The organism is Flagellimonas rhodophyticola (assembly GCF_049332665.1).
Lineage (GTDB): Bacteria > Bacteroidota > Bacteroidia > Flavobacteriales > Flavobacteriaceae > Flagellimonas.
Genome location: NZ_CP186326.1, coordinates 3,263,433 through 3,494,118 on the forward strand (window position 1 = coordinate 3,263,433; position 230,686 = coordinate 3,494,118).

The following is a 230,686-nucleotide window of genomic DNA, read 5'->3' on the forward strand; positions in this document are numbered from 1 at the left end:
TTTCCAGTGTTGGGCTGTAATGGAATCGGTTCAATTTTGGGTCCGAGGTCCTCACTCCAATTGGGTCGGTTTCTTTCTGGAATAACCTCCCAGCCACCCCTGTCCAATACCAAGGTACCATTGTTGCCAATAAATGCAATTCCATGGTTGCGTCCATAATTACCCCCATCAATTCCGGTAGCATGCTCCCATAACAAGGTGAAATCATCAAACTCGTAGACCGTTTGTAACGTATCTGGAGTTTCTGAGGCATCATTTGGATAGGCAAATTTTCCTCCCAAAGCCATAACAGATTTAGGGGTTGAAGCTTTCATTCCATACAGTGCATAATCAATAAGGTGAACTCCCCAGTCGGTCATTAATCCGCCAGCATAATCCCAAAACCATCGAAAATTAAAATGAAATCTATTTTGATTGAACGGACGATTCTGAGCCGGCCCAAGCCACATTTTATAATCCACACCATTCGGAACAGTACTATTTTCATACACAGGTACAGGTTGCATCCAACCTTGGAATGCCCAAGCCTTGGTCATCCGTATTTTGCCCAAAGCTCCCGAGTGCACATAATTTATGGCATCTACGAAGTGAGGCTGACTACGCTGCCATTGTCCTATTTGAACCATTCGGTCACTTGCGTTAACCCGATTCAACATGGCATCACATTCAGCAATCGAATTTGCAATGGGTTTTTCACAATACACATCCATACCTGCATCCATGGCATCAACCAATTGAAGACAATGCCAATGGTCGGGCGTGCCGATGATTACAACATCCAAATCCTTGTTTTCCAAAAGCTTTCGATAGTCTTTATATAGCTTTGGTTTTTTGATATCTGCCTTTTCCAAATCTGCAACACGTTGTTTTAGGACACTTTCATCAACATCGCATAGTCCTAAAACATTGATTTCAGACATTTTTAGCATGGAGGTCAAGTTGGAAAAACCCATGCCTTTGCATCCTATTAAACCAACATTGATTCTATCGTTAGCTCCAACGGGTTTTCGAATGGTTCCCAAAAGGTCTAACGGGAACAGCATTGAAGTCGCAACTCCACCAATGAACAAAGTGTTTCGTTTAATAAAATTTCTGCGGTTTTCCATGATAAAATTGATATTCAACAAGTTATCACTTTTTATGGTTTTGGCCCAAAACAAAAGAGCACCCTTTAAGGGTGCTCTTTCATCAATTATTGATTTCTTTTTACTTTTTTGGCGGAGCGTTCAATTTTTTGCTCATCTCCATGGAAATTGCAGAGCGATCAAATTTTAATCGGCCTGCCATGGTTTCAATGACGCAAGAAAAATCTTTGTCATTCAATTCAGTTATTTTTCCATGAAGCCCGCTTTTTGTGATAACCTTATCACCTTTTTTGAGCTCCGAAGTAAATTTTTTCTCATCCTTCTGACGTTTAATTTGTGGGCGAATCATAAAAAAATATGCCACTACAAAAATCAATATCAGTGGGAAAAACTGTCCTAGGTTGTCCATCTAAATTTTAACTCTTATTTAACAGGACCAGCCTGCTGAGCTGCATCTTTTGGGTTAACAAATGCCTTTATTCTTAACAATTCGGTTCCTTTCTCCGTATTGGCGGTAACCGTAATTGTTTTGGTAACTTGATTTTGTCCAGAACCATTAAATTTCACCAAAAGTTCTCCTGTTGCACCTGGCGCAATTGGAGTGTTTTTTGGGTAATCTGGAACTGTACAACCACAGCTACTTTTTGCATCTGTAATAATCAATGGTGCGCTACCTGTATTCGTGAATTTAAATACGGTCTCCTGCGGTGTTCCTTGGGCTATAGAGCCAAAATCATGCTCAGATTTTTCAAAACTCATAATAGGAAGCTGCTTTTGCGCTTCGTCTCTATCCGTAGCATTTTCAACGTTGTCTGCAACTATTTTGTTCGAGGCCTTGTCTTTGCAGGATACGCTTACTAGCGCCATTGCCATAATCAAACTTAAAATTGTTGTTATTTTCTTCATGATAAAATTTAATTTTTTCAAAAATAAAGAAATATTGTTTATTGAAGTCCCCTTCCCATTTTTTGCAACCTTCCAGATGACTTATATTCCTTTGCCAATTTATCTAAGACTCCATTGATAAAAATGCTGCTTTTGGGGGTGGAGTATTCTTTGGCAATTTCCAGATATTCATTTAAGGTAACCCGCTCTGGAATGGATGAAAAATTAAGCAATTCACAAATGGCCATCTTTAAGACAATCGAGTCTATCTCAGCGATACGGTCATTGTCCCAATTAGGGGTTTTGCCTTCGATTTCCTTTTCCCATTGTTCATCGTTCAACAAGGTCTTGGTCAATAACTTATTGGCATATTCCATGTCCTGCTCATCTTTGAGCAAAGAAGGCAAAAAGAAACTTTCATTGGATGTCGCTTTGGCTTTACGAAGTCTTTTTACCAAAAACGTATTTACGATAGGTACATCATCCACCCATGTAAGCTTGTCATCTTCAAAATATTCATAGATCTTATCGTTGGGAGCAATGATCTCTTTATAGAGTTGTAGTATGATTTCTTTGTCATGCTCATAATCGGTTTTTCCATCGAACATGTACTTTTTGTAGATATCACTTGCAACCACCTCTTTGTAGATGATTTTCACATACTCTTCATTAAGGTACCAGTTGTTCAACTTTCTTTTGGAAAGCTCTTTTTGCAACAATTGGTTGTTTGAAATTTGATTGAGGAGTTGATTTTTGATGAATTTGCCTGGATCTGGGAAATTGTCTTCCTCGGTGGCTAGGTATTTTTTTGAAGCATGCTTAGCATGCTTTTCGGCAAGTTTATGAAGTTCTGCCAGTAAACTCAAAACAAGCAGATACAACACATACATATTGTCTATACTGACCTTTAGAAATTTCTGTTGTTTTTCCAAAGAATCATCTTTGGATTGGACCAATGCATAAATACACTGCATCACTTTTACTCGGATATGCCTTCTGGTTAGCATTTTTAAAGAACTTTTAAAGTCAATGATTGGCTTTCACTGCGCAAAAGTAATCTTATATTTCAATCCAACCTACCAAAGTTGCTTTCTTATCAGTTTTATAACATTTACTTTGTAAACGATGGTATATATTTGCTGAATTGTCGTTAGAAAACCACACCTAAAACACGTCAATTCTTTCCATGAAGGAACTTAAACATCTCAATAAATATTTCAAAAAATACTGGGTTAAACTGGTCATAGGAATTTTAATCACTGTAATTGCCCGGGTTTTTTCGTTGGTCATGCCCTCTTATGTGAGCAAGTCCATAAAAACGGCTGAGGATGCATTCGCGAATATTATCTCCGGTTCGGAAGCGAAGCAACTACTGTTTGAATATATACTGATTATTTTAGGTGCAGCACTGTTGTCGGCCCTCTTTACTTTTTTAATGCGCCAGACAATAATCAATGTATCGCGCTACATCGAATTTGATCTAAAAAATGAAGTCTTTGACCACTATCAACGACTCAGTTTGGCCTTCTATAAAAAGAATCGAATAGGCGACCTTATGAATCGTATAAGTGAAGACGTCAACCAGGTAAGGATGTATGTCGGGCCTGCAATTATGTACGGCATGAACACCTTGACCATGTTTGTTTGTATTATTCCGCTAATGTTCATAAAAGCGCCAAGTCTTGCTGCTTATGCCCTGATTCCATTGCCGATATTGTCTGTTTTGATTTATCAAATCAGTAAAATCATACATAAACGGAGTACCAAGGTCCAAGAGTTTTTATCGACCCTCTCCACGTTTACGCAAGAATCATTTTCAGGGGTTGCGGTCATTAAAGCGTATACGCTTGAACCCAAAATAAACCGGGAACTTGAAGATTTGGCGGTTGAAGGAAAAGACACGAGTATGGATCTTGCCAAGGTCAATGCCTGGTTTTTTCCACTCATGATATTATTGATCGGAATCAGTAACATTTTCGTGATCTATATAGGCGGAAAACAGTATATCGATGGCGAAATAGCTTCAATTGGCATAATCGCAGAATTCATCCTTTACGTAAATATGCTCACATGGCCTGTAGCAATAGTTGGTTGGCTTACTTCAATTATCCAACGAGCCGAAGCTTCCCAAAAGCGAATAAATGAGTTTTTAAGGGAAGAACCCGCTATTAAAAATGGAATCGTCGAGGCTACTCCAATTACAGGTAAAATCGAATTTAAAGATGTGACTTTTACCTATGACGATACCAATATCACCGCATTGAAAAACCTGTCTTTTACCATAAATGCGGGAGAGACTGTTGCCTTTTTGGGAAAAACCGGGTCTGGTAAATCCACTATTCTGGATTTGGTCGCAAGATTATATGATGTGACCTCCGGTCAGGTTCTTGTAGACGGAACGCCGGTTCAAAAGTTGAACCTAGATAGTCTTCGAAGTTCTATTGGTGCTGTTCCCCAAGATGCATTTCTTTTTTCCGATACCATTGAAAACAACATCCGTTTTGGTAATGAAAATGCTTCGATTGAGGAGATTACGACGGTAGCCAAAAAGGCTGTGGTCCATGAGAATATCGAAGGATTTGCAAAAAAATATGACACGATTCTTGGCGAAAGAGGCATTACCCTAAGTGGGGGTCAAAAGCAAAGAGTTTCCATTGCCAGAGCTCTATTGAAGAATCCTAGGATATATCTTTTTGATGATTGTTTATCAGCTGTAGATACCGAAACGGAAGAAGATATATTGAATAATCTAAAGCGAGTTTCAGAGAACAGAACAACCTTGATAGTAAGCCACCGAGTATCTTCTGCCAAGAATGCAGATAAGATAATTGTTTTGGAAAATGGAGAAATAATTCAGGAGGGAACTCACGAACAATTAAATAATATGGAAGGGTACTATAAAGAACTTTACTTGAACCAACTCTCTGAGAAAGAATAGGAAAAAAGTTGCTGGATTAGCATTTTTTTTACATTTTTGGTAGAATTATATACCGTTGTACTAAACAGATACACTAGACCATATGAGCGAAAAAGATATAATGGATCAAGAAGAGATTTACTCCAAAGTCTTAAGAGCCGGAAGAAGAACCTACTTTTTTGATGTTAGAAGTACAAAAGCTGGAGATTATTATTTGACCATCACAGAAAGCAAAAAATTCACTCATGACGATGGTTCTTTTCATTACAAAAAACATAAAATCTACTTGTATAAAGAAGATTTCAGTTCCTTTAGAGATATTATGGAGGAGATGATGGATTATATCATTGACGAAAAAGGACATGAGGTAATTTCTGAACGCCATCAAAAAGATTTTAAAAAGGACGAAGAAACCAAACCAAGTGAAAATGGCTCTACAACAGAGAATTTCACAGATGTGGATTTTGACGATATTTAAACCTGAATCATTAAAAAAATGATAAAACGGCCTGCTTTGAGCAGGCCGTTTTTTATTTTTAACCTAACTAATTCTTTCAAATCAATCACATGAAGCAACTCAGCTTGTTATTGCTGGCCTTTTTGGGTTTCAGCCTGTCCGCACAAAATGTAAAACTAGATTACTACTTGCCAGACGATGTAACCTATGATTCTACAATTCCAAAACCCTCCGATGTCATTGGTCACGAGGTGGGTGAATGGCATGTAACTCATGACAAACTTGTTTATTATATGCAGCAACTCGCTGCTTCCAGTGATAGAATAACTATTGAGGACAGAGGAAAAACTTACGAGGGAAGACCCATTCTTTTACTTACGGTAACGACTCCAGAAAACCATCAAAACATTACATCTATTCAAGAACAACATTTCGCATTATCCGAAGAAAACAATTCATTGAATACTTCCGATATACCCATAGTTGTTTATCAAGGATTCTCAATTCATGGCAATGAGGCCAGTGGATCTAATGCGGCTTTAGCCTATGCATATTATTTGGCTGCAGCCCAAGGTCCACAAATTGAAGAGATGCTGGATAACATGGTCATTCTTTTGGATCCCAGTTTCAATCCAGATGGCTTACAACGTTTTGCCTATTGGGCAAATGTTAACAGGAGTCAAAATCTAAATCCGGATAAAAATGAACGTGAATATCATGAAGTATGGCCCGGAGGTAGAACCAACCACTATTGGTTTGATATGAATCGAGATTGGCTTCCTGTGCAATTACCGGAAAGCCGCGCCAGAATAGCCACGTTCCATAAATGGTTACCTAATATTCTTACGGACCATCATGAAATGGGAACCAATTCCACATTTTTCTTTCAACCTGGCGAACCTTCAAGAGTTAATCCACTAACACCAGTCATAAATCAAGAATTGACGCGAGAAATTGGCACCTATCATGCCAAGGCATTGGATAAAATCGGGTCGTTGTATTATTCAGAAGAGAATTATGATGATTATTATTATGGAAAGGGGTCAACCTTCCCAGATGTTAATGGAAGCATCGGTATTCTTTTTGAACAAGGAAGTTCTCGTGGACATATTCAAGAAAGCGAAAACGGTGTTTTAACATTTCCGTTTACCATACGAAATCAGTTCACCACCGCTTTGTCGACAATTGAAGCTGCTAAGAATATGCGCACCAAAATTTTGGACTATCAACGAAAATTCTATTCCGATATGCGCGCTGAAGGGGCACGAAATAAATCAAAGGCCATAATTTTTGGCGATTCCAAAGATGCATCCAAAACATGGCATCTGGCAGAAATACTGCATCGACATCAGATTAAATTCCATGAACTTGCTTCAGATGTTTCCGTTTCCGGGAAAACGTTCAAAAAAGGACATGGTTATATCGTACCATTGAATCAGAAAAATCCAAGACTCATCAACGCCATGTTCGAGAAAAGAACCACGTTTAAGGATAGTCTTTTTTACGATGTTTCCGCTTGGACATTTCCCTTGGCCTTTAATTTAGATTACGCCAACTTAAGTTCCATGTCAAATGCCGGATCTCAGGTTACCGATTTTGCGCCAAACAAGGGCAATGTTGACAAGAAAAGTAACTATGCTTATTTATTTGAATGGCATGAGTATTATACTCCAAAGGCCTTGAACAAGATTTTGGAAAAAGGATTACGGGCCAAAACAGCTAAATCTACATTTACCCTTGAGGGAAAGAAATATGATTACGGAACCATTATGATTCCAGTACAAAATCAACGCTTAGCCCCAGAAAAACTTCATGATTTCCTGAATCAAGTAGCCAAAGAAAGTGGAATTCAGATAACCGGCGTGTCTACAGGGCTTACTCAAGGAATCGACCTCGGAAGCAACGATTTTGACCCCGTTAAAAAACAAAAAGTTGCCATCTTGGTGGGAGACGGAGTACGTTCCTATGATGCAGGGGAAATTTGGCACCTGTTTGACACACGCTATGGAATGAAAATCACAAAGTTGGATACCAAATATTTTAAATCCGTTGATTTAGACAGATATACAGACTTGATTTTACCAAGCGGTTGGGGCAGCAACATTTTAGATAAGAAAGGAGCTGAAAAGATAAAAGATTGGGTTAAAAAAGGTGGTACTGTGATTGGATATCGAACAGTGGCCAATTGGTTTAAAACAAACGAGTTGATGCCATTAGAACTAAAAGTAGATACTTTAGTGGCCAAAAACATTGCTTTCGACCAGAAGAATAGTTTCAGTGGTGCACAAGTAACCGGAGGTGCAATTTTTGAAACCAAACTGGACCGTTCACATCCTATCAATTACGGGTACAAAAATGACAAACTAGCTTTGTTCAGAAACACAAATATTTACCTAAAACCGGAAAAGAACAGCTATGACAATCCCATTCAATACACCAATAATCCTTTGTTAAGCGGTTATATTTCAGAAGAGAATGCGGAGTTAATTAAAAACAGCGTTCCCTTCAAGGTCAATAGAATGGGTAAAGGAAGGGTTATCCTATTTACCGACAACACCAATTTTCGAGCCTTTTGGTATGGAACCAACAAACTCTTAATGAATGCTATTTTCTTCGGTCAGATGATGTAGTCCATACCCGAAATAAACATTATAAACAAATCAAAAAAGATGGCAAGAACCCCCAGCAATATGCTTCCCCTTAACACTGCTGCACCAGATTTTGACTTGATTGACACTATAACCGACAAGCAACTAACCTTAGGGGATATTGCAGGTGAAAAGGGCACGGTAATCATGTTTATCTGCAACCATTGTCCTTTTGTTATTCATGTCAATCCCGAGATTGTTAAAATGGCACAGGAATATCAACCTAAGGGTATTGGTTTTGTTGCAGTTTCCAGTAACGACATCATCAACTATCCCCAAGATGCTCCTCATTTAATGAAGCAAAAGGCCGCGGAAGAAGGTTACACTTTTCCTTATCTCTTTGATGAAACCCAGGAGGTAGCCAGGGCTTATGATGCTGCTTGCACGCCGGATTTCTATTTGTTTGATTCCGACCTTAAGCTTGCTTACAGGGGGCAATTGGATGATTCAAGACCCGGTAACGGAGTTCCTTTAACCGGTTCGGATTTGAGAAATGCGATGGAAGCGCTTTTAAAGGGTGATGCCATCGATTCTAACCAAAAACCAAGTATTGGTTGTAACATAAAATGGACTGCCGATTAACCAAGATGCTAATCAATGAAATTCAACTTAGAAGAAAGTATTCAAATACTGGCCAAAACGCCTCTTATTATTTCAAATTTGCTTAAAGGATTACCTGAAGCATGGGTAATGACCAATGAAGGGGGAGATACATGGAGCCCATTTGACGTGGTCGGACACTTAATCCATGGTGAAAAAACGGACTGGATTCCCAGAACCTTAATAATTCTTAGCGAAACTGAAAACAAGGCATTTGAGGCTTTTGACAGGTTCGCCCAGTTCAAAAATAGCAAGGGGAAAAACCTCGAACAATTGTTATTGGAGTTTAGCGAACTGCGCATTGAAAATCTCAAAAAGTTGAAAGCTTTACCTATCGACGAGATGACCTTAGTGAAAACAGGAGTTCACCCGGAGTTTGGGCCTGTAACGCTCAAACAATTGTTGGCTGCTTGGGTGGTTCACGATTTGGGACATATTAATCAGATTTCCCGTGTATTGGCAAAAAACTACAAGGTTGAAAGTGGTCCATGGCCTAAATACCTTGCGATACTCCAAGAGAAAAAATAAAAGTCAGTTTGATGAGATAAAATCGAAGTGTTAAATGAAAATAAATGCCCAAAATGCCTTGAAAAAATTGGCAACTCATGATTCACCGTTCCTAACATTATTTGAACATGGAACCTTAGCTGTGGAAATCTATAAACCTGAAAAGGTAGATCTTCAACAGCCACACACCAGAGACGAAGTATATGTGGTGGTCTCAGGCACGGGTGAATTTATAAATGGTGATACACGAACGACATTTGAGCCAGGAGATTTTCTCTTTGTCCCGGCTGGAGTAGAGCATCGTTTTGAAAACTTTACAGACGATTTTTCAACATGGGTATTGTTTTATGGACCAGAAGGAGGAGAAAAAGAATAAAATGGACGAGAAAATTACTTTAGAAGAGGTAAGTGCCTCAACAATCTCCACCTACATTGCCGTTGGTAAAAAATCCTACTGTCAACACTATTTGCATTTATGGGAAAACGAAAATCCCGACCCTTACATCAACAATAGTTTTACGGTTCCAATTCTGGAAAAAGAGCTACTAGATTCAAACTGTGTCAACTTTTTGGTCAAATCAAATGGCAATACTATTGGCATTGTAAAGCTGAAAATAGATGCTGGTATTGATGAGCATCCATCAAACACATCACTTTTAGCCGAAAAAATATACTTGCTCAAGGAATTTTCAGGCAAGGGTTTTGGAAAAAAAATCCTTTTTGAAATTGAGAATTATGCCAAAGGATTGGGCAAGCAAATCTTATGGCTGGATACCATGCAGAAAGGGAATCCCATCAATTTTTATTTGAAGTCCGGTTTCACCATTAAAAAGGAAAGCACTTTAAAGTTACCCCGAGCTAAGTCTTCCGAAAAGGCCATGTGGGTTCTTACAAAAGCACTTTAAATTACCAACCTTTACGTTTTATCAGGTTTTCAATATGTGCAAAATGATGACTGCCATGCCACGCATAACGACCAACGTTCTCTGCTAATGTGGTTTCTTCATTTCCATCTGGATGGGTGAATTTCCGCTGCAAATCATCATTGGAAAGTCCTTTCAGCAGATGTACCAATTTAGCATGTACCGCTTTTAGATGGTCAATTGACATTTGAATGGGAGCCGACTGCGCATCAAACAATTTGGACCATTCTTTTTCAAAATAAGGTTTAATAACTGGATTATCCTCCGTTAAACCCCATTTAAAACGGGTATAACTATGGTGATGACTGTCCGAAATATGGTGAACCAACTGTCTCACGGTCCATCCTTCTGGACGATACGGGGTTTCCAGTTGTTCGTCAGAAAGAGGACTGACCATATCTTCCAATCGTTGTGGCAAATGCTCCAAAATATCAATCCATTGGTCCAGATGTTCCTGGGTAATAGTTTCTGGGATTCTGTAGGTTCCAATCGGATATTGAAGTTGTTGTAAAGTATCTTTTTCCATACCCTAAAAGTAGTAAACTTTGACATTCATTTATTCCGAAACCTGATCAAAATCATTGTCCAAAAAGAAAGTTTAATAGAGTTTTAACTTCTCTAAAATTATACACATAAAATATCTACTAATTTTATAGGAATTTAAATTTCAACAATCTAAAAAAATAACATTATGGCTATACGTTTAGGAGATGTAGCTCCTGACTTTACCGCTGAAACCTCGCAAGGAACATTGAACTTTCATGATTACCTCGGGGATGGATGGGGAATCCTTTTCTCACATCCAGCTGATTTTACTCCAGTTTGCACAACTGAATTGGGTACCGCTGCAAAATTTAAGGCAGAATTTGAAAAACGGAACGTAAAAATGATAGCATTGAGTGTGGACGGTACAGCCTCCCATGCTGAATGGATAAAAGACATTAATGAGACCCAGAACACTGTAGTCAACTTCCCTATTATTGCCGACGAGGACAGGAAAGTCTCAGATCTTTATGATATGATTCATCCCAATGCCAATGATACGTTAACTGTGCGCTCTGTATTTATCGTTGGACCTGATAAAAAAGTAAAGCTTACACTTACATACCCAGCATCAACCGGACGAAATTTTTATGAGCTCTTGAGGGTTGTGGATTCCCTTCAACTTACGGCAAACCATAAGGTAGCAACACCAGCCAATTGGGAACATGGTGAAAAGGTAGTGGTAAGTCCTGCTATACCTACAGTTGAGGCCAAAGAAATTTTCTCCCGTGGTGTTGAAGAAATAAAGCCTTATTTAAGATTGACTCCAGATCCAACAACGTAATTTTAATTTTTTTTGAAGAAAAAGTACAAAAATGCTAATTCACCACAATTAAATCTTATCTTCGCGATCTATTTAATTTTTTAATATTTAATAATGAGTAAAGGAACAGTAAAATTCTTCAATGATTCAAAAGGCTACGGCTTTATCACAGAAGACGGTTCAAACACAGATCACTTCGTACATGTTTCAGGTTTAATCGATGAAATTAGAGAAGGTGACGTTGTAGAATTCGAACTACAACAAGGTAAAAAAGGATTGAACGCCGTAAATGTACAAGTTACAGATTAAGTCAACAACACACTTTTTTATAAGACCAACCCGGATGTAACCATCCGGGTTTTTTTGTTTATTATTTTAAATGGTTTTCGCGCAACCTATTTAATATTTGCAATCTTCTTTATGAACTTTAAACACATATTTGTCAATTCAAATATGCCAATTGTTGATTAAGTGACTCGATTTGAATCATTTAATTCTAATTTGTTAAGGTTCCCCCGACAACCAATAAACAAACTTGTACTATGAGTACCTTTTTTGCAATTCTCTCTGTTTTGCTTGTCATTAATTTAGTGTTGCTACTATTGAGTGTAAACAGTACCAAAAAATGAATTTAAAGCTATAGTGCTCTATTTCAATGATTTTGTAGTCATTGTAGACAATAAGTAGGGTTTTTCTGCGTTGGGTTGTTAATAAACAAAAGACACTAGCTAAATTTCTATAACCATGAGTACTTTTTTTACTGTTTTACTTTTATTACTCGCTCTAAATCTTTGCTTGCTTTTAGTAAGTGTAAATAGATCAAAATAAAAAGCCCCTCTTAAAGGGGCTTTCTTTTTTTCAAAAATGGATGAAATAATTTATTTCACATCCATTAGTTCAACATCAAAAACCAAAGTTGCATCTGGAGGAATAACTCCACCGGCGCCGGCGCTTCCATAAGCCAAATCAGATGGAATTACAAAGCGTGCCTTATCACCAACTTTTAGCAACCCTATACCTTCATCCCAACCCGGGATTACTTGACCAATACCCAAAGTAAAATCAATGGGTTGATTTCTACTATAGGATGAATCAAAAACTTGTCCATTGGTCAAACTGCCTTCGTAATGCACGGAAACGGTTTTCCCTTTTTCTGCTTTAGCACCACTCCCATGTTGTATCATTTTATATTTGAGACCACTTTCTGTTGTATCAAAGCCTGCTGCCAATTTCTCCATTTCAGCCTCTGCCTTTGCTTTGGCCTCTGCAATTCTTTTTTCGCGGGCTCCTTCAAAAGTTCTGAAAGCTTCAACGGCATTCCAAGTCTGCGCATCATCACCTACCCTTACAATTTCTAAACTATCTACAGCGTCGCCCTGTGCAATAGCGTCCACAACTTCCTGCCCGTGTTCTACATGACCAAAGACGGTGTGTTTATTGTCCAACCAGGGAGTAGCTACGTGAGTAATGAAAAATTGGCTTCCGTTTGTTCCAGGACCTGCATTAGCCATAGAAAGTACACCTGGGCCTTCATGCGTTAATTCTGGGTGAAATTCATCATCAAATTTATATCCTGGATCTCCAGTTCCCGTACCTTGGGGACATCCACCCTGAATCATAAAATCAGGAATTACCCTATGGAATTTAAGTCCATCATAATATGGGTTTCCTTGTGGTTTGGCTGTATTTTCTAAATTCCCTTCGGCCAAGGCCACAAAATTTCCCACGGTGCCAGGTGTTTTATCATGGGTTAATTTCACCAATATCTCCCCTTTTGTTGTATTGAATTTTGCGTAGATTCCGTCTTGCATGGTATCTGTATAATTAAAATTTTAGGCCGCAAAGATAGCGGTTTTAATTGGTTGAACTTGACCAACATGCCATTCTAATTTGTCAGTCACTATCTAACCGTCTATAATCGCCGATTTCTGTGGAATTAGTTATTCACTTTCTTTATTAAACAAATCCAATCTTGCGGAATTGAATTATCGTCCTTTGAAGGTGGGTTACCCAATCGCGACACTTGTCCTCCATTAATTTTCTCAATAGACCCCGTTTGCAAAGCACCTCCATTTAACGGATTGTACCATTTCACTATAAAATCGCCTTGAACATTGGTCAAATCAATCGTGTTACGACTTGATCTAGGTAAGTAAATTGCATAAATCTCTCCAGTCTTTCTAAGGCAATATGCATCTTTAGAGTTGATCAATTTATGTTCTGGTTCCATTTCCCAGTAAGGCAGATTCTCTTCAAAAAAGATTATTGCATTATTAGTTAACTCCCAAAGACGATCTCTTTGCCGCCAATCCTCGGAAGTCAAGTCATTATGTGGATGTTTAGCTCCAAAATACCATTCAACTCCCGCCCCTCCAGACAACATGGTTCCCCAAAGTGCGTATTGCCGAAGGGTATTGTGGTTTGTATCTTGGACGTCGGGCAATGCAGCCGTATGCCACATTCCAATTTCATCCATTGTAATCAACCATTCATGTCCGGATTCTTTGGCCTTGGACCTCCAAGTTTCCACAACTTCAGCTGCCATTTCCCTTTTTTCTTGTTGAAGGGATAGTCCATCCAAATATGGGTATCCGATTATCGAATCCAAAATTGAACTTCGCAAGGGATCATGGGAATGTGTATGCAACAATACTGGGTGATTATTGGGATCCGTTTCTTTTAGAAATTTTGCCATGGCTTTTCGTTGAGCATCGTTCTGACCAACCGGAGACCATGAAGCCGGTCCGTTTTCTTCACCCAAATTCCAGTTTAATGCCAAATGATGTCCAAAACGAGCTATCATTTCCCTGAAGTATAGTTGCCGCATTGGTCCTGTGTCACCATCGTCCAACATGGTTTCATTTTCTGTTTCTTGCAATACAAAATGAAGTAATATCCCTTTGGACTGCATATGCCGAAAAACGATTTCCCATTGTTCCAATTTACTTACATCAAAACGCGTAACATCATCTGGATTCGAATAAGGCCAAACGTCCTTTCCGTCACCTAGTATATTCATTGTCAGGAAGTAGGAAGAATTCATACCCTTTGAAGCTAAATAGTTTACTGCTCCAATCAACGATTTACCTTTTCCGTTTTTCCAACTGGGATCACCCGTTTTCCAATCTTTTAAATGAGGTTTGTAGGCATGTAATTCCATAGTGGTACTTGCTTCACCATCATTATTTGAGGCCTGAATACGATAAGTGTCGTCAAAGTCTTTGTACCCCAACAAATTCTCTGGACTATTGGCTCCACCCTTAATCCAATACTTGTCAGAGCCCTTGAATTTGTAATACCCCTTATATGCTTCAAGTCTTCCATAGGCTCGAAAATCAGTTCCCTCTTTATCTGATTCGGCTACAACGAATTTTCCGTTGGCATTTGATATTGAAGTGACCTTCCCGTTGATTGAAGCCGCTTTAAGTGCAAGACTATCTCCATATTGCAATTCAGCGGAATAGGTCCATTCACCAATGTGTTCTGGAGTAAATCTTACTTTCCAGATATTTCCTGCTTTGGCGCTTGTTTGGGCAGCGTTCCCATCAGCAGCATAAAAACCTCTAATAGTATATTCTTTTTCAGCATGTTTAAAAATAACGGCTAAGCGATAATTCAAAAAGGGATTATTTTGATCAGTCTCGGAAGTCGCAGGTCCCTCGAAAGCAATCTCGACTGTATGCCATTGTTTATGAACTAAAGTCTTGTCTACGCTCTTACTTTTATTCGCCGTGTCTCCTTTGGGTAATTTCAAGCGTTCTATGGTTGTAAGTTCTGGACCTCCACCGCGATTGCCGCTTCCGGAAGCGATGTAGACGTAGTCTCCGACTATTCCATAGCCTGAACCATGCCGCCCTTCTATCATAGATGGCCATTTTTGCCAAGTTCCAGTTTTACTATTAAATGCTTCCACTTCATTATGTGCAACTTCGTGTGCCAAACTCTCACCTCCACCTATTATAATTTCATTATTCCATACAAAAGCAGCATTTCCTGCTCGTTGGGTTGGTATTTCCAAATTGTTAGTTACTGGCATCCATGTACCACTAGCGAAATCATAAACATTCCCATGATTGCTGGTCAGCGCCATATCTTGATTTGTAATCGTTGAAGTACGTCTGCCTGCAAAAACAAATAATTGATTGTTACATACCATTGCTTGAAAGTGATCTCGGGCATCAGGAGCGTTAGGTAGTACCTTCCAATCCCCTGTTTTTGGATCATATTCGTCCAACCATGGTTGGTAACCGTTCATATGCCCTTTGGTGATACCTCCAACCAAATAGATTTTATCGTTGTAATAAACAACTCCTGCGCCACCTCGTCGTCTGTTTTCTGGAATGGTGTGCCCGAATTCGTAGAGGTCTTCTTTGGGATAGTATTTTATTACTCTATCTAGTGGTTTTTCATTTGGCCATTTTCCCGTCATGGCACCAATCAAATAAATGGTGTCCTCTACAACCACAGGTTGAAAATGGTGCAATTCGATGGGAGTTGCTGATTTTTGAGTCCAAGTATTTGTTTTTGTATCAAAAAAATCTGTTGGATTGATTCTTCTACCTCCCATTAAAATGAGTTTGTCCTTATAAGCTACAAATCCAGCTTCATGGCGTGCTGTAGGAACTCCATTAGCTTCAACCGTCTCCCATTTCCAATTTGAAGGGATTTTGGTGTTGCAAGCGAATAGCAATACGCTGCTTACCACAAGCATCTTGATTCTTAATAATGGAAACCCATTTTTCATTTTTACTATTTTTTGATTACTCATATTGATCATTTACTTGAAACAATGGATATCAATTCCTTGTTTTCTTCAATGCTTGATAAATTTAGGCAATGATATTTTTTTGCAACTCAAAATTGTCAAATTGTCAAAATAATATTTGTATTAGGGAATTCCCCAATCGTGATTTCATATATTTCATAAATGATTTGGGGCAGTAAGAGTGCTGATTACATCGAAACTGCCATTTACATTTAACCTCCATCAGCAGTGTCTACAGCAAAAAAGTAAAATGAAAGCAATAGTTTTTGAAGAGTTTCAAGGTGTTCTTACACTTAAAGACGTTCCAGAACCTACTCCCAGCGACGATGGAGTTGTCATAAAAGTCAACGCAACCGGACTTTGTCGAAGTGATTGGCATGGTTGGATGGGGCACGATCCTGATATTAAATTGCCGCATGTTCCTGGCCATGAGCTAGCTGGAACGATTGCCGCAATTGGAAAAAGTGTACAAAATGTTAGCATTGGTGATAGGGTGACCGTTCCTTTTGTATGTGGCTGCGGAAGCTGTGGCCAATGCAGGTCGGGCAACCATCAAGTATGTGATAACCAAACACAACCAGGCTTTACGCATTGGGGTTCTTTTGCGGAATATGTGGCCATTGAAAACGCAGACATAAACGTCGTGAAAATCCCAGATGAAATTTCCCATATTGAGGCTTCAATTTTAGGGTGTCGTTTTATTACTTCATATCGGGCTGTTGTAGATCAGGGAAAAATTAAAAGTGGACAGTATGTGGTTGTTCATGGCTGCGGAGGTGTGGGGCTTTCCGCCATTATGATTGCAAATGCTAAAGGAGCTCAGGTGATTGCCGTGGACATCCATGATGACACATTGGATTTCGCTCGCGAAATGGGTGCCGTATCAACCATAAATGCATCCAAAACTCCAGACCTTGTATCCGAAGTCAAAGCACTGACCCACGGAGGCGCACATATTTCATTGGATGCCCTTGGAAGTCAGACCACTTGCTTCAATTCTATTGCCAATTTAAGAAAACGAGGAAAACATATTCAGGTAGGTCTAATGACCGGAAGTCATCAACATCCAAAAGTCCCTATGGGCTTGGTTCTCGCCAACGAGCTGGAAATTATAGGAAGTCACGGAATGCAAGCCCATAGATATCCAGAACTTTTAGAACTTATTCGCATTGGTAAACTCAACCCAATAAAACTTATCGACCGGACCATCTCTTTGGAAGAAGCTTCAGTAGCATTGCCGCAAATGGACAAATTTGAAAATAAAGGAGTAACAGTTATTGACACATTTTAAACTAAAATCAACTATAACTAATGGACTTGCAAAGAAACAAGGAAAACGCAATAGCATTTTATAAAATGGCCTATGAAGGAAACCCGAAAAAGGCTGTGGAGCTATATATCGGAAAAGAATACATTCAGCATAATCCTGATGTTGCCGATGGCACACAAGGATTTATCAGCTATTTTGAGCGAATGCAGAAAGAATATCCCAACAAAGACATTGAATTTGTAAGATGTATAGCCGAAGGTAATTTAGTAGCGCTCCATACACACCAAACTTGGCCTGGAAACGACCAATATGTTACCATGGATTTTTTTCGATTTGATGAAACAGGAAAAATCCGTGAGCATTGGGATGCTATTCAACAGATTCCAAAGAAATCTGCAAACCCAAACACCATGTACTGAAGATTCTTCTTCATATCTTTTAAATTGTTAAAGTTTCAACCAAGTTTTATATATTGAAAGTCCAACCTAACTTTCAACATATGAATAAGCTAATCACCCTGATACTTATTACACTGAGCGTCTCTGCCTGCTCAAACGATCAAGAAACCGTAGAGATAGACGAAAATATAGGTATTCTGTTTATTGGAAATAGTCTTACCTATTTCAACGACCTGCCTGTTCTTGTAAGAGAAAGAGTCCAAGCTCAGGGAAACGAAGTGACAGTTAGAATGGTGGCGTATCCTAACTATGCGATAGTGGACCACTGGGCTGATGGAGAGGTTCAACAACTCATTTCGAGCCAAGATTATGACTATGTAATTATACAACAAGGTCCATCATCTCAAAGTGATGGAAGGCAAATGCTTATCGAATCCGGAAAACTATATAGCGACTTATGCGAACAAAACAATGCCAAGCTGTGTTATTTTATGGTTTGGCCATCAATCAACAACTATAGCACTTTTGACGGTGTTATTAAGAATTATACGGATGCAGCGGCAATGAACAATGCAATCTTACTTCCCGTAGGTGAAATTTGGAAAGCATATATTGACAATACAAACAATTATGAATACTATGGCCCAGACGGATTTCATCCCTCAGAGAAGGGAAGCGAAGTGGCTGCGGACATTATTGTTGAGCGATTGTTTAACTAAACTGCCCTTTTTAGCAAGTTTATCCCTTAATTTTCTTCGTAGGAATTGTGCCGTATTTGTCTATTAAATAGACTAAACTGGTCATAGTTGCTGCCCCAAGTTCCAATTCCCGTTTGTTCACATGTTCAAAGGTGTCATTTTCGGCATGGTGATGGTCAAAATATCTTTGCGAATCTGGTCGTAAACCTGCCAATACCAAATCTTGATCTAGTAGCGGCCTAATATCGGCTCCACTATATCCTTTAACAAACATATGTATCAAATAGGGTTCAAATAAACTCTTCCAGCTCTGAATCTGTGCCAAGTTTTCATCGGAACAATTGAAAGAAAAGCCTCGAGGGGTAAATCCCCCTGAATCACTTTCGAGGGCAAACACGTGTTTTTCATTCTTATCACGAGCTACTTCCGCGTATTTATTCCCTCCTCTTAACCCATTTTCTTCATTCATGAACAATACAACTCGCAAAGTACGCTTGGGTCTATACCCTGTTTCTTTTAACAATCGAAGCACATCCATACTTTGTACACAACCAGCTCCATCGTCATGAGAACCATCTCCTAAATCCCAGGAATCCAAATGCCCACCAACAACCATTATTTCATTTGGATAGGTAGATCCACGAATCTCACCAATAACATTGTAAGATTCAACATCATCAAATTGCTTGCAATTTTGCCGAAAGTAGAATTTGATGTCTGGATTAAGCTTTAATGTTGTGCTCAATAATTCTGCCCCTTTAGTGCTAATCGCCGCGGCCGGAATCCTATCAGAAACAGGTGTGTCTCCATAGCTCATAGACCCGGTATGCGGGTAATTATCCAAACGCAGCGTCATAGAGCGAACAATTATGCCAACAGCACCATACTTGCCTGCTTCAGCCGCCCCAGAATACCTTTGGTCCACACAACCCGAGTATGACTCAAAAGTGCTAATAAGTTTGGGGTCCATAGGCCTGTTGTAAAAAACAATTTTCCCCTCAATCTTTTCTCTTCCTAGTTTTTCAAGGTCTTCAATTCCGCTTACCTCAACAATATTGGTTTTCAATCCTCCATCAGGAGTGGCAACAGATCCCCCAAGAGCGCAAATGGGCACATTGGTGGTAAGCCCCGGTTTAGTTTCAAAATAGGCGAATTCGGGAGTACCTCTTACCCATTTTGGCACCATAACCGGTTGCAACCAAACCCTATCAAGACCTAAAGAATCTAATTGACCTTTTGTATAGTCTATGGCCTGCTGCGCCTGAACTGATCCAGAAAGTCGACCTCCAATTTGATTCGAAAGATGGTTAAGCCAATCATGGGCCTTACCATTGGTCAGTGCTTGATCATAGATTGCCCTGATTTGTTTTTCATCATCTGATTGTGCTAACAAAGATGTGGATACCAATAAAAAGGTGAAAAGTAGGATTGTTCTCATTCAGATTCTTTTTCCAGTTCTTGTTTATAGTTTTCTAAGTTACTTTTTATTTTATCACTCAACTCGGGTTCCTCTATATCTTTATATTTTTTTAACGATTCCAGTAGAATTGACGCTACAATTACTCTAGCAGCCTTCTTATTATCTGCTGGAATCACAAACCAAGGAGCGTATTCTTTCGACGTTTTATTTATGGCCTCTTGGTAACAATCTTGATAGTCATCCCAAAGCTTTCTTTCCTTGAGGTCTCCTGCAGAAAATTTCCAATTTTTTTCCTTTAATCTTAGCCTTCTTAACAAACGTTGGCGTTGCTCTTCTTTAGACAAATGCAGGAAAAATTTGAATATTAAGGTGCCGTTTTCGGCTATATGCTTTTCAAAATCGTTGATTTGGCGGTATCGATGCTCCCAAAAAGTAGCATTGATGTCTTCAACCGAGTCAATTCCAGGGATATTTTCACCGAGAATATATTCGGGATGCACCTTAGTAACCAGTACATTTTCGTAGTGAGTGCGGTTGAATACACCGAACTTTCCCCTTGCTGGTAAAGCAATATAGTGCCTCCACAGGTAATCATGTTTCAATTCCAGTTCGGTTGGAACCTTAAAACTATGTACTTCCACTCCTCTAACATTGAAATCCTTGAAAACCTCTCGAATTAAACTATCCTTTCCTGAGGTATCCATCCCTTGAAGACATACCAAAACCCCATATTTGCTATGAGCATATAAAATATCCTGAAATTTTCCGAGCTTCTCCCTGATATCCTCCAATTCCCTCTTTAATTCCTTGTCCGAAGTTCCAAAATCGGCCAAAGTGGCTTTTTCCGAGAGTTTTATGGCGTTTTTGACCTTATAATCTGCTATATCTACTTTTTCCATAGGTCTGAATATAGTTTTTTTTGGTCATTCCTTCAACCATCGCACAAAAACTACCATTCAACGATCCTTTTTACGTTTCATAGTTTTAGACCGTTTTTTATCGATTTTTTTAGTCTCTCGCCCAATTCCCAATGTAACTTAGAGTCAATCAAAGACGCAAAGTCCCAAATCTAGCGTTATGAAAACAAGAAAGATTATCCTACTTATAGTCTTTATAATAGGCGTTCTGAGTCTATTATTGATGGCTTCCTTTACGTATCGAAATGCTTGCGAATATGCCAGTTCCAATATAGAATATATTAAGGGTGAACTGCAAAGCGCAATAGTTTCCGATGAATTCGAAATGAGTAAATACCATGCTTTCAAAGCTTTGAATGGCATTGAAAAGACTCGTCTGAACTTTCTGGATTGTGGTTGCTCGGCAGCAATAGAAAGCTTGGAAAAGACTTCTTCATACCTTAAAAGTGCTACTGCCACCAAATCATTTGACGATTCTAAGGAATGGTTGCATTTGGCACTGGAAAACACAATTATTGGTATTAAAGTTCTGCGAGTTTTTGAACAGGAAACATCAAGCGCTTACGGCAATGATATTTTGATATTGAATACCACAGGTGCTGAGGAACATGAAATCGGAACCCTTCTACCTCAAGGGGATTTGAAAAAAATGGTTCACAATTGCCTCTTGGGTTTCGAATCCTCATTGGACAAAGTGGTAACTGAAGTAGAATGTGAAGAAGCCAACAGATTTATCTCCAAAATCCATGAGGAAGCACAGTCAACTTTGCTTAGAACGGAGCTTACGACTGCAAAAAAGGAATATCACCATCGTGTAAAAACCATTGCCAAAGAAGCTCTAGATCGTTTGGGCGAATGCCCTGAGGAATAGGTTATTTACTCGCAAACAGTTTTACATCATTCTCAGATATTTCTGGACTTCCAAGGATTATTAACCGCTCAACAACATTGCGAAGTTCCCTTACGTTACCGGTCCAATCATAACCTTTTAAAAGGTCGATGGCCTTCTTAGAGAAGCCTTTTTGGGCCGTACCTTGTTCTGATGCTATTTTCTTTGCGAAATGGTCAATCAAAATAGGAATATCATCTCTCCTATCGTTTAATGCTGGTACCTTGATTAAAATTACGGCTAACCTGTGGTACAAATCCTCTCTGAACTTGCCATCAGCTATTTCCTTTTTAAGGTCTTTATTGGTCGCAGCCAACACCCTGACATCTACTTTAATATCCCTGTCTGTGCCAACCCTTGAAATCTTGTTTTCCTGAAGGGCACGAAGCACCTTGGCTTGGGCTGATAAGCTCATATCGCCTATTTCATCTAAAAAAATGGTGCCTTTGTTGGCTGCCTCAAATTTTCCTGCTCTGTCCTTCACTGCAGAAGTAAATGCTCCTTTTACATGCCCAAAAAGCTCACTTTCAATCAATTCTGATGGAATTGCAGCACAATTCACTTCAATAAATGGTGCGGAAGACCTTTGACTTTTTTCGTGCAACCAATGAGCTACCAGTTCCTTTCCCGTTCCATTCGAGCCGGTAATCAACACTCTGGCGTCGGTAGGGGCCACCTTCTCAATCATATCTTTTATAACACCAATCTCCTTGCTATCCCCAACCATCTCATAGTTCTTGGAGACTTTCTTTTTAAGAATCTTATTCTCCACTACCAGTTCTTTGCGGTCCAGAGCATTCCTAACTGTTGTCAGAAGACGGTTTAAATCTGGCGGCTTGGAAATGTAATCAAACGCTCCTAATCGCATAGTGTTCACAGCAGTATCAAGATCGCCATGACCAGAAATCATAATGAATGGAACTTCGGGTTTAATTTTTTTAGCCGCCTCCAAGACCTCAACACCATCCATTTTAGGCATTTTTATATCGCAAAGCACTAAGTCAAAATCGTCTTTTTTAATGGCTTCAATACCTTTCAGTCCATCTTCGGCCTCATGCACATCATAAGCATCGCTTTCCTCGCCCAATATTTTGACCAATACCCTTCTGATGGCTGATTCATCCTCTATCACCAATATTTTTGACATAGTTTGTTATTTAAAAGATTCCTATTTTGAACCCAGTCCTAATATAAAGATTTGATTCATCATTCAATAAAAAAACATCTCCTCGTTCATCATTCCTTAACTTACCCTCTTGTTCAAACGTACGGCCAAAAAATGCATAGAGAGCCATACGTTTTGAAATGTTGTACTGATATCCCACTGCTCCTACTAAGGCTGATAACGAAATTTTAGATGCCAACTGATTCATGGGTAATGCAATATTATCTTGAATGTTCAAAAAATACCCATCCAAGAATAATGCCATTTCGAATGTATGGTTTTTGGTCACATGATGTTTAAAGTTAGAACGGGGTATTCCCAGGGTAAAGGACCATTTTGGATGGAACTTTCTGTAATAGCTTACCAAAGGTAAGGGTACCGGTAACCCCGTGGTACTATTGTAGGATAACCCTAGAACTATTCGGTATGGTTTATCGGCTTTGGCATTTTCCTTCCATAAGGTTGCCGTAGCATTCATAAAGAAATCTTCGGTCATAATGCCGTCGGTAAAATTCGAAGCCAGTCGAGGAGTAAGAATCGTAACCAAATTCCAATTTTCATTCCATTTGGTAATATAACCTATATTCAAATCGACTACATGAAATCGAATCAGGTCTCTTTTATCAAATGGAAATTCACGCGAATACCCTATATCGAACCTATTGTATTCCAGACCTGTTATGAGGTAGTCCTTCTTTTCATTTAGCTTGATTGGCAGATTGAACAAAAACTTATACCGCTGTGTTTTGATTCCGGTATCATTTTCTGGAATATTTAGATAATCAACTTTAAAAATGTCCGTACTCTGGGCTTGCATTGCGGCAGCATAAAAGAATCCCGCGGAAGCCAAGAGCATCCTAAAAACAATATGGTATTTTGCTGTTTTTATACTATTGAGGTTTTTGAGGTGGAATTAAATGAACATCCCTTTGAGGGAATGGAATACTAACACCATTTTCCCTAAATTTAGTATTGATATTGTAACGAATGTCACTTTTTATTTTGGGGTCCCCAAAACTATCGTTTGTAAAATAATGTAGTGAAAATAAGAGTGCTGAATCACCAAAATCATCGAAAAGCACAAACGGCTTTGGGTTTTTCAATACTCTTTTTTGTTCTTCAGCCACTTGTTCCAAAAGTTGTGTCACCAACTCCACGTCACTGCCATAAGCCACTCCAACGTTTACACGTTCTCTTGTGGTTTTATGGTTTTGGGTATAGTTGAAAACGATATCGCTAATGAATTTGTGATTTGGAATTATAATAACCTTATCATCCCTGGTTATGGCCCGCGTGGTACGAAGTTTAATCTCGAAAACCTTACCGACCTTGCCATCAACCTCAACGATATCACCTACTTGAAGGGATTTGTCTATGATAATGAAAATACCACCAAGAATATCCTGGAACAACTCTTGCAAGGCCAGCCCCAAACCCACAAAAAGTGCTGCCGAAGCGGTAATTATTATGGTAATATTGATGCCCGCAGCGCTAAGGGTTACTAGCACTACAATAACATAAATGACATAATTGGTAAACTTAAAAACGCTTGTGAATTTTTGCTTGTCCTCAGTTTCCATTTTCCGAGTAAGCAGGTGTTTAAGCCATTTTAAAAGAAATTTGGTCACAATAAATGCAACTACCAAGAGTAACAGCAGGCCAACAGTAAAATGAATAGATTTGTCACCTTCTCCTAAATGGATTCCCCAATTAAGAAATTCTTTTATAGAACCCCAGATGTCCTCTTGAATGATCTCCTTTATTTCGCTGTTATTATTGTCTTGCATCGCTAATTAATACCTTAACCATTTGAACAGTTCTTTGTAGGTTGGCCTTTTGCCATACATCAAAATTCCGATTCGATAAATTTTTGCTGCCAAGGAAACAATTCCTAAAAAAGTGATTATCAAAAAGGTAATGGACAGCAATAATTGCCACAAAGGTACACCACCTTCTCCAATACCTCCAGGTAGGCGCATGAGCATAACAATCGGAGACGTAAGAGGAAACAGGGAAAACCCAACAGCTATTGGTCCGTGAGGATTACTGAACACAGAGAAAAATCCAACATAGATGGCCAACATCAAGGGCAAAATTATCGGAAATATGAATTGTTGGGTGTCGGTTTCATTGTCCACCGCAGCACCAATGGCCGCATATATTGAGCTGTAAATTAAATAACCCAATATAAAGTACACCAAAAAAGAACCTATTAAAAGTGTCCAGGGAATATCTATTATTTCTTTGGCATATAACATCATTTCACTATCAAGTTCTGGCATGCCCTGCAATCCTGGAGTAGCCAAGTTTGCTTCATTGGACAATGCACTTAAATCGATTTTGAAAACCAACATTGAAATAAAAAGCAGCAACGATGCAGAGACTATCCATATGGCGAACTGCGTTATACCCGCTAAAGAAGTACCAATAATCTTCCCCAACATTAATTGAAACGGCTTAACCGAAGCAATGATAACTTCGATAATTCTACTGGTTTTTTCTTCTATTACGCTTCGCATTACAAACCCTCCGTAAATGATAATGAACATCATAATGGCATAGCCAAAAACACCGCCAATAAAAGCCTTAATCTCATTGATTCCTTTTACACTTTTCTCTCCATCAAAACTGGCGAGATTGAGTGCGAATGGTTTTTCTATACTTGAAAATTCCTTTGAAGAAACACCAAGGCCCTCCAATCGCTTTTGTCGTAGTTTTCTTTGGAAGATATTTTCAAGACTCCCTATTACATTGGTATTTGGATTGTCTTGAGTGAACAGATATGCTCTAGAGGCTGTCTTTTCTAAATTTTCAGATGAGGGAACGTGAATCAGCCCATAGTAGCCCAGTGCAATGGTTGAATCTTTTGCTTCGTCCAAAGAAAGGTCTTGAAACTGAACATAAGAGGTGTTTTTTGTTGCCGTAAACTCATTTTGAAAAAAATCACTTTGATTCAGCACCGAAATCACCCGTTTCTCATTGTCATTGATATCAGTTAAAAATGCGATCAATACGATCATACCAACAATCAAGATTGGACTCAAAATCGTCATTACAATAAAGGACTTGTTGCGCACTTTAGCCAGATATTCCCGCTTTATGATCAACCTCAACTTATCTATCATTGTCCTTCTGGTTTACGGTTTGAATAAAAATGTCATTTGCGGATGGAATAGTTTCCTCAAAACGATTGATGTTGGCGTTCTTTGATAGTTCCGCAATTACATCTGACGTCTTATTCGATGACAATTGCAATGTGAAATCCAGTTGATTCTCGTTGGCATCAAAATCAGAGGAAAGTATATTGAATTTATCCTCCAAAGCCTTTAAAAATCTGGCACGGTCTTGTCGAATTTCCAATCCAACATTAAAAACATTGTTTTTGTAGGCTTTTTTTATTTCTGACAACCTGCCGTCCAGTATTTTCTCTGATTTATGGATAAGTGCAATATACTCGCAAAGTTCTTCCACAGATTCCATGCGATGTGTCGAAAATATAATGGAAGTTCCCTTTTCCTTTAATTGAAGAATTTCATCTTTGATGATATTGGCGTTGATTGGGTCAAATCCGCTAAATGGCTCATCAAAAATCAATAATTTGGGTTCATGCAGTACCGTTACAATAAACTGTATTTTTTGGGCCATCCCCTTGGAAAGTTCTTGTATTTTCTTGTTCCACCAGTCACCAATTTGAAGGCGGTCGAACCAGTACTCAAGCCTTTTTTTTGCCTCAGCCTTAGAAAGTCCTTTTAATTGTGCCAAATACAATGCCTGCTCACCAACCTTCATACTTTTATAAAGCCCTCTTTCCTCTGGTAAATAACCGATGTGCGCAATGTGTTCTGGTGCCAACGGTTGACCATCAAAAATCACTTCCCCTGCATCTTGATATATAATCTGATTAATTATGCGGATAAAAGAGGTTTTTCCGGCGCCATTTGGACCTAAAAGTCCATAAATGCAGTTTTTCGGTATTTTGAGGGAGATATTATTGAGTGCCGTATAGTCTCCGTAGGCCTTGGAAACGTTTTTGGCAACAAGGATGTCATCCATTTAATCTGTTTTTTCAAAGATATGTATTTGCCCAAAAAAAAGGGCTTCCCAATAAAAACAAAACCCACCCTCAAAAAAATCAAGGATGGGAAAAAAATTGCTATGAAAAAGAAAATTAGATATTGGTTTCCCAACATCTAAGTCAAATATACGTTTTTTATTTAAACAGTAAACTTTTGGGCTAAGAGAACATGTCTTTTACCTTTTCAAAAAAAGATTTGTCCGATTTTTCCGGTTTTGGAACAAAATTTTCATCGTTCTGCATCCGCTCAAAAAATTCTTTTTGTTCCTTATTTAACTCCTTCGGTGTCCACACATTGACATGCACCAACAAATCGCCACTTCCATATCCATTAATGCTGGATATACCTTTGCCCCGCAATCTCAGAATCTTTCCTGATTGTATACCTGGTTCTAGTTTAATACGAACTTTACCACCTACGGTGTCAATTTCTTTTGAACCTCCTAGAACTGCTTCTGAAAGACTGATATATAAGTCGTAATGCAGGTTATCACCCTCTCTTTTAAGCGTATCATGTTCCACGGTCTCTATTGCAACCAACAAATCACCTGAAATTCCATTCCCTGGTGCTTCATTACCCTTACCGGATACCTTAAGTTGCATACCCTCCTCAACTCCTGGTGGGATTTTGATGGTAACTGTTTCTTCATCAACAACCAATCCCTGAGCATCTGCTCCACTAGGTCGGTTATCAATACTCTGACCGGCACCTCCACAAGTATTACAAGTGGCAGCTGTTTGCATTCTACCCAAAATAGTATTGGTAATCTTGGTTACCTGACCACTTCCGTTACAGGTTGGGCATGTTTTATAGGTTACTCCTTCAGCTTGCTTTTTTCTTCGAACCTTGACTTTTTTCTCAACCCCTTCGGCAACTTCTTCCAAGGTGAGTTTAACACGAATTCGAAGGTTACTTCCCTTTACACGACGTTGGCCTCCACCGAAGCCCCCGAAGCCGCCAAAACCGCCTCCGCCAAAAGCACTACCGAAAATATCTCCAAATTGGCTGAAGATATCATCCATGTTCATACCTCCACCACCAAAACCAGCTCCTCCTTCAAAGGCAGCATGACCGAATTGGTCGTACTTGGCTTTCTTGTCAGGATCGCTAAGTACTTCATAGGCTTCCGCAGCTTTCTTGAACATTTCTTCAGCCTTTGAATCACCTGGGTTTTTATCCGGATGGAATTCAATGGCCTTTTTTCTATACGCCTTTTTTATCTCGGCTGCCGAAGCACCTTTGGAAACACCTAATATTTCGTAATAATCCTCCTTCATGTGCTATTAGTTACCGACAACCACCTTAGGGTGTCTTATGATGCGATCTCCAAGTTTAAATCCCTTCTCGACAACATCTATTATTTTTCCTTTCAATTTTTTATTCGGAGCCGGTATTTGGGTAATGGCATCATGAACCTCCGCATCAAAAACATCACCTTCCCTGACTTTTATTTGCTCCAACCCCTTGCTCTTTAAGGTCTCTTTGAATTTATTGCTGATAAGTTCCACTCCTTTGAACATTTCCTTATCCTCTGATTTTGATATTTCTTTTAATGCTCTATCAAAATCATCCATAACGGGAAGCAATGAGACAATTACCTCTTGTCCCGCAGTTTTAAACAAATCCATGCGTTCTTTGGAAGTCCTTTTCTTAAAATTCTCGAATTCAGCAAAAAGTCTAAGGAATTTATCTTTTTCCTTGGCCAGGTCTTCGCGTAATTGATCCTCCACAGAAATTTCTTCCTGAGCATCAACCGCTGATTCATTAGCCGTGTTTTCGTCGTTCAGCTCAGGATTTTCCACTGTTTGGGAGTCATTAAGTTCCCCATTCATTTCCTCAACCTTACTTTTCTTGCTCATATACTCTTGATTTTATCTTTTTTGAAGTGGCAAAAGTACTGCCAATTGTCCAAAAATGTCAAAATGTCACTACATAACATAAAAAAATCCGCCCTTGGCGGATATAATATTTAACAATGTATATCACTCTAAACAAACTTCTTGTCCAACGATTCAATCTTGGATTCACCATTCCCGCTATTGGGCTCATAAATTTGTTCCAAAGCAGGTCCGATATTAGGATATTGAAATTGAAATCCCTTTTTCTCGATTCGTTTGCTACTCACCCGTTGCGACGCAAAAAGTAAATATGCCATTTCACCCAATAGCAATTGCATTACAAATTTTGGGATATTGGGTAAAATCAAAGGTCTTTCCAGAACTCTTGCCAATTCTTTGGTCATTTTAGCATGGGTAACTGGATTTGGTGCTACTCCATTAAACGTTCCTTTAAGACTATTTTCAACCACGTAAACAAACATTTGTGCCAAATCTGTAATATGTATCCAAGATTGCCACTGTCCTCCACTGCCGAAAATAGAACCAACAAAATTACGGATTGGGCCTGCCATCTTTGGTAATGCTCCACCTAAACCAGATAGCACAATTCCTATTCGTATTGTGGATACATTCAATCCAAAATCCTCAAAAGTGCTTATTTCCTCTTCCCATTTTTCCACAACATCTCCCAAAAAACTATCGTCCACCTCAACCATTTCTTCGTCATAAAAATTAGACACCGAATTTGGGTAAATTCCAATAGCAGAAGCGGATACAAATGTGTCAATGATGGAGGTATCCATTTTCTTCATAGCTCCGTGGAGCGTCCGAAGACTCTGCACCCTACTGTCCGTTATTTTTTTCTTGTTAGTTGCTGACCACCTTGTAGCAATACTCGCCCCTGCCAAATTGATAATGGCACTAACATCTTCAAAACATGCCGAATCTATCTCACCCTTGGAAGGGTTCCAATAAAATCCTTGGCAATTATCCGTAGTGGTAATTTTCTTTTTGCGAGTGGATAAATAATTGACAGCAATCCCTTTTTCAGTCAAAATTTCAATAATTGCCCTGCCAACCAATCCAGTTGCACCTGTCACCAACACCTTCATACTATCATTTTAGGGTAAAATTAATGGTTTAAATTACTGTATTTCAGTCATTAATTTAGGTTTAACATTAATGTTTAAACTTTAGTTTAATTTATCATAATATTTGGATACTCTTTAACATCGTATTTACAAAAATTACTTTTTCGTGGCTCGCAACATTTCCCGTTTTCCTGGAGGTCCGGGAAGACGTTCTACGTCGAAGCCAACAGCCTGCAATGCCCTGCGAACACTTCCTTTGGCAGCATAGGTGACCAGCACACCATTATCCAAGAGCGCCCTATACATTTTTGAGAATATTTCTTCCGTCCAGAGTTCTGGTTGCACACGGGCTCCGAAAGCATCAAAATAAATGAGGTTAAACAAATTGGTGTCATTTATCGATTTAAAATCCTTCAACTGCTTCTTTAAACTAAAACCTTCGCTGATTACGGACTCTACTTCCCATGGCGTGTTGTGCATCTTCATAAAGATTTCGTTGTAATTTGGTACGTTCAATTGGTCACAATAATCCAACATTTTCACCTCCTCCATTGATACTGGAAACGCCTCAACTCCAACATAGTCAATCTGCAAACCTTGTTTTTCCTTTTCCAAAATTGTAACCAGTGCATTTAATCCAGTCCCGAAACCTATTTCCAATATCTTGATGTCGGTATCACGGAACAATCGAAGTCCATGATCTATAAAAACATGATACGCCTCTTGCACAGCCCCATGTTTGGAATGGTATTGCTCGTTCCAATCTTCAATTTGGATGGTTTTGGAACCATCGCCTGTAGTAATAATTCTTCTTTTCACAATAGTTTGGACGGATTTGACTGATAATCAAGCATTCATTCTTCTTTTCCGTTAGACAAGCTTCACCAAAAATGTTAAATACTTTGGAGAATGAAAAAATCCTAAAATTTCAGCACAAAACTGTTTAATTTTAGTTTAAAAGTAAGCAATGCTATAGCTTATTGTTTAATTTTACCGGTTCAAATCTTTTCAATATGGAAACAATGACAAAATCTTTGGTTATAGAAAAGGCAAAAAGCTCCAAAATTCACGATGTAGATTTTAATAATCTAGCTTTTGGTAGCACATACACCGACCATATGCTGGTCTGCGATTATGTTGATGGGCAATGGCAGGCACCAAAGGTTGTTCCATATCAACCTATTACTCTTGAGCCTTCAGCCAAGATATTTCATTATGGACAATCCATTTTTGAAGGGATGAAAGCCTACAAGGATGAATCGGGTGATGCTTGGTTGTTTAGACCTATCGAAAACTTTAAGCGATTAAATAAATCTGCAAAAAGATTAGCGATACCCGAACTTCCCGAAGCCTTTTTTATGGAAGGCTTGACTACACTTTTGCAAGTTGAAAGTGATTGGATTCCCCAAACACCTGGAAGTTCCTTATATATAAGACCTTTTATTCTAGCGTCAGGCACTGGATTTCACGCTTCACCTGCAGATGAGTACAAATTTATAATTGCATGTGCTCCTTCTGGTGCTTACTTTTCAGGAAAGGTAAAAGTATTGATTGAAGAGAATTATTCTAGAGCTGCAAATGGCGGTGTTGGTTATGCAAAGGCCGGAGGAAATTATGCCGGGCAGTTTTATCCAACCCAATTAGCGGTTGAAAAGGGATACCAGCAAGTAATCTGGACTGATGACAATAACCATGAATTCATTGAAGAAGCCGGCGCAATGAACATATTTGTTCGCATTAATGATACATTAATTACTGGGCCTATTAGCGACCGTATTCTGGATGGTATTACAAGAAAGAGCATTTTGGAAATCGCCAAAGATGAGGGCATTTCCGCCGAGGTTCGTAAAATCAGCGTAAATGAGGTGGTTGAAGCAGCTAAGAACGGTTCTCTAAAAGAAATGTTTGGTGCTGGAACCGCTGCTGTGGTTTCACCCATCGCAGCTTTCGGTTATAAGGATACTGATTATGACCTTCCAGAATTAGAAAACAGTTATGCATCCTTGCTCAAAAAACGGATTACAGATATTCAATATAACCGGGCCGAAGACAAATTTGGATGGCGCTATAAAGTATAGGAATAGAAAAAGGGCTCAAATGAGCCCTTTTTTATTTGTCTAAAATTGCCTGAATATCTGGCTTAAAATAGTTTGGCCCTTTGAGAACCTTCCCATCTTCCCTATAAATCGGTTTACCATCCTTTCCAAGTTTACTCATATTGCTACGTTGGATTTCCTCAAACACTTCTTCAATCTTATACTGCATTCCATGTTCCAAAATGGTCCCGCACAAAATATAAAGCATGTCTCCCAACGCGTCCGCTACCTCCACTAAATCATTATCGTTGGCAGCCTCCAAGTATTCTTTATTCTCCTCATCCATTAGATTAAAGCGTAAACGATTTATTTGTTCACCCAAATTAGCCTTTGGTTCCTGCGAAACACCAAGTCCAAAAGAATTATGGAATAGTTCAACTGCTTTTATTTTACTTTTCATTACCCTCGAATTGATTTAGTTTTGCATAAAAATATGAAATATGTTCAGCACAGGACAACTAATTTTTGCCACTCTTTTTGCCATCTGTTTTATAGGAGTAATCATTTTTTCATATCGCAAGGACAAAAGACTTCACAGAAAGAACTATAAAGGGGTATTATGGATTCTGATTTCCTTTATCACATTCATAATCATTTTGTTTTTGATTAAACATTTTCTTAAAAATTGAACAAGAACTTTGCGTTCACCACAAAAATTGACTGCTTTACAACTTTAATAAAGAAGTATCACGTATACTATAGGAAAAGACGTACTTTTGAACCATTAAATTTTGGTAAGCAATGACAACCTTTTTCAGTATTCTTTTTATTTTGCTTGTGATTAACGCGGTATTATTGATTTTTAGCGTTAATGGAGCCGGTAAGAAGTTTAAAAAACCTGTTATTAAAATATCGGAGACCACGATTACCAAAATTTCCCCTGATTTAAGCTCCGGTACTGAATACAAAAAAGCCGTATAGTTTGTACTTTTAGGGTATGAAGCAAGTACTTCTTGTATTTTTGGGCGGCGGTTTAGGCAGTGCCCTAAGATTTATTATCTCTAGACCTCTCAACACGGTTTTACAAAATTTCTTTTTAGGTACCTTTCTTGTCAATATTATAGGTTGCCTCCTTATTGGTGTTATCCTGGGTCTTTCAGCACGAAACAATTTACTCGCTTCCAACACTACACTTTTCCTTGCAACTGGTTTCTGTGGAGGCTTCACAACGTTTTCAGCCTTCGCATTTGAAAAGCATAGTTTACTTAAAAGCAGTGAGCTTTTCCACTTTTCCGTATATACCATCACAAGTATCGTAGTGGGAATTATTGCCATTGCAATCGGCCTTTGGATTTCTAGATTGGGCGATTAGTTACATTTTTTCTTCTCAAGTAGAGTTTTTGTTGGTTTCTAAACAATTAGTTAAGAAATGGCGTCTTCTTTTGCCATAAACACAACTTCTTGACCCCGACAACTCCAAAAATTCACCAAAAACATAAAAAAATAATATTCAATATATCATACCCCTAAAAAAATAGGGGGTATTTTCATATAAACACAAAAATTCTCCATCACCCCCTTAAATTTATATAGTATACATTCAATTAATATATATTTGGCGAATCAATTAACTACTTATTATGAAAAAAGTTGAGGCAATTATTAGAAAATCCAAGTTTGATGAAGTCAAAAAGGCACTTCATGAAATTGAGGTCAACTTCTTTAGTTACTGGGATGTAACAGGAGTTGGAAATGAAAAACAAGGACATGTATATCGAGGTATCTCTTATAGTACTTCAGACATACAGCGCCGGTATTTGGTGATTGTAGTATCCGACAGCTTCTTGGAGCGCACGGTAAACACATTATTGGAAGCAGCCTCCACGGGCAATGTGGGTGATGGTAAAATATTCGTTTCCGATGTTATCGAAGCCTACAGAATAAGAACCAAGGAAAGCGGAAGCGCCGGAATTAATTAACCAACTAACAACTACAATATTTAAAGATTATGGACGCAGGATTATTTACAGCGAATAACGTTTGGATGATGATATGTACGGCTCTAGTGTTCTTTATGCACTTGGGGTTCTCCTTTTTGGAAATAGGTCTTACCAGACAAAAGAATACAGTGAACATTCTTTTTAAGAATGTATTTATTATATGTGTTGGACTCCTTTTATATTATATAGGTGGGTTCAATTTGATGTATCCAGGATTTGAGGACGGTGATGCCGGTTTCCTAAAGTTTGCTGGATTTGGAATTGCAGCTCCAGAGAACGGAATGACCCCCGATTATGCCGATGGTGGATATACCTGGTGGACGGACTTCTTATTCCAAGGAATGTTTGCAGCAACAGCAGCAACTATTGTTTCGGGAGCTGTTGCAGAACGTGTAAAACTTAAAAGCTTTATGCTTTTTACGGTTATTTATGTAGGATTGGTCTACCCTATCGTAGGTTCATGGCAATGGGGTGGTGGTTTCCTTTCTTCTCTTTCTTTTGGAGAAGCCGAAGGGTTCTACGATTTCGCAGGTTCAACTTTGGTACACTCCGTTGGAGGATGGGGAGCTCTGATTGCTATCTATTTACTAGGTTCTAGAATAGGTAAATTTGGTGATGATGGAAAACCGAAAGCGATTCCAGGTCACAATCTACCACTAGCCGCAGCCGGGGTATTGATTCTTTGGTTAGGTTGGTTTGGATTCAACGGTGGATCCGTACTTTCTGCTGACCCAGAATTGACTTCATTGGTTTTAGTAACCACTTCTTTGGCAGCAGCCGCAGGTGGTGTATCAGCCTTTTTGACCTCATTGTTTGCCTATAAAAACTACGACCTTACCATGTTCTTGAACGGAATCTTAGGAGGTTTGGTAGGTATTACTGCTGGAGCGGATCAAATGTCTCCCAACGAAGCAGTTATCATTGGTTTGATTGCAGGAGTTGTAATCGTTGCCGGTGTCGCATTGATAGACAAATTGAAATTGGATGACCCAGTTGGAGCAGTTGCTGTTCACTTGATCTGTGGAATGTGGGGAACTCTAGCGGTTGGTATTTTCGGAGATCTTGCCGGATTTGACCAATTCTTAGTTCAGTTGGCCGGTGTTGGTGCAGCGGCTACCTTCTGTACATTGACTGCATTCATAATTCTATTCGCCATTAAAAAGGTGGGTGGTCTTCGTGTAGACGAGCAAGAAGAACTTCAAGGCCTGGATATCCACGAACATGGAATGGATGCTTACGCCGATTTTAGAATGAATCAACATTAATATATTAAAAAAGGAAACGGAGCGTTTGGCAGAACGCTCCGTTAAATAACCTTTTTCACTCTACAATCTCTATTTAAAAACAATTAAATGCTTCATAATGAAGCACCTAAATGATTAAGATTATGAAAACGATTATAAACACAAAATACATAAAAAATTTAGCTTTTGCCGCCCTAGCATTGGTATCAGTAACCACCTTTGCTCAGGAGGAGGAAGAGGAAAAGAAAAAATTTGAATTTAGCGGAACGGTAGATGCCTATTACCGAACCAATCTGACAGCACCAAACGGTGAAGACGCCATTGCGCCAGGTTCTTCTTTTGCAAATTTAGATGGATTCTCATTGGGCATGGCTAACCTTATTGCAAGTTATGAAGGTGAAAAAGTAGGTTTTGTGGCCGATTTGGTATTTGGTCCAAGAGGAACGGATGCAATTTTTGCATCACCAATGTATTCCGCCACCGGCGACATTGTTAACCAATTATATGTGTATTGGAATGTAAGTGATGCCGTGACTTTGACTTTTGGTAACTTTAATACCTTTTTGGGGTATGAGGTTATTTCACCGGCCGCCAACTTCAACTACAGCACATCTTATTTATTTTCCTACGGACCTTTCAGCCATACTGGTTTAAAAGCCGATTTTGACTTAGGAAATGAGTGGAGCGCTATGTTAGCCGTTATGAATCCAACCGATTTAACTGAACTTAATGGAACTGGTGATTACGCTGTTGGTGCACAATTGGGCTATTCAGGTCAGTTCTTGAACTTACTTTATAGTCAAGGTGGATTTGAGATTGATTACACAGGTGGATTTGATGTAACTGAGGATTTCTTTTTGGGAATCAACGCAGCACACTTTAGCCAAGAAGATGATGGCGGTAGTTTTACCGGCGTTGCCCTTTACCCTCAATTGGCTACATCCGATAACTTCACTTTAGGATTAAGAGGAGAGTATTTTATGACTGGAGATTTCTTTGGCAATGGTGCAGGAATAGGATCAGATATCGATGGTGATGCCAGTGTTTTAGCTTTGACACTTACAGGAAGTGCTACTATCGGAGACCTCATCTTAAAACCTGAGATTAGATTAGACAGCTCTTCGGAAGATGCTTTCATAGATAATGATGCTGATCCGTCGGCAAGCTTGGCTTCCGTATTATTTGCGGCTATTTACTCGTTCTAACTCAACTACTACAGAACTGATAAAAGCCCTATTCAAAAGAATGGGGCTTTTATGGCTTTAAAAAGTTTTTCACTCCTGCTCTCACGGTAGTTCTCAAATAATTTTGCCTTGGCACTAGAGGGCAGGAGTACTTTTTATTATACACACAATAAGGATTGTAAGCTTTATTGAAATCAATTAAAATAGTACTCCCTTCTGGAATAGTTAAGTCTATATAACGGCCACCACCATAAGTTTCACTCCCATTAGTTTCGTCCAAAAATGGTAAAAACAGGTAATCTCTATACTTCTCTTGTGTAAGTAATGCAGGTGTCTGATAAATTTCCAGTTGATGTTGTTTTCCATTCAACTCGAAATGGGCGATTCCAAACAACACTTCTTCGGTTTTTTCACCAGTTGTGGTATTCAATAGAAATGGGACAGCATTCGGAGTCCTTTCAAAACGGGCCAGAACCTGGTAGGTGGTATCTGGTTTAAAAAAATCCAGTCCATTGAAATCCTTTCGATATCTATCGGGCAAAGGTGATGTTTTGGGGTTTTTAAAAGTTGTATTCAAGTCTTTTTGAAAATCCAATATTTCTTCAACTTTAGAAGATTCAACTTGAATGGTTTCATCTGAAGCATGGTATTTTTTTTCTGATTTACAACCCACCAATAAAAGCAAAATCAAAAGGACAGAACGCATCATTTTCTAAAAATTAATTGGACATAAAAGTAAAGGAAATCATTCTTAATAGTACCTTAGTGCCTCTTCTTTTAACTTTCTATACGTATGAAAAACTTTGTTCCTTTATTGGTTTTGGTATTTGCCGTTTCCTGTATTTCCAAGACGGAAAGTACACCAATCAAGTCAGAAGAAAGGGTATTCCCAAAGCTAGCTTCAGATAGATATAATGTGGCATTTTTAATTATGGATGGTGTTTACAATACCGAGTTTACAGCACCTTTCGATATTTTTCAACACACCCAGTATCGGGAGAATATTAAGGCAATGAACACATTTACCGTGGCCAATACCCTAAACCCCATAACTTCCTTTGAAGGGGTTCGTATCCTACCCGATTTTGACTATACCCAAGATTCAATTCCAAAAATTGATATCCTGGTAGTACCCAGTGCCGAACATCATTTGGATACCGATCTTGAAGACACTGTAATGCTCAATTTTGTAAAGCGGGTCAGCGAAAATGCCTTGTTCGTCACCTCTCATTGTGACGGAGCGTTTGTTTTGGCCAAAACAGGAATATTGGACGAAGTAGCTTCCACAACATTTCCAAGTGACATTCCAAAATACAAAACCATGTTTCCTCACTTGAATGTAAAGGACAGTGTATTGTTTGTCCATGATGGAAAGTTTATTACCTCCGCTGGTGGAGCTAAAAGCTTTGAGGCCGCGCTTTATCTATGTGAGTATTTATATGGGAAAGAAATTGCTCAGTCCCTTGCAGGTGGACTTGTAATTGACTGGAATCTTGAGGAAGTCCCAAGATTTATTCCTCATTGATTTCGTACCGAGCATCGTTCAAATATTTGAAAACTACTTCGTTGAATTTAGGGTCAATTCGAAGCAGGCCCGTATCCTTCAAAGTATACAGTTTATCCCTATCCTTGAATCCTTTTTTCAAAACCTCCTCTAGATAAAACAAGGCTGTTCCATAATCCTCATTTTTAGCGCTTAGGGATATAATCTGAAGATAAAAATCAAAATTCTTTGGTTCTAGAACGGTTTTCAACATATATAAAAATGCAAGAGCATCCTCGTCGATGAGTTCCTCTGATTGGATGATATCAATGTTGTCCTCTGCCAATGCGTTGACATAACCAACCAAGCGGTTTCCCATTTCCTTTTCATAGGGATTGGTGCCATTGACAAACTTTTCCAATTCGGTCATTTGATAGTTCCACCATCCCAAGTTGTTGAAGTTATGGGTGATTACATCCTCTTCTATATAATATTGATAATCTTCTTTGAGTAATGACTCTTTCAACATGGCAGCGTTTTCACCTCGTTTCATTGCCTTATAAATACGGTCTTTGCGAATTTCTTTTTGTACTATTCTAAGGGAGTCAAGGTTCTTAAATGCTCCATATATGGATGTCATCTCAACAATATGTTGCTCAGCCAGCAAGAACTTTTTTAAGCTTTTTAATTCGTTAATTTTATCAAGATCATCCCTAAAATTTTTTTGAACGTAGGATGAATCCATCGGAACAATGTTCCCGCGCATTGCTTGTAGTTTAAAATATTGAAGGGCCTTGGACAAATACTCTGTCCCTGGCCATTCTCCTGACAGCGGATATAATAATAGTTGATTCGGAAACCTAAATCTATCGAGCACTTTTTTCATTGCCCGCATTGAGGTATAGTTATAGTTGTTCTTGTTGCTTATTCCAATAAAATGAAAAGGCCTTTTCGGACTTAATAATTCAATATTGGCGATAGAAGCTCCTATGGACAGTGCTCCTTTTACATCTTTGGCAAAGAGAGGGACTAAATTGGCGAAACGACCGCCCGAGCCAGCGCCTGCAGCATAAATCCTGGATTTACCAATTGGAAGCATATTCAAGACTTTATCTAGGGTCATTCCGGTAACCAACATGTTGCTGGAAAGTGAAATACTATCTGAAAGTTTTGGAGCAGCCAGAACATAGCCTTCATTCTCTGCCGCATGTAAAAACATGGACATGGTCTGTTTTTCTTTCCCTTCCAAATCGAAGACCATTAGCAAGGGCCATTTTTTTTCAGTTGTAAAATTCGTGGGTAGGTACAACGAAAACGTATCGGGTACAGAATCGTTAATAGGTAACGCTTGCAAAATCGTGCCTTTCTTCAGCACTATTTGCTGTGCCAGTATAGGTTGCATAACAACCATAGCAAGGAATAGCAATCCGTATTTTTTATTCATATCTCTTTCACCGCAAAAATCCGGCCAAAAAGAATATCTCTTTGTCCGACTTAAAATTAATCAAAAATTATGCTTAATCTCTAATATCTGTAATCGGAGCATTGGCGACAACATTGGAAAGCACAATATGCGTGCGACATTCACCATAGGTAATTAGTTCATCAATAAATTTTTCCAAGTGAGCCTGATCTTTAAGCACTACTTCCATGATAATGTTTTCGTTTCCCGTGATTCTGTAACAATTGACCACTTCCTTATAGGTTCCTACCTTGTTTAAAAATGGTTTCAGCTTACCCATAAACGCCCTCAACATAATTATGGCTTTTAACTGATGTCCCGCCATCGCATATGAAACATTGGTGTTATAGCCCTCGATAACCCCCAAATCCTCCATCTTTTTTACTCTTTCAGCTACAGCGGGTGGCGTAAGGCCTACCTTCCTGCCTATATTGGCAAAAGATTCCCTTGCATTCTGTTGAAGACATGTTAAAATTTCCCAATTCAGTTCATCAATTTTCATAACAAGAAATATTTGCTTTAAAATTTTGTAATTTAAAGTAAAATAGCGTTTTTGCTTTACAAAGAAAAGTCAAATTATCCAATTCCTACGTAATTTTAGGGTAGAAAATTGCTAGAAAAAAATGGAGAGAAATTCCTTAAATTCTCTTGGAGTTTACCGTAAATCACTGGCCTTGCGAGACCTTAGCGAAGCTGTGGGTTTTTATTTCACTTACAATAGAGATAGATTGTCTTTGCGAAAAATAGATAATTTTCGAAACGACCTTTCCAATTCTTTAATGACTGATGCTTCCCTAATTACCAAAGAAGTGGAAATGGCCGCATTGAGCAATTCCTATTCGGTTCGAATGAAAAGCTTGACATTGATCAATATCATGACACGCAATATTTTAGCCTATTGCAATGGGTTGGAGCGTGATGGTGTTAAGGAAAAAGAATATTTGAATCTTCTTAGGCGTGAAATCAAAACGTTTAGAGTTTCCTTTAAGAAATGGAGAAAATCGTTTAATACTGGGAATGATTAATCCCTAAAATCAATCTGCCCCTACATATTTCTCCGATACTGCCCCCCTACTTCAAAAAGTGCGTTTGTAATTTGCCCTAGCGAGCAATACTTCGCAACCTCCATAAGTTTTTCAAAGAGGTTTTCATTTTTAATTGCGGCTTGCTTTAGTTCACTTAATTGATTTTCTGCTTCCGATGTATTTCTTTGCTGCAAGTTTTGCAAAGTGTCTATCTGATTTTGTTTTTCTTCTTCCGTTGCCCTGATTACTTCCGCAGGCAAAATGGTGGGTGACCCCTTAGAACTTAAAAAAGTATTCACTCCAATAATGGGATAAGCACCTGAATGTTTCAATGTCTCATAGTGTAGGCTCTCCTCTTGAATCTTTGAACGTTGGTACATGGTTTCCATGGCCCCCAAAACACCTCCCCGTTCCGTAATACGATCAAATTCCAATAAAACAGCTTCTTCGACAAGATCGGTAAGCTCTTCAGTTATGAAAGACCCCTGCATTGGGTTCTCATTTTTGGCCAAGCCCAATTCCTTATTAATAATCAGCTGGATAGCCATTGCCCTCCTCACCGATTCTTCCGTAGGCGTGGTGATAGCCTCATCATAAGCATTGGTATGCAATGAGTTGCAGTTGTCGTAAATGGCATACAACGCTTGCAACGTTGTTCGGATATCATTGAAGTCAATTTCCTGTGCGTGCAAACTTCTCCCAGATGTCTGAATATGGTATTTGAGCATTTGCGCCCTTGGGTCAGCGCCATACTTTTCTTTTAGTGCTTTCGCCCATATTCTTCGAGCTACCCTTCCAATAACAGCATATTCGGGGTCCACACCATTTGAGAAAAAGAAAGAAAGATTGGGACCAAATTTATCAATGTCCATTCCGCGACTCAGGTAATATTCAACATAAGTGAATCCGTTGGAAAGAGTGAAGGCCAATTGTGTAATGGGGTTCGCTCCGGCTTCAGCAATATGGTATCCTGAGATGGACACCGAATAAAAATTACGGACTTGATGTTCAATGAAATATTCTTGTACATCACCCATTAGACGTAGTGCAAATTCCGTGGAAAAAATACACGTATTCTGTGCTTGATCCTCTTTTAGTATATCGGCCTGGACAGTTCCGCGAACCTGGTTTAAGGTTTCTTTTTTTATTTTTTCATAGACCTCTAATGGTAAAACTTGATCTCCGGTGACCCCCAAAAGTATCAAACCTAACCCATTGTTTCCTTCGGGAAGTTCTCCAGTGTAATTTGGTTTTTTAACCTTCTTCGTTTTGAAAATCTTTTCAATTTTCTTAGCCACCTCTTTTTCCAAACCATGCTCTTCGATATATTTTTCACAGTTTTGATCTATGGCCGCATTCATAAAAAAAGCCAATAGCATTGGTGCCGGACCATTGATGGTCATACTTACCGAGGTCATAGGGTTGCTTAGATCGAACCCTGAGTATAACTTTTTAGCATCGTCCAAACAGCAAATAGACACTCCCGCATTACCGATTTTTCCGTAAATATCGGGTCTATGGTCAGGGTCATTTCCATACAAGGTAACAGAATCAAAGGCCGTTGATAGACGCTTTGCCGGCATATCCAAACTCACATAGTGAAATCGTCTATTGGTGCGTTCCGGTCCACCTTCTCCAGCAAACATTCTTGTTGGGTCCTCACCTACCCTTTTAAAAGGATAAAGTCCAGAAGTATAAGGAAATTCACCAGGAACGTTTTCCTGCAGACTCCATTTAAGCACATCACCCCATGCTTCATACTTGGGTAAGGCCACTTTCGGAATTTGACTGTGAGAAAGGGATTCGGTATGTGTTTCTATATTTACATCTTTTCCTCTTACTTTAAAGGTGTAGATATCGGCTTTATAACGTTCTTTCTTTTCCCTCCATTTCAGAATTGTTTCCCAATTGTGAGGGTCAAGGTTCATCTTTAATTTATCGAATTCTTTTGTTAGCAGAGCGAGCAGCTCTTTATCCTCCTTGTTTTTTAATTGACCATGAAGTTCTTCCTCATTCAATCCTGCTTTGGAAAGGAATAATGTTTCGGAATGGGATGCATCAACATCCAACACTGAGCAGACCGTTAAAAAAATGCCGTAAAGTTTCTGTGCAATTTTACTTTGATCGGCTACACGATGATCATAGGAGCGATTGCTTTCTGCTATTTCCGAGAGGTAACGGGTGCGCGCTGGGGGAATTACAAATATTTTTTCGGATGTCTCATTAGAAATTGTATACTTTGAAGTCAGTGAGGCATTTGCTTTTGAGACCAAAGTTTCCATCACCACACCATACAACCTGTTCATTCCGGGGTCATTGAACTGCGAGGCAATAGTACCAAAAATTGGCAAATCATCTTGGTCAGTGTACCAGAGTCCGTGGTTGCGCATATATTGTTTCTTTACATCGCGTAACGCATCTAGAGCACCTCTTTTATCAAACTTATTGATAGCCACAACATCGGCAAAATCCAACATATCGATTTTCTCCAATTGGGTAGCTGCACCAAATTCTGGAGTCATTACATATAAAGAAACATCACTATGCTCTAAAATTTCAGTATCTGATTGACCTATACCTGAAGTTTCCAGAATTATCAAGTCAAAATTGGCTGCTTTAAGTACCTGAACCGCCTCAGCTACATGTTTGGACAATGCCAAGTTAGATTGTCTTGTCGCTAACGACCTCATATAAACCCGTTCATTGTTGATAGCATTCATACGAATACGATCACCCAATAAAGCTCCACCAGTTTTTCGTTTGGAAGGATCTACCGAAATGATACCGATATTTTTCTCTGGAAAATCTCCTAAAAACCTTCTAACCAGTTCATCTACCAAACTGGATTTACCCGCTCCTCCAGTTCCAGTAATACCAAGTACCGGTACGGCGTCGTTTTTTTCTATGAACTTTTGGTAAGATTCAAAGATGTCATGTCTATTTTCGGCTAATGAAATTAAACGTGCTAAGACGTTTACATTTTTTTCTTTTAGAAGGGAATCTAAAGTTTTATTCTTCGGAGTTTCTAAATCCGAAACGGGTTCGTCACAACGTTTAACTAAATCATTGATCATACCCTGTAATCCCATTTCGCGTCCGTCATCCGGGGAGTAAATACGTTCAATTCCATAGTCCATCAAATCCTTGATTTCTTGCGGAAGTATAACTCCTCCCCCTCCTCCGAATATTTTAATATGGCCGGCTCCCTTTTCTTGGAGTAAATCGAACATATACCTAAAATATTCATTGTGGCCTCCCTGATATGAGGTCATTGCGATTGCGTTGGCATCTTCTTGAATAGCACAATCTACCACTTCCAACACACTCCTGTCATGTCCCAAATGAATTACTTCCACCCCAGTGGCCTGAATAATTCTTCGCATAATATTGATAGCAGCATCATGTCCATCAAAAAGGGAGGCAGCTGTTACAATTCGAATCTTATTTTTGGGTATGTAGGCTTTAATTTGCTCCATTGACAATAAACAGTGTGATTTTGAGGTGCAATTTACGAAAAGCGCAATGAAATTTCCATTTTAGTTAGGATATTATAAAAATAAACAGCTCTTTCAGTTGCTTTTTGGATTATCCTAATTTTATTGCCAGAAAAACACCCTATGGAATTAACGTTGCTAATCCATTGCAAAGATCAACCCGGAATCATAAGCTCGGTCACTCAGTTTATTCATTCTGAGAAAGGCAATATTGTTTATCTGGACCAGCATGTAGATAAAGAGGCAGGTGTTTTTTTCATGCGGTTAACCAGTGAATTTTCGAATACCGTTTCCCATTCAGAATTTAAGCAAGCTTTTGAAGAGACCCTTGCCAAAAAATATCAGATGAACTGGGATATTCACTTAGACACAAAAAAACCCAAAATGGCAGTCTTTGTTTCAAAATACAATCATTGCCTCTATGATCTTTTAAGCCGTTTTAACTCTGGTGAATTGTCCGTGGAAATTCCTTTTATCCTAAGCAATCATCCTGATTTAAAATATATCGCCGATCAATTCCAAATTCCTTATTACCATATTCCAGTGTCCAAAAACACCAAAAAGGATGCTGAGCAAAAGCAATTGGAGTTACTTAAAGAGCATCAAGTCGATTTTATTGTTCTTGCACGTTATATGCAAATTATTTCTCCAGAGGTAATTGATGTGTATCCCCAGAAAATAATTAACATACACCACTCATTCCTGCCTGCGTTTGCAGGAGCCAAACCTTATCATGCTGCATTTGAAAGAGGAGTGAAAATTATTGGTGCCACCAGCCACTACGTTACGGCCGAATTGGATGCCGGTCCGATAATCGAGCAAGATGTGACCACTGTTTCACATTCACATGCCATAAAGGATTTTATCGCCAAGGGCAGAGATCTGGAAAAAATTGTGCTTTCAAGAGCTGTTCAACTTCATGTAGATCGAAAGACCATCGTCTATAACAATAAGACCGTTATTTTCTCCTAAATATCAATTCGGTTTCCTTTTTGTGATCGATAAACGTTAAATTCACAGGAACAGTAAAATAAACCCCTTATGAAACGTATACTACTTTGTCTTTTGGTTTTTCAATTTTTTGGGTGTGCTGAACTCCAGCAAGTTGTTAACCAATTACCCCAGGGAACACCTGGAATCGGAAATGCAGAAATTGCCCAAGGTTTGAGAGAAGCACTCAATTTTGGAATAGAGAAGCAAGTGAACAAACTCACTGCCAAAGATGGGTTTTTCAAAAATGATTTGGTCAAAATTCTATTGCCCGATGAACTAAAGAAAGTGGACAACACATTGCGAGATATCGGTTTAGGAAAACTTGCAGATGAGGGACTCCGCATATTGAACAGAGCTGCTGAGGATGCCGTAAAAGAAGCTACTCCAATCTTTATTGATGCTGTAAAGGGAATTACCTTCAATGATGCAAAACAAATATTATTGGGGAATGACGGAGCTGCAACATCTTACCTAGAAGGAAGTACACGAAGTAAGCTCAATGCCAAGTTTACCCCTATTATTAAAAATTCTTTTAGCAAGGTTGGTGCAGATAAAATTTGGGAAAACATCATTACCAAATACAACAACTTACCATTAACTAATGATGTAAACCCCGATTTGACAAATTATACTACAGAAGAAGCTCTGGATGGTGTCTTTACAATGATCGCTGTTGAAGAAAAAGAAATCAGAACCAAAATCTCATCAAGAACAACAGATTTGTTAAAAAAAGTATTTGCTTTGCAAGATTAATTATAATTTTTTCCTAATTACGCAATAAGTTCAAAGAATCATCGTTATTATCACAATAAAACAAGGCAATTTTAACAAATTCCTAAAGTTATATTTACCTTGAACTGTAAATAATAAAGGAGTTTTGTAGTAAATTATCTGAGTTAGCATTTTTTTGAGTTAGTTAGTTTAAACCGGTGCGCGCACCGGTTTTTTGCTTTTCTACAATTAACTGAAATACAATCGATTATTAACTCCTATTTCTAGATTTTGCAGCGGACTCTAAAGGTAAACTATTATCGGGAGTTACTTATTTTAAGATTTTCTTAACATTTCGAAATGTTAATATTCTTAATTTCAGAGAAGGCTAATTCAATCAAAAACATGGGACGGTCATGTTATCTGATATTTTTATGCACACTTATTTGTGTGTCTGGTTTTTCCGCTGTGAATAAAGACAGCTGGGATACCTTATATGAATTTCCTAATATAGCCCTTAAAGATTCCCTAGAGTGGGCTGATTATTACTACAATATCGGGGAATTCGGCAAAGCACTTTCCATCTATCAAAAACAATTGGACCAAAAGGACAGCCAGAATGCTTATGTCCTTAAGAAATTGTCACTATGTTCAGCTGCGATGTATAACCCTGCTGCTGCCACTAACCATGCACTCAGCTATCTTCAATCAGATTTTAAACCTGCCTTTTTATTGAATGAAGGTTTTGACCCTATTCGTGAAACCGAGCAGTTCAAAAGAGTTTCTGGCAGAATAATCCCATATGTAACTCCTTGGATTTTAATATACCTCTTTGTAGCTATTGTGGGTTTCTATGTAGTTTTTGTAATCTCAATAAACAAACAAATACACTTGGGGTCAAGATTGTTAATCGCCTCCTTTATTTTTATTCATTCCCTTTTCATACTAAATCTTAGCATAAACAATTCAAATTACATTTTCGAATTTCCACATACCTACCTTATGTCTACATGGGGTATCTTTTTATATGGGCCATTGTTATACTTTTATTTTAAAAGCACGACACAGAAGTACCAGTTTAAAAAATTAGATCTTTTGCATGCTGTTCCTACTTTGGCAATTTTGTTGTACCTCGTTTTTGACGTGTATTTGCTTTCGTCCGAAGACAAAATCCATGCTATGTTGAGTAGAATTCAAGATGGGTTGAACCCACAAGATTCTACTGTATTACTACTGCTAGTTGTCTTAAAAATAGTATCTCTAACCGTTTATGGCTTTTTTATACGAAAAGTATATCGAAGAAGTGCAAAAGAAAAGTTACTCGATTCAAGAAAGCTTATTTGGCAAAGAAATGTCTACCAAATCCATATACTTTATGTAATAACATATACAGCTTACGGGTTTCTTGTGGTGAATCTAATAAACTCGGGGGTCATTTATGAGATTTCCACAGCGGCGATGGCGTTAATGGTAATTTATGTAGGTTATTCTGCCAATATTCAACCTGATGTATTTAGTGGTATCTATGCCTACAGGAATCGTCTGTTTCCCAAATATGAAAAATCCGGTCTTACTCCCAGCTTATCATATGAATTAAAAGAGGCCCTACTTGAGCTTTTTACTGAGGAAAAGATTTATAAAGAAAGTAATATTAATTTGGATATGGTTGCCCAAAAATTGAATACAACCAGACACAATGCATCCCAAATTATTAATGAGCATTTTAATGTGAGTTTCCACGAGTTTGTAAATATGTATAGGATTCAGGAAGCCAAAGAATTATTATTGGAAGATAAATTTCGAAAACTGAGCATTATAAACATTGCCTATGAAGTAGGCTATAACAATAAAGTAACTTTCAACAAAGCTTTCAAAAAGGATACGCAACTAACTCCCTCAGAGTATCAAAAAAGCACATTAAGGGTTTAGACCTAGAAGTATTTCTGCATCGGCAAGGTAAAGGTTGATAAGTATTAGCCTCCACAAACCCCACTTTTCATTATTTTATTTTAGAAACGGCCCATGGGGACACATTTATAAAATATCTAAGTCTCATTAGGTAAATATTTGAATTAGTCAATCAATATCACCTTTGGGCCGTTTTTTATTTTTCCTCTAAACCCCTCCTTCAATTTTTGAATAAATCGCAATAGGTATTAGCGTCAAAACCCTGCCACCGGTCATTGTTAAAATTTCATCTAATTATCCCAAAATCAGTTATGTTACATAGCATATTTGTTAATTTTTAGATAACGTACCTGATTTCTAGATGAATACGCCTATTCCTCGTAATCTAAAAGACAGCTTTCGACGTATCTTTGGTATAACAAATCTTATAAAATGAAAAATCAATATTGCAAGGTTGGAGCAGTGACTCCAATCACTAGCGGAAATCAGGCAGTAGCCATTTTGGAATTTAGGTACAGAGATTTTATTGAGAAGGCAGCGGACGCTACTTACATTGACACAAATCTTGGTGAATTCTTTAAAAGAAAAGCAAGGAACTTTAAAAAGATATTGGAAGAGTTAGGCTAAAATACTAATTCAACCTAGCTAATTCTTGCTCCATTTCCTCCTGTATCACTTTGGCCTTTTCAGCAGCTTTAGTTGCAAAGTCAACTCCTTGGGAAGCATATAGAATTCCCCGTGAGGAATTTACCAATAGTCCTATATCTTTGGTAAGTCCATATTTACAGACTTCTTGCAAATTACCTCCTTGCGCCCCAACTCCTGGAACCAACAGAAAACTATTAGGAACGATAGCTCTAATGTCCTTTAGAAAAGTGGCTTTAGTAGCCCCAACGACATACATTAAATTATGGTGGTTCTTGTAAGTTTTTGAAACCTCCAACACCTCTTTATACAATTCTTTTCCGTCGACCTTCTTAGTTTGAAAATCAAATGCACCCAAATTTGAGGTCAAAGCCAACATTATGGTATGCTTGTTTTCAAAATCCAAAAAAGGTTCTACGGAATCTTTACCCATATAGGGTGCTATTGTTATAGAATCAAAATTCAGAGTTTCGAAAAACGCCTTTGCGTAGCGCGTAGAGGTATTACCAATATCTCCTCTTTTGGCGTCTGCAATCGTAAAGATTTCTGGGTGTTTGCTATTCAAATATTCCATGGTGCGCTCCAAAGACCTCCAGCCATTCAAACCATAGGCTTCGTAAAAAGCGATATTAGGTTTGTATGCCACGCATAATTCATGTGTGGCATCAATAATGGACTTATTAAAGGCGAAAATGGGATCTTCTTCGTCAAGAAGATGCTTGGGAATTTTATCTAAATCGGTGTCCAGACCAACGCACAGAAAGGACTTTTTACGTCTGATTTGAGATACTAACTCTTCTATTTTCATAATGCTGTTCCCAGGATGTTCTTAGCTGTTCCGGTTAAAAAATCTCAGAGGCTTCCTTTAATTTCTCAGTATTCTCAACCAACATTAACTCATCAACAATTTTTTGAATGTCTCCATTGATAATATTTTGAAGATCATAAAGAGTCAATCCAATTCTGTGATCCGTCACCCTTCCCTGAGGATAATTATATGTTCTAATTTTCGCAGAACGATCTCCGCTGCTCACTTGCGAATTCCGTTTGGCCGCATCCTCCTCCTGTTTCTTCGCCAATTCCAAATCATAGAGTCTTGAACGAAGTACTTTAAAAGCTTTTTCCTTATTCTTATGTTGGGATTTCTGGTCTTGACATTGGGCCACTAATCCAGTAGGCACGTGGGTTAAACGAACTGCGGAGTATGTTGTGTTCACAGACTGTCCTCCAGGACCTGAGGAACAGAAATAATCTATTCGCACATCTTTTGGGTCGATTTGCACATCAAAGTCCTCGGCTTCAGGAATAACCATAACCGTAGCGGCACTGGTATGAACCCTTCCCTGTGTTTCTGTCTGTGGAACACGTTGCACGCGATGTACCCCGGCTTCAAACTTTAAGGTACCGTAAACATCTTCGCCGGAAACCTCAAAATGAATTTCTTTATAGCCTCCGCTTGTTCCTTCGTTTAAATCGATAATATTGGTTCTCCAACCTTTTGATTCGCAATATTTGGCATACATACGATACAAGTCACCAGCAAAAATACTAGCCTCATCACCTCCAGTTCCGGCCCTGATTTCCATCACGACATCCTTTTCATCTTCAGGGTCCTTTGGTATCAATAATAATTTGATTTCTTCCTCAAGCTTAGGAAGTGCTCCCTTGGCTTCATCCAATTGCATTTTAGCCATCTCCAACATCTCGGCGTCGCTTCCGTCTGAAATAATTTCTTCAGCCTCTGCAATATTATTGGAAAGCGTAATGTATTCCTCTCTCCTATCAACAAGCACTTTTAGGTCTTTGTACTCCTTGTTGAGTTTTACGTACCGCTTTTGATCAGAAATAATATCAGGTTGAATGATCAGGTCTGAAACCTCATCAAAACGTTGTTTTACAATGTTAAGTTTATCAAGCATGGATCCATCCGCGTTAAGCTGCGAATTTACAATTTTTGATTGGATTGAAAACTCTCGTATTTCTGTCTAATTCCCGATAAAAGTAGTCCCCAAGGTAATGATCGAAGCATTGAGACCATCACTGCGGTCATATTGACTAAACCTAAGATCTATGGTTTTTAAACCGAAGGATAAAATCTTGGTTCCTGTAAAAATGTCTTTATACTGAATTCCAAAGCCATACTGGTGCGCATCGTATTTTGAAAGGTCATAGTCTGAAGTATAAAATTCAAAAGTAGACAATGCCTCCTCCTTAGGATAAAAATAATCCGCCGCCGATTGGGTGTAATATCTATAGGTAGGGTATAGCGTAAACTTGTCCGAAATTTTAAGTGGGGTTTCAATGCTAGCCGTATGAGAATTTATACCCCAATCATCCCAGTAAAAACGATAATAAGAACGTAGGATTAAAAAATCCGTGGCATAAAAGTTCAATCGTCCACCAAATGGCACTTTCAATCTAGAATTGGGTAATTGTTCCACATCATCCGCAAGTTGAAAATCATCAATATAAAAGTCATTGATGTCACCAAAATATACACGTTGAAATGGTGTACTCAACAATCCGTTTTGAGAAACCAAATCAAGAAATAGGGCCCCTTGTATTTTTTTGCTTAAAATCTGCGAAAAACTAAGTGAAATAGCGTATGAGTTCCTATTCTCCTTTTCAAAGGCCGTGAATATAGGATTATAGGTTCCTGTGCCTGAAACTCTATCATCAAAAAAACCAGACCTTAGTTCGATAGGATAGATAGCATTCCATTTGTCCAAAAAGACATTTGCACCTAAGGTGAGTTCGGTATTTTTTTCATTGAAGAGTTTCGTATAGCTTCCACCAAAACCTATTGAGAAATAATCGTATTCCGCAGAGAAATAGGCATTAGCACTCCAAATGTCATTGCGATCTTCAGAACTGTGTTGGTAACTTGGATTGATATAGGCCAAAAGGTCTTTTCGTGATTCCCCAGAAGACGCATCAAAAGGTGTGGCGTTGATATTGCTTCCGTCCAATGGGTTTACGTTACTGGAAGATGCAGAGGTATAAGCAGAAAGACCAACATCCACGGTAAGAATATCATTCTCATTCATGGGCATACGCAAGACTATAGTTGAAGTGGCATCGGTAAGTTCTTCAGTACCCTCTCCTCCAGTTACGGCCGCATTTTGCCCATCTTGACTGTAATAGCTAAATAATAGGTCAATCTCGCTGGTTTCAAGCACCTTTTTGGTGTATGAGGAGTTTGTTTGCTGCGACCAACCGATAGCACATAAGAAGCTAAAAATTAAAAACAGTTGAATTCTTCTAGATTCAAGACTGATCATAAGTTGTTGGATTTTTCTAATTGCATCCACAGCCACCTCCCGTTTTTCCTCCATTTGCACCTGCCGAAGCTTCTCGATATATGTGGAAATTGGTCTCAAAACGTTCACAAGCCCTTGCGCCCAATTGCATTTCAACATCGTTGACATATGCTTTGTCATATTCCCGAACAACCACGCAAGAACTGCTAAAAAGCAATACTACAGCCAAAAAAATGAGTTTCCGCATCTTTAAAATTATTGATTTTTATCAAATACAATTCCTGAACTTTTATGGACCTTGTTTTCAGCATCCACGACAACTACCTCCACTCCATCAATTTGATTAATTAAGTGAATTCCACTATCTCTACCCATTATAAAAACTGCGGTTGCCAAAGCATCACATAGCTCCGCATTCTTCGCGAATACAGATACACTGTTGATTCCAGATGTTGGATAACCCGTTCTTGGGTCAATGATATGGGAGTATTTTGTACCGTTAATGATGATAAACTTCTCATAATTTCCCGAAGTGGCCACCGATGATTCTACGACGGGTAACCAGCTAAATACTTTTTCCTTGCTTAAGGGGTTTGCTATGCCCACCAGCCATTTCTCACCGGTAACTTTGGTTCCCCAAGTGGTAAGATCACCTGATGCATTTATTATGCCTGCTTTGACCTGTTTGGAGACCATAAGTTCTTTTGCACGATCGGCGGCATATCCTTTGCCTATGGCACCAAAACCAATTTTCATACCTGGTTCGGTCAAATAAACGGTCTGTTCCTCAGCATCCAGGATTATTTTTTTATGATCTATTTTATCAATGGACTGTTTTATGGCTGCTTCCGAAGGTAGTCCTTTCATGGTGCCATCGAATTTCCAAATATTGTCCACAGAGGCGTATGAGATATCAAAGGCTCCATCAGTGATCTCTGATATTTTTTTGGCTCGTTCTACTAAACCAAAAAGTTCAGCACTGACCGCAACGGGCCTAATCCCCGCATTTTTATTGATCAGTGAAGTTTCTGAGTTTTCATCCCAGGAAGAAATGATTTTTTCGATGCGTCGTATTTCTGAGGCGGCTTCGTCAATATTTATGTAACCAATATCTTCATTGGGAGCCACAACGGTTATTTCAAACCTGGTTCCCATCAACTTCATGGTTCTTCTCACTGTGACGTCCTTTTGCTGTCCGCTCATTGGAAGCAAAAAAAATAGCGTCAAGATCAGTGAAAATAACCTCATTTCACAAAGCTGTTCAAAAGTGAAATGAACTCTTTGGGAGAATTACGCCTGTCAAAACCTGTCTTACCTAAAATGGATTTATCCTTGTCCAAAACAACAACTAACGGAAAATAACCACTTGGGTTGAATTCTGCTGCCAAGGATTTATTTGAATTTGAAAGTTCCACCGGAAGTTCATTTTTCTTTTTCCTTGGGAAATCGGCATTGTATAGAACATAATTGGATTCAGAGTAGTTCATAAACTCTTCGGAATCAAGAATACTACGTTTGAATCGTATGCATGGTCCACACCAATCCGAACCAGAAAACACCAAAATAATAGGTCTATTCTCTTTATCGGCCTCTTTAAGGGCCATATCAAAGTTAGACAGCCACTGCGCTTGGAGTGTACTAAAAAAAAGACAGGATGCTATTAGCAACAAGGATTTCATAGTTCAAACAAGGTTTAGATAGAAATTATTCAAATACCCTCAGCGTAGTCCCATTAAGTTCGGTATTGAACACTTTAAGTGGGTTATTGGTAACCGAGTTCAAAGGTGTTCCGCTCTGATCAAATCGAGACCCATGGGTTGAACATCTAAAAATTCCACCATCCTCAGAAATAAATCGAACTTCCTCAGTTTGCTGATGACTACATATTTGACTCGCGGCAATTAAATCTCCAGCTAAGTTTCTAGCCACTACAATATCAGTATAATTGAAACTTGGATTGGATTTAACCAGAATAAAACCACCATTGTTGGCCAAAGGTGCCGAATCGGCTGCATTAAGGTCTACTGTAAAATCAACTCCATCCGGTTCTGGAAACTGCTCAAAATCTTCAGCGTCGCTTGAGCATCCATGTAGACAGGGAAAAGTAAGGGCAAATGCTGCACTGGCCCCCATACTTCTTAAAAACTCTTTTCTTTCCATAGCTTGTGGTTTATAGAAAGAACGTTAATTTAAAGTGATTCGTATACTAATACTCGAACTTCCCAAACTCGCTTTCAATGGTCAATTTTTTACCGTTATGACCTTCCACTCTTCCAATAATCCGCGCATCAACATTGAAGCTCTCCGAAATGGATACAATATCGGCGGCAATCGACTCATTTACATACAGTTCCATACGATGACCACAATTGAAGACTTGATACATCTCTTTCCAGTCGGTACCAGATTGCTCTTGAATTAATTTAAAAAGAGGTGGAATTGGAAACATATTATTTTTAATAATATGCAGGTCATCTATAAAATGAAGAATTTTGGTCTGTGCGCCCCCACTGCAATGGACCATACCGTGAATCTCTTCCGAAGTATATTTCTCCAATATCTTTTTAATAATTGGGGCGTATGTGCGAGTTGGTGATAATACCAGTTTGCCCGCATCCAAAGAGGAATTTTCTACGGTATCAGTCAACTTCATTTTCCCAGAATACACCAATTCTTCAGGTACAGAAGCGTCAAAACTTTCAGGATAGTTTTCTGCCAAATATTTTGAGAATACATCATGACGGGCAGAGGTCAAACCATTACTGCCCATTCCACCGTTATATTCCGTTTCATAAGTTGCCTGCCCATAGGAGGCCAATGCCACAATAACATCTCCAGCCTTTATGTTGGCATTGTCAATGACTTTGTTTTTTTCAATTCGCGCAGTTACTGTCGAATCAACAATTATAGTACGAACCAAATCCCCTACATCAGCGGTTTCTCCTCCAGTTGAGCGAATAGTAATGCCATGTTTTTTCAAATCGGCAATTAATTCTTCTGTACCATTGATTATCGCAGAAATTACCTCTCCCGGAATAAGGTTTTTGTTTCGACCTATGGTAGAGGAAAGCATGATGTTGTCTGTCGCACCCACACAAATCAAATCATCCACATTCATAATAAGGGCGTCTTGGGCTATCCCCTTCCAAACCGAAATATCTCCGGTTTCTTTCCAGTACATATAAGCCAATGAGGATTTTGTGCCTGCGCCATCGGCATGCATCACCAGACAATGATCCTCACTACCGGTTAAATAATCGGGTACGATTTTACAAAACGCCTTGGGAAAAAGACCTTTATCAATGTTCTTTATGGCATTGTGAACATCTTCCTTGGAAGCTGAAACTCCTCTTTGGGCATATCTTTTACTGGTGTCTGAGGACATTTACATAGATTTTGCGCAAAAATAGCTGTTACTTGGCAAATAGCAACTCCCTGTACTTGGTTAAAGGCCATAAATCGTCCGAAATCAATTTTTCCAACTTATCGGATTGCTCCCTAATGGTCTCAAAATAGGGTTTTACATTATCGCAATATGATTGTGCTTTCTTGTTAATGGTGGATAAACCATTCGCTCGTCTCCGTACCGTTGTCATTTCATCGGTCAACTTTTTAATGGCAACAATATGTTCCCCTATTTGCTCCAGGATATTAAGTTGGCTTTCGGCAAACTTTTTATGTGCGGCTCCATACACTTCACGTAACCCATTAATATTTTCCAAGAGTAAATTTTGGTATGAAATTGCAGAGGGAATAATATGGCCATACACCATTTCTTCCAAAATACGACCTTCTATTTGAAGGTGTAAAATATAGGCTTCCAATTCTACCTCTTGATGCGCCTTGAGCTCCACTTCACTCATGACTTCCATATCCTTAAAAAGGGCAATACTATCTTTGGAAGTAAGTACCTGAAGTGCTTCAGGGGTATTTTTGTTATTACTCAGTTTGCGTTTTCTGGCCTCATCTTTCCATTCTTGTCCATAGCCATCTCCGTCAAAACGAATCCGTTTAGAGGTTTTGATGTATTCCCGGAGTACGTTGAACACAGCTTCATCTTTCTTAAGGCTCTTCTTGTCAATAAGGGCATCAACTTCTTTTTTGAAATCGGTAAGCTGTTTGGCCACAATGGTATTCAACATGGTCATGGGCTTAGCACAATTGGTTTTGGAACCAACTCCCCTCATTTCAAATTTATTCCCGGTAAAGGCAAAAGGTGACGTTCTGTTTCTATCGGTATTGTCCAATAAAATTTCAGGAATTTTTCCAACTACATTGAGCTTAAGCTCTGTCTTTTCTTCAGGAGACAGTTTTCCTTTTGAAACGCCTTCCAACTCATCCAATACATCACTTAGTTGTTTTCCTATAAATATGGAAATAATGGACGGAGGTGCCTCATTAGCTCCCAATCGGTGATCGTTGCTGGCAGAAGCGATAGAAGAACGTAGTAATTCTTCATAGGTATCCACCGCTTTTATGGTGTTTACAAAAAAGGTTAAGAACTGAAGGTTTTTCATTGGCGTAGATCCAGGACTCAACAAATTCACACCAGTATCTGTTTCCAAAGACCAGTTATTATGCTTTCCGGAGCCATTTACCCCGGCAAAGGGTTTTTCATGAAAAAGAACCATAAAATTATGTCTGTCGGCTATTTCTTCCATAACATCCATCAACAACAAATTGTGATCTACGGAAAGATTGGCCTCTTCATATACTGGTGCTAATTCAAACTGATTCGGAGCGACTTCATTGTGACGGGTCTTTACAGGAATTCCCAATTTTGTACACTGTTTTTCCAAATCACTCATAAAGGCAAGTACTCTACTTGGAATAACCCCAAAGTAATGGTCATCCAATTGCTGCCCTTTTGCCGCCGCTGCCCCAACAAGGGTGCGACCTGTCATAACAATGTCCAACCGCGATTTGGCCAAAGCTTTATCTACTAAAAAGTATTCTTGCTCCCATCCAAGCGTTGCATAAACCTTTCTTACATTCTTATCAAAATATTGGGCGACCCCGGTTGCCGCCTCATCAATGGCATGGAGCGCTCTTAGTAAAGGTGCCTTGTTATCCAATGCTTCACCCGTGTATGCAACAAATATGGTTGGAATACATAGGGTAGTCTTATATACAAAAGCTGGTGACGTAGGGTCCCATGCTGTGTATCCTCTTGCTTCAAAAGTATTTCTGATTCCGCCACTAGGGAAACTGGAAGCATCCGGTTCTTGTTGCACGAGTTGTGCGCCCCCAAATTTCTCCATAGCCCTTCCATCGGGCAAAATATCAAAAAAGGCATCATGTTTTTCCGCCGTAGACCCTGTTAAAGGTTGAAACCAGTGAGTATAATGGGTAGCGCCCATGGACAGTGCCCAAGCCTTCATTCCCTCTGCTACTTGATCAGCAATTTTTCGGTCAATCTTAGTACCTTGAAAAATAGCTGATTTTACTTTTTCAAATGCCTCTTTGGTCAAAAATTGAAGCATCCGATCTTCATTGAAAACATTTTTTCCGAACATTTCTGATCGTCTTCCAGTCTCTTCCGTCACTACATGAATTCTTTTACCGCTATCCTTTAATGCTTGAAATCTCATTATGACACCTCTTTTTAAGATTAAAACACAAAACTACAATTAACAATTTAATAATATATCCTTGAAAAATTACTTTTTTTTCATTTCACCCCTTAAAAAATAGGGGTTATCAAAATAATATCAAGATCATGGTCATTTTAACCCTTTAAAACACCTATTATTAAATGAAAAACTTATTTTTGTTCCTTGAAATTTTGAGAACAAATAACTACCGGAATTATGAGCAAATCTAAATTAGAGTACATCTGGTTGGATGGATATAAGCCAACTGCGAACTTGAGAAGCAAAACTAAAATCGAAGATGATTTTAGTGGTAAATTGGAAGACTGCCCAATGTGGTCTTTTGACGGAAGTTCAACACAACAAGCTGAAGGCGGTTCTTCGGATTGCCTTTTAAAACCTGTTGCGATTTATCCTGACCCTGCAAGAATCAACGGATACTTGGTGATGACCGAAGTTTTAAATGCCGATGGCACTTCACACGAATCCAATTCCAGAGCAACTATTGATGATGCAGATGCAGATTTCTGGTTTGGTTTTGAACAGGAATACTTTATTATGGATGTTGAGACCCAGTTACCACTAGGATTTCCTATTGGCGGATACCCTGGTCCTCAAGGTTTATATTATTGTTCTGTAGGTGGAAAAAATACCTGGGGTAGAGATTTAGTGGAAGAACATGCAAACCAGTGTATTGAAGCTGGATTAAATTTTGAAGGCATCAACCAAGAAGTTGCTGCTGGACAATGGGAATTTCAATTGTTTGCCAAAGGAGCTCAGAAAGCTGGTGACGAAATTTGGATAGCAAGATACCTTCTAGATCGTTTGACCGAGTCTTACGGTTATTATATTGAGTACCATCCAAAACCTGTAAAAGGTGACTGGAACGGTTCTGGTATGCACGCCAACTTCTCCAATACTACTTTAAGAACTTGTGGCGATAAAGCCACCTATGAGAAAATTTGTGAGGCATTCAGACCTGTTGCTGCTGAACACATTGCTGTTTATGGAGAGTTTAACGACCAGCGTTTAACAGGATTGCACGAAACTGCTTCCATTCATGATTTCAGCTATGGTGTATCAGATAGAGGAGCTTCTATCCGTATTCCTATTATGACAGTGGAAAAAGGATGGAAAGGTTGGTTAGAAGATAGAAGACCAGCATCTAACGGTGACCCATATAAAATTGCAGCACGAATCATTAAAACGGTTAAGTCTGCTGATGTTTAGTGAATAAATTAATTGTTGATAGTGTTTAGAGACCGCCCTTTCGAGGGCGGTTTTTAGTTTAGGGTCAGGTATACAAATAGTACATAGAAAAACATCAAAATTATGCCATCTCTCCAACCCAAACGTAATCCTTTCGGGAAAAACACCAAGGGTAGTAGCAAAAAAGAAATCCCTAACATCCAAAAAATATCATTGGAAAGTAGTTCTTGATCAACCACTCTGATGGGTGTTATGATTGACGTAATTCCTAAAACTGCCAACAAATTGAAGATATTTGAGCCTATCAAATTCCCTAAAGAAATTGCCTTTTCCTTTTTAAGGACAGCAATGACCGATGCCGCTAATTCCGGAATACTTGTCCCAACGGAAACGACAGTAACCCCAATTACACGATCACTAACTCCAAAAGAAGATGCCATTCCTACTGCCCCATCAATCAATAATTCTGAACCGCCCCAAAGTGCCGTTCCTCCTATCCCTAAAAACAACACCGTTTTGTGCAGTGCCAGTAATTCATCATCTTCGGGCATTTCGTCCACCACGGCTGTCTTCTGAAATCGAAGTAAAAACACTAAGAATAAGAACAGGAATACAACCAAAATAATACCTTCATATTGCTGTAATTCTCCATCGAAATATATAAAGCCAACAAAAAGTAAAGAGGCCAACATCATTACTGGCCAATCGGTGGTATAAAAACTACGGCGTACATCAATACTTCCCATCAACACAGTTATGGCCAATACCATACCCAAATTCGCAATATTGGAGCCCACCACGTTTCCCAAAGCCAAATCTGGAAAACCATCCAAAGCTGCCTTTATACTAACAATAAGTTCTGGGGCAGAGGTTGCAAAAGAAACGACTGTCATACCAATAACAATTTTTGGTATGGCCAACCTAAGCGACAATGCAACCGCAGCCTTCAATAACCAATTTCCTCCTAAAATCAGTAGCGTAAGACCAAGAAGAATAAAAAGTAGATTTCCCAAGTAGTTAATTTTGGCGTAAATATAGATGAAGATTTAATCAATCTGTGCTGGAGTAAATAAAATTTAAAACTAAGTGAATAGTTAAATAACTATAAATATAGTTGTTTAACTAAAAATATAATTATATGTTTGATTTAAATATCAATCATATGCGTTTTTTCATTTTAATCCTTGCTATGCTAACCATTAAAGTAAGTTTAGGTCAATCGGAGGATCAAAAAAATCTAATTACTGAACCGGCACAAAACAAACTTGAAAACATTCTAACAAAACTTGAAAACAAAGGATTCTCGGGTTCAATTTTAATTGCGCATGGAGATCGAATAATTCACTCAAAAGGTTATGGGTTTAGTGACTTAAATATTAATCAAAGGAATTCTTCGACAACCGTATTTGATATTGGTTCTTTGGCAAAGCAGTTTACGGCAGCAGCCATCTTAAAATTGGAAGTGCAGGGCAGGTTAAACGTAAATGATAAAATATCTGAATATTTCAAAGGGCTCCCCGCTGATTTACAGGAAATTCAAATACATCACCTACTAACCCATTCAGCTGGATTCCAAGGAGCGATTGGCAATGATTATGACAAGATTTCAAAAGCTGAATTCATCACCCAAGCATTTGAAACAGCTAATAGAATTGATCCTGGTTCTATTCATGAATACTCAAATGTAGGATATAGCCTTCTATCTCTAATAATCGAACAAGTATCTGGGGGCACATACGAAGCTTACTTAAAGCAATACCTTTTTGATCCGGCTGGTATGAAAAACACAGGTTACGTGCTTCCTAAATGGGAACCCAATACAATTGCGAATGGTTATTCCAAAAACAAAGAATGGGGTAAACCCAATGAGAAACCTTGGGATTCTGACGGACCTTATCTACATTTAAAGGGAAATGGAGGTATATTATCAACCGTGGAAGATTTGTTTTCATGGCATTTGGCCCTTCTAGGTGAAGAAATTCTGTCCGAAGATGCCAAATCCAAGTATTATGGAAAGCATATCGAAGAACAGCCAGGTGATCCCGCGTTTTACGGCTATGGTTGGGTCATAATTCCATCTAGAAGAGGAACGGACATTATTACCCACAATGGCGGAAACGGTATATTCTTTGCCGATTTTTGGCGCCTTCTTGATGAGGAGTTAACCATAATACTTCTGAGCAATAATGCAAGTAGATGCCCTGAGGATTTAGCTGTTAAGCTTGCCAGAACTATATTAAATTAAAAAATATACAAACGTTTATCATGCAAAAGTTAACAAACAAGGAAGAAGAAGTAATGAAAATCCTCTGGAGGTTAAAAAAGGCCTTTGTCAAGGAAGTACTAAAAGAAATGAAGGGAGATAAACCACATTACAACACCTTGTCAACCATTGTAAGAAATCTGCAGGAGAAAAAATACGTGGGACATGAGGCATTTGGCAATACCCATCGCTACTATCCGCTTGTTACCAAAGAAGCATATCGAAAAAAATTCGTCAACTCCACAATAGCGGATTACTACGATAATTCTTATAAGAGTTTAGTTTCCTTTTTTGCCAAGGAAGAAAAGATATCAGTAGAGGAATTAAAGGAAATAATTGATCTTATTGAAAACAAAAAGTGATGGAAGTATTGTTAATTCATCTTTTAAAATCGTCTGGGATAATACTACTCTTTTTGGGTTGCTACTATATTTTTTTAAGAAAAGAAACCTTTTTTAAAGGCAATCGCTGGTTTTTATTCTTCGGATTGTTGATTTCGTTGACTATTCCTTTTATAACCATCACCAAGACGGTTATGATCGGAGCTTTATCTATTTCCGAAGTACAGGCGGCACAGCCCATTTCTTCAGGTAACCAGCAGTATAACCATTCATTATCAAATCTATGGTTGATTGTATCCGTAATTTATTTGATGGGCGTGATTTATATGGGAATACGCTTGGCAATGCAATTTTATTCCATAAAAAGGTTGCTATCCAGTTCAAAATTGCTGAAGGACCATCCTTTTTGTCATGTACAAACGGAACAAAGTATTTCTCCTTTCTCATTTTTCAGATACATTTTTTATAACAAACAAGATTTTGACCGAAGGGAGTTGGAATCGGTGATAGCGCATGAAAAAGTTCATGCAAGAGAAAATCACTCTTTGGATATTCTGCTTATGGAACTTTCTCTTATTATTCTTTGGTTTAATCCAGTCATTTGGTTTTATCGAAATTCTTTAAAGCAAAATTTAGAATTCTTGGCGGACGCCCAATGCTGCGGTAAAGGAGAAGAAAAGAAAACGTATCAATATCTAATGCTCAAACAAACCATTGGTGCTCACAATTTATTCATTGCAAATCCATTTTACAATTCATTAATCAAAAAACGAATCGTCATGTTAAATCAAAATCAATCCAAGAAAACAAACATGTTAAAGATGTGTTTTGTCTTACCAGCCATCGCACTATTCTTAGTGGGTTTCAACACCAAAACCGAATTTATCCACCACAATGACCAGTTCAATGGTACCGAAAAATTAGATGAAAAAGCCATTAAGCTTACAATAGACAAGGACACTTCTGATGAAGAATTACTGAAAATCAAAACCAAACTTGAGAAGGACGGCATCGATTTCTCTTACACAGTCGTGCATAATGGCAATAACGAAATTATTGATGTTTCACTCCAATTAAGCGGGAAAAATAGCGACGGAGAAACTTTCAGTGGCAACTACAACTCCAGTTCAGATGGACCAATAAAGCCCATTTTAATTTATTACAACGATGCCACCAACACAATTTCCTTCGGAAACTCAGAATACAATTCCATAAGCATCCATTCTGACGAAGACGACCAAGTATGGGTCAAGTCTGATAACAAAAATCATCAAAACATCACTATTATTGAAAAAGATGGGCAAAAGAAAATAATGCTGAATGGTAAAGAAATTAGTGAAGACGAACTAAAAGACATGAATATCAACATTCATGACGACCATCAGAATGATGATGTGCAAATCCATGTTGATTCTGACAATGCAGTAGATATTGACAAACACATATCCATAGATGAACACGTTCATGAAGAGGTAAATATCATGAAGGAAACTGAAGTTCACAATGATTCAGATGCTATCCCAGGCAGTAATGGATTGTTATTTCGAAGCAGTGATTCGAACGAAAAACCAATCTATTACGTGGATGGAAAAAAAGCCAAAGAAAAAGATGTTGAAAAACTGTCTCCAGATGATATTGACACTATTACTGTCCTCAAGGGGAATGGAGCTATAAAAAAGTATGGCAAAAAAGCTAAAAATGGGGTTGTGGAAATTATCACCAAGGAGGAAAAGTAGCTCTTTAAAGACATAAAACTCATATTATAAACCGGCCTTTGAAAGGTCGGTTTTTTATTTCCATCGCAAACGAAATCACCAAAAATCGCTGTTTTTTGAACAAAATCTCCCTTGGTTTTAAAAAATTAAGCAAAAACACCCCTACAAAAGCTTCAGTTCATAATACATATAAGTATTTAATATTACATTTTAAAACTTTATTGAAGAAGGTCACATGATTTTCAAAGTCAATCTCATTTATTTACTTACATATCTGTATTCAATTGTATTGATTTCCTTGTAAAAACTTGCAAACATGATTGTTGTCATTTTATCTTAAAAAAACGTAACCGGTTCACAACAATTTTTCAACCATTAAAATCAATCCACACGATGATCACAATTGTTAAGTTTTTAGTGATGTTGCTCATTCAGCTCATCGCTCTAATTTTTGTCTAACCTTTAAAACCAATCGCTATGCTTACATTATTTGGAATGCTTATCATACTATTCGGAATTGTTACTCTGGTTACTAAACCACTCTTTAAAACCAGTGCACTTTTACAATGGTTTACCACAAGACGAAGTTTACAAATCATACTGGTAGGAATTGTAATGAGCATTGTTACCGGAACATTCTTTTATGCTGAACCTGGTACTGCCTATGCAGTGCAATACCCTTGGGGAGGTCAAAAAGCTGTTTTTAGACAGGGAATACATACCAAAATGTGGGGAAGACTTATTCCTTTACAATTTGAACTACCCATAAAATATGTGATTCCAAGCCAAGAACATGGTTTGGGAGAGCAAAGCGAATACGCCAACGTGGATGAAGCCAAATACTGGGCTTTCAGTGATGCGGTAAAAGCTAGGATTGCCACCTCAGTAGTAATTAGTATCAATACAGAAGATGAAATGCAATTCCTGTCGGTTGCCGACCGTAACAAAACAGAAAAAAATCTCATTCGTTCGCGTATCATCCCTAACATTGATCAATCCATTAAGAACACCTGTAAACTTATGGATGCACAGGATTATATTTCAGGTCAAGCGTCTGACTTTGACCGCTTTTTTAAAGATCAACTCGAAAATGGCATGTACGTGTTGGAAGAGTACGTGCACAGTGAGCAAAAGGACATTATCGGTGATAGTAGCACAGTCCGTACTGTTGTCAACAAAGAGTCAAAACAGAAACGCTTTCGGATCAAAATCAAAGATGGGAAGCCGATTCGTGAAGCTGGCAACTCTTTAAAAGCGTACGGATTAACAGTTGTACAAGCTGTGGTTACGGAAATTGATTGGGAGACCACGTTCGACAAGCGTCTACAACTTCAGAAAGAAGAAGTGGCTCAAACCCAATTAGAAAAGCAACAAGCTGAGCGTGAGTTCTACCGAGCGCAAAAAGAAAAGGCTCGTGGTGAAGCTGAAAAAGCAGCCGAACGCGCCCGACTTGAAAAGGAGCAAATTCAAAAGACCATTGCGGCCGAAACCGAAGCCAAGGTAGCCGAGTTCAACTTGGTAAAAGAGAAAAAGCAGTTTGAAGTGGAAAAATTCAAAGCTCAGAGTAAAAAGGTTGCTGCTGATGCTGAAGCCTATCAGAACGCCAAACTAGTAAGTGCAGGACTGACTCCACAAGAACGTGCTGAATGGGATTATAAAACCTCGGTAGGTGTCGCAAGAGAACTTAAAGAGTTAAGATTGCCTGAAATATTCATTGAAGGTTCTGACTCCAAAAACAGCGATAATACATTACTAGAATCATTGATTGGTGCAGAACTTGCCAAAACAATGATTGAAAAAAGCACTGAAAAATAGTATGAAGAAAACCCGGTCTTAGACCGGGTTTTCTATTGCATAAGTAACTTTTATTCTTCCTCCCCCATTTTTTGCAGAAAAGTAATGTCTTCTTCAACCGTCAACAGAAGTAAGCTCGTAGCCGTACAAAAAACAGGACTGGTTATGCAATGATGACCATTCCAACTACCATCTTCGTTTTGTATTTTTAAAATACGTCCACTCATATTATCATACCAATCTTTCCAATCTTCGTCTTTGCTCACCAACAAGGATTCTCCAGTTTGTAAGTAACTTAAAAATTCTTCTCCCCCATTATTGCCAAAACCATCCAACACTTCATCCTTTTGGGCCGTTTCTTTGGCAGATTCATATACTTTGTAAGCCGTTCCATATTTCTGGGCATCACCCGCAGCATATCCTATTTCTTCGAGAATTTCAGCATTTATCTCAGCATCTGAAGCTATTTTGCCTTCGGCTTTTGCTTTGCTAATATCTGCTTTGACTTTTCTGGCTTCTTTGGCACTTGCCCTAACACTTCCACTTACGGAGTATAGTATGATTCCAGCCCCGTCATCCGTTTTGACCGAGCCGTCTTCCTCATTGTAGTTTCCTTTTTGGTACTTTCTTGATCTTTCAAGAACTTCTTCGTTTACCACAACCCCTGCTACTTGTGCTGCCTCTAAGGCACTATTGGCCATTCCACTCTGCAATACACCTGCCCAACCAGCACCTCTCTGTTTACCGTGTTCGTCCGTTCCTTGTTGAATACGGGCCACGCAAATGTCCAAGCAACGAATAATTCGTTTTTTGTCTATCCCGTTCAGATTCCTGTCCAAAACACTGGAAAGGAACTGGGCGGCCAAAACAGCATCAATATTTGCGCCCAATTTTGACTGTATCTGGGTATTTCTAACTTCCGTGATATATGGCTGGTCGTTTTCAGTACTTTCTATGGTTTCCAGCAGATAGTCCAATGCTTTTTTGAGATTTTGGGCATGAATTCCCTTTTTTAAGGTTGTACCGCTCCTAAGTATAGCCATCCCCACCATAGCGGTGGTTGCGGGATCTGCTTTTACCGCATGTGGATCCCTGATATGCTGTGCGGAATGACTACCTGCTCCATACCCTCCATTGGGCAATTGTGCTTTCGAGAGCCATTGAAGTCCATCCCGTACCGCAAATTGAATATTCTCATCTGACTTATATCGATCAAATCCTTCTGACGATTGTTCGCCCATTACAGTCATAAATACGCAACCTTTTTCTGGTTGTAAAGTTCTTTTTGGGCCTGAAGCCGTTAATGTGGTGTAAAGCATTCCACCTATCAATACTATAGCGGGTGCCAACAGTAATTGCAATTTTGTCCTCATCATTAAAAGTTTTAATTTTTAGTGAAGCTAGACAACGGGTAACATCAAAAAAATAGGCATTTAGTATAGTGTAACGTCCAATGAGTATCCTTGCACTTTTGCTGAGGGAAGAAAACCATCCACCATAATAACTATCTTTTTTATAAAAACTTTAGCAATTCACTTAAGCTTGGTCTTCCTTGATTTGATTATTTTACATTTTTGTAACAAATCAAACCTAAAAAAGTGAAAAAAATAACAATTTTACTAGTTTCCTTAGTTTGTCTACAAGCGTGCAAACAAGAGCCAAAAAAGGAAAAATCCCCAAACCTTAGTGAAGAATTTAGCCTAGTCTTAGAGGACTATTATGAAGATGGACTAAAGTTAAATCCTATAAATGCAACTACAGCAGGTGATCATCGATATAATGATGTTTTCACCAATCAGTTGTCTGATGAGCATATTGCGAAAGCGAAAGCCCATTTTGAAGGTTACAAAAACAAGTTGAACGATTTCCCTGATGAAAGCCTTACAGAAAGTGAGCGAATGAGCAAGGCTATTTTGGAGTGGCAATGCGATATCAATTTGAATGAATTCAACCATAATGCAAACCTTACTCCCATAGATCAAATGTGGTCTCCGAACCTATTTATGGGACAATTGGCCAGTGGCTCTAGTGCTCAGCCCTTCAATACAGTCGAAGATTATCAAAAATGGATGAAGCGTGTCAATGGCTATCTGGATTGGCTTTCAAGTACCGAAGTCAAGATGAGAGAAGGTATGGAAAAAGGGCATGTACTACCTAAATCATTAATTAAAAAAGTACTGCCACAACTTGAATCCTTAACCGTTAAAGACCTAGACAAACACCTTTTCTACACTCCTATAAAAAATATGCCTGATAGTTTTTCAGATGAGGAGAAGGAGCAGCTTACAGCCGCTTATCAAATTATGGTGACCGATCAAATAGTCCCGGCTTATGAAAAACTGCACGCTTTCATGTCTTCCGAATATATGGATGCCGGCCGCGAATCAAGTGGAATTCAAGGTGAGCCCAATGGTGATGTTTATTATGCGCATCAAATAAAAAAGTACACCACCACGAACATGACTGCTTCAGAAATCCATGAATTGGGGTTGAGCGAGGTAGCCCGGATTCGTTCCGAAATGGAAAAAATCAAAGAGCAGGTTGGTTTTGACGGAGATTTAAAAGCTTTCTTTGATTATGTTCGAAGTAATAAGGAGCTCATGCCATTTACTGATCCTCAACAGGTCATTGATAATTTCAATGTTATACATGATCGCATGAAGCCTCAAATTGAAAAACTTTTTGATGTAAAACCAAAAACTCCCTTTGAGGTACGACAGACAGAGGCGTTTCGTGAAAAATCCGCCAGTGCTGAATACAATCCTGGTTCTTTGGATGGTACTCGCCCTGGAATTTTTTACACCCCGATTCCGGAAGTAACCAAGTATAACACCTATTCAGACGAATCGCTGTTCCTTCATGAAGCTATCCCTGGGCACCATTATCAAATATCCCTGACTCAAGAGAGCGAGGATCTACCTAAATTCAGAAAGACCTTGTGGTATAGTGGATACGGAGAAGGTTGGGCCCTGTATAGTGAGTCTTTGGGAACGGAACTGGGATTATACACCGATCCATATCAATTATTTGGAATGCTAGGAGCAGAAATGCACAGAGCAGTTAGATTAGTGGTTGACACAGGTCTTCATTCCAAAGGTTGGACCAGAGAACAAGCCATTCAATACTCATTGGACAATGAAGCGGAATCAGAAGCTTCCATTATTTCGGAGATTGAGCGCTATATGGCTAATCCCGGGCAAGCCTTATCCTATAAAATTGGACAACTTAAGATTCGAGAGCTGCGTAAAAAAGCGGAAGACGCCATGGGTGATAAGTTTGATATCAGACAATTTCACAATCAAGTGCTAGAAACCGGTTGCGTTCCTTTAGCGCTGCTGGAAAATAAAATTGACAACTGGATAAAAGAAAATAGTTAACTATAGAATGGGCCGCCTAAAGCGGCCCATCATTTTATATAGCTAAGCTAAAACTTTGATTATCTTTGCATTGACCAACCAATACAGTTATGCTTTACAAATTCTTGGCAAAAGTTAATAAGGTTATTCTTCCTTCGTACACCAAGCGCCAATTGGACCTTTCCAAGGCGTCCAAATTACAGTTGGCTATTATTGGTTGGCGCTACTATGTTACTACTCGGGCCTTAGATTAGTATTTGATAAGAGATTTAATATCATATCCATTGAGCTTTTCAGCTCCGTTCAAAAAACTCAGCTGAATCAAAAAGTTGCACTGAACAACCTCGCCGCCTAATTTTTCAACCAATTTACAGACCGCTTGGGCAGTTCCACCAGTGGCTAGCACATCATCATGGACCAAAACCTTTTCCCCAGGTGAAATGGCATCCGTATGAATTTCCAAAACATCTTCGCCATACTCTAAAGAGTATGATTCAGCTATCGTTTTGTATGGTAATTTCCCTTTTTTACGTACAGGAACAAAACCGGCTTTGAGTTTTGAAGCAAGCATTGGGGCAAAAATAAAACCCCTGCTATCCACTCCCACTACCTTATCAATGTCTTGTTTGCCAGCCATTTCACAAAGCACGTCACAAGCATTGTTCAACACCTCAGGGTCCTTTAAGAGTGGTGTAATATCCTTGAAGGTTACTCCAGCTTTCGGAAAGTCTGCTATATCACGAATGTAGGGTTCAAAATCCATTATTTTTGATTAGGAGGTTTTGTCGTAAATTTAAAAAGAAATATATTTGCACCCCATTAAAAAGGCCTCGTGGCGCAACTGAATAGCGCATCTGATTACGGCTCAGAAGGTTGCAGGTTTGAATCCTGCCGAGGTCACTAAAAGCTAAGGAGTTGGTGAAGAATTTTCACTTACTCCTTTTTTATTTGCCTATTTTAAGAGAGTTTTTCAATCCCACAGTGTTCCCGAAGCCATTTCTTTGACTCATATATTCCTATCTCTTCGGCCTTTTTAAAGTTATTGCAGGCAAGTTCTTTATTCCCCTTTTTCAAATTAATAATTCCTTTGTTAAGGAAATACCTTTTTGAATCCGGGTTTAATTCAAGGCACTTATTGTTGTCCAACTCACCTTTTTCAATATCTCCCATTACCAAATGAACAGTTGATCTAAAAGCATAGGAATCTTGAAAATCTGGAAACCTTTCAATACAAAAGTTCAATATTTGTAGGGCATTATCAAACTTTTCTGCGTGATATTCTACAAACCCCGAGATACTTATAGATTTAGGGTTATTAGGGTTAATATCCAATGCTTTCTGAATTGATTCCCTTGCACCATCAAAGGAATCAAGGTCAACCAAATAAATTGCCTTGGCTGAAAATAGCAATTCCTGCAACGGTTCTAGAGCTATTGCTTTATCAATAAATTCAAGGGCTATTTTAAAATTTCTGAGTTTATAGTGGCAAAGGGATAAAAAATAAATCGTAAGAGAATTATTTGGTTCAATAGCAAGTGCCCTTCCGAAATCGTTAATTGATTCCATATAATTTCCCAGGAAATAATTTGCATGACCCCTTTTGGCTAGTGCCAAAGAGTTTTTGGGCATAAAATCAACGGCTTTATTGAATTCTGCTTTGGCTAGGTCAAATTGCTTGGCTTTCAAATGACACTCTCCTTTATTTATTAGAATATTAGGCGATGCTGGATTTCTTCTTAGCATTTTATCAAATACATCTATAGCCAGTTCATAATTGCCCATATTCATATGGTTTAAACCAATTCTGTTATAGGTGTTTTTTGAAATCGGATTGATTTCAATGGCCTTTTTGAGATGAAAATCACTGGAATCATGATCTTTTGCCTCAGCATATATAAAGGATAACAGATCATGGCCTAAAAAAAAATTTGGATTAACCAATAAACATTGTTTTAACGACTTTATTGATAGATCGAACTCGTTTCGGAAATAATGGTATTGTCCTTTCAACAGCCAATCATATTCATTAAATCTTTTTTCATGTTTAAACTTTGCCCTAATCGGAAAAAGTTTTAATACGGTTTTTTGTTGAGACCCAACTAATACTGGAACCGACTGTGACATCTTCAACTTGTAGTAATAATTGTTTGTCCCCAATAAATAGCTTGTTCCCAACTTTTTGTTTTTTTGAAAAGTGAATTTATGTGCGATTTCTTGCTCTCCAGGAAAAATACTCATTACAGCTTGCCCTGGTGTAAGCTTTTCACCCCAAATCACCAACCAATCCTTTAAATCAGGATAATCATTAATAGATTTTAGAAGTTGCCCCTTAAAACCGAATGCCCCATTTGTAAGTCTGTCAAATATTTTGGCTCTCCGATAAGGGTTTTTTTCAAACTTTAAAACCAAAATATATGCCAATCCAAGCATGACAAAGCAATAATAGACCCCAACGGGCAAGGCTATAGAAAATATGCCAGTCCACTTTAGAAATTCCAAAACCCTAAACCCAGGCACATAAAATAGCCGATCAATAGTAATTATCAAAATGAAGGATAGCAATATAATAAACCTGATTCTCTGTTTTCTGAATGACTTCTTTGCCTTTACTTTTAATGATTGAAAATGGCCATCCAATTGCTCAAAATACTTAAGGCATTGTTCTCTTTTATTTGTAATTATTTCTGAATGCACGTCTGAAATCAAGAGAAAAAAGTACTCAATAGGAGGCCCTGCCAATAAACCTAGCAATTTTTTGTATTTGACCGGGTTCAAAACCTTGTTTATTTCTTGATGAGTTGTTCTAAAATTTTCTTTCTCAGGCTCTTTACTAAATAATGGTCTCACCTCTTCGTTGAATTTAGACCAAAGGGAAAGGGATTCAGCATGGACAATTTTATGCATTACAAATACGAAAGGCGTGAAAATCAAAAAAGATCCGATGAAAATAGGATCGTACCACTCAATAGGAATGTCAAAGGGTGCTATATCAAACAGAAAATTTTTAAAGGTCCTCCAAGGATACAGGACTAAATGCACCACCCTACCTATCAATTCTGCAATTGCGAATAATTCACCCGCCTTTTCAGATAAGTAGCTTAATAGATCATCCCATGTTTTCAGGTCACTTAGGCCGGAAAGAATTGGAAATGCTCCAAATATCCATCCCAAGTATTTTCCTATAATTTTTCTTGTTGGTTTTTTGGCCACGAAGTTTATTCTTATTGATTTAGAAAGATAACCAACTAGTTCAAAATATTGTAAAAATGCCTCAAATTTAATTTACAGCATTTACTTCCAATCAAATGTTTACTAATGTATGTGCCTGAAGGTCTTATACTGTTCTCTTATCGCCACCATCCAGTCCATATAGATCTGCCTTGCCAGTTCATGGGGTTTGCCGTTCTGTTCCACCATTTCATAGAAAATATTGGAAAGTCTACCACAGATCTTATCATCTGCAAAAACTTCCATAAGCTCTAATAAATGAGCAAAACAACCTCTGAAGACACGGCAACATTTTTAATTAAAAATGAATTAACGCCATACCTCAACTATTTCCTGTAGAACTCAATTTGTAATTGGATTAACTTGACATTTATCAATTCAGGATTATGAAAATGACCGCGGAAACTAAGCTTAGATTAGAAAAAAATGTTGAAGACAGGTTGAATCAACTAGTTGCCGAAATGGATGTATTGGAGAAAACATGTGTTACAATTCAGGATTACGAAAAATTTTCTAAAACTAAAGGCCTAGATGTCAATTTCAATAATTACAAATATTTATTAACTACCATCTATTTATAGGAATCTTGACTTCAGGCTTATGTTGCGGTACTTTAAATTTCTTGAATGCTAAGTCTCAATATCAACAACTTTATTTTACAAGACATATAGTGGTAATACTTATTGAGGGATTCAAAAAAAATTTACAATTTCATACCTGAAAATGAAAGAGGGGTTGAAATTGTGCGAAATAGAAATAACTCTTTTTGGATTAAAGAAATAGCTCAAATAATTATTGACCTACCTAAATTTCAATCAGAATATGATAGAATTACGTTGAAACTTGATGAAAATTTAGAATTGAACCTTATCAAACTTAAAAGTCAAAGAGATTTATCAATCCATTATGATAAGGAGCCAATAAAAGTTATAAAAATGCTTTCGTCAATAGATATTGAAGAAACTTTTAAAATTATGAATCCTTTTTTACAAATTTTAAATGAGATGCATTCCTTGACTTTTGAACTGGTTAAAGGATATAAGGAACAATTTCAATAATTTAACTTAAAAGGTATAAGAATACCTAATTAATAAAAAAAACACTTGAATAAATGATTAATTTATGGATTACTTACTGTGGGAACAGTATTAATAGCCATTGTAGGGTTTTTAGGGTATATGTTATACAGAATGGAAATAGAAGATCACTATGGAGACCTTCAAGAAGAGTTTTAACCAAGCTTATCAATTAATACTCTGTTTACCAAAGCGGATAATTCTCCATCGGTAGCAGACCTCAACGCAAACTGAGCTGAATAAACATCTATGGGTTTGATACCATGTTTTTCCGCAATGACATTCACATCCCCTCCCATAGTTGCCTTTAGACCAGCAAGTATCATATCATTACTTAGACCTTTAAAGTCTGATTTTTGCAATGAAGAGTAAAGTTCAGAAATTGGTGCATCCCTAATCTCATAACGTTCAACCTTCTTTGAAAGGGTAATGAACCATTGCGATAAGTACCAACCACTTGTAGGATTGCTCTCAACCGTATGTACCGCCCATTTTCTTGCTGTCCAGGTATCTTTATCTGTTTTCGCGTACCATTTGATTGGGTTGATACTGTCACAAATATCAACAGTTCCTAAATCATCAGGATCATTTGTAAGTGCATCTGATACCCATTTTGTAATGGCTTCCCCTATTGCCCCAACAGTAGTTATTTGAGCCAATCCAGGTAGAGCAGTAATACCTAAGGTCATAGCGGTGGTCATATCAGAACCTAAGGCTTTCACTATACCTTCCCATGCCTCAGTTGAATCATTGTTGAATGCATTGGTTATTACTCCAAATCTAACCTTGTCAGACTGATTCAAAGGGCTATAAGCACCAAAATCTTTAGTTACCCACTTTGGGTCTTTTTCAGCAGAATCGGTATACTCTAAACTTCTTGAAACCGTTGGCGAGGGACTAATGCATACACCAACATACTGAGGGTCATCATTGCCTAAGGCCCCTGAACCTCCCGTTTCCTCTCCAATTGCAAAATTTTGACAAGATACCGTTACACCAACCCATTCCCCATGACCACTATCGGTCTGATCACAGGCGTCAGAAAAATTTACTTCCTCGTTTGGCATGTAGGTTTGATCCACCAAATTTCCAGGTGTCCGTATCAAGGAAACAAGAAGATCACTATAGGTTTGGGTTTGCTTTATTGCTGACAGAGCTGGCATGATTTGTTTCTTTATAAATTACAAATCTTGTTAATTAGTTTCCCCATTAATGTATGAATGGTTGACCAAGTAGTATATATGGTAACGATTTATACTTTTGCAATATGTCATAATTTCTGATTTTAGACCATTACATGAAATTATAAAAACCAAATAATGGATACCGAAACAGCTTTTCATATTTTAAAAGAACTACAACTTTCCAATACGGAAAAACTAAAACTGGTCTCCCTGTTGGTGAATGAAAAAGGATCTCAAGAAACAATCTCTCCAATAGAGTGGGCCAAAGCCGACTTCAAAAAAAGACTAAAACCGAAAAAGTCAGTTTGTTTAAATGTCAAGTCACTTGATATTTTTATGGTAGTAATTCCGAAATCAGATTCATGTTCTTTTACTTCTCCGCTCCAAGTATAAATTCCGTTCAACTTTTGCCCATGTAAGTTGCTTATACAAAAAACCAGAAACTTTAATAATATCCAATATCGAATTATATTCAACTTAAAAGCAATTATTAAGCTTGACTGTTAGTATCATCGTTTATTTGAACTTTACTAAAGATAAAGCTTTGCTTTTTCATTTTAGTAATTCATATAATTTACTCATTTGGAAAAACACTTTAGCTCCTTGATTTTCGAAGTCAAGTATCTCCTTTTTCATAATAATGTTGTTTCTCAGGATAAATACTTTGTCGGATAATTTCACAATCTATCAGAATATCTATTCACCCAATTATGCCTATCCCTAACAGTTTCCAATTGATTTAAATATTATAAAACACTCATGAAAATAATTGAACAGTCTAGTTTGCTTCCAAATCAATAATCATCTCATCCAACAAGCTTTTTAGGTTTCCAGGCCAATTCTCAAAGCCTATTTTTTTCCTGAATCCTTGGTCATTTTTGATATAATTTAAAATGCTTAGTGTTATTCTATTCATTTCTTCATAATCTCTGAGTAATTCACCATAATCCTTCGCGACTTTATCGTATCTTTTATTTAGGTTAGAGACCTTTATCTTGTTTTCGTTTTCTACTTCAGTAATCTTTTGTTCCCATTCTTTTTCAACCTTTATAAATCCATTATCATATTGTTCTTTTTTGAATGAGGCTAGCTCAAAAGCTCTTTGTTCTCTTTTTCCACTGAAGTATTTCTGAATTGTAATATTTAGGATGGTACCTAAAACTACAGTAAAAATTACGATTATAACCTTCCATTGCCTCTGAATGTGATAACTAAAATATGAATAGGCCTCAATTTGATCTTTACCACCGGCCATAACACGTTCAAATCTTTCTTCAAGCCTTGTGATTTCAAGGTTTTTCTCTTTAACCTCCATCTCAAGGCCAACAACAGTGGTTTCAAGGGCATTAATCTTGGAATTGATTCGGTCATGTTTTAGAGCACTGTCCTCTATGTTGTGTCTTATGCCTTGAGCTCCATGTTGCAGTTTATCAATATGTTCCTGTACGCTATCAAAGATGATTGTTAAATTATCAATGTGATCGCTGGCCAATTGCAGTTTGTGCTTCGAAAAAGGAACATCTTCCAATATGATAGCGTAGGGAAATAGATTATGGTACATAAGTTTCCATCCAAAGAAGAGAATACTAAGTATAAATATGATGAAAACTGTCCAACGCCTTCTTTTAGCCCAGGGTTTTGGTTCTATTTTTCTGTAAGAGAGAGTGTCGGGGTCGTAATAATATTTGACCTTACTCATGGTTTGTGTGTTTGGTTACTAAGTACAGGCGGAAATTTAATAATAAGAATATACTTACCTACAAAAATGGAATAAAAAAACCGAAGGCCTAAACATATAGGTAGCAACCAAACTCGATGACAAATGATTACGTATTTATCCTTTATTTGAACTTTCAACGGTCTCGGCTAGGAGTAGTTGCGTGGTTTAGCACTTAACTTTACAAGTACACACCAAGTTGGAAATTCCGTGGGAATTTCCAAAGTAGGCGAGAACAGGCAATTACTTATAGCCATTATGGTGTGTAGTTGTTAGTTTACGAATCTATTTATTTTTAAATGAGGACATTTTAATTCAATCTCCTTAAGATGTTGACCTATAATTCCCGTTACAGCCAAATTCAGTATTTTCAGATTATTAGGTAAATTGTCAATGTTCAATTTAATTAACTTGGAGTTAGCTGACAATGATAATTCTCTCAAATTATTCAGATTTGCAATAGAGTCTGGCAAATCAGCCAATTTGCAATTCTCGATTCTAAGTTTTTCCAAGGCTGACAGCTCTTTAATTTGTTTTGGAATATAATCCACATTATTTCCTCTTAGCATTAGCTGTTTGATATTTTTTAATTTAAAAATCCAATTAGGAAATTCTTTATAGTTGAAATTTAGGATATACAATTTCTCAAGCAATACTAAATCTCCAATTTCTTGAGGTAAAAGATTTTCCATATGGGCGTGAGATTGAACATACAATTCCTTTAAGTTCTCAAATTTCAAAAACTCTGTTCCATAATCACTGATATTATAATCGGGTAGAATAACTTCTAGCGAATGAATTTTCTTTGCTTTTTCAGGCAGTTCAAACAAATCGTTAGATTTTCTTTTTCTAAATCTCATTTTTCAATTACACGCAACTTGTTTATATGGATGTAAAATACATCTACATACCTCCATATGGGAATATAATCGATGTATTTGATAATCGTTTATTTGAACTTTTATTTAAATCTTGTTTTGTAATTCAGTTCCACACCATGGACAAAAGCTGATTTCTATCCCAGAAGTTCCACCATCATGGATAATTATTGAAAAACAATCTGACTCTTTGTTATGGTCAATTAAAGTATCAGGGCAATCATATTTGTCTGCATGCAAATCACAATTAAATGATGTGTTTGCTTCCATCATTTCACAACAATAAGATTTATTTTCCGTCATCCTTTATTTGAACTTTCAGTTGAGAAATGAAGTTAAGAATAATTAAGATGGTTCTGTAAAAGGTTTGTTTTAAAGAACTACTCCAGCTTAATTTATGACTCGTCAAAAAAACCTATAACGAGAATTGGTTAAAAAAGTTCGATGATTTTATCGGCGGTAGCGTTTAACTTTTGGTGCACTTCCGGTCCCGATACATTTGTAATGATAAAAACCCCCAATTCTGATTCCGGCACCAATGTAATCCAACTTGATGTTCCAAAAGCCCCTCCATTTTGAAATACCTTATCGGGTTTTGGGCCGTTCTTGATGATTTGCCAAAAAAGACCGTTCTCGAAATCTCCATATTTCCCGTTCAACAATTCCTGATGTGAAATCCGTATTATAGCATTGTCGTTCTGTAAATGAAATTGTATGTATTTCATCATATCATCAAGGCTAGAAACAATACCTCCCTCGGCATTGAGTTCTTTCCTTACTCTAATGGGCATCTCAAGTCCATTTGAATTCAACCCTTTGGCAACTGACTTGGATTTACTATCGGAAACACCAACATAGGTGTTATTCATTCTTAAGGGTTGAAGAATAAAAGCTTTTATTAAATCCTTGTAGGACTTATTATATATTTTCTCAAGACAATAGCCAAGTAAATTCGCGCCAGCGTTGGAATAGCTAAGTTTAAACCCGGGAACCGTATCCAATTTAATACCCTGCAATGCTTCCAAAAATTGCGATCTGGTATAACCCTCTTGTAATTTGTTGATTTTAAAAGGAAGTTCGTTCCAATCAGGTTTATCAAATATTTCAGGTATGTTGGGGAACATGTTCGGCAAACCACTGGTGTGCGTTACCAAATGTCTAAAGGATATCGGCTTTCCATCGAACTCTAAATTCGGCAAGCTATCCGGTAAATATTTTCTTATATCTTCATCAAGACCGACCTTTTTATCCAAAATCGCTTTTGCAAGTAATGTTCCTGTAAAGGTTTTTGTTAAAGAAGCCATTTCATAAAGGGTATTGTCACCAGGGCTTTTTCTATTGATAAGCCTACCCTTATGAAACTTGTAAATTTTATCGCTTTTTATAACTCCTACGGATAATGATCGGATTTCCTTTTTTGCCAGTAAAGAATCACATAGAGTGCTAATTACTTTACTTAAATCGTCCTTTTCCTGGCCATTTGCAATGAAAATTCCAGCAATTGAAAGTAATGCTAAAAGTGTTTTTTGTATCATAAGTATTTGTGCTTTTAGTAAGTACTGCCCGAAAAATGAAAAGTTACAAGATTCGTAACTCTATTTGTTCATACTGGATAGTAATAAATGAGCGCTATGGGAGGTTGTCAAAGGCAGCCGGAGGTCCATTTTGGAACATCCAGTGAAGCAAAAGAAATGTTCTAATAAACGTTCCTTTTAAAAAGCTAGTGTCATTAAATCGTTAAAAAAATAATTATACATAAGCTTAACTAATTATGAAGATTCATCCTTTATTTGAACTTTATATAAAAAGAATATGACTTTTCATAGAACGTCTAGTTGCTCGACGTTTTTTGTTTTTTAACGTAATTTCTAACCATTACTGTAATTGGGATTGTTAATCCATAAGCAATTAAAACATTACTCCAATTTATCTCTTTTCCCATCCACAGATAAGCTACCAGCATTAGAATTGATATTACAAGCATGAATAATAGCCAAGCGTAGAAATAAACAATTAATTTTTTCATTCTAAGATTTATTGACTTTTTTATGTTTTAAGATTATTCAGGAACTTAACTATTTATCGTTCGTTTCCAATCGTTTATTTGAACTTTTATTTTGAGCATATTTGTTTTAATTCATCTTTTGACTCCTTCCAGCCTAAATCAGCAGATCTTGAAAAATATTGACAGGCTTGAATGGAGTCAGTTAATCCCATAGATGAATAACCCATCCAATAATAACATTCTGCCTCTTTGTAATTTGTGCTTAAAACATTATTGAAATCATCAATTGCCTTTTCAAATTCACCATTCTTTGCAAAGGAGCACCCTCTTTCAAAACGAATTTCGTTTTCGTATAGTAAATAATTTGAATCATTGTCCACATCGCTCAACAATTGTAATTCAATTTGTACAGTGTCATTTGAATTAGAACCCACTGTTTGCATCGCCATGCTAAAATATTGTATTGATTTTGCATATTCTGACAAATTGTAATAACAAATTCCTAGATTAAAAAGGGTCAAAGTATTACCTGGGTCAAAAGTTAATATAGTATCGAAGTCTTTAATCGCATCAAGGTCTTGTTGCATTTCCATTTTACAAAAACCTCTTTGTAATAATCCTGGTCGAAATTCAGGTCGTTTTTGAATGGCTTTGTCCAAAAGGTCAATTGCCTCACTACAATTTCCAATCGCTATTTTGTCGTATGCTAAATCATAATATTCTTCCGGTGTTCTAAAGTCACAAGAAATGAGGAGTTGAATTAAAATGAGAATGATTATTGTACTTCTTTGCATTATATACAACTTGTCTGTAAGGCGTGGTTATCGTTTTATTGAACTTTTTAATAAATCGTTCTGGTATTACCACTTTTCAAGATCCACTGTTCCGTAACCCCATAAGCCTCAAACAAGACCTTGGTAAGATTGGAGTCTCTACTTGTTCTTTTCCATTTTTTATTCTTTTTCCCACTCTTATTATTGGATGCCCTAACTTTCAAACGTCTCCATTTGAGAGTTTCAATCCAAATTTGATAACTATTCCCAGCATCGTCCACCACTTTCATGGAACGAACCTTGTCATCTTTATATTCATATTGCGGATGAAGCCCAACCTTTTTTGACCAATCCACCACAACTCGATCTATTCTGGAATGTCTTCTTTTCTTAGAATTGGAACCAAGCAGGAATAAATCCAAAACAGAAATTAGAATTTCAGCAATACCTTCGAGCATATATTTTATTGTTTTTTCGAACCTTCAATTTTCATTATGCAAAGTAATCGTTGTATGTATATAAAGAAAGTAATCCAATCAGGGCAATTATTCTTAGAATAGCATTGAAGTTCTTTTTGTCTTTTAAAAATAGGTTAAGATTATATGCTATTCCAAGTACCCCAACAATTAATACTATAACAAAGCCCATCTATTTAATTTAATCGTTTTTCATATTTTCAATTTATCATCTTCCTTGTGAATATGGTTTGTCTGTCAAAACAAGTAATATGAAAATACTCAAGAAAACTATGAACAGTATTTTAGATAGCAATCTAGAATTTAGGTTTTTGCTAGAAAGATATTTCATAATAACCTTTGTCAACCAAGTTAAAAAAAGAGTGAGGAGAATTGAAACGACTGTATAAAACAGAATCACTCTAATTGTTAGGTTTTCATAATGTATTTCAATAATCATCTCTATTTGGAAAATCTACCATATCGTTTTTTTGAATTTTTTGTTATTACCTCGATTCTAGAACGATGTATCAATATAATACATCAGTAAAACTAAAAGTGTAAGTAGCACCATACCAATGTAAATTGGAATACTATCCTTGTGGTGTTTCCAAATCAACTTTCTTAATTTTTCATTATCGAACCACATGGAATCGTTTATTTGAACTTTAATCATTTTATAAATTCAACTGGGAAGTATACCTGGGAATCCACCTGTTGTCCATTTATAATCCCAGGTTGGAATTGAAAGCCACAGTTTTGTATAATGTCGGAGGCTACCAAATAGAACCCAGAGTCATCTTTTTCGTATGGCTCAATATATCCAATTGTTCCATCCTTTTGAAGCAAAAAACTCATGTAACATATGTACTTTTCACCATCTTTATTAGAGGCCTTTGAGACTTTCTCTTGATAGCATTGTATCTGCTCAGGAGTTGGTTGAATCATCTCAACTCGACTATCCAATGCAGAGAAAGCAGCCGCTACTGGTTTGTTGGGAAGTTCAAAATCATTATCATCAACATTTCGTTCCATTATTTTAACTGCTTCCTGTATCTCGAAGTATGTATCGTGTTCTGTAATGGTCTTAAGGGTTATTGCTCCATTTACTTCTTTGAGTTTATTGTACCAATTTCCAACTTGGTGCCCTTCAAAGTCAGAATAATTAACACGGATGTCATCTGAATAATATGTTCGGGAGGTGCCATACTCAGACTTTGTGACTACCATGTAGCAATCATGCCCTAGAACATTGATGATGCTGTCTTTATATACATTTGAGCCAAAGTATTCAAAGTTTCCTTTTTGGGAATCCCTAAATGTCACGTATGGTTTGTCACTATAATCATCATACATTCTTTTGGTTTTATCATCATAGGTATATGAATAATTATATTCGTTGTTTTTAAAGTATGTTGATTTATATTTCTTGGAAGTAATAACATATTTAGCTTGAGTGCCATGCTTCATATCAATGATGTCTTTTACATCAACTGTATCCGATTTGGGCAATATTTCAATTTGATAAGTGATTTCCCCACTGAAATATTGGGAATAGCATATGACTGGAAAGATTATTAAAAGTAATACTAATTTCTTCATTTATTAATCGTTGATTTACTGTTTTAAGCTATCAAAATTAAGCTACTGTCTATGTTGACCTATTTATCGTTTTTGTAAACTTTTGGTTTTCAGTTCTTGTTCAGCCATTTAATTTTCCAACCTGATTCTGAGATAAAGCCATCTACGTCATTTTCATTTTCAAGCCAAGTATCAAAACCTTCATTATCATCCGGTTCCTTAAATTCATAGATGTAAATACCACCTGAGCTCGCTCTGTCATCAATAAGTTTCACATACCATCCTGCGTTCCTTCCTGATATGATTTCTCCTAGTGTGTTATACTTTAAATTCAATCAAATTTTGATTTTGGATGAATCGTTTATTTGAACTTTAATCACCAAATACTTCGCTGGTGTTGCCATACGCATAATCATGCAATTGAAAATCGTCGTCTGAATTGTATTTCAATTCTCCATCAGGATTTTCAAAACAAATTACTGGTCTCAGCTCTTCACCATCAACCTTTATTTCTCCCTGATCTTGAAGCATTGCAAGGTCAAAGGAAAACTCACCACAGATATCTTTAAGTTTTGCCTTATCAACCCCATACTTTGCTAGAGTATCTTTTAACATAGAAATCATTTGATATTGCCATTCGGCAGCAGCTGATTCATATGATTCATCGTTTATGATTTTCATTGGTTTTGTTTTATCGTTTATTTGAACTTTAGGTTAACTCAGTTTTTTGTTAGCCAATGTTTATTTACACCCTCTTTTAGTCCTTCGATTTTTAAATTCTTTCCAAAACTCTTTTTGATTTTCGAAATCTATTTTTTCAGTAACACGCATTAAATTAATTGTAAATTCATTCTCATTCTCTAGAATCCGTAGTCCTAAATTATTTTTTGAAATGTGGTCAACTCTTGCTTTTAAATCCTCCTTCCATTCTCCAAATGATTCAAAATAGAGAGTGTCATCAATGATTTCAATTTTTCTCCATTCCGAAAGTCCCACCATCTCGTTTTCCGAAGCTACTCTCATTGAGTCTTTTTTGAAATATATCTCTAAGTATTGACTTTTTTCACAGATTGAAAAATTTCCATCTAATTTTTTTGCGGTGTCACAACTCGATATGAATAGTATTATTGAAATTAATGTCGGGAATTTTATTTTCATTTAAGGTTGGCTAACGGTCTCCTTTGTTTTGAATTGACAACTAAGTTATGATTCATCCTTTAATTGAACTTAGTGTTCGTTTTCTTTAATCGATTTCAAAGTGTATTGATTATAGGCCATTATGTCAAAGACTTTTGATTGCCCTGTTTTCAACCATCTTTTATAGATGAGTTTTCCGTTCATGAAAACATAAAGCTCATCATTCTCTATTTCCTTTGTAAATGCCATTCAATCGTTTATTTGAACTCTAAATTATGGTTATTTATCAATAACGGATGAGGAAAATTAAGAGTCCAAAAAATCACTTTTGTTCTCGTACCTAAAAATTTTGATCAGCAATCCAACAATTGATAAAAATGCAATAATATCAACTCCACCTCCGATTAAACCAAAATTGAATGGGTCAATTTTTGTATGCTGAGCTAAATATGGAATCGACAACCTTATGCCTATTTTAATCACTAAGCTTACAATTACAAGATAGACTAGGTATTTTGATTTCATAGATTGCTTATCCTTATTTGAACTTTTAATACAAAATCTATGGGTTAAGGGTTAAATTTCCTTGTACCATTCTTTAAACCACTTCTGTTCCATTTCAATCTGCTCCTGCATGCTTGTCTTAAATCGATTTCTTACTTCCTCATTAAGACCAAGTATATTTAATTTATACGCAAAATTCAATCCTTCTAAGTGTTTTTTGTTGATATTGGGTCGACTTATTTCCTCAGAGGCCCATTTATCAGGAGAGTTTGATGGAGTAACCTTGTTCTGATTATTTCCTAGCTCTGACCAAAAGTTCCAGCCAACCGAAACATTCTTAACCTTGATTCCATCGAGGACTTGTTGGGATTTTGGTTGTTGTTGCCACCTCCAAGTGTTAGGACTGTTTTTAGTTCTTTCAGTTACCCCAACTATCCTAATTTTTGATTTTATACTTTGCCAATCATTTTTTTCAGTAATCGACCAATGCTTAATTATTTCAATCAAGTTTAGCATTGTTGCACCTGAAGAATAATCGTAAGTTCATAAAGCTAATGGAAACTTAGGTCTTGGAATTCCACTATTTCCTCAACGGAATATTTCATCAATTCTTTGGTCAAACTACTTGTAACTTGTTGAAAACAATAGCGAAAAAGTTATCCCTAGTGTTGAAACAACTATTCCTTTTGAGAAGAAGTGAGCTTTTTTGGAACAGCACTTCCGACTCACGCCCATAATCGATATAGAATCCCTTTATTGGATTATTCGCAAAAGAAGAAAATTTATTCATTTTCCGAAAAATGAAAGAAAAAAACCTATAAATAAATGATAACAGCCTTTTGGAGAGTAAAGCAAACAAAACAGACAGCATCAGATGTAATTTTGATTCCAATCGATTGAGAGAACATAGAAGCTCTAGACTTAAAAACACGCATCTATCATTTTTCAATCTTAAACTTTTGTCATGAGAACTAAATGCCTACTTGTTTTTTCTCTGCTTTGGATTTTTGGCTTTACCACAATTCAAGCTCAATGTGATGCAAATAATTTTACTGTAACCGTCTCCCCAAGCAGCTGCCCAGGGGATGGGAATATCGAGGTACTTCTCCCAGGCGGGCCACCTTGTACAGGATGGCAAGTCATTCTTACAAACCCGGGTGGCGTAGAGACCATAAGAAACATCCCTGCCGATGGAGGCCCCATTGATTTTAATTCCTTGGCGATTGGAGACTATTCAATACGATTGGTCAATGGTACAACAGAATTATTCTACACAAACAACCCGGTACAGGTTACCACTACATACCAGGTTATGCAGATTTCTGGTAGCAGCCAAGCCCCATCTTGTTCTAATGGCGCAACCCAATATACACCAGATGGAACATTGGACATCACTATTGACAATGGCGGTAATGGCCCGTTTCTTTATGAGGTAACTTCACAATTCGGACTTCAAAGTTTTGGCCCGACAGCAGATACCTCACATACTTTTGGGAACATGGAAGGTGGGGAAGCAGTTTCCTTTACCGTGACTGACATGGGATGCGGCGTCTCACAGACACAGAACCCTGTCATATCCACTAATAATACCCGGGTTTCTGAATATTTTGCTGCAAATTATAGCAGAAGGTGTTTACCTGAATGTGATAGATTTGATGTGACCTTTAACATATTTGTCTATTCCCAAAATGGACAAAACAATGTACAGCTTCCGGGTAATGCCACAATCGTAGTTAATGGTGGAACACCCCAAAACTTATCGTTCATAAATGTCAACGGAAATACTGTAAACTTTAGTTATCCCTCCGGATTGGTTGAAAATGATTCCTATGAGCTATTATTCAACGATGGTTGTGACATTTTTGGCACAACGGATACTGCCCCACCTATGGACAATGACTTTCTTTTGGTTGATCCTGATTTGTTCTATGATTCAGCGACCTGTTCTTTTTCGCATTTAGTAAACATTACCGGGGCAGGTTTTACTGGATCTGGCGGTATAGACAACATATCCTTTTTTTGTAGTGATAATGCTTCAAATAGCATAACGATAGAGCAAGAAATTTCACCTGGAACATGGACCACAATTCTATCGACCAGCTCCCTAAACATAAACAATAGAATTTCTCAACCCTTACCAGGGCCTGGACATTATAGGGTAACTGGCTCTGACCCCTGTCATTCCGTAAGCAAGGAATTTGACACCCTTGTTGGATTTAATCCATTGAATGAAATGACCATAAACGAATCAAGCTCTATTTTGGAAGGAACGGGTGCTTTGGTAATTGACAGGGTACCGACAATGGGTTCTTCCGCAACCATTCCTGCGACTACTTATGAGATAAGTCCTGTACCATTTGTCCCTAGCCTGACCATAAATCCGGGTCATCCTTTTAGCCTTGCAGGTTCCTACACTATTAATTTTCCGGTGACCTATACCACTACCATAAATCGTTCCTTTATAGGGGACTTGCCGCCGGGTGATTATGAAATCAATATAACCGATGTCTGCAATAATCAAGCACAGAGATTGCACACAGTTTCAACCTTGGCCCAATATAATCCTTCGATTCAAGTAATCAATGGATGTTTCAATTCTTCGAGAATCGTTTATGATATGAATCCCGCAAACGTGGCCAGCACTTTAAATCCAAGAGCAGAAGTTGAGCTGTGGACCGATAACGGAAATGGCGAATTGGGCACCTTGGTGCAAGGAGATATTCCTCCAGACTTCCTTTCCGGGTCTTTTGATAATGTTATGTCCGGAGATTACATTTTAAGGTTTGTCAATATCAATTTTAGGTCAAGCAATCTCAATGAAAACTTTTCGGTTGTTACACTCAATAATAATGATAGGGAATATAGAACATCTGTGACCGTGGCCTCTTTTCAAAGTATCACGGTGAGCACCTCCGGTTCGTTCTGTGATTTAAATGATACTTCTTCAGGTTTTATATACGCAGAAATAACAGGTGGCACCCCTACTTACCCAATGACCTATGAGCTATTCGATGTTTCCAATCCTTCGATTGCAATTCAGACGCATACAGAGACGGACATATCGGTGACCAACCATCTGTTTCAAAACGTATCCGATGGTAGTTATCAAGTTCGTATAAGTACCCCATGTGATGGCCTGGATTCTAACATCGACCTTATACCGGCACCAATACAGCCATCCATCTCTGCCAACAACAATGGCGTAATATGTGCCCCTGGAGGAGATGTCGACCTATCCATAAACCTACCAGAAACTCTTTTTGATATTGTTTGGACAGACAATCAGGGTAATACCGTTGGTATTGGATCAGCAATCACTGCTTCGGTCACTGCTCCAACCCTATTTACTGCTACGTATGAATTCAATCCCCAGTTCTGCACATCATCTGTGATAAATTCAAATTCCGTACAGGTACAGATAGATTTTCTCCCAGAACTTGCCCAAATAGGTGTCGAAAGTACCACTTGTGACGTTTCAGGAGCTAATTATACGCTAACGGTAGAGCTTACTGGCACTTCACCTTACATGGTTATGGGCATTGGTGCACCAGGAGCGTTTAATGGTAATGTCTGGACTTCTGACCCTATTCCTGCCGGTACCGATTACAACGTGGATTTTGTGGATGTAAATACCTGTTCCACATTGACAGTGTCAGATGTTGCCCCCAACTGCTGTGTGTTTCAAGTCAATTGTCCCATATTTCCTCCCATGACCGTGGAATGTTACGATGACATACCAACGGCTACAAGTCTTACCGAAGTAGAGTTTGAAACTTTGGGAAATGGAAATGGTTCAATTGGGGATTTTCCCTGCGGAATCATTGAAATAACTGCCGCCAACAGTCCAGATACGGGTAACTGTGGTACAACCACCATTATCAGAACCTATACCGTTACCGAATATGAAGATACCAACGATAATGGCATTAGGGACCCAGGTGAAGTTACGGTATTGAATACTCTGAGCTGTCAACAGAACATCATGGTAATAGATACACAAGCTCCAGTGTTTATGGAAAGTTTGCCCGCTGATATTACCGCCATTTGCAATGATATACCAATGGTAGTCACATTGACCGCTATTGACAATTGCGACTCCAATGTGCAAGTGGTATTTGATGAAGCCATTACCAATGACCTCAATTGTGCCAACGGTTATAGCATTACAAGAACTTGGACCGCAACGGACTGTACTGGCAACCCAAACACGCATACCCAAATTATTACGATTCCACCTACAGGGCCTATTATGACGGATTATGATGAAGAAATCACCGTTATCTGCGGGAAAGAAATCCCACCTGTTCCGAATCTTGTCTTTACTGGGGGATGCGGGGACTATATGGTCAATTTTACGGAAGAGACCCTACTATCAAGCAATACGGACGACTTTATCATAGAACGTCTTTGGGAAGTCACCGACTCTTGTGGTAATATTGAACTGTTCCAACAAATCATTACTGTAGTGCAACCTGATAGGGAATCGGTAACCATCGACATCTGCATCATGGATGACAGTATCGATTTAATCAGTTATTTGCCTTCCTCTTTTGACGCTAACGGTACATTTGAGAATGTATCAGGAAATGAAACTTTAAATGGAAGTATTTTCAATCCTTCCCATTTTGGAGTCAGAGAGCACCATATCTCTTATAGCTCTACTGATGGTACCTGTAAATACTTTGTCGACTTCTTTATTCGCATCAATACCGATTGTGTTCCTTGCAATACCTCTGAAATCCTTGCTTCCAATACGGTCACGGCCAACTCGGATGGGATCAATGACTTCTTCGAGATCCAGGGAGGCGAATACTGCGACTATGTTTTTGGGTTACAGATTTTTAATCGATGGGGACAGATCATATACGAATCGGACAATTATAGGAATGATTGGAGTGGATTTTCCCCAAATAATGCCTTCGGTAGTTCGCGCACTTTGCCCTCTGGCACATACTATTACATCATATCGGTCCAAAACCAAGAGGTCGAACCCATCAATGGATTCATCTATCTAGGTGCGGATTAAGATGACAAATAACAATACTATGAACCCCAAATTAATATACTATCGATTACAGATAGTAAAACTAAACCATGGAAAGCATGAAAACCATAGATAAATATCTAATTGCAGTCATAACACTGTACGGCTTGGCGGTAAGTGGGCAACAATTGCCACAGTTCACGCAATACATGTTCAATACGATTTCTGTTAACCCTGCCTATGCAGGAAGCAGGGAAGGAATCAATGTAACGGCCTTGCACCGTAACCAGTGGGCAGGTCTTAACGGAAACCCGACCACCAGTACCTTTTCGTTCCATACCCCTTTGAACAACGAACGTGTGGGCCTGGGTCTATCCTATATTTCCGACCAATTGGGTTTTGAGAGTACCAACTATGTATATGGTGATTTTTCATATACCGTTCCCGTGACTGAGGAAGCGAAGCTCTCATTTGGACTTAAGGCAGGGCTCACCAATTATAAATTGGAAAACCCTGATCTAAGCGACCCTTTCTTTAGCAGCAATTTCAACAGCTGGAAACCAAATTTTGGCGCGGGCGCCTACTTAAGTAGTAATAGATGGTATGTTGGCTTCTCATCACCAAGGATATTGAACACCGATCTGAACGAGGGAGAATTCCAAGCTTTGGAAAGGAACAGTTACTATGCGATTGGAGGGCTCGTCCTTGATCTTTCCGCTGACATTAAATTCCGTCCCGCTTTTATTACAAAGTTCACCAGCGGGGCACCTTCGACCTACGATATTACATCCAGCTTTTTATTTAATGAAAAACTATGGGTCGGTGCCTCCTACAGGTTCAATGATGCTTCCAATTTCGGGGCTTTCGTGGATTTTCAAATCTCCAATACCATACGATTGGGCTACGCCTATGACCTGCCAACTTCCATTATCAGACCTTATTCTGGCGGGACGCATGAGGCCATTCTAATTTTTGAACCAAGATTGCCCAAAAAGACCCGTTTGTATAGATCCCCCAGATACTTTTAAACCTATATATCATGAAACATTATAGCACCACTTCTGTTTTTATGTTACTTGCTCTTTTTGGGGCACTGTCACTGAATGCACAATCCATTATCCAAAAAAGAGCAGATCAGTTATTCTACAAATTCGCCTACGCCAAGGCAATCCCTGAATACGAAAAAATGACTGATGGGAAAAATGCACTGCACGCTCATCAACGTTTGGCGGAATGTCATTTATTCTTACGGGACTTTGAAAAAGCCTTGCCCCATTTTGAGCAGTTCATCCATGAACCAGATACGCCAACCAATTATTATTTCGAGTATGCCATGGCGTTGAAAAGTTCCGGGCAAGAAAAAGCAGCATTGAAATGGTTGAAACGCTACGGGAAATTACATAGGAAAGACACCAGGGTCAAACAGTTTTTAAAGGATGGTAATTTGGCCTCTGTAGTTTTCAATAGCAAAGAACAATATGACCTCGAACCCGTTCATTTCAACACCGAGTATAGCGAGTTTGGGGCTTTCGTCCATGATGGCCAACTTTATTTCAGCTCCAGTCGTAGGGAAAAGTCCTTCAAAAATAACTATAGTTGGAACGACGAACCCTGGTTGGATATTTTTCAAATCACTGAAGGTAGCACAACGGAAGTACCTCGTAGGTTTGAAGGAGAAATCAATTCCAGGTTCCATGAAAGCTCTATGGTCTTTTCCACAGATTATAAGAATGATACCATTATTTACTTCACTCGAAGTAATTATTTCAACAATAAGGAGAGTTTTTCCACGAGAAGAACGGAGGATAGAAACATAGAAAAACGAAATAATCTGAAAATCTTCAGAGCAGATAAAGTCGATGGCCATTGGAAGGTCATCCGAGGCTTAAAAACCAACGCTGACCATTATTCCAATGGACACCCATCGGTAAACTCCAGTAGAACTCTATTATATTTTGCTTCGGACCAACCTGGTGGATATGGGGGAACGGACATTTACTATTGTAAGATCCATCCAAGGGGAGGTGTGGGACATCCTATAAACGCAGGACCGATTGTAAACACCTCAGGTAACGAAATGTTTCCTTATGTAAACAATGAGGGGCAACTTTTCTTCTCTTCTGATGGCCACGTGGGCTATGGACAATTGGATGTCTTTGCCACAGTAGCCGATGAAAATGGAATTATCAAAGAAGTCGTGAACTTGGGAAAACCTATGAACAGTGAAAAAGATGATTTTGGGTACTATGCTCTGGACAATGGAATTGATGGCTACGTAAGTTCCAATAGAAAGGGAGGTGAGGGGAGTGATGATATTTACAAATTTAGGCTTACCCCGCCATTGGACATTGAAGGAACAGTAACTGACGCCATAAATCTAAGAGTATTGGATAGTGTGCAGATATCGCTATATGATCAGAGCACTGGTGATTTGATCCATAAGGTCATCACCGATGAAAATGGGAGGTATAAAATGCCACTTGATAGGCATAGGGTATACATGATAGAGGCCGTACGCAAAACACATCCCCATGAGCATGTGTACTTTAATACTTCAATAACGCCAAGGGCTACAGAGCGTATTTACAAGGATATCCCGTTGGAGCCCGTGTTGGATTTGAAGATCCTGGCTGACCTTAACAAAATATACTTTGATTTTGACAAAAGTAACATTAGGCCAGATGCGGCCATGGAACTTGACAAAGTAATCAAATTAATGACAGAAATCTATCCTGAAATGACCATACGTCTAGAATCCCATACTGATCCTGTGGGCAGCCATACCTACAATGATAACTTGTCAGAAGCCCGTGCCAAATCAACGTATGAATATTTGATAGCCAACGGGGTCCCTAAAAACCAAATCCTATCCTATAAAGGCTATGGAAAGCGCCAACCGATTAATGATTGCATGGGAATTGGGAATTGTTCTGCAGAAGAATTGGAGCTTAATAGAAGAACGGAATTTCCAATCATTCAAATAAGTAAAGGCCAACCTACCAGCTTGCTGACCAAAGAGAGGTAGTTTTTCCATAAAATGGACAAAGCAAAACGATAGATGAATCAAAAAGCCCTTTTATCAAACGATAAATTGAGAAAAACCATCAGTGGGATATTTTTGGACCAAAAACCATATGTAAGAAATACCTTTAATAGCACAAAGGAATTTAATCGGATGTCTCCGACCAAGCCCTCAAATACTTCTCAAGAAGCGCATAAAACCCTTTTACCCAAACCATTTACTATGCAGGAAACCATAGATTTTATAATATATGACAGGCAGGGGCCTATGAGCAACGCAATCAAGCATGTATTAAAAAACACCAAAATCCGCATACATCGTTTAAAAAAGGTCAATGAAATAAAAAATACGCTTCAGATAATGGCAACTACGGATTTTATTTTTATCCTGTTCGTCTTTAATGAAGTCTTTGAATTTATTGATTATTTGGAGTTGGAAAAGCTTGATGTTCCAATTGTTTTTGCACCTACAAATAAGCGTTGCTATGAAAGGCTCTGTGAAATTGAGGGAATCTGGATTATGGACGTATCCAGAAACAAGCAAGAATATATTCAGCAAATAACTGATTTTTTAAGGATATTGCAACATAATTAAATGACCCTCTACAGATTACCAGGAAAATTCCAGTTATAATTAACATATAATACAGCTTAAAAATGACATTTGCAATTATTGACGATACGGTTTCAGATATAGAATATTGCAAAGAGCTTTTGGCAAAAAACTTTGATAACTTTGAGCTTTTAGAATGTTTCTCAGACCCAATAGCTGGACTTGATTATGTCAATGAGCACAAACCAGATGTATTGATCTTAGATATGGAAATGCCCGACTTAAGTGGCTTAGACCTCATAAAACAACTTAAATCACCCAACACAGAGGTGGTTTTTTACACGTCCCACTCGGATTTTGCTCTTGATGCCTATCGGAGTTTTGCTCTTGGCTTTTTATTGAAACCTATCAATGAGGCTGAATTTGTAGGTATCATCACGAAAGCTATGCAGAGAATGGAAAGCAGTAAAAAATGGCCCAAAGAAAAAGATAATTTAAAAATCGAGCTCCAAGCATTGGAAAATAAAAAAGTGGCTATACCCACCATGGGATGTACTTACTTTCCAAAGATTATGGACATTGTGCGTTTAGAGAGCGTGGACAGCTATGCCAAAATACATTTGGCGGATGGCAATATCCATTTGAGTTCTTATGGCATCAAACATTTTGAAAAGTCCTTGACCGCTCCGTTATTTTTTAGAGTTCATAAATCTCATTTGGTCAATTTAAAGAGAGTGGACAGATTTTTTCCAGATGGCACATTGATCATGGATACAGGGGATAGAATTCCTGTGGCCAGAAGAAGAAGGGCAGAGCTTTTAGAACTTTTCTAACCTCCATGATTTATTAATTAAAAAACTCATATTCTGGTGTATGGAATTCTGACAATCACCCTTGTTCCCGACTTTTGTCCGTCGGTAAGATCTTGAAACCTAATTTCGTATTCCCCATTCCTTTGATTTATTTGGTTCATAAGGTTTAACCGTTCTTTCAATATTTGAGATGCATACGATTGGTGCTGATCGCCATTCATCTCTTTTGTTGTCATAATTCCCAATCCATTATCTTCGACACTAAAAATCAATTGCTGGGAAAGGCTCGATTTTTTAATTTTTAAGACAATTTTTTTTTCTGTCTGATTTTCAGTAAAACCGTGTATTATTGAATTCTCAATGATAGGTTGCAAAATCATAGGAGGGATTACAAGGTCATCCAAATCAATATCAGCCTCACATTTCACTATTAAAGTAACATCAATAGCATTGTCAATGTTACTCAAAGTAACATAACTTTTGATAAAGTCAATTTCCTTGGAGAGCTGTATGCGCTCATTTCTGGTAACGTCTAATGTAAGTCTAGTGAGTTTGGAAAAAAGGGTCACATAATGTTCCAATCCCTTTGTTCTGTCATTTCTTAATCTATTTCGTATCTCGTTCAAAGCATTGAATATGAAATGGGGATTCATTTGGGATATCAATGTTTTCCTTTCCAATTCAATCAATGCCAGGTTTAGGGCATATTTTTTTTTCACTTTGTTGCCATAACTCAGCACTAAAAAAAGTAATAGCCCCACTAAGAGAAATCCACTTAAAATTAAAAACCAAGATTGCTTATAAAAAACTTCCGCTATATTCAAATCATAAACCAGTTCGTCAATCGATTCGACACCAGTTGAATTCAACCCTTTAATCCTTAAAACATGATTACCTGGGGGTATGGACAACAGCTTCAGAGTAGTCTGGCTTCCCAGATTCACCCAATCATCGGTGACTCCGTCCAATCTATAAGCATATTTGTTGGCATCTGTATTATAACAGTCGTTAATGGTATAGGATATTGAAAATGAACTTTTATCATAGGGAAGATTAAAGCTGTGAGTATCCTTGTCAATAACATCAAGCTTCATTTCTTTCTCCTCCTGGGCATCATAATATTCGAATTTGGTGGGGAATATTCTGATTTCCTGGGATTGAACAGTCTCAGCAACGCTGTCAAAAGTGATTAATCCGTTAATCCCTCCAAAGAATAAATTGCCTGATGAAGACCGGTAATATGAACTTGGATTAAAATCATTAAAAGGTAGTCCATCTTCCACGTAAAATGAGGTGATCTTTTTTAAATCTTTCTCATACTGGTAAAGCCCGTTACGAGTACTGAACCATAAATTTCCATCGATATCCTCCAAAATTCCCAACACATTTAGATTGGTAAGACCATGAGCTTCGTTTATCACTGTCAATTCTTTCAAATTCTTGTCTATGTGCACTGCTCCTTTGTCTGTACCTAGCCAAATATTTTCTTGCCTATCAACAAAAATCAAATTTACCTTGTTAGATGGAAGAGCCAGTTTACCTTCAGTAGAATCGTTGTTTAACTGTAAAAAAGTATCAGAATCAATATATTTTATAATGAGTCCGTTCGCATCAGTACCAATAAAGAGTCTGTTTTTGGCCCTATGAAGGTCCCAAATAAAAAGTTCCCTATTGTTCTCAACGATCGGAATGGGTAGCTCCCGGAATTTGTTTTGTTCCGTGTTGAATTCGTGAAGGCCATAATGACTGGAAAGCAATAAGGTAGAGTCCGAAGATTGCAGGAGATCATAGTAATGCAAACTTGGCAACCTCCAGTGCGAGTTAAATAAGTGAACCTCCTCAATCTTATTTTTAATGTAATTTATTTTGACAAGCTTATTACTCTCCCCTAGGCACCAGGCTGTGGAATCACTGACTTTTAAAAAAGATTTCTGGTAACCCAGCTCCATCCTATCAAAAACCTTTGCTGTTTCATAAGGGCTTTTGTTATAAGGATCATCGGAAGGGGTAAGCTTAAACACCCCTTCATCAGTGGCTGCAAGGATTTCTTTATTGGGAAGCTCCAAAAAACCCCTTACATCAATCCTTTGACCCTCATTGTAATTAAGTATCCTACTAAAATTATTCTTGCTGAACTTTATTTTGCTTATGTGGTCATCGCTACTGACATAAATGATACCGTTTTTATCGATTTCAATATCATCGATTAAATTGGGAAATGGAATCTCATATGTTTTTTTTAGATGAAGACTCCCGTTCATTTCCATCATTTTGAATAGTGATAATTTTTTTCCCAAGTCTTCGATACCAATGAGGTCGGCATGATTTTTTAGTACAGGGTTATCCTCTTCCTTGATGAGAATCATCTCTTGAATAGGTAAGCTAAGTACTTGAATATCCAAATCTTTTATGAAATGGGTTTTAAAAATACTTCCCTCATAGCTATACTGCGTTTCAATAGATTCCGAGAGGAAGTCACCATTGTCCGTAATCAATAGGCCATCACCTCCATTATGTTGCCATTCAGGATGCAAATAACCACCATGAAAATAGTTAAGTGTCGAAGTGAAATCAGCAATTAACGTGGCCTTCCCTTTGTCCAGGACAAATAGCTTACGTCCCTGTCTAATTAGAAATTTATCACAATCGATCATTCTTTCAAACTGCAGAAAATTCCTTAAAAAATATGCATCGTCTGCATATCTTGGTTCAATTCCAGGAACCTTATATTCAGTGACTACCAAAGAGGAATCAACTTTTAAAATAATATTATCCACCCGGGCGCCAGCAGCAATCCATAGGTTTCCATCGCAATCTTCGATAAAGGAGTTTGCCTGCAGTTCTAACCCTTTTAAAAAAAGTTTGAATTCTATTCGATTAGAACTAACATCTAAAGTTTCGCTGGATACAAAGATTCCCGTAGTTCCCGATACCCATACTCTCCGCTTGCTATCAATAAAAAAATCATGTATAAGTTTGGGTAGGTTATCCGTGTTTTTATCTATAAAAGGGCTGATAACATTATAGGAGCCGAAGTCCTTTACAAAACCATTAAAAGTAGAATACCATAGAAATCCATCATCATCCATCTGCATGAAATTCTTGTACTTATGGGATTCCCCGTTTGGATTAATTTTAATATCCCTTATCGTATAATCCTGTGCTCGGGCAACACCCAAAATCAAAAAAAAGCTAAATAGAATAATATGTCTGTATGGTATCCTCAAGTTGTTTAAATGGTTGGTAAATGACCCAAAAGTTTGGATTGTAGCAAATCTCAACAAACCATATGTTTGCATGAAATTACCTCGTCTTACTAATATACGGTCAATTAAGCATTTTAGGATTAGTCGTTAACGTTTTCAAGCCCTTAACAATTTATTCATATTGACGGATCAATGGAAAAATTATAATCAATTAAGGCAACAGCTGTTTTTAAGGATTTAACAGAAATTCTGCTTTCCCTATCTCCAATAAAATTGGTCAATGAATCTAAAAATTCAAAATCAAGTGGGTATTTCACTGATTATTGACCCATGGTAGAGTTTCATTATTTTGAAATTCAATTTCCGTTTAAGGCATTGGGTCCACCGTTTAGGGTTTTTTGAATTTAGATTTATAAGAAAAAAAATATTTTTACATAAGAAAAATAGTAAGTATTGAATTTGCAATATTTTTTTAGAACATATCTGATATGCAATCACTAATATCTAATACAATAAATTACAAACTTTGTTTGAATGATGAAGCTAAAAGTTTATTTACGAGTTCCCTGCAAGAACTTGTAAAATCTAATTGTTCTGACTTTATGGTGTATAGAGTAGTTAATGGTAATATAAAAAATTTACCAGATTATGATTATTGGCAAGAAGCCTTGGAAATTGATGAAGATATTTTTGGAGAACTCCATTTGAATCTTTGCCAAAAGATAGGTAAGATTGTACGGAGAAGGAATATATAAAAGGTATTGGTCAATTCTTTTTCACCCTAAAGGTGATACCTCTATTGGCAATAACCGAGGTAGGGCAACCCAGACGTATGGTAAAGTCCTTTGATGAACCAACTCCTTGTCCGGCAGCCACTGCCAAGGGTACTCCATAAGTTTGGCTTGAGGGTACAGTATCAACAGCCCCATTAAATCTGTTGCTTGCATCTAAGTTATTTCTGGTAAAAGCGCCATCACCTTCTAGGGCATCCGGACAATTATCACCATCACTATCGGTGTCAACATAATCAATTATGCCATCACCATCCGTATCTAAAGAGCAATCGGAAACATCACCAGCTAATCGTTGGGCATATAGACTTATTCCATCAATTGCCATATACTCATTTACCATTCCAGTACCATCACTATCTGCTCGGAATTCCAACCATTTTGTAGGTGAGGTGGCAGTAAATGTCATTTCTTGTTGTATCCAAATTTGGTTGCCCGCCCCCTTAAAGTCCATAGCGGTACTAAAAGAAATTGGTGCACCCAAAAAATCTCCGATTCTCCAACGTGCTTTCAGGGTGGGATCAATGGGGGTGATTCCTTCAATGCCTGCATTGGCTTGATAAAATTTTAACACGTAGGTTCTTCCTACGTCCAAATTGTCCAATCGAACAAAAAACGATTCACCGAAATTGTTCCTAACATTCGCACCTATAAAAACTCCGCCATCGGGCGAGGGAGGCATCCCATTAGCAACCCCACTACCAGTTGGAGGCACAGGAGCAATCCATGAATCCGGAGAGCCATTCCCTTGAGCCCATCCGGCACCAGGGGTAAATAATCCATTAAATAATGGAACACCTACTACACCATTAGGTATATCGTAACTTGCAACACCGAAAAGGGATTCAAAAGTACCATCCGCATTTTGGGCACTTAGAACTTCTACAGGAGGGCATTCCACTTCATCAAGAATCCCGTCGTTGTCATCATCCAAATCCTGGCAATTTGCTATACCGTCTCCATCGGTATCCAAACCAGAATTAAAGGGTGCCAGGCACTGTCCATAACCAACTGTACAATTGGAAATGAGAAAAAGCAGGGGAACAAGTCGCTTTTTTTTAAAAAAATGGTGCTTTGTGCTCATTGATTGGCTATTAAGGATTTCAATAAGTCTTTCAAACATCTTTCTTATGGGTGTCTTAGTGAAAATCTATATCATCGAATGTAAGTTCATTGAAAAAATGACAGTCTGTATTTGCTGTTCAGTGAACGGCGATTTATATCAATTTATCGGAATTGGTCAATCAGAGATGTCGGTATAATCTGTTCACTCTTATAAAAAGTAAAAAAGAGGTCTGTTCAAAAAAATCTTAGTGAGTAAAAGTGTTTTTTGAAATTGTTTTTTAGCTAAGGAAGTATGACAAAATATGGTTTTGGGTGCATTAGATTTGGACCGGAAGACTTTAACATTATTATTAATAATTGATGAGTCCTACAATTTTGTCAATAGTTTTTCAGGTGTCTTATAAAAATAACGTTTCTAGTGGCAATTAACCTTTTATGCGAAATAATTGGCCCCAGGTTTTTCTAGACTTTAATAGCTTATTTTAAAAGTTCAATTCCCCATACCTATTTCTAAACTTGTCCAGAACACCTTAAAAGGACTCTGACAATAACACAAAACGGTCGTTTATTGGCACCGTTATTAACACATAACTATTCAATATTTTTAATTGCCCGTATTGAATAGAAAATCATTACTTGCTAATAATATGACTAAATCTCATAAATTTTACATCGAATTAATTCGTTTTGATTTCGTATATTGAAGTCTGACGAATGTGCAAATCTAGTAAACCGCAGTTCGTCAACATAAAATCTAAGCTTTGCGTAAACCCTATAAATAAAGGGATAGCCGGATAAGGTTTGAATCCTGTCGAGGTCACGGAAAAATAGTCCGATAAGAAAAAACGCCAAGTTTACTTGAGCGTTTTTTTGTTTGGGATATTTTCTTGCTGGAACCCTTTTAATTTGCAATCGTATCTCGATTAATCATGGCAACAACTAGTCATCACCCCTAATCAATTCGGCGGACGCACTCTTGAAGGAAACTAAAGAACCCTCAAGGTCTGGGTATTTCTTTCTTAAAGCATCATACTCAGGGTTCACCGCATGCTCCCCCCAGATGCCTAACATCAATTTCAAATTCTCTTCGCCTTCTGGATATTGCCCTTTGTCATCGGTTTCTTGAATCCAATCATTCAAAACAGTGGAATACTCCAGCAATACTTTGGTATATTTAGTTTCTTTTGAAAGATTGTTCAATTCAAAAGGGTCGCTTGGTAAATGATACAATTCCTCTTCTGGTCGTTCATCTGACATAAATCTGTCTTGTATTGAATCTAATTTTTCGTCAGCATGTAATTGATGCATCACCTTTACGAATTCAATGTCATCAAAATCCATGTAGGTAGGTTGCGTATATGGTCTGTCTGTCTTAAAATTTCGAATGTATTTATACGTTTTTGAGCGTACGGAACGAATCCTGTCAATAGTAAAATCGCAACGATCTCTGGTGGAAATAACGTAACTTCTTTTATATGCATCATCAAACATGTTCTGACCTTCCATATAACTTGGTATATCAATCCCAGCCAGAGCCAGAGACCCAGTACCTATATCTAATCCGCTTATTAAATCTTCATTTATAGTGCCAGGTTCTAAACCACCAACACGTTTGGTGAAATCAGCAATGACCAAAGGAACCTGCAACCCTCCATCATATAAGAACTGTTTGTTTCTGGTCATTCTCATTCCATGGTCTGAAAAAAAGAACACCACGGTGTTTTCCAACAAACCATTATCTGTTAGGGCTTTGATAATCTCTCCGACTTTTTCATCAGTAATTTGAATGGCATCGAGGTGATTGGCATACTCTTCAACAATTGCAGGATGGTTTGGCAGGTACGGTGGCAGTATTATCTTCGAACGGTCAACAGGTGTCTTTATAGTATTCTTAAAGGTCTTGGAAAAAATTTCTTTCCCTCCTTTTAACTGTATTTGCCCAAAGAAGGGTTGTTGATTTTTAAGCGTATCCAAATTTACGTGTACTCCGCTTTTTCCATACAATGGATGCAACTTATAGTCCTGTGTATATAAGTTCCGTCTATCATACATAAAGTTATAGTCATCCTTGCCATTGTTAAAAGTGAAATAACCCGCATGCTTAAAAAGTTCCGGAATCGTTTTTAAACTATCTGGTAAATAGATTGCAGATTCTTCTGTTCTAGAACTATGATGATTGTGCGTCCCGGTAGTGGTTGACATCACTCCTGTAATTATACTGGAGCGACTGGCCGAACATACCGGTGCAGGCATAAAAACATTAGTATATAGAACTCCTTGTTTTGCAAGACTATCAATATTTGGAGTTGAAATAAGGGTTGTACCATAAGCACCTAGCAAGGGAGCGGTATCCTCAAGGAAAATCCATAAAATATTAGGTGAGGGGTCGGACTCTTTTGGTTGTTTTGGTTGTTTTGGTTGGGTACAGGAACTACACAGTATGATTAGCAGCACCACTGGCAGGAATCTTATATGCCATGTATTATTAGCCTTCATCGTCATTATTTCAATCAATTGCTTTAAAATAATAAACACCTTTGGATAATTCCATACTTCCTTTTTTTTATTTCTGAACCGAGGCAATTCAGTATGGCATACCCAACCTCTTTAACCCTCCACTTATCACCCCCAATATTCTGGTTGCTGTTGTGGCTTTGAAAATATCAAAACAAATATATCAAAAATGTGTTATCGTACACATTATTCCTGTTTTGTATGACTTTTTTACTACTTTTGACTTCATTAGGGCTACGATATGTGATTGAAAACCTATTGTTAAAAAAGGTATTTCACTAGGAAAAGTTGTTACCAATTTTGGTGTTGTCAACTCGGAAAATGCCAAAAGCTATATAGCACAGTCATCAGTCTAATACAGATTGAGTTCTTAATAGAAAAACACTTTAGTGTATAATGCATTAACCATCTAAAAACATCAATAAGCCATGAATTCAAGAAGAAAGTTTATAAAAAGCAGTTCCATTTTAGGAGCAGGGGCTATTCTTGCCCCAAATATTGCTTCAGGTTTCGTATCCAACACGTTTGAAGATACATTGAAGGTTGGTTTTATTGGTGTTGGTTTAAGGGGTACAAACCATCTTACCAATATTTTACTAAGAAAAGATGTAGAGGTAACCGCTATCTGCGATATCGACCCAGTCAGAATCGATTTGGCTAAGGAAATGATTAAAACTGCAGGTGGCAAATCACCTCAAATTTTTGGAAAAAATGATTATGATTATCGAAACCTCTTGGAATTAAAAGATGTGGATGCTGTAATCATCTCAACCCCTTGGCTGTGGCATGTTCGCATGACTGTAGATGCGATGAAAGCAGGAAAGTACGCAGGTGTAGAAGTGTCGGCAGCAAATACATTGGAAGAATGTTGGGATTTGGTCAATGTCCATGAACAAACGGGCACACATATGATGATTTTGGAAAACGTTAACTATAGAAGGGACGTAATGGCTGTTCTCAATATGGTAAAACAGAACATTTTCGGTGAAACGGTTCATTTTAGATGTGGTTACCAACACGATTTAAGGCAGGTCAAATTCAACAATGGCCAACAACCTTACGGCGGCGGCGTAGAGTTTGGTGAGAAAGCTATTTCCGAAGCAAAATGGAGAACCGAGCATTCTGTAAAACGCAATGGAGATGTGTATCCTACCCATGGTTTGGGACCCATAGCGGCTATGGCTGATATCAACAGAGGGAATCGATTTGTTTCCATGAGTTCATACGCTTCAAAAGCGATTGGATTACACAATTACGTACTAAAACATGGTGGGGAAAGTCACCCAAATGCCAAGGTGAAATTTAAACAGGGTGACGTAATCACTTCAACCATTGAAACGGCCAGAGGAGAAACAATAATAATCACCCATGATTGTAATTTGCCACGCCCCTATTCCCTAGGGTTTCGTGTGCAAGGGGCAAATGGACTATGGGAGGTAGATGGAAATAGAATTTATGTAGAAGGCAAATCGGAACCCCATGCATGGGATGAGGCTACCTCATGGTTAAAAGAATATGACCATCCTTTATGGAAAAAATATGGAGCATATGCCGAAGGTTCTGGACATGGAGGTATGGACTTTTTTGTAATGAATGCTTTTGTGGAATCAGCCAAGCAAAATATTGCCCCACCTATGGATGCTTATGATGCTGCTGCTTGGAGCGCGGTAACACCTTTATCTGAAGTGTCTATTGAAAATAATGGAGAACCTCAGAATTTTCCTGATTTTACCAGAGGTCTTTGGATAAAGAGAAAGCCCTATAATTGGATGAAGGATAGTTTTTAGACTACCCTTCAATCAAGATGCTGTATTGGTATTGCCCTATCAATTTATAGTACAATAGATTTTCCAGGTGTCGGTATGGGATAAGAACCATCTTCATTGGGCATTACTGGTGGATTTGCATCCCATGAAAGCTCTTCTGGCACCAAACTTAACTCTGATTTCATCGCTTCTTCCCAAGTAATCACTTTTCCACTGTATGTGGCCATTCTCCCCAATATGGCAGTCATTGTACTCTTAGCTCCATACTCTCCATTATTGATGACTTCATTATTTCTAATAGAGGCAAAAAGTCTGTTATGTTCTTCTTGGTACGGGTTATGCCCCTCACTATTTGAAATCGAGTGCAGTTCCTTACCATTGATATCGTAAATCTTGGCGGTACCTCCATCATTGGTCACAACGGTTCCTTTTGTGCCTTGAAATGCTTCACCTACCCTATACATGGTGTTAGGCTGATGCCTACATTGGCTAGCCACTACAGCACCACTTGGATACGTAAATTCAACAAAATGATGGTCGAAAATTTCCCCATACTCCTTGCCTGTACGAACCAGCCTACCTCCCATGCCCTGGGCTGAAACTGGATACTCCCCTATAAACCAATTGGCCACATCAATATTGTGAATGTGCTGCTCTAAAATATGATCACCGCATAACCAATTGAAATAATACCAATTGCGCATTTGGTATTCCATCTCGGTATATTCCGGTTTTCTGGGTTTCACCCAAACCCCTGCACTATTCCAATAGACCTGACCTGAAACAATCTTACCGATTGTATCATTTTCAAGTAAGTCTAATGTCTGTAGATAATTTTCTTGATAGTGCCGCTGTAACCCAACTACAACATTCAATTTCTTCGACTTTGCCACCTCAGCCATTTCTAAAACTTTCCGAATGCCAGGAACATCGGTTGCTAAAGGTTTTTCCATGAATACATGCTTGTCATTTTCAATAGCATATGCAAAATGCTGTGGTCTAAAGCCAGGTGGGGTGGCCAAAATGACCACATCGGCCAAATCAATCGCTTTTTTATAGGCATCAAAACCTACAAAACGATTTTTCTCTTTCACGTTAATCTTCTCCGTCCCTGCATATTTCTCACTCAAATTATTAAAGCTGCTTGTGAGTCTGTCTTCAAAAGCATCTGCCATGGCCACCAGTTCAACATTATCATCGGCTTGTAGTGCTTGATCAGCCGCACCGGAACCTCGTCCACCGCAACCTACCAATGCCAATTTCAAGGTTTTGTTTTCAAATACATTGGCCATCGCTCCAACATCTAATGTTGGCAATAACATCCCCGCCGATAAGAGGGTAGTGTTTTTAACAAAATCCCTTCTTGTGTTTTGTCTTTTTGATGTTTTGTCTTTTTTCATCTTCTTAATGTTTTCAAATTAGTATCGTTATTCTTCAAGCCAGTAACTATGCTGTGATTCTATGTTCGGTGTCTTATACGGCCGTACAATTCTAAAGCCCACGAACGGAGCATCTGTATGCCACCATTTACTTTTTGGAAACTGGGGGTCTCTCTGTTTCCAAACAGGTTTGGAAAATGTTCTTGATGCACTGCGCAGCATTTCTGGACCATCTTTATATGATCCTCCCCGAATTACTACAGGATATTCTTTTTCAACCCAAATAAAAGTAGTGGTACTTTCGGCATACGTATTGGCATCATATTGATCCAAAGTCCATTCCGCAACATTGCCATACATATCGTAAAGTCCCCAGGGGTTCGGTTTTTTTTGACCAATTTCATGATAGGTTTCACCACTATTATCCGAAAACCAAGCGTATTCTTCCAAAGTATCATTTCCCTCAAAAAAATGAGCCCCCTCAGTTTTGGCCCTTGCAGCATACTCCCACTCCGCTTCTGTGGGCAATCGATAAAAATTCCCGGTAATCGCTGAAAGCCACTCACAAAATTTTGAAGCCCCTAATTGCGTTACATTACCAATGGGAATATTTTCTCCAGTGCCCATCCCTAAGCTCATATCCACATAGGGTATTGTTGCGCCGGCAACCGCATCTACTTCTTTTATTACTTCATTTCCTTTATCTATAAACTCAGCTTTATCCAATTCGCGTTGCAAAAACAGGCTATAGAGTTTCCAAGTGATTTCATAGCTGGACATCCAAAATCCTTCAATAGGCATTTTTCGTTGTGGCCCTTCATCCTCATCTCTTCCTTTCTCGCTGTTTGGGCTTCCCATAATGAAAGAACCACTGGGAATAGCAACCATATTGATTTCTAGTGAGGTATCAGGTAATTCCTGTACATAACCCTGTTTTTGCTGGGCGTATATTGAGGCCATATGCGCTATGAACATAGCCCATAGGAAAAAGAATTTTTGCGATTTTAAAATAATCATTCGTTGATCTTAGTATAAATCGATGTTTTATAACAATTAATTATTCCGATAGCGCAGCTATCGATGTAATGTTTACTTTACGAAATTCCACTTCCGAGCCTTCTGCTTGCAGCGCTATTTGACCGCTGGTCACCGTTGCATTATATCCATGGTTGACAAGGTCCCCGTTTACCCACACTTTTATTTCATCTTTTAGACATTCGATAATCATATTGTTCCATTCTTTTAAGGGTTTCTCAGATCCATCAGTAAGGTTAACTATTCTGCGTTTTTTACCTTCCGTAATTCCCCATTCCGATTTTGGTCCTCTCCGTTCTACCATATTGTCCACTTCAATATCTTCAACAATGACCCAAAAATCACCAGCATCCTCATGTTGCATTTGCACTTCTATAGACTTCGGAAACATTTTATACAGTGCTCTTGGAGTTGATGCATGTACCAAAACTCCGCAGTTTCCTGGTTCTCCAGGAAAACGATACTCCACTTCCAATCTATAATCTTTGTAAATGTCATCCGTGATTAGATGACCTCTTGGGGTACCCAAGCTCACCAACATCCCATCTCTAATGATAAATGGGTTTATGGTATTTGGAATAGTGTCCATTTCAGGAACATCAACGTGCCAACCACTTAAATCCTTTCCATTAAAAAGACTTGATGATGTTTCCTCTTTGCATGAGAAAAACATTATGGAGATAGATAGAACTGCTATAAAATACTTCATTTAAATAGATTTTAATTTTCCTTAATCGTGTTTGAATAAGTTCGGGCTTACTCTTCCACTACACTTTAAAATAGACCTTCTTTTTATCCAAGAAATAGGTCAGGTACCAAAAAATCAAAAGCACAAAAAGTGAATTGATAACCATGATGCCATGTTCCCCCATTCCCAAAGGATGAAGAATTCCGTGCGTAAAGATCTTGCCAAAACCTCTAAACCATTGTATGCCTACGGTTTCCGCCAATAGATATATAAAAATGGAATTAGTACCTACTACAGAGAAAAACCGCATCCATTTTTTTGCATTTCCCTTCAAATCAATGTGCCAGTAAAACAGGGCAAGCACTAAAACCGCTATTCCGCCTGAAAGCAAGGTAAAAGAGGTAGTGGCCAGTCTTTTTATAACGGGTGTAATGTTTAAAACATCCAATGCTATTCCTAAAACTATGGCTATACTTCCCCAAAGCGCAAATGCTTTTAATTTTTGTGCAGCATTACCTTTAGTTAAAAGAAGTCGGCCGCAAACTACACCCCAAATGGTATGTGCCGCTGTAGGAATAAAATTGATGGTTACCCAACCATCACCGTTGATTTTTCCCATAAAAATGCGATCCATAAAAGAGCCAAAACTAGCTCCATTGTTAAAGGGGTCTGCGGGGTTATAAAGTCTATAAAGGAATTCTGTAAGAACCAAAAGACCTATCGAAATTAGGAGTTGATTTCGGTTCGACAAATTCATAATTGCATAAGCAATTAGTATCGTAAATGCGAGTTGTACCAGCACGTTCCAAAGCTCCCAAACCAATGCATGACTATACACGCAATGTAGCAATACCCCAAAGGAAAACAGCAGGAAACAACGTTGAAGAATATGACGTGTCACAGCCTTTTTGGCACCTGTTTTCAAACGCTTTCCTATGGAGAATGGCATAGCCACTCCCACTATAAACATGAAAAAGGGTTGAATTAAGTCCCAAAAACGAAACCCATGCCAAGGATGATGGTGCAATTGCTCCCCTAAACCAGAAAGAAACGGAATATCCTTGACCAAATCGTAAAAAGAATGATGAAAACCGGCAGCCTCTGCAATCAGCAAGAACATGGTCATTCCTCGGAACACATCCAAGGAAAATAAGCGTTTTGAAGGTGTCGGTTCCATAATTGAAGGTTTAATTGGTTGGGTATTTTATTGGTTGTAATATGACTACATATCAGTTCAAATCTATTTTTTCATTTACATATGCGCCTACGGCTTTGCCTTGTTGAACTCCTAGTTCTATAGCCGGACGATAATGGATTCCTCCATAAAGTCTACTGATGGCCGCTTCTTCGGATGCTTCAAAGAATGAATTGAATTTTCTTGGTGGCAATCCATAGGGTACCTCTGTTGAGTCGATAAAAGCATAATTATCGCCTATCAACTTGGTCAAAACCGTTGCAGCAGCGGACGAAGCTACACTGTGCCCAGAGGTATGCTCAGGAAAAGCAGGGGTCTGTAAAATAGGCTTCCAGTCCGAATCCACATGTTCATTGATAAAGGTTTCGGGGCGGGTTAGACTGCTCTTATATTTTTGGTCCCAACAACTAATAAAGGCATCTGCTATGGCAATACTTGTCTGTGCGAGTATCGCCGATGCATTTACTGGGTTTTCTTTTTTCTCCTCCAATACCTGAGCAGCAATGTGTACCCAGTGTCCACCTGGCGAAATTTGCTGTTGAAAATACATCACATGACCCTTGGTGGTTGAAATATTTGGGTTACAATCCCAAAACTTTGCAATTTCCAATTGGGTTTCATCAACGTTCTTTACCGTTTGGTATACTTCCTGAGCTTCTTTGTAAAATTGGGAGGTATTGGAAACATCAAAACTGGTAGGTAAGCCTGGGTCAAACTGACCTGCGGAATCCAACACAAAGGGTTTAATAGTATTCCAATGAGGCTCGATAGCTTCCATATAATCAGGAGGGGTAGGCTTCCATCGGCCAGGATCTTTGTTTACACTATAACGGGGTAGCGCCGTACGACGTAAATAACCATCAGTACTTGCTCGTTCAATGATATCCGACGAAATAGCATCTCCTAAAGCGATGGAATTTTCATAAATCTCTTTGTCAATTCCTATTTCTTGGACATCCTTCAAAAGGTCTTTACGCAAATTGTCCACTCTTTCTATATCAAAAACCAAGACTTTAGCCACATTAAGAAATGCAACCATAGAGGTTAGCGGATAGTAATATTCTTTATTGGGCTCGGGTCTAGCCGTAAGGTCCAAATCGTTTAATTGCACTCCAAGCGAGATTTTTGTGGAATCCATAAATCGAATGCCTTCGTACGCTGCAATGTTCGAATAGGCATAAATTCTACTTGCCACTGGGGGTGTGAAAATATCCGCTACAATAACATCTGTAAGCTTTCGATTATATATGGTGACACTATTCTCAAAATAGGCATCCAATTCTTCCGGTTTATGTGTTTCACCACAAGAAACTATTACCATCGTAGTTACTAAACCCAGCATAACCCATGATTTAATCATTTTCATAAACTGTTTTTGTGTTCCCCTTAAAGTTAGTGATGTCAATTTGCTTTATTTTACCATGTATTGCAATTCTTCTAGACTGTTGCGACAGATATCCTGATCCATATTGAAACTCTCTTTTCTGTTTTTCTCCATTGGTAAAAGTGACAATGGCAAACATGCTCTCATCGGCCACATCATGGAATTCCAATTTTTTATCCTTGAATTGAGATTCAAATACTTTTAGTGGCCCGCTGTTATTTCCAATGATGATAAGCGATTTGCCCTCCTTGTTTTTAAGTTGGGCAAGACCGCTGGTATCATACTTATTTACAAGTCCACTTTCTGCTATTTGGATATAATCAAACGTTCCGTCTCCTCTTCCTTTTAAGACAGTGCCCAATTGTGCATCGTATCGTCCATTGGAGACTTCTGTCACATATGAATTTCCGGTCAATAAAAGATCTAAATTTCCATCTTGGTCGAAATCTTCAACAATTATCCCTTCTGTCGGAGCTACTTGGGCACTTAAAGGAAGTGTGGTCAATTGGAATTTTCCTTGACCAAGGTTTTCCACATAGGAACTTTCAAATACATGACTTTTTACTACATATGCATCCTCCAATTCTTCCGGCAAGAAAGATTCTTCAAAGGTTTTCTCGGCATAGGACTGATACGTTTTAAAGCGCCCTCTCATAGCATTAACCTGTTCTATTAGTTTATCCCGAGTATGGGAAATGTAATTTTCACCATCATTGTAATAACACATAATTGGATCTACTCTGCCGTCCTTGTCGTAATCCTTAGCATAAATACATAGCGGCTCATCTTTGGAAGCTTTGTATTTGGTATTCAAGCCCAAATTTCCAACTATGTAATCCATATCTCCGTCGTTGTCAAAATCACCACTTGAGATACTGTTCCACCAACCCTCCGATTTTTCAAGTCCGGTGGGGCTTTCCACAAGCTTTAATGTCCCTCTATCGTTATGGAATATAGTTATAGGCATAAATTCGCCAACTACAATCAAATCCGACCATCCATCATTATCATAATCTGACCATATAGCGGAAGTCACCATGGTCAATTTTTCCCAATTTTCGATGTTTTTTCCTATTTCCCTAAATTTAGGTTCACCTTCAGTAGATATATTCTCATATAACTGACTGGTCGTCGGCATGGGGTAATTACCAGGGTCGACCCTGCCTCCCACAAATAAGTCCAAATCCCCATCGTTATCATAATCAGAAGCTGTAACGCATGAACCACTGATATCATTAACTGGTAGTGCATTGGTGAGTGAAAAATTTCCTTTTCCATCATTTGCATACAGTCTATCTTGATAGACATCCTCTTTGTATGAAGTGGGAATACCGCCACTTACCACATATAAATCTTGATCCCCATCTCCATCGGCATCAAAGAACAGCATACCCATATCTTCTCTTAAACTTTCCTCATATCCCACAAAACTGTTTTTAAAACCGTCTTCTTGTTGCAGGTAGATTTGTCCTGTTGAACCTGCCGCACCACCTACATAAAAATCTTCCATTCCGTTGGAGTCAACATCACCAATGGCTATACCAGGTCCACCTCGAGAATGCATATGTGGTAGAATCGGTTGAATGCGAAAGTCAACTATAGGGTCTTCTTTTTGAATGTAATCGATACCCAGGGAATCAGTGATCTCTGCAAACCATTTTTTTGTTTCAACAGGTGAAATCTGGTTTTGAACTTCGGCCTTTTTCGATTCGGATTGTCTTATTATTAGCTTTTGGTTTGATTTTACATTCGCTATTTTTTGATAAGAATCATCCGGCCACCATATCTCTACCGTTGCGACAATTGTATCAGTGCCAAGCCCAAAATGAATGGTAGGGTCAACACTAGACTCATACCCCCTACTTAAATAATGTTGATAATGTTGGGTGGTGTTTCTAGAATTTATCTTAATCCGCGAACCGATTCCTTCGAGATTTCCTTTATCTCCTTTTAATTTCAGTTGTAGAAAATTACTCCCTTTTGTTTCATTGGTATTTTCATAAACAAAAGCATTTTGGTTTACGTTGTTGATAACCAAATCCAAATCGCCATCATTATCTAAGTCAGCAAAGGCAGCACCATTGGAACAACTCTTATCGCTTATGCCCCATCCTTCGGACATATTTTCGAAAGTAGTGTTGCCGTTATTTTTAAAGGCGTAATTGACCAGTTCAGCTCTTGGCAAATTATGAATGGAATTTAATTTCTCCTTAATTTTTGTTTCCCTATCACCCATAGGACTATTGCTCCTATTTTGATAATGAATGTAATCCAAGTTCCCTAAATCTCTTAAAAATCCATTGGTAACATATAGGTCTCTTAATCCATCATTGTCATAATCGGCCAAGAGTGCGCTCCAGCTCCAGTCCGTACTACTTACTCCTGCCAAATAACCAATTTCACTAAAGCTTCCTTCACCTTGATTCAGTTGAAGTGTATTTCTGGTGTATTGTGGAGAATAGCCGGCATCCAACATAAAATTAAACCGATCATAGCCCGTAGAGGAAATAATCAATTTTTGTCGAAAATTATCTTCAGGGTGCATATCCAAAACCATAATATCCGGGCTTCCATTATTATCAATGTCTGCTATATCGTTCCCCATACCTGCATAGGAAGTATGTTTTAGATAGGTGTCCAATTCGTCTTTAAATGTTCCATCCTTTTGGTTGATATATAAAATATCATTCCCCACAAAATCATTGGAAATGTATATATCAGGCCACGAATCATTATTAATATCCGATATGCCCACACCCAAACCGTAGCCTTCTACAAGAATACCCGATGTTAAGGAAACATCTGTGAACTTCCCATTACCCTCATTTCTATACAGGCGGTCATTGCTTACGGATGAGCCATCTAATTTTCGAGGGTTGCTTACGTTTACATTGTATTCATATGCAGCGGGATTGACCAAAAGGTACATATCTAGGTTATTATCCTTATCATAGTCAAAAAAGGCCGCATGCATGGATTGTCGTGTATCATCCAAACCATATTCTGCAGCTCGCTCGGTAAATGTATTGTTCCCGTTGTTGATATAAAGCATGTTTGCCCGTTCTTCAAGTTTGGCACTGCCAGAAACACATACATAGATATCCAAAAAACCATCTTGATTGATATCAACCATTGCAGCTCCAGTACCCCAACGATTGTTTATCAGGCCAGATTTTTCCGTGATATCCTCAAATTTCATGTTTCCTTTATTGAGATAAAGTCTACCGGAAACCATATTACCGCTAAAATAGACGTCTACCAGTCCGTCATTGTTGATATCACCAACGGCGGTACCTGCACCGGTATAAATATTCATGAAATTGAATACATTGATACTGTCATTTTCAACAATCTTATTGTTGAAGTCAATACCCGATTCTGATGGGCTTAGTAATTGAAACCTAGGATAGTTGCCCCTGTCGCAAGAAATGGTGACCAAAAGCACGCTGCAAACCAAAACAAGTATGGACGTCTTTTTCATTTTCTTACATCAGTTTTTATTTCCTCTCCTTTGAAATTCTTTACCATAATGTATTTGGCTTTTTTAGGGATGATTTGCCTACGACTCCCTTGCGATAAATACCCAGAACCATAATACAATTCCCTCTTTTGTACAGAACCATCTTCAAAGTGGATTGTTATGGAAGCATCTTGGGGACTTGGATTGTACACAAACGCATTTTCCAGATTTCTGGAATGAATTTTTAATTCCCCATTATTGATTCCAGAAAGTATTAATTCAGAATCGTCTGTAAATAAATTTACCTGACTTTTTGCGTCTCCCTTTACAAAGAATCCACTTTCATCTACTTTCAATGCTTCAAAGTCTCCTTTACCATCTCCAGTCATAAGCCATCCAATAGATGCATCATAACGACCGTTAAATACTTCTCCACTATAAAAATTCCCTACGGCCAACACATCTAGGTGACTATCATGGTTATAATCGCCAATACTTATACCATACAAAGGAGCCGTTTGCATAGAAATAGGTAAGGGTTTTAACGCAAACCTTCCACTTCCTAAGTTTTCAAGATAGCTACTGGCAAAGGTTTCACTTTTAACGATATGGGCATCTGCAAGTTCTCCCTCCGTAAATGATTCTTCAAAAGTGGCTTCTGCGTATTCAGAATAGGTTCTAAACCTCACCCGCATGGCATTGATTTGGTCAATAAGATCGTTTCTAGAATGTGCTATGTAATTTTTTCCATCTATGTAATGGCACATTACTGGGTCTATTTGACCATTCTTATCATAATCTTTGGCATAAATGCAAAGTGGTTCGGTTACGCTCGCTTTATAGCGACTGTTCAGGCCAAAATTTCCAAGGATGTAATCACTATCCCCATCGTTATCAAAATCACCAGATGCTATACTGTTCCACCAACCATTGGTTCCCTTTAGCGCAATCTGTTCCGTAATTTCTTGAAGATTACCTTCACTATTTTTAAAAAATCGTATGGGCATGAACTCACCAACAACGATCAAATCAATCCAAGAATCGTTATCAAAATCGGTCCATAGCGCAGCGGTGACCATTCCTAGCTCCCCTGAATTATTTAAAAAACTGTGGTCAGCATTAAACTTGATATTCCCAATGGAACTTTCATTTTTAAGTAAGGAGCTTTTTGGGGACATGGGATATTCTCCTGGTTGCACTCTACCCCCCACAAAAAGATCTATATCCCCATCTTTGTCATAATCTGCTCCAGCTACCACAGACCCACTTACCAGGGATTCGGATAAAGCATCTACTAATGTATATGTTCCTGTACCGTCATTTTCATAAATACGGTCCTGATATGCTATACTTCCTTTTGCTGCGGATGACCCACCGCTTACCACGTACAAATCTTGATCACCATCTGAATCCGCATCAAAAAACAAAGCGCCCATATCCTCGGAATCTGAATCTTGAAAAACAATTTCTGAAAAGGAGCTTCTATCTTTACTTTGTATTTTTAATGTTCCAGGCTGCCCCATTGCCCCAGCGATATAGACATCTTCAAGTCCGTCTCCGTTAGCATCACCTACAGCCATTCCGGGACCATTTTTGGAAAGCATATGAGGTAGGAGCGGTTGTATCTTATAATCCACGAAGTCATTCTCCTTGTGGGTAAATTCCAATCCGATACTATCGCTTTTTTTAAATAGCCCAACCGTTTTCTTTACATTATTCTTTTTAGAGGTCTGCGCATTATTTTGATGCAGAACCAATTCTTGATTGACAGGAATATTCTTTAATACTTCCTGCATTTTATTTGGCCAAGTAACTATAGCGCTATCAATTTTCTTAATATCCCCTAGGCCAAAGTGAAGACTTGACTCTACAGATGAAAGATATCCTCTGTAGGGCGTAAAATATTGTTTTTGAAGTTGCCCTTGATAGTGAATCTCAACTTGGCTTCCTATTCCTTCCAAATTCGGGGCAACACCTTTAAATCGGAATTTCAAATAGGACTGTGTGCTATCTACTTCGGTATTATTTCTTAAGATGCTTGCTGGGTCATCTATATTATTGATTACTAGGTCAAAATCCCCATCATTATCAAAATCTGCGTAAGCCGCACCATTTGAAAAAGTGGGTTTTGTAATTCCAGCTTCCTTTGATATGTCTTTAAATTGCAGTTCCCCCTCATTCTTGAACAAATAATTTGACCGTTTTATTCCCGGTAGTTTGTTCAGAGCTTCTAGACGTTTCTCTCTATTGGCTTGTTCAGAACCCATGGACAAAATGGTATTGCCATACACCATAAAATCTAAATTGGTAATATCTTGGCGATATCCATTGGTAACAAATAGGTCTTTTTTCCCATCATGGTCATAGTCAGAAAGCAAAGCACTCCAGCTCCATTCGGTAGCCGATATTCCTGCAATTTGACCAACTTCGCTGAATGAGCCATTTCCATTATTTATTTGCAAGGTATTTCTAATATATTGGGGTTGGTATCCGTTGGAAAGGGCATTATGGTGTTCATCATAGTTATTGCCCATCATGGTCAACTTCCATCTTTTGTTATCCGGAGGCAGCATATCTAAAACTACCACATCCATTAAACCATCATTATTGATATCTGCGATATCATTGCCCATTCCATTGAAAGTAAGATGGCCCATGTATTCGGAAATCTCATTTTTAAAGGTTCCATCCTTTTGATTGATATAGAGAAAGTCATCGGTTAAAAAATCATTGGACACATAAATATCCACCCATCCATCTTCATTGAAATCATATACCTCTACCCCCAGACCAAACCCTTCCATAAGTATTTTGGCTTCCTTGGATACATCCGTAAAAGTGGCGTCTCCATTATTCCTAAACAGTTTATCTACTGAAGGGGCCTTACCGGACCAGTCTTTGGGGCGAGATGTGTTTCTGTTGTAATCGACCAAAGCGTTGCTAAGAAGATACATATCCAAATCCCCGTCACCATCATAATCAAAAAAATTGGCTTGAACAGAATAACTACTATCAGCTATACCCCATTTACTTGCTTCTTCGGTAAAGGATAATTTCCCATCCTCCATTCCATTGTTCACAAATAGCAGATTGGCACGATCTTCATCTGAAGAACCCCTTGGCCCTCCTTTGCATACATAAATGTCTGGAAATCCATCTTGATTGATATCTACTATGGCAACACCATTTGACCAACCTGAGGTACTGACGTTTGTTGATGTCGTAATATCTTCAAACCTAAATTGCCCAAGATTACGGTATAAGCGATTGCTGACCATATTGCCGGTAAAGTAAATATCTTGCAGTCCATCTTGATCAAAATCTGCCACGGCAACCCCCGCGCCGTTATACATATATTCAAATTCAAGTACACTGGGTTCGCCACCAATTACTAGGGTATTGCTGAATGATATTCCTGTTTCTTTGGGTGATAAATCATGAAATAGCTTAGTTGTGTTTTCTTCACATGAAACAGCAGATAATGCAAGTGTTAAGAAAACAATTATCGAACGAATCCAAATATGATGATTGACGAACATTTATTTAAACGGTTTAAAAAAAGGAATCCAATCATAAATTTAATTGGATTCCTTTAAATAACTTAAACCACAGGATTAATGATAGAATTCTTGTCTAATATCCTGTGTTTTGATTTAAGAGCCCATCAGATCTATCGACTTCTGATTGCGGGAATGGAAATACAGCATAACGCTCCTCCCAATTACCTCCAAAAATTGTTGGCCCTAAATCCCAGCGAACAATATCAAACCATCGATGTGGTTCTAAAGCTAATTCCACTCTTTTTTCCTGCATCATTGCAGCCAATAAATCTCCATCTGCTGCTGTGGTGGCCGCTAAACCTGCTCTAGCTCTAATGTCATCTATTTGCGTTCTAGCAATTGCCAAATCGCCACCACCTCTAATAAGCGCCTCGGCATACAACAATTTTACCTCTGCCAAACGCATCCAACGTTCATTATTGAAGTCCGCCTGTTGATTTGGCGCATGATTTCCAGGAACCGTATTTATTTCACCACGATACTTTTTCAAGGTAAAGTTGGTTGAGGACCATCCCGTATCGTAAGGTAGGGATGTAAATGTGGTAAAATACATATCCCCGTCTTGATACAAAATGGTAGGTAACCTTGTGTCACCAGGCTCAAAAGAATCTACCAAATCTTGGGTAGGAGCCCACCAACCCAATTTACCACCTGGAGCACCATTTCCAGCATCCCAATACCAACCACGGCCGGTACCTTGTGAAGCTTTGAAATTTTCGGAGTGGGTGTCATCAAAAACCCAAAGGTTATCATCTGACTGTGGTCCACCGTATTGCACTTCAAAAATAGATTCAGAGTTGTTCTCATTGGTAAAGGCAAAAACATCTTCGTAGTTGGCAACTAGACTAAATGGGCCATTGTCCACAACATTGGCTAGTGCTGTTGTTGCAGCTGGCCAATCCTCCCTGAATACATTTACTTTTCCAATTAAGGCTGTGGCCGCCCAAGATGTGGCTCTTCCTGTATTACTAGAATCCCACGAAGCTGGCAAACCTGCTGCCGCGGCACCTAAATCCCCAAGAATAGCAGTATACAAGTCATCTTGTGTGGCGTTTGGCAATGCCAAATTATTAATGTCCGTCAAAACTTCTACCGCAATAGGGGGAGTTCCAAACATTTTCATTGCCTGAAAATGGAACCACGCTCGCAAGAACCTCGCTTCCGCATCTAAAACAGTTCTATCTTCAGCGGTTAGCTCGTTATCTCCATCTAAATTTTCCAACACTAAGTTTGTCCGGTAGATACCTTCATAAATCTGCGTGTAAACTGCTGCATACGGCACATCGGCTGCTCTTAACTGTAGATTATCTATATCTATGGAGATTTGATCGCTGGTCACCGGGTCCGCAGCAACATCATCCGAAATAACCATTGATAATTTCCAATATTCACCTCTTTCTGATAGTGTCTCGGTACTTGTACCCCAAAAATCCTGTATGGAAGAGTAGGCTGCAAAAATGGCCCCATCAAAATCTCCTCGAGTATTGTAGAACGTGTCAACAGTAATACTATCCAAAGGCTGTAAATCTAGCTCGTCGTCGCACGACAATACTGTCAAAGTACAGATGGCGACAAGAAATAAAATTTTACTTTTCATGATTTTTCTTTTATTTTAAAATAACAATTTTTTAGTTAAAACTAACTGACCATCCCAGTTGAATTATTCTAGGTAAAGGAGCCTGTCCATCATCTTGCCCAGTGGCAAGTGGGTTATTACCCTTTTGGAAACTCTGGGCTCGACCAACTTCAGGGTCAAAACCTGAATAGCCGGTGAAGGTCGCTAGATTCTGTACGCTCACAAAAAATCTCATATTGGACACAAAATTGTTGGTCCAACTTTGCAAAGCGTCCTTAGGTACTGTATACCCTAATTGTATATTCTGAATTCTCAAATAGTCAGCATCTTCAATGAAACGATCCGAAATACGATTGTTTCCATTGGGGTCTCCAGGGCCAGCCAATCTTGGATTGGAACTGGAATTGGTCGTACCTTCTCCTGTCCATCTGTTCAATACCTGAGTGCTGAAATTGTTGGTTCCAGTCAACCCTTCCAATGTTATTCTTGAAGAATTGTAGATCTGCCTGTCCCCAACACCTCTTAATAGGGCGGAAAAATCAAATCCTTTATACTTGGCTTGAAGGTTTAAACCATAAAAGAAACCAGGATAAGGACTACCTAATATAGTTCTGTCATCGGCATTTACCTGACCATCGCCATTAACATCCACAAAACGGATATCTCCGGGAGAAGGTGTACCATTCGCATCCGGTAAGGCAGCTGCAACTTCTGCATCATTCTGGTATAAGCCATCTGTCTTGTATCCAAAGAAATGCCCTAGGCTTTCCCCAACAATGGTTCTATGGGATTGTGCCCCTCCAACACCGGCAATTATTTGGCTCACGGGACCTAAACTTTGGACCGTGTTTTTAACTGTGGTTATATTGAATCCGACTCCGTATTCAAAATCCTCTCCTATTTTGTTTTTATAGTTTAAAGCAAGTTCAATACCAGAGTTGGTAATTTCACCTGCGTTGGTTGGTGCAGGTAAGAAGAATCCACTGGCAAATGGAAGCGGAAGGTTTACCAACGCATCTTCATTTGTTTTCTTGAAATAATCAAATACCCCAGTAATCTTACCTTTCATCAAACTAAAATCAAGACCTATATCAATTTGCTTCGAGGTCTCCCATCCTATTTGTTGATTGGCAAATGTGGTTGGAGCAGGTCCCACTACCGTTCCCTGATCATCTCCCAATACATAAAATATATTATTGTTCAATGTGGAAAGGAAAGGAAAGGTTCTGGCTGTACCATCCCCAAGGTTTTGGTTTCCTAATTCACCATAACCTACTCTTAGTTTTAAATCATCGATAAAACCATAATCACTCATGAAATCTTCTTGTGAGATCCTCCAACCTACAGAGATGGAAGGGAAAATATCATCTCTATTATTTTCAGCAAACTTTGAGGTAGCATCTCGACGAACATTAATAGTTGCCAAATACTTTCCTTTGTAATTATAAGTCAGACGGCCAATAATACCTTGTAAGGTAAAGAGATCCGCTTCATTGGCTCCAGCCACAGCCGTTCCACTGGAAGCAAAGTCATCGTTAAACAAGTTTCTACCCTGCAACCTTACCTTATCGAACCTAAATTTTGTTTGTTCAAAACCTATTAAAGCTCCAAAATTGTGATCTCCGAAGGTTCTATCATAAGATAGGGTAGCACCCGTGGTCAATGTCAATTCAATTGGTCTCGACTGCACTAATAAAGACTGTCTTGTGGAATTGCCATCAAAAGTGGTCTCAGCCTGGAAGAAGTCACCAGATCCAACATTGTAATCAATACCAATAGAGGGTCTTAATTTTAAGTTATCTATGATTTCCCATTCTCCAAAAAAGTGTCCAAGCACTTTTCTATTCTGAATAGTGGTCTTGTTTATTCTTTCATCCGTTAATTGCACCAGGTTCGCGCCATTTGCGCCACCTAATGTACTTGGATTGGCCAAATTGTAACCAAATGGGCCATCACCGAATACTTGAAAATAAGGTGCATTCAAAGCTGCATTAAAACCTGCGTTTAAGGCTCCCTCACTCTGGGTTAAGCGATCACTTTGACTTATTTGTAAGGACTCTCCAAATTTTAATCGTTTTCCAATCTTAAATTCTGAATTCGCTCTTAGGGAATAGCGACGGAAAGACTGGGCCCGCTGTATACCTTCGTTATCAAGAAAAGAACCAGAAATATAATAAGTACCATTTTCACCTCCACCACTTACGCCAACGTTATGATTTTGAACGAAGCTGTCTTGGAAAATAGCATCTTGCCAATCCACGTTGGGTTGTCCGCTAAAAGCTGAAAAGTCCCTACCTAATTCTTGTTGGATGGCAATATATTGTTGAACATTGAGAACGTCCAGTGTTTCTCTTGGTGAAGCTGAGGATATGTAGCCATCGTAGGTGACTTTAGGGTCTCCCCGTGTTCCTTTTTTAGTTGTTATGATAATTACACCATTAGCACCTCTTGCACCATAAATCGCCGCGGAAGCCGCATCTTTTAAAACATCTATGGATTCAATGTCGCTTGGGTTAATACTAGCCAATGGATTTGAATCCGTTGTAGAGGAAGTGTTAACTGTTATGTTATTTGTACCTACCAAGGGAACACCATCAACCACATAGAGTGGATTGGCATCAGCGCTTAATGTACCAACACCACGAATGTTAACACTAATAGGTGCTCCAGGGTCGCCACTTCTGTTAGTGATATTAACACCAGAAATTGTTCCTGCCAACACTTGATCCGGACTTACAATAGGCTGTTTTACGATATCTACTGCATTAATAGAACCAACAGCTCCTGTAAGGTCAGCTTTTCTTTGTGTACCATAACCTACAACCACCACTTCACTTAGTGATTGGGCATCAGGTTGCAGGGTAACATTTATTGTTGTTTGGCCGTCAACATTAATTTCCTGTGCAGCATACCCCACGTAGGAAAAAACAAGCGTGTTGGAACCTTCGGGGACTTCAATGGTATAATTTCCATCAAAATCTGCAACCGCTCCGGTTGTTGTACCCTTAACCACAACGCTGGCTCCTGGCAAAGGACCTTCAGAATCGGCAATTGCTCCGGATACCGTTGTCTGTGCTAACGATGTCTGCATTCCGAAAACAAGAAGAACGAACAGCGCTAAAAAGCCTGACTTCGTCGTCTTAAGTTTAGTTAAAGTTTGCTTCATAATCTTTAGAATTGGTTATTGAATTAATTTTAATTGAGTTTAGTTCATGAATAGTGAAACAATTCACCCTATCTAATCAACAACTACTATAGCTAAGTTTGAAACCCTGTAAGGAAGATTTTTAATAAAAATTTAATTAACTATGATATAGTGTGCTATTCTTCAAATGTATAACAAAAATTTTAATATTTGAAAGTGAAGGCTATAAAACAATGGATTTAACAAAATAACCGCCTTTTTGTTGTATTATTTATATTTTGGACGTTTTGAAAATAACTCTATATTTAAGGACTAGGCAAGTATTTACAGTATTATTCACAACATCCTCAACAAATCATTGATAGATGGTTTTTGATTGAAATTAAATTTCAAACTATGTGAGAATTGATATTTATTATTGTTAAGCTTATATTGCCCGGATAATTAGGGAGGAAAACATCTAGAAAGACTGAAATATGACAGTGGTTGACGTAATAAATAAGTACCAAGAAAAATATGACTTGACAAAGCATGAGCATTTGGTCCTAGGTATTATTGAATCCATTGATGATGGGGTTTTAGAACGTCAAGACCAACTACCCTCAATTAATGAAATGGTAGCAGAACTTGGTTACGCCAGAAAAACAATTGTTGGGGCATATGAGGAATTAAAGAGCAGAGGACTAGTCGAGTCCAAAAAAGCCAAGGGGTACTTTATTGTTAGCAATGAAACCAAGATGGTGAGGAGAATAGCCTTGGTTCTTTATTCATTTCAACGTTTTCAAGAGGAGTTTTACAATGCTTTTCGCGGAGAACTTGGAGAACGATTCCAAATAGATGTATTTTTTCATCATAACAATTTATCAGTGTTTGAAAATACACTAATCAATATAAAAGGCAAATACGGATACTACGTTGTTGCTCCCATACCCCATCCAACGGTAAAAGCACTGTTGGAACCTTTCGATTCAAGTAAGTTGCTTATTGTTGATAGGTTTGTTCCGTTGGAGAGAAAATATTCTTTTATAAGTCAGGAGTTTGAACGTTCGACCTATAGCAAGTTGTTAAAGCTTCTTCCCAAGATACGCAAATATAAAAGATTTGTGTTGTTGGCAGAAGAAAATTCACAGCTTCCTCCTGGCATAAAACTAGGTTTTAAAAAATTCTTATCAGATTATGATGTAGAAGGAGTTATAGTATCAAAATACGATATATCTGTCTTAAAGAAGGACCACCTATATTTTGCTTCAAATGATTCCTTTTTATGGGATATATTAAAGGATTGCACAGATAAAAAATATGTCTTAGGAAAAGATGTTGGCGTTCTATCCTATGATGACCATATAATCAAAAAGTTTATATCAGGAGGAATTACCACAATATCCACTGACTTTAGTGAGATGGGCGTCCAAGCAGCACTGCACGTAAAGGACAATGGGATTACGCAACAAATTACTCCTTCTCATTTAATTGATAGAGGTTCGGTGTAGGACTGATCAATTTTTCAAAACTTACTTTTTTTACATATTTTATTGGTATAATCCTATTCTTAAAGCTCATATAATAATCATATCTCGGTTTTTTTATTATCTTTGAATTATAGCATACTATATCATAGCATTTATTCATAATAAGCGCTATTACCGAAGAGTTTTTGTTCAGATTCCAAGGATAATTTACTTCAAGAGGTAATTTAGTTATAGTTTGAGTTAGTTTAAGTTAGTTTAAATTCAGAAGTGTAAAGCCAGATAAAATTTATCTGGCTTTTCTCGACTATTATTTACTTTCTGCAATGTTACAGCAGCTAACCTTGGATGAAGTTTTATATTTTTTGTAAAAATGATTATAAGTACAATAGAAAAAAAAATAGACCCTCTAATTTTTAATATCAACAACAAAAATGGTTCTGTCAATTTAGAATTGACCACAGATGAAAACGCTTTGCAAATTTTTCGGTTTGAATATCAAAATCATGGTGGAAGTTTTCCAGAACCTGTAAGTCTTCAATGGAGAATACCCGCAGCAAAAGTTAAAGGTGTTTGGAAGCCTACTTCAGATTTTTCGAAACGCATAGAGGCAGATTGGGAACTTGGGAATCATGAATCAAGGATATCCATTGATGCCCCTGTTATTTCACTTTTTGGCAACAATGATGACAATGTACTTTGTTTTTCCTGTTCAAATGCTATTAACAGGGTGGAAATGGCTGCTAAATATAGAGAAGAAGACAACCATTTCTACTGTCAAATCATATTCTTTACAGAATGCAAATATCCTGTTGAAGAGTTTAGCGCTGACATTCGTATAGATCAACGCAAAATTCATTTTTCGAAATCTTTACAAGAAACTTCAAAATGGTGGGAAAGCTATGAAAATCTAAAGCCAACATCGGTGCCGGCAATAGCCAAAAAACCTTTGTACTCCACATGGTATCAATTTCATCAAAATCTTAATCAAGATTTACTATTTAAAGAGTGTCGCATTGCTAAAGACTTAGGGTTTGATTCTATTATTATTGATGACGGCTGGCAAACAAAAGATACAAATCGTGGGTACGATTATACCGGCGATTGGCGCCCAGAGCGATTTCCAAATATGGTAACTCTGGTTAAAGAAATACAAAACTTGGGGATGAAAGTAGGCATATGGTATTCTGTCCCATTTTGTGGTAGAAAATCTAAGGCCTACCAAAAGTTCAAGGGCAAGTTTTTAACCGAAAATCATAGATGGGCACCCGTTTTTGACCCCAGATACCCAGAAGTCAGGGATTACTTAACAGGTATTTATGTGAACGCGGTTAGAGATTGGAACCTTGATGGGCTAAAACTTGATTTTATAGATGATTTCAAAAGCTATCAAGAGACCCCTTTTGACGCTAGTAAGAATCGTGACTTTTCATCAATCAATGAAGCTGTGGATGCGTTGCTCACACAGGTTATTGTTGAAGTCAAAAAAGTAAATCCAGACATATTTATAGAATTTAGACAAAAGTATACCGGGCCAGCCATGCGTAAATATGGTAATATGCTCCGCGCTTTTGACTGCCCTGGTGATTATACAATGAATCGAGTACGAATTACGGATATAAAAATGTTATGTGGAGAAACAGCCGTGCATTCTGATATGGTTACTTGGCATTTTGATGAGACCGTACAAGATGCTGCCCTTCATTATCTAAGTACACTTTTTGGTGTACCACAAGTCTCAGTGATGTTGAACAAAGCACCAGAATCTCATTTGAATATGCTTCAATTTTACACAAGATATTGGAATGAAAATTCCGATATTTTTTGCTCCGGAAAGTTCTTGCCTTCGAGACCACTTTCCAACTATCCTGTTTTAAGAGCGAACTTAAATAACAAAGTGATTATCGGGATTTTTGAAGACCAAAATTTACAAATCAACCATAGATTCCTTGCTATTGACATTCTAAATGCCAAATCATCCAAAATGATTGTTATCAACTCAAATCTGAATTTGGGAACATACGAATACAAGACATATGACTGTGAGGGAAAGCTGATAAAAGATGACTTTATTAATATAGATGAAGGGTTGAATACCATTGAAATACCCAAGAGCGGTATGGCCCAATTAAAATCAATTTAATTCTAAACATAAAAATATGGGCCTGTTATCCATTCTTTCATTTGTAGGTTTTACCGTGTTGGTGGCCATCATAGCATGGTGGGCCACCCGAAGCACAAATGAAAAATCTGCAAATGGTTTTTTTCTTGGCGGCAGAAGTCTAGGAGCCATAACCATTGCGGGTTCATTATTGCTTACTAATCTTTCCGCAGAGCAAATTGTTGGACTCAATGGGCAGGCTTTTACAGAAGGAGTTTTGGTAATGGCATGGGAGACTTTGGCCGCTATTGCCATGATATTGACAGCCATTGTCCTGTTGCCAAAATATATGAAGAGTGGCATCACAACGATTCCCCAATTCATTGAAAATAGGTTCGACAGACAAACAAAGGCCATTCTTTCCATACTTTTCCTATTCGCTTATGGGCTTGTATTGCTGCCTACAATTCTTTATTCAGGTTCTCTGGCCTTTAGTTCTATGTTCGACCTTCCCAATCTATTGGGACTTAGCCAAAACGCTACCATATGGGTATGTGTTTGGAGTATTGGAATAATTGGCTCCATATATGCAATTTTTGGTGGCTTAAAGGCAGTTGCTGTTTCAGATTTGATCAATGCAATAGGTTTACTCATAGGGGGTATCCTAATTCCCTATTTTGGATTGAAATTGATTGGCGATGACAGTATCGGGGATGGGTTAAGTATTCTATGGGAAAATCATCCTGAAAAATTCAACTTAAAAGGAGAGGTGGATGCTTCCATTCCATTTGGTACCATCTTTACAGGAATGATTTTGGCACAAATGTATTATTGGGGAACCAATCAATCCATACTACAGCGTGTATTCGGGGCTAAGAGCTTAGCTGAAGGCCAAAAGGGCGTAATATTGGCGGCATTGGTAAAATTTTTGATTCCAATAATAGTAGTATTGCCAGGTGTTATAGCATGGCATGTTTTTAAAGGAGATCTCGCTAATGCCGACTTGGCATATCCCGAATTGGTGAGGAAAGTTATGCCTCCTTCGTTATTAGGTTTTTTTGCAGCGGTTTTATTTGGCGCAGTATTAAGCTCCTTTAACAGTCTGCTGAACAGTAGTGCGACCTTATTCGGTTTTGATTTGTATCGATATTTTTTCAAAAAAAATGCAACCGATGAACAAACAGTAAAAGCAGGAAAAAGATTTGGGCTTGGGTTAGCTATTATATCCCTATGTATCGCTCCTTTTATTGCCTCTGCACCAGATGGCTTATTTGCATACATACAAGAATCATTGGGAAGTTTAAGTGTCCCCATTTTTGCAGTTGTGGTGGTGGGTATCTATACAAAAAAAGTGCCCGCTCTTGGAGCTAAGATTGTTCTTACTGCTGGAGTTGTGATGTATCTGATAAGTCAGTTCGTCATTGGTCCAATCGTGGTAGATATTGCACTTACCGAAGCAGCTATCAATGGTATTTCGGACCCCAAAGAATTAAATATTATTAAAGCCAATGCCTATCCACATTTCTTACATGTTATGGGCATATTATTTGTAATTAATATAGGCATAATGTTAATGGTTGGTAAGTTAATTCCGAGAACCACAATAATGCAAGAAGTGGTCACGGATGAAATTGATACCACACCATGGAAGTACGCACTCATAACAGGTGCCGTTATAACAGCGATGGTACTTGGTACATATTTCATCTTTTAATAACGGAATATTGCCGAATCTTTGAAAAGAGTTCAAATATGAACAGTTCGTATATAATTGCCTTAGATCAGGGCACAACAAGCTCAAGAGCACTTTTGGTCAACGCCGAAGGCAAAATTGAGGGGATGGTACAGCAAGAATTTCAACAAATCTTTCCAAAACCTGGATGGGTAGAGCATGATCCCAAGGAAATCCTTGAATCCCAGTTGGCTGTTTTTAAAGAATTGATTGACAGGTATCGTGTTTCATTTTCTGATATCAAGGCCATAGGAATCACAAATCAGCGAGAAACGGCCATAGTTTGGGATAAAAACACGGGAGAACCTGTTTATAATGCAATTGTTTGGCAAGATAAACGGACCGCTGATATATGTGAGGAAATGAAAAAAAATGGTTTGACTGAGCACGTGCGTCGAACCACAGGGTTGGTAATCGATTCATATTTTACCGGGACCAAGGTGAAATGGATTCTTGATAATGTGGAAGGGGCCAGGGAAAAAGCTGAAAAAGGACAATTGTTAATGGGTACCGTAGATTCTTGGTTGGTTTGGAACATGACAAACAAAAAAAAACATGTCACAGATTATACCAACGCCTCGAGAACCCTTATATATGACATTGTTAATCTTACATGGGATAATAGATTGTTGGAAGCACTTAATATTCCCAAAAGCATGTTACCCAAGGTAAAACCTTCTTCCTCTCATTTTGGAGATTATGAAACCGATGGGGTAAAAATTCCAATTGCCGGAATTGCTGGCGACCAGCAAGCTGCATTATTTGGACAAGCATGTTTTAAGCCAGGCACTGCAAAGAATACCTATGGTACCGGGTGCTTTATGTTAATGAATACCGGTGAAACCCCTCAGTTTTCAAAAAATGGACTATTGACCACCATAGCATATGGATTGAATGGAAAAGTCCATTATGCCTTGGAAGGGAGCATTTTTATAGCTGGGGCAGCCGTACAATGGTTGAGGGATGGCCTTCAACTTATCAGTAATGCAAAAGAAACAGATGAATTGGCCGATACAATAGAAGGGGAGAATCCGGTTTATCTGGTCCCGGCATTTGCCGGTTTGGGAGCTCCTTATTGGGACATGTATGCACGTGGGGCTATTTTTGGACTTACTCGTGATACAGGGAAAGCCCATTTGGCAAAGGCTACTTTAGAATCATTGGCCTATCAAACCAAAGATATTCTTATGGCCATGGAAAATGATTCTGGTATTCAATTGAAAAACCTACGTGTAGATGGAGGTGCCTGTGCCAACAATCATTTGATGCAATTTCAAGCTGATATTTTGGATACTGAGGTACATCGACCAGAGGTAATAGAGTCTACAGCTATGGGAGCAGCACTTTTAGCAGGTATTCAAGTTGGGTTGTGGAAGCAAGAATTTGTTGAGCAAAATAGGCCAATTGAACGAATATTTAGCCCCATGTTTGATGATACAAAACGGAAGCGTCTTTATAAAACATGGAAGAAAGCTATAGAACGTACCATGGGCTGGACTCTTGAAACCTAACTAGCTAAATAGAAAGTGTTGCTGGAATTCTCTGTCAAAAATCGAAAACATAGTATAAACAGTCTATCTACCGAAGTATTTGATGTACTGGTCATTGGTGGAGGAATAACGGGGGCTGGAATAATACTGGATGCTGCCTCAAGGGGATTGAAAGTAGCATTGATAGAAAAATTAGACTTCGCCTCAGGTACCAGTAGCAAATCAACAAAGCTAATTCATGGAGGCTTGAGATATCTTAAGCAAATGGATTTTAGCCTGGTAAAGGAAGTAGGTTCTGAAAGAGCAACCGTCCATAAACTTGCACCGCATTTAGTTGTTCCTGAAAAAATGTTGTTGCCTTTAATTAAAAAAGGTTCGTATGGCAAACTAATGACTTCATTGGGATTAAAAGTATATGATGTTCTAGCCAATGTCAAAGGTGATGATAGAAGGAAAATTTTGACAAAGAAAGAGGCGCTTAACCTAGAACCTCTTCTTCCAGAGGATATTTTGAAAGGGGCTGGTTACTATGCTGAATACAGAACGGATGATGCCCGTTTGACCATAGAGGTCATTAAAACCGGGATAAAGTATGGTGCTTTAGCATTGAACTACCTAAAAGTAAAGGACTTGGTCTATAAAGAAGGAAATATAAGTGGAGTAGAGGTAATTGATGTGCTGACAGGTAAAGGATTTAATGTGCAGTCCAATTTTGTTGTTAACGCTGCTGGGCCATGGGTCGATACAATACGTGATCAAGATAAATCAAGGAAAGGTAAAAAGTTACTTTTGACAAAAGGAGTACACCTTGTTGTTCCAAAGGAAAAATTACCCATTAAGCAATCTATTTATTTTGATATTCCTGATGGTAGAATGATGTTTGCTGTACCAAGAGGTAAAGTCACCTATTTTGGCACTACGGACACAAAATATATAGATTCAAAAGATAAGGTAGTCGCATCAACTGAAGATGTAGATTATCTGGTTTCTGCCGTTAATCAAATGTTTCCAACCATTGAATTACAAGCAAGTGATATTATCTCTTCATGGGCAGGTTTAAGACCTTTAATTCATCAAGAAGGAAAATCAGAGTCGGAAGTTTCTAGAAAAGATGAAGTTTTTATGTCCAATAGTGGCCTTATCAGTATAGCTGGAGGAAAACTTACAGGATATCGAAAAATGTCGGAGCGGGTTGTTGATCTTTTGGCAAACAAAATGAGAGAGAGATATGGTTCAGCGGTAGGGGGTTGTACTACAAATAAAATTTTACTTTGTGGCAATGGATTCAAGGACTACAATGATGTACTGACCTATATCGAACAGCTATATCAGAAAATTAAGGTTTATGGACTTGACTATTATGAAGCGTGGTATCTTGTAACCACATATGGAAAACAAAGTGAAGAAATACTAGAGAGATTTAACGCTTTTAACGATGAGAACCTATCATATAAAATGTGTAAGGCAGAGTTACATTTTGCTGTTAAAAAAGAAATGGTTACAACACCATTGGACTTTTTTATAAGGAGGACTGGACGTCTGTACTTTGATATTGGGAGTGTCCACGAACATAGAGATGCTATTTTTAAAGAATTTGGAATAATTACCAAAACATCCCAAGATCAATTGGAAATCTGGAATCTGGAACTAAATGAGGTATTGGAAGACCATTCAAATTTTGATAATAAAAGGGGACAGAGGAAGAATAAATCAGGATAAGCTTGTGAGTTAGCTAAATAAGGCCTCTCAACTTCTTCTAGATCCAAAAGAAACCATCTCTTCAATTGCCGAACAAGTCGGGTGTTCGCATGCTAATAACTTTTCCGCAGCTTTTAAGTGGAAGTATAAATTGACACCGATGGACTATAGAATCAAAAGCTCCAAGACCTAGATTTAATCTGAAAGTAGAGGTGTAATTATTATTCTATAGTTCAGTTGATTGTTTTTCCCTAGGGAATTCTCCAAATCACATCCATCAAATGAATGTAGAACTCCGGAAATGAGAAAGAAATGATTTTCAGCTTGGAGACACTTTCAACTTAAAAATCCATCAAATTCAATCAGCCAGAATACTTAATAGTATCTCCAATTGCCGAGGAAACTGTTCCAAAGGGATATCTTTTCTGTAGACAAATATGTTTGGTGAGAGCTTTTAGAAGCATTTCTGTATCGTATGGTTTAACAATAGCATCGTCTACACCGCAGTAGGACAATTTTTCGTGAATACCATCATAAATGGTCGCTGTTAGCGCTATAATCGGCACCACCTTATTAAAGGTCCTTATTTCTTTACTGGCATCAAAACCATTCATGCGTGGCATGTTAATATCCATCAGAACAGCATCAAAAGCGTGTTCCTTGACCTTTTCAATGGCCTCTACACCATCATTGGCCACGGCATACTGAATTTCATATTGCGCAAGTACTTTTTGGGTTACCAATTGGTTGATTTTGTTATCATCTACTATCAAGATATGTTTTCCTTTCAGCGCATCTGAATTCGGTAAGACTACTGCACTCTGCACATGCTCCATAGAGCTTTCTTTAAGTTGAAGTAAAAAACTAAACGTAGTTCCAACACCCTCAGCACTCTTAAATTGAAGCTTGCTGTCCAGAATGTGCAATATTTTGTTTACAATAGGAAGCCCAAGACCTGTGCCACCTTGACTGTTGTCGGTCTTCACCTGTGTGAACTCATCAAAAATCTTATTCTGCTCGTCCAATGGAATACCTTTACCCGAGTCCTCTATAGAAAATAAAATTCCGATTGTATCATTATTCTTGTTATCAAGTTTCATTGAAATCGAAATGTCCCCGTCCTCAGTAAACTTACTTGCATTGCTTATCAGATTCATGAGTACTTGGGACAATTTCATCTTGTCTCCCAAAAGCACTTCTGGAATTCTTGAATCTATATCAACCTGCACGGAGTTGTTATTTTTCTGATTATTAAACTCAAAGGATTGAACAATATTCTGAATCAAATTGTTCAATATAAAATGATCGTTCTGAAGTTTTCTGCCCTCCTCCGATTCAAACTTGTTTATATGCAACACATCGTTCACTAGGGCGAGCAGATAATCCGCTGAAAATTTTAATGACTTTATTTCTTCAAGACTCTCGTCATCCAGCTTATCATTTTTCATTAATACGGACGATAATCCAATAATACCGTAAAGCGGTGTTCGCAATTCATGACTTATGGTCGACAAAAACCTAGTATTGCTGCGAGCAAGCTGCTCAGACACTTCTTTAGCGCCCAAGTATTGATGGTTTTTCTTCCTCAAATCTGATAGTAGGTGATTCCGTTTGTATCCTGCAAATAACAAAACACCAATAAGCAACGCTAGCACTCCTCCTAAAATCGCTGAAAAAATAAAGAGCAGCTTGTTTTTGGAGGCCTTCTGCTGCGAAAGTTCACCAGCTAACTGGGTCTCCCTCAACTCTTGCTTATATTTTTCCAAATTGAACTTTGAATTGGCTATTTGCTGTTGACGTATTTTCTCAGACTCATAACGCTTGTCTTTTAAAGAATCATAGGGTATCCTTATGTCACTGAGCTCTTTATACTTTCCTGTTTTGCCATAAGCGTCCAATAGTACCTTATATGCATTTATAACATAATTTTCATCAAGTAGCCCTTCTCCATCAGAAAGTGCCTTATGCGAATTTGAAATAGCGGCATCGTAACGATTTTCCAGAAGATCAATGGCACCTTGAATGTGATAACCGGTAGCGGTATACTCCTCCTTTGCAGGAGCAAGGGAAGGGAGAGACAACAACGATTGCGATTCATCGAGATAATATTGGGCCTTTTTGGGTTTTTTAATCCCAACATAGAGTTCAGCAAGATTATTGTGTAGGATGAAACTCGCTCTGTCACTAAAATTGATTTCAGCCTGGTTTCTTTCAGCTTTCAGATATTCCGTTCCCTTTTCAAAGTATTTTATAGCTTTTTCAGGTTCTTTAAAAATAAACGTATTTCCCAAATTGATGTAAGCACTTAAAATACTAAAGGTATCTTTCTTTTTCTTAGCCCTATTTAATGATTGATTGAACAAGTTATACGCATTTTCATGTTCATCAAATTGGATAAAGGCATTTCCTAAAGCAGATATTAGTCGCTCTTCTGTTCGTGGCGCATTTATTTGAACCGCATTCTGAATAAGCCCTGGTGCGTGTTCTATAATTTTCTCATAGTTTGCATTGTAAAACTCCTTTCGCAGTTCCAGAAGTAAACTATCCAATTCTTTCTTATTATACGTAACTGGGGGTTCTGACGAATCTTCAGGTAAAGACTCATTTTGCGCAAAAACGGTGGTATTCAATAAAAGGAAAGTCGTGATACTGAGAAAAACAGACTTCATTCAGGTTGATTTGGGTTGATGGGGTGCAAGCAGGTCCAATAACCGACTTAGCCTCCAGCATTATCTGGTTTTAAATAAGCAACGCATTGAATTTCAATTTATTGTAAGAAATTACTCAACAGATGTAATTTCAGCACACAATTCGTTCAACTGCTTTAAAATGACATAAAAAACTCATCAAACATATTTCCTGCAATCCATCCGGTCGGAGGGGATTTATGGCGATTACCTTATCAAACCAGAATAAATTCCATGAGTATTGTGATATCCGAATTCAATATCTTTGGCATGAATTGAGATTTGGTTACATACGAATACTAAAATTATATGGAACGTATCATCAAAAATATTGCATTAGTAGTCGGGATTCTTTTTATCGGTGGCAACCTGCATATGAAGGCGCAGGACACAACAACTCCCAAAAAGGTTATCTTAATAATCGGTGACGGTATGGGGCTCACACAAATTTCTTCATTATATGAACTGGGAAAACTTGGGCACTCAAATTTTGAGCGCTTTCAACACATTGGACTGTTAAAAAACAATGCATCCAGCCATCGTATTACGGATTCGGCTGCAGGGGCTACAGCCTACGCAAGCGGGGTAAAAACCTATAATGGGGCCATAGGAGTGAATAGCGACTCTGTATCGGTTAAAACCATTGTTGAAATTTTACCCGACCAAAACTGGAATACAGGTCTTATAGCTACCAGTTCAATTACCCATGCAACTCCGGCATCTTTTTTTTCGCATGTTAAGTTACGGAGTCAACAAGATGAAATCGCCAGTCAAATGCACAGTTCCAATATCGACTTTTTCGCCGGAGGAGGAATACGCTTTTTCGAAAATCGCCCTGACAAACTCAACTATAGCGATAGTTTGCGCTTAAAAGGGTTTGATATTTCGTATAGTTTGGGTGCACAGAAAATTGATGGAAACAAAAAATTAGGTTTTCTATTGGCTGATGAAGGGCTTCCCAAAATATTGGAGCAAAGGGGGAGTTTTTTAACCGATGCGACTGAAATGGCTATGGAGTATCTTCAAAAAGATGATAAAAACTTCTTCCTGATGGTTGAAGGTTCGCAAATTGATTGGGGTGGACATGAAAATGATGCCGAATATATCATTACAGAAATGCTAGATTTCAATCAAACCTTAGGCGCTGTTCTTGATTATGCCGAAAAAGACGGTAACACTTTAGTTTTGGTTACTGCCGATCATGAAACTGGCGGATTCGCATTGTCTTCCAATCAAGACAATTATAATGAGGTCAAAGGTACCTTTTCAACTGGTGGGCACACAGCGACCATGATACCGATATTTGCTTATGGTCCAGGCAGTGAAGAGTTTACCGGTATTTACGAAAATTACAATGTGTTTCATAAAATCATGGGCATCCTAAACTTGTAACTGAAGATTTACCTTTCTATCAATCTGCAGAATTGCTTCCTCTTAGGGAATCAATAATCGCTTGAGTTTGCTTCAGTTCTTGAGTAAGTCTCTCATTTTCCTGAATATACTGTGAACGAACTTGTTCCAGTTTTCTTTCAAATTCATCGGCAGGAACATACTCTGGCTTTAGCAAGGTGTTATAAATCAAACTAAAAAGCGTAAAAACAAAGCTTATTCCAATTGCCGAAATCAGAATAATCAGTAATGTCTTTTCTCTTTTATTTTTTGGGGAGGTACTTTTTAGTAACTGCGTGTCTTCTTGGGCTTGCTTATTTGATGCCAACTGATTTAACAGGGCATCCCATTTTTCCTCTTCTTTTACGTGCATGTCCTTAAACCCACCAGTATTCAAAAATTGTTGGGTTTTTGATGTGGACGCCATCATAAAAATTTCAACGCCGTTACCGCCCATAATATCCAACAAACTAGAGTCATACTCTTGGATTTCCCGAATCAGTTTTCCAACAAAATCAAGATTGTAATTTGGACTGAGGAATTCATCGTAAAGGGTTTTTATCTCAAAATAGTCCCTACGTTGCAATGCGTATTTTAAAAAACGGTCTTTTAATTCAGCCTTGAAAAATTCGCCCATTTTCTTGCTTAGAAAATTAAGTATTTGGTTTGATTGTATTCAATTGCAAAGTTACTTCAATTGAAGTATGCATTCACATTTTGAAATAGCGAATTTAAGAGGTTAGATTATCTCAGCATTAAGTCCTGCATCCAATAATTTAGAACATCTCGGTTTAAGATCTGAGTATTCCCCGGTCTTAACCGTGCATTTCCCATTATAGTGAACAATTAAAGAGCATTGTTCCGCTTGTTCTGGACTATGGTCGCAAACCTTGACCAAGGTATTGATAACATGATCGAATGTATTTACATCGTCATTGAACAGCACAATTTCATTCTGTTTTACAACCTCCTCCTCTACTAGTACCTCTTCCGATAATTTCTCCTGAGCGCCCATGATAATTGAATAAATCAATTCTAATTTACATATTTTGCCGAAACCCAATTGTTCTTTTCCAACTTTTTTGCAAATTTTAGCCCGTATTGCTCACATTTTGAAGAAATTATATCCAAATCTTGGGTATAAAACCCGCTCAAAAAGATTGCTCCTTCAGAATTTAGACATTTAGTATAGATAGGAATGTCATCCAACAAGATATTCCTGTTGATATTGGCAAGTATCACATCATATTTCTTATTGTTTATCAAACTGCTATCACCTTGATAAACCTCGATTTTAATGCAATTGTTTCGCTCTACATTCTCTTTGGAATTCAGAAAACACCATTCGTCAATATCAATGGCATCCAATGCTTCTGCTCCCCTCATTTCCGCTAAAATTGCCAAAACTCCAGTGCCACAGCCCATATCAAGCACTGATTTGCCTTCGAAATCAGCATTGAGAATGTGTTCCAACATCATATGCGTAGTTTCATGATGACCAGTACCAAAACTCATTTTAGGTTCTATTACAATGTCATATGCAACATTGATGGGATCATGGAAAGGTGCACGCACCACACATTGGTCTCCAACAGTAATGGGATGGAAATTCTTTTCCCATTCTGCATTCCAATTCTGTTGTTCAATTTCCTTGACAGTCCAACCAACTTCTATATCCTGATCTTGAAGGACATAAAGATTCTTCAAAGCGTTCTCCTTCCACTCAGATTTTAGCACATAGGCCAATAAACCTGTATCTGTTTCAACAAAACTTTCAAAACCAGCCTCACCAAGCTCGGCAATCAAAATATCAGTCGTGGGTTGTAAAGGAGAAATAGTGAACGTATACTCAAGATATATCACATTTATAACTTTTAAATGGCTTTGATGATGGCTATAAAATCATCAGCCATTAAGGAAGCTCCTCCTATAAGACCTCCGTCTACATCAGGCTTGGAGAAAATATCCGAAGCATTGCCTGGCTTCACACTTCCACCATATAAAATAGAAACATTCTCAGCTACGACACCGTTATACGCTTCGGCAATAGTTTTTCTAATAAAAGCATGCATTTCTTGAGCCTGTTCAGGACTAGCAGTTTCTCCAGTACCAATGGCCCAAACAGGTTCGTAGGCCAAAACAATCTTATTCCATGCTGAAGCATCCAAATCGAAAAGGGCATTTTTCAGTTGGTTTTCAACCACATTGAAATGGTTTCCTGATTTTCTATCTTCCAATTCCTCCCCAAAGCAGAAAATAACAGTCATTTCTTTGTCCAAAGCAGTTTTTACTTTCTTAGAAAGTAGGTCATCAGCTTCTCCGAAAATTGAACGTCGCTCAGAGTGCCCAAGGATAACCGTGTCTACATGGATATTCAATAGCATATCTGCAGAAATTTCACCGGTATAAGCTCCATTTTCCGCGAAGTGCATGTTTTGGGCCGCCACTTTAATTGTGGATGACTGCAAACTCCTTTGTGCTTGAGCCAAATTAACGAAGGTGGGTGCCACAACTACCTCAGCATGGGTGTCAGGAAGCTTTGCAGAAAGCTCAGATAAAAGCGCCTCTGTTTCTTCAAGATTCTTGTTCATTTTCCAGTTTCCTGCAACTATTTGGGTTCTCATGATTTTGGTTTCTTAGTTATTTATGTTTAAAATTTCAATTCGTCAAGGTCGTTAAAATGGACTTTCTGTAAAATAGTACCCCTTTCTAAGACCAGTACCGCTGGGTTCGAACGCACTATGGTCTTCAGGGTAGTTTCATCTGTAAAGTAAAAATCAAAGTCCAGACCATATTCTTTTCTAATTTTGCTGGCCATTTCATTGCTTGAAGCTGACATGCCAATAACTTTATATCCTTTGTTTTTGGCTTTGGAAGTTACCGAAGCAACTTCTGAAAACACATTGTAATTGCTCTTCGCCAAGTCGTATGCAATCACCATGACCAATCTATTTTCTTCCAACAGAAAGGAAGCCATGTCCTCACCATTTTTTTCAATGGTAAAATCATGAATTGGCGGTTCGTATGCTTTTTGAATTTCCGTGGTTTCCACCCCGATAAATTCACCTTCTACTGAAGGATATTCACCATGGGTCACTACAATTTTTTCTTGGCCGTTCACATCGAATTTCCAGGCATATTCACTTATGGATTTAGGTGCATCTTCAGGAACACTCATGCCTTCCTGAATATTCGCCCCAATTTTGTATGGTCTAAAGTCTACCGAAGGTAGATGCTTAAGCACATGGTTGGCAAATAAAGCACAGGCCAATAGAGATACTCCGGTAACAATCCAATTGGTTTTTGCATTGAACAATGGAGTGATATACTTTTTCCCAAAAACCAGTACAAGAATCAACACCAATAAGATTATATCTTTTGTAAATGATTCCCAAGGTGTAAGTTTTACCGCATCTCCAAAACATCCACAATCTGTTACTTTATTGAAATAGGCCGAGTAAAAGGTTAATATTGTAAACATAACTATCATTGCCAAAAGACTCCAAATAGTAAGTTTGGGCTTAAAACCAACTAATAACATTATTCCTAGTATTACTTCAGCAATAACTAAAAGGATGGCAATAGCTAGTGCAAATGGCATAAAAATTGGCCAATCAAATACTCCTTGGCTGAAGTATTCTTCCAATTTAAATGAAAATCCAACAGGGTCATTTAGTTTTATAAGTCCGCTTATGATAAATAAAACCCCAACAAAAATCCTAGAAATCCAAACCAAATATTTCATCATTCCTCATTTAAATGAATCAAAGCAAAAACCGCATAATTTACCATGTCCTGATAATTGGCATCAATGCCTTCACTTACCAAAGTGGCTCCTTGGTTATCTTCAATCTGTTTTACCCGCAATAGTTTTTGAAGAATCAAATCGGTCAAAGAGCTAACCCGCATATCGCGCCACGCCTCTCCATAGTCATGATTCTTATTTTCCATGAGTTCTTTGGTGATTGAAACTTCTTTGTCATACAAAGCCACAGCTTCTTTTGCGGAAAGATCTGGCTGTTCCACGACACCTTTTTTCAATTGAATCAATGCCATTATGGAATAGTTGATGATTCCAATGAACTCAGATCGCTCTCCTTCGTCCACCTTACGCACTTCATTTTCTTGCAAACTTCGAATGCGTTGGGCCTTGATAAAAATCTGGTCGGTCAATGAAGGGAGTCGAAGTATCCGCCAAGCGGTGCCATAGTCTTTGGCTTTCTTTTGAAATAGTTCCCGGCAGGTGTTGATCACCGCATCATATTGTTGGGAGGTGTGCTGCATGTATTCTGGCTAATTTGCGTAAATTTCGTCCAAACTATGGTGCCCTAAACACCGTGCCAAAGATAATGAAACGCATCAAAGCAAATATTCTTTATGACCATAAACTGTAAAGGAACCCTTATTGATCTTACTACACCTAAAGTGATGGGTATTTTGAACCTTACACCCGACTCTTTTTATGACGGTGGAAGGTACAAAGACGAGCAAAACATTCTTCAGCAAGTGGAAAAAATGTTTTCAGAAGGCGCCTCCTTTATTGATATGGGCGCATACAGTTCAAGGCCGGGAGCGGAACATGTCCCTGAAGATGAGGAATTAAAGCGTTTGCTTCCCATAGTAGAGTTGATTCTTAAGAATTTCCCAGAAACATTGATTTCCATTGATACATTTCGAAGCAAAGTAGCCTCAGAGTGTTTACAACGGGGAGCTGCAATGATCAATGATATTTCCGCTGGAAATTTGGATGCAGAGATGTTCTCCACGGTATCCAAATATCAAGTTCCTTATATTATGATGCATTTGAAAGGGACACCTCAGTCCATGCAAAAAAAAGCCATTTATGATGATTTGATCAAGGACCTCCGATTTTATTTTTCCAAGAAAATTGACCAAGCTGCCCAACTTAAAATCAATGATGTGATCATAGACCCTGGCTTTGGTTTTGCGAAGACAACGGAGCAGAATTATACCTTGTTGAATCATCTTGATCTTTTTAAAACTTTTGAAGTTCCACTATTAATTGGTCTTAGCCGAAAATCGATGATTTATAAGATTCTAGAATCATCAGCAATCGAAGCTTTGAACGGCACAACGGCCTTGCATTCCATTGCCTTATTGAAAGGTGCCAATATTTTAAGGGTACATGACGTTAAAGAAGCAGGAGAGTGTGTAATGCTCATTGAAGCATTGAAAGCCAACACCCTCTAATTTTTGGTTCTTCTATTTTTGCTAATTTTACAAAAACACCGCGGTTGGATTTTCTGAATTTTCTTGAATTTAAAATCACTGATGTCATTGACATTGTCCTTGTGGCCGCATTACTCTACTATATTTATAAACTGGTAAAGGGCACAGTTGCCATCAATATTTTTATCGGAATTGTAATTGTCTGGGCACTTTGGAAATTGACGGAGTTAATACAGATGAAAATGATAAGCAGTATGGTCGGAGGTTTTATGAACATTGGATTGATTGCATTGATCATCGTATTTCAACAAGAAATTCGAAAGTTTCTTTTGATGATAGGTTCCACAAACTTTGCCTCTAAACGAAGTTTCATCCGACATTTTAAATTTTTAAGGCAAGAGGCCTTGCCCGGCGACACTAATGTTGAGGCTGTTGTAGCGGCCTGTGAAAAAATGAGCTCTACAAAGACTGGGGCCATTATTGTCATAGAGCGCACCAATTCCCTCGACTTTGTTAAGATAACTGGGGATAGCATGAATATTGAGATTACTCAACCCATTTTGGAAAGCATCTTTTTCAAAAATAGCCCCTTACATGATGGAGCAGCGATTATTCAAGATAATTATATAACCGCTACCCGAGTTATTTTACCCGTTTCCAATGATCGGAATATTCCCTTACGTTTTGGATTGCGTCACCGTGCTGCCGTGGGGATTACCGAAAAAACTGATGCAATTTGTTTGGTGGTCAGTGAGGAGACAGGGTCTATTTCCTATATTAAGGATGGAGAATTTGCACCATTCAAAGGTCTGGAGGAGTTAACCCAATTTTTGAGAAAAGATTTGGAGTAAGAATGAACTGTAAAAACTGCGAAGCTAACCTAAGATCCGATTTCGGTTATTGTCCCTCATGTGGAGGCAAGGTAATACGCAATCGTTTGACGCTTAAAAATGTATTTCAAGACGTCAGCTTTCAGATTTTCAATTTAGATAATACCTTCTTAAAAACTTTTCGGCATTTATTTTCCCAGCCGGCCGAAGTGGTAAACAGTTATATTGCGGGAACACGCAAAAGATACATGAATCCAATAAGCTATTTCGCAATAGCTGTCACCTTGTCTGGAATCATGTTTTTTGTTCTCAGGAACCTCTACCAATTAAACCTTACCGACAGCAGCTTTACGGACAAGCAACCGACCAATATGGAATTTGTTTTCGATTATCAAGGGTTGCTGTCCTATTTAATAATGCCGATTTATGCGTTAATAACTTGGCTTTTATTTATAGATCAGAAAAAACTCAATTATACCGAACACCTTGTTACAAATGCATATATCACCGGGCAAACCTCATTTGTTCAAGTGCTGGTTTGTATTCCTCTTTTCGGTTTGTTCGATATAAAGTATGATATCTTCAATTGGGCATATTTATTGGTCATTGTAATTTACCAATTCTATGTTTTACAAAAGATTCACGAAACCAAATTTCTTAGCACATTTTTCCGAGGTCTGGCTTATCTTTTTTTCTTGGTTATTGTAATGGTGGCCATGGGAGCATTGATTGTTACCTTGATGCTGGTAACCGGCCAAATGACCCTTGAAGATTTTAGACCTAAATAACAATTTCTAGGTCTTCCAGCTCGGTTCGAATTGGAATGTTTTTCATCTTCCAAAGAAAATCATAATTAACATTTTTTTGCTTTCAACATTCAATACATTTGGTTTAAAACAACAAACCATGATAAAATCCGCCATCCTATTTCTGTGCTTTGGATTTTCTGTAATATTCCATGCCAATTCCCAATCCTTAAAAGATTCCACGGATATTAAGCAAGTGGCATTGGATTATATAGAATCCCAACATAATCTGAAACCAGATCAATTTGAGCGGGCCGCCCACCCGAGAATGGTAAAAAGAACGTTCTGGACAAACAAGACAACTCAAAAAGAGTATTTAAGGGAAACTTTTACCGATGCAATGGTTTTGCTGGCCGAAACCTATAATATGAAAGGTGATAAATTCCCGGAACGTCCAAAGAAAGATGTGGTCATACTTGACATTTACGACAAAACTGCTTCAGTAAAATTGATTGCTGATGACTGGATTGACTACATGCATATTGTCAAATTAAATGGGAAATGGCAAATTGTAAATGTACTATGGCAGTTTAACGATTCTAGCGTCCACTAAATCAATGCAAATCAATATTTATGCTACTTCTTCGGCCAAAAATTGAGCTTCATATAAGTCGTTATAGTAACCGCCTTTTTTAAGTAATTCTTTGTGGGTGCCCATCTCAACAATCTTACCGGCATCCATCACAATGATTTTGTCCGCTTTTTGGATAGTGGCCAATCGGTGTGCTATTATAATTGAAGTTCTTCCTTCCGTGATTTTATCTGTTGCCTGTTGAATCAATTGCTCGGAATATGTATCCACAGAAGAAGTAGCCTCGTCCAAAATCAAAATACTTGGGTTGCTCACATAAGCCCTTAAAAATGCTAACAATTGGCGTTGGCCGCTTGATAGCATGCTTCCTCGTTCCTTAACATTATATTGATATCCTCCCGGCAAACTGGAAATAAACTCATGCACTCCAATTTGTTTGGCAGCGGCTTCTATATCAGCCACGGTAACATCGTCATCACGTAGTGATATATTATTTGCTATGGAGTCTGCAAACAAAAATACATCCTGCAATACAATTGCTATATGGGAACGTAATGATTGCAAAGAATACTCTTTAATATTATGACCATCAACCAAAATATCCCCTGATTGGATTTCATAAAAACGATTCAATAAATTGATAATTGTAGATTTTCCAGCCCCCGTTGCACCAACAATGGCAACCGTTTCTCCCGCTTTTACATCAAACGAAATACCGTGTAGTACTTCTTCATTCTCGACATAGCCAAATCTAACATCTTTGAACCCAATGTCCCCTTTGACATCCGCTCTTTCCAAGGTTCCATTGTCTGCAATTTGACTATCCGTATCCAAAATTTTGAACACTCGGTTAGCTGCCACCATGCCCATCTGAAGGGTATTGAACTTATCAGCAATCTGACGCAAGGGACGGAACAAAAGATCCATCAGAAAGAAAAAAGCAAAAATGGATCCTTTGGTATCCAAGCTAATATTATCAATGTTTTGGATGATTCCAAAGTACACCACCAAACCTATTCCTACGGAATTGGAGATTTCGGCAATCGGAAAAAAGATGGAGTTATACCAAACCGTTTTTAACCAAGCATTTTGATGTTTTTCGTTGATTTTCCGGAATTTCTCCTTTTCTATCTGCTCACGATTAAAGAGCTGTACGATTTTCATTCCAGCTATTCGTTCCTGAACAAATGAATTTAGATTGGATACCTGAGCCCGAACTTCAATAAATGCAACTTTCATTGCTTGTTGAAAAAGTCGGGTAGCAATCAGAATTATGGGTAGAATTGCGAAGACTATCAAAGCCAATTTCCAATTCATATATAGCATTACACCTGCAGCGCAGAGCATTTTTAACAAATCCGCAACGATAACAAAAAAACCTTGGCTGAATATTTCCCCTATTCGCTGCATATCGGCCACTGCTCTTGTCACCAGTACACCAATAGAAGATTTATCAAAATAGGTCATTTTAAAACCCATCATCTTTTGAAAAAGTCGGATTCGAATATCCTTGATGACAGATTCCCCCAGAAGGTTTGCGAAGTAATTGAAAGAGAGTTGGCAAATGACCTGCCCAAGAAGAGCGCCCAGCATAACCAATACAACAATCAACAACTGCTCACTATCTTTATTGGTAAGGGGTTCATCAATAATGAATTTGACTAAAATAGGGGTCAACACCGCAAAAACAGCTGACAGAATAGCTACAATCGCCACCACCCAAAAGGTGGTTCGGTAAGGTTTGGTATGAGCAAATATGCGTTGGAACAGCCCAAAATCAAATGCTTTACCTATTTCATCTTTATTGCTCATTGAATATTCTTTTTGGGTAAGAGACCTTTGTCAAATATAATCCTTTTGCCGGCACTGAGACGCCAGCTTTTCCCCTGTCTTTGCTTTCTAAAATGGTCTTGATTTCTTCAGGTTTCATTTTTCTCATCCCAACATCCAATAGGGTACCTACAACTGCTCGGACCATGTTGCGCAGAAATCGGTCCGCCCCAATGGTAAAAACCAATTTTTCTTCTTTCTTTTCCCAAAATGCCTGCCTAACATCACATAAAAAGGTCTTTACATCTGTGTTGGATTTGGAAAAACACTCAAAATCTTTATGGTCCAATAAGTACTGTGCAGATTGATTCATCGCCTCAACATCCAATGGATGTTTTACATAATGGGCAAAATCAGTATAAAATGGATTCTTCTCTTGAATCATCCAATATTCATAGGTCCGTTCCGAAGCATCAAAGCGCGCATGGGCATCCGATTTGACCGGTGTAATTTTCTGCACCGTTATATCCTCGGGTAAAAATGCATTCAGTCTATATGTTAGCTCTTCTGAATTTTCAAAGTCATCAGAATCAAAATGCGCATACATCTCTTTTGCGTGCACCCCAGCATCGGTCCTCCCTGCTCCTACCAAATCAATCTCTTTACGTACCAGGGTTGAAAGTGCTTTTTCCAGCACTTCTTGAACGGTAATTGCGTTAGGTTGGTTTTGCCAGCCGTGATAGGCTTTTCCGAAATAAGAAAATTGGATAAAATATCTCAATTGGATCCCTTACTTTTAAGTTGATAAAGATACTTTAATCCCATCCAATAGAAATCTTACGATAAATTTTTAGCATATTTTTAGCGTTATGACCAAAATCTTACTGCTTTCGGACACACATGGGCATATGGACGATTCTATTTTAAAGTATGCCAAACAAGCTGATGAAATTTGGCATGCTGGAGACGTTGGAAATCTTGCGGTGACCGACAAGTTAAAAGCTGCAAAACCACTTCGTGGGGTTTTCGGTAATATTGATGATCACATCATACAACGTGAGTTTCCGGAGCACAACCGTTTTTTATGCGAAGGAGTTGATGTTTGGATTACCCATATTGGCGGTTATCCTGAGAAATACAATGTGAGAGTGCGGGATGAAATTAAAAGAAACCCCCCAAAACTATTCATTTGTGGACACTCCCATATATTGAAGGTAATGAATGATAGAAAACTGAACCTGCTACATATGAATCCCGGTGCCTGTGGCAAACATGGTTTTCATAGGGTGCGGACCATGCTTCGCTTTATCATAGATGGAACAAACATATCGAATTTAGAAGTAATTGAATTAGGAAAGAATTAAATGAAGAATTGTCTTTTTATCGCCTTAATACTCCTTTTTGCATGCGGCAAGCAGGGCAAGCAGAAAAAATTATCCCAAGTATCCGAAGAGGTGCAAAGCAATGTTGCACTTTATATTTTAGGGACGGTACAAGATGCTGGGAGTCCTCATATTGATTGCCAGAAAGAATGTTGCTCGGCTTTATTTGAACATCCAGACACGGGTCGCAAAGTAGTTTCATTAGGAGTGGTAGATCATGAGAATGGAAAATCGTTTCTTTTTGAGGCCACCCCGGACATGTCTGCTCAACTACGATTGCTAAAAGGTTTTTCGGGGAAAAATACCGATATCCCTGACGGAATTTTTTTGACGCATGCCCATATGGGTCATTACACTGGATTGATGTATTTGGGAAGAGAGGCCAAAGGGGCTAACCAAGTCCCGGTTTATGCAATGCCCAAAATGAAGTCTTTTTTGGAAACCAATGGTCCTTGGGACCAGTTGGTAACCCTAAACAATATTGTGCTTTCAGAAATTCAGGATCAAACATCTCTAAAACTGACATCCAATATTTCAGTTGTACCCATGATCGTGCCGCATAGGGATGAGTATTCGGAAACAGTCGGTTATAAAATTGTTGGCCCGAATAAGTCTATTCTTTTTATCCCTGACATTGATAAGTGGCACAAATGGGAAAGGAGTATTGTGAAAGAAATCGAGAAAGTAGATTTAGCCTTTTTAGATGCTTCCTTTTTTAACGAAAAAGAAATTAACAACAGGGATATTTCCGAAATACCACATCCGTTTGTAATTGAAAGCATGAAACTTTTTGATGAACTCCCCGCCAAAGAAAAAGCTAAAGTTCATTTTATTCATTTTAACCATACCAATCCGCTACTAAACCCAAAAAGTACCGAATCCCGTTTAGTGCAAATACAGGGTTTTAACGTTGCAAAATTCCAGCAAAAGTTTGGGCTTTAAATATTTTAAGTATTCGTAAGAATCATCCGGGACTCCCGTCTAAGAAACCAAACAATCTTAAAAACAAATGAAAACGATTAATTTAAAATTTCTTGCCATCGCTGTAGTGCTGTTCGTGGTCTCCTGTGGATCCAAGGACAAAAAAGCGCAGGCAGATGAGCAAAATTTGGTTGAGACAGTGGTTCAAGAGCCCGTTTATGACACAACAAACCCTGAAACCATTTTAGCAGCCATTGAGCATTCTCATGGAGGATGGAACGACCTTTGGAAAAAAGGTGATGTAGAGTACACATATACCTATCATTCTCCAGCCAATGATAAAAAGGATGTATCCGTTGAACGTTACATCTTTAGTTCCGAAGCTTCTTATGGGAAATACTCCCAGCATGAAATCAATGTAATGCCTGAAACAGAAGGTGAAGTGGTTCAATATTTTAATGGAAACGAAACCGTGGTTCTTGTCAATGGGGAGAAGACAGACGACCCCCAAGGTAATGCAGTGGGCGAATTTCTAAGAAAAGCCAATCATTTTTGGTTTGTTATGCCCTATAAATTAAATGATGGTGGAACCATTACCACTTATCAAGGGCAAGAAGAATACAATGGCACTACCTATGACAAACTTCATGTGACATATGACCCAGAAGTCACAGGTAAGGAGCAAAATGACATTTATATTCTTTATGTAAACCCAGAGACCAAATTGATTGATCGGTTTTATTTTTCCCTACCTTTTTTAGGGGTGAATGAACCAGTAATCATTGCAAATTATGACTATGAGGATATTGATGGACAATTGGTTTCTGCGAAACGCACTTACTTTTTGCCAAGTGAAGAAGGTTATTCGGAAGACCCGAGTATAATTCAGACGCTTACCAATATAAAATTCGGAAACGGTTTTACAGAGGAAACGTTAATGCAATAAGCATATATACCATATTACAAAAATAAAAGCCCCGGCATTGCCGGGGCTTTTCGCACTAATACTACTAAGATGTTAGGTTTAACGTAAGCGATCAACAGATTTTACAAGATCTTCATCCTTTTTGATGGCTCTGTTGGCCAGAACCAGAAAAACGATAGAAAATACAGGAATCAGCATCCCAATACCCTTCTCAGAAATGGTGTTTTCTCCGGATAAGCTTAGTGATCGATAAACGAAAAATCCTAGTAAAAAAAGATTCAATATCATATTCAATCTGTTCAATACAAATTGATTTTGTCTGTTTTTGAACATAAAAATCGAAATCAGGGCCAACGCTGCGGATATATAGAATACAATACTTATCCACAACTCGTTCTCTGCAAACACGGCCACTCCTTCTCCATCAATCCATAAATTCAACACAAATGGCAATACACCGGAGATAACCCCCACAAGTATTAAAAAAAACGTCTGAATGCGCTGAATCATTGTATAATTTGACTTGGAAAGGCAAAAATAGGTGTCTTTTTGATAATTGCCCCTATTTCTTGGAAAATAATTCGTATAATTGTGTCGTTATTAGCAAAGCACTCGCATAAGGAAATCTTTCCTACCGTAGTACCCCCAAATAACTTTTACTTCAAATTACATTCGATACGTTTAATTTATTCATCATTTAATGTTTGAGATTTCAGATCTAAAAGCTAAAAAGCTACCTGAATTGCAAGAAATTGCAAAGAATCTAAGTGTTCCCAAGTTTAAGGCCTTAAAAAAGCTTGATTTGGTCTATCAAATTCTAGATGTACAGGCATCCAATCCTAAAGTTGTTCAAGAAAGTTCGGCTCCACAGCAAGAAAAAAGCGAGCCTAAACCCAAGCGGTCAAGAACACCACGTCCTAGCAAAGAGCAGAAGGAAAGTGCTCCCGCTCCAAAAGAAAATATTGCTGACAAACCTTCTGAGGAAAAAAAGGAAACTCCTAAGGAACAACCTGCACGAAAGGATCATCATAAACAAAATGGTCACCAAAAAAGCCAGCATGTTAAGAAAGGTAACCAACACCACAGAGGTGGACATGAAAAGAAGAGCAGCAACTTTGACAAAGATTTAAAGAACAGATATAAAGAACCTGAGTTTGAATTCGATAGTATTATAGAAAGTGAAGGTGTACTCGATATTATGCAGGATGGATATGGGTTCTTGCGGTCTTCTGATTACAACTACCTTTCTTCACCAGACGATATTTATGTTTCCCAATCCCAGATTCGACTATTTGGATTAAAAACTGGGGATACTGTACTTGGCAACGTGAGGCCTCCAAAGGAGGGGGAAAAGTATTTTCCATTGATCAAAGTCAGTAAAATAAATGGACTAGATCCACAAGTGGTGCGTGACAGGGTTTCTTTTGAGCATTTGACGCCTTTATTTCCTAAAGAAAAGTTTAAGCTTGCGGAAAGACAAAGCACATTGTCTACCCGCATTATGGACCTGTTTTCGCCTATTGGTAAAGGACAGCGTGGCATGATTGTTTCTCAGCCTAAAACTGGAAAAACCATGTTGCTCAAAGATATTGCCAATGCAATAGCAGCTAACCATCCGGAGGTTTACCAAATTATTCTGTTGATTGATGAACGCCCTGAAGAGGTTACCGATATGCAGCGTAATGTTCGCGGAGAGGTAGTCGCTTCTACTTTTGATAAAGAAGCTACCGAGCATGTTCGTGTTGCCAACATTGTATTGGAAAAAGCCAAAAGATTAGTTGAATGTGGTCATGATGTTGTTATACTTCTGGATTCCATTACTCGATTGGCTCGTGCTTATAATACCGTGCAACCAGCTTCTGGTAAAGTATTGAGTGGTGGTGTTGATGCCAATGCCCTTCACAAACCAAAAAGATTTTTTGGAGCTGCTAGGAATATCGAAAACGGTGGATCGCTTTCGATAATTGCCACAGCATTGACAGAAACAGGTTCTAAGATGGATGAAGTAATCTTTGAGGAATTCAAAGGAACTGGTAATATGGAACTTCAATTGGATAGAAGAATTTCTAACCGTAGAATTTTCCCTGCCATTGATTTAATCTCCTCTTCTACCCGTCGCGATGATCTTCTTTTGGATGAAACCACTATACAACGTATGTGGATCATGAGAAAATACTTGGCAGATATGAACCCAGTTGAAGCCATGGAATTCATGGAACAACGCATAAAGCAAACCAAAAACAACGAAGAATTTCTACTAACTATGAATAACTAGTATAAACGCTTCGATATTTTAGAATATCACAAATTTTAAACCCTTTGAGCAAGCTCAAAGGGTTTTTTTCTTAATAGGTTTTACAGAAAAAACATATCTTTAATACGGTTTCCCCAACCCAACAAATTAAAACACTTTAGAATGAAAAACACCAAAACCAGCTTTGCTATGTTGCTTGGCTCCCTAATACTCTTGTTAGGAGCTTGCAAACAACCACCAAAAACAGAAGAACCTCATGAAGAACCCAAGGAAAGAGTAAAACCGCCTGAGCAAATCATTTCGTTGGAAGAATCAAAATCTTTATATGACCATTACTCCAGAAATAGAGTTGAAATCATCCAACAATTCGAAAAGGAGAGAGATGAGTCCGAAGAAAAATTCCGGCCAGCTCGATTTTCTTCTTACGATTATAGTACCATTAAACAATACATGGACTTTATTGAACAAGAAGCGAAAGATGCTAATGTGGAAATTTCTTCCCTTCGTTTCTATTTTGGCAATTACCCAAACAAGGAAAAATTCCCTGATGGCAAAAAAGTAGTGCATCCAAGGCAAAATGCCGTGTTCATTGTTCCGACCATTGACGTAGATGGACACAATTATGGTTTTTATATTGGGGAAGATGGGAAAGCCAAGCTGATCAAGGATGCGGTTGGACAAAAAGGTGTTGGAAGTACACAAAAAGGAGAACAAAAAGCTTATGCCAGTTTTGCACCAAGCTTTTCATCACCTCCTGCGCCATATGCGGGCCAGAGTTTAACATTAAACAGAAGTACAGCTGGTCCTCCACCTGATGCAGATTATTAATAGATTATGACTCAGGAGCTCGTTGATTTCGTAAAAGAGCATTATACCATTCCACTATATTTAGTTGCATGGATAATCTCTGTGATAAGATATAAAAGGTATTACGATACCGTTTTGAAATATTTTCCCGTATTCATTATCTATACGTTTTTGACTGAGCTCTTGGGTTATTTCATTAAGCATACCGATGAATTCCAATTCTTCTCGGATTACAGATATGCTTGGCATAACATTGTAATTTTCAACATTTATTCTGTTGTCTCCTTTACATTCTTCTATTACATCTATTGGAAGGTTCTTAAGAATGAAAAACATAAAGTACGGGTAAAGTATGCATCAATGATAGCCGCACTGGGTTATCTTGTTAGCCTTCTTTTTCAAAATCCATTGCATATTGGACTTTATTATGCTGATTTACTGGCTTCAATTGTCTTGCTATATGCCATTGGATTGTATTTCATCGAAAAAAGAACAGAGCAAAGTTATTATTCGATGCGAGATAATCTCATGTTCTGGGTAAGTATTGGGCTTTTCATTTTTCACATCTTCTTCCCATTTATTTTCATTGCGGCCTATGACTGGCCTATTTTCTATTATGAGTATAGGTTACATGAGTTTTTAATGATACTCATAGTAATTATGTACCTATTCTTCATAGCAGGTTTTCTTTTAGGCAAGAGAAAGGCATTTAGATAACCCAATAAACGTTCACCACGTTTTTCCTTTCTTTCACAACTTCGAAGAACCGTTTATCGATAAAAAATATGTTTTTGTAGGTTTTTTCGTTCATTTATTGAAAAAATAACAATCAAATATTTCATCGATGAACAATTACCATTCACCGACATATAAACGAAATCTGTCTTAAATGAGGTAAAACCTTATTCTGATGCATATAATTTTAACTCAAAAATTGGACTAGAATCCAATAAACTTTTAAGCGATGAAAAAGTCCCAAATCATTTTATCCGCAATCTGTATTGCAATACTTTCATTCCAGACTTCATGTGTCAAGGATAGCCTTGATGGTCCTGTTCCAGAGCCCGAAGGGGAAACACCAGACCCAGAAGTTCCAATCGACGAATTGGCAATTACTGAATTACAAATTCCGACGAACTTTGAGTTTAAAACGGACAAGGAAGTACAACTTATTATCACCGATAATACCGCAGGTGTAAAGTATGACGTCTACGCCTACAATGATGAGATACTTACAGGTGAGCAAATCACTTATTTAAATGAGGAAGAGGAGGAAGAAACCGGTGTAGAAATTTCCGTGGATAATTTAAACCATTTGATTTTTAGCGGAATGCCTTCGGGAGGTACCATTGAACATACGTTTGTTGTCCCCGAGTATTACGACCAACTCTATATCCGGAGAAAAGAAGGCTTTAGCTATACTTCGGCCGTGGTTAACATAACTGGCTCATTGGTCAACTATACCTATTCTTCCCAAAGTGGAAAAGGAGCGTCCGCATCCAAACCTATGGTAGAAGACTATCTATATTGTGTTAACGGGTCAGGTGAGATGTTTCAGATTGACCCTGTTACCGGCGATTTTACCTTTGTTAGTGACATGCCTATGGGTAGTTGGACTGCTGCAATAGATCAGCAAAACAATTTTTTGTATTCCATTGGTAGATCTAGCCCTAATCCATTGATGAAGTATGATATGGTCAATGATACCTGGACTACCGTTGGAAACTTAAATATAGGTGGCCCCCGTTTGGACTATAATGAAAACGATGGTCTGCTATATTTCTCCACAGGCAATAAGCTTTATACCATCGACCCTCAAAATGCCAATATCTTATCTAATTGGGATATTATCGGCCTTCATAAAAAGAATGGTGGTGACTTGGCCTTTGCTGAAGACGGCACTCTTTTTCTTTGTTCATTCTCCGGGTTATATCGACTTAACTTAAATGGAGAAGGCGACTATGATGCAACAAGAATAAGTGGAGAAGATTTACCCTTTAACCCAACTTCAATGACCTTCGATTCTAATACAGAATTATGGTTGGCCAATAGTAGTTCTAACAGTGACTTGATTGTTATGGATACTCAAACCGGTGGTTGGGAATATCGTTATGGACCAAACTCTACATCTGGGGTATTATTTGACAGAACAATAAATGACTTAACTACATTCAGGATTTTTGATGAAGTTACTGTGGACCCTGATACGGATGGAGATGGAATAACGGACAGTAATGATGCTTTTCCAGAAGAAGCCGATAAAGCTTTCGAACAGTTCACACCAAGTAAATATGGCTGGGGCACGGTTGCTTTTGAAGATCTTTGGCCGTTTTTAGGAGATTATGATTTTAATGATACAGCTGTGAATTACCGATTCGTAGCGGTACTGAATGCGGACAACATGGCCGTGCAACTGGACATACATTTTGAAGTAACCTCCGATGGTGCAGGTTTTATAAACGCTTTTGGAATTGAACTTGAAAGTATTGCTCCAAGTTTGGTGGAATCCGTTACAGGAACCGTCCTAACCGAAGGGTATATAAATGTTGCTTCAAATGGCGTGGAACAAGGTCAAGATAGAGCTGTAATTATCTTGTTCGATAACCATGAGACCATGTTGAATGTACCTTCAACTGTATCTGTTAGATTTACAACACCAATCACAACTGCCCAACTTGGTATTGCCCCCTTTAATCCATTTCTCATAATTGATAGGGATAGGGGCAGGGAAATTCATCTACCAAACAGATTTAGAACAACTCTAGGAGCAAATGATACCACTCTGGAAGGTGTAAATCAAGATATAGATGGGAATTACCAAACCGAATCTGGTCTGCCATGGGCTATAAACATCGTACACAACTTTAAACCTCCGAAAGAAAATACCCCAATTAACCAAGCGTATAATTTCTTTAATCAATGGGCCACTTCTGGTGGAAATACATATCAAGATTGGTATAAAGACTCCACTGGTTATCGAAATGAAACTGAACTTAAGGAATAGGATAAGGTTCCTGTACGAAAACGAAAAAACGCCCCATTTTGGGGCGTTTTTTATTTTATAAATGCGGTTCTAGGTTACATTGCTGCAACCTGGCTCATCAACTTGCTCTTTAAGTTGGCCGCTTTATTGTTATGAATGATGTTACGCTTAGCTAGCTTATCAATCATTCCAACAACAGTTGGCAACAATGCTTCAGCAGCTTTCTTATCTTCTTCGCCACGCAACTTTCTTATTGCATTACGAACTGTTTTGTGCTGGTATCTGTTACGCAAACGTACCGCTTCGTTTCTTCTTATTCTCTTTAATGCTGACTTATGGTTTGCCATTGTCTTAATTTATACTTTCAAATTTTTTTCAGTAGCCCGTAGGGGAATCGAACCCCTGTTACCAGGATGAAAACCTGGCGTCCTAACCCCTAGACGAACGGGCCATTTCAAGCTTAAAGTTAACTGCACAAAGCATAAAATATATTTTCAGCTTTGTACCTCTAACCTAGTACTTCGTAGCCCGTAGGGGAATCGAACCCCTGTTACCAGGATGAAAACCTGGCGTCCTAACCCCTAGACGAACGGGCCATAAGGTTGCATAATTGCGGATGCAAAAATACAACTATTTTTAAGTCTTGCAACAGTTACTATTAATTTTTAACTGCTTTAGTAAGCCTTGGCAAACAGCACTCTTTGAATGGAAGGTTTGCCTGTCACCATGCAGCTCCCATCTTCTTTGTCCCCATAAAAAGGAATACATCTGATGGTTGCCTTGGTTTCTTCTTTAATCTTATCCTCAGTTTCAGAAGTTCCATCCCAATGAGCGGAAACAAATCCGCCTTTTTCCTCGATTATTTTCTTAAACTCGTCATACGAATCCACTTCTGTAATATGAGCTTCCCTATAATCAAAGGCTTTTTGGTACACATTCTTCTGAATCTCCTCAAGCAATGAAGTAATCTTATTCACTATCTCCTCAGCTTGCACCGATTCCTTTTGCAATGTGTCTCTTCTGGCTACTTCATAAGTTCCATTTTCCAGGTCGCGTTGACCTATAGCCAACCGCACCGGAACTCCTTTAAGCTCATATTCATTAAACTTGAATCCAGGCTTATGTGTATCCCGCTTATCATATTTTACCGAAATACCTTTTGAACGCAATTCCTTGACCAAAGGGTCTACTTTCTCCGAAATTGCATCCAATTGCTCCAATCCTTTATAAATTGGGATAATCACTACTTGAATAGGTGCCAATTTTGGAGGCAATACCAATCCGTTGTCATCACTATGGGTCATTACAAGTGCTCCCATCAACCTTGTTGAAACTCCCCATGAAGTTGCCCAGACATGCTCCTGTTTCCCTTCTCGGTTGGCAAATTTCACATCGAATGCCTTTGCAAAGTTTTGACCCAAAAAGTGGGAAGTACCTGCTTGCAATGCCTTGCCGTCTTGCATTAACGCCTCTATGCAATAAGTTTCTTCTGCACCTGCAAAGCGTTCGCTTTCTGTTTTGGTTCCCTTTATCACAGGAACGGCCATATAGCTTTCTGCGAAATCGGCATACACGTGCATCATTTGTTCAGCCTCTTCAAGTGCTTCCTCTTTTGTAGCATGTGCGGTATGTCCCTCTTGCCACAAAAACTCGGCCGTACGCAAAAACAAACGTGTTCGCATCTCCCATCGCACTACATTGGCCCATTGGTTTATTAATAAAGGAAGGTCTCTATAGGATTGTATCCACTTTCTGTATGTATCCCATATAATGGTTTCAGAAGTCGGCCTAACAATCAACTCTTCTTCTAATTTAGCATCTTCATCAACGATAATTCCACTTCCATCCTCCGCATTCTTCAAACGATAATGGGTCACAACAGCACATTCTTTGGCAAACCCCTCAACATGACTAGCTTCCTTGCTTAAGTAGGATTTTGGAATAAAAAGTGGGAAATAGGCGTTTTCATGCCCCGTCTCCTTAAACATTTTATCCAGCTGAGCCTGCATTTTCTCCCAAATTGCAAATCCATATGGTTTAATAACCATACAACCCCTAACACCAGAGTTCTCTGCTAAATCAGCTTTTACGACAAGTTCATTATACCATTTGGAATAATCCTCGCTTCGACTAGTTAATTTTTTACCCATCTACAGTAGTTTGGCACAAAACTTGTGACTTTATAATCAAAAATAGTTGGGCAAAACTAACTATTTTTAGTATGTTCAACAATAAAAATTGCATGATGACAAAGTCTTTACCCCGCCCAAAAACTCAAATTGTCGCCACATTTGTTATGGCCACTCTTCTATTGGCCTCTTGCGGGTCGTACCAGCAAGCTTCATATTATGATGATGATGGGATTTATTCCAACGGCAATCGGGTTGTAAATGTTGAAAAGAAATCAGCTGAAGGTGTTCGAGTTCAACAACAGGAAAGTGATATATACGGAGATTATTTCGGGCAAAAAGCCGATGAATACAACCAAATTTTAGAGGATGAAATCTTTACCGATATTGATAACTATAGTAGCGACATAGAAAATGACAGTATTCCCTTGGGCGAACAGACCAATTATTTTGCCAACAACAATACATATAGTGGAAATCCAGGATGGGGAGACAACCCAACCAGTGTTTCGATAAATGTATACGACAACTTCGGCTGGGGTGGCCTTGGTTGGGGATGGAATGACCCATGGTTATGGAATGGTTATGGCTGGAATGGATTCGGCTGGGGAGGATATGGATGGGGATGGAACAACCCTTGGAGATGGAACCGCTGGGGCTGGGGCAACTATGGATGGGGATGGGATCCCTATTGGGGCTATGCCGGAGTCGGTTTTGGATGGGGTGGTTATTATGGAAATCGCTGGGGCCGTCCATTTAGAGGATATTATGGAAGAGGATATGCGTATAATCGAGGTAGAAGAGGATATGCAGGTTCTATTCGAGGCACTTCATTAAGAGGAAGGTCCAACTTGGCTTCAAGAACAAGAGGAAATTCATCAAGATACAGAGCAAATAGTGGTCGTTCCAATGCCAGTCGCACTGCGGCAGCAAGAAGTTCAAGATCGTATCGTAGTGGTACAACGGCAAGAAGAGCGGTTAGTGCAGATGCAATTTCTAGAAATAGAAACTACAGGTCAAGTAGAAGCACCAGAACCTCACCCAGCTATAGAGGCAATAGAACCGGACGCTCCTATGGTACTTCACCGTCTACAAGAAGTAGCAGCACATACAGAAGAGGAGCTACCACAAGTAGAAGTTCAACCATATCCCGTACACCGGGCAGAAGCACTAGGAGTTATCAATCTTCCGGACGAACCGCTCCGAGAAGCAGCAATTATAGAAGATCTACTACTCCCAGAAGTTCTGGTAGTTACAGAAGTGGGTCCAGCGGAAGAAGCTACAGAAGTTCGGGCAGTAGCTCAAGAAGTTATCGAAGCTCTGGCAGCAGTTCAAGAAGCTATAGAAGTTCCGGTAGCAGTCGAAGCAGCAGTGGTAGAAGCTACAGCAGAAGTTCTAGCGGTGGAAGAAGCTCAGGTGCTACGCGCTCATCATCAAGAAGTAGTAGAAGACGATAACATTTCACACTGTTTTATTTAAAAAACTAAATCACTCAAAATGAAAAGGATTTCAACTTTCATCATGGTATTGGTATGCACTTTTGCAAGTGCCCAAAACATTAATGATGTATTGCGATATAGTCAAGAGAATATTATTGGAACCGCACGATTTCAGTCCATGGGAGGTGCTTTCGGCGCACTCGGTGGCGATTTATCGTCCTTAAATGTAAACCCAGCGGGGTCCGCGGTGTTCAATTACAGTCAGTTTACCATTTCTGGTTCCAATTATAACCGAAATAATGATGCATTGTTCGGTAATAGCCTTCGAAATAGTGACACAAATACTACCGAATTGAATCAAGTCGGGGGAGTTTTTGTGTTCAAATCAACGGATAGTCCATGGAAAAAACTAGCACTTTCCTTCAATTATGACCTTGCACGAAATTTTGACAATGAATTTGCTGTTGCTGGAAATACCACCCAAGGTATTGACAACTACTTTTTAAACTTTGCAGATGGACAAACCCTGGGTAATCTTCGAGTTCAACAAGGGGAGAATATTGAGGATGCTTATCTCAATATAGGTGCTGATCTCGGTTTTGGAGCTCAACAGGCTTTTTTAGGGTTCCAAGCTGGACTTATCGAACCTACCGACGATGTTGACGCGAATACTACGTATTTTTCTAATGCGGAATATACCAGCGTAAACCAAAGATATATTCAGAGCACATCAGGATATAATAGTAAGTTTACTGTAAATGCCGCCGGACAATATCAGGACAATCTTTACTTGGGAGCTTCGCTTAATTTTCATTCCATATTCTATGATAGATTGACCCTATTGGATGAAAATGGTTATGATGCCACCTCTCCGGTTCAATCCACAACGTTTGACAACTTTTTGCATACGGAGGGATATGGTTTTTCCTTCAGTGTAGGTGCAATTGCCAAATTGAATGATAATATACGGGTCGGTGGTAGCTACCAGTCCCCTACTTGGTACGAATTGACGGATGACGTCTCTCAACGAATTAATTCGACATTAGCAGTATCTGATATCAACTTTATCGATTTTGGTATTGTAAATCTCTTCGAGGAATACCGAATTAAGGTTCCGGCTAAACTTACCGGAAGCGTTGCGGTTGTATTTGGAAAAGATGGGTTGCTAAGTTTTGACTATGGCCACCAAGATATGTCACAAGCAGAATTACGTCCTACAACGGATCCAAACTTTACTTCTGAAAACGATTTTATAGCTAGTGAATTAGGTGTAGTAAATACGTATAGGTTAGGCGGAGAACTTCGAATTGATGAAGTTAGTCTTAGAGCCGGTTATAGATATGAACAAAGTCCATATGAGAACGGAGATATTATTGGAGACCTGAACGGATATTCTGGAGGTATTGGATATAATTTTGGCGGCAGCAGATTGGACCTGGCTTTCAGCAGAACAGAACAAGATGTGAATACCTTACTATTCGATTCGGGTATAAACAGCACGGCCATGATTAACCGAATCAATACCAATATCACATTAGGATATACCCTAAAATTTTAAAATTAGATCTTTTAAATGATGAAAGGGCTGGATGAAATTCCAGCCTTTTTGATTATCGGACTAACGTAAAGTGCCGCCGTACGGATCGCGCTACAAAAACACCATTATCATCTCGTTCATAATCCAATCGAAACCAGTAGTCTGATGATGGCAGAGCTCTTCCATTAAATGTTCCATCCCAACCAAGGGTTGTACCATCCAACTGCTTTAGCAACTTGCCGTATCGGTCAAAGATAAAAACCGCCGGATTGGAAAGTGTCTCTATTCCCAAAATGTTCCAATTATCATGTATGCCATCTCCATTGGGAGTAAAAAACTTGGGATAACCAACTACTAAAAATTCAATAGGTTCTGTGGTTCCACATCCATTTTTATCATTAATGATAACTGTGTTGATTCCTGGAGGCACATCAAAGAACTGAGGGTCATCTTGAAATTCACCACCATTTATGGCATATTCATAATCTCCAGTGCCTTGTGCCACTATCTCAATATTATAAGGGTCGGTTTGATTACTGTTTACAAAGTCATCTATAACCATTACCTGATCTAATTGGGGTATACCATACCAGGTAATTAGAATTCCTCCATTATCTATAACCGTTGGAGGTGTCCCCGAAGCGGTAGTAATTTCAACAAAATAACGTCCTGAATTGGGACTTGTGACCACAAGCTCAGCGCCAAATAGTCCTGTTCCGGGTAGTGTAGCGTCTATTATTCCATCATCTTCATAATCAACCGTCCAAGTTACGTTTGCAATATCTGACCCAGCAGGTGAGTTCAAGGCGCTCAAAGTAATATCTGGATCTCCTTCACAAGCGATTATGTCCAGTCCCAAAAATTCATCCCTAAGGGTACAATCTAATGCGGTATTCTGATCTGCATCGACCGAGGTACCTGTAAAGGTCAACATATAAGGTTCTGGGTCACCATTAAAGTTGGTGTTGTAATTATTGACAAATAAATAATAAATCTCTCCGGCGGTTACGTCCAACCACTCATCGTACGTGTTTTGACTTCCAACCACGAAAGGTGCTCCTACTCTACCATCAACTGGATTTACCCCAATACCTGTATAATTGGTAACGTTTACCTCATAATTACAACGAATGGGCTGTGCGCTTCCATTACCAACTAGGGTACAGAAGTTTTGTCCAGATGTTTGATCAAAAGGGCCGTAAAGGGCAAAATCCAATTCTGAAGTAACTATTCCACCGGGAATCACTGGCAAAGCTTCGATATCGAAGCCGATTTGTCCATCCGTTCCGGCTCTAAAAACATACCAAGAAGTGTTGTTTTCAATATTTGCTGAGGCAACGCTTCCCTTTTCCAAGCAGCCGGTTTGAGTAATGACCATGGGGTCAAAATCATCGATATCTCCTCCTCCATCGGTAGCTGACATGATGGGTGCATCTGCACAAACAGGAATTGCTGTTCTACAATCCGGTGAATTTTGGGCGCTTGTTGTGAGAAGTCCCAGAAATAAACAACATATAGCGCAAAATAGAGCTCTCATAGAATTTGGGGCTAAAGGTTATTCTGTGATAACTTTTATAACTCCCAAAAGGACCCTTTTAGTATTTTTTAACCGAAAAATTATACACTTAATCGATAAACTACACTTTGACTATCGTCTCAGTGAAAAATGGTTCTGGATATATTTGGCGTAAACCCTGTTACCATCGTTGTCCAGATAAGACAGTTTAAACCAATAATCGGTGGATGGCAGAGGTTTTCCTTTGAAGCTTCCATCCCATCCAGGACTGAACTCGGTCAACTGGGTAATTAACTTTCCATACCGGTCATAAATTGTAACTATCGGAGAATTCAAGGCTGAAAGACCATCTATTTGCCACGATTCATTAAGAACATCGCCATTAGGAGAAAAAATCGGGGAAAATCCAACCACTACAATATTTTCAACAACCTCTCCACATCCAAATAAATCTCGCATGGTAATGGTATGCATTCCACCAGCAACATCTTCGAAAACATTGCTTGATTGAAACGCTCCACTATTGAGTCTATATTCAAAATCACCTTGTAAATCCGTCAACACGGTGACTCGACTATTGGCTTGAAAATCTTCAACTTCAACATCGGTGATAACCGGTAATTGCGATATGTTCACTTGAACCGTTCTGCTAGACTCGCAGTTAAGTCCTCCTACTGTATTGGTTACTGTAAGTGTATAGTCCCCAGCTTGAGTCACATTAATACTTGGGGTAAGCTCACCCGTGCTCCATGAATACGAATATGCGGGGTTTGGTACCGTTTCGCCAATAACAATACCAGTTGAGTTTTCGCAAATGGTAACCTCATCATCAAATGTAAGTTCAGGAGAGGTTAACGCATTGATGCTGAAATTCTGAGAGGCATCATAGCAATTTGGGTTGGTCAGTGAATAGGTACGGACATAAATGTCCTCCTGTCCAGGATTCTTTGGAAATTGTTTGGATATTGGGTTTATACCTGCGATGGCATCTGTTTGAGTATAATGATAACTCACCATATATTGGCTTGGGTCCTGTGCTCCTAGTGCTTCATCGTCTTTTGTGGTCAAATCGAATACCACCGAAGGTGTATGACAAAACACTTCATCTGCAACTAGGTTGGTTACTGGAACAGTATTAAAAACAGCCTGAACTTCACTAATAATATTGCCTGTAGGTGTTACAACCACAACTCGGTATTGCGCCGAAGATGTCACACTTAATGTGGGATTGGTTTCACCAGTGAGTACCTGAAAACCACTTCCAATATCGCTGTACCATTCATAGGAGGTAGCTCCTGTTGTGGTGGCGTCCAAATTAACAGTATCTCCATCACAAGCAGCAATAGGCGCACCCAAAAGGTTGTTGATAATGGAGCAATCCAAAGCATCGGTTGGATTCGTTGTAAAAATATCACCAGTAAATTCGATGGAGAATCCAGAATTCACATTACTGAAATTATTGATAAACAGATAATAGTCTTCTCCAGCATTTACTTGAACCCAATCTTCATAATGTACCGAGGTTGCATCCCCAGTTGGGTCTTCTCCCACCCCAATAAACGATTTATTTTCACTGTTATCAAAGAAGTTGCAACGAATAGGATCTCCTAGATTGTTGCAATCACTGGCTCTGTAAAGTGCAAAATCCCAATCTTCATTGCTATTATGTCCAATATTAAAGCCCAATTCGCCCGCCGCCGAAGTCCGGAATCGATACCAAACGGAATTTGATTCTATAGAACCCGTAGTTGTTTGTTCCAAACAGCCACTTGAAGCCGCTCCATTGAAGTCATCAACTCCATAGCCATTGGAGCCTCCGTTGATGGGCGTATTATTACAAATAGGAATAGCACCGCCACAATCGGGCGATATCTGTGAAAAGGTCACCTGGCTATAAAAAGCCATAATAAGGGTTGCTGCGACTAATCTCACCATAAACTATTGTAGGTTTGGGCATTATAAAAGTAAACCAGCCATTTCCTTAACAATAATTTATGTTGTCAAAGTCAGTATACCAGATGTTAAATAGTACTTTAATGTATATCTTTGCATCCTTGAAGAAACAGCAATGAAACTAGAGCAGGCTTTGGAAGAACAGTATGAGGAAAGAGGTGACGATCACGTTGGCTCTTCTACGGAAACCCCAATAAGGGATGATGCTTTTGTATTGAGCGATGAAGAAAAAATCGAAAGAATTCAAGACAACGTTCGTGAAATTATGTTGACACTGGGTCTTGATTTGGATGATGATAGTTTAAATGGAACCCCCAAGCGAGTTGCAAAAATGTTTGTCAATGAGATTTTTGGCGGATTGCATCCAAAACGTAAGCCAAAACCTTCGACCTTCAAAAACAAATACAAATACGGCGAGATGTTGGTTGAAAAGAACATTACGGTGTATTCAACCTGCGAACATCATCTATTACCCATAGTCGGAAAAGCCCATATTGCGTACATCTCCAGTGGTACAGTTATCGGTCTCTCGAAAATGAACCGTATCGTGGATTACTACGCTAAGCGTCCACAAGTACAAGAACGATTGAACATTCAGGTTGTAAAAGAGTTACAAAAAGCTTTAGGTACGGAAGATGTTGCTTGTGTAATTGATGCAAAGCATCTTTGTGTTAACTCCAGAGGAATCCGTGATGTGGAAAGTAGCACGGTTACCGCTGAATATGGGGGCAAGTTCAAGAATGAAGCCGTTCGAAGGGAGTTTTTGGACTACATCAATCTAGATACTGAGTTTTAATTCCAAGTTTTTCAATGCAACTGTACCAAAACCAAACAATACGCGTACACAATTCACTTACGGGGAAAAAAGAGGTTTTCGAACCTATAAATGAAGGTCATATCGGCATGTATGTTTGCGGACCTACGGTATATAGCAATGTCCACCTAGGAAATTGCCGCACTTTTATGTCTTTTGACATGATATTCCGTTACTTTAAACATTTAGGATTTAAAGTACGCTATGTACGTAACATCACTGACGCGGGACATTTAGAAAACGATGCGGATGAAGGTGAGGATAAAATTGCAAAAAAGGCCAAGCTAGAGCAGATTGAGCCCATGGAAGTGGTACAACGCTACACCGTAGACTTTCATGAAACGCTTCAAAAATTTAATTTTCTACCACCTAGCATTGAGCCAACAGCAACCGGTCATATCATTGAACAGATTGAAATTATCAAGGAAATCATTGAAAAAGGCTTCGCATATGAGGTAAATGGTTCAGTGTACTTCGACGTTCCAAAATTCAATGAGAGTAATGAATATGGTAAACTCAGCGGAAGAAAGTTAGAGGATATGATTACCAATACCCGGGCTTTGACAGCTCAGGACGAAAAAAGAAGCCCACAAGACTTTGCGCTTTGGAAAAAGGCCGAACCTCAGCATATCATGAGATGGCCCTCTCCTTGGGGCGATGGGTTTCCAGGATGGCACCTAGAGTGTACAGCAATGAGCACCAAATATTTGGGTGAAACTTTTGACATACATGGAGGCGGAATGGATTTAAAATTCCCGCACCACGAATGTGAAATAGCACAATCCGAAGCTAGCACCGGAAAATCGCCGGTTAAATATTGGCTGCATGCCAACATGTTGACCTTGAATGGCAAAAAGATGTCAAAATCTACGGGCAACAATATCTATCCGTCCGAAATGTTCAGCGGGGACAACAGCATTATGAGTAAAGCATACGCTCCTGCCGTAGTTCGATTTTTTATGATGCAGGCTCATTACACCAGTATTTTGGATTTGAGTGATGATGCACTTCTAGCTTCCGAAAAAGGATATCACCGACTGATGGATGCTTTAGAATGTGTTGACGGCTTAAAAACTGCAACAACCTCTGATTTTGATTATAAAGCATGGAAGCAAAAATGCTATGATGCCATGAACGATGATTTCAACACTCCAATCCTTATAGCACATCTTTTTGATGCGGTAAAGCGTATCAACCTTATTAAGGAAGGAAATGAAAGCATTTCTCAAGAGGATAAGTCACTACTTCAGACAACCCTAGCGAGTTTTGTTTACGATATTTTGGGAATAGAAAACCAAAAAGCCGTAAAAGATGACTCAAGTGCCCTAAGTGGGGTAATGGAATTGTTGATAGAATTACGAAATGAGGCTCGAGCAAACAAAGATTTTGCCACATCAGACAAAATTAGGGATCAGCTTATAGCGTTAGGAATCCAACTTAAAGACGGCAAAGAAGGAACTACCTTCAGCATCAATTAACAAATGTAAATTCAAGTGGAACTCGGAGAATGACATTTAAAAAAGTTCTTATTGCTCCTTTTGTTCTGCTGGTCAGAGGTTATCAGCTTTTAATCTCGCCTTTGACTCCCGCTACTTGCCGGTATTCCCCAACTTGCTCTGCATATACTTTGGAAGCGCTAAAAAAACACGGGCTTTTTAAAGGGGGATGGTTATCACTAAAACGTATTTTCAGTTGTCATCCATGGGGTGGAAAAGGATATGACCCGGTACCCTAAACTTTACGGTTAAAATCGAAGTCTGGGGCGATTATTAAAATTATAATAAAGGCGCTGTCCAACCATTCAAAGTAATTATATTAGACCAAAATTTTAACCTATGTATCTCTTAGGATTTAACTGGAACCCAGACGGAACATTATTCAAGTTGGGATTCTTTCAACTAAAATATTACAATCTGCTCTGGATTGCTGCTTTCGCTGTTGGCTGGATTATCATAAAGCGTATTTTTTTAAGCGAAAAAAAGACAATTCAACAAGTAGATTCACTTTTTATATTTGGTCTAGTATCGATAATGTTGGGAGCGCGTTTAGGTCACGTCATTTTTTATCAACCAGAACTTTTTAGTTCAGACCCTTTATCCATTTTATTACCTATTAAGACCAACCCCAAATTTGAATTTACTGGATTTGCAGGCCTTGCCAGTCATGGAGCCACAATAGCTGCCATTGTCGGGGTTTGGTTGTATTGCAGGAAATGGAAAGACATCAATATGCTATGGTTACTAGATCGCATGGTCATTCCTTCGGCGATTGGGGCCTGTTTTGTGCGTTTAGGAAATTTTTTTAACTCTGAAATTACCGGAAATGAGGTTAAGGAGTCTTTTGCATTTGCCGTACGTTTTATAAGAGATGACTTACACCCTTCCAGGGCTCTTGATATGACAAAGGAAACAACCGTAAACGCCGCCTATAAAGCAATTGAGAATAAGCCTGAGTTTGCCTCCATTTTGGAGTCCATTCCTTTTCGTCATCCAGCCCAACTGTACGAATCAATTTGTTATTTGATTTTATTTATAATCTTATACCAATTGTATTGGAAAACAGAAAAGAAAAACAAAACAGGGTTCCTTTTCGGGTTATTTATGGTTGGTTTGTGGACCACAAGATTCCTTATTGAGTTTGTCAAAAAGAGACAAAATGAATTTGACGAATCTCTAGAGTTATTGTCTATAGGCCAGTGGTTGAGCATCCCAATGATTTTGGTAGGACTCTATTTCATGTTTAGACCTTCAAAACAATAAACCGCTGTCAATGTCCAAATTCTATTCTAAACTATTCAAGCTTTTAAAGTTCTTTACGGTATTTACTTTTGGTTTTCTCATGTTCATGGGCTGCAAAAAAGAATCAAAAAAGGAAATCAAGACAGAGAGCATAACCTTCACCAAAGAAGGTGAGCTTAGCATCACAAAGGTTGACAACAATTCGGCTCTTGTGCAATTTGATATAGAAATCGCAGAAACCGAGTATGAAACCCAAACAGGCTTAATGTACCGGGACACTATGGAAGATACTCAGGGAATGTTGTTCATTTTCGATGATGTAGCCATGCATTCTTTCTATATGAAAAACACGCATATTCCTTTGGATATTATCTATATCGATGAAAATCTAAAAATCGTCAGTTTCCAAAAAAATGCAAAACCCTTTGATGAAACCGGACTATCCTCAGGTGTTCCGATAAAATATGTTTTGGAAATCAATGCTGGATTGTCTGACAAACTAGGCTTAAGTGTAGGTGATAGTATTTCCTATAGCAAACTATAATGTCCAAGTACTTATTAGAGAACCAAAGTTCGGAACGACTTTTTTTCCGGAAAATACTGCCCTCCGATTTTGAGGCTTGGCTTCCATTTTATCATGACCCAAGGTCCACACAATTCTGGGAGGGATTACCACCAGACCCCATCGAAGCTTGTCAAACACAATTTGACCGTGCTTTTGAAAGATATGAAATGGAAATGGGCGGAATGAATGCTCTTATTTTGGAAGCGACAGGTGAATTGATAGGAATCTGCGGCTTATTGGTGCAAGTAGTTGATGACATTGAAGAATTGGAAATCGGATACTCCGTATTACCAAAATTCTGGCAACAGGGCTTTGCCATCGAAGCTGCCCAAAAATGTAAAACATTTGCTTTTGAAAACAATTTTGCCTCCTCTTTAATCTCTATAATTCATGTGGATAATATCCCGTCACAAAAGGTTGCCTTAAAAAATGGGATGCATTTGGATAAAACAACCTCTTATAAAGACAATCCAGTTCATATCTTTAGGGTGAATCAAGGATAATCTTATTTTTGAAATATCTAGTATTTGTTGACTGATGAAACCAGCCAAAAACTACGCAATACTAATAGATAACAAATCCCAAACCCAAGATTTGGTTTTTGACCTATTAAAAGGTGTTGCATCACACGGATTTGAAATTTTCAAAACCAAGAAAGGGCTGCTTTTTTCCCGTTCAGAAATTGAAAGATTTATGGACGAAGAAGAGCGACACGACACAAAAATTATTACGGCTGCTGCTTCCCAATCCTTAAAATCGATGAGTAGTGGTGAACAAAAAAAAGCATTGCTTGGCTATCTATTGAAACAACATCCCGATTTTATAGTATTGGTAAACCCTTACGATAATTTAGATGTTGACACTCAGGCTTATTTAAAAGAAAAATTACCCTCCATCTCAAAATCCACCTCCTTGATCCAGGTGGTAAGTCGATTGGATGATATTTTATCCGTTACCACTGATTTTTTCAAACTGGAGAAAAGCCAGCTTCGCCCTTACTCAAATGCCGAAACATTTTGGAAGGAAAACACCAGACAAACTAATCATTTCAAAGAAGATTTACCCCCTCCACTAGAGCCCATTATAGTTCGAGGCGATGAACTAGTCAATTTTAAAAATGTATCCGTGAGCTTCGATGGCCGCCAAGTGTTGAACAAAATCAGCTGGACCATTAAAAAAGGGGATTTTTGGCAGTTAATCGGCCCTAATGGCAGCGGCAAAACCACTATGCTTTCGCTGATTACGGGTGATAGCCATAAAGGGTATGGACAAGACCTTACTTTGTTTGGACAAAAAAAAGGAAGCGGTGAAAGTGTTTGGGACTTAAAAGAAAAGATTGGATACTTTACACCTGCCATGACCGACAAATTCAATGGGTACCATACGTTGGAAAATATGGTGATTTCTGGAATTTATGATTCCATCGGACTTTACAAAAAAGCTTCGGACCAAGCCAGAGGTTTGGCCGCCAAATGGATAAAGCTTTTGCGACTGGAGGATAAAAAAAACAAACAGTTTCTAAACCTTACTACTGGTGAAAAAAGACTAGTCATGACGGCTCGGGCAATGATCAAACATCCACCCCTTCTCATTTTAGATGAGCCCACGGCTGGATTGGATGATGAAAATGCAGCCTTCTTTGTCGCTCTTGTAAATAAAATTTCAGCAGAAAGTGATACCGCCATTGTCTTTGTGTCGCATAGAAAAGAAATTGGATTGGAGCCTCAATTTGATTACATTTTAGAAATGAATCAAACGGGATCAACCGGTAAAACACAACCACATGGAGATATCTAGAGCAACTCCTTCAGATGCAACAATCATTGCGTTGTTGGCAAGGATAACCTTTACCGAAACGTTCGGGCATTATTTTGAGGACAAATCGGATTTGGAAAACTACCTTGATCATACATTTAATGTTAAAAAACTAAAAAGCAGTCTTACCAATCCCAACAACCTATATTGGTTAGCTTACCTTGATGAACTCCCGGTGGGGTACGCCAAATTAAAATTGAACTCCCCTTCCTCCTTCTTAAACGAATCAGAGTTATGTCAACTTCAAAAAATCTATGTGCTTAAAGATTTCCTATCCAAAAAGATTGGACTAGCGCTACAAAATGTGCTCCTTGAGGAAGCCAAAAGTAAAGCTCCTAAAATTTGGCTTTCCGTATTGAAAGAGAATGTCCGGGCAATTCGATTTTATGAAAAGAACGGTTTTGAAAAAATAGGTGATCACGATTTCCAAATTGGAAAAGAACACTTTGAGTTTCAAGCAATGGTCAAATCATTACAGTAGCATAAAATTGCAAATACGCTTATCTTTAGATTTCCCTTGTAACAAAGCAGGACAACACTTTAAGTATGGCTAATAATACCTTGGATTTTTCACAAAAAGACTACAAAGCGCTTTTAGATAAAAGCAGTGATCTTGTACTAAGACGGTTTGAGAACATTGAACAACAAAAAGGATATCATGATCATCCTCAAGCCGATGTAGAGCAATGGTTTAATGAAGAACTACCAGACCAAGGTATGGACGCTTCGAAGTTATTGGACGAAGTTGAAAACAAAGTATTGAACACCGCCACGGGTAATCTGGGTCCACATATGTACGCCTACGTCATGTCAGGTGGTAACCAGATTTCAATTATTGCGGAAAAGTTGGCCACTACTATTAATCAAAATCAAACCAAATGGCATTTGGGACCTGCGATGAATGAGATTGAGAAACGTGTCATTAAATGGACGGCGCAAATGCTAGGATTTACCTTAGACGCTGGAGGTGTATTGGTAAGCGGGGGTTCTGCAGCCAACTTAACTGGACTGACAGTGGGTCGAAACATTTTCTTTGAAAAGGAAGGTATCCGAAAAAAAGGACTTTTTGGACAAGCTCCTTTTGTGGTATATGCCTCAGAAGAAGTTCACAGCTGCGTAGATAAAAGTGTCGAATTGTTGGGTATCGGAAGTGATTATCTTAGAAAGATAAAAACTAATGATGCATTCCAGATAGATTTGGAAGCCTTGGAAGCGGCAGTAAAACAGGATATTGCTAACGGATTGAAACCCTTCTGCCTTATCGGGAATGCCGGAACCGTAAATACTGGAGCCATAGATGACCTAGATGCCTTGGCCAATCTCGCAGAAAAGTATGGATTATGGTATCATGTTGATGGTGCATATGGCGCCTTGGCTGCCATTTTGGACAATTTAAGACCAGAATATAGGGGAATGGATCGTGCAGATTCCATAGCTCTTGATTTTCACAAATGGCTTTATCAACCGTTTGAAGCGGGATGCACACTAGTTAGAAATTGGGATAATCTTCGCAGGACCTACTATAAAAAAGCCGCCTATTTAGACACCGAACTTGCCAATGACGGTCAGCGTCTTGAGTTTAACGAACACTACTTCCAATTGTCCAGAAACGCCAAAGCATTCAAAGTCTGGATGAGTATAAAGGCCTATGGTATGGAAAAAATCAAGGCCATGATTCGAAAAGATATAGACCTTACCCAATATCTGAATGATAAGGTTCTGGCTTCAAAAGATTTTGAGCTCGTGGCAGATTCAAAACTTGCTGTTTCCTGCTTCAGATATGTGGGCGAAATGACCAATAAAGAGGAGATTGTGGAATTCAATCATAAGTTAATGCCTGAACTCGAAAAAGATGGGCGTGTATTTATTATGGGAACCAAACTAAAAGGCGATTATGCCATCCGAGCCTGTTTGATTAACCATAGAAAGACCACCGAAACTATTGATTATTTGTTGGATGTAATTCGCGATGTAGCCAAGAAAGTAGAAACTGAATCATTGAAACTGGAACACTGATGAAAAGGGATGCCTTAGTAAAAGTATATGATGAATTAGTAGCCAACTGTCCCGATATTGACCGTAAAGGAAAAACCATGCCCTACACTTCGGCCAACGGATATATGTTTTCTTTGATCAATAAAGATGATGAGTTGGGGATTCGACTTTCAAAAGAGGATACGGTTGAATTTGACAAAGCATATGGAGCCAAACCATTTAAATCACACGGTGCTACTATGCGGGAGTATGTTTTGATTCCGGAATCTCTATTAAAGGATATGAATACTCTTCGCAACTACCTGCAAAAAGGATTTAAATATGTGATGTCGTTACCGCCAAAGTAATCAAGAACGGAATGGGGTTTTATGATCTACCTAAAGAAGAAAGAAAGAAACTGGTTCCAAAAATTGAGTTGGACATCTTTAATGATCTTCTCAATGGCAGTCAAAAAAATACCTTAGTTTACTTTTCGGACGAGGATACTTACATTAGAAAAGCGGCATATTTGTCCATCGGAAAAATTCATAAAACGAATCAACATCCCATTTCCATAATTATCCTTTTTCTGGAGAAGCTTTTAAAATCAGATAATGAGAAAGTAAGGCAAACCGTGGTCAATGCAGCTGGTGAGTTGGGAAAAACCAATTTTGAATCTGTGGTCCATTTCTTTGATGTCGGATTATTTGATGACCATCATTCTGTTAGAAATGCCGTAATCGGGTCCATTAAAAAGATGGGAGAAAAAAATCCAAAACCTGTATTGAACTGGGCAAAGAAATATTTGCACCATCCTGATAAAGAAGTTAGACGTGAGATTTGTCATGGAATTGAACTTAGAGGTCGCAAACATCCAGAAGATATTCTTCCCTTGCTAAAGGAATTGGAGTATGATTCCACAACTCGAGTGAAAAACACCTTAATTCATGTATTAGGTCAAATCGCTTATAAAAAAGGGTGCTGGGCCACTGTTGTCAAAGCCTTGAACACCTGGAAAAACACAGAACTAGTAAAAAAAGCACTGGATGAGATTGTTGACGTGCACGACCGCTACAAAAATTTCGCGGTACTTACGCAAGCTGAAGCAATAGCCTATATTGACCGTAATTACGGGAAAAAATAAAAGGCCACTCTAAAGAGTGGCCTTTTTATATTTAAATCTGTGGGATACTATTCCTTGGAAGAAGTTATCCTCTTTTTTAGTGCATCAAACATAATTGGAGTTGCGATAAAAACCGAAGAATAGGTACCTACCATTACCCCTACAATCATTGCGAACATAAATCCTTGTAAACTTTCTCCACCAAATGTGAAGATGGCCAAAAGTACAATCAAGGTAGTCAATGAAGTGTTTAAGGTACGGCTTAACGTACTGTTCAATGCTTCGTTGATGTTTTCTCCATTTTTCCACCCTTTTAGGTTGACAATCTCACGAATCCGGTCAAACACTACCACCGTATCATTCAAAGAGTAGCCAATTACGGTTAGTATTGCCGCAATAAAAGCTTGGTCAATCTCCATATTAAATGGCATGATGCTTCCCGCTAGCGAGAAGATACCCAATACAATCATCACATCATGAAAGACAGCTATAACTGCACCCAATGAGAACTGCCATCTTCTAAATCGCAATAGAATGTAAAGGAAAACTACCGCCAATGAACCAATGATAGCTAAAAATGCATTTTTCTTGATATCATCCGCAATCGTTGGTCCAACCTTTACGGATTGTAATATTCCTATAGATTTTTCCGATGCTCCTACGGTAAAGTCTTCAAAAGATGTTCCATCTGGAAGGTACTTTTGAAGTGATGTATAGAGTTTGTTCTGAATTTCATTATCTACCTCAATACCTTCAACGTCCACCTTATAAGGAGTGGTCACTTTTATTTGATTGGCTTCACCAAAAGTTTTTACTTGGGTGCCACTACCAAATACTGTATTCAATTCAGACGCAATCTCGGATGGGTTAACCGATTTTTCAAAACGAATTTGATACGAACGTCCTCCAATAAAATCAACACCTTGCTGTAAACCTGTTGTTGCCAATGAGAAAATACCAACCCCAACCAAAATAAAGGAAGCCACATAAGCGATCTTACGTTTGCCCAAGAAATTGATTTTCATATTGGTGAACAGATTCTTTGTGATTCCGGTAGAGAAATCCAAGCTTCTTCCCTTTTTGGAAACATACCAGTCAACTAATAACCTAGTAATAAAGATTGCGGTGAACAGAGAGGTAACAATACCAATCAAAAGTGTAGTAGCAAATCCTTTTATAGGTCCTGAACCAAATATGAAAAGAATTATGGCCGTAAGACCTGTGGTAATGTTCGCATCTAAAATGGAGGACAATGCATTGCTAAAACCATCCGCTATAGCTTGCGATTTCCCTTTACCACGTGCAATTTCTTCTTTAATACGTTCAAATATCAACACGTTCGCATCCACCGACATACCAATGGTCAAAACAATACCGGCAATACCAGGTAATGTCAATACAGCTCCAAGGCTGGTCAATACTCCGAAAATCAGTAGAATATTCAATACCAAGGCGATATCTGCAAAGATTCCTGCTTTACCATAGTAGAATATCATCCAAACCAAAACAAAGGCCATGGCAATCAAAAATGACATAAAACCACTATCAATAGCTTCTTGCCCTAATGATGGTCCAACAACTTCTGACTGGATAATCTCTGCGGATGCAGGCAACTTACCTGCTCTTAATACGTTAGCGATATCTTTGGTCTCGTTTACGGTAAAGGTTCCGGTAATTTCGGAACGACCACCTGAAATGGGTCCTGAAGAAACACCAGGAGCGGTGTACACTTTATTGTCCAAAACAATGGCAATACCTGTTTGATTATTGAAAGCATCACCGGTCAGCTTTTCCCATTCTTTGGCACCTTTGGTGTTCATGGTCATGCTCACCGCAGGTTTGTTGTATTGATCAAATGTATCCTGTGCATCTGAAACAACGTCTCCACTAATTCTTGGAGCATTGTCACGATTTGATTTTAAAGCGAAGAGTTCAACAATTTCAGAGTCTTTTGCCGGTCTTTCCCATAAGAACTTAGTGAATTGAACATCATTGGGCAATAGTTTTTTAATCTCGCGCATTCTTAAATAACCACCTATTTCAGCAGTATCCGATACCAACGCTCTTGCAATGGCATGGCTCCCAGGATTACCAGGGATCAACTTGCTCAATAACGGATTCACCTGAGGAGTCAAATCCAGTGAATCTTGAGCTACATCAGAAAGCAATGAGTCAATTTCAGACTCTGGCGTTGCCGCTTCCTCTTCCTCTTCAACAGGTTCCAAAATTTCTTTTAGTCTTTCATTGGCATTTACAAAAAATGCACCTAGACTCTGGCTGTTCTGAGAATACGTTTCCCAAAACTCCAACTGAGCAGTACTTGACAAAAGCTCTTGTGCTCTTGCTATATCCCGTGCTCCAGGCAATTCAACCAAAATACGTCCTGAATTACCTTCTCTTTGGATATTGGGTTGGGTTACACCAAAACCATCAATACGTTCTCGAAGTACTTCAAAAGCCGAAACAATGGACTCGTCAATTTTTCTGCGGATAACTGGTTTTACCTCATCATCGGTCATTTGAAAATTAACTACATCACTCAACCCTTTGTTTGCAAAAATATCAGGTGAGGCCAGTTTGGTATCGCCTTTGATATTATCAAACGCTTCGAAGAACAACTCAATATAAGTGTCGTCACTTTGTTTTGAAGCATTATCAGCATCAGCAAGTGCCTTGTTGAAAACCGGGTTTTTGGTGTTATTTGCCAAACCTTTTAAGATGTCCTTTACAGAAATCTGGAGGGTTACGTTAATACCTCCTTTAAGGTCCAATCCCTTGTTCAATTCTTTTTTCTTCGCGTCATCATAGCTGGTGTACCCTAAAACTTGAAGGGGTCCAATAGAATCCAGGTAAGATGCTTCTAAAGCCTCTCGCTTTGCCACATAGTCTTCTTCAGCTTCCGAAATTTGGCTAATAGCATAGGTTTCTGCATCGGTCTCCAACTTACCCGTAATGAAGGTATAGGAAAGTTGATAAATGCTAACCAGACCAAAAAGAAGCGCAAAAAGCTTTATAAGTCCTTTATTTTGCATTGATTATTAAATTTTTAGAAGTTTTTATAAACAGCGTGCAAATATATCATTTCCGACAAGATTTGCCAATAGAAATTGATGGAATTGCAAATGGGCAGTCGCCTGCCCATTGATTTTAAATTCTTATTTGACCTTAAAGATTATAGCTGAAGTAATCCGTTGGTTTTTTTCACACCTTCGGCACTTTCTTGCATCTTCGCCTTTTCGGCATCGCTCAATTCAATTTCAACAATCTTTTCAATGCCATTTCTACCTAGAAGAACGGGAACTCCTATGCAGATATCATTTAAATCATACTCCCCTTCCAAGAAAGTGGAACATGGGAACATTTTCTTTTGGTCACAAGCAATCGCTTGCACTAATCCGGAAACAGCCGCTCCTGGAGCGTACCAAGCGCTAGTTCCTAAAAGACCGGTCAAGGTGGCACCTCCAACTTTGGTTTCTTGTACTACCCAATCCATCTTGTCAGCGGAAAGAAATTCGGATACCTTAACACTGTTTCTGGTTGCATGTCCAATCAATGGCACCATTCCTTTATCGCTATGTCCACCTATTACCATTCCATCTACATCAGAAATTGGCGCTTCTAAAGCTTCTGCCAATCTATACTTGAAACGAGCACTGTCCAAAGCACCACCCATACCAATGATTCTATGTTTTGGTAAACCTGTGGTCTTGTGCACCAAATAGGTCATGGTGTCCATTGGATTACTCACAACGATCAAAATGGCATTGGGAGAGTGTTCCAAAAGACTGGAGGACACTGACTTAACAATACCGGCGTTAATTCCGATAAGTTCTTCACGGGTCATACCAGGTTTACGTGGAATTCCTGAAGTAATCACGGCAATATCACTACCTGCAGTCTTAGCATAATCGCTGGTGCTTCCTGTAATTTTGGTGTCAAAACCATTTAAAGAGGCCGTTTGCATTAAATCCATTGCCTTTCCTTCAGCATATCCTTCTTTAATGTCCAACAAAACAACTTCTGATGCAAAATTTTTCATTGCAATATACTCGGCACAACTAGCTCCTACTGCACCTGCTCCAACTACGGTAACTTTCATTTTTATCTAATTTTTATTTAACCGGTCAAAAATAAGGCATTTAGGTCAGAAAAAAACTGACTTTTACCCATTTTAGCCCACATATTTTGAATGATGCAGAAACCCATATTCCACTTTGTCTAGATACTCCCAGAATAATGCAAAAAGCTGAAGCTAAAAAACACCCCAACTTCACAATCATTTTAGTGTTGTCCTATTTTATCCAAATAAGATAGTTCTGGACAATCTAAATTATGAGGCAAAATAATTTAGTAGAAACTAAAACATTTATCATCATGGGAAATCTAGCTGAAAAACCAACAATTAATTACTCAGGAAATTTAATCGATGGTATTGATGTCATTGTAAAAAGCAGTGTCAACTTTACGGATATTGATAGAAGACTAAATCTACCCTACCTTGCCAAGGTCTATATCTTCGATGAAGATTTTAAACAAGATCGGATAATACCTTTTATTTACAGTAATTTTTTAATCCAACAAATACAGCAAACTACTGATGAATCAGGGGAAACTGATGATTTTATTTTTTCCACCAGTAAATATCTTGTGGATTATGGAAGCTCTAAAAATTTGTCTTTTACGTTTAACCTTACCAGTTCCATTTTACTTGGCTCAGGTGCCATAAATGAGAGAGTTATAGAAGCGCTTCAAGATGACAATGATCTTTTATCCGCCCATTTAGAACTTCGAGCTTACATAGTACTTTCTAATGAGTTAAATGGCATATTAATTTCTGAAAGTAATTTAATAACGGTTCCGATAGCATCGGGAGTACACCAAAGACTCGGATAAGATAGGCTAGTCAAGTATGACCCTGTAAATCAAACATATAAAAATTGCAGGGTCTTTCCATTTTAAGTTGAAAGACTATAGGTTTTTTCTGATATACTTATAGGTAAAATAGTCAGTATGTTAACAAAGGTTGCAGTTCAACGAAGAAATGAGTGAATTGCATACCATACATCGAATTTGTGGCAATACTTAGGAATACATCTTCGTTCTAATTGTCCCAAATGTATGATTAACCTACTTAGACTATGAAAAAGCTCTTTTCATTGCTGTCTATTATTAGCATAATTGCCATAAGCAATTGTAGCAGCATTCCAGAAAACGATAATCCCATTCTTGGCACCTGGGTCAAAAATTCTTTGAATCCCGATGAAACTACCAATAAAAGTTCCACCACAAGGGAAGAATGGATATTCAACGATGTATATTTAGGAAGGTATCAAACCTATACTAATTCCAATCTTACATATTACACTGATTTTAGATGGTCCGAAGAGGATGGAAAATACTCCATTACCTTTGGAGATGATCAAGTTACAGATGTAATTGTAAGTCTACAGGAAAGCAATGACCCTGAAATTCTTGCCCTGGAAAATGGTTCTGTCTTCGCCACCAGGGAATAGACTGTGGAAGACTCACTTATGAAAATAGTAGGCCCCAACGAAAGTTGGGCCTACTTTATTTTGGTCAGGTATAGTTGGGGGGGGTTATCTGAATCCGAAGTTTACACCAAAGGTAAATGTGCTGAACTCAGCTATATTGTAGTCCGCGTTTAATCGGAAAAAGCCTAGTTTAAGTTTGGTTCCGATATTGGCGGAAACTCCACTTACTTTGTTACTGATTAAAAATGGATCCGTATACGTAATGAAATTGTTTCCTGCAGCTTCCACATTATATGTACCTAGAATATCGGTATCAGCCTTTCCTGTAATATAATTTAATCCACCATAAAAGTTGATTACCGGCAATCTTGTGGATACCACGGCAGCAAAATTCCAAGAGCTAAATTTAGCATCAAGACGTTGATTTTCTCCGGAGATAACTCCTGTGCTAGTAAAATCATACTCCCCGCTTAGATTGGTATATCCTATTACAGCAGATATTGCTACCGGAAGTAACTTATCCGCTGGCAAATGTTTTGTGAAGTCATGCTGTACTCCAAAACCATAAAGCCCTATGGATACATCGTCTGTTTTAATTTTTGGTAAAAACCTTGCCTTAACCTCGGTTCCTTTAATTAAACCAACGCTGGCCTGAATATATCCAGAAGGGATGAAATTCAAATCTTCAGATGATAAGCCCGAAGGTAGTTCAAAAGTGGTGCTCACTTGTTGACCTTCTATGGTAGCATTTATGGCCACATTCACACCTTCAATATCACCCAATGCAGTGGCTACTTCCCTAGAAGAGCTTCCATCCTCAAACGTTAGGTTTTCGTAGTCAGCTGTATTTAAGGTAAAGGATTTTTTATCCGATTTGTTTTTGAAACCGGTAATGTTTCCCACAATGGAAATTTCAAATCCGCCCAACGGCTTTGCATCGGCAGAATTATACCATCCGTTTGATATGCTATATACACTTGCTTCTGTGACAGGAGCCAACCAAGAGGTGGTGAACTGTTCCGCATCGTTTAGACCTGCAGCCAAAAGTTCATTCAAGTTGGACTGCGCCATTCCAAACGAAAAACTGCACATTGCAAGCAAAAGGCTAATTCTTTTCATCTTTTGTAAAATTTTTCCTAAATCTAAAAAACTCCCTATGCGACAGCTAGTTTTTGTTGTGAAACGCTCTTATCTATGCATTTAGCTGTTATTCCTTGTGGACTATCCGTTGACGGCTTTGCCTTTTCGGAGATATAATTTATTTGCACTTTATTCGCATTTCTCCGTTATCCGTCGACCTTGAGGCATGGGTAAGCTATTCTTTTTGTCTTTACTAGTCCAAATTTTTACTTTCATCTTAAATCATCAATTCATGAAACAAATCCGTATTCATCCGTTTCTTATTGCCCTTGTTGTCCTCTTAGGAATATTTAATACTTCGGCTCAAAAGCGTCAAGGAAATATTGTAGAATATTTTGGGAAGGAAAAAATAGATAAGGTAAGCGAAGGAGAAACAATCCATGTTTTTACAGACGCCCTTTACTTGACCTCAAAGAGAAGTGCTTTAAATTCCATCTCATTTCCGACGGACAGGGTTTTTAAAAACTTTTTGATGAGCGATAAAAACGTTGCAGAAGGGGAAATAGGCAGCATTGATGATTCTGGAAAGACTCATCGATGGACAAAAATCGAAGTGGATGATACCAACACTTTCAATAATTCTGTGCTTCGGGGTTCATATGTTTATCTGAGCTATACATCTTCCAGCCCTAAAACAGTCCTTTTTGAAGCTTCTGGGCATACTCAGGCCGTTATCAATGGCTATCCTCATGAAGGGGATTATTACGATTTCGGGTATAGTTTAATCCCCATTCAACTAAAAAAAGGCACAAACGTTTTTGTTCTTAAGGCCGGCAGGTTTCCCCGGGTCCGAGCTCGACTGATTCAAGCTAAAGCACCTGTTATTTTTACAACTAGAGATATGACCCTACCAGACCTGCTTATTGAGGAAACCATGGATTATAAAGGTGCTATACGAGTGGTCAACACTTCGGGCAATTGGGTGAAAAACCATAAAATTCAGTCAAAACATAAGGGAAAGGAGTTGACTACTCCCATTCCTCCTATCGCTCCGATGAGCGTAAGAAAGGTGGCGTTTAACATTCCTGGTGTTTCTACAAATTCAGAACATGGTGATTCACAATTGGATTTAGCCCTTCAAGATGTTTCAAATACCACACTTGACTCCCAACAAATCGATATTCAATTAAAATCAAAATACGACAAACACAAACGCACTTTTACGAGTCAAATAGACCATAGCGTGCAATATTTTAGTGTTGCCCCTTCTTCAACCAAAGATTTGGAAAAAGGAGCATTGTTTTTATCTGTTCATGGAGCATCGGTCGAGGCGGTCAACCAAGCCAATGCTTACAAACAAAAAGACTGGGGACATGTAGTAGCTCCAACCAATCGAAGACCTTTTGGTTTTGCTTGGGAAGATTGGGGGCGATTAGATGCTCTGGAAGTATTGGCCGAAGGAAAAAGAATATACAACCCAGATGAACAGAAAATTTACCTAACCGGACATTCAATGGGAGGACATGGCACGTGGTATCTTGGAGCTACCTATCCAGATAAATTTGCGGCAATTGCACCTTGCGCTGGATATCCTGATCTTTTGGGATATCGGGATAGTTTCGTGAAACGCGCGCTTCAAGCCAGCGATGAAGAACTCAAACGATGGGGAATAACACCTGAAAGGTTAAAAGAAATGCAGAAGAAACCTCAGCTTACCGATATGGACCATATGATTCTTCGGGCTGGGAATCCCAGTCGTACCTTGAGACTCAAACGAAATTATCTTCAGCATGGGATTTATGTGCTTCATGGCGAAAAAGATAATGTGGTGCCAACGTTTATTGCGAGAGAAATGCGAGAAGTTTTGGGAAAATTCCACCCTGATTTCACCTATTACGAATATCCCGGAGGCACACATTGGTACGGGGACCATAGTATGGATTGGCCTCCAATTTTTGAACTTTTCAAGAAGAGAACCATTCAAACTGATTCGCTTATCAATAAAATGGAATTCTATACAGCATCGCCTGGAGTGTCGGCTAAATCTCATTTTGCAACCATATATCAACAGGAAAAGCCATTTGAAATCAGTTCGGTTGATTTTTCCAAAGAAAATGGTATATCCTTTAGTACAGATAATGTATCCGTGATTGGATTGGATTTGGGTGCCATGAATTTAAAATCGGATACCTTAAATATAGATGGGACTATTTTAAAAACTGCGTCCACAGGATACCATTATTACAAAAAGGTCGATGGTAAATGGATATCAACTCCAAAGCCTTTGTTGAAAGAAAAAGGGCCACATAGAAATGGAGGCTTTAAAGATGCCTTTAATAACCAGATGGTTTTTGTGTATGCCACAAATGGGAATAATGTTGAAAACGATTGGTACTACAATAAAGCAAGATTGGATGCTGAAACTTTTTATTATCGCGCTAACGGTTCAGTGGAGCTTGTTCCCGATACCGGTTTTAATTCAAAAAATTACAAGGATAGAAACGTTGTTATTTATGGGAACAAAGACAACAACACGGCTTGGAAAAAGTTACTAGATGATTTTCCTGTCCAAGTCAAAAACAATAGTGTGGTATTGGGTGAAAAGAAGGTAAACGGGAATCAGTGGGGATTATATTTTATTGCTCCACGAAAGGATAGCGAAACAGCAAGTGTAGGCGTGATTTCAGCAACCGGGATTGAAGGAATGAAGGCTATTTATAGTAACCATTATCTATTGAACGGCACTTCGTATCCAGATTTGTTGCTTTTTAGCAGTGACATTATGGAATATGGTACTGATGCGGTTAAATGTGCTGGTTTCTTTGGAAACGATTGGTCCTTCGAAAATGGGGATTTCCAATGGAAGTAATTTTTCTGAAAAGGCTAAAAACAAAAATCCCGAGCAAGCTCGGGATTTTTTATTCTAAATACTTCAAACGTTATGCATCAATATTGGCATAGACGGCATTCTTCTCAATAAACTCTCTTCGAGGAGGAACTTCATCACCCATTAGCATAGAGAAAATACGATCAGACTCTGTTGCATTATCAATGGTAATTTGCCTCAGCGTCCTAAACTCAGGATTCATGGTTGTATCCCATAACTGCTCAGCATTCATTTCTCCAAGACCTTTATATCGTTGGATTCCAGCACCACCTTTCATAGATTCTACAATTGCATCACGCTCATCATCATTCCACGCATACCTCTTCTTGGATCCTTTCTTCACCAAATACAAGGGTGGGGTCGCAATATAAACGTGGCCCCCTTCAATCAGTTCACGCATATACCTAAAGAAGAATGTGAGAATCAAGGTTTCAATGTGACTACCATCTACATCCGCATCACACATAATCACCACTTTATGGTATCGTAGTTTTTCAAGATTCAAGGCCTTACTATCTTCTTCTGTACCGATGGTCACTCCAAGAGCGGTATAAATGTTCTTGATTTCCTCATTTTCAAAAACCTTGTGCTGCATGGCTTTTTCAACATTCAATATTTTACCACGAAGTGGTAAAATGGCTTGAAAGTTTCTATCCCGTCCTTGTTTGGCCGTTCCGCCTGCAGAATCACCCTCAACCAAGAATACTTCACACTTGATAGGGTCCTGTTCCGAGCAATCGGAAAGCTTTCCAGGTAATCCCCCAACACTCATAGGGTTTTTACGCTGAACCATTTCGCGTGCCTTGGCTGCGGCATGTCTTGCCTGGGCCGCCAGTTTTACCTTTTCAACAATTTGCTTGGCATCGTCAGGGTTCTCTTCCAAATAATTGGTCAACATCTCGGAAACTGCTTGGCTCACGGCACTTGTAACTTCCCTATTCCCTAATTTGGTTTTTGTTTGACCTTCAAACTGTGGTTCAGCAACTTTTACCGAAACTATTGCAGTCAATCCTTCACGAAAATCATCTCCGGCTATTTCGAACTTTAGTTTGTCCAATAAGCCTGAACTATCTGCATACTTTTTAAGGGTTGATGTCAATCCTCTTCTAAAACCAGATAGGTGTGTTCCTCCTTCATGCGTATTAATGTTATTTACGTAGGAATGAAGGTTTTCGGAAAAACCGGTATTATAAACCATTGCAACTTCAACAGGTATGCCATTTTTCTCACCTTCCATGGAAATCACATGCTGAATTAAAGGCTCACGCGTCTCATCCAAAAACTTGATAAATTCCTTTAATCCTTCTTCAGAAAAGAAGGTTTCAGAAATATATTCCCCTTTTTCATCCTTATTTCTATGATCAGTAAGTGAAATGGTGACACCCTTGTTCAAATAGGCAAGCTCTCTCATCCTATTGGCCAGCGTATCGTAACTATATTCTATTGTTTGGGTAAATATGGTCGTATCCGGCATAAAGGTGACCTCGGTCCCTGTTTCCTTGCTCTCGCCAGTACTTTTAACAGGATACATCGTTTTACCTCGCTCGTATTCCTGTTCCCAAACTTTACCTTCTCTATAAACAGTAGCTTTCAAATGGCTTGAGAGTGCATTTACACAAGAAACACCAACACCGTGAAGACCACCTGAAACTTTATAAGAATCTTTGTCAAATTTTCCTCCTGCTCCAATCTTGGTCATTACAACCTCCAAAGCTGAGACTCCTTCTTTTTTATGCAGGCCAACCGGTATTCCCCGACCGTTATCTTTTGTAGTTATGGAATTGTCCTCATTGATGATAACTTCAATAGTATCACAGTGACCTCCCATTGCCTCATCAATGGAGTTATCTACCACTTCATATACCAAATGATGAAGTCCACGGGTACCGACATCACCAATATACATGGAGGGTCGCATACGTACATGTTCCATTCCCTCAAGGGCCTGGATACTATCTGCTGAATATTGATTTTTTTTAGCCTCTTCGCTCATATATTCTCTTTATTTGCCTTGAAATTTTCAAATCTTACAAATATAAGTAATACCCAATGAAATTAGGTGCTTGGGGCCATTTGGAGACCTTAAGTTATCAACAAATACATGTGGAAAAATACCCTTGGTTTATTCGTCAGAAAAAAGGGGTGTTTTCAATAGAAAAAGCCTCTTACCAAGAGGCTTTTCCGACTAACTCAAATAAAACAAAACTGCAAGTATTTCTACTGCATGCGGTATATAACGGTTTGGTTATTTCACATATGCATCTTCGTGAACATTGGCCACGGCCCGTCCTGAAGGATCATTCATATTTTTGAATGCTTCGTCCCACTCCAACGCAATTTTGGTGCTACAGGCCACTGAAGGCTCTTGTGGAACACTCAAGGCGGCGGCATCTGAAGGAAAATGACCTTCAAAAATGGAACGGTAATAATATTCTTCTTTTGATGTGGGTGTCTGAATTGGAAATTTGAAATGTGCGTTGGCCAATTGCTCATCGCTTACTTCGCTTTCTACCATTGATTTTAAGGTATCTATCCAACTATAGCCAACACCGTCTGAAAACTGCTCTTTTTGCCTCCATGCGACGCTTTCCGGCAAATAGTCCTCAAATGCTTTTCTCACCACCCATTTTTCCATACGTTCTCCATTGATCATCTTATCTTTTGGGTTGATGCGCATGGCAACATCCATAAATTCTTTATCCAAAAAAGGCACGCGTCCTTCAATTCCCCATGCTGCCAATGACTTGTTCGCTCTAAGGCAATCGTACATATGAAGTTTATCCAGTTTTCTCACGGTTTCTTCATGAAAATCTTTTGGACTTGGGGCCTTATGGAAATATAGATAGCCCCCGAACAGCTCATCGGCACCTTCACCAGATAATACCATTTTAATTCCCATGGATTTAATTACCCGTGCCATGAGGTACATTGGCGTGGAAGCACGAATGGTTGTGATATCGTAAGTTTCCAAGTTATAGATGACATCTTTGATGGCATCCAAACCTTCTTGGATGGTAAATTTTATCTCGTGATGAATGGTTCCGATGTGGTCAGCAACCTTTTGGGCCGCGGCCAAATCCGGAGATCCTTCCAACCCGACAGAGAACGAATGCAACTGGGGCCACCAGGCCTCTTTAGTGTCACCTGATTCAATTCGCATTTGAGAGTATTTTTTTGCTATTGCCGAGGTTACCGAAGAATCCAATCCTCCTGACAACAATACTCCGTATGGAACGTCGGACATCAATTGACGATGTACCGCAGCTTCCAAAGCATCTTTAATTTCTTGGATACTGGTAGCATTTTCCTTCACAGCCTCGTACTCCATCCAATCTCTTTTGTACCATCTTCTGAACTCACCCTCTGAACTCAATAGGTAATGCCCTGGAGGGAACAATTCAATTTTGGAACATGTTCCTTCCAAGGCTTTAAGTTCTGAAGCCACGTAAAAGGTTCCGTTCTTATCCCATCCAATATAGAGTGGGATGATTCCCATATGATCCCTAGCAATGAAATATTCATCTTTTTCACTATCATAAATAGCAAAGCCAAAAATTCCATTTAAATCATCAACAAAGTTGACGCCTTTCTCTTGATACAAAGCCAAAATAACTTCACAGTCGGATTGTGTTTTGAAGGGGTATTTCCCTTTAAATTGCTCTCGCAACTCCCTATGGTTATAGATTTCTCCGTTGGCTGCCAAAACAAGCTTTCCATCTTCACTGAACAAGGGTTGTTTTCCAGAAGCTGGATCAACAATAGCCAAACGCTCATGAGCCATAATGGCCTTATTATTTGAATATATTCCACTCCAATCCGGACCACGATGTCTTACTTTCTTAGACATTTCCAAAAGTTGAGGTCTCAACTTTTCTGCACTTTCCTTTATATCAAACGCGCATACAATTCCGCACATATCTTTATTTTTATAACAATTTCTATACAAATATGATTTTATAATTTCATTTATTAAATATATATGTCAAAAATGATTACGATATGAAATAATTTATTTGATAATAATGACATATTAAAATAAATATCAGATAATAGTGGAGATTATCAAACACATTGAAAGGTTTGTTAAATTTTAACGTCTTTTTATTAATAGAACAGTCAAATACATCCTAGTTTTGGGATCAACTAAAATCATCACAATGAAAAAAATATTCTTACTTACTTTTTTAACTATTGGCTTGGCCTTTTCAACAGAAGTATCTGCACAAAAATTTAGTGGATTGGACAAGAGTCCTGCTGATATTGCAACACATCCATCAAGTTATAGGGTTTCCGAAAAATCGGCTCGTGTAATCTATAGCAGACCTCAATTAAAGGGCAGAAGTTTATCGGAGCTTGCACCAGCAGGTAAAGTATGGAGAACTGGAGCTAACGAAGCTGCGGAAATTACGTTTTACAAGGATGCTACTGTTGGTGGAACATCTGTAAAAGCAGGTACTTACGCCCTTTTTACTATTCCAGGTGATAGCGAATGGACCGTAATATTAAATAGTAATTTGAATCAATGGGGAGCTTATTCTTATGATAGTGCCGCAGATGTTGCAAGAGTAACTGCTAAAGCTAGCACGGACGGAGAATCTTTAGAAGCTTTTTCCATGGCCTTCACTGACAACGGTGATTTGGTTATGGGATGGGGTACCACAAGAGCTTCGCTATCCATTTCTTTCTAAGGAAAAAAGCACAATTCATAAAAAGGGCCTGAAGGCCCTTTTTTTTTATTTTACTTGTTTGCCATCCACAAAAACTTGCTCTGCTTGGAGGTTTGGAATATCATGAACGGGAACAGTCATGATGTCGTCACTTAAAATGGTAAAATCCGCAAGTTTCCCTACCTCAATACTCCCCTTTTCATTTTCTTCAAAATTGGAATAGGCCGCCCAAATAGTCATTCCCTTAAGAGTTTCTTCACGAGAAAGTGCATCCTCCATTTGAAAGCCACCTTCAGGAAACTTTTCTAAATCCTGTCTGGCGACTGCCGCGTAAAAAGTCAAAAATGGGCTTACTCTCTCTACGGGGAAATCTGTTCCTAGAGCAACCAATCCGGCTTTGTCGAGCAAATTTTTAAATGCATAGGCTCCTTTTACACGTTCCGAGCCCAAACGATCTTCGGCCCAATACATATCACTTGTGGCGTGGGTTGGTTGAATGGAAGGGATAATTCCATTTTTGAAGTAATCAAAATCTTTTTCTGAAATCACCTGTGCATGTTCCACTTTCCAGCGTCTATCTGTTTCCCCTTCCAAGGCTTTTTGATAGGCCTTGAGCACAACGATATTGGCAGAATCTCCAATAGCATGGGTATTCATTTGATAAGCTGAGGCGGCAATACGCTCGGCCAGTGCTTCAATTTTGTCAACAGGTGTGACCATCGCTCCAAAATGACCATCTTTGTCCGAATATGGGGCTCTTAAAGCTGCCCCTCTAGATCCCAGAGCACCATCTCCATATACTTTTACCGATCGCACATTAAGTCTATTGGTCTTGATAATTCCTTTCTCCAAGAAATGATTTAAGTTCTCCTCAGTATTGCTAACCATTGCGTATACCCGAATGGCCAAATCGCCAGTTTGTTGTAAACTATCGATTAGTTCAATTGTAGACCTATGTAATCCTGCATCGTTAACCGTGGTCAATCCATATTCAAAACATAGTTTTTCCGCATCTTTTAAAGCCTTTATCTGAGTAGCTCTATTCGGTTTTGGAATGACCGCATCCACCATTCCCATAGGATTGTCAACAAGTACTCCTGTGATTTCACGATTTTCCTTGACTATCTCACCTCCTTGAACCTGGGTCTCTTTCGTAATTCCGGCTAAATCCAGTGCCTTTTGATTCACCAAATACGCATGACCGTCAACCCGTTCCAATGCAACTGCTACATCGGGAAAAAGCTGATCTAATTGTTCTTTTGTTGGAAATTCTTTGGTTTCCCAGTCGTTTTGGTCCCATCCCCTACCCAGAATAAATTCTGAGGTTTGTTTTGTCTGGAATTCCGTAACCCTGTTTAGCACTTCTTCAAAGCTTTGGGTTCCAACCAAATCCACTACCTGTTGATTTAATCCCAATCCGTAGAAGTGACAATGGGCATCGATAAGGCCAGGAACTATAGTTTTTCCTTCTGCATCTATTTGATTTTCAGCGTCAAATCCATCAATAATATCTTCTTTTCGTCCTACTGCAACGAACTTTCCGTCATTAACAACCAAAGCATTGGCTTTGGAAAAACTGCCATCTACTGTATAGATATTGGCATCATAGACAATTAAATCGACTTGTTCTTTAGATTGACAAGCCAAAAAGAGACCTACAAAAGAAAGGTAAAAAAGAAGCTTTTTCATTTTTTTGAGTTTTCTCAAAAATAGAAAAAGCCATGAAGAAAGTAAGGTTTATTTATTGGTTGTTTCCTATCATTACAAACTCAATGCGATCATCTTCGAAGTTCCCGGTCTTCTTTTTACCATTGCGAAGCGGTTTGGTATCACCAACGCCTTCCCAAACGATACGGTCATCAGAGATTCCAAGTTTTTTCAGGTGAAGCGCTACCGCCCTTGCTCGTAAGGATGATATGAATTTGCTATATTCTGGAGTATCTGTATCGGCGTGCCCGGTAATTTTCATCTGCACTTCTGCATTTTCCTTAAGGAACTTGAATATTTTAGTAATACTGGCCATTGCTTTGGCGTCCAATTCATAACCTTTTGGTTCGAACGGGTTGCGTTCCAGAACATAAATCTTATCCTGGTCATAGTTAATCCTAGGCAACTCTTCAAGGTTGAAATTGTCTACATAGTAATACGAGAAATCACTTGAAGTGGCGGGTTCTTCACTATTCAATAACTGAGTATTTGAATTGGACTTAAAATTGCCCAATATGATATGGCTTTCATAGCCTTTGGCATCGAATTCAGCTGTGAGCGTAACCCAACCTTCTGTTTCGGCCATGGAGTTATCGGCCTTTAACTGAACTTCATGAAATTGGATATTCTCCTGTAAATCTAATCTAGAGCTTGACAATACAGAACTATTGGGAACTTTGACCTTTCCACTAGTAAGTATTACAGACATACCTTTTAATGCCAGCTTTGAAGTCTCTGCAAGGCTAACCTGAAATGAAATTTTATACGGATGCTTTTCACGAAGCATCTTCGCTGTATTCAATTGAATATACTCTCGGTAGTTGTTCAATGCATAAAAGTAAAGGCCTGCATAACCAGAACCTTCTGTTGCTTTTTGCTCTCCTTTAAAATTGGCAGGAATACCAAAATCCTCTGAACCACATTCGTTATAGTAATCGCCAGAGCTGGATGTTGGAATTGAAACGTCTTCTAACAGAACATCTAAACCAACAATGTTGGAAGGACAAGAACTATAGTTCTCAAACCCTGCGTTTAAAATTAAGTTTTGAGCTGGTAGTGAATTGCACACCAATAAACTGAAGCTGAATAAAAATAAAATACGGAAACCCATCTTTAACTTTGTTTAATAGGTCCCCGTGCTTCTAAAACGCATGTTTTGAATTTATATTGCAGCTATTTCATCATGACCTGTAGATTGTTGTTCGATACTAAATTTGGATAAAAAGCGTTACTATAGTCCAAATCTTATTATAATGCGCATAGTAACCATTATGCTCATATTATCCTTTGTCCCCTATTTTGGTCATAGCCAAAATACCATTTCGGGGAAAATTGTCGATGAACTGGGACTTCCAGTTTACTTGGCTACAGTTGAAATTAATGATACTGAGGATATCGCCTATACAGATTTTGAAGGCTTCTTTTCGTTGAAGAGCGAAAAAGGATTTCATTGGAAAATAGAGATTAAATCCAAAGGATATAAAACAGAATCTTTCTTTGTTTTAAGTGGAGGTAGTACAGGAGATATTATTCTGGAGTACAACGCTGAAATGAGAAAGCTATTAGAAGGGCAATAGCCCTTCACTTCAACAAAAGAGTCTAATTCTTTTTACTCATCGTCTACAAATTCGGTCATCACGAATTCGACACGGCGATTTTTTCTTCGTGCCTTATCGGTTAACGTGCTGTCCAATGGAACCTTATCTCCGTAACCATCGGAAGTAATTCTATCCCTTTTCAGTCCAAGTCTGATGAGATAATTGGCTACATTTTTTGCTCGCTGTTTTGATAGCACATCATTATATTCCTCTGAACCGAGGTCGTCAGTATGCCCGCTAATGGCCACTTTTAATTTGGGATGTTTTTTCAAGTGTTCATAAACATCTTGAAGACTTTGTTTTGCTTTTGGTTGAAGTTCAAAACGATCAAAATCAAAATTTACATGATTCAATACATAATTCTGATTTGGTTTGTATTCCGGACCTAGATAAGTCAGCGTGATATCATCTATATAATAATATGAATACCCATCACTTTTAGTTTTTCCGTTTGCAAAACCGAGATAATGAGTGCCTCCGTTGCTTTTAAAATTGCCTAGAATCAGTGTTTTTTCAAATCCTCGGGCAACAAAATCCAGACCGAGCTGTATCCAATCTTGTTTTTCGTTTAAGAACCCATTAGCAGAAAATTGCTTGGCATGTGAAACTTTTATACTCTGGGAACTTAAAATGGCATTGGAAAGTTGCCTTTTCGTATGAACAGAAAGTTGTTTTTCCGAAAATACTGCACCAAAATCCATAACTGCGCCATCTGACTTTTCGGCCAGACTTAACACGAGACTCAAACGATATCTGTGACCTTTTTGAAGTGTTTCTGAAAGTTGTGTTTGAATGTACTCCCGATAATCTTTAGGGGCGAAAAGATAAAGTCCTGCATAGGCCTGTCCTTCATATGCCTCTTGTTTTCCCTTAAAGTTCATTGGAATTCCCAATTTGGTCTTACTGCAACGATTAAAGTAATCTGTTGTACCTAAGGTTGGAGCGTTCCAGAATTCGACATCACCATTGAGGTTGCTCATTTTTATGGGGCAATCGAGATAATCTTCAAAGCCACCATTTTGAACAAGGTTTTGTGCATCAGCTGGTTTAAAAACCAGTGCAACAAAAAGTGAGGTTGATATGTAGATGAATCGTAATCGCATGATTTCCAATCCAATTGGGACAGTCGTTCCAACCTAAAAAGCTGAATTGACATTCATACATAACGATTTTCCTAACGGTTTATTGCGTATTTACTTACAAATTAGAAATCAAACTTATATGCTACACCGGCAAGTGCCTGAAAGCCTTGTACCCTAAAATTGGCCCAACGCTGATAATCGTTGTTGGCAATATTGGATGCTTTTACGAAAATGGAAAGTTGATCATTAAAACGGTAACCCGCGTGGGCATTGGCGTCAAAGTAACTGTCCAAAGTAATGATTGTAGCCGGAAACTGAGGAGGTAACGTATTCTGAATGGCCTGAGCTACTAAATCATCACGTTCTCCAACGTAAAAAAGGTTGGCGCCTAAGTACCATTGTTCATTTATTTGGTAGTCCATGAATAGTGACCCCTTTATGGAAGGTAAGTTCCAAGCTGGATTGTCTGTCTCGGTATCATAATCATAGAATTCTGCGTTGATGCCCAAAGTAAAGTTTCGATTGACATCAATATTGAGTTCTCCAAAAATGCCCAAGGTTTTTACGTCATCATAAAAAACTTGGAAAGAGTTGCCATAGTTATACCCTTTTTCATCCATTCTGAACAGGTTCTGCGGATTTAGGAAGAATAAGGGTTTCCTATTCTCAGCAGCATAAGATCCTTTGATATTGTAGCCGACGTTGGAGAACAGTTGGCCCTTTAGTCCCAAATACCCCTCATATTGTTGGTCTGTAGGTTGAATATCCAAAGTTGGAGATACGTAAGGATTGTCATCGACAAAATCGTGATACGAATTTTGTTTGAGTTCACCCTCTATTCCACCATAGGCTATCACATTTTCATCCAATAAGCGATAGGAAGCAGTCACAGCTGGGTATATGTAGAAGTTACTGTCACTATTTTCCATATCTAGGCCATAAACAAGATTAGCACCCAGATTAAGTGTAAGGTCGTCGCGCAATATTAAAAGACTTGGATTTACACCAACTTGGAACTGACTGTAGTTGATTTCCCCAGTATTTATTTCGTTATTTAGTGAAGCATTTGCAAAGTTGCCCCCTACATAATCCAATTTTGTATTGATGGTCACTAGCTCTTCTGTAATGGGAAGTTCGATGGTCGGAGCGATTACAACCCGATTTTCTCCGGAGTCGGTGGCATCCCAGAATCTACGCAATAAAATATTTCCCTTTTTAAAAAATGAATCCTCTAAACTCAAGTGTGCTTTAGCTTCAGCATTGAAATAATTCTGTTGCTCATCAATGCCTGCGATAGTGACATCATCAAAAGCTCCGTTTTCAATTCCATACCAATTGTACAACTGATGTTGCAGCTCCACACTGGCACCCCAATCCATATAACGATCCTTTTTGGCGTAAGAAGCGCTAAGCTTGGTATTATAGAAATCGGCATCCAAAGGTGTTGTTTCTATAGCACCCCGCGATGAGTGATGACTCAATCCAAAATCGAGCAAACTTTCACCTCTTCTAAACTCCCTGCTTGTATATAAATCGACCAATGCGTTGTTATAATTTCCGAGGCCAATGGAAGCCGAGGAGTTATACAAGGTCGGGGGTGGAGTTTTCTTTACTCGCGAAGCCTTCCCTTTTGCTGGGGTAAACGTGGAGGCTACCGGTACCGAGAAAATGCTATAATCCACTTTCTTTTTTTGGAGTACTATTGAATCGTTCAAGGTCGGGGTAGATTTAATCTTAAAAGCATCTGAAACGGTGGGGGAATACGGTTTTACAACAGTAACCGTTTCAGTGCCTATATCGTCGGTTTCCTGAGCTGAACCAACTCCCCAAAGGCTCAAAAAAAGTATTGAAAATATATAATTGATCTTGTGCATGCTGCGTCTCGTTTTTTAATTGCCGTTAGGGTCTACTGATGAATTGCTCTGTGCTTCCCTAGATTTAATGATGGAAAGTTCTCCACGAGCTTCCGCTACGATTTCATCAAACTCTGAAAAATTGGAAATCACACTTTCCAAGATGTAGGATGCCTGAAAAGCATCTCCCAAGGCATAGAAATTCTTGGCCATAATAATCAGTCCCTTACCGCCCCATTCTTTATAGCCTGAATAATCCTTAGCTAATTTTTGAACCGCTACGTTCGAAGCTTCAAAATCCTGGTCCTGGTTTTTAAAATAAGCATCATAGTACCAGGCTTCGGCCGCAAGTTCTCCCGTGGCTATTTTTTTCACTTCCCTATAGGCTGTTTTTGCCAAACCTTCATCGTTTGTTGCAATAGCTGAACGTGCAATCATGACTTGCGCATCACTCTTGATTCGGTTATCAATTTTTGGAGCTTTCAACACTTTTTCGGCATAAGCGATAGTCTGCCTGTAATTGTCCTGACCATAATAGCCTTTCATTAGATTGGATTGGGCGAAAGTTCTATTCTGTGAAATCTCAGCAATGCCTTCCAATCTTTCCAAATAAGGAATTGCACTTTGATAGTCTTGTCTGCCTACATAAATTTCACAAACACGGGTTAAAGCCTGTTCACCATACTCTCCTCCACTATCAGCAACAGTCCTGAACTTTTCAAGTGCTTTATCTTTTTGATTTTTCCCAAAGTAGATTTGAGCCAAATTGAAATTGACTTCGAGGGCATGTACGCCATTAGGGAACTGTTTTAAATAATCCTCGTATCCACGAATCGCGGCATCAGTTTTTCCTTCGAGATGTTTTCGGTCCGCAGCTTCAAAGCTGGCATTCTCCAGTTCTGAATCGGTGACTTCCACAAAATCTAGATTTCTCGCCCAAGCAGCATACTCACTCACTCTGCCCTCATCTACATATACCAATTTGGCAGTGGCTACGGCCTGTTTGGCTTCTTGAGTATTCGGATATTTATTGACAACCTCCTTTAAACGTGTCAAAGCTTGACCATTTCGATTGGCATTGTAGTGCACCAATCCTTGTCTTAGCATCGCCCGGGGAGCAAACTTACTTCTTCCAAATTGCTCGATAAGCCTATCATAAGTTTGTAATCCCAAACTTTCATTATCTGCTTTGATATAAGAATTGCCTAATTCGAAAAGGGCATCATCTCGGAGTGATGATTTGGGGTATCGAGAAAGAAATTGGTTCAATCCATCAATTTTGACAGATTGTCTTCCTAAAAACCCATCACAAAGCACCTTTTGAAACGCTGCATAGTCCCTTTCAGGGCCGTTCATTTTAGAAGATTCGTTATATGCACTCTTGGCCAAGCTGTATTTGCTGGAAACAAAGTAGCCATCCCCTAATCTAACATAACTATCATTCAATCTTTCTTTGTCCTCCGGATTGGAGTCGATTACTTTTTTAAAGTGTTTAGAGGCATTGGAATAATCCTTCAGCTTAAAATAACAGTACCCCAAATTGTAATCTAAGTTTTGATAAACAGGTAAGTTTTTGGCAGATGGATTCCGTTGAAACGTTCCAAAATCCACCAAAGCTTCTTCAAAACGGTTCAAACGATATGCCGATTCTGCCTTCCAATATAGTGCACGGGCCTCAAAAGATGGATTTTCTGCACTTTTCAACGATTTGGAAAAGCGTTCTAAAGCGGGTTCATATTCGCCTTCTATAAAAAGTTCAACTCCCCTGTAAAAGGCTACTTTTTGATATGTTTCTTTGCTTGCATAGCCCTTGTTTTTTTCCAAAAGCTCCATCGCACCTTCAAAGTTCCTTGAAGTAATATAAGAATCGACCAACAGTTCTTGTATTTCTTGTTGATGCTCATCCTTTGGATATTTTTCCAAGTATGTGGCCATTACCTGAGGAACGGGTTCGTAGGCGTTTCCGATTTCATAACTCAAACGAGCGTAGTTGAGAAGGGCATCTTTTTGAATCTCCGTGCTGAAATTCATTTGTGATGCATTTCGAAAAGCATTCAACGCTTCCGATTTTTTATCCAATTTCAAATAGCATTCGGCCAAATGATAATAGGCATTTTGGGAAACACTGTTTGTTCCCCCAATTATTTTATTGAAATATTGTATGGCCCCTTCATAGTCGCCTTGTTTGTAGTGGCTATAACCGGTAAGATAGTAATCTGTATTACTTAATCGTCCCCTTTTTCCTCTGTATTTTTTCAGATATGGTATAGCCTCATTATACTGTTCAAGGTTGAAATAACTTTCGCCAATGATCTTGTTTAATTCAGAAACTTCCTTCCTATCCGATTTGGGGAGTTGTTTTTTAGCCATCGCAATGGCCTCTTCAAAATTTCCCAATTTAAAATTCAGATCCGCCTGATAATAGGATAGTTTCTCATTTAATAATTCAGGATCAGTGATTTGGTCAAAACGAGCGCTTGCTTCGTCATAATCATCTTGTTCGTAGGCAATGTATCCTAAATAATATTTGGCCTGAGAACCATATTTTTGGGAATTGCTTACCCTACTTAGATATCGTTCGGCCTCTTTAGGTCTTTTGGAAGCATAGAGCGCATAACCGTTGTTAAAATCAAAACGCTCTTTATCGTTGTGAGACATGGCGGATTGATCAACTTTTTTATACCACTTTAGGGAGTAGGGATACTTCCCCGTTTCAAAATAATAATCCGCAACATCCAAAAAAGCGGAGTTTCGTTTTGTGGAAGTCGGATAGCGTTCCACAAATTCTTCCATCATCTTATCCGCTCCCCTTTGATTTAAACGAATGGCGGCATTGGCAGCATAATATGCGCTATTGGCCTCTGTTTCATAATCTCCGGTAGATGTTCTTACCTTTTCAAAAATGGTCTGAGCGGCTTGGTACTGCTGATTATTGTACAATGCCAAAGCATCTTGGAATTCTTTGTTTTCGTGGGAATAAATCTTGGTTTCCTGCGCTTTACAGATGTAAAGGGTTCCCAATAACATTGGGAAAAAAAGGAGGTTTTTTCGACTCATAGTGTTCTACGCTGTTCTCGATTGACTGTTACCATAACGTCAAATTTTAGGCCAAAGTATATTTTAAGGATTTTCAAAAGGTATCGAAGCTTATATTTTAGAACTTAGTAACTTTATTTTTTCAAATCGATATCATGTCCGAAACCATATTAAAATTAGAAGATGTTGCCGTTTTTCAAAAAGAGAACCTCATTTTAAAGGACATCTCCCTGGAAGTCAAGAAAGGTGAATTTGTTTATGTCATCGGAAAGACCGGCAGTGGAAAGAGTAGTTTTATGAAGACGCTGTATGCCGATATTCCATTACGCCAAGGCACTGGCAGTATTGTTGATTTTGATTTGAAAAATCTGCAGGAAAAGGAAATTCCCTTTTTACGTAGAAAGTTGGGAATCGTTTTTCAAGATTTTAAGTTGCTGCCTGACCGTAATGTGAACAACAATCTCCGATTTGTCCTGAAGGCCACTGGTTGGACCGACCTCGGAAAAATGGACACAAAAATTGAAGAGGTTCTGGATAAAGTGGGCATGAAGACCAAAGGTTTTAAGTATCCTCATGAACTTTCTGGTGGAGAACAACAACGAATCGCCATAGCGCGTGCCCTATTAAACGACCCTGAGTTGATCTTGGCTGATGAACCTACAGGAAATCTTGACCCACAAACCAGCGTAGAAGTGATGAAAGTGCTTCAAGATATCAATCAAAATGGGCGGACCATTATTATGGCCACCCATGACTACGCATTGATTTTAAAATATCCCCACAAAACCCTAAAATGCGACGGAAGTAAAGTTTTTGAAGTTATCCAAAAAGCGATATAATCATGAAACTTAACTCATTAATTACACCACGGACTGAAAATCTTGGAGTACAAATAAGCCTTCATGACTTTAAAAAAATCATGAATAATGGACAGAAAAAGTTTCACTTTAAATGGTTAACTGAAAATAGCTTTGCGATAAGTTTAAATTTTTCATTTGGAACCAATATATTATTTGACATTAACTATCCAGGTACCAAAAGTGATATTATATTTTATGGAAGCTTGTTCGAAAAGGAAGAATCTAAAACGGAAATAGTCCTAAAAACAAAAAGCAAGGCCTTTCTAATCGCTCTATTGATAATTTTACCCTTGTTAGTCATAATTTTTCAGATCCTTATAAAAATGGACTTTCCAATTTTCCTAGTTACATTTCTCCTATTCCCATTGTTGATTTTGGGAGTTTTGAGTTTTATTAAGAGTGAGGAAAATAGATTGCTAGGGATGTTTAAAAAAAATTTAAACAATGAATTAAATTCGTTAGTAAATAAAACCTTATCAGGTTAAAGTTCAGCAAAAGAATGATTTTAAAAAGACAAGATTGCGGCAAGGAAAAGAAAACAAACCCTATTATTGGGATATTTCTGTTTATTGTCTCCATTATTTTAATGGTAGTAACGGGGCCTCTAGGTTTTGTCTTTGGAATTTTCCATCAACTTTTCACTAAAGGTTTCAAGGGAGTTGGCGAGTTTGCGCTGAAAATGGCAGTTTCTGTAGATCAGTTAGGAAACGTTATTATGCAGCACCTGTTCAACCTGCTTTGGGTTAAAAAGGGCGGATATCTTTTTGGCAACAGGGATGAAACCATTTCAAGCGCCTTGGGAAAGAACAAACAATTGGACACGCTAACATCCTTTGGTAAATTGATTGACAAGATTCTCGACACGATTGACCCCAATCACACATTGAATTCTATAGACTATTTTGTACAACCTTCTCAGGAGAATGGTTAAAAACTATTGGATATCGAATATTTATACATTTTTTGACCGCCAAAAGTTTTTTGTTTCTTTGCCAAAATTAAATTTTCCCAGTTTATGGAAATTCTCGGTATAGATATCGGCGGATCTGGCATTAAAGGTGCTTTGGTCAATGCCGAAACCGGAGAGATGTTGACAGAACGACATCGGATACCCACCCCTAGTTCAAGAAAGCCAGACGAAATGGCTTCGGTAGTAAAGCAAATTGTTGATTATTTTAATTATGATGGCCTAGTAGGCTGTGGTTTCCCAACAATTGTAAAAAATGGGGTCTGTCAATCAGCAGGTAATCTTCATCCCAGCTGGGTAGATGTGAACATTGATGAACTTTTTACGGAAGTGACGGGTCGTGAATTCACTGTATTGAACGATGCTGATGCAGCTGGCTACGCCTCAATGAACTATGGTGTCGGAAAAGGAAAACAGGGATTGGTCATTATGATTACCATCGGAACAGGACTTGGAAGTGGAGCTTTCTACAATGGGATTTTATTACCCAATTTTGAATTAGGTCAGATTCCCTATAAAAAATACAGCAAAATAGAACAATGGGCAGCTGCTTCGGCCAAAGAAAGAGAGAACCTATCCTATGAAAAATGGGGTAAACGTTTCAACAAGTTCCTAAAATATGTAGAACTCATCATCTCACCAGATCTGATCATTGTAGGTGGTGGCACTTCCAAAAAATGGAAAGAGTTCAGCAATCTGATCACAATTGATACCGAGGTGGTAAAAGCAGAACTTATGAACAACGCCGGAATAATAGGGCCTGCAGTTGCTTGCTTACGTGAACAACACCACGGCCATTTGGCCAAAAAAAGTTAGTCGATCTTATTTCGCTTTCTGTCTACTTCCTTAAGGAAGATTTTTCGAAGTCTTAGATGACTTGGAGTGACCTCAACGTACTCATCCTTCTGAATGTATTCCAAAGCTTCTTCCAATGAAAATTTGATGGCCGGAACAATTTTGGCCTTATCATCTGCTCCAGAGGATCGCACATTGGATAATTTTTTGGTTTTCGTAACATTCACTGTCATGTCATCTCCACGGGAGTTCTCACCAATCACCTGTCCCTCATAAATATCTTCTCCTGGATCAATGAAGAATTTACCACGTTCCTGAAGTTTATCTATCGAGTATGGAATTGCAGTTCCTTTTTCCATAGAAACCAGAGAACCGTTTATACGTTGGGCAATATCTCCTTTTAGAGGTTGATATTCCAAAAATCGGTGTGCCATAATCGCTTCACCGGCAGTAGCAGTCAGCAATTGGTTACGTAAACCGATAATTCCTCTTGAAGGGATAATAAATTCACATAACATTCGAGACCCCTTTGCCTCCATGCTGGTCATCTCACCTTTTCTAATGGAAACCATCTCTACTGCTTTTCCAGAAACTTCCTCGGGTAAATCGATGGTCAAATACTCAACAGGCTCACATTTTACCCCATCAACTTCTTTAATGATTACCTGAGGTTGTCCTATTTGAAGTTCGTATCCTTCCCTTCTCATGGTTTCAATCAACACGGAAAGATGCAGAACTCCTCGTCCGAATACCATAAACTTGTCGGCACTATCAGTTTCATTAACACGAAGAGCCAAATTTTTCTCCAATTCCTTTTCCAAACGCTCTTTGATATGCCTAGAGGTAACAAACTTTCCGTCTTTCCCAAAGAACGGACTGTCGTTAATGGTAAAAAGCATGCTCATCGTAGGTTCGTCGATAGCGATAGTCTTCAATTTTTCAGGATTTTCAAAATCAGCAACCGTATCTCCAATTTCGAAACCTTCCACTCCGATTATTGCACAAATATCACCGGCGACAACTTCTTGCACCTTCTTACGTCCCAGACCATCAAAGGTGAAAAGTTCTTTCACTTTTGATTTTACAATGCTTCCATCCCTTTTTACCAAGGAAATTTGCTGTCCTTCCTTAAGAGTTCCTCGTTGTAACCTTCCAATAGCAATTCGACCTGTAAAAGAAGAGAAATCCAAGGAGGTAATGAGCATTTGGGTTGACCCTTGCTCGGGTTTAAACACCGGAACATGATCAATTACCATATCCAAAAGTGGTTCGATATTATCGGTTGGTTTTTGCCAATCCTCACTCATCCAATTCTGCTTGGCAGAACCATAAACAGTTGGAAAATCAAGTTGCCATTCCTCTGCTCCCAATTCGAACATCAAATCGAAAACTTTTTCATGTACTTCTTCAGGAGTACAGTTCTCTTTATCCACTTTATTGATGACCACACAAGGTTTTAGTCCCAAATCAATTGCTTTTTGCAAAACAAATCGGGTTTGAGGCATAGGACCTTCGAAAGCATCCACCAATAACAACACCCCATCGGCCATATTCAGCACTCGCTCTACTTCACCACCAAAATCAGCGTGACCAGGTGTATCAATAATGTTGATTTTAGTATCCTTATAGACCACAGAGACGTTTTTGGAAACAATGGTAATTCCGCGTTCCCTCTCCAGGTCATTATTGTCCAAAATAAGGTCTCCCTTGTTCTCATTGTCCCGGAACAAACGGCAATGGTACATGATCTTATCCACCAAAGTAGTTTTACCGTGGTCTACGTGGGCAATGATTGCAATATTCTTAATCTTGGACATAACCTGATTTTTAAGCCCGCAAAGATACTGCGATTTCTTTACTTGAGCACACTGCTAAAGTTATTTTTATCTTATTGATTGTTAAGCAATTCCGTTAACTCCCGATACGCTTGTTCTCGTCCTCCAGTCCAGTTTTTCTTTTTCTTGCCTTTTTTATTTCATTTCGTCCAAAATTATAGGAGAAGCTGAATGCAACTTGCCTTGAATCACTTCCTCCGGTACCATTTATAAAAAGGTCGCCGAACTGGGTAGTACCCCTCCAAGGCACCGTGTAGAGTAAATCATTGAAAGACAATCTGCCTGTGACTTTATCATCAAAGAACTTTTTCTGAAATGCTAGATTCAAAGACCCCAGTGATTTGGTTTGGTAGGTTCCACCCCATATGGAAGGGGAATTGTACCATCCGGAGATTTCCATTTTAAAATCCTTGGATATCGTAAAGGTATTTTGGGCATAAAAACTCAGGGTTTCTTGTTTTACCGGTAAAAACTCGGCACTTGTAGCTTCATAATCGCTGATGTAGGCATTCAAGCTGAAGTATAGGTTCCACCATTCACTTATTTTTTTGGGATATGAAACACCAAGGTTTACCACTTCTTGATTAGCCACATTCAAAGTGGTCAAAAAATTCGTGCTTTCTCCCTCTGCAACGGTAACTCTAGCAAAAAAATCCGAGATATAGGTATAGCTCAAAGAGGTAGTTAATCTGTAATTAAAAGTATGCGAAAGCTTCACATTGTCTGTGTACTGGGGTTGTAAAAAGGGATTTCCTTTGCTGAAAGACAGTTCGTTCAATTTGTACTCAAAAGGATTCAACGATTGATAATTGGGCCTTTGAATTCGTTTGCTGTAGGTAAGTGCAAATTGATTTTTCCGGTTTAATTGGTACGTAAGCCCTCCCGATGGAAAGAAATCTGTATAGTTTCGTTCCACCCTTTCGTTAGAGTTTTCTTGACTACTCTCCAGTTTACCATCAGATATTGTATTCTCTACCCGCAGGCCCATTTGCAAATTCCATTTGCCCCATTTTCTATTGTAATTAAAATATCCGGCATTAATATTCTCAGAATATTCAAACTGATTACTTTGATCTGTATCCAAAATGTTTTGGCCATTAATCTGATTGAAGAAATCAAATGTATTGTCCGTGTTCACGTAAGAGAACTTAAATCCGATACCCAATTTCCCTTTTAAGAAATTCTGCTCGTAGTCTGTTTTAATGGTGGCAATATTGATGTCGATTGGTGTTTCCTGCAATGTTATGCGTTGATTTAAAACCTGGGATTCGTCCCCATTGAAATACACATTGGGTTGAAAAGCATTACGATCACTATTATATTTACCATAATCCAAATCAACAATTACGCTGTAACCCAAGGTGTCCGCATAACGATAATTGAGGTTTGCATTGATGTTATAGGAAGTGTTATCCGTTTGGTTCAATGCAACCAAAATGCTATCAACTTGAATCACATTTGCTGGTCTTATAGGCGTTTTGGTATCGTTAGTGCCAAAGCCATTGTTGAAATTTCCGTTGAAAATACCTCCGATGGTGTTCTTGGAGTCTATATAATAATCATACCCCAATTTTAAGTTATTACTGTTTCTATCATAAATACTACTTGTTCTGGAATCGAATTGTGTATTCGATTGTGTTCGAAGTAAGTTCAAGAAACCTGTACTTTTTCCAAATCGGTTGCTATAGGTGCCATATAGATTACCTTTTTCACCTCGATTATTAAAATTTAAACTGGAATTATATCTGGCAAAGTCACCATTGGTCAAACCAGAGGTATACGTTCCATTAGTCCCCAAACTTTTGTCCTTTTTTAATTTGATATTAATTATTCCTGCATTGCCGGCTGCATCATATTTTGAAGATGGTTGGGTGATAATTTCAACAGCTTCAATGTCGGTGGCCTGAAGACTCTCAAGATAATTGGTCAAATCTTCGCCTTGTAAAACAGAGAGTTTTCCATCGATAAAAATTTGAACCCCCGTTTTCCCTTCAACAATGATTCCTCCATTGTTATCAACAACTACACCTGGCGCTTTTCGTAACAGTTCAAAAGCGCTGGTTCCAGTAGCGTTTATAGTATTTTCTACATTAAATACCGTTTTGTCCGCCAAGACCTGAACCATAGGTTTCTCGGCAACCACAGTTACTTCCTCAAGGTTTTCTGTGGACTCTGTCAATATAATTTGACCTAATTCAAGAGGGCCACCCTTATAATCCAGTTTTCTTTCCGTATCAGCATACCCAATGCTTGACACTTTAAATTGGTACTCACTTGGACTTATTCCTTTAAGCTCAAATTCTCCATCTTCACTGCTAATCGTAGCTTTAATCAATGAACCATCCAAAACCGAATTAAGGGTTATGGCGGCATAGGGAATTGGAGTTCCATTGTCCGACTGGACCGTACCCTTAATATTTTGACTCATTGCTAAAGTGGTTGAGAACAATATCACTATTGAAACAAAAATTTTCATGTCATTCATTTTTATTGATTACTCAAAAATTTCACTTTGGTTACAGATATAAAAGGAGTATTCGGCGAGCAGGCCCATAGGCAGTTAAACTGTCCGGACCATCCAACGTGCTATGGGTCAATTCGTCGGAATTGCTTTTTAACGAAATGTGTTTTGTTAGTATCTTCCAAAAAAGATTGAAAAATGGACAAAAAAGTTGTTTGGGGGATTTCCGTAAAGGAAATTTTGATGGTCCTAGGATTGTATGCCATCTCCGCTTTTTTTTATCACCTTACCGTTTGGTTGAGCATTCCACATAAAGCAGGAGTGGATTCTACTTTACTGAGTTTAAAGGCTTTTATAGATGGAGGGGGACTTCAGTATAGCATACTTTTGGTGTTCACTATACCCATCTGGTGGTTGATTTTCATAAGACTAAAACATCTCAGCTTATGGAAAAGACTGCTTTTGCACGCTCTTTTTCTTCCCATTTTCATCTATACTGCTCGAATTTTATATTATTATATCTGTGAGGCTTTGGGATGGTTTCACCTTCAGGAGACGGCTCAAATATGGGATTTATATATACCCGCTTTATTTTACTTGATTCAATTCGGCATTTATCATACGTACGAGCATTATAAGGAGAACCAAAAAAAATTAAAGCTAGAAGGCGAATTAAAACAAGCCGCCCTCAAAAGTGAATTGGCAGCTATTAAAGCACAATTGAATCCGCATTTTCTTTATAATGTTTTTAATACCATCAACGCTTCTGTTCCTGCCAAACAAGAAAAAACGCGACAGATGATCGCTACACTGTCAGATTTATTCAGATATCAATTAAAAGCGTCCAAAAAAGAATTGGTCACCTTGGAAGAAGAGCTCGATTTTGTAAAGAAGTACCTGAAATTGGAAAAAGCTCGTTTTGAAGAACGATTGAATATCGAAATTAACGTACCGACCGAATTGCTTAAAGAAGAAATTCCTCCGATGTTATTACAGCCATTGGTCGAAAACTCGGTAAAACATGGAATTTCCAACACTTTAAAAGGAGGTACTATAACCATATCCATTTTTAAGGATGGAGAAAAATTAAAGTTTGAGATTGCAGACACAGGAATCGGAGTAAAAGACAAAGAAAGTATTTTTGAAAAAGGCGTTGGGTTGACCAATACACGCTTGCGCTTGTTGAAAATGTACGAATCACATATGGAAGTTTTGGACAACACCCCGCAAGGCTTAAAAATACGATTTGCCCTATGAAGAAAGTACTGATAGCCGATGATGAAAAAGCTGGCAGGACACTTATCAAGGAATATCTGGAAGATTATCCCGATTTAGTTTTGATTGCCGAGGTGAACAACGGAGTGGATGCTATTACCGAGATTAATCGGTTTAAACCAGATTATGTTTTTTTGGACATTCAAATGCCAGGTAAGACTGGTTTTGAAGTACTCAGTCATTTAGAAGAGATTCCAAAGATTATTTTTTCCACGGCCTATGATGAATATGCACTTAAAGCATTTGAAGTACATGCCGTGGATTATTTACTGAAACCTTATACCAAGGAGCGGTTTAAAATCGCCGTGAAACGATTGGATGTCGAAAACGACAAACTCGGCGCTTTAGCACAGAGTATTTTTATGGAAGAGACCTCCTACCCTAACCGTGTATTGGTCCATTTCAATAAAAAGCTAATCACCATCAAATGTGAAGATATCATTTGGATAGAAGCTTACGGAGACTACTCTAAAATACATACTTTGGATCAAGTGTACTTAAGTAATTTTGGCATCTCTGATCTAGAACAAAAACTAAATCCAAAAATGTTCTTACGTGTGCATAGATCCTCTATGATTAATTTGGACAGGGTAAGGGAACTGAACAAATATGGTAAGAGCTATGATGTTACCATGGAAAATGATGATGTGGTCCGGGTAAGTCGCGGATATATGGATACGATTAAAAAAATCATGCTGTAAAAACTAGCGCCCCACACACCAACGTTTTTCGCTAATAATCCACCCAATACTCAAATTCACAACCGGATAAATGCCGCCCTTAAACGGCCCAACATAATATCCAGCTCCCGCGTCAATAGAAAAACTTAACCCCGAATTGTAGCTTCGTTGCACGCCATAGACCAATCCGCCATAACCATGTATTCCATCTACTCTGGTATTTTCAACAATACGTTCATCAGGAGAAAAAACAGCAACAGTAGGTGCGATGTAATTTCCAGAATTACCATAGATAGACCTACCCCTTCTATCCCTACTCGTTAAATTATGATAATAGCGGTTTTGTACCGTTATTGCCGGGAAAAAGTCATAATTCTCTAAAGGTTGAGCGCTAGCTGGCTCCAAGGCAAACTGCCAAGCAACCCTGAAATCCAGTGTACTGTTCACACCAAGGCCCATTTCATATTCAAGCCCAGGATTGATCAAATTAATTTTTAGCTGTCTTACCTCACAATTTCTTCCAAACTGCGATGATGCCAGTGTGCTCCAAAAAACAAATACAAAAAGTAAAATTCGATGCATTGTAGGTTAATTTGGTACTATTAGAACATATACTTTTTAAAAAAAGTATTTTTGTTCAAAATATCTGTTAGATGCAATTAGACGCAATTCCGAGGTTAAAACATACAAATGGAGATAATTTTTTCTTGTTGGCAGGCCCCTGTGCCATTGAAGGCGAAGAAATGGCACTAAAAATTGCCGAAAAGGTGGTTTCCATTACGGACAAATTGCAAATTCCCTACGTATTCAAAGGGAGTTTTAAAAAAGCGAATCGAAGTAGAATTGATTCGTTTACAGGAATTGGTGATGAAAAGGCACTAAAAATTCTCAGAAAAGTTTCCGAAACCTTTGATGTGCCCACGGTTACCGATATTCATGAGATTTCTGATGCAACCAAAGCTGCGGAATATGTTGACGTACTCCAAATACCAGCTTTTTTGGTACGCCAGACGGATTTGGTAGTAGCTGCTGCCGAAACAGGCAAGGTGGTGAACTTGAAAAAAGGGCAGTTCATGAGTCCTGAAAGCATGCAACATGCCGTAAAAAAGGTAACCGATTCCGGGAATGAACAAGCTTGGATTACAGATCGTGGAACCATGTTCGGATATCAAGATATGGTTGTTGATTTTAGAGGCGTTCCAACCATGAAGCAGTATGCTCCAGTTGTATTGGATGTAACCCACTCGCTACAGCAGCCCAATCAATCCTCAGGGGTAACCGGTGGAAGACCGGCCTTGATTGGAACAATGGCCCGCGCTGGGATAGCCGCAGGTGTGGATGGTCTTTTTATGGAAACTCATTTTGATCCAAAAAACGCCAAAAGTGATGGTGCCAATATGTTAGACTTAAGTCTATTGGAAAAGCTGTTGACCGATTTGGTTGCTATTCGTAAAGTCATCAACCAATTGTAAAACAGCATCACGGCAATTATTCGCGTATATGAAAAAGATATTTTGTCTTGTTTCCATTCTTTTATTTAATCTCCCAAGTTTTTCTCAACAGCATGAAAGCGAATTTGGAAGCGTTACCCAATCTGATATTGATTTTAAACTATATCAAAAGGATACCACGGCGAAGGCCATAGTCCTTCATGAGATTGGAGATTTTAAATTCGAGCTTATTGGCAATCATGTTTATCTCATCAAGGAGTACCTTGTAAAAATCAAGATTTTATCTGACAAAGGCTTTGAGCATGCTAATATTGATATTCCATATTTCCATACCGATGAGCGAACCGAAAAGGTTTACGATATCCGAGGTATAACGCATAATGGCAAACAAAAAACAGGGCTGACCCAGGACAATATCTTCACAGTTGACAATGGTGAGAATTGGTCATTAAAACGCTTTACTTTGCCAAATATCAAAGAAGGTTCAATTATTCAATACACCTACAAGGTAAAGTCTCCTTTCTTCTTCAATCTCGATGGATGGGATTTTCAATCCACTATTCCAAAGCTATACAGTGAATTCAATGCGAAAATCCCTGGCAACTATTTCTATAATCGAACTTTGATAGGTGGTATAAAACTAGATGTGGAGGAGACCAGCATAAAGAAAGAATGTTTTTATGTAGGCGGTCGTTATGGCTCTGCAGATTGTGAAGTGATAAAATATGCCATGAAAGATATTCCAGCCTTTAGTGAGGAAGAGGAATATATGCTCGCCACTTCAAACTATATGGCTCGCCTGGATTTTGAACTGGCCGTATTTCATGGCTTTGACGGCTCCAAAAAAGAATACACAAAAACCTGGAAAGATGTTGATACTGAATTTAAAAAGGACAGAGATATTGGGAGACAGTTGACCAAGAATCACTTTTCTGAAAAAAACATTCCCCAGCAGTTGCTAAGTGAGGGTGATCAACTTACCCGAGCAAAAAATATTTATCAATTTGTAAAGGATCACTTCACTTGGAATGGTAAGTACGGAATTTATAAAGACACCAGGGTAAAAGAGGCTTTCAACACAAAAAAAGGTGATGTTGGTGAAATTAACATCTCATTGATCAATTTTCTAAAAGCGGCTGGCATCAAGGTCAACCTAATGTTGTTGGCGACCAGAAACCGAAAGCTTCCAAAAAGGGTCCAACCCGTTATCAATGACTTTAATTACGTAATTGCCAAGGCCGAAATAGATGGAAAAGTATACCTCCTTGATGCCACAAATAAGTCAAATCCATTTGGAATGTTGCCGTTCCGGTGTCTCAACCATTATGGCCGTGTAATGGATTTTAAAGAAGCTAGTTATTGGTATGAAATTCAACCAGAAAAACGAAATCGGGTGTCTTTTTGGGGAACCGCCAACGTGGATCCATTGTCTGGAGAAATCAACGGAAAAATACGGGAGATCAATCAAGGTTATAAAGCGGTTTCCAAATATGAGACCTTAGCATCCATGTCCGAAGAAGAATATCTGGATAGTTTTGAAAGGTCTTTGTCCGGATTGTACATCGATGAATATACGTTTGAAGAAAAGCTGAGTGACGATAAAAAAACCACGCAGACCTACGATTTTTCTATAGAAACTGACCATTCAACCGGAAGCTTATACTTGAACCCGGTTTTTATTCAGTTTTTTAAAACCAACCCTTTCTTGAGTGAAACGCGGAACTTTCCTGTAGATTTTGGCTATCCTAGGCAATATGAATATAATATGAGCTTTTTTATTCCGGAAAGCCATGAAATAAAGGAGCGTCCCAAAGATCAAACGATTGCACTTCCAGAAAATTCGGGGATCATACAATTTGCAAGCTCCGCATCGGGGCAGAAACTGGTAGTTCGATATACGCTGCAGTTAAAAAGCACTCACTTTCAGCCTGAATTCTATTTAAACCTCAAGAAGTTCTTTGAAATTGCTGTGGACATTGAACGCAACTCCCTTATCAAAATCGGCCCTAAAGAGAACTAGTCAATCTTTCCAAAACCCTTTGTGGTTAACGCTTTGGGCATCTAGAACGACCTCCATCAGAACTTCGGCATCAATTTCTTCCAAAGTTGTATATCGCAATGATTTCATCACTTTTCTTCCGTCGGTCACCATTTTATCTAAGTGGACCGTTAAATGGGCAGCGCTCCAGAATCCAACATCCACGTAGGGTTTCTTTTTAGGAACATTTAAATAGCAGAATGGCTTTCCCTCCAGATAATAGAAGGGAATTCGATACTTATACTTCAATTCGAGCTGGGGAATCGTTGTTTCAACAAGTACTTGAAGTTGCAACAAAATGCTTTTAAAAGGTTCTTCTTGATTTAGAATGTACTCTTCAGCTGGGTTCATATTCCAAAAATAATGGGTCAAGTCATAATTTTATGTAAAAATATTTTTTCAATAGAAAATAATTTTAACTTTGAATTTCAAAGTACTTTAAAATGGAATCAAAGAAATATCTGGAAGACATCACCGAAATCAAAGATTTAATGAGCCGCTCGTCACGATTCATATCGCTGAGCGGACTTTCTGGAATCCTTGCCGGCATCTACGCCATAACAGGGGCCATCATAACTTACATATTCCTCTTACCCACCAATGATTATGTAGTACTGCATAGCTGGAATTTTAGAATGATTATTGGTGTATTGATCGCTGTTGCGGTTTTGAGTTTTGTCACAGCCTACTTGTTGACTACCAGAAAAGCCAAACAGAACAATGAAAAGATATGGGATGACACTACGAAAAGATTATTGATTAATTTTCTGATTCCTTTGGTCACCGGAGGTATCTATATCCTAATAAAATTAAACAGCCAACACTACGGATTGACAGGTTCGTTGATGCTTATTTTTTATGGCTTGGCACTGGTAAATGCCTCAAAATATACGATTGGTAATGTGAGATACCTGGGATATGTGGAAATCGTTCTTGGACTAATTTGTGCAGCTTTTCCTGGATACGGATTCTGGTTTTGGATCATAGGTTTTGGTGTATTGCATATCATTTACGGTAGTTTGATCTACTTTAAAGAGCAAAAGGCGTAACATGGGGCTGATAGATAACATCAACAAGCTTTTTGACCACCGAATTCGTTTGGGTATCATGACGATTCTCATGGTCAACGAGGAGGTCGATTTTAATCGATTAAAAGAATTGCTCGATGTTACCGATGGCAACCTAGCAAGCCACACCAAGACCTTGGAAAAAGCGGAATACATCAAAATTGAAAAGTCGTTTATCGGTAAAAAACCGAATACCCGTTACTCTGCAACCAAGTTGGGTAAATTATCCTTCAAAAAACATATTGAAGCGCTGGAACATATCATTAAAAATCAAACATAAATTTTTTTATTAATTCACTTTGAAATTCAAAGTACTTTAAATATTGAAAAATGACATCTAAAAAACAAAAAATTGGAAACTGGTTTAAAAACTCAATCTCTGCTAAAATGCTAACCGTAGGATTCTTGATTCTTATCCTCCTGATTCCTTTAGGATTTGTAAAAGATCTAATACGGGAAAGAGGGTTTAGACAAACTGAGGTAATTGATGAAATCAACACAAAATGGGGAAACCAAGTAATCCTGAACGGTCCCATTTTAAAAGTTCCGTACAACGTCTATGTCGAGGAAAAGGTATTTGATGAAAAAACAAAGACGTTTCTAACTACTCAAAAACCAGAAAGACATCATGCATATTTTTTTCCGTGGGAGCTAGACATTAAGTCCCAGGTAAAGACTAAACCTTTGGAACGTGGCATCTATGAATCCGTAGTTTTCTCCTCAGAAAACCAAATCACAGGAACATTCACCAAACTTAATTTCTCGGTAAAAGAAATAAAGGAAGAGGACATTCTTTGGGACAAAGCCACATTGCTTGTCAAGACCAGTAATCTTAAAGGAATTCGGAATACCGTAAAAGTCACCCTTGGAGAAAACGAATATGACCTAAAGCCTAAATTCGACAATGCCTATATGAACACCCTTGAATCAGGGTATCTCAAAAATGTTCAGGAAATTCAAAAACAACCACTTGCCTTTGAATCCAAAATCGCTATAAACGGTAGCAGCACTTTACAGTTTATTCCTATTGGAAAGGAAACTACGGTGGCCATGAAATCCAACTGGCACTCTCCTAGTTTTAACGGCAACTTTTTACCTGACACTGAAGGCAAAAAGATTTCCAGTAATGGATTTGAAGCCAAATGGAAAGTCTTGGAAACCAACAGGAGGTTTGGACAGTACTTTTTTGACAGCCTTCCCAATCTTTCCGATTTTTCCTTTGGAACAGAATTTCTTGTTCCCATAGATGATTATCAAAAAACCGAACGCACCAGCAAATATGGGTTGATGATCATTGGGCTCACCCTTTTGGTGTTCTTGTTAATTCAAATAAGCAGTAAAATTGCGATTCATCCTTTCCAATATTTAATGATTGGGTTGGCCTTGGTAATGTTCTATACACTTTTGATTTCCATTTCTGAACATCAAAACTATTTGAACGCCTATCTGATTTCGGGAGTTGCGGTGGTCTCCTTGATCACGATATATTCAAGGTCTATTCTAAAGAATCTAAAATTCACCTTCTTGATACTTGGGTCAATGTTCAGTCTGTACGCATTCATCTTTGTAATTATTCAATTGGAAGATTATGCCTTGTTGGTCGGCAGCGTAGGATTGTTTGTCATACTAAGCATCATCATGTTTACTTCTCGTCGGATTGACTGGGACGGCACCGAACAACCTGCTTAATTTCTTCTTGCGCCACTTCCATGATTCATGGAGTGGCGCATCATTTAAAAATTTAATGTGATGTATTTTATCTGTTTTTTCTTAAGGTCATATCTACCGCTATTAATCTCTTTAGGTTTTTTGATCTCATTAGTAGGCCTCCGTATTCTATCCACAGGAACTTTTTTCTATACTTTTTTGATATGGAATCTTTTTCTGGCCATATTACCATACGCCATCACGCAAACTGCTTTATTTTACGACAGCACCAAAATCCGAAAATCCATTAAGGTGATCGTATTTACCTTATGGTTGCTACTCTTACCTAATGCACCCTATCTAATCACGGATATCATACACCTTCACAATCCCCATTCCGATTGGCTATGGTTTGACTTGTTCATGGTATTCGCCTTTGCTTGCAATGGATTGGTGCTCTATGTACTTTCCCTTTCAGATGCTGTCGAACTTTTACGTCCTTCAATCCCAAAAAAATGGATTCCCATGACCATTCTTGTCATTTGCATACTAAATGGGTACGGCATCTATCTCGGCAGATTCTTACGATTTAACTCGTGGGACATCGTATTCAGACCCAAGTATCTCGTATCACAGATATTAGATAGCTTGACCTCTCCCTACGTTTATTTGATGACATTGGCCTTTGGACTGTTTTTATCAATAATTTTTGCGCTTTTCAGATGGTTTAAGCAATAATCCTTTCCCAAAAATGATCTCTAACCCATTGTTAACCAAAAGAAAACCTTCTGCATTATGTCTGAACCCGGCAGTTTCATACTTTTGATAAAACCGCAATCATGAAAATCCAAACCATCCTCTTCGCCATTGTTTTCTCCAATGCCATTTACTCACAACAACATTCCCATAGTAGTACACAAGCATTGTCGTTTCCTGATGTACCCGGGTATAAAACACTAAAGACCGATTTTCATCAACATACCGTTTTCTCGGATGGTTATGTTTGGCCGAATATTCGAATTATGGAAGCACTTCGTGATAACCTTGATGCTATTTCGCTCACGGAACATCTAGAATATCAACCACATTCAAAAGATATTCCACATCCAGACAGAAACAGGGCCCATGAGTTGGCAATTCAAGAAGCGAAGTCGCACGACTTAATAGTTATACCTGGTTCAGAAATTACTAGAGGGGCACCCATTGGGCACAGCAACGCCATTTTTATTACTGATGCCAATGACCTCTTGCAAGATGAAGCTGAGGAAGCTTTTAGTACCGCAAAAAGTCAGAATGCTTTTGTCTTTTGGAACCATCCAGCCTGGCATCCTCAAAACCCGAACGGAAATCCAAATTTGAGCGACTTTCAGAAGGCGAGAATACAAAACGGAGAACTGCACGGCATTGAGGTGATCAATGATGGTGATTATGCCGAAGAATCTCTGGCTTTGGCCTTAGAACAGAATTTGACCATCATGGGAACCAGTGATATCCATGGATTGATCGATTGGCATTTCAAGGAAAAAGGACATTCGCGTCCAATAACCTTGGTATTTGCCAAAGAAAGAACGCAAAATAGTATTAGGGAAGCTCTGTTTGCCGGAAGAACTGTTGCCGTTTTTGACGATTTGATGGTTGGCAAGAAGGAAAACCTACTTCCTTTGCTTAATGCCTGTATTCAGGTGAAAGAAGCTAAATACATTGGGAAAACCTCCATTTTGAGAGTGACCCTTGAAAATATTTCCAGCACCGATTTGTTATTCGAAAACTTGATGCCCTACAATTTCTACTCAAATCCGGCAGTATTTACCGTTCCTGCCAAAGGCACGAAAACATTGCAGATAAAAACATTGGAGCAACTGGATGGTATTGAATTAAAGTTAAGTGCCATTAGAACATATACGGCACCCAAGGAGCATGCTGTATTGAGCAGAAATTTAACTGTGGAAGATTAGGCCACGGAAAAAAGGTGTGAGCCATTGATTTCGTTATCGAAATCGACCTTTATTTTTTCTATAAAGTGGTGAGGTGTTTTTTCTGAAATCCAAACCCATTGGTTTTTCCAATCAACATCAAAATGAAAGCTTGAAAAATCGATTTGGTAATCCTCAGCAAATTGCGAGAGCAGGAATCTGGTGATTCGGGGTCTTAACCTATATTCTAAATCGATGCGGGCCTTCTTCATTGAAGAATCGTCATCGCCAGATATTATCCAATTGAATGTCACAATATTAGCTATAAAGAGAACCAATATAGCAAAAAATAACAGCTTAAGTGGAAATCGGGTACCTACTCCTCGATTAAGGGCTAGTTTTCCAGTCCATCCACATAATCTTGCAAGTATGCGTAGCGTTCGGTCAACTTCCCGTTGTGTGTCATTCTGGCTCGTTCCAAAATGCCATCTTCGTCATTATTGAAGAAAGCGGGAATCACATATTTGGAAAAAGCTCCACCAAAACCATTGCTTGCATCCCTGGGTAATTCGCAGGGCAAGTTATCGACCGCCATCACCGCTACGGCATCTGGATTTCTGAAATTAACCTCTTTTTCGGATTGCGGATCATAACCATATATGGGGTCAGCAATAGTGCTGGGTTTAATGGTTGTGGCCACTGGACCATCAATATCACAACTTACATCGGCCACCACCTTAATTTTGAAATCTGGGTGTTTGGCATCTTCACGAGTGTACAAATAGGGTGCACCATCTCCATAAAAATGACCGGCAATGTAAAAGTCTGTCACTTCTGCGAAACGGAAGAAATTGGATTTATACTCTTCTGGATTTGCAAAGAAATCTGCCTTGTTACCACGCACTCCATCTTTACGTTTGTTGTATTCGGAGGCATCTATTTGGCAGTACACGGGCTCGTTGAACGACTCACTTAAATATTCGGCTACATTTACTTTTCTGAGGTTCATCGCATCCAACATTTCTCTAGAACCGTTACCTACCCTTCCCCTACCGGTTAATAATATTTTAATGTTGGGCAATTTGATTTTATTCAGTTCAGAAATCAATGCGTCCTGATCCCTAAGTGTTTCCGCCTTTGGTAGATTGAACAAGTCGAACTTTAATCCATATGCACGGATTCCGTTGTAAGCTCCAACAATACCCGCGTAGCGTCCGAAGGCCACCAAACGTTGTCCTTTGGTGTTGGTGATGACCTCATGGTCGTACAGTTCAATATTTTTGTCCAGGATTGCTTGAAGCAGCTTGCGATTATAGGGTTGTTTTTTTATGGTATGGGAAAAGAAAAAGTATTTTTTGTTCGGAATCAGCGCTTTGATAGGCACTTCTTTAACGCCCAACATAACATCGCAATCGTCTACATTTTGTGCTACAGAAACACCCATATCCTCATATTCTTGGTCTGTGAACACTCTAATGGGGGATGATTCTAAGGTAAGCTGTGCTTCTGGGAAGTTTGAAAGCACATTTTGACATTCGTTTGGTGACAATACAACCCTACGGTCGGGTGGGTTCTTTCGTTCTCTTATGATTCCGAATTTCATTAATTATATAACTTTTTGGTTAGTTATTGTTACAAACATAACTTTTAGTGTTTGGTCTCCAAAACTTTTTTTGGAATAGTTTTTGGAATACCTTTGCAAGCTGCGTTAGGGATAGAGGCTAGTACCGTGTACCGCCGATAGCCCGACCCCTTGAAGTTAAAAACGAAAAGGGGAAACGCCCACAAAAATACTATTGTTCTTTGATTTATGGGGCCGACTGGTTTTGACAGCGAGACCAATTGGATTGTAAGCATGCCGAGCGCTGGGATATAGCTCGTTAATATCATTTTCCACACTTTTAATTGGCGATAATAACTACGCTCTTGCCGCTTAATCTGAATTATAGTAAGATTAGCCTCGTCTCTACTAGGTAGGGAAGCGAGATGTTCCTGGATAGCCCTTGTTGACGGCGATCTATTTAGGAGCACCAAAAAAGTCAACATAAGGGTACCATGGCTTTGATGGTACCACCAAAATCTTAAGAAGCTAAGTGTACAATAGGCGGTCTTTGGTCGGTTGTGCATCGAAAATTGAACAGGGACTACGCATGTAGAAAGCAATGCGATTGCTTGTTTGGACGAGGGTTCGAATCCCTCCGGCTCCACCTACGCCCTCCGCAGCTTTGAGCTCAGCGAAAAGCGAAGGAGGGCTCTTTTGTTTTTTCACCCGATTTTGTTTTATCGTCTTATCTTGTAAAAAAACGCTCTAAATCGATTTAGACTAAATGCGATTCAAAATAAAGAACATAACACTATTCCTATTCTTAATAAACGCGATACTTCTAATAATTAATATTGAATATCAGGATCAAATTGCCAGCATAATTCCAGATTTGGATTATGCCAAATTGTGCTTCTATCTGGGCACTTTGGGCTTTATAACGTACCTAAAATTGGCAAGGTCAAAGCAAGTATTGGACATTGCCATAGTTATTACGGTTATTTCTCTAATTCTTGCCTTATTTTTCAATCTACACTTGGCAAAATCCAATTACGATGATTGTTTATTCCCATTTATAAGCTGTTAAATCTTACACAAACGTTTGATTTAACTCGCTCCTACGCTTTTCACCTCGCTCAAAGCTTCGGAGGGTTCTTTTTATCCCCATACTTTCGTTGATTACCATTATCTTCGAAATCATTACTAATTCCCATGTCCACAGGAAAATCTTGGTTACGAATTCTTATCGACCTCATAGAGGTTTTTGTTAACAACAAGGAAGGCAGCAAAAGAGGCCGCACTTGGCACCAACATGTGGTCCCTTTTGAAGAAGGTTGGGCCGTACGCCGGGAAGGCAACAAACGGGTTACCAGCAAACATCGTAAGCAGAGTACGGCGATTCGCAAAGCCAAAAGTCTGGCCAAAAAATATAAGGCCGATGTCATCATTCACCGGGAAAGTGGTGGTATTCGAGAGCGAATTAGTTACGACGATTAACTATAGTACATATTAAGTTGAATCTCGATTCAAGCAATGTTGATAAAGGTAATTGTGCATAATATTGAATTGACAGAATCACTTATTTCAGTAATTTTGAAAAAGAAGGGGTCGGGATTTGGACACCCGACCAAAGATTCATTTGCCAGCGATTAAAGAGTTTGGACCTCTTCAACGGGACAACTAGCATTTGAAAACTCGACTCCTTCAAATTTTCAATAGTAAAAATAGAGTTCTGCCCATTACTTGAGGAAAATCTTAAAGTTGAGTTATACACTCTCAGTACACAAAACTAAAGTGGATAACTCATAGGAGTTGTTAATAACTCATTTTTCTTGAAAAAATCAACTAAGTTATAGTTAGCTTTCAATCTGACTAAAGAATTGAGAGAGCTTTACCCCTCTTGCCTCGCAAATCTTGTGAAGTGTTCTTAATGGGATGTTATAACCGTCTTTTTGGGAAATTTTTCGAACGATTTTCTCATCAATATTATGATCCAATGCAAATGCTCTTTTGGATTTTGCTTTAGCAATCCATTCAGATGATATGTAGTTGCAAATGGCTTTGTTTATCTCCATTGTAAAACAAAGGAAAAGTTTCATGATGTAAATAATGCGGACTATCGTCCGCATTATCGAATTTTTACTTACTTCTGAAAAACAACCCAAATCACTTTTCATGGAAAAAGACAAAACCATTTACTTAGAAAACCTAGACCTTCCTTTGGAAGCCTATTTTGGTTCGTTAACACCCCAGAAACGAGATTTTAGCGCTACAAACTTACGGTTCAAAGGTTATCGTGACCTGCTTTTTAAGTTGGAGTCGTTGCTCAACGTCTGCATTTTGGCTTTGGACAATGAAAATTCTGGCAATCATGAAGCCATTGTGGAACCGGGTGTAAGCATTTTATCGGTTCTGGAAATGGCGGTTCAACTGATTCCGCATGAAGAGGCCGAGTTTTTGGATGGGGTTAGGGAGCAACTTTAGATGTAAAAGCCATTGAAAAGCAACTCCATTCGCCATCTGATATAGAAAAACCATAGAAATTTTACGGATTTTCTGCAGTGCTCATTGCACAAAAACCGTATAATTTTCAAGGCATTTCCTTGTCAATTGCAACTTATCTAAATATTTGACTTTTAGCCGATTACAATTTATTTAAAGATACTAAGTTGTAACTTCAATCCTCCCCCATACAAGAGTCCAAAAGTCCCATTTCTTATCTCAAACAAGAACAGTATTCTTCTGTTTTGGTTTATGCCAAAAACTAACATCACCTAAATGAAAAGACTTATTCTCATTTTAGTAATCCTGTGTTCTTCACAATTCGCTTTCGGCCAGAAAACGGAGGAAGAAAAACCAAAAAAGCAAGAATCGTCAAATGAAAAAAAAGATCCACTAATCATTCAAGCTACCCATGATGTCACAATTAAGCTTGAGGAAGAAAAAAAAGGCAAAAAACAGAAGGAAATACCTATAGGAAAAGTGTTTGACCACTCAGTAGAAATTAAAGATCCGGTAGATGAAATATTTCTATATGAAATAAAAAGTAAGTATACCAAGGATATCTACAATTTGGACCTAACCCTGGATTTTACAGATTCCCAATCCAATGAATACATTAAAAAAGAACGTCTTCTAAAAATCGAGAAACAGGAGGCCTTTCATTACTTCTTTAAGGTTCCTACTCTAAGAGTCAATAGATATTATTACATAGTTTCAAAATATTATGGACATGACCTTTTGAAAATCTTTGAAGCTATGCGCGATGAGGGACTGAATGAAGGTTATATTAAAACATCATGGATGAGGATGATGATGGAACTTAGTGAAAAGAGAAAACCATTCTATTTATATTATTATCCACTAGTTAATGAATTAGTTGTTTTTAAAGACTTAGTTTCCAAATCGAAAATAGATTTGACATTGGATAATGCTCAGATATCCGATTCCGATAAGGATGAGTTGAAAAGACTAACAGAATTTGCTTTTCCAATAATTAAATATAATCCTCCAAGCATTGACCTAATAGTAAGGTTTGCAAAATGGGCTAAGAAGAAGTCTGATTTTGGGATAGATGACACATGGTATTTTTCCAATCCCGAAATTGGATTGGGCAAACACTATGATTTTCTTGGTCTCTACAACTTTTACAAAAAACACATAGAAAAGGGTTTTCCTGTCAAAACAATTGATTATTCAGATAAAGATCAGATTGACAAAATAATTAAATCCATTAATGATAAGATACAAGACGAAATAGAATATTTTGATTCTATTAGCAATTATCACCCAAATTACTTGAGAGATATTGAAACCATTGTTAGCGCTGCAGAAAATTTTAAAACCTTTCCCCTGACCTTTGAAAAATCCTTTAAGCGTTCTTTGGTTCCAGATTTTGGTCTTTTGGTAAATCGATTTCCCGGAAACGAATATCGTGGCCTTCCTTTTGTTGGTGTTCATATCCCATTTGAACCTGTAAACAAAGACGTAACCATGGCAGAATCCAGACTATCCTTTGGTCAAAGGACATCTTTGCATGTTGGCATTACCTTAAGTTCCATTGCAGAAGACAATGTAAGAGATGATTTATTTAGCAATTACTCTTTGATATTAGGGTTTGGCCGTAAAATAATTCATCATGCGCTTCGACTTAACGCTGGTGCGGTAGCCTACAATAAGATTGATGCCATTAATGGGAACAAATCCTTCGCACTTTCTCCTTATTTAGGTTTATCGATAGACATTGAAATACGAAAATGGCTGGAAAAAACCATTCCATCTTTTACCGGAAACTTTAAAAAATCAGAATAATGAGAGATAAGTTCCTATTTCTATTTGTGCTTTCCTTGTTAATTGCTTGTGAAGACACTGATGATTTCAGCCCCTCGAGTTTGATCAAGCTGATGGACATCAAAACCAGAAATGATAATGCTCCAGCAGACGGGGTTTCCAGAGTAACCGTAGTAGTATCTTTTGACAAGGAATTCTCTACAGAAGATGATCAGAAAATAGACTTTGTTGTCTTTAAGGACAGTTTGGAGATGAGCAGTCAGGATTTAGTGTTTACTTCCAACAACGATATCGAGCAAAGGATTTCCGAGCTATTTGTCGTTCATAATAGAGCGGAGACTATACAGGTCAAAGCAACGGCATCCGCAAATGGGGCTCAATTTTCAAGGACTACCAATATTACATTTGATGATGCCCTCCCCGACGAAATAAATGTGTTCGCAGATTCTTTAGTTGTAAATCCCAATTCGTTCAAAGAATTAACCATAACCACAGAATTGCCGCGCACTACCGGAACGGTGAACTCGGGTATTATTGCTGAAACAATTGTTTTGGATACTTTAGGAAATCCACATGGGGTTTTTAACAATTATCAGAATAAAACCAAAGAGGTTAATTCTGGAAAAATCGAAAACCGATTTACACTTGGAGATGATAACTATGTTGGCAAGCTATTTATCATTGCCACCTCACAATCAACAACCGGAACCTTAAAGGACTCATTAGTAATATTTTCAAAAATCAATTAAATCATGACATCAAGAGAATTTAGAAAAAAAGTTGTTGAAATTTCAAGTGAGGAACTATTGACCAAAATGGAACAGTTACTTTCTGAACATGGTTTGGACAACGTAAAAGTAAACGGATTTGAGGTTTCTCCTAAGTTTTTACTTACCGACAAGGCCGAGTGTGAAGCTGCGGGAAGGGAATGGATTTGTAGAACTACAAACGGTGTAACCCGCTGCAGGTGCCAATAAAACACCATTGGATGAGGACTTGCCACTTTTTAACCTTGCTCCTTTTGAGCTTTTAACTCTTAACCTATTTTCCACCAAATCTTAACGAGATGGAAGATGAAATCATTTTCTTCCTTTTTCCACTCTTTTTTATTTTGAATTGAAATTTAGAAATAACAAAAATGAAAAACGGCATTCCAATTAAACTTTTAATTGTGATTCTAGTGGGTCTTTTTTCCTTTGCAGGTGCATTTTTCTTTTATGTTGGCGATGTTAGGGTAGTTCCCAAAAAGGAAGTACAGCCAATTGTCACAATGAAGGATAAAATATCTCAAAATCCGTTTATACACAAAACTCCTAGGGTATTAATTAAAAGCTTAAAAAATTCAGAAGTCGAGACGGAAAAAGTATTATACTTTAATGTATTCCCAAAAACTCTTAGATGGGTTGCGTTTAACAGTATAGCATTTTGTTTAGGAGTTTCAATAGGGTTTTATTTGGTGTTTTTGATTATGAAACTGGGAAGAAATTTCCTAGTCAAATTAGTATTCTTAGATTATTTAAAAATTTGTTCCTCTTTTGCTCTATTGGCTATAATTACCTTTTTCTTCTTGAGCAGAGTAACAAACAATCCAACTTCATTATTCTTGGGTGGAGCGGAAATAATGGAATATTTTGGAATAGTTTTCCATAGACCAAGAGAAGTGATAAAATTAACTGTTTTTGCGTTCGGTGTAATATGGTTAGTTCCGCTAATCGGAATGATTACTACAAATCTTTCCAATGAGCAGTTACTTAGAACCAATTCCTCCGACAAAAAAAACAACCTCAAAAATTATGTGATATTACGAGATTCCTTGAATGCTTTTTCATTGTTTCTTGGACTTCTTGTTGGTGCAGCAATACTTGCGACTAAACTTCAGAGAAGCATGATTTCAGAACATTTAACAGGGAATTTAATTAACATCTATCCAGATGAGCTCATTTATACTTACGGTGTCATATTTTCGGTATTGTTAGGCTTATTCTTTTTACCATCACTTTTCTATCTTAAATCCACTAGAAAGGTATTGGAAATTGACAAACCTCAAAACAAAAAGATAGTTGGAGGTTGGGAAATAGGAAAAGAAACTTTGGATGACGCAAAAATGATATTATCCATAATTTTACCCTTATTAACAAGCATAATTCAAGGATTAATCACTTAAAACTTTTCACATTTACTTTTGTTCTTTTTTTGTTCATTCATAGTCCCTCTATTAATTCTATTCCAAATTCTTTCTAGGTTGACAATACATTCTTATAAGTCACTTAACAGCTAGATAACAACGATTCCAAAAATCATAGCTCTTCCATTTAATTGGTAAGGAATATTTCTATCAAACTATACAAAAAAACCTACAATTCGTACATATGTAGCTGTATGTCAATTGGTTTTGAGGTAACTTTTTTGAACCCTATACAAACTTTCGATTATGGACAAAAAAACTTTTCCCTTCAAAACCTTGATTTGGGCTGTTGTAGTTTTAACGGTGTTATTCTTATTCAAACCTGAAATTGCAGGGCTAATTGTCAATAGTCAGGAAATTGATGTTTTTGGTGTAAAAATTAAAGTCAGTGAGCAACAATCAGATGAACTTTTAGCTGCTCAAAATGAGTTTGAAGCGCAGGCAAAGGACCTAAATGCAAAAATCCAAAAACAAGAGGTAGCAATGGACTCCCTTAACCTTCTTGCCGTCAACTTATCTGGACAAATACAAGGTTGTCAAGATGCGCAGAATACTTCTAAAAAAATTGATTCCAGTTTAAAGAGTCTTAATGCTTTGAATTCCAATATCAAAAGACAGCCCTTGTTGATAAAAGACTATCAGATTATTAAAATGAGTAAGCAAAACTAAATCCAAATGCCATGAAAAATTACATGCTCATAATCCTATTTGTTCTATTGCTAACGACCTCATGTGTAAGCACTCGTATCGAAGCTAGTCCTTATCAAGATAGCGTCGAGAATCTGGAATGTCAACGCAAATCTAGCTGGAGTTATTGGTGGGGTGTAGCCCCTGGTAGCACAAAAACAGTAAGTGCCAATCCGGATATCGCCAATACTAAATGCGCATGTGCCGAACGAGCAATGTCCTGGACAGTGGTTAAGACTACTCTTCCCGATTTTTTACTGAGCCTAGTAACACTAGGTATTGTAAATCATAGAACTGCGATATATGGTTGTGCCAGACCCCAAGGAGGTGAAGGAGATCTAGACAATTAAAAACTCTTACAATGCTACCAAACGGAATAACAAGGCTCCCCATTCAACAGTGGACCAACAAACATGAAAACTTTACGCACAATTTAGTTCAAAATGCCTCATTTAAACTGCGTAATCCAGCAGGCCAAACCCATAAGGAGCGATATCGTAAAACAACTAAGAATTTCCAGTGGCTCATCCAACATGCTTTGGACAATGACATCAAACTTCGCGCTATGGGAAGTGGCTGGTCCTTTACCAAAGTGGGGGTAACCGAAGGTGGGCTTGTGGATACAGCTTCATTGAATTTTTCATTTCCTCTTACTGATAAATATGTTTCTCCAAATTACGCTAATCAGACAGAAGACCTTTATTTTATTCAGTGCGGAACGATTATCAACGAAATAAATAATCGTTTGGATATGAAAAATCCTCCTAGATCGATTAAAGCTTCAGGGGCAAGTAATGGTCAGACAGTTGCCGGTGCACTTTCAACCGGAACCCATGGAGCGGCATTTAAAGTTGGTGCTATCCCTGATTTTGTTGTTGGACTCCATATAGTTACAGGACCAAACACCCATATTTGGTTAGAACGTTCTTCGCACCCTGTTGCATCTCAAGAGTTTATTGATTGGTTAGGTGCTACACTTGTGAGTGACGATGAGGTTTTCAACGCTGCATTAGTTTCTTTTGGAAGTTTTGGGTTTATACATGGCGTAATGATCGAAACAGAGCCCCAATTTTTGCTGACAGAACATCGGGTAGGTACCATTGCCTATGACAATAAGCTTAAAAAAGCAATGACTCAGCTTGATTTTAGCGACCTACAACTTCCCGGTACGGGGCAAAATGGAGAACTCTATCATTTTGAAGTGCTTTTTAATGTCCACAAATTTGAACCCAATAATCCCGCAAAGGGGGCATTTTTAAAGTATATGTTCAAAAAATCTGTGGTTCCCCACCCTCCAATTCTGCGTGACAATAGCTTCACCTATGGGGATGATCTTTTGGGAATAATTTCAACTGTTTTGGACAAATTACCCGGCTCTGGACTTTTAATTCCTGCCATGGTCAATTCCATGTTCAATCTAGCCTTTCAACCTCAAAATCCCATTCAAGGGACAATAAAGGAAATCTTTAACTATACCAAATTCAGGGGGAAAGTAGCCAGTGCTGCGGTTGGTATTGATATTACAGATTCACCAAAGGCGGTTGAGCTTATTGTAGAAGTCAACAAACTGAAACCTTTTCCTGGTGGATTATCCCTTCGCTATGTAAAAGGGACACAAGCAACTTTAGGCTTTACCAAATTTGCGAATACCTGCGTTTTGGAAATGGACGGTGTTGATGGACAAAAGGCAAGGGAGTTTTATGAGGCCGTTTGGAATAAATTTGAACAGGAAGGGATTCCTTATACCCTACATTGGGGAAAAATCAATTTTAATTTGAACGAAAACCGTGTCAAGAACATGTATGGTGCAGTTAACGTTCAATCTTGGATTGATGCCCGCAACCAATTGCTTTCCGCACCGGTGCTAAAGGTTTTTGAAAATAAATTCATCGAACAGTGTGGGCTCAATAAAGTTCTCGGAGCTATTATTTGAAAATTGGAGCTTATCCTTTATAAGATTCCTTTTGAATCTTTCCTTAATGTCATGAAGGTTAAACTAGTACTCGACATGGCCTAAAAATTCTTTGGGATTTTTCTTGCTTATCTGTCCCATTTTGTCTTCCCCCAAAGACTCTAAAAGCTCGGCATAAAGCTCTTTTTCCGATTTATGGTTACGAACCACAAAAAAGTCCGTACCAAACAATATCTTTTTGGCCAATTTTTCATTTCCATGCAATACTTGATACAATAAAGGCCGTACGTCTTCATTGTGCAGCACATAACTGATGTCGGCATACACATTTGAATATTGCAACATTAGACTACTAATGATACTGAACCACTCATAATCGTTATTCCAAATCCAAGCAGGTTTGCTATATAGCAGCTCCTTTTTTCCTGTTGTCGGATTCTGCTTGCTGAAAAGTTCAATGCCTCTATCAGGATTTTCCATGAGCTCAGAACTCAGGTCTTTGCGATCCGCTTCAATATATCGCTTCCACTCTTTTCTTCCACCATAATGAGCCAAATTAATTTTTAGCCTATTCAAGCTTAATCCAACAGATTTATTTTGCGCATCATAACGAAACAGTTGTTTGACAGGTTCACTAGCAGACCCAACAACTTTGGCCAAGTAATGATCTTCTAACAACACCAAATAATTTAGGGGATGCGTAAAATTCAATTGTAATTCGTAGTTCGATTGCACTTTAGTTTGCAATGGCTTGCCTTCATTGTCCGTAAATACAGGATGATGCATCCATTCTTTCTTCATATCCCCACGATAAAAGATGGTGCCTTCAATACAATGGGTGGTTATTGGAAGGTTCCGCTGCACGCAATAGGCCCAAAGTGGCAATAACGCTTCATCAAAGGGATAGTACCCCAAGGCTGGATACAGTTTAACTCCTTTGAAATAGGCCGATTCACCATTCTTACCTTCCAAACAGTCCTTTAAAAAACAATCCAATAGTCTCACCCGAAAACCTTGTTCATCTTCCACAAGCTCCCAATTAAAAAAGGATTTACCTTCATCTTTTATCCTCCGTGGATCCACAAAGACAAATGGAATTAAATGTTCTGAATTGGTTTGCTTTTCATCTTTAATTTTAAATATCTCCTGAATTTGCTCTCGATAAGATTGTTTAGGCCTACCAGCATCCATATATTCCATATCCATTGGTAAAACAACCACTTTGGATCCAGGGTCATACATTTTGATTAAGCGATCAAATATGCCTTTTTGCGATTTATATTTAGCGAATTCAGCAATGGTGATGTATCGCTGAATAAATTTCAATGTTTCCTCGGTCGGTAGATATTTCAATTGAGAAAACAACTTTCTTGCCAATGAAAACAAAAGGCTTGCAACCTTGGGATAAAGAAAAAAGAGCACTACAAGTAGTAACACTTGAAACACTGTTGGAATATTATATGCCAAAATATATCTGAACACACTATTTTCAAGAAAATTGAGCATATTCTGGTACCATGTCCATGATTCCGAAAAGTCCGACCAATTAATCAGAATTACCAGGGCATTCAGGGTTAAAAACAGCGAAATCAATTTTCCTAAATGTCTTGTCAACCATCGAGTTTTAATAAATGCAATGACAGCGGTTTGAAAGGACCAAAACGGTTTAAGTTTGTCTTTAATCCATTTATAGCATTTGAACAATCTAAAAACGAACCCTATATGAAGGAAATAATAAAAAGGCCAAGGAATAAATGTTTTCGCAATTAAAGGTGGAATGTTCTTCTCCGTGAAAATATGAGTGTGCACATTTATCATAGGTAATTTGCTCTTGTCAGACTTTCTTTCCATTAGCTCCCGTTTACCGTGTATTGCACAAAAAATTCATTGCGATCAACTTTGAATTCTTTCTGCTTTGCTTGACTCAAATCACCTAATCTTTGGTCAATCTCGTCCGTTAATTTAGTAGTATTAGCTTTATCAACATGTAGACCTTCCGGGTTTAAAACAATGAATCTTCCGCTTGTCTTTTTGAGTAAATCTTTTAAAAGTGCCCTATTTGGCATTGTGTTTTTCCAACTTGGACTGATTACTTCATAATCCAGAGTGGCCATGGCCACCAAGTCTTTGTTGGTCATCAGGTCCATTCCCAATTCCCTTGCCGTGCCGTTATGGCTTAAATGGTGTGCTACCTTATAAAAGACTGTGCGATTGAGTAAATCCGTGGTCAAATGGGTCTGTCCATCTTTTCCTTTTTCATCCCAATCTATTTCATGCCAACTTCGCCAGCTACCAAATTCAGCATCCCCAGGAAAGAGCATAACCTTGCCTGAATCTATAAATTCTATAGCCAAAACTGCACTTAGGTTGTTCATGCCTTTGGTTAAACGCAAAGAAAGATTGGCGGCACTCATCAACCAATCGAAATCAATTCTTCGATAGTTGTTCTCCGGTTTTGTATAGCTCTCCTTAATTTTCGAAAACGCCTTATTTTTAGATTTGGCATACTTGGTCTTGGCATCTGCATTGTATTCGGTTATATGAACCTTTTCAAAAGGATCCGATTCAGAATCGTCTTCTTCAAATGGAAGAGCTGAAAATCCTCGTACAAATTCTAGCTCCTTATTATGTTTATACGTTTCTCCATCTTTTCCGTGATGGGTCTTCACATCTTTCCACATTTTTGGCGGCCCCAAAACATATATGCGGATATTTTGAAGTCCTTCAATGTCCTCGAGAACAGTACCGGTTTCCAAAAACCGCAAACGTTCACGCTCTAAGTCGTTTTTGACCACTTCCATCCCTTTGAGTCCTCCAATATAATCCCCTGCAGCTCCCATAGGTTCCGTATTCAGATTGCTTAGCTCCATAAGGCTATTGGATATCCCTTTCCTAGCGTTAAAAGAGCGGGCTCCCCTTGGGCCAACATTATAAATTTGTTCAAACAAATCTGATTTCGTGTGCTTATTGAGCAAATCTGTAGCCATTGCCAATGCTTTCTTCTTCTTCCCAAACTCATCCTTCCATTCTTTTACCAATGCATCGCTTTCATTTTCCGTCCAAGGGAGCCATAGTTCTTTGACTTTTAAGTGTTCCTTGAATTCTTTTTTGCAGCGCTGAAAGCCTAAAACATGATCCTGATGCTCATGAGTGATTAGCAAAGCATCTACTTCACCTTCTGTTTCCTCAATTATCTTCATGGCATATGGCCTCATATTGTCACCTGAAATGCTCTGAACACCACAATCAATCATTAACTTAAACCGCGGTTTTTGGTCTCCATCACCCTTGAACGATAGAAGAAAGCAATCTCCTGTTCCCATGGTATACATCTGAATATCGCAACTTGTTATTTTCTTAGCCATGGAACTATTTTTAATGGTTATGAAGTAAGGCAAAAGGTTCTTGCAATTCGGTATGGCGATTTAAGTCGAAATAGCGTTCAAGCTCTGACATGCCGTTCATTTCTGGGTCATATTGATAATTATATTGTCTTTTTAAGCGCTTCTCATCTAAACGTGAATGGTCTTTTGGGTCAAAAATTGGTTTCCGGATGGAGTATTTCAACTCTTCAGTATCCAAGTCGAAAATAAAACTAGCCCCGCCTCTGAAACGCATATATTCTTCATCTACTTTCCCTGCTCTAAAAGTCCCGTCAGCTTTGGGCATGAGTCTAGCGGTCTGTACTATAGAAAATTTAATCTGGTTTACTTTTTTACCCGTTGGACCTATTCGAGAAACTTCTCTAAGATTAGTAATTCTGAAGGTAGGCTTTTCTGACTCCTCTTCTTTAGTATAAGAACTTGGGTTCATTCCAAATTTTTGAAACGAATCGTTGGTCATGATTCCTGTAAGCAATTCAAAATCTTCGTTCATAGTAATTTGCTCATACATTTTCTCATGTAAACCTACTTTTGAACTATCGCCTGATATATGAACCTTTGTCAAAATGAAAATATCTTTCCGCTTGGGACGGAACTTCATTATTCTACTATAATCCTTTAAAAACCTAGTTAGGGTTTTCACCATTTCAGCGGAGTTTCCATTGATATCCACCTCAGAATATCGCAAACTCTCGACACTTAATGTTTTTATTCCCTTGGGATATATTCCTCGCCGTTTAAAAGCATCTATGAATGCTAACCTATAATGATTCTTATCTTCGTCAACAAGATCGCAATCAGCGGTAATAATTGCTCTTAGATATTCTCCAAAAGTGATATCTATTGGTGGACAATAATCTATTGCTCGAATACATATGCTTAAAACATGGCCAGCAGTTTTAGAAGCCTCTTTTGCCAAGCGATTTACCAAATCTGGATGCAAGTCTCCTTCTTCGTGCGTTCCTTTGTAATCTGCAGCAATCCTTTTCAAATCCGCTACCCTTGCTTTATATATGGTTAGGAAAGCATCAAATACCGCCGCCACTAATATACTACCACGTTTATGCGGTTCGATTACTGTTTCATATTCAGAGGTGTCGGGAGTTATTCGTTTCCAAACTTTCTCCTCTTTATCGAAATATCCAATAGCATCACGCAAACTTCCGTAGCCGCCCACAGCACTTCCAAATTCCTGAGCAAGTTGTCCTAATAGGTTTTGATCTTCCAAATTTCCTTTGGTGCGTTCAATTTGGCTTTTTAACACCTCTGGCATGGTAAAATGCTGAAATAAGGCAACAATATCTGCGAAGGCTTCATGAAACGCAAGCACATCTGGATTCGTGGGTTCGTTGTAGTATACATTAAGACCATCAAGAATAGCGTGTGTAACTTCATGTGCTATAATATCATGACTTAGGCAGGTAAAAACCCATGAATTTGGCATATGTAGCTGCTTTTCACTGGGTGAGGACCTAAAATAACCAAAAAGCAGTGCACGTTTGGCAGGACTATAGAAAGCATTGGGTTCACGCAGGGCATGCGGATAAATACGAAGTCGCTCAACGTAACTTTCTCGAATTGAACCCCAAGCCTTTTCGCGCCAAATAATCTTTCGACCCAATGCCTTTTCAAAATTCTTAATAGTTTTCATTGCTACCGCATACACCATCTGTTGATGAAATTGAGGGTTGCTATCACTGGGAGTCAATCCATCTTCCGCAAGAATGTATGGATCATTTAAATCTACCCCTTTATAAAAGACTCCATATTCACCCTCTGAATTTTTAATTGTTGGGTCAAAATCAATAATCTCGAGGTATTCCCCTTTAGGTCCAGGTGTAAGATCCTCCTCCCAAGGAACTCTATACGTCACCTCATTGAAATCTGAGGTTTCAATTTTAAGAGAAAGTGAGGGGTCGAAGGCATAGCCCCGGAGCTTACGTTTTAGAGGTTTTGGAGTATAGTGCTGCTTGGACATAGTGTTTTGTATTGGTGCTAATGCTTTATTTGTCAAGTTCGCAATAAATAAGTCCAATTAAAACGGCTACATAAATTACCGCTTGCGGTTATTTTTACAAAAACTTAAACTGATTAACACATATTCTTTTATTTATTTAGGGATTACCTTGTTTTAACTTTTCTATATCGTCTTTAAGAGTTGTGATTTCGTTCATCAACTTCTGCTTTTCTTTTTTGTGTTTTTCTTTTAAGGCTGAAGAATCGGAATCATCTTCTTTATCCCTGGATAATACATAACCTGCAATTGTGCCAAATAAGGCCGCCAAAGTAGCACCACTTATTAGTTCAGTACTAATTAGTGCGAGTATGCAAATACCAGGGAAAATCAAAATTAGACCAATGAATTTTATGGAATGAAAACCAAAATAGGGGTTAGAACTTTTCATTTTGGATATGAAGAACAGTATTATCAACAATATCATTACTGCAAAAAACCCAATACTGATTATTTTAATTGTATCCTCTGTAATAATTGGATTTTTGCTTTTGGAATCTTCCTCTTCATTATTTTCTTTTATCTCATCACCTGCTCCCTGATTTGACAAGTCAGTGCCATTCTCAATTTGTTCATTATTTTCTTGATTACTTCTACTGTCATTTTGGGCGAACAAAGCAGTGTTCAGCAAAAGTCCAAAAAGAGCCAAGAGTGCAATTCTAATCCATGTTTTTCGTAAGTTTTTCATCATTGTTTCAATATGGTTAATATTTACTAATCACTGTTCTATCCCTCAAATAGTTATAACATCTAATAGAATACGGCATACGACTATTTGTATTTCGTAACTAGATTAATGTTCGGGTGGTGGGGAATTGACTGGGGGACCTTTAAATTATAAAAAGTATCTCAAAATGAATTGCTCAAAAACCTTAAAAAAACTGGGGTTTTTCCGCAATTTTTAATCCAGTATCAAAAGATGCGCATTGCCAACCAAAATAATAGCTGAAAACCAACATTTTTCGACAAAACCCATCTCACCTGCCCTTTATCCAGACTTTTTTGCGTTTATCGATAGGTTTATGAGAAAGACTCTAGTTTTCAAAACTTTGCCTCAAAATAGTTCCCAATGAAAACAATTGTGTATAACCTAAAGAAAGAGTTCGCAGTACCTTCCAATGTAACCGCGGCAATTTGCTGTTTGATTCTTTCCATTTCTATTTTCTTTATAATGGGTGTCATCAATAGAGATATGCTTTTATAAACATAAAACCTTTTACGAGTCCCAAATTTCCCTTCCTAATTTGCTTAAAACCAACCTTGGTTAACTTTACGTGGCAAAATGCCTATTTTTAGAGTATCAAGAGCTTAATCTTGGGGGTTTATGCAATTGGATCAAAACTTGTTATTTTTTTTCAGTGCCCTAGGAGCCTTCAACGGTCTCTGTTTAGGTTTCTATTTTTTATTAATAGCCAAACCAAAACACATCGCCAGCAAATTCTTGGGCATCATGTTGTTGATGTTGAGTGTTAGAACAGGAAAGTCTGTTGTGTTTTACTTCAACCCGGACCTTGCATTTGAGTTTCTTCAATTTGGCCTCACTGCTTGTTTTTTTATTGGTCCCTTTCTTTATTTCTATGTGAAATCCATGGTAGAACAAAGTGGTAGAATCAATATCATATGGAAATATCATATTGCGATTCTTTTACCATTCATTCTTATTCTAGGATATGCTTATCCGTTTGAGCAAAATATTCACCTGTGGAGACCATATGTTATTTATGGAATTTACTTACAATGGTTCATCTATACTGTTGCTTCAGGGTGGATTATGAGAAAGCTATTATATAAGGCCTTAACCCAACCAAAAAAGATAACATCCAGAAACATATGGCTTCTAAGTGTATTCTTTGGAAATCTTATTATCTGGGCTGCCTACTTTTTCACCAATATCACCTATTATATTGTAGGAGCATTGACATTCTCATTCCTCTTTTATCTTTTGGCGCTTTTATTGTTTCTCGGAAAAAAGAAAAACCAAAACCTATTTATACCAGAGCAAAAATATAATCTTAAAAAAATTGATTCTACTGAAGCTTCACCAATGTTGGAAAGGTTGAGAACTCTAATGGATACAGAGGCACCTTACACCGATCCGAACCTAAAATCATCGGATGTAGCCAAAGCAATTAAGATATCCGTGCATCAATTATCCCAATTACTTAACGATAACTTGAATAAGAGTTTTCCTTTGTTCGTTAATGAATACAGGATAGATAAAGCATGCGAAACATTGCGGTTGAAAAACAATCTTACCTTGGAAGCCATTGGGTATGAATGTGGTTTTAATTCAAAATCCACCTTTTTCACCACCTTCAAAAAAATAAAAGGTGTTACGCCCTCTCAATATAAAAGCAGTTTAAAGGGTTCATATTTATAAATCTGAACTTCCAATTTATAGTCTAAAACCTCTATTTGTCAAGAAAATTTCAAATTGTCCAGAAATAACTTTGGATAATGAGAAACATCTTGATTTTTCTGCTACTCCTCGCAGTTTGGAGCTGCAAGCAAACTCCCAAATCAACCGAAACAGACATGGTCTCCCAAAGTGACGAGGCCTTAGGACGAATACTTTTTATTGTTTCCAATCAAGACACTTATGGAAGTTCTGATATAAATGCTGCCAATCATTTTGCGGAGATTGTTTTTGCCTATGACGTCTTTAAAACTTCCGGTTATGCCATTGACTTTGTAAGTCCAGAAGGTGGGGCGATTCCTGTTGGGTATTTAAATACTTCGGATGCTATAGAAAAACAATATTTATACAATTTCGAGTTCATGTCACTCTTAAAAAATACCCGTAAACCAGAGGAAATCGACCCATCAGAATACCTTGCTGTCTACTACGGAGGGGGTGGAGCGGCTATGTATGGTGTCCCTGAAAATGAAACCATACAAAAAATTGCAATGGACATTTATGAGAAAAACAACGGTATAGTTTCCGCCATATGTCATGGCACAGCGGGAATAGTCAACTTAAAAACAAATGATGGCAAGTATTTGTATGACGGAAAAAAAGTAAACGGGTTTCCTGATCTATTCGAAAATATGGATGCGGCTTACTATAAACAATTCCCATTTTCCATTGAACAAACCATAACAAAAAGAGGCGGTTTATTCGAATACTCTGAGGAGGGATGGGACAATTTTCATATTGCAGAAGGCCGATTAATAACCGGACAGGACCCTACGGCTGCAACTTCCGTGGCTGAAAAAGTGGTCAGCGCCCTATCATCAAACTAACAAAAATCATTAAATCAAAAAACATGAAAAGGTCATTCTTTATTCTTTCTTTTAGTCTATGCATAACACTTTTTGCACAAGAAGGCACAAATAATCAATCCGAAATCGACAGTATTTTTAGCCAATGGCAAAACAAAGAAGTGCCAGGGGTAACAGCAGGTTTAATTTATGGTGACAATATCAAATACACCATTGCTTCTGGTCTTGCTGATGTGGAGGGAAAGAAAAAAAACACTGCCCAAACCAAATTTCAAATCGGCTATGTATCCCGACAATTCATAATTTTTGCTGCACTTTTATTAGAGCATCAGGGCAAACTTGCTATGGATGATCCTATTCAAAAGTATCTGCCGGACTTCCCTGTATATGAGCACACCCTTGCTATTTCCCACCTAATCAATAACTCCAGCGGATTAAATGACCCTGCCGTATACAAAAGAATTATGGGAATTCAAACGGAGGATATCTTTACCAGTCAGGATGCGATGAATCTAATCCAACAGCAAAAAGTGTTGAATTTTATCCCTGGAACCCAGTTTTCGCATATGACATCCCAGGTCGAACTTTTGCTTTTAAAGGAAATCATTGAGAAAGCTTCTGGCCAATCGCTATCAGCATTTGCTACAGTGCATATTTTTGCTCCCATAGAAATGGATAATACTTTATTCACCGAGGATTACAACAGTATAGTGATCAACAAAGCTCATTCTTATCAAAACCAAGAAGACGAATTCAAACTTAGAAAAATCAATGCAGGAAAGGTGTTATATACTACTGCAGAAGATATGACCAAATGGTACAGCATCCTAACCGGGAAATCGGCATTCGAACTCTCTTCAATCATTCAACAATTGGATAATCCGGTTAAACTTGATGATGGTACGGAATTTGACTCGTGGTGGGGAAAATTGACTTTGGGACGATCATTTTTTCATACGGAAAGGGGTCTTCCTGCCTATTGGCAGTTTGGCAGAATCGGAGGGTACGCCGCAAATGTATTCCGATTTCCAGAACAAGAAATGACTTCCTTTGTCTTGGGCAACAACAACGTCTATAACGGCATGCCTGCCATGCTACATGCCAACCATTATATTGAAAAGGAATACACAGAACCCGCTTCAATTACCGTAGATCAAATAAAATCCCGAAAATTAAGTCCTGGTTCTTTAAAAAAATATGAAGGGTATTATTGGAACTCCAAGCGGGGTATAGCACGAAAGATAGAAGTAGTTAGTGATTCACTTCAATACTTTCGATTAGGTCAGGAAAGAGGCACTTATATGCTACCATTAGCTCATAAGGACAATTTTCAACTGGTTACTGAGGGAGATGAAAAAATTGTTTTTTCCTTTAAGGATATTGGTTCAAATACAAGTTATGGCATCGTTTTGGGAGAAAGCGCACCAAGTATCTACCGGAAATATTCACCAATACAATATTCGGTTGAGGATTTACAGGACTTTACTGGAAGTTTCTATTCATCAACCCTAAGGGTGGGTTATGATTTCATGGTAACAGATGGTCAACTGGTTGGAGTCGGCCCTAAAGGAAACATTGTGGTATTCCATCCTGTGATGCCGGATACCTTTAGGAGTGACAGTTTTGAATTTGGCAGCATCATCTTTAAGAGAAATAGTTCAGGAACCATCACCCGATTTTCAATTTTCACGGATGGTATACAAGGCCTTCCGTTTATCAAAATCTAAAACTAGCACCGCCAGCTGACTGTAATCTTCGCATTACTTGTGATGGGGTAAGTGAACCAATTCAATTCGCTACTTTTGTACCGTAACATTCAAATCAGATATGATGGGTAAACGGTTAGTAGCTCCTTCCCTATTGGCAGCAGATTTTGCCAACCTACAACGAGATGTTGAAATGGTTAACCAAAGTGAAGCTGATTGGTTTCATTTGGATATTATGGATGGCGTTTTTGTTCCTAATATTTCCTTTGGAATGCCGGTGGTAAAAGCCATAGCTGAACATGCCAAAAAAACCTTGGACGTCCATTTAATGATTGTTGACCCCGACCGTTACATCAAAACTTTTGCAGATTTAGGGTCTAACAACCTCACGGTCCATTACGAAGCGTGTACACATTTGCATCGAACTTTGCAGGCCATCAAAGCTGAAGGGATGAAAGCGGGAGTAGCCTTAAATCCGCATACTTCTGTAACCGTGTTGGAAGATACCATTCAAGATATTGATTTGGTCTGTCTGATGAGTGTAAACCCCGGTTTTGGAGGCCAATCTTTTATTGAGAACACCTATCAAAAAGTATCCGACTTAAAAAATATCATCAAAAGGAAAAATTCCAGTACCCTAATTGAAATTGATGGTGGGGTAAATGCGACCAATGCCAAAAAATTGGTGGACGCCGGAGCAGATATTTTGGTAGCAGGAAGTTTTGTTTTCAAAAGCGAGCATCCAACGGAAACCATCAAAAATCTAAAAGAAACCATTGCTTGATGCAAGAATTTGACGTACTGATCATTGGAGGTGGACCTATTGGAATCGCTTGCGGTCTGGAAGCCAAGAAAAGGAGCCTTTCTTATCTAATTGTTGAAAAAGGCCCCATAGTGAACTCCTTGTTCAACTATCCCATCAACATGCAGTTTTTCTCTTCTTCGGAAAGACTGGAAATTGATAATATCCCATTCATCAGTAATGAAGCCAAGCCTAAACGTAACGAGGCCTTGGAATACTATCGTAGAATAGTGACTTCAAATGAACTAAACATCCATCTTTTTGAAAAGGTATTGGAGGTTCAAAAACAAACTGAAACTTTCACCGTAAAAACTGACAAAGACCAGTATACCGCCAAAAATATCATCGTAGCCACCGGATTCTACGATTTACCAAACAAGATTAATGTCCCGGGGGAAGATTTACCTAAGGTTTCCCATTATTACAAAGACCCACATTTTTATGCCAGTCAAAAATTAGCGGTGGTCGGAGCGAGCAATTCTGCCATAGATGCCGCGCTGGAATGCTGGCGTAAAGGTTCAGAGGTCAGCTTGATCATTCGAGGACCCGAAGTAGGGCAACGCGTCAAATATTGGGTGCGGCCCGATATCATTAACCGTATTGAGGAAGGGAGCATAAAAGCCTATTACAATTCCAATGTTAAGGAAATCAAACCTACAGAGCTTATTATCAATACCCCCGAAGGTGAAGTAACCTTGGAAAACGACTTTGTTCTGGCTCTCACCGGTTATATGCCCAATTTTGAGTTCTTGCAAAAACTGGGTATTGAACTATCCAAGGATGACAAACGCCTACCTCAATACAATCCAGATACGATGGAGACAAACATTGATGGTTTGTTTTTGGCAGGGGTTATCTGTGGAGGTATGGAAACTCACAAATGGTTTATTGAGAATTCCAGGATTCATGCACCCATCATTATGGATGCCATTACCAAACAACAAAGTGCCACCTAATTTGGATTCCTTTTTGTAATCAATTGTAACTGACACGACTAAGATTCCATACATTTATAGTATGGATACATTAGCTCAAGTACATCTGGCATCCCAATATTTGGCCGCAGCAGGTAAAAGCTTTTTAAACCCAAAATCGGACGACAGTCACACCAATGTTGGATTTTTTGAAGAAGACCGAACACTTCGTACCTGGGATTTAGATGCGACCAACTCGTATTTAGCCTTTCAATACGATAATTTTTCGCTGGAATGGGCCTCAAAAAAGAAAAGCGAAACCCTTAACCTTGATGGGAAATCCCATGCGGAAATCGTGGCATGGATTTCGCGAATGGCGGCAGAACTTGCCAGGCCATACGCTTACGATCTACACTATGAGCTGCCTTATACCATAGATGCTAATTTCAGATTCACATCTCCAAATCCAGAAGAACTGGAACAGCTGGTGCAATTACGGATTATATCTCAAACTGCGCTGAAGTCATTTTTGCAAAAGGAAAATTTGGAATCAGATATTCGTATTTGGCCCCATCATTTTGACACAGGCGCTTTTGTCGTTTTAGATGATGGTTCCGGAAAATCAATTGGTATGGGTTTGGCCATTCCGGATAGTATGATTGGTGAGCACTATTTCTACATCAGTGGATACATTGGTCATGATGGAATTGACACTTCAGCATTTGATAATCTATCACAAGGTGAATGGAAAAATGATGGTTTTAAAGGAGGTGTTTTAAGAACTTCTAATATTAACGAAAATATGGCAGCTGAATTTTTTGGGGAAGCTT

At 38.4% G+C, this 230,686-nt stretch carries 202 protein-coding genes, 3 tRNA genes, 1 other RNA gene and 1 pseudogene (2 of these 207 only partly in view); 109 read left to right on the forward strand and 98 right to left on the reverse strand.

Translation table 11 applies throughout. The features are described from left to right. The 4 genes from ACOKFG_RS14645 to nusB form a co-directional block, all read right to left on the reverse strand. Positions 1–1,106 carry the 5' portion of a Gfo/Idh/MocA family protein gene (locus ACOKFG_RS14645; RefSeq protein ID WP_299174490.1) on the reverse strand. Its footprint begins 244 nt before the window's first position, so 1,106 of the gene's 1,350 nt are visible here — the first part of the coding sequence; the start codon lies at positions 1,104–1,106; its stop codon lies off the left edge, out of view. Between the two features lie 100 nt (positions 1,107–1,206). Further along, positions 1,207–1,494, reverse strand: a complete 288-nt coding sequence (gene yajC / locus ACOKFG_RS14650; protein ID WP_298790886.1) for a preprotein translocase subunit YajC — start codon at positions 1,492–1,494, stop codon at positions 1,207–1,209. A gap of 14 nt (positions 1,495–1,508) precedes the next feature. Further along, positions 1,509–1,991, reverse strand: coding sequence for a DUF1573 domain-containing protein (locus ACOKFG_RS14655; protein WP_298790888.1), 483 nt, complete (start codon positions 1,989–1,991; stop codon positions 1,509–1,511). Positions 1,992–2,029: 38 nt separating this feature from the next. Continuing rightward, positions 2,030–2,977 carry a transcription antitermination factor NusB gene (nusB, locus tag ACOKFG_RS14660; RefSeq protein WP_299174492.1) on the reverse strand — a complete coding sequence of 316 codons (948 nt, stop codon included), beginning with the start codon at positions 2,975–2,977 and terminating at the stop codon, positions 2,030–2,032. A 179-nt stretch (positions 2,978–3,156) separates the two neighbouring features. Here nusB and ACOKFG_RS14665 point away from each other — a divergent pair, with 179 nt between their 5' ends. The 7 genes from ACOKFG_RS14665 to ACOKFG_RS14695 all read left to right on the forward strand — a co-directional run bounded on the left by ACOKFG_RS14665 (position 3,157) and on the right by ACOKFG_RS14695 (position 10,004). Beyond that, positions 3,157–4,908 carry an ABC transporter ATP-binding protein gene (locus tag ACOKFG_RS14665; protein WP_299174494.1) on the forward strand — a complete coding sequence of 584 codons (1,752 nt, stop codon included), beginning with the start codon at positions 3,157–3,159 and terminating at the stop codon, positions 4,906–4,908. Between the two features lie 82 nt (positions 4,909–4,990). Beyond that, a complete protein-coding gene (locus tag ACOKFG_RS14670) occupies positions 4,991–5,365 on the forward strand; it encodes a PUR family DNA/RNA-binding protein (protein WP_298790894.1) in 375 nt (124 codons plus the stop codon). Between the two features lie 89 nt (positions 5,366–5,454). After that, entirely contained in the window at positions 5,455–7,974 is a 2,520-nt protein-coding gene (locus tag ACOKFG_RS14675; protein WP_422861520.1) for a M14 family zinc carboxypeptidase, read from the forward strand. 39 nt (positions 7,975–8,013) lie between these two features. Further along, entirely contained in the window at positions 8,014–8,574 is a 561-nt protein-coding gene (locus ACOKFG_RS14680; protein ID WP_298790898.1) for a thioredoxin family protein, read from the forward strand. 15 nt (positions 8,575–8,589) lie between these two features. Beyond that, a complete protein-coding gene (locus ACOKFG_RS14685) occupies positions 8,590–9,120 on the forward strand; it encodes a DinB family protein (RefSeq protein ID WP_298790899.1) in 531 nt (176 codons plus the stop codon). A gap of 34 nt (positions 9,121–9,154) precedes the next feature. Beyond that, positions 9,155–9,475, forward strand: coding sequence for a cupin domain-containing protein (locus tag ACOKFG_RS14690; protein WP_298790901.1), 321 nt, complete (start codon positions 9,155–9,157; stop codon positions 9,473–9,475). Position 9,476: 1 nt separating this feature from the next. Further along, complete coding sequence (locus tag ACOKFG_RS14695) at positions 9,477–10,004, forward strand: GNAT family N-acetyltransferase (RefSeq protein WP_299174501.1); 528 nt, start codon at positions 9,477–9,479, stop codon at positions 10,002–10,004. A 1-nt stretch (position 10,005) separates the two neighbouring features. Here the strand turns inward: ACOKFG_RS14695 and ACOKFG_RS14700 are convergent, their stop codons facing one another. Continuing rightward, a complete protein-coding gene (locus tag ACOKFG_RS14700) occupies positions 10,006–10,548 on the reverse strand; it encodes a YfiT family bacillithiol transferase (RefSeq protein ID WP_298790905.1) in 543 nt (180 codons plus the stop codon). A gap of 162 nt (positions 10,549–10,710) precedes the next feature. On the opposite strand from ACOKFG_RS14700, the gene ACOKFG_RS14705 reads away from it, so the two are divergent. Then, complete coding sequence (locus ACOKFG_RS14705; protein WP_298791638.1) at positions 10,711–11,349, forward strand: peroxiredoxin; 639 nt, start codon at positions 10,711–10,713, stop codon at positions 11,347–11,349. A gap of 93 nt (positions 11,350–11,442) precedes the next feature. Continuing rightward, positions 11,443–11,637, forward strand: a complete 195-nt coding sequence (locus tag ACOKFG_RS14710; RefSeq protein ID WP_190809384.1) for a cold-shock protein — start codon at positions 11,443–11,445, stop codon at positions 11,635–11,637. 569 nt (positions 11,638–12,206) lie between these two features. Here the strand turns inward: ACOKFG_RS14710 and ACOKFG_RS14715 are convergent. Both ACOKFG_RS14715 and ACOKFG_RS14720 read right to left on the reverse strand, forming a co-directional pair. Beyond that, positions 12,207–13,139 (reverse strand): peptidylprolyl isomerase, encoded by a 933-nt coding sequence (locus tag ACOKFG_RS14715; protein WP_298790911.1) that lies wholly within the window; start codon positions 13,137–13,139, stop codon positions 12,207–12,209. Between the two features lie 125 nt (positions 13,140–13,264). After that, the gene (locus ACOKFG_RS14720) at positions 13,265–16,096 is read right to left on the reverse strand and encodes a Kelch repeat-containing protein (RefSeq protein WP_299486047.1); all 2,832 of its coding nucleotides are present in this window, start codon (positions 16,094–16,096) and stop codon (positions 13,265–13,267) included. A 247-nt stretch (positions 16,097–16,343) separates the two neighbouring features. Here ACOKFG_RS14720 and ACOKFG_RS14725 point away from each other — a divergent pair, with 247 nt between their 5' ends. From ACOKFG_RS14725 to ACOKFG_RS14735, 3 genes are all read left to right on the forward strand, one after another. Further along, complete coding sequence (locus ACOKFG_RS14725; RefSeq protein WP_298790915.1) at positions 16,344–17,384, forward strand: zinc-dependent alcohol dehydrogenase family protein; 1,041 nt, start codon at positions 16,344–16,346, stop codon at positions 17,382–17,384. Positions 17,385–17,404: 20 nt separating this feature from the next. After that, positions 17,405–17,782 (forward strand): ester cyclase, encoded by a 378-nt coding sequence (locus ACOKFG_RS14730; RefSeq protein ID WP_298790917.1) that lies wholly within the window; start codon positions 17,405–17,407, stop codon positions 17,780–17,782. An 80-nt stretch (positions 17,783–17,862) separates the two neighbouring features. Further along, entirely contained in the window at positions 17,863–18,480 is a 618-nt protein-coding gene (locus ACOKFG_RS14735) for an SGNH/GDSL hydrolase family protein (RefSeq protein WP_298790919.1), read from the forward strand. 19 nt (positions 18,481–18,499) lie between these two features. Here ACOKFG_RS14735 and ACOKFG_RS14740 read toward each other — a convergent pair whose 3' ends face one another. Then, positions 18,500–19,897: a M20/M25/M40 family metallo-hydrolase gene (locus ACOKFG_RS14740; protein WP_422861522.1), complete on the reverse strand. Its 1,398-nt coding sequence runs from the start codon at positions 19,895–19,897 to the stop codon at positions 18,500–18,502. Then, the gene (locus ACOKFG_RS14745) at positions 19,894–20,778 is read right to left on the reverse strand and encodes a PPK2 family polyphosphate kinase (protein WP_299486055.1); all 885 of its coding nucleotides are present in this window, start codon (positions 20,776–20,778) and stop codon (positions 19,894–19,896) included. The genes ACOKFG_RS14740 and ACOKFG_RS14745 overlap by 4 nt, the downstream gene beginning before the upstream one ends. 178 nt (positions 20,779–20,956) lie before the next feature. Here ACOKFG_RS14745 and ACOKFG_RS14750 point away from each other — a divergent pair, with 178 nt between their 5' ends. Further along, entirely contained in the window at positions 20,957–21,667 is a 711-nt protein-coding gene (locus ACOKFG_RS14750; protein ID WP_298790927.1) for a hypothetical protein, read from the forward strand. Position 21,668: 1 nt separating this feature from the next. On the opposite strand, the gene ACOKFG_RS14755 is transcribed toward ACOKFG_RS14750, so the two are convergent. The 9 genes from ACOKFG_RS14755 to mnmD all read right to left on the reverse strand — a co-directional run bounded on the left by ACOKFG_RS14755 (position 21,669) and on the right by mnmD (position 30,674). After that, positions 21,669–22,832, reverse strand: coding sequence for a sigma-54-dependent transcriptional regulator (locus ACOKFG_RS14755; protein ID WP_299174517.1), 1,164 nt, complete (start codon positions 22,830–22,832; stop codon positions 21,669–21,671). 10 nt (positions 22,833–22,842) lie between these two features. Then, positions 22,843–23,706 (reverse strand): DUF6268 family outer membrane beta-barrel protein, encoded by an 864-nt coding sequence (locus ACOKFG_RS14760; RefSeq protein ID WP_422861523.1) that lies wholly within the window; start codon positions 23,704–23,706, stop codon positions 22,843–22,845. A gap of 34 nt (positions 23,707–23,740) precedes the next feature. After that, complete coding sequence (locus ACOKFG_RS14765; RefSeq protein WP_299486061.1) at positions 23,741–24,637, reverse strand: mechanosensitive ion channel domain-containing protein; 897 nt, start codon at positions 24,635–24,637, stop codon at positions 23,741–23,743. Positions 24,638–24,643: 6 nt separating this feature from the next. After that, entirely contained in the window at positions 24,644–25,975 is a 1,332-nt protein-coding gene (locus tag ACOKFG_RS14770) for an ABC transporter permease (protein WP_422861524.1), read from the reverse strand. Beyond that, complete coding sequence (locus ACOKFG_RS14775; protein WP_298790935.1) at positions 25,965–26,903, reverse strand: ATP-binding cassette domain-containing protein; 939 nt, start codon at positions 26,901–26,903, stop codon at positions 25,965–25,967. The genes ACOKFG_RS14770 and ACOKFG_RS14775 overlap by 11 nt, the downstream gene beginning before the upstream one ends. 181 nt (positions 26,904–27,084) lie before the next feature. Further along, positions 27,085–28,203 (reverse strand): molecular chaperone DnaJ, encoded by a 1,119-nt coding sequence (gene dnaJ / locus ACOKFG_RS14780; protein ID WP_299174524.1) that lies wholly within the window; start codon positions 28,201–28,203, stop codon positions 27,085–27,087. A gap of 6 nt (positions 28,204–28,209) precedes the next feature. Beyond that, positions 28,210–28,785: a nucleotide exchange factor GrpE gene (locus tag ACOKFG_RS14785; RefSeq protein WP_299174526.1), complete on the reverse strand. Its 576-nt coding sequence runs from the start codon at positions 28,783–28,785 to the stop codon at positions 28,210–28,212. 128 nt (positions 28,786–28,913) lie between these two features. Then, positions 28,914–29,876 (reverse strand): TIGR01777 family oxidoreductase, encoded by a 963-nt coding sequence (locus tag ACOKFG_RS14790; RefSeq protein WP_298790940.1) that lies wholly within the window; start codon positions 29,874–29,876, stop codon positions 28,914–28,916. Between the two features lie 135 nt (positions 29,877–30,011). Further along, a complete protein-coding gene (gene mnmD, locus ACOKFG_RS14795; protein WP_422861525.1) occupies positions 30,012–30,674 on the reverse strand; it encodes a tRNA (5-methylaminomethyl-2-thiouridine)(34)-methyltransferase MnmD in 663 nt (220 codons plus the stop codon). 194 nt (positions 30,675–30,868) lie between these two features. Here mnmD and ACOKFG_RS14800 point away from each other — a divergent pair, with 194 nt between their 5' ends. Next, positions 30,869–31,933: a branched-chain amino acid aminotransferase gene (locus ACOKFG_RS14800; protein WP_422861526.1), complete on the forward strand. Its 1,065-nt coding sequence runs from the start codon at positions 30,869–30,871 to the stop codon at positions 31,931–31,933. 31 nt (positions 31,934–31,964) lie between these two features. On the opposite strand, the gene ACOKFG_RS14805 is transcribed toward ACOKFG_RS14800, so the two are convergent. Then, the gene (locus ACOKFG_RS14805) at positions 31,965–32,351 is read right to left on the reverse strand and encodes a hypothetical protein (protein WP_422861527.1); all 387 of its coding nucleotides are present in this window, start codon (positions 32,349–32,351) and stop codon (positions 31,965–31,967) included. Positions 32,352–32,692: 341 nt separating this feature from the next. Between ACOKFG_RS14805 and ACOKFG_RS14810 the strand changes: the two genes are divergently transcribed. The 5 genes from ACOKFG_RS14810 to ACOKFG_RS14830 all read left to right on the forward strand — a co-directional run bounded on the left by ACOKFG_RS14810 (position 32,693) and on the right by ACOKFG_RS14830 (position 36,340). Beyond that, on the forward strand, positions 32,693–32,872 hold the full coding sequence (locus ACOKFG_RS14810; protein WP_299486074.1) for a hypothetical protein: 180 nt from the start codon (positions 32,693–32,695) through the stop codon (positions 32,870–32,872). A 16-nt stretch (positions 32,873–32,888) separates the two neighbouring features. Next, positions 32,889–33,263 (forward strand): fluoride efflux transporter CrcB, encoded by a 375-nt coding sequence (gene crcB, locus ACOKFG_RS14815; protein ID WP_422861528.1) that lies wholly within the window; start codon positions 32,889–32,891, stop codon positions 33,261–33,263. Between the two features lie 268 nt (positions 33,264–33,531). Next, the gene (locus ACOKFG_RS14820; RefSeq protein ID WP_298790950.1) at positions 33,532–33,870 is read left to right on the forward strand and encodes a P-II family nitrogen regulator; all 339 of its coding nucleotides are present in this window, start codon (positions 33,532–33,534) and stop codon (positions 33,868–33,870) included. 29 nt (positions 33,871–33,899) lie between these two features. Beyond that, entirely contained in the window at positions 33,900–35,156 is a 1,257-nt protein-coding gene (locus tag ACOKFG_RS14825; RefSeq protein WP_422861529.1) for an ammonium transporter, read from the forward strand. 122 nt (positions 35,157–35,278) lie between these two features. Then, positions 35,279–36,340: an outer membrane beta-barrel protein gene (locus ACOKFG_RS14830; RefSeq protein ID WP_298790954.1), complete on the forward strand. Its 1,062-nt coding sequence runs from the start codon at positions 35,279–35,281 to the stop codon at positions 36,338–36,340. 49 nt (positions 36,341–36,389) lie between these two features. Here the strand turns inward: ACOKFG_RS14830 and ACOKFG_RS14835 are convergent, their stop codons facing one another. After that, a complete protein-coding gene (locus tag ACOKFG_RS14835) occupies positions 36,390–37,028 on the reverse strand; it encodes a DUF1684 domain-containing protein (protein WP_299486078.1) in 639 nt (212 codons plus the stop codon). Positions 37,029–37,112: 84 nt separating this feature from the next. On the opposite strand from ACOKFG_RS14835, the gene ACOKFG_RS14840 reads away from it, so the two are divergent. Further along, positions 37,113–37,844 carry a DJ-1/PfpI family protein gene (locus tag ACOKFG_RS14840; protein WP_299486080.1) on the forward strand — a complete coding sequence of 244 codons (732 nt, stop codon included), beginning with the start codon at positions 37,113–37,115 and terminating at the stop codon, positions 37,842–37,844. On the opposite strand, the gene ACOKFG_RS14845 is transcribed toward ACOKFG_RS14840, so the two are convergent. Together ACOKFG_RS14845 and ACOKFG_RS14850 are read right to left on the reverse strand one after the other, a co-directional pair. Further along, on the reverse strand, positions 37,831–39,246 hold the full coding sequence (locus tag ACOKFG_RS14845) for an alpha/beta hydrolase (RefSeq protein WP_299486082.1): 1,416 nt from the start codon (positions 39,244–39,246) through the stop codon (positions 37,831–37,833). The genes ACOKFG_RS14840 and ACOKFG_RS14845 overlap by 14 nt on opposite strands. Positions 39,247–39,319: 73 nt before the next feature. After that, the gene (locus ACOKFG_RS14850) at positions 39,320–39,766 is read right to left on the reverse strand and encodes an Lrp/AsnC family transcriptional regulator (protein WP_298790962.1); all 447 of its coding nucleotides are present in this window, start codon (positions 39,764–39,766) and stop codon (positions 39,320–39,322) included. 121 nt (positions 39,767–39,887) lie between these two features. Between ACOKFG_RS14850 and ACOKFG_RS14855 the strand changes: the two genes are divergently transcribed. Beyond that, positions 39,888–40,289 (forward strand): hypothetical protein, encoded by a 402-nt coding sequence (locus ACOKFG_RS14855; protein WP_299174550.1) that lies wholly within the window; start codon positions 39,888–39,890, stop codon positions 40,287–40,289. 20 nt (positions 40,290–40,309) lie between these two features. Here the strand turns inward: ACOKFG_RS14855 and ACOKFG_RS14860 are convergent, their stop codons facing one another. Continuing rightward, complete coding sequence (locus ACOKFG_RS14860) at positions 40,310–43,765, reverse strand: methylmalonyl-CoA mutase family protein (RefSeq protein WP_422861530.1); 3,456 nt, start codon at positions 43,763–43,765, stop codon at positions 40,310–40,312. A gap of 141 nt (positions 43,766–43,906) precedes the next feature. Here ACOKFG_RS14860 and purU point away from each other — a divergent pair, with 141 nt between their 5' ends. From purU to ACOKFG_RS14880, 4 genes are all read left to right on the forward strand, one after another. Next, positions 43,907–44,755 (forward strand): formyltetrahydrofolate deformylase, encoded by an 849-nt coding sequence (gene purU / locus ACOKFG_RS14865; RefSeq protein ID WP_299174554.1) that lies wholly within the window; start codon positions 43,907–43,909, stop codon positions 44,753–44,755. Between the two features lie 69 nt (positions 44,756–44,824). Next, a complete protein-coding gene (locus tag ACOKFG_RS14870) occupies positions 44,825–45,529 on the forward strand; it encodes a DUF4197 domain-containing protein (protein WP_298790970.1) in 705 nt (234 codons plus the stop codon). Between the two features lie 363 nt (positions 45,530–45,892). Beyond that, a complete protein-coding gene (locus tag ACOKFG_RS14875) occupies positions 45,893–47,416 on the forward strand; it encodes a helix-turn-helix domain-containing protein (RefSeq protein WP_422861531.1) in 1,524 nt (507 codons plus the stop codon). 411 nt (positions 47,417–47,827) lie between these two features. Beyond that, a complete protein-coding gene (locus ACOKFG_RS14880; protein ID WP_298790974.1) occupies positions 47,828–48,022 on the forward strand; it encodes a hypothetical protein in 195 nt (64 codons plus the stop codon). A 4-nt stretch (positions 48,023–48,026) separates the two neighbouring features. Here ACOKFG_RS14880 and pyrF read toward each other — a convergent pair whose 3' ends face one another. The 9 genes from pyrF to ACOKFG_RS14925 form a co-directional block, all read right to left on the reverse strand. Continuing rightward, on the reverse strand, positions 48,027–48,848 hold the full coding sequence (gene pyrF, locus ACOKFG_RS14885) for an orotidine-5'-phosphate decarboxylase (RefSeq protein WP_422861532.1): 822 nt from the start codon (positions 48,846–48,848) through the stop codon (positions 48,027–48,029). Positions 48,849–48,882: 34 nt separating this feature from the next. Then, a complete protein-coding gene (gene prfA, locus ACOKFG_RS14890; RefSeq protein ID WP_298790977.1) occupies positions 48,883–49,959 on the reverse strand; it encodes a peptide chain release factor 1 in 1,077 nt (358 codons plus the stop codon). 66 nt (positions 49,960–50,025) lie between these two features. Then, on the reverse strand, positions 50,026–51,321 hold the full coding sequence (locus ACOKFG_RS14895; protein ID WP_422862194.1) for a DUF3570 domain-containing protein: 1,296 nt from the start codon (positions 51,319–51,321) through the stop codon (positions 50,026–50,028). Between the two features lie 16 nt (positions 51,322–51,337). Further along, positions 51,338–51,547, reverse strand: coding sequence for a DUF4266 domain-containing protein (locus tag ACOKFG_RS14900; protein ID WP_298790981.1), 210 nt, complete (start codon positions 51,545–51,547; stop codon positions 51,338–51,340). An 8-nt stretch (positions 51,548–51,555) separates the two neighbouring features. Further along, entirely contained in the window at positions 51,556–52,548 is a 993-nt protein-coding gene (locus tag ACOKFG_RS14905; protein ID WP_422861533.1) for an FAD:protein FMN transferase, read from the reverse strand. Beyond that, positions 52,545–52,979 carry a thioredoxin family protein gene (locus ACOKFG_RS14910; RefSeq protein ID WP_422861534.1) on the reverse strand — a complete coding sequence of 145 codons (435 nt, stop codon included), beginning with the start codon at positions 52,977–52,979 and terminating at the stop codon, positions 52,545–52,547. Before ACOKFG_RS14910 ends, ACOKFG_RS14905 begins: the two co-directional genes overlap by 4 nt. Before the next feature lie 25 nt (positions 52,980–53,004). Further along, positions 53,005–53,460 (reverse strand): Rieske 2Fe-2S domain-containing protein, encoded by a 456-nt coding sequence (locus ACOKFG_RS14915; RefSeq protein ID WP_298790987.1) that lies wholly within the window; start codon positions 53,458–53,460, stop codon positions 53,005–53,007. Between the two features lie 46 nt (positions 53,461–53,506). Beyond that, the gene (locus ACOKFG_RS14920; RefSeq protein ID WP_299486094.1) at positions 53,507–54,685 is read right to left on the reverse strand and encodes an AIR synthase related protein; all 1,179 of its coding nucleotides are present in this window, start codon (positions 54,683–54,685) and stop codon (positions 53,507–53,509) included. A 28-nt stretch (positions 54,686–54,713) separates the two neighbouring features. Next, on the reverse strand, positions 54,714–56,891 hold the full coding sequence (locus ACOKFG_RS14925) for a glutamine synthetase III (RefSeq protein WP_299486096.1): 2,178 nt from the start codon (positions 56,889–56,891) through the stop codon (positions 54,714–54,716). Between the two features lie 219 nt (positions 56,892–57,110). On the opposite strand from ACOKFG_RS14925, the gene ACOKFG_RS14930 reads away from it, so the two are divergent. Beyond that, positions 57,111–58,121 carry a glutamine synthetase beta-grasp domain-containing protein gene (locus ACOKFG_RS14930; RefSeq protein ID WP_299486098.1) on the forward strand — a complete coding sequence of 337 codons (1,011 nt, stop codon included), beginning with the start codon at positions 57,111–57,113 and terminating at the stop codon, positions 58,119–58,121. Between the two features lie 53 nt (positions 58,122–58,174). Here the strand turns inward: ACOKFG_RS14930 and ACOKFG_RS14935 are convergent, their stop codons facing one another. Beyond that, positions 58,175–59,113 (reverse strand): calcium/sodium antiporter, encoded by a 939-nt coding sequence (locus ACOKFG_RS14935; RefSeq protein ID WP_298790996.1) that lies wholly within the window; start codon positions 59,111–59,113, stop codon positions 58,175–58,177. A gap of 176 nt (positions 59,114–59,289) precedes the next feature. On the opposite strand from ACOKFG_RS14935, the gene ACOKFG_RS14940 reads away from it, so the two are divergent. The 4 genes from ACOKFG_RS14940 to ACOKFG_RS14955 all read left to right on the forward strand — a co-directional run bounded on the left by ACOKFG_RS14940 (position 59,290) and on the right by ACOKFG_RS14955 (position 64,234). Further along, the gene (locus ACOKFG_RS14940; RefSeq protein WP_422861535.1) at positions 59,290–60,345 is read left to right on the forward strand and encodes a serine hydrolase domain-containing protein; all 1,056 of its coding nucleotides are present in this window, start codon (positions 59,290–59,292) and stop codon (positions 60,343–60,345) included. 20 nt (positions 60,346–60,365) lie between these two features. After that, positions 60,366–60,725 (forward strand): BlaI/MecI/CopY family transcriptional regulator, encoded by a 360-nt coding sequence (locus ACOKFG_RS14945; protein WP_190809424.1) that lies wholly within the window; start codon positions 60,366–60,368, stop codon positions 60,723–60,725. Further along, positions 60,725–62,440 carry a M56 family metallopeptidase gene (locus ACOKFG_RS14950; protein ID WP_299486103.1) on the forward strand — a complete coding sequence of 572 codons (1,716 nt, stop codon included), beginning with the start codon at positions 60,725–60,727 and terminating at the stop codon, positions 62,438–62,440. Before ACOKFG_RS14945 ends, ACOKFG_RS14950 begins: the two co-directional genes overlap by 1 nt. A gap of 456 nt (positions 62,441–62,896) precedes the next feature. Then, positions 62,897–64,234 carry an SPFH domain-containing protein gene (locus ACOKFG_RS14955; protein ID WP_299486105.1) on the forward strand — a complete coding sequence of 446 codons (1,338 nt, stop codon included), beginning with the start codon at positions 62,897–62,899 and terminating at the stop codon, positions 64,232–64,234. A 50-nt stretch (positions 64,235–64,284) separates the two neighbouring features. Here the strand turns inward: ACOKFG_RS14955 and ACOKFG_RS14960 are convergent, their stop codons facing one another. Further along, positions 64,285–65,589, reverse strand: coding sequence for a hypothetical protein (locus tag ACOKFG_RS14960; RefSeq protein ID WP_298791009.1), 1,305 nt, complete (start codon positions 65,587–65,589; stop codon positions 64,285–64,287). 222 nt (positions 65,590–65,811) lie between these two features. Between ACOKFG_RS14960 and ACOKFG_RS14965 the strand changes: the two genes are divergently transcribed. Together ACOKFG_RS14965 and ACOKFG_RS14970 are read left to right on the forward strand one after the other, a co-directional pair. Next, complete coding sequence (locus tag ACOKFG_RS14965) at positions 65,812–67,590, forward strand: DUF885 domain-containing protein (RefSeq protein WP_422861536.1); 1,779 nt, start codon at positions 65,812–65,814, stop codon at positions 67,588–67,590. Positions 67,591–67,679: 89 nt separating this feature from the next. Next, positions 67,680–67,823 carry an SsrA-binding protein gene (locus ACOKFG_RS14970; protein ID WP_298791013.1) on the forward strand — a complete coding sequence of 48 codons (144 nt, stop codon included), beginning with the start codon at positions 67,680–67,682 and terminating at the stop codon, positions 67,821–67,823. On the opposite strand, the gene ACOKFG_RS14975 is transcribed toward ACOKFG_RS14970, so the two are convergent. Beyond that, entirely contained in the window at positions 67,820–68,332 is a 513-nt protein-coding gene (locus ACOKFG_RS14975; protein WP_299486111.1) for an adenine phosphoribosyltransferase, read from the reverse strand. The two genes, ACOKFG_RS14970 and ACOKFG_RS14975, sit on opposite strands and share 4 nt — an antisense overlap. A 63-nt stretch (positions 68,333–68,395) precedes the next feature. Here ACOKFG_RS14975 and ACOKFG_RS14980 point away from each other — a divergent pair. Next, positions 68,396–68,469 (forward strand) — tRNA-Arg (locus tag ACOKFG_RS14980). 57 nt (positions 68,470–68,526) lie between these two features. Here ACOKFG_RS14980 and ACOKFG_RS14985 read toward each other — a convergent pair. Beyond that, positions 68,527–70,779, reverse strand: a complete 2,253-nt coding sequence (locus ACOKFG_RS14985; RefSeq protein ID WP_298791015.1) for a tetratricopeptide repeat protein — start codon at positions 70,777–70,779, stop codon at positions 68,527–68,529. Positions 70,780–71,480: 701 nt separating this feature from the next. On the opposite strand from ACOKFG_RS14985, the gene ACOKFG_RS14990 reads away from it, so the two are divergent. Continuing rightward, positions 71,481–71,855, forward strand: a complete 375-nt coding sequence (locus ACOKFG_RS14990) for a hypothetical protein (RefSeq protein ID WP_298791017.1) — start codon at positions 71,481–71,483, stop codon at positions 71,853–71,855. Between the two features lie 173 nt (positions 71,856–72,028). On the opposite strand, the gene ACOKFG_RS14995 is transcribed toward ACOKFG_RS14990, so the two are convergent. After that, the gene (locus ACOKFG_RS14995; protein ID WP_422861537.1) at positions 72,029–73,036 is read right to left on the reverse strand and encodes a hypothetical protein; all 1,008 of its coding nucleotides are present in this window, start codon (positions 73,034–73,036) and stop codon (positions 72,029–72,031) included. Between the two features lie 156 nt (positions 73,037–73,192). Between ACOKFG_RS14995 and ACOKFG_RS15000 the strand changes: the two genes are divergently transcribed. Next, entirely contained in the window at positions 73,193–73,450 is a 258-nt protein-coding gene (locus ACOKFG_RS15000) for a hypothetical protein (protein WP_298791021.1), read from the forward strand. 385 nt (positions 73,451–73,835) lie between these two features. Here ACOKFG_RS15000 and ACOKFG_RS15005 read toward each other — a convergent pair whose 3' ends face one another. From ACOKFG_RS15005 to ACOKFG_RS15060, 12 genes are all read right to left on the reverse strand, one after another. Beyond that, the gene (locus ACOKFG_RS15005) at positions 73,836–74,756 is read right to left on the reverse strand and encodes a hypothetical protein (RefSeq protein WP_298791023.1); all 921 of its coding nucleotides are present in this window, start codon (positions 74,754–74,756) and stop codon (positions 73,836–73,838) included. Between the two features lie 290 nt (positions 74,757–75,046). Beyond that, positions 75,047–75,634 carry a hypothetical protein gene (locus ACOKFG_RS15010; protein ID WP_298791025.1) on the reverse strand — a complete coding sequence of 196 codons (588 nt, stop codon included), beginning with the start codon at positions 75,632–75,634 and terminating at the stop codon, positions 75,047–75,049. 105 nt (positions 75,635–75,739) lie between these two features. Then, complete coding sequence (locus ACOKFG_RS15015; protein WP_298791027.1) at positions 75,740–75,955, reverse strand: DUF6980 family protein; 216 nt, start codon at positions 75,953–75,955, stop codon at positions 75,740–75,742. Positions 75,956–76,083: 128 nt separating this feature from the next. Then, positions 76,084–77,187 carry a serine hydrolase domain-containing protein gene (locus ACOKFG_RS15020; RefSeq protein ID WP_298791029.1) on the reverse strand — a complete coding sequence of 368 codons (1,104 nt, stop codon included), beginning with the start codon at positions 77,185–77,187 and terminating at the stop codon, positions 76,084–76,086. A gap of 577 nt (positions 77,188–77,764) precedes the next feature. Then, complete coding sequence (locus ACOKFG_RS15025) at positions 77,765–78,451, reverse strand: tetratricopeptide repeat protein (RefSeq protein ID WP_422861538.1); 687 nt, start codon at positions 78,449–78,451, stop codon at positions 77,765–77,767. Positions 78,452–78,498: 47 nt separating this feature from the next. Then, positions 78,499–78,888 carry a hypothetical protein gene (locus ACOKFG_RS15030; RefSeq protein WP_298791034.1) on the reverse strand — a complete coding sequence of 130 codons (390 nt, stop codon included), beginning with the start codon at positions 78,886–78,888 and terminating at the stop codon, positions 78,499–78,501. A gap of 669 nt (positions 78,889–79,557) precedes the next feature. Beyond that, positions 79,558–80,487, reverse strand: coding sequence for a hypothetical protein (locus ACOKFG_RS15035; protein WP_298791036.1), 930 nt, complete (start codon positions 80,485–80,487; stop codon positions 79,558–79,560). 89 nt (positions 80,488–80,576) lie between these two features. Beyond that, positions 80,577–80,801, reverse strand: coding sequence for a hypothetical protein (locus tag ACOKFG_RS15040; RefSeq protein WP_298791038.1), 225 nt, complete (start codon positions 80,799–80,801; stop codon positions 80,577–80,579). Positions 80,802–80,838: 37 nt separating this feature from the next. Then, on the reverse strand, positions 80,839–81,147 hold the full coding sequence (locus ACOKFG_RS15045; protein ID WP_298791040.1) for a hypothetical protein: 309 nt from the start codon (positions 81,145–81,147) through the stop codon (positions 80,839–80,841). Between the two features lie 60 nt (positions 81,148–81,207). Then, a complete protein-coding gene (locus ACOKFG_RS15050) occupies positions 81,208–81,624 on the reverse strand; it encodes a hypothetical protein (RefSeq protein WP_298791043.1) in 417 nt (138 codons plus the stop codon). A 69-nt stretch (positions 81,625–81,693) separates the two neighbouring features. Next, a complete protein-coding gene (locus ACOKFG_RS15055; RefSeq protein WP_298791045.1) occupies positions 81,694–81,852 on the reverse strand; it encodes a hypothetical protein in 159 nt (52 codons plus the stop codon). 327 nt (positions 81,853–82,179) lie between these two features. Further along, complete coding sequence (locus tag ACOKFG_RS15060; RefSeq protein ID WP_422861539.1) at positions 82,180–82,623, reverse strand: hypothetical protein; 444 nt, start codon at positions 82,621–82,623, stop codon at positions 82,180–82,182. A 448-nt stretch (positions 82,624–83,071) separates the two neighbouring features. Here ACOKFG_RS15060 and ACOKFG_RS15065 point away from each other — a divergent pair, with 448 nt between their 5' ends. The 5 genes from ACOKFG_RS15065 (at position 83,072) to ACOKFG_RS15085 (ending at position 91,498) form a co-directional block, all read left to right on the forward strand. After that, positions 83,072–87,133, forward strand: a complete 4,062-nt coding sequence (locus ACOKFG_RS15065; RefSeq protein ID WP_298791049.1) for a gliding motility-associated C-terminal domain-containing protein — start codon at positions 83,072–83,074, stop codon at positions 87,131–87,133. 77 nt (positions 87,134–87,210) lie between these two features. Beyond that, positions 87,211–88,119, forward strand: a complete 909-nt coding sequence (locus tag ACOKFG_RS15070; RefSeq protein ID WP_298791050.1) for a PorP/SprF family type IX secretion system membrane protein — start codon at positions 87,211–87,213, stop codon at positions 88,117–88,119. A gap of 11 nt (positions 88,120–88,130) precedes the next feature. Further along, positions 88,131–90,116 (forward strand): OmpA family protein, encoded by a 1,986-nt coding sequence (locus ACOKFG_RS15075; protein ID WP_298791052.1) that lies wholly within the window; start codon positions 88,131–88,133, stop codon positions 90,114–90,116. Between the two features lie 33 nt (positions 90,117–90,149). After that, positions 90,150–90,707, forward strand: coding sequence for a hypothetical protein (locus ACOKFG_RS15080; protein ID WP_298791054.1), 558 nt, complete (start codon positions 90,150–90,152; stop codon positions 90,705–90,707). 62 nt (positions 90,708–90,769) lie between these two features. Continuing rightward, positions 90,770–91,498: a LytR/AlgR family response regulator transcription factor gene (locus ACOKFG_RS15085; RefSeq protein WP_298791056.1), complete on the forward strand. Its 729-nt coding sequence runs from the start codon at positions 90,770–90,772 to the stop codon at positions 91,496–91,498. Between the two features lie 26 nt (positions 91,499–91,524). Here the strand turns inward: ACOKFG_RS15085 and ACOKFG_RS15090 are convergent, their stop codons facing one another. After that, on the reverse strand, positions 91,525–94,758 hold the full coding sequence (locus ACOKFG_RS15090) for a two-component regulator propeller domain-containing protein (protein ID WP_298791058.1): 3,234 nt from the start codon (positions 94,756–94,758) through the stop codon (positions 91,525–91,527). A gap of 413 nt (positions 94,759–95,171) precedes the next feature. On the opposite strand from ACOKFG_RS15090, the gene ACOKFG_RS15095 reads away from it, so the two are divergent. Beyond that, entirely contained in the window at positions 95,172–95,438 is a 267-nt protein-coding gene (locus ACOKFG_RS15095) for a hypothetical protein (RefSeq protein ID WP_298791060.1), read from the forward strand. Positions 95,439–95,448: 10 nt separating this feature from the next. On the opposite strand, the gene ACOKFG_RS15100 is transcribed toward ACOKFG_RS15095, so the two are convergent. After that, on the reverse strand, positions 95,449–96,558 hold the full coding sequence (locus tag ACOKFG_RS15100; RefSeq protein WP_299486157.1) for a hypothetical protein: 1,110 nt from the start codon (positions 96,556–96,558) through the stop codon (positions 95,449–95,451). Between the two features lie 920 nt (positions 96,559–97,478). Next, positions 97,479–99,035 carry a sulfatase family protein gene (locus ACOKFG_RS15105; RefSeq protein WP_299486159.1) on the reverse strand — a complete coding sequence of 519 codons (1,557 nt, stop codon included), beginning with the start codon at positions 99,033–99,035 and terminating at the stop codon, positions 97,479–97,481. A gap of 446 nt (positions 99,036–99,481) precedes the next feature. Between ACOKFG_RS15105 and ACOKFG_RS15110 the strand changes: the two genes are divergently transcribed. Further along, complete coding sequence (locus tag ACOKFG_RS15110; RefSeq protein ID WP_298791064.1) at positions 99,482–100,840, forward strand: Gfo/Idh/MocA family oxidoreductase; 1,359 nt, start codon at positions 99,482–99,484, stop codon at positions 100,838–100,840. 44 nt (positions 100,841–100,884) lie between these two features. On the opposite strand, the gene ACOKFG_RS15115 is transcribed toward ACOKFG_RS15110, so the two are convergent. The 9 genes from ACOKFG_RS15115 to ACOKFG_RS15155 all read right to left on the reverse strand — a co-directional run bounded on the left by ACOKFG_RS15115 (position 100,885) and on the right by ACOKFG_RS15155 (position 118,262). After that, a complete protein-coding gene (locus tag ACOKFG_RS15115; protein ID WP_422861540.1) occupies positions 100,885–102,219 on the reverse strand; it encodes a Gfo/Idh/MocA family protein in 1,335 nt (444 codons plus the stop codon). 27 nt (positions 102,220–102,246) lie between these two features. Further along, the gene (locus ACOKFG_RS15120; RefSeq protein ID WP_298791066.1) at positions 102,247–103,215 is read right to left on the reverse strand and encodes a formylglycine-generating enzyme family protein; all 969 of its coding nucleotides are present in this window, start codon (positions 103,213–103,215) and stop codon (positions 102,247–102,249) included. Positions 103,216–103,255: 40 nt separating this feature from the next. Continuing rightward, positions 103,256–103,942, reverse strand: a complete 687-nt coding sequence (locus ACOKFG_RS15125; RefSeq protein ID WP_298791067.1) for a 3-keto-disaccharide hydrolase — start codon at positions 103,940–103,942, stop codon at positions 103,256–103,258. Positions 103,943–104,000: 58 nt separating this feature from the next. After that, positions 104,001–105,098, reverse strand: a complete 1,098-nt coding sequence (locus ACOKFG_RS15130; protein WP_298791069.1) for a DUF5009 domain-containing protein — start codon at positions 105,096–105,098, stop codon at positions 104,001–104,003. A gap of 52 nt (positions 105,099–105,150) precedes the next feature. Beyond that, positions 105,151–106,458 carry a vanadium-dependent haloperoxidase gene (locus tag ACOKFG_RS15135; RefSeq protein ID WP_298791071.1) on the reverse strand — a complete coding sequence of 436 codons (1,308 nt, stop codon included), beginning with the start codon at positions 106,456–106,458 and terminating at the stop codon, positions 105,151–105,153. A 10-nt stretch (positions 106,459–106,468) separates the two neighbouring features. Next, complete coding sequence (locus tag ACOKFG_RS15140; RefSeq protein ID WP_298791073.1) at positions 106,469–109,981, reverse strand: VCBS repeat-containing protein; 3,513 nt, start codon at positions 109,979–109,981, stop codon at positions 106,469–106,471. Beyond that, complete coding sequence (locus ACOKFG_RS15145; protein ID WP_422861541.1) at positions 109,978–113,499, reverse strand: VCBS repeat-containing protein; 3,522 nt, start codon at positions 113,497–113,499, stop codon at positions 109,978–109,980. Before ACOKFG_RS15145 ends, ACOKFG_RS15140 begins: the two co-directional genes overlap by 4 nt. 94 nt (positions 113,500–113,593) lie before the next feature. Next, on the reverse strand, positions 113,594–115,117 hold the full coding sequence (locus ACOKFG_RS15150; protein WP_298791077.1) for a RagB/SusD family nutrient uptake outer membrane protein: 1,524 nt from the start codon (positions 115,115–115,117) through the stop codon (positions 113,594–113,596). Positions 115,118–115,148: 31 nt separating this feature from the next. Beyond that, a complete protein-coding gene (locus ACOKFG_RS15155; RefSeq protein WP_298791079.1) occupies positions 115,149–118,262 on the reverse strand; it encodes a SusC/RagA family TonB-linked outer membrane protein in 3,114 nt (1,037 codons plus the stop codon). Positions 118,263–118,717: 455 nt separating this feature from the next. Here ACOKFG_RS15155 and ACOKFG_RS15160 point away from each other — a divergent pair, with 455 nt between their 5' ends. From ACOKFG_RS15160 to ACOKFG_RS15185, 6 genes and pseudogenes are all read left to right on the forward strand, one after another. Then, positions 118,718–119,731, forward strand: coding sequence for a GntR family transcriptional regulator (locus ACOKFG_RS15160; protein WP_298791082.1), 1,014 nt, complete (start codon positions 118,718–118,720; stop codon positions 119,729–119,731). A 349-nt stretch (positions 119,732–120,080) separates the two neighbouring features. Further along, entirely contained in the window at positions 120,081–121,850 is a 1,770-nt protein-coding gene (locus tag ACOKFG_RS15165) for a glycoside hydrolase family 36 protein (protein ID WP_299486168.1), read from the forward strand. 16 nt (positions 121,851–121,866) lie between these two features. Beyond that, entirely contained in the window at positions 121,867–123,522 is a 1,656-nt protein-coding gene (locus ACOKFG_RS15170) for a solute:sodium symporter family transporter (protein WP_422861543.1), read from the forward strand. Between the two features lie 38 nt (positions 123,523–123,560). Continuing rightward, positions 123,561–125,051, forward strand: a complete 1,491-nt coding sequence (gene glpK, locus ACOKFG_RS15175) for a glycerol kinase GlpK (protein WP_298791088.1) — start codon at positions 123,561–123,563, stop codon at positions 125,049–125,051. A gap of 18 nt (positions 125,052–125,069) precedes the next feature. Continuing rightward, positions 125,070–126,749, forward strand: a complete 1,680-nt coding sequence (locus tag ACOKFG_RS15180) for a glycerol-3-phosphate dehydrogenase/oxidase (protein WP_313809740.1) — start codon at positions 125,070–125,072, stop codon at positions 126,747–126,749. Positions 126,750–126,774: 25 nt separating this feature from the next. Next, a pseudogene (locus ACOKFG_RS15185) lies at positions 126,775–126,921 on the forward strand (helix-turn-helix domain-containing protein); the annotation flags it as partial. 169 nt (positions 126,922–127,090) lie between these two features. Here the strand turns inward: ACOKFG_RS15185 and ACOKFG_RS15190 are convergent. Then, positions 127,091–129,397, reverse strand: a complete 2,307-nt coding sequence (locus ACOKFG_RS15190; protein WP_422861545.1) for a response regulator — start codon at positions 129,395–129,397, stop codon at positions 127,091–127,093. 327 nt (positions 129,398–129,724) lie between these two features. Here ACOKFG_RS15190 and ACOKFG_RS15195 point away from each other — a divergent pair, with 327 nt between their 5' ends. Beyond that, positions 129,725–130,807 carry an alkaline phosphatase gene (locus tag ACOKFG_RS15195; RefSeq protein ID WP_422861546.1) on the forward strand — a complete coding sequence of 361 codons (1,083 nt, stop codon included), beginning with the start codon at positions 129,725–129,727 and terminating at the stop codon, positions 130,805–130,807. A gap of 19 nt (positions 130,808–130,826) precedes the next feature. Here the strand turns inward: ACOKFG_RS15195 and ACOKFG_RS15200 are convergent, their stop codons facing one another. The 6 genes from ACOKFG_RS15200 to ACOKFG_RS15225 form a co-directional block, all read right to left on the reverse strand. Continuing rightward, positions 130,827–131,441, reverse strand: coding sequence for a hypothetical protein (locus ACOKFG_RS15200; protein ID WP_422861547.1), 615 nt, complete (start codon positions 131,439–131,441; stop codon positions 130,827–130,829). A 102-nt stretch (positions 131,442–131,543) separates the two neighbouring features. Beyond that, on the reverse strand, positions 131,544–131,819 hold the full coding sequence (locus ACOKFG_RS15205; protein WP_298791645.1) for an ATP-dependent Clp protease adaptor ClpS: 276 nt from the start codon (positions 131,817–131,819) through the stop codon (positions 131,544–131,546). Between the two features lie 20 nt (positions 131,820–131,839). Continuing rightward, the gene (gene prmA / locus ACOKFG_RS15210) at positions 131,840–132,673 is read right to left on the reverse strand and encodes a 50S ribosomal protein L11 methyltransferase (RefSeq protein ID WP_422862195.1); all 834 of its coding nucleotides are present in this window, start codon (positions 132,671–132,673) and stop codon (positions 131,840–131,842) included. 5 nt (positions 132,674–132,678) lie between these two features. Next, positions 132,679–133,428: a triose-phosphate isomerase gene (gene tpiA / locus ACOKFG_RS15215; RefSeq protein ID WP_299486173.1), complete on the reverse strand. Its 750-nt coding sequence runs from the start codon at positions 133,426–133,428 to the stop codon at positions 132,679–132,681. Between the two features lie 26 nt (positions 133,429–133,454). Then, positions 133,455–134,549, reverse strand: a complete 1,095-nt coding sequence (locus ACOKFG_RS15220; RefSeq protein ID WP_422862196.1) for a BT_3928 family protein — start codon at positions 134,547–134,549, stop codon at positions 133,455–133,457. After that, positions 134,549–135,088 carry a DUF1599 domain-containing protein gene (locus ACOKFG_RS15225; RefSeq protein WP_298791101.1) on the reverse strand — a complete coding sequence of 180 codons (540 nt, stop codon included), beginning with the start codon at positions 135,086–135,088 and terminating at the stop codon, positions 134,549–134,551. The genes ACOKFG_RS15220 and ACOKFG_RS15225 overlap by 1 nt, the downstream gene beginning before the upstream one ends. A 93-nt stretch (positions 135,089–135,181) precedes the next feature. Between ACOKFG_RS15225 and folP the strand changes: the two genes are divergently transcribed. The 4 genes from folP to ACOKFG_RS15245 all read left to right on the forward strand — a co-directional run bounded on the left by folP (position 135,182) and on the right by ACOKFG_RS15245 (position 138,183). Next, positions 135,182–136,015 (forward strand): dihydropteroate synthase, encoded by an 834-nt coding sequence (folP, locus tag ACOKFG_RS15230; protein ID WP_422861548.1) that lies wholly within the window; start codon positions 135,182–135,184, stop codon positions 136,013–136,015. 44 nt (positions 136,016–136,059) lie between these two features. Beyond that, positions 136,060–136,845 carry a diadenylate cyclase CdaA gene (cdaA, locus tag ACOKFG_RS15235; RefSeq protein WP_298791105.1) on the forward strand — a complete coding sequence of 262 codons (786 nt, stop codon included), beginning with the start codon at positions 136,060–136,062 and terminating at the stop codon, positions 136,843–136,845. Between the two features lie 2 nt (positions 136,846–136,847). Then, a complete protein-coding gene (locus tag ACOKFG_RS15240; protein WP_299174605.1) occupies positions 136,848–137,612 on the forward strand; it encodes a DUF3667 domain-containing protein in 765 nt (254 codons plus the stop codon). A gap of 118 nt (positions 137,613–137,730) precedes the next feature. Beyond that, complete coding sequence (locus tag ACOKFG_RS15245) at positions 137,731–138,183, forward strand: nuclear transport factor 2 family protein (RefSeq protein WP_299486176.1); 453 nt, start codon at positions 137,731–137,733, stop codon at positions 138,181–138,183. 18 nt (positions 138,184–138,201) lie between these two features. Here the strand turns inward: ACOKFG_RS15245 and ACOKFG_RS15250 are convergent, their stop codons facing one another. Beyond that, positions 138,202–139,974 (reverse strand): ABC transporter ATP-binding protein, encoded by a 1,773-nt coding sequence (locus tag ACOKFG_RS15250; RefSeq protein ID WP_422861549.1) that lies wholly within the window; start codon positions 139,972–139,974, stop codon positions 138,202–138,204. After that, the gene (gene truA, locus ACOKFG_RS15255; protein WP_422861550.1) at positions 139,964–140,713 is read right to left on the reverse strand and encodes a tRNA pseudouridine(38-40) synthase TruA; all 750 of its coding nucleotides are present in this window, start codon (positions 140,711–140,713) and stop codon (positions 139,964–139,966) included. The genes ACOKFG_RS15250 and truA overlap by 11 nt, the downstream gene beginning before the upstream one ends. An 88-nt stretch (positions 140,714–140,801) precedes the next feature. Between truA and ACOKFG_RS15260 the strand changes: the two genes are divergently transcribed. The 3 genes from ACOKFG_RS15260 to ACOKFG_RS15270 all read left to right on the forward strand — a co-directional run bounded on the left by ACOKFG_RS15260 (position 140,802) and on the right by ACOKFG_RS15270 (position 143,181). After that, positions 140,802–141,296, forward strand: a complete 495-nt coding sequence (locus ACOKFG_RS15260; RefSeq protein WP_422861551.1) for a metallophosphoesterase family protein — start codon at positions 140,802–140,804, stop codon at positions 141,294–141,296. Continuing rightward, a complete protein-coding gene (locus ACOKFG_RS15265) occupies positions 141,297–142,256 on the forward strand; it encodes an MBL fold metallo-hydrolase (RefSeq protein WP_422861552.1) in 960 nt (319 codons plus the stop codon). A gap of 67 nt (positions 142,257–142,323) precedes the next feature. Beyond that, positions 142,324–143,181: a DUF6503 family protein gene (locus ACOKFG_RS15270; protein ID WP_422861553.1), complete on the forward strand. Its 858-nt coding sequence runs from the start codon at positions 142,324–142,326 to the stop codon at positions 143,179–143,181. A 78-nt stretch (positions 143,182–143,259) separates the two neighbouring features. Here the strand turns inward: ACOKFG_RS15270 and ACOKFG_RS15275 are convergent, their stop codons facing one another. Next, positions 143,260–143,670 carry a DUF4293 domain-containing protein gene (locus tag ACOKFG_RS15275; protein WP_299486188.1) on the reverse strand — a complete coding sequence of 137 codons (411 nt, stop codon included), beginning with the start codon at positions 143,668–143,670 and terminating at the stop codon, positions 143,260–143,262. Positions 143,671–143,860: 190 nt separating this feature from the next. On the opposite strand from ACOKFG_RS15275, the gene rho reads away from it, so the two are divergent. The 4 genes from rho (at position 143,861) to ACOKFG_RS15295 (ending at position 149,225) form a co-directional block, all read left to right on the forward strand. Further along, positions 143,861–145,435 carry a transcription termination factor Rho gene (gene rho, locus ACOKFG_RS15280; RefSeq protein ID WP_298791123.1) on the forward strand — a complete coding sequence of 525 codons (1,575 nt, stop codon included), beginning with the start codon at positions 143,861–143,863 and terminating at the stop codon, positions 145,433–145,435. A 141-nt stretch (positions 145,436–145,576) separates the two neighbouring features. Further along, positions 145,577–146,242 (forward strand): hypothetical protein, encoded by a 666-nt coding sequence (locus ACOKFG_RS15285; protein ID WP_299486190.1) that lies wholly within the window; start codon positions 145,577–145,579, stop codon positions 146,240–146,242. Positions 146,243–146,248: 6 nt separating this feature from the next. Beyond that, complete coding sequence (locus ACOKFG_RS15290) at positions 146,249–146,938, forward strand: hypothetical protein (protein ID WP_299486192.1); 690 nt, start codon at positions 146,249–146,251, stop codon at positions 146,936–146,938. A gap of 247 nt (positions 146,939–147,185) precedes the next feature. Then, positions 147,186–149,225 (forward strand): LruC domain-containing protein, encoded by a 2,040-nt coding sequence (locus tag ACOKFG_RS15295; protein ID WP_422861554.1) that lies wholly within the window; start codon positions 147,186–147,188, stop codon positions 149,223–149,225. A gap of 74 nt (positions 149,226–149,299) precedes the next feature. On the opposite strand, the gene rpsT is transcribed toward ACOKFG_RS15295, so the two are convergent. The 4 genes from rpsT to proS form a co-directional block, all read right to left on the reverse strand. Further along, complete coding sequence (gene rpsT, locus ACOKFG_RS15300; RefSeq protein WP_298791133.1) at positions 149,300–149,551, reverse strand: 30S ribosomal protein S20; 252 nt, start codon at positions 149,549–149,551, stop codon at positions 149,300–149,302. A 32-nt stretch (positions 149,552–149,583) separates the two neighbouring features. Next, a tRNA-Glu gene (locus tag ACOKFG_RS15305) sits at positions 149,584–149,655 on the reverse strand. A 73-nt stretch (positions 149,656–149,728) separates the two neighbouring features. After that, positions 149,729–149,800 (reverse strand) — tRNA-Glu (locus ACOKFG_RS15310). Between the two features lie 78 nt (positions 149,801–149,878). Next, positions 149,879–151,354 carry a proline--tRNA ligase gene (gene proS, locus ACOKFG_RS15315; protein WP_299174618.1) on the reverse strand — a complete coding sequence of 492 codons (1,476 nt, stop codon included), beginning with the start codon at positions 151,352–151,354 and terminating at the stop codon, positions 149,879–149,881. Positions 151,355–151,849: 495 nt separating this feature from the next. Here proS and ACOKFG_RS15320 point away from each other — a divergent pair, with 495 nt between their 5' ends. The 3 genes from ACOKFG_RS15320 (at position 151,850) to ACOKFG_RS15330 (ending at position 154,330) form a co-directional block, all read left to right on the forward strand. Then, on the forward strand, positions 151,850–152,170 hold the full coding sequence (locus tag ACOKFG_RS15320) for a hypothetical protein (RefSeq protein WP_422861555.1): 321 nt from the start codon (positions 151,850–151,852) through the stop codon (positions 152,168–152,170). A 72-nt stretch (positions 152,171–152,242) separates the two neighbouring features. Further along, positions 152,243–152,812, forward strand: coding sequence for a hypothetical protein (locus tag ACOKFG_RS15325; protein ID WP_422861556.1), 570 nt, complete (start codon positions 152,243–152,245; stop codon positions 152,810–152,812). 18 nt (positions 152,813–152,830) lie between these two features. After that, on the forward strand, positions 152,831–154,330 hold the full coding sequence (locus ACOKFG_RS15330) for an outer membrane protein transport protein (protein ID WP_298791139.1): 1,500 nt from the start codon (positions 152,831–152,833) through the stop codon (positions 154,328–154,330). Between the two features lie 52 nt (positions 154,331–154,382). On the opposite strand, the gene ACOKFG_RS15335 is transcribed toward ACOKFG_RS15330, so the two are convergent. Together ACOKFG_RS15335 and ACOKFG_RS15340 are read right to left on the reverse strand one after the other, a co-directional pair. Beyond that, positions 154,383–155,732 (reverse strand): T9SS type B sorting domain-containing protein, encoded by a 1,350-nt coding sequence (locus tag ACOKFG_RS15335; protein ID WP_422861557.1) that lies wholly within the window; start codon positions 155,730–155,732, stop codon positions 154,383–154,385. 225 nt (positions 155,733–155,957) lie between these two features. Next, complete coding sequence (locus ACOKFG_RS15340; RefSeq protein WP_422861558.1) at positions 155,958–157,760, reverse strand: T9SS type B sorting domain-containing protein; 1,803 nt, start codon at positions 157,758–157,760, stop codon at positions 155,958–155,960. A 133-nt stretch (positions 157,761–157,893) separates the two neighbouring features. On the opposite strand from ACOKFG_RS15340, the gene folE reads away from it, so the two are divergent. The 11 genes from folE (at position 157,894) to ACOKFG_RS15395 (ending at position 166,828) form a co-directional block, all read left to right on the forward strand. Next, entirely contained in the window at positions 157,894–158,574 is a 681-nt protein-coding gene (folE, locus tag ACOKFG_RS15345; protein WP_298791145.1) for a GTP cyclohydrolase I FolE, read from the forward strand. 14 nt (positions 158,575–158,588) lie between these two features. Further along, complete coding sequence (cysS, locus tag ACOKFG_RS15350; protein WP_298791147.1) at positions 158,589–160,070, forward strand: cysteine--tRNA ligase; 1,482 nt, start codon at positions 158,589–158,591, stop codon at positions 160,068–160,070. A gap of 29 nt (positions 160,071–160,099) precedes the next feature. After that, a complete protein-coding gene (yidD, locus tag ACOKFG_RS15355) occupies positions 160,100–160,327 on the forward strand; it encodes a membrane protein insertion efficiency factor YidD (RefSeq protein WP_298791149.1) in 228 nt (75 codons plus the stop codon). A 100-nt stretch (positions 160,328–160,427) separates the two neighbouring features. Next, positions 160,428–161,351 (forward strand): prolipoprotein diacylglyceryl transferase, encoded by a 924-nt coding sequence (gene lgt / locus ACOKFG_RS15360; RefSeq protein ID WP_298791151.1) that lies wholly within the window; start codon positions 160,428–160,430, stop codon positions 161,349–161,351. Positions 161,352–161,361: 10 nt separating this feature from the next. Further along, positions 161,362–161,874: a DUF192 domain-containing protein gene (locus ACOKFG_RS15365; protein WP_422861559.1), complete on the forward strand. Its 513-nt coding sequence runs from the start codon at positions 161,362–161,364 to the stop codon at positions 161,872–161,874. Then, positions 161,874–162,398 carry a GNAT family N-acetyltransferase gene (locus ACOKFG_RS15370; protein ID WP_299486205.1) on the forward strand — a complete coding sequence of 175 codons (525 nt, stop codon included), beginning with the start codon at positions 161,874–161,876 and terminating at the stop codon, positions 162,396–162,398. Before ACOKFG_RS15365 ends, ACOKFG_RS15370 begins: the two co-directional genes overlap by 1 nt. Before the next feature lie 34 nt (positions 162,399–162,432). After that, complete coding sequence (locus ACOKFG_RS15375; RefSeq protein ID WP_298791155.1) at positions 162,433–163,692, forward strand: ATP-binding cassette domain-containing protein; 1,260 nt, start codon at positions 162,433–162,435, stop codon at positions 163,690–163,692. Further along, complete coding sequence (locus ACOKFG_RS15380; RefSeq protein ID WP_298791157.1) at positions 163,679–164,191, forward strand: GNAT family N-acetyltransferase; 513 nt, start codon at positions 163,679–163,681, stop codon at positions 164,189–164,191. Before ACOKFG_RS15375 ends, ACOKFG_RS15380 begins: the two co-directional genes overlap by 14 nt. A gap of 65 nt (positions 164,192–164,256) precedes the next feature. Beyond that, positions 164,257–165,726 (forward strand): pyridoxal-dependent decarboxylase, encoded by a 1,470-nt coding sequence (locus tag ACOKFG_RS15385; RefSeq protein ID WP_298791158.1) that lies wholly within the window; start codon positions 164,257–164,259, stop codon positions 165,724–165,726. Beyond that, positions 165,726–166,052 (forward strand): hypothetical protein, encoded by a 327-nt coding sequence (locus tag ACOKFG_RS15390; protein WP_422861560.1) that lies wholly within the window; start codon positions 165,726–165,728, stop codon positions 166,050–166,052. The genes ACOKFG_RS15385 and ACOKFG_RS15390 overlap by 1 nt, the downstream gene beginning before the upstream one ends. A gap of 11 nt (positions 166,053–166,063) precedes the next feature. After that, positions 166,064–166,828: a HEAT repeat domain-containing protein gene (locus tag ACOKFG_RS15395; RefSeq protein WP_422861561.1), complete on the forward strand. Its 765-nt coding sequence runs from the start codon at positions 166,064–166,066 to the stop codon at positions 166,826–166,828. Positions 166,829–166,875: 47 nt separating this feature from the next. On the opposite strand, the gene secDF is transcribed toward ACOKFG_RS15395, so the two are convergent. Both secDF and mdh read right to left on the reverse strand, forming a co-directional pair. Beyond that, positions 166,876–169,839: a protein translocase subunit SecDF gene (gene secDF / locus ACOKFG_RS15400; protein ID WP_422861562.1), complete on the reverse strand. Its 2,964-nt coding sequence runs from the start codon at positions 169,837–169,839 to the stop codon at positions 166,876–166,878. Between the two features lie 140 nt (positions 169,840–169,979). Next, on the reverse strand, positions 169,980–170,906 hold the full coding sequence (gene mdh, locus ACOKFG_RS15405) for a malate dehydrogenase (protein ID WP_298791167.1): 927 nt from the start codon (positions 170,904–170,906) through the stop codon (positions 169,980–169,982). A 275-nt stretch (positions 170,907–171,181) separates the two neighbouring features. On the opposite strand from mdh, the gene ACOKFG_RS15410 reads away from it, so the two are divergent. Together ACOKFG_RS15410 and ACOKFG_RS15415 are read left to right on the forward strand one after the other, a co-directional pair. Continuing rightward, positions 171,182–171,700, forward strand: a complete 519-nt coding sequence (locus ACOKFG_RS15410) for a hypothetical protein (protein ID WP_298791168.1) — start codon at positions 171,182–171,184, stop codon at positions 171,698–171,700. Between the two features lie 245 nt (positions 171,701–171,945). Further along, the gene (locus ACOKFG_RS15415; RefSeq protein ID WP_299486215.1) at positions 171,946–172,320 is read left to right on the forward strand and encodes a hypothetical protein; all 375 of its coding nucleotides are present in this window, start codon (positions 171,946–171,948) and stop codon (positions 172,318–172,320) included. A gap of 84 nt (positions 172,321–172,404) precedes the next feature. On the opposite strand, the gene ACOKFG_RS15420 is transcribed toward ACOKFG_RS15415, so the two are convergent. Continuing rightward, positions 172,405–173,418, reverse strand: a complete 1,014-nt coding sequence (locus tag ACOKFG_RS15420; RefSeq protein ID WP_299174634.1) for a DUF6588 family protein — start codon at positions 173,416–173,418, stop codon at positions 172,405–172,407. A gap of 253 nt (positions 173,419–173,671) precedes the next feature. On the opposite strand from ACOKFG_RS15420, the gene ACOKFG_RS15425 reads away from it, so the two are divergent. Then, positions 173,672–176,248, forward strand: coding sequence for an alpha/beta fold hydrolase (locus ACOKFG_RS15425; protein WP_422861563.1), 2,577 nt, complete (start codon positions 173,672–173,674; stop codon positions 176,246–176,248). A 70-nt stretch (positions 176,249–176,318) separates the two neighbouring features. Here ACOKFG_RS15425 and gyrB read toward each other — a convergent pair whose 3' ends face one another. Together gyrB and asnB are read right to left on the reverse strand one after the other, a co-directional pair. Then, complete coding sequence (gene gyrB / locus ACOKFG_RS15430; RefSeq protein WP_298791176.1) at positions 176,319–178,259, reverse strand: DNA topoisomerase (ATP-hydrolyzing) subunit B; 1,941 nt, start codon at positions 178,257–178,259, stop codon at positions 176,319–176,321. A 252-nt stretch (positions 178,260–178,511) separates the two neighbouring features. Next, positions 178,512–180,182: an asparagine synthase B gene (gene asnB, locus ACOKFG_RS15435; RefSeq protein WP_298791178.1), complete on the reverse strand. Its 1,671-nt coding sequence runs from the start codon at positions 180,180–180,182 to the stop codon at positions 178,512–178,514. Positions 180,183–180,423: 241 nt separating this feature from the next. Between asnB and ACOKFG_RS15440 the strand changes: the two genes are divergently transcribed. Continuing rightward, the gene (locus ACOKFG_RS15440) at positions 180,424–180,954 is read left to right on the forward strand and encodes a DUF2911 domain-containing protein (protein WP_299174638.1); all 531 of its coding nucleotides are present in this window, start codon (positions 180,424–180,426) and stop codon (positions 180,952–180,954) included. A 45-nt stretch (positions 180,955–180,999) separates the two neighbouring features. Here ACOKFG_RS15440 and ACOKFG_RS15445 read toward each other — a convergent pair whose 3' ends face one another. Beyond that, entirely contained in the window at positions 181,000–182,622 is a 1,623-nt protein-coding gene (locus tag ACOKFG_RS15445; protein WP_298791182.1) for an amidohydrolase, read from the reverse strand. A 52-nt stretch (positions 182,623–182,674) separates the two neighbouring features. Continuing rightward, positions 182,675–183,751 carry an OmpA family protein gene (locus ACOKFG_RS15450; protein WP_298791184.1) on the reverse strand — a complete coding sequence of 359 codons (1,077 nt, stop codon included), beginning with the start codon at positions 183,749–183,751 and terminating at the stop codon, positions 182,675–182,677. 142 nt (positions 183,752–183,893) lie between these two features. On the opposite strand from ACOKFG_RS15450, the gene ACOKFG_RS15455 reads away from it, so the two are divergent. After that, a complete protein-coding gene (locus ACOKFG_RS15455) occupies positions 183,894–184,217 on the forward strand; it encodes a carboxypeptidase-like regulatory domain-containing protein (RefSeq protein ID WP_298791186.1) in 324 nt (107 codons plus the stop codon). 32 nt (positions 184,218–184,249) lie between these two features. Here the strand turns inward: ACOKFG_RS15455 and ACOKFG_RS15460 are convergent, their stop codons facing one another. From ACOKFG_RS15460 to ACOKFG_RS15470, 3 genes are all read right to left on the reverse strand, one after another. Beyond that, positions 184,250–185,341, reverse strand: a complete 1,092-nt coding sequence (locus ACOKFG_RS15460; protein ID WP_298791187.1) for an OmpA family protein — start codon at positions 185,339–185,341, stop codon at positions 184,250–184,252. Between the two features lie 101 nt (positions 185,342–185,442). Beyond that, positions 185,443–187,194, reverse strand: a complete 1,752-nt coding sequence (locus tag ACOKFG_RS15465; RefSeq protein WP_422861564.1) for a TonB-dependent receptor — start codon at positions 187,192–187,194, stop codon at positions 185,443–185,445. Between the two features lie 15 nt (positions 187,195–187,209). Next, complete coding sequence (locus tag ACOKFG_RS15470; protein WP_422861565.1) at positions 187,210–190,230, reverse strand: tetratricopeptide repeat protein; 3,021 nt, start codon at positions 190,228–190,230, stop codon at positions 187,210–187,212. 134 nt (positions 190,231–190,364) lie between these two features. Between ACOKFG_RS15470 and ACOKFG_RS15475 the strand changes: the two genes are divergently transcribed. The 4 genes from ACOKFG_RS15475 to ppgK all read left to right on the forward strand — a co-directional run bounded on the left by ACOKFG_RS15475 (position 190,365) and on the right by ppgK (position 192,852). Continuing rightward, on the forward strand, positions 190,365–191,048 hold the full coding sequence (locus ACOKFG_RS15475; RefSeq protein ID WP_298791194.1) for an ATP-binding cassette domain-containing protein: 684 nt from the start codon (positions 190,365–190,367) through the stop codon (positions 191,046–191,048). Between the two features lie 2 nt (positions 191,049–191,050). Beyond that, the gene (locus ACOKFG_RS15480) at positions 191,051–191,554 is read left to right on the forward strand and encodes a hypothetical protein (protein ID WP_422861566.1); all 504 of its coding nucleotides are present in this window, start codon (positions 191,051–191,053) and stop codon (positions 191,552–191,554) included. A 14-nt stretch (positions 191,555–191,568) separates the two neighbouring features. After that, entirely contained in the window at positions 191,569–192,000 is a 432-nt protein-coding gene (locus ACOKFG_RS15485; protein ID WP_422861567.1) for a hypothetical protein, read from the forward strand. An 84-nt stretch (positions 192,001–192,084) separates the two neighbouring features. Then, a complete protein-coding gene (ppgK, locus tag ACOKFG_RS15490) occupies positions 192,085–192,852 on the forward strand; it encodes a polyphosphate--glucose phosphotransferase (RefSeq protein WP_422861568.1) in 768 nt (255 codons plus the stop codon). Here the strand turns inward: ppgK and typA are convergent. Together typA and ACOKFG_RS15500 are read right to left on the reverse strand one after the other, a co-directional pair. Further along, complete coding sequence (gene typA / locus ACOKFG_RS15495; RefSeq protein ID WP_422861569.1) at positions 192,849–194,648, reverse strand: translational GTPase TypA; 1,800 nt, start codon at positions 194,646–194,648, stop codon at positions 192,849–192,851. The genes ppgK and typA overlap by 4 nt on opposite strands. A 94-nt stretch (positions 194,649–194,742) precedes the next feature. After that, a complete protein-coding gene (locus ACOKFG_RS15500) occupies positions 194,743–197,142 on the reverse strand; it encodes a TonB-dependent receptor domain-containing protein (RefSeq protein WP_422861570.1) in 2,400 nt (799 codons plus the stop codon). Positions 197,143–197,325: 183 nt separating this feature from the next. Between ACOKFG_RS15500 and ACOKFG_RS15505 the strand changes: the two genes are divergently transcribed. Together ACOKFG_RS15505 and ACOKFG_RS15510 are read left to right on the forward strand one after the other, a co-directional pair. Further along, positions 197,326–198,384, forward strand: a complete 1,059-nt coding sequence (locus tag ACOKFG_RS15505) for a sensor histidine kinase (RefSeq protein WP_422861571.1) — start codon at positions 197,326–197,328, stop codon at positions 198,382–198,384. Then, the gene (locus ACOKFG_RS15510) at positions 198,381–199,103 is read left to right on the forward strand and encodes a LytR/AlgR family response regulator transcription factor (protein ID WP_422861572.1); all 723 of its coding nucleotides are present in this window, start codon (positions 198,381–198,383) and stop codon (positions 199,101–199,103) included. The genes ACOKFG_RS15505 and ACOKFG_RS15510 overlap by 4 nt, the downstream gene beginning before the upstream one ends. A gap of 3 nt (positions 199,104–199,106) precedes the next feature. On the opposite strand, the gene ACOKFG_RS15515 is transcribed toward ACOKFG_RS15510, so the two are convergent. Then, complete coding sequence (locus ACOKFG_RS15515) at positions 199,107–199,664, reverse strand: DUF3575 domain-containing protein (RefSeq protein WP_298791208.1); 558 nt, start codon at positions 199,662–199,664, stop codon at positions 199,107–199,109. Between the two features lie 71 nt (positions 199,665–199,735). On the opposite strand from ACOKFG_RS15515, the gene kdsA reads away from it, so the two are divergent. Next, positions 199,736–200,554 (forward strand): 3-deoxy-8-phosphooctulonate synthase, encoded by an 819-nt coding sequence (gene kdsA / locus ACOKFG_RS15520; RefSeq protein ID WP_298791210.1) that lies wholly within the window; start codon positions 199,736–199,738, stop codon positions 200,552–200,554. 28 nt (positions 200,555–200,582) lie between these two features. Beyond that, positions 200,583–202,553 (forward strand): transglutaminase domain-containing protein, encoded by a 1,971-nt coding sequence (locus ACOKFG_RS15525; RefSeq protein ID WP_422861573.1) that lies wholly within the window; start codon positions 200,583–200,585, stop codon positions 202,551–202,553. On the opposite strand, the gene ACOKFG_RS15530 is transcribed toward ACOKFG_RS15525, so the two are convergent. Then, positions 202,554–202,922, reverse strand: a complete 369-nt coding sequence (locus ACOKFG_RS15530) for a DUF1801 domain-containing protein (protein WP_422861574.1) — start codon at positions 202,920–202,922, stop codon at positions 202,554–202,556. It abuts the gene before it with no gap. A gap of 92 nt (positions 202,923–203,014) precedes the next feature. On the opposite strand from ACOKFG_RS15530, the gene ACOKFG_RS15535 reads away from it, so the two are divergent. From ACOKFG_RS15535 to ACOKFG_RS15555, 5 genes are all read left to right on the forward strand, one after another. After that, positions 203,015–203,620 carry a hypothetical protein gene (locus ACOKFG_RS15535; RefSeq protein ID WP_298791216.1) on the forward strand — a complete coding sequence of 202 codons (606 nt, stop codon included), beginning with the start codon at positions 203,015–203,017 and terminating at the stop codon, positions 203,618–203,620. A 1-nt stretch (position 203,621) separates the two neighbouring features. Further along, positions 203,622–203,918, forward strand: a complete 297-nt coding sequence (locus ACOKFG_RS15540) for a winged helix-turn-helix domain-containing protein (RefSeq protein WP_298791218.1) — start codon at positions 203,622–203,624, stop codon at positions 203,916–203,918. Between the two features lie 50 nt (positions 203,919–203,968). Beyond that, positions 203,969–205,327: a cell envelope integrity protein CreD gene (gene creD / locus ACOKFG_RS15545; RefSeq protein WP_298791220.1), complete on the forward strand. Its 1,359-nt coding sequence runs from the start codon at positions 203,969–203,971 to the stop codon at positions 205,325–205,327. 60 nt (positions 205,328–205,387) lie between these two features. Next, on the forward strand, positions 205,388–206,023 hold the full coding sequence (locus ACOKFG_RS15550; protein WP_298791221.1) for a DUF1361 domain-containing protein: 636 nt from the start codon (positions 205,388–205,390) through the stop codon (positions 206,021–206,023). Between the two features lie 101 nt (positions 206,024–206,124). Continuing rightward, positions 206,125–207,240 (forward strand): Sb-PDE family phosphodiesterase, encoded by a 1,116-nt coding sequence (locus ACOKFG_RS15555; protein WP_422861575.1) that lies wholly within the window; start codon positions 206,125–206,127, stop codon positions 207,238–207,240. On the opposite strand, the gene ACOKFG_RS15560 is transcribed toward ACOKFG_RS15555, so the two are convergent. Together ACOKFG_RS15560 and ACOKFG_RS15565 are read right to left on the reverse strand one after the other, a co-directional pair. Next, positions 207,237–207,470: a hypothetical protein gene (locus ACOKFG_RS15560; RefSeq protein WP_422861576.1), complete on the reverse strand. Its 234-nt coding sequence runs from the start codon at positions 207,468–207,470 to the stop codon at positions 207,237–207,239. The genes ACOKFG_RS15555 and ACOKFG_RS15560 overlap by 4 nt on opposite strands. 122 nt (positions 207,471–207,592) lie before the next feature. After that, positions 207,593–208,801, reverse strand: a complete 1,209-nt coding sequence (locus tag ACOKFG_RS15565; RefSeq protein WP_422861577.1) for an NAD(P)-dependent oxidoreductase — start codon at positions 208,799–208,801, stop codon at positions 207,593–207,595. A gap of 209 nt (positions 208,802–209,010) precedes the next feature. On the opposite strand from ACOKFG_RS15565, the gene ssrA reads away from it, so the two are divergent. Both ssrA and ACOKFG_RS15575 read left to right on the forward strand, forming a co-directional pair. After that, positions 209,011–209,408: a transfer-messenger RNA gene (gene ssrA, locus ACOKFG_RS15570) on the forward strand. Between the two features lie 545 nt (positions 209,409–209,953). After that, entirely contained in the window at positions 209,954–210,238 is a 285-nt protein-coding gene (locus tag ACOKFG_RS15575; protein ID WP_298791231.1) for a DUF2188 domain-containing protein, read from the forward strand. 359 nt (positions 210,239–210,597) lie between these two features. Here the strand turns inward: ACOKFG_RS15575 and ACOKFG_RS15580 are convergent, their stop codons facing one another. After that, complete coding sequence (locus tag ACOKFG_RS15580; RefSeq protein WP_298791233.1) at positions 210,598–210,870, reverse strand: transcriptional regulator; 273 nt, start codon at positions 210,868–210,870, stop codon at positions 210,598–210,600. Between the two features lie 46 nt (positions 210,871–210,916). Between ACOKFG_RS15580 and ACOKFG_RS15585 the strand changes: the two genes are divergently transcribed. The 8 genes from ACOKFG_RS15585 to ACOKFG_RS15620 all read left to right on the forward strand — a co-directional run bounded on the left by ACOKFG_RS15585 (position 210,917) and on the right by ACOKFG_RS15620 (position 217,836). Further along, the gene (locus tag ACOKFG_RS15585) at positions 210,917–211,225 is read left to right on the forward strand and encodes a hypothetical protein (protein WP_298791234.1); all 309 of its coding nucleotides are present in this window, start codon (positions 210,917–210,919) and stop codon (positions 211,223–211,225) included. A 294-nt stretch (positions 211,226–211,519) separates the two neighbouring features. After that, positions 211,520–213,052, forward strand: coding sequence for a hypothetical protein (locus ACOKFG_RS15590; RefSeq protein WP_298791235.1), 1,533 nt, complete (start codon positions 211,520–211,522; stop codon positions 213,050–213,052). Next, positions 213,052–213,780, forward strand: a complete 729-nt coding sequence (locus tag ACOKFG_RS15595; RefSeq protein ID WP_298791237.1) for a hypothetical protein — start codon at positions 213,052–213,054, stop codon at positions 213,778–213,780. Before ACOKFG_RS15590 ends, ACOKFG_RS15595 begins: the two co-directional genes overlap by 1 nt. Before the next feature lie 3 nt (positions 213,781–213,783). Beyond that, the gene (locus ACOKFG_RS15600; RefSeq protein ID WP_298791238.1) at positions 213,784–214,008 is read left to right on the forward strand and encodes a hypothetical protein; all 225 of its coding nucleotides are present in this window, start codon (positions 213,784–213,786) and stop codon (positions 214,006–214,008) included. A 161-nt stretch (positions 214,009–214,169) separates the two neighbouring features. Continuing rightward, positions 214,170–215,195, forward strand: coding sequence for a hypothetical protein (locus ACOKFG_RS15605; RefSeq protein ID WP_298791240.1), 1,026 nt, complete (start codon positions 214,170–214,172; stop codon positions 215,193–215,195). A 267-nt stretch (positions 215,196–215,462) separates the two neighbouring features. Next, a complete protein-coding gene (locus ACOKFG_RS15610; protein ID WP_298791242.1) occupies positions 215,463–215,885 on the forward strand; it encodes a hypothetical protein in 423 nt (140 codons plus the stop codon). An 11-nt stretch (positions 215,886–215,896) separates the two neighbouring features. Then, on the forward strand, positions 215,897–216,253 hold the full coding sequence (locus ACOKFG_RS15615; RefSeq protein WP_298791243.1) for a hypothetical protein: 357 nt from the start codon (positions 215,897–215,899) through the stop codon (positions 216,251–216,253). Between the two features lie 11 nt (positions 216,254–216,264). Then, positions 216,265–217,836, forward strand: coding sequence for an FAD-binding protein (locus ACOKFG_RS15620; RefSeq protein WP_298791245.1), 1,572 nt, complete (start codon positions 216,265–216,267; stop codon positions 217,834–217,836). A gap of 63 nt (positions 217,837–217,899) precedes the next feature. Here the strand turns inward: ACOKFG_RS15620 and ACOKFG_RS15625 are convergent, their stop codons facing one another. The 4 genes from ACOKFG_RS15625 to ACOKFG_RS15640 form a co-directional block, all read right to left on the reverse strand. Beyond that, positions 217,900–219,666, reverse strand: coding sequence for an amidohydrolase family protein (locus ACOKFG_RS15625; RefSeq protein ID WP_298791246.1), 1,767 nt, complete (start codon positions 219,664–219,666; stop codon positions 217,900–217,902). Beyond that, the gene (locus ACOKFG_RS15630) at positions 219,666–221,180 is read right to left on the reverse strand and encodes an MBL fold metallo-hydrolase (protein ID WP_298791248.1); all 1,515 of its coding nucleotides are present in this window, start codon (positions 221,178–221,180) and stop codon (positions 219,666–219,668) included. The genes ACOKFG_RS15625 and ACOKFG_RS15630 overlap by 1 nt, the downstream gene beginning before the upstream one ends. Positions 221,181–221,190: 10 nt before the next feature. After that, complete coding sequence (locus ACOKFG_RS15635; RefSeq protein WP_299486272.1) at positions 221,191–223,176, reverse strand: hypothetical protein; 1,986 nt, start codon at positions 223,174–223,176, stop codon at positions 221,191–221,193. A gap of 136 nt (positions 223,177–223,312) precedes the next feature. Beyond that, positions 223,313–223,903: an OPT/YSL family transporter gene (locus tag ACOKFG_RS15640; RefSeq protein ID WP_298791251.1), complete on the reverse strand. Its 591-nt coding sequence runs from the start codon at positions 223,901–223,903 to the stop codon at positions 223,313–223,315. A gap of 378 nt (positions 223,904–224,281) precedes the next feature. Between ACOKFG_RS15640 and ACOKFG_RS15645 the strand changes: the two genes are divergently transcribed. The 7 genes from ACOKFG_RS15645 to ACOKFG_RS15675 form a co-directional block, all read left to right on the forward strand. After that, complete coding sequence (locus tag ACOKFG_RS15645; RefSeq protein ID WP_298791253.1) at positions 224,282–224,416, forward strand: hypothetical protein; 135 nt, start codon at positions 224,282–224,284, stop codon at positions 224,414–224,416. Positions 224,417–224,536: 120 nt separating this feature from the next. After that, positions 224,537–225,592, forward strand: coding sequence for a helix-turn-helix domain-containing protein (locus tag ACOKFG_RS15650; RefSeq protein ID WP_298791256.1), 1,056 nt, complete (start codon positions 224,537–224,539; stop codon positions 225,590–225,592). Positions 225,593–225,669: 77 nt separating this feature from the next. Continuing rightward, a complete protein-coding gene (locus tag ACOKFG_RS15655) occupies positions 225,670–226,455 on the forward strand; it encodes a type 1 glutamine amidotransferase domain-containing protein (protein WP_298791258.1) in 786 nt (261 codons plus the stop codon). Between the two features lie 23 nt (positions 226,456–226,478). After that, positions 226,479–228,161 (forward strand): serine hydrolase domain-containing protein, encoded by a 1,683-nt coding sequence (locus tag ACOKFG_RS15660; RefSeq protein WP_298791260.1) that lies wholly within the window; start codon positions 226,479–226,481, stop codon positions 228,159–228,161. Positions 228,162–228,264: 103 nt separating this feature from the next. Further along, complete coding sequence (rpe, locus tag ACOKFG_RS15665) at positions 228,265–228,924, forward strand: ribulose-phosphate 3-epimerase (RefSeq protein WP_298791261.1); 660 nt, start codon at positions 228,265–228,267, stop codon at positions 228,922–228,924. Continuing rightward, positions 228,924–229,898, forward strand: coding sequence for a YpdA family putative bacillithiol disulfide reductase (locus ACOKFG_RS15670; RefSeq protein WP_422861579.1), 975 nt, complete (start codon positions 228,924–228,926; stop codon positions 229,896–229,898). Before rpe ends, ACOKFG_RS15670 begins: the two co-directional genes overlap by 1 nt. Before the next feature lie 61 nt (positions 229,899–229,959). Next, positions 229,960–230,686 carry the 5' portion of a hypothetical protein gene (locus tag ACOKFG_RS15675; protein WP_422861580.1) on the forward strand. 20 nt of this gene lie beyond the right edge of the window, so only the first 727 of its 747 coding nucleotides appear in the window; the start codon lies at positions 229,960–229,962; its stop codon lies off the right edge, out of view.

Bases quoted from the DNA above. Each gene is read 5' to 3' on its own strand.
- yajC (WP_298790886.1), bottom strand. From the start codon at position 1,494: ATGGACAACCTAGGACAGTTTTTCCCACTGATATTGATTTTTGTAGTG.
- ACOKFG_RS14655 (WP_298790888.1), bottom strand. From the start codon at position 1,991: ATGAAGAAAATAACAACAATTTTAAGTTTGATTATGGCAATGGCGCTA.
- nusB (WP_299174492.1), bottom strand. From the start codon at position 2,977: ATGCTAACCAGAAGGCATATCCGAGTAAAAGTGATGCAGTGTATTTAT.
- ACOKFG_RS14665 (WP_299174494.1), top strand. From the start codon at position 3,157: ATGAAGGAACTTAAACATCTCAATAAATATTTCAAAAAATACTGGGTT.
- ACOKFG_RS14670 (WP_298790894.1), top strand. From the start codon at position 4,991: ATGAGCGAAAAAGATATAATGGATCAAGAAGAGATTTACTCCAAAGTC.
- ACOKFG_RS14675 (WP_422861520.1), top strand. From the start codon at position 5,455: ATGAAGCAACTCAGCTTGTTATTGCTGGCCTTTTTGGGTTTCAGCCTG.
- ACOKFG_RS14680 (WP_298790898.1), top strand. From the start codon at position 8,014: ATGGCAAGAACCCCCAGCAATATGCTTCCCCTTAACACTGCTGCACCA.
- ACOKFG_RS14685 (WP_298790899.1), top strand. From the start codon at position 8,590: ATGAAATTCAACTTAGAAGAAAGTATTCAAATACTGGCCAAAACGCCT.
- ACOKFG_RS14690 (WP_298790901.1), top strand. From the start codon at position 9,155: ATGAAAATAAATGCCCAAAATGCCTTGAAAAAATTGGCAACTCATGAT.
- ACOKFG_RS14695 (WP_299174501.1), top strand. From the start codon at position 9,477: ATGGACGAGAAAATTACTTTAGAAGAGGTAAGTGCCTCAACAATCTCC.
- ACOKFG_RS14700 (WP_298790905.1), bottom strand. From the start codon at position 10,548: ATGGAAAAAGATACTTTACAACAACTTCAATATCCGATTGGAACCTAC.
- ACOKFG_RS14710 (WP_190809384.1), top strand. From the start codon at position 11,443: ATGAGTAAAGGAACAGTAAAATTCTTCAATGATTCAAAAGGCTACGGC.
- ACOKFG_RS14715 (WP_298790911.1), bottom strand. From the start codon at position 13,139: ATGCAAGACGGAATCTACGCAAAATTCAATACAACAAAAGGGGAGATA.
- ACOKFG_RS14720 (WP_299486047.1), bottom strand. From the start codon at position 16,096: ATGAGTAATCAAAAAATAGTAAAAATGAAAAATGGGTTTCCATTATTA.
- ACOKFG_RS14725 (WP_298790915.1), top strand. From the start codon at position 16,344: ATGAAAGCAATAGTTTTTGAAGAGTTTCAAGGTGTTCTTACACTTAAA.
- ACOKFG_RS14730 (WP_298790917.1), top strand. From the start codon at position 17,405: ATGGACTTGCAAAGAAACAAGGAAAACGCAATAGCATTTTATAAAATG.
- ACOKFG_RS14735 (WP_298790919.1), top strand. From the start codon at position 17,863: ATGAATAAGCTAATCACCCTGATACTTATTACACTGAGCGTCTCTGCC.
- ACOKFG_RS14740 (WP_422861522.1), bottom strand. From the start codon at position 19,897: ATGAGAACAATCCTACTTTTCACCTTTTTATTGGTATCCACATCTTTG.
- ACOKFG_RS14745 (WP_299486055.1), bottom strand. From the start codon at position 20,778: ATGGAAAAAGTAGATATAGCAGATTATAAGGTCAAAAACGCCATAAAA.
- ACOKFG_RS14750 (WP_298790927.1), top strand. From the start codon at position 20,957: ATGAAAACAAGAAAGATTATCCTACTTATAGTCTTTATAATAGGCGTT.
- ACOKFG_RS14755 (WP_299174517.1), bottom strand. From the start codon at position 22,832: ATGTCAAAAATATTGGTGATAGAGGATGAATCAGCCATCAGAAGGGTA.
- ACOKFG_RS14760 (WP_422861523.1), bottom strand. From the start codon at position 23,706: ATGCTCTTGGCTTCCGCGGGATTCTTTTATGCTGCCGCAATGCAAGCC.
- ACOKFG_RS14765 (WP_299486061.1), bottom strand. From the start codon at position 24,637: ATGCAAGACAATAATAACAGCGAAATAAAGGAGATCATTCAAGAGGAC.
- ACOKFG_RS14770 (WP_422861524.1), bottom strand. From the start codon at position 25,975: ATGATAGATAAGTTGAGGTTGATCATAAAGCGGGAATATCTGGCTAAA.
- ACOKFG_RS14775 (WP_298790935.1), bottom strand. From the start codon at position 26,903: ATGGATGACATCCTTGTTGCCAAAAACGTTTCCAAGGCCTACGGAGAC.
- dnaJ (WP_299174524.1), bottom strand. From the start codon at position 28,203: ATGAAGGAGGATTATTACGAAATATTAGGTGTTTCCAAAGGTGCTTCG.
- ACOKFG_RS14785 (WP_299174526.1), bottom strand. From the start codon at position 28,785: ATGAGCAAGAAAAGTAAGGTTGAGGAAATGAATGGGGAACTTAATGAC.
- ACOKFG_RS14790 (WP_298790940.1), bottom strand. From the start codon at position 29,876: ATGAAGGTGTTGGTGACAGGTGCAACTGGATTGGTTGGCAGGGCAATT.
- ACOKFG_RS14800 (WP_422861526.1), top strand. From the start codon at position 30,869: ATGGAAACAATGACAAAATCTTTGGTTATAGAAAAGGCAAAAAGCTCC.
- ACOKFG_RS14805 (WP_422861527.1), bottom strand. From the start codon at position 32,351: ATGAAAAGTAAAATAAAAGCAGTTGAACTATTCCATAATTCTTTTGGA.
- ACOKFG_RS14810 (WP_299486074.1), top strand. From the start codon at position 32,693: ATGACAACCTTTTTCAGTATTCTTTTTATTTTGCTTGTGATTAACGCG.
- crcB (WP_422861528.1), top strand. From the start codon at position 32,889: ATGAAGCAAGTACTTCTTGTATTTTTGGGCGGCGGTTTAGGCAGTGCC.
- ACOKFG_RS14820 (WP_298790950.1), top strand. From the start codon at position 33,532: ATGAAAAAAGTTGAGGCAATTATTAGAAAATCCAAGTTTGATGAAGTC.
- ACOKFG_RS14825 (WP_422861529.1), top strand. From the start codon at position 33,900: ATGGACGCAGGATTATTTACAGCGAATAACGTTTGGATGATGATATGT.
- ACOKFG_RS14830 (WP_298790954.1), top strand. From the start codon at position 35,279: ATGAAAACGATTATAAACACAAAATACATAAAAAATTTAGCTTTTGCC.
- ACOKFG_RS14835 (WP_299486078.1), bottom strand. From the start codon at position 37,028: ATGATGCGTTCTGTCCTTTTGATTTTGCTTTTATTGGTGGGTTGTAAA.
- ACOKFG_RS14840 (WP_299486080.1), top strand. From the start codon at position 37,113: ATGAAAAACTTTGTTCCTTTATTGGTTTTGGTATTTGCCGTTTCCTGT.
- ACOKFG_RS14845 (WP_299486082.1), bottom strand. From the start codon at position 39,246: ATGAATAAAAAATACGGATTGCTATTCCTTGCTATGGTTGTTATGCAA.
- ACOKFG_RS14850 (WP_298790962.1), bottom strand. From the start codon at position 39,766: ATGAAAATTGATGAACTGAATTGGGAAATTTTAACATGTCTTCAACAG.
- ACOKFG_RS14855 (WP_299174550.1), top strand. From the start codon at position 39,888: ATGGAGAGAAATTCCTTAAATTCTCTTGGAGTTTACCGTAAATCACTG.
- ACOKFG_RS14860 (WP_422861530.1), bottom strand. From the start codon at position 43,765: ATGGAGCAAATTAAAGCCTACATACCCAAAAATAAGATTCGAATTGTA.
- purU (WP_299174554.1), top strand. From the start codon at position 43,907: ATGGAATTAACGTTGCTAATCCATTGCAAAGATCAACCCGGAATCATA.
- ACOKFG_RS14870 (WP_298790970.1), top strand. From the start codon at position 44,825: ATGAAACGTATACTACTTTGTCTTTTGGTTTTTCAATTTTTTGGGTGT.
- ACOKFG_RS14875 (WP_422861531.1), top strand. From the start codon at position 45,893: ATGGGACGGTCATGTTATCTGATATTTTTATGCACACTTATTTGTGTG.
- ACOKFG_RS14880 (WP_298790974.1), top strand. From the start codon at position 47,828: ATGAAAAATCAATATTGCAAGGTTGGAGCAGTGACTCCAATCACTAGC.
- pyrF (WP_422861532.1), bottom strand. From the start codon at position 48,848: ATGAAAATAGAAGAGTTAGTATCTCAAATCAGACGTAAAAAGTCCTTT.
- prfA (WP_298790977.1), bottom strand. From the start codon at position 49,959: ATGCTTGATAAACTTAACATTGTAAAACAACGTTTTGATGAGGTTTCA.
- ACOKFG_RS14895 (WP_422862194.1), bottom strand. From the start codon at position 51,321: ATGATCAGTCTTGAATCTAGAAGAATTCAACTGTTTTTAATTTTTAGC.
- ACOKFG_RS14900 (WP_298790981.1), bottom strand. From the start codon at position 51,547: ATGCGGAAACTCATTTTTTTGGCTGTAGTATTGCTTTTTAGCAGTTCT.
- ACOKFG_RS14905 (WP_422861533.1), bottom strand. From the start codon at position 52,548: ATGAGGTTATTTTCACTGATCTTGACGCTATTTTTTTTGCTTCCAATG.
- ACOKFG_RS14910 (WP_422861534.1), bottom strand. From the start codon at position 52,979: ATGAAATCCTTGTTGCTAATAGCATCCTGTCTTTTTTTTAGTACACTC.
- ACOKFG_RS14915 (WP_298790987.1), bottom strand. From the start codon at position 53,460: ATGGAAAGAAAAGAGTTTTTAAGAAGTATGGGGGCCAGTGCAGCATTT.
- ACOKFG_RS14920 (WP_299486094.1), bottom strand. From the start codon at position 54,685: ATGTCCTCAGACACCAGTAAAAGATATGCCCAAAGAGGAGTTTCAGCT.
- ACOKFG_RS14925 (WP_299486096.1), bottom strand. From the start codon at position 56,891: ATGAGATTTCAAGCATTAAAGGATAGCGGTAAAAGAATTCATGTAGTG.
- ACOKFG_RS14930 (WP_299486098.1), top strand. From the start codon at position 57,111: ATGAGCAAATCTAAATTAGAGTACATCTGGTTGGATGGATATAAGCCA.
- ACOKFG_RS14940 (WP_422861535.1), top strand. From the start codon at position 59,290: ATGCTAACCATTAAAGTAAGTTTAGGTCAATCGGAGGATCAAAAAAAT.
- ACOKFG_RS14945 (WP_190809424.1), top strand. From the start codon at position 60,366: ATGCAAAAGTTAACAAACAAGGAAGAAGAAGTAATGAAAATCCTCTGG.
- ACOKFG_RS14950 (WP_299486103.1), top strand. From the start codon at position 60,725: ATGGAAGTATTGTTAATTCATCTTTTAAAATCGTCTGGGATAATACTA.
- ACOKFG_RS14955 (WP_299486105.1), top strand. From the start codon at position 62,897: ATGCTTACATTATTTGGAATGCTTATCATACTATTCGGAATTGTTACT.
- ACOKFG_RS14960 (WP_298791009.1), bottom strand. From the start codon at position 65,589: ATGATGAGGACAAAATTGCAATTACTGTTGGCACCCGCTATAGTATTG.
- ACOKFG_RS14970 (WP_298791013.1), top strand. From the start codon at position 67,680: ATGCTTTACAAATTCTTGGCAAAAGTTAATAAGGTTATTCTTCCTTCG.
- ACOKFG_RS14975 (WP_299486111.1), bottom strand. From the start codon at position 68,332: ATGGATTTTGAACCCTACATTCGTGATATAGCAGACTTTCCGAAAGCT.
- ACOKFG_RS14995 (WP_422861537.1), bottom strand. From the start codon at position 73,036: ATGCCAGCTCTGTCAGCAATAAAGCAAACCCAAACCTATAGTGATCTT.
- ACOKFG_RS15000 (WP_298791021.1), top strand. From the start codon at position 73,193: ATGGATACCGAAACAGCTTTTCATATTTTAAAAGAACTACAACTTTCC.
- ACOKFG_RS15005 (WP_298791023.1), bottom strand. From the start codon at position 74,756: ATGAGTAAGGTCAAATATTATTACGACCCCGACACTCTCTCTTACAGA.
- ACOKFG_RS15010 (WP_298791025.1), bottom strand. From the start codon at position 75,634: ATGAGATTTAGAAAAAGAAAATCTAACGATTTGTTTGAACTGCCTGAA.
- ACOKFG_RS15015 (WP_298791027.1), bottom strand. From the start codon at position 75,955: ATGACGGAAAATAAATCTTATTGTTGTGAAATGATGGAAGCAAACACA.
- ACOKFG_RS15020 (WP_298791029.1), bottom strand. From the start codon at position 77,187: ATGATACAAAAAACACTTTTAGCATTACTTTCAATTGCTGGAATTTTC.
- ACOKFG_RS15025 (WP_422861538.1), bottom strand. From the start codon at position 78,451: ATGCAAAGAAGTACAATAATCATTCTCATTTTAATTCAACTCCTCATT.
- ACOKFG_RS15030 (WP_298791034.1), bottom strand. From the start codon at position 78,888: ATGCTCGAAGGTATTGCTGAAATTCTAATTTCTGTTTTGGATTTATTC.
- ACOKFG_RS15035 (WP_298791036.1), bottom strand. From the start codon at position 80,487: ATGAAGAAATTAGTATTACTTTTAATAATCTTTCCAGTCATATGCTAT.
- ACOKFG_RS15045 (WP_298791040.1), bottom strand. From the start codon at position 81,147: ATGAAAATCATAAACGATGAATCATATGAATCAGCTGCTGCCGAATGG.
- ACOKFG_RS15050 (WP_298791043.1), bottom strand. From the start codon at position 81,624: ATGAAAATAAAATTCCCGACATTAATTTCAATAATACTATTCATATCG.
- ACOKFG_RS15055 (WP_298791045.1), bottom strand. From the start codon at position 81,852: ATGGCATTTACAAAGGAAATAGAGAATGATGAGCTTTATGTTTTCATG.
- ACOKFG_RS15060 (WP_422861539.1), bottom strand. From the start codon at position 82,623: ATGCTAAACTTGATTGAAATAATTAAGCATTGGTCGATTACTGAAAAA.
- ACOKFG_RS15065 (WP_298791049.1), top strand. From the start codon at position 83,072: ATGAGAACTAAATGCCTACTTGTTTTTTCTCTGCTTTGGATTTTTGGC.
- ACOKFG_RS15070 (WP_298791050.1), top strand. From the start codon at position 87,211: ATGAAAACCATAGATAAATATCTAATTGCAGTCATAACACTGTACGGC.
- ACOKFG_RS15075 (WP_298791052.1), top strand. From the start codon at position 88,131: ATGAAACATTATAGCACCACTTCTGTTTTTATGTTACTTGCTCTTTTT.
- ACOKFG_RS15080 (WP_298791054.1), top strand. From the start codon at position 90,150: ATGAATCAAAAAGCCCTTTTATCAAACGATAAATTGAGAAAAACCATC.
- ACOKFG_RS15085 (WP_298791056.1), top strand. From the start codon at position 90,770: ATGACATTTGCAATTATTGACGATACGGTTTCAGATATAGAATATTGC.
- ACOKFG_RS15095 (WP_298791060.1), top strand. From the start codon at position 95,172: ATGCAATCACTAATATCTAATACAATAAATTACAAACTTTGTTTGAAT.
- ACOKFG_RS15100 (WP_299486157.1), bottom strand. From the start codon at position 96,558: ATGAGCACAAAGCACCATTTTTTTAAAAAAAAGCGACTTGTTCCCCTG.
- ACOKFG_RS15105 (WP_299486159.1), bottom strand. From the start codon at position 99,035: ATGAAGGCTAATAATACATGGCATATAAGATTCCTGCCAGTGGTGCTG.
- ACOKFG_RS15110 (WP_298791064.1), top strand. From the start codon at position 99,482: ATGAATTCAAGAAGAAAGTTTATAAAAAGCAGTTCCATTTTAGGAGCA.
- ACOKFG_RS15115 (WP_422861540.1), bottom strand. From the start codon at position 102,219: ATGAAAAAAGACAAAACATCAAAAAGACAAAACACAAGAAGGGATTTT.
- ACOKFG_RS15120 (WP_298791066.1), bottom strand. From the start codon at position 103,215: ATGATTATTTTAAAATCGCAAAAATTCTTTTTCCTATGGGCTATGTTC.
- ACOKFG_RS15125 (WP_298791067.1), bottom strand. From the start codon at position 103,942: ATGAAGTATTTTATAGCAGTTCTATCTATCTCCATAATGTTTTTCTCA.
- ACOKFG_RS15130 (WP_298791069.1), bottom strand. From the start codon at position 105,098: ATGGAACCGACACCTTCAAAACGCTTATTTTCCTTGGATGTGTTCCGA.
- ACOKFG_RS15135 (WP_298791071.1), bottom strand. From the start codon at position 106,458: ATGCTGGGTTTAGTAACTACGATGGTAATAGTTTCTTGTGGTGAAACA.
- ACOKFG_RS15140 (WP_298791073.1), bottom strand. From the start codon at position 109,981: ATGAAAAAGACGTCCATACTTGTTTTGGTTTGCAGCGTGCTTTTGGTC.
- ACOKFG_RS15145 (WP_422861541.1), bottom strand. From the start codon at position 113,499: ATGTTCGTCAATCATCATATTTGGATTCGTTCGATAATTGTTTTCTTA.
- ACOKFG_RS15150 (WP_298791077.1), bottom strand. From the start codon at position 115,117: ATGAAAAGTAAAATTTTATTTCTTGTCGCCATCTGTACTTTGACAGTA.
- ACOKFG_RS15155 (WP_298791079.1), bottom strand. From the start codon at position 118,262: ATGAAGCAAACTTTAACTAAACTTAAGACGACGAAGTCAGGCTTTTTA.
- ACOKFG_RS15160 (WP_298791082.1), top strand. From the start codon at position 118,718: ATGACAGTGGTTGACGTAATAAATAAGTACCAAGAAAAATATGACTTG.
- ACOKFG_RS15165 (WP_299486168.1), top strand. From the start codon at position 120,081: ATGATTATAAGTACAATAGAAAAAAAAATAGACCCTCTAATTTTTAAT.
- ACOKFG_RS15170 (WP_422861543.1), top strand. From the start codon at position 121,867: ATGGGCCTGTTATCCATTCTTTCATTTGTAGGTTTTACCGTGTTGGTG.
- glpK (WP_298791088.1), top strand. From the start codon at position 123,561: ATGAACAGTTCGTATATAATTGCCTTAGATCAGGGCACAACAAGCTCA.
- ACOKFG_RS15190 (WP_422861545.1), bottom strand. From the start codon at position 129,397: ATGAAGTCTGTTTTTCTCAGTATCACGACTTTCCTTTTATTGAATACC.
- ACOKFG_RS15195 (WP_422861546.1), top strand. From the start codon at position 129,725: ATGGAACGTATCATCAAAAATATTGCATTAGTAGTCGGGATTCTTTTT.
- ACOKFG_RS15200 (WP_422861547.1), bottom strand. From the start codon at position 131,441: ATGGGCGAATTTTTCAAGGCTGAATTAAAAGACCGTTTTTTAAAATAC.
- ACOKFG_RS15205 (WP_298791645.1), bottom strand. From the start codon at position 131,819: ATGGGCGCTCAGGAGAAATTATCGGAAGAGGTACTAGTAGAGGAGGAG.
- tpiA (WP_299486173.1), bottom strand. From the start codon at position 133,428: ATGAGAACCCAAATAGTTGCAGGAAACTGGAAAATGAACAAGAATCTT.
- ACOKFG_RS15220 (WP_422862196.1), bottom strand. From the start codon at position 134,549: ATGAAATATTTGGTTTGGATTTCTAGGATTTTTGTTGGGGTTTTATTT.
- ACOKFG_RS15225 (WP_298791101.1), bottom strand. From the start codon at position 135,088: ATGCAGCACACCTCCCAACAATATGATGCGGTGATCAACACCTGCCGG.
- folP (WP_422861548.1), top strand. From the start codon at position 135,182: ATGACCATAAACTGTAAAGGAACCCTTATTGATCTTACTACACCTAAA.
- ACOKFG_RS15240 (WP_299174605.1), top strand. From the start codon at position 136,848: ATGAACTGTAAAAACTGCGAAGCTAACCTAAGATCCGATTTCGGTTAT.
- ACOKFG_RS15245 (WP_299486176.1), top strand. From the start codon at position 137,731: ATGATAAAATCCGCCATCCTATTTCTGTGCTTTGGATTTTCTGTAATA.
- ACOKFG_RS15250 (WP_422861549.1), bottom strand. From the start codon at position 139,974: ATGAGCAATAAAGATGAAATAGGTAAAGCATTTGATTTTGGGCTGTTC.
- ACOKFG_RS15260 (WP_422861551.1), top strand. From the start codon at position 140,802: ATGACCAAAATCTTACTGCTTTCGGACACACATGGGCATATGGACGAT.
- ACOKFG_RS15265 (WP_422861552.1), top strand. From the start codon at position 141,297: ATGAAGAATTGTCTTTTTATCGCCTTAATACTCCTTTTTGCATGCGGC.
- ACOKFG_RS15270 (WP_422861553.1), top strand. From the start codon at position 142,324: ATGAAAACGATTAATTTAAAATTTCTTGCCATCGCTGTAGTGCTGTTC.
- ACOKFG_RS15275 (WP_299486188.1), bottom strand. From the start codon at position 143,670: ATGATTCAGCGCATTCAGACGTTTTTTTTAATACTTGTGGGGGTTATC.
- rho (WP_298791123.1), top strand. From the start codon at position 143,861: ATGTTTGAGATTTCAGATCTAAAAGCTAAAAAGCTACCTGAATTGCAA.
- ACOKFG_RS15285 (WP_299486190.1), top strand. From the start codon at position 145,577: ATGAAAAACACCAAAACCAGCTTTGCTATGTTGCTTGGCTCCCTAATA.
- ACOKFG_RS15290 (WP_299486192.1), top strand. From the start codon at position 146,249: ATGACTCAGGAGCTCGTTGATTTCGTAAAAGAGCATTATACCATTCCA.
- ACOKFG_RS15295 (WP_422861554.1), top strand. From the start codon at position 147,186: ATGAAAAAGTCCCAAATCATTTTATCCGCAATCTGTATTGCAATACTT.
- rpsT (WP_298791133.1), bottom strand. From the start codon at position 149,551: ATGGCAAACCATAAGTCAGCATTAAAGAGAATAAGAAGAAACGAAGCG.
- proS (WP_299174618.1), bottom strand. From the start codon at position 151,354: ATGGGTAAAAAATTAACTAGTCGAAGCGAGGATTATTCCAAATGGTAT.
- ACOKFG_RS15320 (WP_422861555.1), top strand. From the start codon at position 151,850: ATGTATACGACAACTTCGGCTGGGGTGGCCTTGGTTGGGGATGGAATG.
- ACOKFG_RS15325 (WP_422861556.1), top strand. From the start codon at position 152,243: ATGCCAGTCGCACTGCGGCAGCAAGAAGTTCAAGATCGTATCGTAGTG.
- ACOKFG_RS15330 (WP_298791139.1), top strand. From the start codon at position 152,831: ATGAAAAGGATTTCAACTTTCATCATGGTATTGGTATGCACTTTTGCA.
- ACOKFG_RS15335 (WP_422861557.1), bottom strand. From the start codon at position 155,732: ATGTCAGCTACCGATGGAGGAGGAGATATCGATGATTTTGACCCCATG.
- ACOKFG_RS15340 (WP_422861558.1), bottom strand. From the start codon at position 157,760: ATGGTGAGATTAGTCGCAGCAACCCTTATTATGGCTTTTTATAGCCAG.
- folE (WP_298791145.1), top strand. From the start codon at position 157,894: ATGAAACTAGAGCAGGCTTTGGAAGAACAGTATGAGGAAAGAGGTGAC.
- cysS (WP_298791147.1), top strand. From the start codon at position 158,589: ATGCAACTGTACCAAAACCAAACAATACGCGTACACAATTCACTTACG.
- yidD (WP_298791149.1), top strand. From the start codon at position 160,100: ATGACATTTAAAAAAGTTCTTATTGCTCCTTTTGTTCTGCTGGTCAGA.
- lgt (WP_298791151.1), top strand. From the start codon at position 160,428: ATGTATCTCTTAGGATTTAACTGGAACCCAGACGGAACATTATTCAAG.
- ACOKFG_RS15365 (WP_422861559.1), top strand. From the start codon at position 161,362: ATGTCCAAATTCTATTCTAAACTATTCAAGCTTTTAAAGTTCTTTACG.
- ACOKFG_RS15370 (WP_299486205.1), top strand. From the start codon at position 161,874: ATGTCCAAGTACTTATTAGAGAACCAAAGTTCGGAACGACTTTTTTTC.
- ACOKFG_RS15375 (WP_298791155.1), top strand. From the start codon at position 162,433: ATGAAACCAGCCAAAAACTACGCAATACTAATAGATAACAAATCCCAA.
- ACOKFG_RS15380 (WP_298791157.1), top strand. From the start codon at position 163,679: ATGGAGATATCTAGAGCAACTCCTTCAGATGCAACAATCATTGCGTTG.
- ACOKFG_RS15385 (WP_298791158.1), top strand. From the start codon at position 164,257: ATGGCTAATAATACCTTGGATTTTTCACAAAAAGACTACAAAGCGCTT.
- ACOKFG_RS15390 (WP_422861560.1), top strand. From the start codon at position 165,726: ATGAAAAGGGATGCCTTAGTAAAAGTATATGATGAATTAGTAGCCAAC.
- ACOKFG_RS15395 (WP_422861561.1), top strand. From the start codon at position 166,064: ATGGGGTTTTATGATCTACCTAAAGAAGAAAGAAAGAAACTGGTTCCA.
- secDF (WP_422861562.1), bottom strand. From the start codon at position 169,839: ATGCAAAATAAAGGACTTATAAAGCTTTTTGCGCTTCTTTTTGGTCTG.
- mdh (WP_298791167.1), bottom strand. From the start codon at position 170,906: ATGAAAGTTACCGTAGTTGGAGCAGGTGCAGTAGGAGCTAGTTGTGCC.
- ACOKFG_RS15410 (WP_298791168.1), top strand. From the start codon at position 171,182: ATGGGAAATCTAGCTGAAAAACCAACAATTAATTACTCAGGAAATTTA.
- ACOKFG_RS15415 (WP_299486215.1), top strand. From the start codon at position 171,946: ATGAAAAAGCTCTTTTCATTGCTGTCTATTATTAGCATAATTGCCATA.
- ACOKFG_RS15420 (WP_299174634.1), bottom strand. From the start codon at position 173,418: ATGAAAAGAATTAGCCTTTTGCTTGCAATGTGCAGTTTTTCGTTTGGA.
- ACOKFG_RS15425 (WP_422861563.1), top strand. From the start codon at position 173,672: ATGAAACAAATCCGTATTCATCCGTTTCTTATTGCCCTTGTTGTCCTC.
- gyrB (WP_298791176.1), bottom strand. From the start codon at position 178,259: ATGAGCGAAGAGGCTAAAAAAAATCAATATTCAGCAGATAGTATCCAG.
- asnB (WP_298791178.1), bottom strand. From the start codon at position 180,182: ATGTGCGGAATTGTATGCGCGTTTGATATAAAGGAAAGTGCAGAAAAG.
- ACOKFG_RS15440 (WP_299174638.1), top strand. From the start codon at position 180,424: ATGAAAAAAATATTCTTACTTACTTTTTTAACTATTGGCTTGGCCTTT.
- ACOKFG_RS15445 (WP_298791182.1), bottom strand. From the start codon at position 182,622: ATGAAAAAGCTTCTTTTTTACCTTTCTTTTGTAGGTCTCTTTTTGGCT.
- ACOKFG_RS15450 (WP_298791184.1), bottom strand. From the start codon at position 183,751: ATGGGTTTCCGTATTTTATTTTTATTCAGCTTCAGTTTATTGGTGTGC.
- ACOKFG_RS15455 (WP_298791186.1), top strand. From the start codon at position 183,894: ATGCGCATAGTAACCATTATGCTCATATTATCCTTTGTCCCCTATTTT.
- ACOKFG_RS15460 (WP_298791187.1), bottom strand. From the start codon at position 185,341: ATGCGATTACGATTCATCTACATATCAACCTCACTTTTTGTTGCACTG.
- ACOKFG_RS15465 (WP_422861564.1), bottom strand. From the start codon at position 187,194: ATGCACAAGATCAATTATATATTTTCAATACTTTTTTTGAGCCTTTGG.
- ACOKFG_RS15470 (WP_422861565.1), bottom strand. From the start codon at position 190,230: ATGAGTCGAAAAAACCTCCTTTTTTTCCCAATGTTATTGGGAACCCTT.
- ACOKFG_RS15475 (WP_298791194.1), top strand. From the start codon at position 190,365: ATGTCCGAAACCATATTAAAATTAGAAGATGTTGCCGTTTTTCAAAAA.
- ACOKFG_RS15480 (WP_422861566.1), top strand. From the start codon at position 191,051: ATGAAACTTAACTCATTAATTACACCACGGACTGAAAATCTTGGAGTA.
- ACOKFG_RS15485 (WP_422861567.1), top strand. From the start codon at position 191,569: ATGATTTTAAAAAGACAAGATTGCGGCAAGGAAAAGAAAACAAACCCT.
- ppgK (WP_422861568.1), top strand. From the start codon at position 192,085: ATGGAAATTCTCGGTATAGATATCGGCGGATCTGGCATTAAAGGTGCT.
- typA (WP_422861569.1), bottom strand. From the start codon at position 194,648: ATGTCCAAGATTAAGAATATTGCAATCATTGCCCACGTAGACCACGGT.
- ACOKFG_RS15500 (WP_422861570.1), bottom strand. From the start codon at position 197,142: ATGAAAATTTTTGTTTCAATAGTGATATTGTTCTCAACCACTTTAGCA.
- ACOKFG_RS15505 (WP_422861571.1), top strand. From the start codon at position 197,326: ATGGACAAAAAAGTTGTTTGGGGGATTTCCGTAAAGGAAATTTTGATG.
- ACOKFG_RS15510 (WP_422861572.1), top strand. From the start codon at position 198,381: ATGAAGAAAGTACTGATAGCCGATGATGAAAAAGCTGGCAGGACACTT.
- ACOKFG_RS15515 (WP_298791208.1), bottom strand. From the start codon at position 199,664: ATGCATCGAATTTTACTTTTTGTATTTGTTTTTTGGAGCACACTGGCA.
- kdsA (WP_298791210.1), top strand. From the start codon at position 199,736: ATGCAATTAGACGCAATTCCGAGGTTAAAACATACAAATGGAGATAAT.
- ACOKFG_RS15525 (WP_422861573.1), top strand. From the start codon at position 200,583: ATGAAAAAGATATTTTGTCTTGTTTCCATTCTTTTATTTAATCTCCCA.
- ACOKFG_RS15530 (WP_422861574.1), bottom strand. From the start codon at position 202,922: ATGAACCCAGCTGAAGAGTACATTCTAAATCAAGAAGAACCTTTTAAA.
- ACOKFG_RS15535 (WP_298791216.1), top strand. From the start codon at position 203,015: ATGGAATCAAAGAAATATCTGGAAGACATCACCGAAATCAAAGATTTA.
- ACOKFG_RS15540 (WP_298791218.1), top strand. From the start codon at position 203,622: ATGGGGCTGATAGATAACATCAACAAGCTTTTTGACCACCGAATTCGT.
- creD (WP_298791220.1), top strand. From the start codon at position 203,969: ATGACATCTAAAAAACAAAAAATTGGAAACTGGTTTAAAAACTCAATC.
- ACOKFG_RS15550 (WP_298791221.1), top strand. From the start codon at position 205,388: ATGTATTTTATCTGTTTTTTCTTAAGGTCATATCTACCGCTATTAATC.
- ACOKFG_RS15555 (WP_422861575.1), top strand. From the start codon at position 206,125: ATGAAAATCCAAACCATCCTCTTCGCCATTGTTTTCTCCAATGCCATT.
- ACOKFG_RS15560 (WP_422861576.1), bottom strand. From the start codon at position 207,470: ATGAAGAAGGCCCGCATCGATTTAGAATATAGGTTAAGACCCCGAATC.
- ACOKFG_RS15565 (WP_422861577.1), bottom strand. From the start codon at position 208,801: ATGAAATTCGGAATCATAAGAGAACGAAAGAACCCACCCGACCGTAGG.
- ACOKFG_RS15575 (WP_298791231.1), top strand. From the start codon at position 209,954: ATGTCCACAGGAAAATCTTGGTTACGAATTCTTATCGACCTCATAGAG.
- ACOKFG_RS15580 (WP_298791233.1), bottom strand. From the start codon at position 210,870: ATGCGGACGATAGTCCGCATTATTTACATCATGAAACTTTTCCTTTGT.
- ACOKFG_RS15585 (WP_298791234.1), top strand. From the start codon at position 210,917: ATGGAAAAAGACAAAACCATTTACTTAGAAAACCTAGACCTTCCTTTG.
- ACOKFG_RS15590 (WP_298791235.1), top strand. From the start codon at position 211,520: ATGAAAAGACTTATTCTCATTTTAGTAATCCTGTGTTCTTCACAATTC.
- ACOKFG_RS15595 (WP_298791237.1), top strand. From the start codon at position 213,052: ATGAGAGATAAGTTCCTATTTCTATTTGTGCTTTCCTTGTTAATTGCT.
- ACOKFG_RS15600 (WP_298791238.1), top strand. From the start codon at position 213,784: ATGACATCAAGAGAATTTAGAAAAAAAGTTGTTGAAATTTCAAGTGAG.
- ACOKFG_RS15605 (WP_298791240.1), top strand. From the start codon at position 214,170: ATGAAAAACGGCATTCCAATTAAACTTTTAATTGTGATTCTAGTGGGT.
- ACOKFG_RS15610 (WP_298791242.1), top strand. From the start codon at position 215,463: ATGGACAAAAAAACTTTTCCCTTCAAAACCTTGATTTGGGCTGTTGTA.
- ACOKFG_RS15615 (WP_298791243.1), top strand. From the start codon at position 215,897: ATGAAAAATTACATGCTCATAATCCTATTTGTTCTATTGCTAACGACC.
- ACOKFG_RS15620 (WP_298791245.1), top strand. From the start codon at position 216,265: ATGCTACCAAACGGAATAACAAGGCTCCCCATTCAACAGTGGACCAAC.
- ACOKFG_RS15625 (WP_298791246.1), bottom strand. From the start codon at position 219,666: ATGGAAAGAAAGTCTGACAAGAGCAAATTACCTATGATAAATGTGCAC.
- ACOKFG_RS15630 (WP_298791248.1), bottom strand. From the start codon at position 221,180: ATGGCTAAGAAAATAACAAGTTGCGATATTCAGATGTATACCATGGGA.
- ACOKFG_RS15635 (WP_299486272.1), bottom strand. From the start codon at position 223,176: ATGTCCAAGCAGCACTATACTCCAAAACCTCTAAAACGTAAGCTCCGG.
- ACOKFG_RS15640 (WP_298791251.1), bottom strand. From the start codon at position 223,903: ATGATGAAAAACTTACGAAAAACATGGATTAGAATTGCACTCTTGGCT.
- ACOKFG_RS15645 (WP_298791253.1), top strand. From the start codon at position 224,282: ATGAAAACAATTGTGTATAACCTAAAGAAAGAGTTCGCAGTACCTTCC.
- ACOKFG_RS15650 (WP_298791256.1), top strand. From the start codon at position 224,537: ATGCAATTGGATCAAAACTTGTTATTTTTTTTCAGTGCCCTAGGAGCC.
- ACOKFG_RS15655 (WP_298791258.1), top strand. From the start codon at position 225,670: ATGAGAAACATCTTGATTTTTCTGCTACTCCTCGCAGTTTGGAGCTGC.
- ACOKFG_RS15660 (WP_298791260.1), top strand. From the start codon at position 226,479: ATGAAAAGGTCATTCTTTATTCTTTCTTTTAGTCTATGCATAACACTT.
- rpe (WP_298791261.1), top strand. From the start codon at position 228,265: ATGGGTAAACGGTTAGTAGCTCCTTCCCTATTGGCAGCAGATTTTGCC.
- ACOKFG_RS15670 (WP_422861579.1), top strand. From the start codon at position 228,924: ATGCAAGAATTTGACGTACTGATCATTGGAGGTGGACCTATTGGAATC.